The 230,686-nt window shown below is 71.6% G+C and carries 175 protein-coding genes, 1 tRNA gene and 9 pseudogenes (2 of these 185 running past the window's edge); 89 read left to right on the forward strand and 96 right to left on the reverse strand.

Annotated features, from left to right (window positions below; translation table 11 throughout):
• Positions 1-784 carry the 3' portion of a phytanoyl-CoA dioxygenase family protein gene (locus AC3CH1_RS25950; RefSeq protein ID WP_488465123.1) on the forward strand. 29 nt of this gene lie to the left of the window's left edge, so the window shows 784 of its 813 coding nt (coding positions 30-813); its start codon lies beyond the left edge, outside the window; the stop codon is at positions 782-784.
• Positions 785-843: 59 nt separating this feature from the next.
• On the forward strand, positions 844-1,710 hold the full coding sequence (locus tag AC3CH1_RS25955; RefSeq protein WP_488465124.1) for an AraC family transcriptional regulator: 867 nt from the start codon (positions 844-846) through the stop codon (positions 1,708-1,710).
• 284 nt (positions 1,711-1,994) lie between these two features.
• Here AC3CH1_RS25955 and AC3CH1_RS25960 read toward each other — a convergent pair whose 3' ends face one another.
• On the reverse strand, positions 1,995-2,729 hold the full coding sequence (locus tag AC3CH1_RS25960; RefSeq protein WP_488465125.1) for an SDR family NAD(P)-dependent oxidoreductase: 735 nt from the start codon (positions 2,727-2,729) through the stop codon (positions 1,995-1,997).
• A 550-nt stretch (positions 2,730-3,279) separates the two neighbouring features.
• A complete protein-coding gene (locus AC3CH1_RS25965) occupies positions 3,280-4,110 on the reverse strand; it encodes a helix-turn-helix transcriptional regulator (RefSeq protein WP_488465126.1) in 831 nt (276 codons plus the stop codon).
• A gap of 107 nt (positions 4,111-4,217) precedes the next feature.
• On the opposite strand from AC3CH1_RS25965, the gene AC3CH1_RS25970 reads away from it, so the two are divergent.
• A complete protein-coding gene (locus tag AC3CH1_RS25970; protein WP_488465127.1) occupies positions 4,218-4,589 on the forward strand; it encodes a cupin domain-containing protein in 372 nt (123 codons plus the stop codon).
• Positions 4,590-4,599: 10 nt separating this feature from the next.
• Here AC3CH1_RS25970 and AC3CH1_RS25975 read toward each other — a convergent pair.
• A pseudogene (locus AC3CH1_RS25975) lies at positions 4,600-4,820 on the reverse strand (IS630 family transposase); the annotation flags it as partial.
• 251 nt (positions 4,821-5,071) lie between these two features.
• Here AC3CH1_RS25975 and AC3CH1_RS25980 point away from each other — a divergent pair.
• Positions 5,072-5,851 carry an SDR family NAD(P)-dependent oxidoreductase gene (locus AC3CH1_RS25980; protein ID WP_488465128.1) on the forward strand — a complete coding sequence of 260 codons (780 nt, stop codon included), beginning with the start codon at positions 5,072-5,074 and terminating at the stop codon, positions 5,849-5,851.
• A gap of 320 nt (positions 5,852-6,171) precedes the next feature.
• Positions 6,172-6,579: a hypothetical protein gene (locus tag AC3CH1_RS25985; RefSeq protein ID WP_488465129.1), complete on the forward strand. Its 408-nt coding sequence runs from the start codon at positions 6,172-6,174 to the stop codon at positions 6,577-6,579.
• Positions 6,580-6,680: 101 nt separating this feature from the next.
• On the opposite strand, the gene AC3CH1_RS25990 is transcribed toward AC3CH1_RS25985, so the two are convergent.
• Positions 6,681-7,319 (reverse strand): hypothetical protein, encoded by a 639-nt coding sequence (locus AC3CH1_RS25990; RefSeq protein ID WP_488465130.1) that lies wholly within the window; start codon positions 7,317-7,319, stop codon positions 6,681-6,683.
• A gap of 272 nt (positions 7,320-7,591) precedes the next feature.
• Here AC3CH1_RS25990 and AC3CH1_RS25995 point away from each other — a divergent pair, with 272 nt between their 5' ends.
• The 11 genes from AC3CH1_RS25995 (at position 7,592) to AC3CH1_RS26045 (ending at position 28,450) form a co-directional block, all read left to right on the forward strand.
• Entirely contained in the window at positions 7,592-7,876 is a 285-nt protein-coding gene (locus AC3CH1_RS25995) for a type I-E CRISPR-associated endoribonuclease Cas2 (RefSeq protein WP_488465131.1), read from the forward strand.
• Positions 7,877-7,939: 63 nt separating this feature from the next.
• Complete coding sequence (locus AC3CH1_RS26000; RefSeq protein WP_488465132.1) at positions 7,940-8,950, forward strand: LacI family DNA-binding transcriptional regulator; 1,011 nt, start codon at positions 7,940-7,942, stop codon at positions 8,948-8,950.
• 761 nt (positions 8,951-9,711) lie between these two features.
• Entirely contained in the window at positions 9,712-13,086 is a 3,375-nt protein-coding gene (locus AC3CH1_RS26005) for a CARDB domain-containing protein (protein WP_488465133.1), read from the forward strand.
• Between the two features lie 315 nt (positions 13,087-13,401).
• Positions 13,402-17,661 (forward strand): discoidin domain-containing protein, encoded by a 4,260-nt coding sequence (locus tag AC3CH1_RS26010; RefSeq protein ID WP_488465134.1) that lies wholly within the window; start codon positions 13,402-13,404, stop codon positions 17,659-17,661.
• 492 nt (positions 17,662-18,153) lie between these two features.
• A complete protein-coding gene (locus AC3CH1_RS26015) occupies positions 18,154-19,572 on the forward strand; it encodes an extracellular solute-binding protein (protein WP_488465135.1) in 1,419 nt (472 codons plus the stop codon).
• A 118-nt stretch (positions 19,573-19,690) separates the two neighbouring features.
• Positions 19,691-20,647, forward strand: coding sequence for a carbohydrate ABC transporter permease (locus AC3CH1_RS26020; RefSeq protein ID WP_488465136.1), 957 nt, complete (start codon positions 19,691-19,693; stop codon positions 20,645-20,647).
• A 15-nt stretch (positions 20,648-20,662) separates the two neighbouring features.
• Positions 20,663-21,538, forward strand: a complete 876-nt coding sequence (locus AC3CH1_RS26025; protein ID WP_488465137.1) for a carbohydrate ABC transporter permease — start codon at positions 20,663-20,665, stop codon at positions 21,536-21,538.
• Positions 21,539-21,659: 121 nt separating this feature from the next.
• Positions 21,660-23,264: a glycoside hydrolase family 13 protein gene (locus AC3CH1_RS26030; protein WP_488465138.1), complete on the forward strand. Its 1,605-nt coding sequence runs from the start codon at positions 21,660-21,662 to the stop codon at positions 23,262-23,264.
• A 221-nt stretch (positions 23,265-23,485) separates the two neighbouring features.
• Positions 23,486-25,444, forward strand: coding sequence for a glycosyl hydrolase family 28-related protein (locus AC3CH1_RS26035; protein WP_488465139.1), 1,959 nt, complete (start codon positions 23,486-23,488; stop codon positions 25,442-25,444).
• Positions 25,445-25,574: 130 nt separating this feature from the next.
• Positions 25,575-27,335 carry an ABC transporter ATP-binding protein gene (locus AC3CH1_RS26040; RefSeq protein WP_488465140.1) on the forward strand — a complete coding sequence of 587 codons (1,761 nt, stop codon included), beginning with the start codon at positions 25,575-25,577 and terminating at the stop codon, positions 27,333-27,335.
• Positions 27,336-27,541: 206 nt separating this feature from the next.
• On the forward strand, positions 27,542-28,450 hold the full coding sequence (locus AC3CH1_RS26045) for a DUF4394 domain-containing protein (protein WP_488465141.1): 909 nt from the start codon (positions 27,542-27,544) through the stop codon (positions 28,448-28,450).
• 101 nt (positions 28,451-28,551) lie between these two features.
• Here AC3CH1_RS26045 and AC3CH1_RS26050 read toward each other — a convergent pair whose 3' ends face one another.
• From AC3CH1_RS26050 to AC3CH1_RS26065, 4 genes are all read right to left on the reverse strand, one after another.
• A complete protein-coding gene (locus AC3CH1_RS26050) occupies positions 28,552-29,352 on the reverse strand; it encodes an ABC transporter permease (protein WP_488465142.1) in 801 nt (266 codons plus the stop codon).
• Positions 29,349-30,371, reverse strand: coding sequence for an ATP-binding cassette domain-containing protein (locus AC3CH1_RS26055; protein WP_488465143.1), 1,023 nt, complete (start codon positions 30,369-30,371; stop codon positions 29,349-29,351). The genes AC3CH1_RS26050 and AC3CH1_RS26055 overlap by 4 nt, the downstream gene beginning before the upstream one ends.
• Before the next feature lie 79 nt (positions 30,372-30,450).
• The gene (locus AC3CH1_RS26060) at positions 30,451-30,657 is read right to left on the reverse strand and encodes an MbtH family protein (protein WP_265598575.1); all 207 of its coding nucleotides are present in this window, start codon (positions 30,655-30,657) and stop codon (positions 30,451-30,453) included.
• Complete coding sequence (locus AC3CH1_RS26065; protein ID WP_488465144.1) at positions 30,654-41,117, reverse strand: amino acid adenylation domain-containing protein; 10,464 nt, start codon at positions 41,115-41,117, stop codon at positions 30,654-30,656. Before AC3CH1_RS26065 ends, AC3CH1_RS26060 begins: the two co-directional genes overlap by 4 nt.
• Before the next feature lie 429 nt (positions 41,118-41,546).
• Here AC3CH1_RS26065 and AC3CH1_RS26070 point away from each other — a divergent pair, with 429 nt between their 5' ends.
• The gene (locus AC3CH1_RS26070; RefSeq protein ID WP_488465145.1) at positions 41,547-41,855 is read left to right on the forward strand and encodes a hypothetical protein; all 309 of its coding nucleotides are present in this window, start codon (positions 41,547-41,549) and stop codon (positions 41,853-41,855) included.
• Positions 41,856-42,011: 156 nt separating this feature from the next.
• Here the strand turns inward: AC3CH1_RS26070 and AC3CH1_RS26075 are convergent, their stop codons facing one another.
• The 8 genes from AC3CH1_RS26075 to AC3CH1_RS26110 form a co-directional block, all read right to left on the reverse strand.
• Positions 42,012-42,668 (reverse strand): fasciclin domain-containing protein, encoded by a 657-nt coding sequence (locus tag AC3CH1_RS26075; RefSeq protein ID WP_488465146.1) that lies wholly within the window; start codon positions 42,666-42,668, stop codon positions 42,012-42,014.
• 502 nt (positions 42,669-43,170) lie between these two features.
• A complete protein-coding gene (locus AC3CH1_RS26080) occupies positions 43,171-43,695 on the reverse strand; it encodes a sortase domain-containing protein (RefSeq protein WP_488465147.1) in 525 nt (174 codons plus the stop codon).
• 200 nt (positions 43,696-43,895) lie between these two features.
• Positions 43,896-45,545 carry a DUF4331 domain-containing protein gene (locus AC3CH1_RS26085; protein ID WP_488465148.1) on the reverse strand — a complete coding sequence of 550 codons (1,650 nt, stop codon included), beginning with the start codon at positions 45,543-45,545 and terminating at the stop codon, positions 43,896-43,898.
• A gap of 278 nt (positions 45,546-45,823) precedes the next feature.
• Entirely contained in the window at positions 45,824-46,342 is a 519-nt protein-coding gene (locus AC3CH1_RS26090) for a hypothetical protein (RefSeq protein ID WP_488465149.1), read from the reverse strand.
• Positions 46,343-46,438: 96 nt separating this feature from the next.
• Complete coding sequence (locus tag AC3CH1_RS26095; RefSeq protein WP_488465150.1) at positions 46,439-47,824, reverse strand: hypothetical protein; 1,386 nt, start codon at positions 47,822-47,824, stop codon at positions 46,439-46,441.
• 101 nt (positions 47,825-47,925) lie between these two features.
• Complete coding sequence (locus AC3CH1_RS26100; protein ID WP_488465151.1) at positions 47,926-49,578, reverse strand: nickel/cobalt transporter; 1,653 nt, start codon at positions 49,576-49,578, stop codon at positions 47,926-47,928.
• Complete coding sequence (locus tag AC3CH1_RS26105; protein ID WP_488465152.1) at positions 49,575-50,930, reverse strand: tetratricopeptide repeat protein; 1,356 nt, start codon at positions 50,928-50,930, stop codon at positions 49,575-49,577. The genes AC3CH1_RS26100 and AC3CH1_RS26105 overlap by 4 nt, the downstream gene beginning before the upstream one ends.
• A gap of 107 nt (positions 50,931-51,037) precedes the next feature.
• The gene (locus tag AC3CH1_RS26110; protein ID WP_488465153.1) at positions 51,038-52,648 is read right to left on the reverse strand and encodes a DUF4331 domain-containing protein; all 1,611 of its coding nucleotides are present in this window, start codon (positions 52,646-52,648) and stop codon (positions 51,038-51,040) included.
• 1,023 nt (positions 52,649-53,671) lie between these two features.
• Here AC3CH1_RS26110 and AC3CH1_RS26115 point away from each other — a divergent pair.
• The 4 genes from AC3CH1_RS26115 (at position 53,672) to AC3CH1_RS26130 (ending at position 65,891) form a co-directional block, all read left to right on the forward strand.
• Positions 53,672-61,174, forward strand: coding sequence for a non-ribosomal peptide synthetase (locus AC3CH1_RS26115; protein ID WP_488465154.1), 7,503 nt, complete (start codon positions 53,672-53,674; stop codon positions 61,172-61,174).
• Positions 61,175-61,432: 258 nt separating this feature from the next.
• Positions 61,433-63,763 (forward strand): ABC transporter ATP-binding protein, encoded by a 2,331-nt coding sequence (locus tag AC3CH1_RS26120; protein WP_488465155.1) that lies wholly within the window; start codon positions 61,433-61,435, stop codon positions 63,761-63,763.
• A gap of 349 nt (positions 63,764-64,112) precedes the next feature.
• The gene (locus AC3CH1_RS26125) at positions 64,113-64,337 is read left to right on the forward strand and encodes an MbtH family protein (protein WP_488465156.1); all 225 of its coding nucleotides are present in this window, start codon (positions 64,113-64,115) and stop codon (positions 64,335-64,337) included.
• Between the two features lie 441 nt (positions 64,338-64,778).
• Complete coding sequence (locus AC3CH1_RS26130) at positions 64,779-65,891, forward strand: acyl-CoA dehydrogenase family protein (protein ID WP_488465157.1); 1,113 nt, start codon at positions 64,779-64,781, stop codon at positions 65,889-65,891.
• Positions 65,892-66,163: 272 nt separating this feature from the next.
• On the opposite strand, the gene AC3CH1_RS26135 is transcribed toward AC3CH1_RS26130, so the two are convergent.
• Positions 66,164-66,382, reverse strand: a complete 219-nt coding sequence (locus AC3CH1_RS26135) for a hypothetical protein (RefSeq protein WP_488465158.1) — start codon at positions 66,380-66,382, stop codon at positions 66,164-66,166.
• A 238-nt stretch (positions 66,383-66,620) separates the two neighbouring features.
• Here AC3CH1_RS26135 and AC3CH1_RS26140 point away from each other — a divergent pair, with 238 nt between their 5' ends.
• Positions 66,621-66,851: a DUF5132 domain-containing protein gene (locus AC3CH1_RS26140; RefSeq protein ID WP_361877276.1), complete on the forward strand. Its 231-nt coding sequence runs from the start codon at positions 66,621-66,623 to the stop codon at positions 66,849-66,851.
• Between the two features lie 12 nt (positions 66,852-66,863).
• Here AC3CH1_RS26140 and AC3CH1_RS26145 read toward each other — a convergent pair.
• Positions 66,864-66,971, reverse strand: a pseudogene (locus AC3CH1_RS26145) (IS5/IS1182 family transposase); the annotation flags it as partial.
• A gap of 351 nt (positions 66,972-67,322) precedes the next feature.
• Here AC3CH1_RS26145 and AC3CH1_RS26150 point away from each other — a divergent pair.
• Both AC3CH1_RS26150 and AC3CH1_RS26155 read left to right on the forward strand, forming a co-directional pair.
• Positions 67,323-69,152, forward strand: a complete 1,830-nt coding sequence (locus tag AC3CH1_RS26150) for an alkyl/aryl-sulfatase (protein WP_488465159.1) — start codon at positions 67,323-67,325, stop codon at positions 69,150-69,152.
• A 91-nt stretch (positions 69,153-69,243) separates the two neighbouring features.
• On the forward strand, positions 69,244-70,071 hold the full coding sequence (locus AC3CH1_RS26155) for a trimeric intracellular cation channel family protein (RefSeq protein WP_488465160.1): 828 nt from the start codon (positions 69,244-69,246) through the stop codon (positions 70,069-70,071).
• 88 nt (positions 70,072-70,159) lie between these two features.
• Here AC3CH1_RS26155 and AC3CH1_RS26160 read toward each other — a convergent pair whose 3' ends face one another.
• The 6 genes from AC3CH1_RS26160 to AC3CH1_RS26185 all read right to left on the reverse strand — a co-directional run bounded on the left by AC3CH1_RS26160 (position 70,160) and on the right by AC3CH1_RS26185 (position 81,285).
• Positions 70,160-70,837, reverse strand: coding sequence for a GAP family protein (locus tag AC3CH1_RS26160; protein WP_488465161.1), 678 nt, complete (start codon positions 70,835-70,837; stop codon positions 70,160-70,162).
• Between the two features lie 2 nt (positions 70,838-70,839).
• Entirely contained in the window at positions 70,840-72,159 is a 1,320-nt protein-coding gene (locus AC3CH1_RS26165) for a DUF1254 domain-containing protein (protein ID WP_488465162.1), read from the reverse strand.
• Between the two features lie 394 nt (positions 72,160-72,553).
• Complete coding sequence (locus tag AC3CH1_RS26170) at positions 72,554-73,696, reverse strand: glycine amidinotransferase (protein WP_488465163.1); 1,143 nt, start codon at positions 73,694-73,696, stop codon at positions 72,554-72,556.
• A 45-nt stretch (positions 73,697-73,741) separates the two neighbouring features.
• Positions 73,742-73,951 (reverse strand): MbtH family protein, encoded by a 210-nt coding sequence (locus tag AC3CH1_RS26175; RefSeq protein ID WP_488465164.1) that lies wholly within the window; start codon positions 73,949-73,951, stop codon positions 73,742-73,744.
• Complete coding sequence (locus tag AC3CH1_RS26180; protein ID WP_488465165.1) at positions 73,948-80,328, reverse strand: amino acid adenylation domain-containing protein; 6,381 nt, start codon at positions 80,326-80,328, stop codon at positions 73,948-73,950. The genes AC3CH1_RS26175 and AC3CH1_RS26180 overlap by 4 nt, the downstream gene beginning before the upstream one ends.
• A gap of 156 nt (positions 80,329-80,484) precedes the next feature.
• The gene (locus AC3CH1_RS26185; RefSeq protein WP_488465166.1) at positions 80,485-81,285 is read right to left on the reverse strand and encodes a thioesterase II family protein; all 801 of its coding nucleotides are present in this window, start codon (positions 81,283-81,285) and stop codon (positions 80,485-80,487) included.
• Between the two features lie 213 nt (positions 81,286-81,498).
• Here AC3CH1_RS26185 and AC3CH1_RS26190 point away from each other — a divergent pair, with 213 nt between their 5' ends.
• A complete protein-coding gene (locus tag AC3CH1_RS26190) occupies positions 81,499-82,566 on the forward strand; it encodes a ferritin-like domain-containing protein (protein ID WP_488465167.1) in 1,068 nt (355 codons plus the stop codon).
• A gap of 90 nt (positions 82,567-82,656) precedes the next feature.
• Here AC3CH1_RS26190 and AC3CH1_RS26195 read toward each other — a convergent pair whose 3' ends face one another.
• From AC3CH1_RS26195 to AC3CH1_RS26205, 3 genes are read right to left on the reverse strand one after another with little or no spacing between them, the layout of a single operon-like run.
• Positions 82,657-83,595 carry an HAAS signaling domain-containing protein gene (locus tag AC3CH1_RS26195; RefSeq protein ID WP_488465168.1) on the reverse strand — a complete coding sequence of 313 codons (939 nt, stop codon included), beginning with the start codon at positions 83,593-83,595 and terminating at the stop codon, positions 82,657-82,659.
• Positions 83,592-83,930, reverse strand: a complete 339-nt coding sequence (locus AC3CH1_RS26200; protein ID WP_488465169.1) for a PadR family transcriptional regulator — start codon at positions 83,928-83,930, stop codon at positions 83,592-83,594. The genes AC3CH1_RS26195 and AC3CH1_RS26200 overlap by 4 nt, the downstream gene beginning before the upstream one ends.
• 60 nt (positions 83,931-83,990) lie before the next feature.
• Entirely contained in the window at positions 83,991-85,673 is a 1,683-nt protein-coding gene (locus AC3CH1_RS26205; protein WP_488465170.1) for an AMP-binding protein, read from the reverse strand.
• A gap of 264 nt (positions 85,674-85,937) precedes the next feature.
• On the opposite strand from AC3CH1_RS26205, the gene AC3CH1_RS26210 reads away from it, so the two are divergent.
• The 6 genes and pseudogenes from AC3CH1_RS26210 (at position 85,938) to AC3CH1_RS26235 (ending at position 99,170) form a co-directional block, all read left to right on the forward strand.
• Entirely contained in the window at positions 85,938-89,165 is a 3,228-nt protein-coding gene (locus AC3CH1_RS26210; RefSeq protein ID WP_488465171.1) for an amino acid adenylation domain-containing protein, read from the forward strand.
• Positions 89,162-93,376: pseudogene (locus AC3CH1_RS26215) on the forward strand (amino acid adenylation domain-containing protein); the annotation flags it as partial. The gene AC3CH1_RS26210 and the pseudogene AC3CH1_RS26215, both read left to right, overlap by 4 nt.
• 122 nt (positions 93,377-93,498) lie before the next feature.
• Positions 93,499-95,667 carry a non-ribosomal peptide synthetase gene (locus AC3CH1_RS26220; protein WP_488466737.1) on the forward strand — a complete coding sequence of 723 codons (2,169 nt, stop codon included), beginning with the start codon at positions 93,499-93,501 and terminating at the stop codon, positions 95,665-95,667.
• Positions 95,668-95,852: 185 nt separating this feature from the next.
• The gene (gntD, locus tag AC3CH1_RS26225; protein WP_488465172.1) at positions 95,853-96,941 is read left to right on the forward strand and encodes a guanitoxin biosynthesis L-enduracididine beta-hydroxylase GntD; all 1,089 of its coding nucleotides are present in this window, start codon (positions 95,853-95,855) and stop codon (positions 96,939-96,941) included.
• A gap of 31 nt (positions 96,942-96,972) precedes the next feature.
• The gene (locus AC3CH1_RS26230; protein ID WP_488465173.1) at positions 96,973-97,743 is read left to right on the forward strand and encodes an SDR family NAD(P)-dependent oxidoreductase; all 771 of its coding nucleotides are present in this window, start codon (positions 96,973-96,975) and stop codon (positions 97,741-97,743) included.
• Between the two features lie 83 nt (positions 97,744-97,826).
• Positions 97,827-99,170, forward strand: a complete 1,344-nt coding sequence (locus tag AC3CH1_RS26235) for a cytochrome P450 (protein WP_488465174.1) — start codon at positions 97,827-97,829, stop codon at positions 99,168-99,170.
• Here AC3CH1_RS26235 and AC3CH1_RS26240 read toward each other — a convergent pair.
• Positions 99,127-99,819: pseudogene (locus tag AC3CH1_RS26240) on the reverse strand (thioesterase II family protein); the annotation flags it as partial. The gene AC3CH1_RS26235 and the pseudogene AC3CH1_RS26240 sit on opposite strands and share 44 nt — an antisense overlap.
• Before the next feature lie 240 nt (positions 99,820-100,059).
• Here AC3CH1_RS26240 and AC3CH1_RS26245 point away from each other — a divergent pair.
• Both AC3CH1_RS26245 and AC3CH1_RS26250 read left to right on the forward strand, forming a co-directional pair.
• Positions 100,060-100,404 carry an acyl carrier protein gene (locus AC3CH1_RS26245; RefSeq protein ID WP_488465175.1) on the forward strand — a complete coding sequence of 115 codons (345 nt, stop codon included), beginning with the start codon at positions 100,060-100,062 and terminating at the stop codon, positions 100,402-100,404.
• The gene (locus AC3CH1_RS26250; RefSeq protein WP_488465176.1) at positions 100,401-102,149 is read left to right on the forward strand and encodes an acyl-CoA dehydrogenase family protein; all 1,749 of its coding nucleotides are present in this window, start codon (positions 100,401-100,403) and stop codon (positions 102,147-102,149) included. The genes AC3CH1_RS26245 and AC3CH1_RS26250 overlap by 4 nt, the downstream gene beginning before the upstream one ends.
• On the opposite strand, the gene AC3CH1_RS26255 is transcribed toward AC3CH1_RS26250, so the two are convergent.
• Together AC3CH1_RS26255 and AC3CH1_RS26260 are read right to left on the reverse strand one after the other, a co-directional pair.
• The gene (locus tag AC3CH1_RS26255; protein ID WP_488465177.1) at positions 102,123-103,571 is read right to left on the reverse strand and encodes a helix-turn-helix domain-containing protein; all 1,449 of its coding nucleotides are present in this window, start codon (positions 103,569-103,571) and stop codon (positions 102,123-102,125) included. The genes AC3CH1_RS26250 and AC3CH1_RS26255 overlap by 27 nt on opposite strands.
• A 744-nt stretch (positions 103,572-104,315) precedes the next feature.
• Positions 104,316-105,032, reverse strand: coding sequence for a 4'-phosphopantetheinyl transferase family protein (locus AC3CH1_RS26260; RefSeq protein ID WP_488465178.1), 717 nt, complete (start codon positions 105,030-105,032; stop codon positions 104,316-104,318).
• Between the two features lie 649 nt (positions 105,033-105,681).
• On the opposite strand from AC3CH1_RS26260, the gene AC3CH1_RS26265 reads away from it, so the two are divergent.
• The 5 genes from AC3CH1_RS26265 to AC3CH1_RS26285 all read left to right on the forward strand — a co-directional run bounded on the left by AC3CH1_RS26265 (position 105,682) and on the right by AC3CH1_RS26285 (position 111,009).
• On the forward strand, positions 105,682-106,710 hold the full coding sequence (locus AC3CH1_RS26265; protein ID WP_488465179.1) for an MFS transporter: 1,029 nt from the start codon (positions 105,682-105,684) through the stop codon (positions 106,708-106,710).
• 59 nt (positions 106,711-106,769) lie between these two features.
• Positions 106,770-108,098 (forward strand): amidase, encoded by a 1,329-nt coding sequence (locus AC3CH1_RS26270; protein WP_488465180.1) that lies wholly within the window; start codon positions 106,770-106,772, stop codon positions 108,096-108,098.
• A gap of 10 nt (positions 108,099-108,108) precedes the next feature.
• Positions 108,109-109,137, forward strand: a complete 1,029-nt coding sequence (locus tag AC3CH1_RS26275; protein ID WP_488465181.1) for a 3-oxoacyl-ACP synthase III family protein — start codon at positions 108,109-108,111, stop codon at positions 109,135-109,137.
• A gap of 61 nt (positions 109,138-109,198) precedes the next feature.
• On the forward strand, positions 109,199-109,495 hold the full coding sequence (locus AC3CH1_RS26280) for a phosphopantetheine-binding protein (RefSeq protein WP_488465182.1): 297 nt from the start codon (positions 109,199-109,201) through the stop codon (positions 109,493-109,495).
• Entirely contained in the window at positions 109,492-111,009 is a 1,518-nt protein-coding gene (locus AC3CH1_RS26285; RefSeq protein WP_488465183.1) for an AMP-binding protein, read from the forward strand. Before AC3CH1_RS26280 ends, AC3CH1_RS26285 begins: the two co-directional genes overlap by 4 nt.
• 131 nt (positions 111,010-111,140) lie before the next feature.
• Here AC3CH1_RS26285 and xdhC read toward each other — a convergent pair whose 3' ends face one another.
• The 3 genes from xdhC to AC3CH1_RS26300 are packed head-to-tail and all read right to left on the reverse strand — an operon-like array spanning position 111,141 to position 115,964.
• Complete coding sequence (gene xdhC, locus AC3CH1_RS26290) at positions 111,141-112,085, reverse strand: xanthine dehydrogenase accessory protein XdhC (protein ID WP_488465184.1); 945 nt, start codon at positions 112,083-112,085, stop codon at positions 111,141-111,143.
• Position 112,086: 1 nt separating this feature from the next.
• Entirely contained in the window at positions 112,087-114,504 is a 2,418-nt protein-coding gene (gene xdhB / locus AC3CH1_RS26295; RefSeq protein WP_488465185.1) for a xanthine dehydrogenase molybdopterin binding subunit, read from the reverse strand.
• Positions 114,504-115,964, reverse strand: coding sequence for a xanthine dehydrogenase small subunit (locus AC3CH1_RS26300; RefSeq protein WP_488465186.1), 1,461 nt, complete (start codon positions 115,962-115,964; stop codon positions 114,504-114,506). The genes xdhB and AC3CH1_RS26300 overlap by 1 nt, the downstream gene beginning before the upstream one ends.
• 823 nt (positions 115,965-116,787) lie before the next feature.
• On the opposite strand from AC3CH1_RS26300, the gene AC3CH1_RS26305 reads away from it, so the two are divergent.
• The 3 genes from AC3CH1_RS26305 to AC3CH1_RS26315 are packed head-to-tail and all read left to right on the forward strand — an operon-like array spanning position 116,788 to position 120,238.
• Positions 116,788-118,116, forward strand: coding sequence for a uracil-xanthine permease family protein (locus tag AC3CH1_RS26305; protein ID WP_488466738.1), 1,329 nt, complete (start codon positions 116,788-116,790; stop codon positions 118,114-118,116).
• Positions 118,113-119,531 (forward strand): amidohydrolase family protein, encoded by a 1,419-nt coding sequence (locus tag AC3CH1_RS26310; protein WP_488465187.1) that lies wholly within the window; start codon positions 118,113-118,115, stop codon positions 119,529-119,531. Before AC3CH1_RS26305 ends, AC3CH1_RS26310 begins: the two co-directional genes overlap by 4 nt.
• Positions 119,528-120,238 carry a sulfite exporter TauE/SafE family protein gene (locus tag AC3CH1_RS26315; RefSeq protein ID WP_398064492.1) on the forward strand — a complete coding sequence of 237 codons (711 nt, stop codon included), beginning with the start codon at positions 119,528-119,530 and terminating at the stop codon, positions 120,236-120,238. The genes AC3CH1_RS26310 and AC3CH1_RS26315 overlap by 4 nt, the downstream gene beginning before the upstream one ends.
• On the opposite strand, the gene AC3CH1_RS26320 is transcribed toward AC3CH1_RS26315, so the two are convergent.
• Positions 120,222-121,265 carry a LacI family DNA-binding transcriptional regulator gene (locus AC3CH1_RS26320; protein WP_488465188.1) on the reverse strand — a complete coding sequence of 348 codons (1,044 nt, stop codon included), beginning with the start codon at positions 121,263-121,265 and terminating at the stop codon, positions 120,222-120,224. The genes AC3CH1_RS26315 and AC3CH1_RS26320 overlap by 17 nt on opposite strands.
• 172 nt (positions 121,266-121,437) lie before the next feature.
• Positions 121,438-122,178: an SDR family NAD(P)-dependent oxidoreductase gene (locus AC3CH1_RS26325; RefSeq protein WP_488465189.1), complete on the reverse strand. Its 741-nt coding sequence runs from the start codon at positions 122,176-122,178 to the stop codon at positions 121,438-121,440.
• A 100-nt stretch (positions 122,179-122,278) separates the two neighbouring features.
• On the opposite strand from AC3CH1_RS26325, the gene AC3CH1_RS26330 reads away from it, so the two are divergent.
• Positions 122,279-122,899 carry a TetR/AcrR family transcriptional regulator gene (locus AC3CH1_RS26330; protein ID WP_488465190.1) on the forward strand — a complete coding sequence of 207 codons (621 nt, stop codon included), beginning with the start codon at positions 122,279-122,281 and terminating at the stop codon, positions 122,897-122,899.
• 207 nt (positions 122,900-123,106) lie between these two features.
• Complete coding sequence (locus AC3CH1_RS26335; RefSeq protein WP_488465191.1) at positions 123,107-124,372, forward strand: MFS transporter; 1,266 nt, start codon at positions 123,107-123,109, stop codon at positions 124,370-124,372.
• Positions 124,373-124,448: 76 nt separating this feature from the next.
• Here AC3CH1_RS26335 and AC3CH1_RS26340 read toward each other — a convergent pair whose 3' ends face one another.
• The 3 genes from AC3CH1_RS26340 to AC3CH1_RS26350 form a co-directional block, all read right to left on the reverse strand.
• Positions 124,449-125,798 (reverse strand): carboxyl transferase domain-containing protein, encoded by a 1,350-nt coding sequence (locus AC3CH1_RS26340; protein WP_488465192.1) that lies wholly within the window; start codon positions 125,796-125,798, stop codon positions 124,449-124,451.
• Positions 125,788-127,410: an acyl-CoA synthetase gene (locus AC3CH1_RS26345; RefSeq protein ID WP_488465193.1), complete on the reverse strand. Its 1,623-nt coding sequence runs from the start codon at positions 127,408-127,410 to the stop codon at positions 125,788-125,790. The genes AC3CH1_RS26340 and AC3CH1_RS26345 overlap by 11 nt, the downstream gene beginning before the upstream one ends.
• Before the next feature lie 193 nt (positions 127,411-127,603).
• The gene (locus AC3CH1_RS26350; RefSeq protein ID WP_488465194.1) at positions 127,604-128,827 is read right to left on the reverse strand and encodes a nitrate/nitrite transporter; all 1,224 of its coding nucleotides are present in this window, start codon (positions 128,825-128,827) and stop codon (positions 127,604-127,606) included.
• Positions 128,828-128,954: 127 nt separating this feature from the next.
• On the opposite strand from AC3CH1_RS26350, the gene AC3CH1_RS26355 reads away from it, so the two are divergent.
• Entirely contained in the window at positions 128,955-129,386 is a 432-nt protein-coding gene (locus AC3CH1_RS26355) for an Lrp/AsnC family transcriptional regulator (RefSeq protein ID WP_030078115.1), read from the forward strand.
• A 58-nt stretch (positions 129,387-129,444) separates the two neighbouring features.
• Here AC3CH1_RS26355 and AC3CH1_RS26360 read toward each other — a convergent pair whose 3' ends face one another.
• The 3 genes from AC3CH1_RS26360 to AC3CH1_RS26370 all read right to left on the reverse strand — a co-directional run bounded on the left by AC3CH1_RS26360 (position 129,445) and on the right by AC3CH1_RS26370 (position 132,832).
• On the reverse strand, positions 129,445-130,992 hold the full coding sequence (locus tag AC3CH1_RS26360; protein WP_488466739.1) for a sensor histidine kinase: 1,548 nt from the start codon (positions 130,990-130,992) through the stop codon (positions 129,445-129,447).
• A 49-nt stretch (positions 130,993-131,041) separates the two neighbouring features.
• Positions 131,042-132,079: a rod shape-determining protein gene (locus AC3CH1_RS26365; protein ID WP_361877061.1), complete on the reverse strand. Its 1,038-nt coding sequence runs from the start codon at positions 132,077-132,079 to the stop codon at positions 131,042-131,044.
• 183 nt (positions 132,080-132,262) lie between these two features.
• Positions 132,263-132,832 (reverse strand): hypothetical protein, encoded by a 570-nt coding sequence (locus AC3CH1_RS26370; RefSeq protein ID WP_488465195.1) that lies wholly within the window; start codon positions 132,830-132,832, stop codon positions 132,263-132,265.
• A gap of 124 nt (positions 132,833-132,956) precedes the next feature.
• Between AC3CH1_RS26370 and AC3CH1_RS26375 the strand changes: the two genes are divergently transcribed.
• Entirely contained in the window at positions 132,957-133,856 is a 900-nt protein-coding gene (locus tag AC3CH1_RS26375; protein ID WP_488465196.1) for an SCO2400 family protein, read from the forward strand.
• Positions 133,857-133,889: 33 nt separating this feature from the next.
• Here AC3CH1_RS26375 and AC3CH1_RS26380 read toward each other — a convergent pair whose 3' ends face one another.
• Positions 133,890-134,321: a MarR family winged helix-turn-helix transcriptional regulator gene (locus tag AC3CH1_RS26380; RefSeq protein ID WP_488465197.1), complete on the reverse strand. Its 432-nt coding sequence runs from the start codon at positions 134,319-134,321 to the stop codon at positions 133,890-133,892.
• A 129-nt stretch (positions 134,322-134,450) separates the two neighbouring features.
• Here AC3CH1_RS26380 and AC3CH1_RS26385 point away from each other — a divergent pair, with 129 nt between their 5' ends.
• The 4 genes from AC3CH1_RS26385 (at position 134,451) to AC3CH1_RS26400 (ending at position 137,604) form a co-directional block, all read left to right on the forward strand.
• Positions 134,451-135,470 (forward strand): NADP-dependent oxidoreductase, encoded by a 1,020-nt coding sequence (locus AC3CH1_RS26385; protein ID WP_488465198.1) that lies wholly within the window; start codon positions 134,451-134,453, stop codon positions 135,468-135,470.
• A 124-nt stretch (positions 135,471-135,594) separates the two neighbouring features.
• Positions 135,595-136,023 (forward strand): organic hydroperoxide resistance protein, encoded by a 429-nt coding sequence (locus tag AC3CH1_RS26390; protein WP_069754619.1) that lies wholly within the window; start codon positions 135,595-135,597, stop codon positions 136,021-136,023.
• 160 nt (positions 136,024-136,183) lie between these two features.
• On the forward strand, positions 136,184-136,999 hold the full coding sequence (locus AC3CH1_RS26395) for an EI24 domain-containing protein (RefSeq protein ID WP_488465199.1): 816 nt from the start codon (positions 136,184-136,186) through the stop codon (positions 136,997-136,999).
• Positions 136,996-137,604: a LysE family translocator gene (locus tag AC3CH1_RS26400; protein WP_228927640.1), complete on the forward strand. Its 609-nt coding sequence runs from the start codon at positions 136,996-136,998 to the stop codon at positions 137,602-137,604. Before AC3CH1_RS26395 ends, AC3CH1_RS26400 begins: the two co-directional genes overlap by 4 nt.
• Positions 137,605-137,657: 53 nt before the next feature.
• Here AC3CH1_RS26400 and AC3CH1_RS26405 read toward each other — a convergent pair whose 3' ends face one another.
• Entirely contained in the window at positions 137,658-138,665 is a 1,008-nt protein-coding gene (locus AC3CH1_RS26405; protein ID WP_488465200.1) for an aldose epimerase family protein, read from the reverse strand.
• An 11-nt stretch (positions 138,666-138,676) separates the two neighbouring features.
• A complete protein-coding gene (locus AC3CH1_RS26410; protein ID WP_488465201.1) occupies positions 138,677-139,585 on the reverse strand; it encodes an SGNH/GDSL hydrolase family protein in 909 nt (302 codons plus the stop codon).
• 400 nt (positions 139,586-139,985) lie between these two features.
• On the opposite strand from AC3CH1_RS26410, the gene AC3CH1_RS26415 reads away from it, so the two are divergent.
• On the forward strand, positions 139,986-140,480 hold the full coding sequence (locus AC3CH1_RS26415) for a DUF3145 domain-containing protein (RefSeq protein ID WP_026290580.1): 495 nt from the start codon (positions 139,986-139,988) through the stop codon (positions 140,478-140,480).
• Between the two features lie 105 nt (positions 140,481-140,585).
• On the opposite strand, the gene fabF is transcribed toward AC3CH1_RS26415, so the two are convergent.
• The 5 genes from fabF to AC3CH1_RS26440 form a co-directional block, all read right to left on the reverse strand.
• Entirely contained in the window at positions 140,586-141,848 is a 1,263-nt protein-coding gene (gene fabF / locus AC3CH1_RS26420; RefSeq protein WP_488465202.1) for a beta-ketoacyl-ACP synthase II, read from the reverse strand.
• Between the two features lie 75 nt (positions 141,849-141,923).
• Complete coding sequence (locus tag AC3CH1_RS26425; protein WP_488465203.1) at positions 141,924-142,172, reverse strand: acyl carrier protein; 249 nt, start codon at positions 142,170-142,172, stop codon at positions 141,924-141,926.
• Between the two features lie 64 nt (positions 142,173-142,236).
• Complete coding sequence (locus AC3CH1_RS26430) at positions 142,237-143,268, reverse strand: beta-ketoacyl-ACP synthase 3 (RefSeq protein WP_488465204.1); 1,032 nt, start codon at positions 143,266-143,268, stop codon at positions 142,237-142,239.
• 9 nt (positions 143,269-143,277) lie between these two features.
• Positions 143,278-144,192: an ACP S-malonyltransferase gene (locus AC3CH1_RS26435; RefSeq protein WP_488465205.1), complete on the reverse strand. Its 915-nt coding sequence runs from the start codon at positions 144,190-144,192 to the stop codon at positions 143,278-143,280.
• A gap of 89 nt (positions 144,193-144,281) precedes the next feature.
• The gene (locus AC3CH1_RS26440; RefSeq protein ID WP_018958338.1) at positions 144,282-145,481 is read right to left on the reverse strand and encodes a PucR family transcriptional regulator; all 1,200 of its coding nucleotides are present in this window, start codon (positions 145,479-145,481) and stop codon (positions 144,282-144,284) included.
• Between the two features lie 210 nt (positions 145,482-145,691).
• Here AC3CH1_RS26440 and AC3CH1_RS26445 point away from each other — a divergent pair, with 210 nt between their 5' ends.
• Positions 145,692-146,351 (forward strand): pirin family protein, encoded by a 660-nt coding sequence (locus AC3CH1_RS26445; RefSeq protein ID WP_488465206.1) that lies wholly within the window; start codon positions 145,692-145,694, stop codon positions 146,349-146,351.
• A gap of 197 nt (positions 146,352-146,548) precedes the next feature.
• Positions 146,549-147,256, forward strand: coding sequence for an SDR family oxidoreductase (locus AC3CH1_RS26450; protein ID WP_488465207.1), 708 nt, complete (start codon positions 146,549-146,551; stop codon positions 147,254-147,256).
• A gap of 347 nt (positions 147,257-147,603) precedes the next feature.
• Here AC3CH1_RS26450 and AC3CH1_RS26455 read toward each other — a convergent pair whose 3' ends face one another.
• Positions 147,604-148,164, reverse strand: coding sequence for a TetR/AcrR family transcriptional regulator (locus tag AC3CH1_RS26455; RefSeq protein ID WP_488466740.1), 561 nt, complete (start codon positions 148,162-148,164; stop codon positions 147,604-147,606).
• A 124-nt stretch (positions 148,165-148,288) separates the two neighbouring features.
• Here AC3CH1_RS26455 and AC3CH1_RS26460 point away from each other — a divergent pair, with 124 nt between their 5' ends.
• Entirely contained in the window at positions 148,289-149,053 is a 765-nt protein-coding gene (locus AC3CH1_RS26460; protein WP_488465208.1) for an SDR family oxidoreductase, read from the forward strand.
• A 16-nt stretch (positions 149,054-149,069) separates the two neighbouring features.
• Here the strand turns inward: AC3CH1_RS26460 and AC3CH1_RS26465 are convergent.
• From AC3CH1_RS26465 to AC3CH1_RS26490, 6 genes and pseudogenes are all read right to left on the reverse strand, one after another.
• Positions 149,070-149,782, reverse strand: a pseudogene (locus AC3CH1_RS26465) (DinB family protein).
• 118 nt (positions 149,783-149,900) lie between these two features.
• Complete coding sequence (locus AC3CH1_RS26470; protein ID WP_488465209.1) at positions 149,901-150,317, reverse strand: hypothetical protein; 417 nt, start codon at positions 150,315-150,317, stop codon at positions 149,901-149,903.
• Positions 150,318-150,357: 40 nt separating this feature from the next.
• Positions 150,358-150,861 (reverse strand): GNAT family N-acetyltransferase, encoded by a 504-nt coding sequence (locus AC3CH1_RS26475; RefSeq protein ID WP_488465210.1) that lies wholly within the window; start codon positions 150,859-150,861, stop codon positions 150,358-150,360.
• A 29-nt stretch (positions 150,862-150,890) separates the two neighbouring features.
• Entirely contained in the window at positions 150,891-152,303 is a 1,413-nt protein-coding gene (locus AC3CH1_RS26480) for an MFS transporter (RefSeq protein WP_488465211.1), read from the reverse strand.
• A 188-nt stretch (positions 152,304-152,491) separates the two neighbouring features.
• A complete protein-coding gene (locus AC3CH1_RS26485) occupies positions 152,492-152,761 on the reverse strand; it encodes a DUF397 domain-containing protein (protein ID WP_488465212.1) in 270 nt (89 codons plus the stop codon).
• Positions 152,745-153,569: a helix-turn-helix domain-containing protein gene (locus AC3CH1_RS26490; RefSeq protein ID WP_488465213.1), complete on the reverse strand. Its 825-nt coding sequence runs from the start codon at positions 153,567-153,569 to the stop codon at positions 152,745-152,747. The genes AC3CH1_RS26485 and AC3CH1_RS26490 overlap by 17 nt, the downstream gene beginning before the upstream one ends.
• Positions 153,570-153,651: 82 nt before the next feature.
• On the opposite strand from AC3CH1_RS26490, the gene AC3CH1_RS26495 reads away from it, so the two are divergent.
• On the forward strand, positions 153,652-154,125 hold the full coding sequence (locus AC3CH1_RS26495; protein ID WP_488465214.1) for an ATP-binding protein: 474 nt from the start codon (positions 153,652-153,654) through the stop codon (positions 154,123-154,125).
• Here the strand turns inward: AC3CH1_RS26495 and AC3CH1_RS26500 are convergent.
• From AC3CH1_RS26500 to AC3CH1_RS26525, 6 genes are all read right to left on the reverse strand, one after another.
• On the reverse strand, positions 154,094-154,909 hold the full coding sequence (locus tag AC3CH1_RS26500) for a serine hydrolase domain-containing protein (RefSeq protein WP_488465215.1): 816 nt from the start codon (positions 154,907-154,909) through the stop codon (positions 154,094-154,096). The two genes, AC3CH1_RS26495 and AC3CH1_RS26500, sit on opposite strands and share 32 nt — an antisense overlap.
• A 107-nt stretch (positions 154,910-155,016) precedes the next feature.
• Complete coding sequence (locus AC3CH1_RS26505; RefSeq protein ID WP_488465216.1) at positions 155,017-156,222, reverse strand: glycerate kinase family protein; 1,206 nt, start codon at positions 156,220-156,222, stop codon at positions 155,017-155,019.
• On the reverse strand, positions 156,219-157,652 hold the full coding sequence (locus AC3CH1_RS26510) for an SLC13 family permease (protein WP_488465217.1): 1,434 nt from the start codon (positions 157,650-157,652) through the stop codon (positions 156,219-156,221). The genes AC3CH1_RS26505 and AC3CH1_RS26510 overlap by 4 nt, the downstream gene beginning before the upstream one ends.
• Before the next feature lie 109 nt (positions 157,653-157,761).
• The gene (locus tag AC3CH1_RS26515) at positions 157,762-158,421 is read right to left on the reverse strand and encodes a response regulator transcription factor (RefSeq protein ID WP_265601872.1); all 660 of its coding nucleotides are present in this window, start codon (positions 158,419-158,421) and stop codon (positions 157,762-157,764) included.
• Entirely contained in the window at positions 158,418-159,842 is a 1,425-nt protein-coding gene (locus AC3CH1_RS26520) for a sensor histidine kinase (protein WP_488465218.1), read from the reverse strand. Before AC3CH1_RS26520 ends, AC3CH1_RS26515 begins: the two co-directional genes overlap by 4 nt.
• Positions 159,832-160,128 (reverse strand): small hydrophilic protein, encoded by a 297-nt coding sequence (locus AC3CH1_RS26525; protein WP_488465219.1) that lies wholly within the window; start codon positions 160,126-160,128, stop codon positions 159,832-159,834. Before AC3CH1_RS26525 ends, AC3CH1_RS26520 begins: the two co-directional genes overlap by 11 nt.
• Positions 160,129-160,350: 222 nt before the next feature.
• On the opposite strand from AC3CH1_RS26525, the gene AC3CH1_RS26530 reads away from it, so the two are divergent.
• Together AC3CH1_RS26530 and AC3CH1_RS26535 are read left to right on the forward strand one after the other, a co-directional pair.
• Positions 160,351-160,851: a MerR family transcriptional regulator gene (locus AC3CH1_RS26530; protein WP_488465220.1), complete on the forward strand. Its 501-nt coding sequence runs from the start codon at positions 160,351-160,353 to the stop codon at positions 160,849-160,851.
• A complete protein-coding gene (locus AC3CH1_RS26535; protein WP_488465221.1) occupies positions 160,851-161,876 on the forward strand; it encodes an aldo/keto reductase in 1,026 nt (341 codons plus the stop codon). The genes AC3CH1_RS26530 and AC3CH1_RS26535 overlap by 1 nt, the downstream gene beginning before the upstream one ends.
• Positions 161,877-161,947: 71 nt before the next feature.
• Here AC3CH1_RS26535 and AC3CH1_RS26540 read toward each other — a convergent pair whose 3' ends face one another.
• From AC3CH1_RS26540 to AC3CH1_RS26570, 7 genes and pseudogenes are all read right to left on the reverse strand, one after another.
• The gene (locus AC3CH1_RS26540; protein ID WP_488465222.1) at positions 161,948-163,177 is read right to left on the reverse strand and encodes an acyltransferase family protein; all 1,230 of its coding nucleotides are present in this window, start codon (positions 163,175-163,177) and stop codon (positions 161,948-161,950) included.
• Positions 163,174-164,332 (reverse strand): annotated as a pseudogene (locus tag AC3CH1_RS26545) (alpha/beta hydrolase). Before AC3CH1_RS26545 ends, AC3CH1_RS26540 begins: the two are co-directional and overlap by 4 nt.
• 148 nt (positions 164,333-164,480) lie before the next feature.
• Positions 164,481-165,170: a response regulator gene (locus tag AC3CH1_RS26550; protein WP_488465223.1), complete on the reverse strand. Its 690-nt coding sequence runs from the start codon at positions 165,168-165,170 to the stop codon at positions 164,481-164,483.
• A complete protein-coding gene (locus AC3CH1_RS26555; protein ID WP_488465224.1) occupies positions 165,167-166,501 on the reverse strand; it encodes a sensor histidine kinase in 1,335 nt (444 codons plus the stop codon). The genes AC3CH1_RS26550 and AC3CH1_RS26555 overlap by 4 nt, the downstream gene beginning before the upstream one ends.
• Positions 166,502-166,767: 266 nt before the next feature.
• Positions 166,768-167,733: a DUF4429 domain-containing protein gene (locus tag AC3CH1_RS26560; RefSeq protein ID WP_488465225.1), complete on the reverse strand. Its 966-nt coding sequence runs from the start codon at positions 167,731-167,733 to the stop codon at positions 166,768-166,770.
• Positions 167,734-167,819: 86 nt separating this feature from the next.
• A pseudogene (locus AC3CH1_RS26565) lies at positions 167,820-169,029 on the reverse strand (alpha/beta hydrolase).
• Between the two features lie 172 nt (positions 169,030-169,201).
• Positions 169,202-169,855, reverse strand: coding sequence for a TetR family transcriptional regulator (locus AC3CH1_RS26570; RefSeq protein WP_488465226.1), 654 nt, complete (start codon positions 169,853-169,855; stop codon positions 169,202-169,204).
• 250 nt (positions 169,856-170,105) lie between these two features.
• Here AC3CH1_RS26570 and AC3CH1_RS26575 point away from each other — a divergent pair, with 250 nt between their 5' ends.
• Positions 170,106-171,602 carry an MFS transporter gene (locus AC3CH1_RS26575; RefSeq protein WP_488466741.1) on the forward strand — a complete coding sequence of 499 codons (1,497 nt, stop codon included), beginning with the start codon at positions 170,106-170,108 and terminating at the stop codon, positions 171,600-171,602.
• 177 nt (positions 171,603-171,779) lie between these two features.
• Entirely contained in the window at positions 171,780-172,172 is a 393-nt protein-coding gene (locus AC3CH1_RS26580) for a peptidase inhibitor family I36 protein (RefSeq protein ID WP_488465227.1), read from the forward strand.
• Positions 172,173-172,234: 62 nt separating this feature from the next.
• On the opposite strand, the gene aceE is transcribed toward AC3CH1_RS26580, so the two are convergent.
• On the reverse strand, positions 172,235-174,967 hold the full coding sequence (gene aceE, locus AC3CH1_RS26585; RefSeq protein ID WP_488465228.1) for a pyruvate dehydrogenase (acetyl-transferring), homodimeric type: 2,733 nt from the start codon (positions 174,965-174,967) through the stop codon (positions 172,235-172,237).
• Positions 174,968-175,463: 496 nt separating this feature from the next.
• Between aceE and AC3CH1_RS26590 the strand changes: the two genes are divergently transcribed.
• From AC3CH1_RS26590 to AC3CH1_RS26615, 6 genes are all read left to right on the forward strand, one after another.
• Positions 175,464-175,901: a DUF3052 domain-containing protein gene (locus AC3CH1_RS26590; protein WP_003969400.1), complete on the forward strand. Its 438-nt coding sequence runs from the start codon at positions 175,464-175,466 to the stop codon at positions 175,899-175,901.
• 167 nt (positions 175,902-176,068) lie between these two features.
• The gene (locus AC3CH1_RS26595; RefSeq protein WP_488465229.1) at positions 176,069-176,527 is read left to right on the forward strand and encodes a peroxiredoxin; all 459 of its coding nucleotides are present in this window, start codon (positions 176,069-176,071) and stop codon (positions 176,525-176,527) included.
• A 138-nt stretch (positions 176,528-176,665) separates the two neighbouring features.
• Positions 176,666-177,241, forward strand: a complete 576-nt coding sequence (locus AC3CH1_RS26600) for a TerD family protein (protein WP_003969402.1) — start codon at positions 176,666-176,668, stop codon at positions 177,239-177,241.
• A 190-nt stretch (positions 177,242-177,431) separates the two neighbouring features.
• Positions 177,432-178,007, forward strand: a complete 576-nt coding sequence (locus AC3CH1_RS26605; protein ID WP_488465230.1) for a TerD family protein — start codon at positions 177,432-177,434, stop codon at positions 178,005-178,007.
• Positions 178,008-178,140: 133 nt separating this feature from the next.
• On the forward strand, positions 178,141-179,292 hold the full coding sequence (locus tag AC3CH1_RS26610; RefSeq protein WP_488465231.1) for a DUF475 domain-containing protein: 1,152 nt from the start codon (positions 178,141-178,143) through the stop codon (positions 179,290-179,292).
• 129 nt (positions 179,293-179,421) lie between these two features.
• The gene (locus tag AC3CH1_RS26615; RefSeq protein ID WP_488465232.1) at positions 179,422-180,156 is read left to right on the forward strand and encodes a TerD family protein; all 735 of its coding nucleotides are present in this window, start codon (positions 179,422-179,424) and stop codon (positions 180,154-180,156) included.
• Positions 180,157-180,303: 147 nt separating this feature from the next.
• Here the strand turns inward: AC3CH1_RS26615 and AC3CH1_RS26620 are convergent, their stop codons facing one another.
• The gene (locus AC3CH1_RS26620) at positions 180,304-181,191 is read right to left on the reverse strand and encodes a TerD family protein (RefSeq protein ID WP_488465233.1); all 888 of its coding nucleotides are present in this window, start codon (positions 181,189-181,191) and stop codon (positions 180,304-180,306) included.
• Between the two features lie 220 nt (positions 181,192-181,411).
• Here AC3CH1_RS26620 and AC3CH1_RS26625 point away from each other — a divergent pair, with 220 nt between their 5' ends.
• The 4 genes from AC3CH1_RS26625 (at position 181,412) to AC3CH1_RS26640 (ending at position 186,893) form a co-directional block, all read left to right on the forward strand.
• Entirely contained in the window at positions 181,412-182,641 is a 1,230-nt protein-coding gene (locus AC3CH1_RS26625) for an HpcH/HpaI aldolase/citrate lyase family protein (RefSeq protein ID WP_488465234.1), read from the forward strand.
• Positions 182,642-182,651: 10 nt separating this feature from the next.
• The gene (locus AC3CH1_RS26630) at positions 182,652-185,198 is read left to right on the forward strand and encodes a phosphoribosyltransferase (RefSeq protein ID WP_488465235.1); all 2,547 of its coding nucleotides are present in this window, start codon (positions 182,652-182,654) and stop codon (positions 185,196-185,198) included.
• Between the two features lie 182 nt (positions 185,199-185,380).
• Positions 185,381-186,175 (forward strand): HAD family hydrolase, encoded by a 795-nt coding sequence (locus AC3CH1_RS26635; protein ID WP_488466742.1) that lies wholly within the window; start codon positions 185,381-185,383, stop codon positions 186,173-186,175.
• Between the two features lie 58 nt (positions 186,176-186,233).
• Positions 186,234-186,893, forward strand: coding sequence for an O-methyltransferase (locus tag AC3CH1_RS26640; RefSeq protein WP_488465236.1), 660 nt, complete (start codon positions 186,234-186,236; stop codon positions 186,891-186,893).
• 37 nt (positions 186,894-186,930) lie between these two features.
• On the opposite strand, the gene AC3CH1_RS26645 is transcribed toward AC3CH1_RS26640, so the two are convergent.
• The 3 genes from AC3CH1_RS26645 to AC3CH1_RS26655 form a co-directional block, all read right to left on the reverse strand.
• Positions 186,931-187,149, reverse strand: coding sequence for an FmdB family zinc ribbon protein (locus AC3CH1_RS26645; RefSeq protein ID WP_073218577.1), 219 nt, complete (start codon positions 187,147-187,149; stop codon positions 186,931-186,933).
• A gap of 53 nt (positions 187,150-187,202) precedes the next feature.
• Positions 187,203-188,648, reverse strand: a complete 1,446-nt coding sequence (locus AC3CH1_RS26650; RefSeq protein ID WP_488465237.1) for a hypothetical protein — start codon at positions 188,646-188,648, stop codon at positions 187,203-187,205.
• Between the two features lie 71 nt (positions 188,649-188,719).
• Positions 188,720-189,520, reverse strand: coding sequence for a DUF4097 family beta strand repeat-containing protein (locus AC3CH1_RS26655; protein WP_488465238.1), 801 nt, complete (start codon positions 189,518-189,520; stop codon positions 188,720-188,722).
• Positions 189,521-189,861: 341 nt separating this feature from the next.
• Between AC3CH1_RS26655 and AC3CH1_RS26660 the strand changes: the two genes are divergently transcribed.
• A tRNA-Val gene (locus AC3CH1_RS26660) sits at positions 189,862-189,933 on the forward strand.
• Positions 189,934-190,306: 373 nt separating this feature from the next.
• Positions 190,307-190,678 (forward strand): hypothetical protein, encoded by a 372-nt coding sequence (locus AC3CH1_RS26665; RefSeq protein ID WP_488465239.1) that lies wholly within the window; start codon positions 190,307-190,309, stop codon positions 190,676-190,678.
• Positions 190,679-190,954: 276 nt separating this feature from the next.
• Here AC3CH1_RS26665 and AC3CH1_RS26670 read toward each other — a convergent pair whose 3' ends face one another.
• Positions 190,955-191,422, reverse strand: a complete 468-nt coding sequence (locus tag AC3CH1_RS26670; RefSeq protein WP_488465240.1) for a nuclear transport factor 2 family protein — start codon at positions 191,420-191,422, stop codon at positions 190,955-190,957.
• 318 nt (positions 191,423-191,740) lie between these two features.
• On the opposite strand from AC3CH1_RS26670, the gene AC3CH1_RS26675 reads away from it, so the two are divergent.
• Both AC3CH1_RS26675 and AC3CH1_RS26680 read left to right on the forward strand, forming a co-directional pair.
• The gene (locus tag AC3CH1_RS26675) at positions 191,741-192,409 is read left to right on the forward strand and encodes a GNAT family N-acetyltransferase (protein ID WP_488465241.1); all 669 of its coding nucleotides are present in this window, start codon (positions 191,741-191,743) and stop codon (positions 192,407-192,409) included.
• Between the two features lie 55 nt (positions 192,410-192,464).
• On the forward strand, positions 192,465-193,406 hold the full coding sequence (locus tag AC3CH1_RS26680; protein WP_488465242.1) for an inositol monophosphatase family protein: 942 nt from the start codon (positions 192,465-192,467) through the stop codon (positions 193,404-193,406).
• Between the two features lie 58 nt (positions 193,407-193,464).
• Here AC3CH1_RS26680 and AC3CH1_RS26685 read toward each other — a convergent pair whose 3' ends face one another.
• Entirely contained in the window at positions 193,465-194,088 is a 624-nt protein-coding gene (locus tag AC3CH1_RS26685) for a histidine phosphatase family protein (RefSeq protein ID WP_488465243.1), read from the reverse strand.
• Between the two features lie 144 nt (positions 194,089-194,232).
• Here AC3CH1_RS26685 and AC3CH1_RS26690 point away from each other — a divergent pair, with 144 nt between their 5' ends.
• The 4 genes from AC3CH1_RS26690 to AC3CH1_RS26705 all read left to right on the forward strand — a co-directional run bounded on the left by AC3CH1_RS26690 (position 194,233) and on the right by AC3CH1_RS26705 (position 195,730).
• Positions 194,233-194,451: a hypothetical protein gene (locus tag AC3CH1_RS26690; RefSeq protein ID WP_488465244.1), complete on the forward strand. Its 219-nt coding sequence runs from the start codon at positions 194,233-194,235 to the stop codon at positions 194,449-194,451.
• A 30-nt stretch (positions 194,452-194,481) separates the two neighbouring features.
• Positions 194,482-194,826: a DUF8108 domain-containing protein gene (locus AC3CH1_RS26695; RefSeq protein WP_488465245.1), complete on the forward strand. Its 345-nt coding sequence runs from the start codon at positions 194,482-194,484 to the stop codon at positions 194,824-194,826.
• A 136-nt stretch (positions 194,827-194,962) separates the two neighbouring features.
• Positions 194,963-195,427, forward strand: coding sequence for a DUF7144 family membrane protein (locus AC3CH1_RS26700; RefSeq protein WP_488465246.1), 465 nt, complete (start codon positions 194,963-194,965; stop codon positions 195,425-195,427).
• Between the two features lie 81 nt (positions 195,428-195,508).
• Positions 195,509-195,730: a DUF2277 domain-containing protein gene (locus AC3CH1_RS26705; RefSeq protein ID WP_007459290.1), complete on the forward strand. Its 222-nt coding sequence runs from the start codon at positions 195,509-195,511 to the stop codon at positions 195,728-195,730.
• A 34-nt stretch (positions 195,731-195,764) separates the two neighbouring features.
• Here AC3CH1_RS26705 and AC3CH1_RS26710 read toward each other — a convergent pair whose 3' ends face one another.
• The gene (locus AC3CH1_RS26710) at positions 195,765-196,682 is read right to left on the reverse strand and encodes a DedA family protein (protein WP_488465247.1); all 918 of its coding nucleotides are present in this window, start codon (positions 196,680-196,682) and stop codon (positions 195,765-195,767) included.
• A 197-nt stretch (positions 196,683-196,879) separates the two neighbouring features.
• On the opposite strand from AC3CH1_RS26710, the gene AC3CH1_RS26715 reads away from it, so the two are divergent.
• Positions 196,880-197,659, forward strand: a complete 780-nt coding sequence (locus tag AC3CH1_RS26715; protein WP_488465248.1) for a superoxide dismutase family protein — start codon at positions 196,880-196,882, stop codon at positions 197,657-197,659.
• Positions 197,660-197,832: 173 nt separating this feature from the next.
• On the opposite strand, the gene AC3CH1_RS26720 is transcribed toward AC3CH1_RS26715, so the two are convergent.
• From AC3CH1_RS26720 to AC3CH1_RS26730, 3 genes are all read right to left on the reverse strand, one after another.
• The gene (locus AC3CH1_RS26720) at positions 197,833-198,282 is read right to left on the reverse strand and encodes a DoxX family protein (RefSeq protein ID WP_488465249.1); all 450 of its coding nucleotides are present in this window, start codon (positions 198,280-198,282) and stop codon (positions 197,833-197,835) included.
• Between the two features lie 117 nt (positions 198,283-198,399).
• Entirely contained in the window at positions 198,400-200,127 is a 1,728-nt protein-coding gene (locus tag AC3CH1_RS26725; protein WP_488465250.1) for an alkaline phosphatase D family protein, read from the reverse strand.
• Between the two features lie 147 nt (positions 200,128-200,274).
• On the reverse strand, positions 200,275-200,919 hold the full coding sequence (locus AC3CH1_RS26730; RefSeq protein WP_488465251.1) for an HNH endonuclease family protein: 645 nt from the start codon (positions 200,917-200,919) through the stop codon (positions 200,275-200,277).
• 304 nt (positions 200,920-201,223) lie between these two features.
• Between AC3CH1_RS26730 and AC3CH1_RS26735 the strand changes: the two genes are divergently transcribed.
• Positions 201,224-201,958, forward strand: coding sequence for an ABC transporter permease (locus AC3CH1_RS26735; protein ID WP_488465252.1), 735 nt, complete (start codon positions 201,224-201,226; stop codon positions 201,956-201,958).
• A gap of 176 nt (positions 201,959-202,134) precedes the next feature.
• Here AC3CH1_RS26735 and AC3CH1_RS26740 read toward each other — a convergent pair whose 3' ends face one another.
• Both AC3CH1_RS26740 and AC3CH1_RS26745 read right to left on the reverse strand, forming a co-directional pair.
• Complete coding sequence (locus tag AC3CH1_RS26740) at positions 202,135-202,797, reverse strand: HAD-IA family hydrolase (RefSeq protein WP_488465253.1); 663 nt, start codon at positions 202,795-202,797, stop codon at positions 202,135-202,137.
• Positions 202,798-203,047: 250 nt separating this feature from the next.
• Positions 203,048-204,319, reverse strand: coding sequence for a peptidoglycan-binding domain-containing protein (locus AC3CH1_RS26745; protein WP_488465254.1), 1,272 nt, complete (start codon positions 204,317-204,319; stop codon positions 203,048-203,050).
• A 305-nt stretch (positions 204,320-204,624) separates the two neighbouring features.
• On the opposite strand from AC3CH1_RS26745, the gene AC3CH1_RS26750 reads away from it, so the two are divergent.
• The gene (locus AC3CH1_RS26750) at positions 204,625-206,778 is read left to right on the forward strand and encodes an MDR family MFS transporter (RefSeq protein ID WP_488465255.1); all 2,154 of its coding nucleotides are present in this window, start codon (positions 204,625-204,627) and stop codon (positions 206,776-206,778) included.
• A gap of 60 nt (positions 206,779-206,838) precedes the next feature.
• On the opposite strand, the gene AC3CH1_RS26755 is transcribed toward AC3CH1_RS26750, so the two are convergent.
• The gene (locus AC3CH1_RS26755) at positions 206,839-207,327 is read right to left on the reverse strand and encodes a GNAT family N-acetyltransferase (protein ID WP_488465256.1); all 489 of its coding nucleotides are present in this window, start codon (positions 207,325-207,327) and stop codon (positions 206,839-206,841) included.
• Positions 207,328-207,388: 61 nt separating this feature from the next.
• On the opposite strand from AC3CH1_RS26755, the gene AC3CH1_RS26760 reads away from it, so the two are divergent.
• From AC3CH1_RS26760 to AC3CH1_RS26770, 3 genes are all read left to right on the forward strand, one after another.
• Entirely contained in the window at positions 207,389-208,615 is a 1,227-nt protein-coding gene (locus AC3CH1_RS26760) for a serpin family protein (RefSeq protein ID WP_488465257.1), read from the forward strand.
• Between the two features lie 148 nt (positions 208,616-208,763).
• Positions 208,764-210,929, forward strand: a complete 2,166-nt coding sequence (locus AC3CH1_RS26765; protein ID WP_488465258.1) for a bifunctional glycosyltransferase 87/phosphatase PAP2 family protein — start codon at positions 208,764-208,766, stop codon at positions 210,927-210,929.
• Between the two features lie 134 nt (positions 210,930-211,063).
• Positions 211,064-211,222, forward strand: a complete 159-nt coding sequence (locus AC3CH1_RS26770; RefSeq protein WP_488466825.1) for a hypothetical protein — start codon at positions 211,064-211,066, stop codon at positions 211,220-211,222.
• A gap of 17 nt (positions 211,223-211,239) precedes the next feature.
• Here the strand turns inward: AC3CH1_RS26770 and AC3CH1_RS26775 are convergent, their stop codons facing one another.
• The 10 genes and pseudogenes from AC3CH1_RS26775 to AC3CH1_RS26820 form a co-directional block, all read right to left on the reverse strand.
• Positions 211,240-212,154 carry an ECF transporter S component gene (locus tag AC3CH1_RS26775; RefSeq protein ID WP_488465259.1) on the reverse strand — a complete coding sequence of 305 codons (915 nt, stop codon included), beginning with the start codon at positions 212,152-212,154 and terminating at the stop codon, positions 211,240-211,242.
• Positions 212,151-213,916: pseudogene (locus AC3CH1_RS26780) on the reverse strand (ABC transporter ATP-binding protein). The gene AC3CH1_RS26775 and the pseudogene AC3CH1_RS26780 overlap by 4 nt, the downstream one beginning before the upstream one ends.
• Positions 213,913-215,088: an energy-coupling factor transporter transmembrane component T gene (locus tag AC3CH1_RS26785; RefSeq protein WP_488465260.1), complete on the reverse strand. Its 1,176-nt coding sequence runs from the start codon at positions 215,086-215,088 to the stop codon at positions 213,913-213,915. The pseudogene AC3CH1_RS26780 and the gene AC3CH1_RS26785 overlap by 4 nt, the downstream one beginning before the upstream one ends.
• On the reverse strand, positions 215,085-215,801 hold the full coding sequence (locus AC3CH1_RS26790; RefSeq protein ID WP_488466743.1) for an SCO2322 family protein: 717 nt from the start codon (positions 215,799-215,801) through the stop codon (positions 215,085-215,087). Before AC3CH1_RS26790 ends, AC3CH1_RS26785 begins: the two co-directional genes overlap by 4 nt.
• A 47-nt stretch (positions 215,802-215,848) precedes the next feature.
• Positions 215,849-217,099, reverse strand: a complete 1,251-nt coding sequence (locus AC3CH1_RS26795; RefSeq protein WP_488465261.1) for an SCO2321 family membrane protein — start codon at positions 217,097-217,099, stop codon at positions 215,849-215,851.
• Between the two features lie 301 nt (positions 217,100-217,400).
• Entirely contained in the window at positions 217,401-217,565 is a 165-nt protein-coding gene (locus tag AC3CH1_RS26800) for a hypothetical protein (protein ID WP_488465262.1), read from the reverse strand.
• On the reverse strand, positions 217,562-218,842 hold the full coding sequence (locus AC3CH1_RS26805; protein ID WP_488465263.1) for an MFS transporter: 1,281 nt from the start codon (positions 218,840-218,842) through the stop codon (positions 217,562-217,564). The genes AC3CH1_RS26800 and AC3CH1_RS26805 overlap by 4 nt, the downstream gene beginning before the upstream one ends.
• Positions 218,832-220,637, reverse strand: a complete 1,806-nt coding sequence (locus AC3CH1_RS26810; RefSeq protein WP_488465264.1) for a condensation domain-containing protein — start codon at positions 220,635-220,637, stop codon at positions 218,832-218,834. Before AC3CH1_RS26810 ends, AC3CH1_RS26805 begins: the two co-directional genes overlap by 11 nt.
• Complete coding sequence (locus tag AC3CH1_RS26815; RefSeq protein ID WP_488465265.1) at positions 220,634-221,944, reverse strand: DUF6271 family protein; 1,311 nt, start codon at positions 221,942-221,944, stop codon at positions 220,634-220,636. The genes AC3CH1_RS26810 and AC3CH1_RS26815 overlap by 4 nt, the downstream gene beginning before the upstream one ends.
• A complete protein-coding gene (locus AC3CH1_RS26820; RefSeq protein WP_488465266.1) occupies positions 221,926-223,014 on the reverse strand; it encodes a phytanoyl-CoA dioxygenase family protein in 1,089 nt (362 codons plus the stop codon). The genes AC3CH1_RS26815 and AC3CH1_RS26820 overlap by 19 nt, the downstream gene beginning before the upstream one ends.
• 429 nt (positions 223,015-223,443) lie before the next feature.
• Here AC3CH1_RS26820 and AC3CH1_RS26825 point away from each other — a divergent pair, with 429 nt between their 5' ends.
• The 3 genes and pseudogenes from AC3CH1_RS26825 to AC3CH1_RS26835 all read left to right on the forward strand — a co-directional run bounded on the left by AC3CH1_RS26825 (position 223,444) and on the right by AC3CH1_RS26835 (position 225,406).
• Positions 223,444-224,301, forward strand: a complete 858-nt coding sequence (locus AC3CH1_RS26825) for a class-II aminoacyl-tRNA synthetase family protein (RefSeq protein ID WP_488465267.1) — start codon at positions 223,444-223,446, stop codon at positions 224,299-224,301.
• A 114-nt stretch (positions 224,302-224,415) separates the two neighbouring features.
• The gene (locus tag AC3CH1_RS26830; RefSeq protein WP_488465268.1) at positions 224,416-224,667 is read left to right on the forward strand and encodes an acyl carrier protein; all 252 of its coding nucleotides are present in this window, start codon (positions 224,416-224,418) and stop codon (positions 224,665-224,667) included.
• A gap of 10 nt (positions 224,668-224,677) precedes the next feature.
• Positions 224,678-225,406: pseudogene (locus AC3CH1_RS26835) on the forward strand (4'-phosphopantetheinyl transferase family protein).
• Here AC3CH1_RS26835 and AC3CH1_RS26840 read toward each other — a convergent pair.
• Positions 225,372-225,983 carry a TetR family transcriptional regulator gene (locus AC3CH1_RS26840; protein WP_488465269.1) on the reverse strand — a complete coding sequence of 204 codons (612 nt, stop codon included), beginning with the start codon at positions 225,981-225,983 and terminating at the stop codon, positions 225,372-225,374. The pseudogene AC3CH1_RS26835 and the gene AC3CH1_RS26840 sit on opposite strands and share 35 nt — an antisense overlap.
• Before the next feature lie 265 nt (positions 225,984-226,248).
• On the opposite strand from AC3CH1_RS26840, the gene AC3CH1_RS26845 reads away from it, so the two are divergent.
• From AC3CH1_RS26845 to AC3CH1_RS26855, 3 genes are all read left to right on the forward strand, one after another.
• Positions 226,249-227,562, forward strand: coding sequence for a glycosyltransferase family 4 protein (locus AC3CH1_RS26845; RefSeq protein ID WP_488465270.1), 1,314 nt, complete (start codon positions 226,249-226,251; stop codon positions 227,560-227,562).
• Between the two features lie 70 nt (positions 227,563-227,632).
• Positions 227,633-228,364: a class I SAM-dependent methyltransferase gene (locus tag AC3CH1_RS26850; RefSeq protein ID WP_097868370.1), complete on the forward strand. Its 732-nt coding sequence runs from the start codon at positions 227,633-227,635 to the stop codon at positions 228,362-228,364.
• Positions 228,361-229,434, forward strand: coding sequence for a prenyltransferase/squalene oxidase repeat-containing protein (locus tag AC3CH1_RS26855; RefSeq protein WP_488465271.1), 1,074 nt, complete (start codon positions 228,361-228,363; stop codon positions 229,432-229,434). Before AC3CH1_RS26850 ends, AC3CH1_RS26855 begins: the two co-directional genes overlap by 4 nt.
• A 43-nt stretch (positions 229,435-229,477) precedes the next feature.
• On the opposite strand, the gene AC3CH1_RS26860 is transcribed toward AC3CH1_RS26855, so the two are convergent.
• Entirely contained in the window at positions 229,478-229,771 is a 294-nt protein-coding gene (locus AC3CH1_RS26860) for a hypothetical protein (protein WP_488465272.1), read from the reverse strand.
• 203 nt (positions 229,772-229,974) lie between these two features.
• A complete protein-coding gene (locus AC3CH1_RS26865; RefSeq protein ID WP_488465273.1) occupies positions 229,975-230,430 on the reverse strand; it encodes a hypothetical protein in 456 nt (151 codons plus the stop codon).
• 177 nt (positions 230,431-230,607) lie between these two features.
• Between AC3CH1_RS26865 and AC3CH1_RS26870 the strand changes: the two genes are divergently transcribed.
• Positions 230,608-230,686, forward strand: the beginning of a protein-coding gene (locus AC3CH1_RS26870; protein WP_488465274.1) for a maleylpyruvate isomerase family mycothiol-dependent enzyme. 701 nt of this gene lie beyond the right edge of the window; only the first 79 of its 780 coding nucleotides appear in the window; its start codon is at positions 230,608-230,610; its stop codon lies beyond the right edge, outside the window.

The raw sequence follows: 230,686 nt of genomic DNA on the forward strand, positions 1-230,686 counted from the left end.
TCTCCGCGACGGCTTTGTGAAGTTGGAGGGCGCTGTCGCGCCGCGCGTGGCCGCGGACTGCACGCGGCTGCTGTGGCGGGAGACGGGCTGCGACCCGGACGATCCGGCGACGTGGACGCAGCCCGTGCACTGGGTGCCCGGCATGGGGCAGGGGCCGTTCGCAGCCGCACCCAACTCCCCGGCTCTGCACCGCGCCTACGACCTGCTCGCCGGCGAGGGGCGCTGGGAGCCGCGCTACTCACTGGGCACGTTTCCGCTGCGCTTCCCGCACGAGGAGGAGCCGGGCGACGCGGGCTGGCACATCGAGGGGAGCTATTTGCCGGAAGGTGAGAGCTGGTACTTCACGAATCTGCGTTCCCAGGGCCGGGCGCTGCTGATGCTGTTCCTGTTCACCGAGGTCGGTGAACAGGACGCCCCGACCCGGATCCGGGTCGGCTCACACCTCGACGTGCCGAAGGTGCTGGAGGTGTACGGGGAGGAGGGGGCGAGCGGGCTGACCCTCGCCCCCGATCTGGTGACGGCGTCCGACCACCGGCCACTCGCCCTCGCTACCGGGTCCCCGGGCGACGTCTTCCTGTGCCACCCGTTCCTGGTACACGCGGCGCAACCGCACCATGGAGTGCGGCCGCGCTTCATGGCCCAGCCGCCGCTGATGCCGGCCGCGCCGTACGAACTGGAACGGGCTGACGGCGCATACTCACCCGTGGAGATCGCGATCCGCCGAGGTCTGGGACAGCACACCCCCGGTCCGGACGGAGACGGCACCGGCCCCAGCGCCGGATAGATGCGCATCGCAACCATCACCGGGCAAGGCAGTGGTGAAAGAGGGGGAGGGGAACGGGCATGTTGGAGCGGCTGAACCAGGCCATGGAGCACATCGAGCGTCGGCTGGACCAGACCATCGACGTAGCCGAGTTGGCACGTAGGGCGGCCACCTCTGAGCACCACCTGCGCCGGATGTTCTCCGCGCTCGCGGGCATGCCGCTGCCGGAGTACATCCGACGCCGCCGCCTCACCCTCGCCGGCGCCGAAGTACTCGCGGGGCACGACACGCTGCTGGAGATCGCCGTGCGTTATGGCTATGGCTCCGGCGAGGCGTTCGCGCGGGCGTTCCGTGCCATGCACGGCGTCGGACCGGGCGAGGCCCGGCGTACCGGCGCCGCACTCACTTCTCAGTCCCGGATGTCCTTCCGCCTCACCATCGAGGGGAGCAGCCGTATGCGCTACCGCGTGGTGGACAAGCCGGACTTCACCGTCGTCGGACTCAAGACCCAGGTACCGCTGGTGCATGCTGGTCCGAACCAGGCGATCATGGACTTTGTCCGTGGGATCGATCCGCGGACTCTGGAGTGCCTGGAGAAGCTGTCGGACCAGGAGCCGCACGGCATCGTAGCGGTCTGCGACGGCGTGGACCCCAGCCGTGCCGAAGGCACTGTCCTCGACTACTACCACGGCGTGATCACCTCCGAGGCCGCTCTCGAGGGCACGACCACGTTGGCCGTCCCGGCCGGCACCTGGGCCGTCTTCACCACCTCCGGACCGGTACCGCGGGCCATCCAGGAACTGTGGCGCGACGTGTTCACCGAGTGGTTCCCGTCGAACCCGTATCGCACCCGCACCGGCCCCGAGATCCTGCGCATCGGCCCCTCGTCGGAGAAGGCCGAGGCCGACGCCGAACTGTGGCTCGCCGTGGAGCCTGAGCGCTCCTGAACACAGCGGCACTCCCGCGGGCAGGCGCGTGAGAGCGATTCGGTTGGTCTTTGGTGCCAACCGAACCAGCCGGACCCTGACACAAACAATCTCAGCGGCACTCTGTCGAGCGCTTCAGCGTTGTCCCCGCCTGTCGTTGAACGAAGACGAGCTCAAGGCCAGCGCATCACCGCTGTTCAGAAGGTCAGCGTAGATCTCTGCCGGAGTGCGGTACCCGTGGGTCTTGCGCGGGCGATGGCGGCTGAGGACAGGGTTCGCTGACAGCCAGGGCCGGACCGTCGCTGTCAGTGGGCGGTCCAGCCTCCGTCGACCGGAAGTACGGCACCCGTCAGGTAGGAGGCCGCCGGGCCGGCCAGCAGGACTGCCGCGCCGACCAGTTCCTCGGGGTCTGCCCAGCGCCCCATGGGTACTTGGTGATGGAGGAAGTCCCGTACCCGCGGGTCGTCATCGATGCCGTCGTTCAATGGTGTGCGAAAGGGACCCGGAGCCAGCGCGTTGACACAGATGCCGGTGCCGGCGAGTTCGACACCGAGGCTGCGGGTGAGTTGCACGACGGCGCCCTTGCTTGCCGCGTAGCCTGCCCGACCTGCGGCGCCGACGAGCCCGAGAGCACTGGCCAAGGTGACGATGCGGCCGTACCCGGCGCTGCGCATCACCGGCACGACCGCCTGGCAGGCGAGGAAGGTTCCGACGACATTGACATCCAGGCAGCGACGCAACGTGGCAGCGTCGAGCGCTCCGAGCTCGCCTCGGGCCTGGATCCCGGCGCTGGTCACCAGCACGTCCACCCGGCCGTACTCGGCGACGATCTCCTCGACGAGATGGTGGACCTCGTCCTCCTCGGTCACGTCGCAGGCCAGGCCGACGGCAGCACCGCCCGTCCGGGCAGCGATATCGGCCGCCGCCTCACGGCACACCTCTGGCCGTCTGCCGGCCACCACCGTCGTGCATCCGGCGGACGTCAGGCCCAGCGCGATGGCCCGGCCGAGCCCGGTCGAGCCGCCCGTGACCAGAGCCACCTGCCCGGACAGATCTGTCCCTGAGCCGACGGACCGCTTCGTCATGGGCGAACCGGGAGCAGAAGTCCACCCGTGAGCCGGACGAGTTCGTCACTGCTGATGGGGAGAAGGACCGAGGCACTCACGGCGGCCGCGCGCGTAGGCTCCGTCGGCGCGCATACCTGACCCGCGACGCCGACCGCAGCAAGGACGCGGGGCACCTGCATGCTGCGAACCGGCAGCGACCGAAGCCCCATGGAACTCCTTCATACGAGACCGCGTCATCATGTGTTCCCTATGCAGAATGTTCCGTATCAAAACGTTAGATGACGTGCGGCGTTTGAATCAATTGATTTCGGTACGAGGAAGGGCTTGCTGGTGACTGCGCCCGGTGGGACCCGGGTGGCAACCCCAGTGTTCGGACCGCGGTCCGCAGGGAGAATCGGTCATGGTCAACCGCGGGCTTGAACAGGGGGGATGGCGATGCATGCCCAGCCCGAGCCAGAGGTTGTCCGGTGAATCCTTGAAGGCGGCTATTGGGGCGTTTGGAGGTGTGCATTCGATGCGGGGCTCAGAAGGCAGTTGGGTAGGCGCCGGTGCGAGTGCTCTGGTAGCGCGCGGGAGTGGTGCCCACGTGGCGGGTGAAGTGTCGGTTGAGGTGGGCCTGGTCGTGCAATCCGACGGTTGTGGCGACCTCGATAGGCCGGTGGCCGTCCAGGAGGAGACGACGAGCGTGTTCGATGCGCTTGCCTGTGAGGTAGGCGTGCGGCGGCAGGCCGTATGTCTGCTTGAAGCAGCGGATCAGGTGGGTGGGGTGGGCATGCAGGGTGGCCGCGGCCTCGTGCAGGGAAAGACCGGCGTGGGTCCGTGAGTCCAGTAATTCCCGCAGCTGGGCGGCGAGCCGGTTTGTCTCCCGCCCCGGTGTGCGGGGCTGGAGCGCCACGAGGTGGAAGTGGAGCCGTTCTTGGATGAACGAGAGGCGGGACTCGGCTTCGAACTCGTCTCCGGGATGGACGAGAGCGTTGTGCAGCTGGTCGATCCGACCGCGCAGCAGCTCATCGCTGAGGACCGGGGTGCCCGCCGCCCGGCCGGCCAGATGCTGGGGGAGTACGGAGTCGTCAAGGTAGAGGTTGCGCTTGCGGAACCCGGACGCGGTGACGGTCCGTCCGTCGTGGGGGACGCCGGGAGGAAGCAGGAGGACGCTGGTGCTGCCGGTCGCCGCGTGGCGGCGACGGTCGAGGGCGAAGTCCACGGAGCCGTCGTCGAGGATCATCAGGTCCCACGTGTCGTGGGTGTGGGCCGGGTATGCGTGGTCGGTGAAGTGGGCGTGGAAGACCTCGGCGATCCCGGGGACCGGCGGCCGCCAGGCGCTGATGGAGGTGCGGGGGCGTTCAGGGGCCATGCCAGGAACGTACAAGACGGGCGGAGCCCGAGCGCGGCAGGCTCGTAGCACCGGCCGGAGGGCCAGAGAGGCCGCTCCCCGTACCCGGCCCCGAGGAAGGATGCCGTATGCCCACGCCAGCTGTTCCCGTCAACCTCGCTGACAAGCTCGCACAGTTCAACGAGCTGTGGTCGCAGAAGAAGGTGGCGGTGCTCAACGATTACGAGGTCAAGCTGGCCAAACTGAAGGGGGAGTTCGTCTGGCACACCCACGAGGACACCGATGAACTGCTCCTGGTCATCAGCGGGCGGCTCACCGTACAGCTCCGAGGCGGCGAGGTGGTGTTGGAACCCGGCGAGCTGTTCGTCGTTCCCCGCGGGGTCGAACACCGCACCGTGGCTGATGAGGAGACCGCGATCCTGTTGCTCGAACCAGCGGGAACGATGAACACCGGTGACGCAGGCGGGCCGATGACCAAAGCGGCCGAGATCCTCAGCTGAGGGTGCGGCGTCAGGCCGCAGTCTTGAGTGGCCGACCCGACCCCCAGCGGAAGCCCTTCTCGCTGCGGACTCGGGCACGTTCGCGCCGTTGGGCGGCCAGGGTGGCGGGTGCCTCGCGTTCTGCCTGCGCCAGCGCAGGTGTCGATGCAACTCCCCTGTCTGGACGTCGAGGTTGGGGTGGTGGGAGTTGGCGAGGGTGAACTGTCGCAGTGGTCCGAAGTGCGCCTCGATCCGGTCGCCCAGGACACATTGAGGAATGTGTATCGTGAATTGGCTGGTCACGGATCCGGTGTGCGCCGGGTTGGGAATACTCGCGCTGGTCGTCGGCCGATGTCCACGGTGAAGATCATCCGTCCGGTCGGTCTGCCGGAGCCGTTCCGGGGTTCTGCTGCGCCCGGCGTCCCGCCGCTCCTAGGATCCGTTTCGCTCGGACCATGGGCACCGAGGCCAACCTTTGGCGACCTGACAGGAGTGGAGAGTTCATGGCCGGGACCAGCAGACTCGACGGCAAGCGCATTCTCGTCATCGGTGGCGGCGGGGCAGGGATCGGCCGGGCCGTAGTCCGTGCTTGTGCGGCCGCCGGGGCCGCGGTGGCAGTGGTCGATGTGGACGCCGGACGGGCGACCGAGGCGGCGGACGAGCTGCGGGCAGCCGGACACACCGCCCATGCGCTGAGCGGCGACGTCCGCTCCCTCGAACAGCTTGAAGCCGTGATCGTCGGTGCAGCCGAACAGCTCGGTGGGCTGGACGTCCTGGTCACCGTGGTCGGCGGGCAAGTGGCCTTCGTACCCGCGGTCAAGCTGCACGAGATGACCGATGAGGACTGGGACACCGTCTACGACCTGAATCTGCGCTACGTAGCTCGCGCGGTACGGCGCGTACTGCGGCTGTACCTGGAACAAGGCACCGGCGGGAACATCGTCAGCATCGGCTCGGTGACCGGATTCATGGCCGCACCGAAGCAGGCCGGCTACGGCGCGGCGAAGGCCGGCCTCCACAGCCTGGCGCGCACCGTCGCGGCCGAGTACGCGGCCGACGGCATCCGGATGAACATCGTCGCGGGTGGGGCGATCGGCACTGCCGTCGGCAACGCCGACCCCTCCGGCGCATGGGTCCCGGAAATCCCCACAGGACGCTTCGGTACGTCGGAGGAGATGGCCGCTGCGGCCGTCTATCTGGCCTCGGACGAGTCGGGCTACGTCACCGGCCAGCAGATCGTGCTGGACGGCGGAGTCTCGGTACGCGGCCCGTTCCCCGAATAGCCTGACGAGGGGGCGCTCCGGGCTCATGTCGGCGCCCGCACCGCACCTGAACGGCCACGTACCCACGTACCCGCCCCCGAGAGGAGTCCGCACCCTCATCAGTCCAGCCGTGGAGACCGTCACCTCCGTACCGATCCCGATGGCAAGCCTTCTCCGGATCCCGCAGACCTTGCCGTGCCGCGCCCAGGAACTGACCTTGCGGAGGTCCCCAACACACGGGAGGATTCTTCGCCGGCTACCGGGTCGAGATCCGCTGGCAAGAGACCATCTACAAGTAGGGGACGGGGAGTATGTCGGTGGGAAGAGGGCGATGCGCCGTCATGTCCCTGGCCCTGGGGCTGGCGGTGGCCCTGAGCGGGTGTTCCACTGCCGGCACCACGGCCGTGGACACCGACGGGCTGCCGGGCGTCTGGACCGGGAGCGGCGGCGGCCGGGTCGAGTTCCACGCGGATGGCCGGTTCAGTATGAAGGGGATTCCCGCCAAATCCGTCAACTTTACCTGGAGCGAGCCACGGAACGGTGCGACCAGAGTCTCGGGTTCGGGAACCTGGCAGCAGCAGGACGTCTACGAGGACAGCCTGGAACTGATGATCGACGCCGGCGGCTCGTTCCCGACCGATGAGGAGATCGCCACCCTCATGGTCGCCGAGGACGGTCCGCCCCAGGTGCTCTTCTTCAGCACGAACGTCGACAAGCCGTACGGCTACGAGATCGAGAAGAATCCGTAGCCACTTCGGACGCCTCGACACTGACCTCGCGCAGATCAGGGTTCGCCGTCCGGGCCGGTGTGATCCCCCTGGGTTCCCCGGGCCAACCCGGGTCCCGCGGCTCAGAGCCGCTTCTCCTCATAGCACTTCCACTGCTCGTCGACGTCGTCCTTCCGCCCCACCGCATCGCGGGACTGGTAGTGCCAGCTGCATACCAGTGTCGGATCGACAGCAGTACGGCATATCCACTTGTGCGGCGGACTGGAGAGGGCTATGACGTTGTGAGTCTGCTTGTACTTGTCGCGGCAGTACTGTGGCAGGTTGTCGACGCCTTTCTCCGTATTACGCCCGGAAGCCGTGACGCACACGCCGGTGTTCGGGTCGTCGGGTTCGGTGAACTTCATCGTGTCGCCGTCCCTGTCGAACCGTTCGTCGCAGGCATCCCCCAGGTCGATCAGGGATTGGCAGCCCATCCCCTGGGTCCCCTTGAATCCGTACGAGGTGCAGTAGCCGCTCAGGTCTACGCCACCCAACTCCTCTGTCACGGTCGTCCGTTGGGCCAGCAGATACCCGCTGATCGTGAGCCCCGTGGCGACCGCGCCCACCACCACGAAGACCATGATCGCCTTCCACCATTTCTTGCCCGAGATCCAGGCCGGCCAATGGATCCGCCGCGCCTCCAGAATAATGGTGATGATTCCGGCGATTATGCCGACCAATACGCCTATTGTGCCGAGTGTCGCGATCGTGAGGTCAAACACCCCGTTACCCCCCCCGCGGTAGCACCAGCGTCCGATGCGGTGCCCCACTCTCTTACTGAGTCGGTGTTGCGGCGTCAAGGTGTTGAGCAAACATCGGAACGCGGGGGCTGGGACAGCGTTGCGGCGTCGGACCGTCCGCGCCGCTGCCGTCCCCGCCATGAGGATGGAGGGGTGTGGGGTGACTGCCTGGCCTTACCCGAGGGCGACCCACGAGCGGAGCATGAACGGGGGTGCCCCTATGTCGTTGGTCAAGATGTCGTGGGTCAAGGTGGATGGGTGTTGGTTCGGGCGCTGGAAGCGGCGATGTAGGCGTCGGCAGCCCCGGCCCCAGCCCCAGCCGCCGCATCCGCGACCGACTCCGGGAACTCCTGGACGCCTGGATCGGCGACGGCCACGCCATCCTGGTAGAGCCCGTTGCCAACGAACAGGGACGGGCTGTCCGCACTGTAGGCCGAGATCGTCGGCAGTCCGTCGACTTCGACAGGCTGATTCTCCCGTTGTCGGGCGTTGCGCGGCCTGCGTTCCGAGGAAAGGGTGTGCATGGCCTGATGTACTAGAACGACGAAGTCACAGCAAGAAACGTGTAACTTTCCGACTCGCCTTGCGTTAGTGTTGCGAAGGTGACGCGAAGACTTGCTTTGGTAGCGAAAAAAGTGGGAGTGAGCGAGGCCACCGTAAGCCGAGTTCTCAACGGCAAGCCCGGGGTCTCGGCGACCACCCGCCAGTCCGTGCTGAGCGCGCTGGACGTCCTCGGCTATGAGCGCCCGACACAGCTGCGCGGCGAGCGGGCCAGGTTGGTCGGGCTGGTGCTGCCGGAGCTGCAGAACCCCATCTTTCCCGCTTTCGCCGAGGTCATCGGTGGTTCCCTGGCTCAGCAGGGGCTCACGCCGGTGCTCTGCACCCAGACCAAGGGCGGCGTTTCGGAAGCCGACTACGTCGACTTGCTCCTGCAACAACAAGTGTCGGGCGTGATCTTCGCCGGCGGTCTCTTCGCCCAGGCCGACGCCCCGCACGAGCACTATCGGCAGCTGGCCAAACGCAACATCCCCGTCGTGCTCATCAACGCGCCTGTCGACGAGCTCGACTTTCCTTGCGTCTCCTGCGACGACATAGCAGCCGTGGAGCAGGCGTGGCGGCACCTTTCCTCCTTGGGGCATGTACGTATCGGCCTGATCCTGGGGCCCGGGGACCACATTCCCTCGCGCCGGAAACTGGCCGCGGCGCACACGGCCGCGGCAGCGGCGGGAATGACGTTGCCCGAAGAGTTCGTGGAGCGCTCGATGTTCTCGCTCGAGGGGGGACAGGCGGCTGCGGGCCGGCTGTGGGACCGGGGGGTGACGGGGATCATCTGCGCGAGTGACCCGTTGGCGCTGGGTGCCACCAGAGCTGCCCGACGCCGTGGACTCGCCGTCCCCGGGGACGTGTCCGTGCTCGGGTTCGACGACTCGGCCTTCATGAACTGCACCGAGCCGCCGTTGTCGACCGTGCGGCAACCCATCGAGGCCATGGGGCGCGCAGCGGTGGAACTCCTGTGCGCGCAGATCCAGGGGGCCCAGGCGCAGCCCGGTGAATTGCTCTTCGAGCCGGAACTCGTAGTGCGCGGTTCGACCGCGCCGCCTCGCAGTATCTGATCCTCGCCTGCCAGCGGCCCGGCCCTCGTCCCACGCGGGGTTCGGCTGCGTAGTCGACGCCCGCCAGGGCCAGACCGTCCGGTCTGGCCCTGTTTGGCGTTCGGACGGATCTGAGCGGGCGGGAGTGAGCAGTCTGCGGCGCGGGTCGTGCAGCGCCGTGCGACTTGGCGGGCGGGCCTTGCGACCGCGTTGGCGTCGCGATGGCGGGATGCGCTGATCGGCCGGCCGTCGGTACGAGGGCCGGCCGGGACATCCGCCGCCCTCTCGTGCGATACCCCTCGGTGAGGGGGGCCACGGGGTGGACTCAGCGGGACGTACGGATGGGGTGCACCGAAATCCGCGCGTTCCGGCCCGCCTCGACCGGTGACACCCGCCCCCCGAAGGGCGGCACGTCCGTCGCCACGACGTCGCCCCGACCCCGGCCGCGGCTCGGCCGCAGACGTAGGCAACTCCCGCACCACGTCGTGGATCTGCCGACGGTGGGCGCTCCCAACAGGCTGTTGTGTCCGCCCCGTTGACAAAGTGGTCACCTGGCGGAAACCTGTCACCTGGCCATCGCAAAAGATTGACTGAGCTACTCAAAAAGCCTTGCTAGCGCACGGATATTCTCCAGATGCGTGTGGAAGGTGTCATGCGAGTGCTCTGTCACGTTCGCCCGCTGCATCCGCCCCCCACGTCCGCCCTCCCGTCCCGACGCTGACCGCGCAGGGACGGGAGGGCGAGCACGGACGGGTGCTCTGGTGAGGAATCAAGAGGACTTCATGCGATCGAGACATCAGAGACGACGAGTGATCGTCGGTTCCGTACTGGCGGGGGTGATAGGGGTCGGGATCCTTCCCGCCCCCGCCCACGCAGCCGAGGGCGCCAACCTGGCTCTCGGCAAACCCGCCAAAGCAGGTGGCACGAACGGCAGTTACGTCGCCGGCAACGTGACGGACGGAAGCCAGGCCTCCTACTGGGAGGGTCCGGTCGGGGCGTTCCCGCAGTGGGTGCAGGTCGACCTGGGAGCGAGCACCGAGGTCGACCGGGTCGCCCTCAAGCTGCCCGCCTCCTGGGGCTCCCGCGTCCAGACCCTGAGCGTGCTGGGCAGCACGGACGGATCGTCGTTCGCCGCACTCGCCGGCTCCGGCGCCCGCACCTTCAATCCCTCGGACGCGAACACCGTCAGCATCCCCGTAGCCGAGACGACGGCCCGCTACGTCCGTGTGCAGGTGGCGGCCAACTCCGAGTGGAACGCGGCCCAGCTCTCCGAACTGGAGGTCTACGGCGAGGCTGACGACGGCGGTCCGGTCGACCCCACGCCCACCGGCACCAACCTGGCGCGGAACAAGCCGATCGACGCCTCGTCGTTCACGCAGTCGTACGTGGCGGCCAACGCCAACGACGACAGCACCGCGACCTACTGGGAGTCCTCCGCCCTCCCCGCCACCCTGACCGCGAAGCTCGGTGCCAACGCGGAGATCAACGCTGTCAAGGTCAAGCTCAACCCGGACCAGGCGTGGGGGCCGCGGACCCAAGCCATCGAGGTGCTGGGCCGTGAGCAGTCGGCCACCGGATTCACGTCGCTCAAAGCCCGCGCCGACTACCGCTTCAGTCCGTCGTCGGGTGAGAACACCATCACCATCCCGGTCACCGGCCGGTACGCCGACGTACAGCTGAAGATCTCGAGCAACAGCGGCGCTCCGGGCGCGCAGGTCGCCGAGTTCCAGGTCCTGGGCACCGCCGCCCCGAACCCGGACCTCACGGTGACCGACCTCGTGTGGACTCCGGCCTCCCCCTCGGAGACGGACCCCGTCGAGGTCAGCGCCACCGTCCGCAACGCCGGTACCGCCGCGTCGCCCGCGACGTCGGTCAACGTGAGTCTCGAAGGCGCCGTGGCCGGCACCGCGCCGGTCGGCGCGCTCCAGCCGGGCGCGTCCACCACGGTCAAGGTCGCCGTCGGCAAGAAGGCGGAGGGCAGCTACACCGTGTCCGCCGTCGTAGACCCGGCGGGTTCCGTCGTCGAGCAGGACGACACCAACAACAGCCGGACCGGCTCCTCCAAGCTGGTCGTCGGCCAGGCCCCCGGCCCCGACCTCACGGTCACCGCGATCACTCCCAACCCGGCCGCTCCGGCGGTCGGCGCCGACGTCTCCTTCACCGCCACGGTCAACAACCGGGGCACCAGCACAGTCGCGGCCGGGACCGTCACGCGTCTGACCGCGGGTACCACCACCCTGAACGGGACGACCCCCGCGGTAGCCGCCGGCCAGTCGGTCACCGTCCCCCTCTCCGGAACCTGGAAAGCCGCGAGCGGAGGAGTCACCCTCACCGCGACGGCCGACGCCACCACGACGGTCGCCGAGACCAACGAGGGCAACAACGTCTTCAGCCGCTCGCTGGTCGTGGGCCGCGGTGCCGCCGTGCCCTACACCGAGTACGAGGCGGAGGACGCCCGCTACGAGGGCACCCTGCTGACCGCCGACCAGAAGCGGACCTTCGGGCACACCAACTTCGCCACCGAGTCCTCCGGCCGCAAGTCGGTCCGGCTGAACTCCAGTGGGCAGTTCGTGGAGTTCACCTCGACCAACGCGTCCAACTCCATCGTGGTGCGCAACTCCATCCCGGACGCCCCGTCCGGCGGCGGAGCCCAGGCCACCATCAGCCTCTACGCGAACGACGTCTTCGTCCGCAAGCTGGACCTCTCGTCGAAGCACAGCTGGCTCTACGGGACGACCGACGACCCGGAAGGCCTGTCGAACACCCCGGGCGCCGACGCGCGCCGACTGTTCGACGAGTCGCACGCACTGCTGGCCAAGAGCTACCCGGCGGGCACCAAGTTCCGGCTGCAGCGGGACGCGGGCGACAACGCGTCCTTCTACATCATCGACCTGATCGACCTCGAGCAGGTGGCGCCGCCGACCGCCCAGCCGGCCGGCTGCGTCTCCATCACCAACTACGGCGCGGTGCCCAACGACGGAATCGACGACACCGACGCCATCCAGCGCGCGGTGACCGCCGACCAGAAGGGCGACATCTCCTGCGTGTGGATCCCGGCGGGCCAGTGGCGCCAGGAGCAGAAGATCCTGACCGACGACCCGCTGAACCGGGGGATCTACAACACGGTCGGCATCCGTGACGTGACGATCCGCGGCGCCGGTATGTGGCACTCCCAGCTCTACACCCTCACCCCGCCGCACCAGGCGGGCGGTATCAACCACCCGCACGAGGGCAACTTCGGCTTCGACATCGACCACAACACCCAGATCTCCGACATCGCCATCTTCGGTTCGGGCACGATCCGGGGCAACAACGCCCAGGAAGAGGGCGGCGTCGGCCTCAACGGCCGCTTCGGCAAGGGCACGAAGATCAGCAACGTCTGGATCGAGCACGCCAACGTCGGCGTCTGGGCCGGCCGCGACTACACCAACATCCCCGAGCTGTGGGGACCCGGTGACGGCGTGGAGTTCAACGGCATGCGCGTCCGCAACACCTACGCCGACGGCATCAACTTCGCCAACGGCACCCGCAACTCCACCGTGTACAACTCGTCCTTCCGGAACAACGGTGACGACGCGCTGGCCGTCTGGGCGAGCAAGTACGTCAAGGACACCTCGGTGGACGTCGGCTCCAACAACAACTTCCGCAACAACACGATCCAGCTGCCGTGGCGCGCCAACGGCATCGCGATCTACGGCGGTTTCGGCAACAAGATCGAGAACAACATCATCGCCGACACCATGAACTACCCCGGCATCATGCTGGCGACCGACCACGACCCGCTGCCCTTCTCCGGGCAGACCCTCATCTCCAACAACGCCCTCTACCGGACCGGTGGCGCGTTCTGGAACGAGGACCAGGAGTTCGGGGCGATCACCCTGTTCGCGCAGGGTCAGCCGATACCCGGGGTCACCATCCAGGACACCGACATCATCGACTCGACCTACGACGGCATCCAGTTCAAGACGGGTGGCGGTGAAGTGCCGAACGTCAAGATCACCAACGTGCGCATCGACAAGTCGAACAACGGCTCCGGCATCCTGGCGATGGGCGGCGCTCGCGGCAGCGCCACCCTGTCCAACGTGACGATCACCAACTCGGCCCAGGGCAACATCCTGGTCGAGCCCGGCTCCCAGTTCGTCATCAACAACCCGTAACACCCCCCGGCGTCCTCGACGCCGGTGCAACGGGGCCGGCCACGGCGGTGGCCGGCCCCTCCCCAGCACGGAACCACCCCGTCGGCCCCACCGCGCGGGGCCGTAGGCATGCCCGCCTGCGGCCAGGACCGCCCGGTGTCGGTCAACTGCCTTTTGGCGTAGACGAGTTGCTCATTGTCTGCAACTCTTCCACCGTTCACGGCAAATGAGCGACAAAGATCCGAGTCCAGGCACCTTCGACGAGCCGCCCCGCGCAGCCCGTGGGCGCGATACCGAGACAGAGGACAGATGAGACTTGACTGGAGATCGCGGTGCATGAGCGCCGTGATCGTGACGAGCCTCCTGGCGCTGGGCGGTCCTCTCATGACCGCCCACGCCGCCGGAGGACCCAACCTCGCGGTGGGCGACCCCGCGAAAGCGAGCAGCGCCCTGCCCGAGTACGGGGCCGGGAACGCCACGGACGGGAACCAGGGAACGTACTGGCAGAGCTCCGGATCGAGCCTCCCGCAGTGGGTGCAGGCCGACCTCGGTTCGAGCACCCGGATCGACGAGGTCGTCCTGAAGCTCCCCGCGGGCTGGGAGAGCCGTGACCAGACCCTGTCCGTCCAGGGCAGCGCCGACGGCACCAGCTTCACCACGCTCAAGAGCTCGGCCCGGTACTCCTTCACCCCGGCCGCCGGCAACACCGTCACGGTGAGCTTCCCGGCCGCCCAGGCGCGCTTCGTACGCGTCGACATCACCGCCAACACCGGCTGGCAGGCGGCCCAGCTCTCCGAGCTGGAGGTGCACGGCGCCGAGGGGAGCTCGGGGAACCTCGCCGCGGGCAGGACCCTCACCGCGAGCAGCCACACCGAGGTCTACGCGGCCGGCAACGCCAACGACGCCAACAACGCGACCTACTGGGAGAGCCGGAACGGTGACCTGCCCCAGTGGCTGCGAGCCGACCTGGGCTCCTCCGTCCGCGTCGACCGCGTCGTCCTGCGCCTGCCCGACGGCTGGGCCACGCGCAGCCAGACGCTCAAGATCCAGAGCAGCGCCAACGGCACGGACTTCACCGATCTCACGGCATCCAAGGCCTACGAGTTCGCCTCCTCGGCCCAGAACACGGTGACCATCCCGTTCGGAGCCGTCACCGCCCGGTACGTACGGGTCCTGGTCACCGCGAACACCTCGCAACCGGCCGCGCAGCTCTCCGAGTTCGAGGTCTACGGTCCCGGCACCGGCGACACCCAGGCGCCGACGGCCCCAGCGAACCTGGCGTTCACCGAGCCGACGGCGGGCCAGGTGAAACTGACCTGGGCGGCCGCCACCGACAACACGGGCGTCACCGGCTACGACATCTACGCCGACAACACGCTGCTGACGAGCGTGGCGGGCGGCGTCACCACCTACACGGACAACCGCCCCGCGAACCAGACGGTGACCTACTACGTCCGCGCCAAGGACGCCGCCGGCAACCAGTCGGCCAACAGCGAGACGGTCACCCGGCGGGCCGACACGGGCGACACGCAGGCGCCGACGGCCCCAGCGAACCTGGCGTTCACCGAGCCGTCGGCGGGTCAGGTGAAACTGACCTGGACGGCCGCCACCGACAACACGGGCGTCACCGGCTACGACATCTACGCCAACAACACGCTGCGCGGCAGCGTGGCAGGCAACGTCACCACCTACACCGACACCCTTGCGGCCTCCGCCACCGTCACCTACCACGTGCGCGCCAAGGACGCCGTCGGCAACCGCTCGGGCGACAGCAACAGCGTCACCCGTAACGGCAGCGGCTCCACGGGCTCCAACCTCGCCGTCGGCAAGGCGATCGCCGCCTCTTCCTCGGTGCACAGCTTCGTCGCCGCGAACGCCAACGACAACAGCACCAGCACCTACTGGGAGGGCGCGGGCGGCAGCTACCCCCAGACCCTCACCGTCAAGCTCGGCTCCAACGCCGACCTCGACCGGCTCGTCCTGAAGCTCGACCCGGCCACCGCATGGGGCGCCCGGAACCAGACCATCGAGGTCCTCGGCCGCGAGCAGAGCGCCTCCGGCTTCACCAGCCTCACCGCCGCCAAGAGCTACGCGTTCAACCCGGCAGCGGGGAACACGGTGACCGTCCCGGTCACCGCGCGCGTCGCCGACGTCCAGCTGAAGTTCACCGCCAACAGCGGCTCTTCCGCCGGCCAACTCGCGGAGTTCCAGGTCATCGGCGTGCCCGCGCCCAACCCGGACCTGGAGGTGACCGGCCTGACCACGACGCCGGACGCCCCGGTCGAGTCGGACGAGATCACGGTCAAGGCCACCGTCCGCAACAGCGGCCCGGCCGCGGCCCCGGCCAGTGCCGTCGCGCTGCGTCTGGGCGGCACCAAGGTCGCCACCGCCCAGGTCGGCGCCCTCGCGGCCGGCGCACAGACCACGGTCAGTGGATCCATAGGCGCCCGGGACGCGGGCTCCTACCAGCTCAGCGCGGTCGTGGACGAGACGAACGCGGTCATCGAGCAGAACGAGACCAACAACACCTACACGCGCCCGAGCGCGCTGGTCGTCAAGCCGGTCGAGAGCTCCGACCTGATCGCGACCTCGGTGACGACCTCGCCCTCCAGCCCGGCCGCCGGTGACACGGTTACCTTCAAGGCCGCGGTGAAGAACCAGGGCACGCAGGCGAGCGCCTCGGGCAGCCACGGAGTCTCCCTCACCCTGGTCGACGCCAAGGGCGACACGGTCAAGACCCTCACCGGCGCGCACACCGGGACCATCGCGGCAGGCGCCACCGCCGAGGTGAACCTCGGCACGTGGACAGCGGCCAACGGCTCGTACACCGTGAAGACGGTGCTCGCGGCCGACGCCAACGAACTGCCGGTGAAGCGCGGCAACAACACCTCCAGCCAGCCGCTGTTCGTCGGGCGCGGCGCGAACATGCCCTACACGATGTACGAGGCGGAGGACGGCAACCCGGGCGGCGGCGCCAATGTCGTCGGCCCCAACCGCACCGTCGGCGACATCGCCGGCGAGGCCTCCGGCCGCAAGGCGGTCAATCTGGACGCGACGGGCGAGTACGTCGAGTTCACCGCCCGCGCGGCGACGAACACCCTGGTCACCCGCTTCTCCCTGCCGGACGCCCCCGGTGGCGGCGGCATCGACTCCTCGATCAACGTCTACGTCGACGGAGTATTCAAGAAGGCGCTGCCGCTGACGTCGAAGTACGCCTGGCTGTACGGTGCGGAGACCCAGCCGGAGAACGCCCCGTCGGCCGGCGGTCCGCGCCACATCTACGACGAGGCTCATCTGCTTCTCGGTGAGACCGTCCCGGCGGGCAGCAAGATCCGTCTCCAGAAGGACGCCGCCAACAAGGCCGCGAACTACGCGATCGACTTCGTCAACCTGGAGCAGGTGGCCCCGGCCACCAACCCCGACCCGGCCGCGTATGCCGTACCCACCGGTTTCGGACAGCAGGACGTCCAGAACGCCCTGGACAGGGTCCGCATGGACTCCACCGGCAAGCTCGTCGGCGTCTACCTGCCGCCCGGTGACTACCAGACGTCGAGCAAGTTCCAGGTCTACGGCAAGCCCGTCAAGGTCGTCGGTGCCGGTCCCTGGTTCACCAAGTTCCACGCTCCGGCCTCGCAGAACAACACCGACGTCGGCTTCCGCGCCGAGGCCGCCGCGAAGGGGTCGTCGTTCCGTGACTTCGCCTACTTCGGCAACTACACCTCGCGCATCGACGGTCCGGGCAAGGTCTTCGACTTCGCCAACGTGACCGACATGGAGATCGACAACATCTGGACCGAGCACATGGTCTGCCTCTACTGGGGCGCCAACACGGACCGGATCACCATCAAGAACTCGCGCATCCGCAACATGTTCGCCGACGGCGTCAACATGACGAACGGCTCGACCGACAACCACGTCGTCAACAACGACGCCCGCGCCACGGGCGACGACAGCTTCGCCCTGTTCTCCGCGATCGACGCGGGCGGCGCGGACATGAAGAACAACGTCTACGAGAACCTCACCAGCACGCTGACCTGGCGTGCGGCGGGTGTGGCCGTCTACGGCGGCTACGACAACACCTTCCGCAACATCCACATCGCCGACACCCTGGTCTACTCGGGCGTGACCGTCTCCTCGCTCGACTTCGGCTACGCGATGAACGGGTTCGGCACCGAGCCGACCACCCTGGAGAACATCTCCATCGTGCGGGCCGGCGGCCACTTCTGGGGCAACCAGACCTTCCCCGGGCTGTGGCTCTTCTCCGCCTCCAAGGTGTTCCAGGGCATCCGGGTGAACAACGTCGACATCATCGAGCCCACCTACAGCGGCATCATGTTCCAGACGAACTACGTCGGCGGCCAACCGCAGTTCCCGATCAAGGACACCGTTCTCACGGACATCTCGATCACCGGGGCCCGCAAGAGCGGCGACGCCTGGGACGCCAAGTCCGGCTTCGGCCTCTGGGCCAACGAGATGCCCGAGACGGGGCAGGGCCCCGCCGTCGGTGAGGTGACCTTCAACGGTCTGCGCATGGACGGCAACGCCGTCGACGTCCGCAACACCACGTCCACCTTCAAGATCAACATCAACCCGTAGGCGCGGTCCTCGGCCTCCTGTGGAGGCGAACCGTCGGCGCAGGTCCCGCCCGGGGCCTGCGCCGACGGTGGTCAGGAGCGCCGCTCGTGGGGCTTGCCGGCACGTGACGCCGCCAGGCCGTGACGCCCGGCCGGAGAGGGCTCGCAAGGTGCTCGCCGAGGGTGCGAGGGACCAAGGCCCGCCCCGGCGCGTGGACCGCGTTCGATGCCGCCCGAGGGCCGCCCGAGGGTCGCCCGGGCCGGATGCCCCGTGCCGACCCGTGCGGTCGTGACGGGCGTGGCCATGTCGTTGCCACCTGCCGCATGACGGCCCTCTGCGTATCGGTCACGGTTCGATTACGAACTTCTGTCATGCAATTGCGAAATGAGCGCGAGATATTGCGTTCACTTGTTTGTGGTGGTTGAGTGTGCGCATCCCCACAACGCCACCATCGGTGAGGGGACTCACGTCTTCGCACCGCTCCTCCTCGCTCATGCCCAAAGGGGTCTGCTCATGAGAAGTGCCCGGTTCCGCCGCAGCCGTCGTGCCGCCGCGATCTCCCTCGTCTCGGCTCTGTCGCTGACCGCGCTCGCCGCCTGCGGCACGAGCAGCAGTGACGACAGCGGCAACGGCGGGTCCCAGCAGAACGGTTCGTCCGATCCGACGAAGCCGCTGGACCCCAAGGCCAAGGTGACGCTCTCGATCGACTGCATGCCGTCCGCGGCGAAGGTGCCCGAGCTGAAGGAGTGGAAGGAGGACGTCGCCGCCTTCAAGAAGATGTACCCGAACGTCACGATCGACGGGCGCTCGACCCCGGGCCAGTGTCTGGAGCCGCCGCGGTTCACCGCGATGCTCAAGGCGAAGTCGCAGCCGGACGTGTTCTACACCTACTTCACCGACCTGCCGCAGGTCCTCGACAACGACGGCGCCGAGGACATCACCGCGTACGTCAACGACAAGTCCGTGCCGGCGCTGAAGGACATCGACCCGAACGTCCTCAACTCCCTGAAGCAGGACGGCAAGCTCTACGGCCTGCCCACCAGTAACTACACCATGGGCCTGCTGATCAACCGCAAGCTCTTCAAGGACGCGGGCCTGAACCCGGACGCCCCGCCGCGCACCTGGGAAGAGGTGCGGGCCGCTGCCAAGAAGATCGCCGGTCTCGGCAAGGGCGTCTCCGGCTTCGGTGAGTACAGCGCGGGCAACCAGGGCGGATGGCACTTCACCGCCCAGATGTACAGCGTCGGCGGCGACGTGGTCGACGCGAGCGGCAAGAAGGCGGCGTTCAACAACGAGCTGGGCAAGAAGGTCGCCGAGAACCTCCGCGCCATGCGCTGGGAGGACGACTCCATGGGCAAGACCCAGCTGCTGAAGTGGGGCGAGCTCCAGAAGCAGATAGCCACCGACAAGCTCGGCATGTTCCTCGCCGCCCCCGACGACATCGCCTACATGGCCCAGCAGTTGGGCGCGAAGTACGACAACTTCGGCATGGGCCCGATCCCCGGCGGTGAGAACACGCTGGCCGGTGGCAACAACTACATGATCAAGAAGGGGATCTCCTCCGACAAGATCAAGGCCGCCGTCGCCTGGCTCAACTTCAAGAACCTCACGGTCGGCAAGGGACAGTTCGACTGGGCCCGCACCAAGGCCGACGGCCTGCCGGTGGGAATCCCGCAGCCGAACTTCTGGCTGAACGAGTCCAAGGCGACGGACGACGCGGCGCGCATCACCCACGCCACCATGCCGGTCGAGAACTTCAAGACCTTCATGGACAACCCCGTCGCGGGCAAGGCCGAGCCGCCGAAGGCGCAGGAGGTCTACAAGATCCTCGACAACATCATGTCGGCCGTCCTCACCAACAAGGACGCCGACATCGACAAGCTGCTCTCCTCGGCCGAGACCCAGGTCAACCAGGTCCTGGCCAACCAGTAGGTGGGCCCGGGTGGGGCGGGAACGCGTCTTCCCCACCCGGTGACCGGCCCCATCGGGCCGGCCCCCAGCGCCCGACTCCGTCGGGTCCAGAACCGGCAGACAGTACCAAGGAGAGACGATGTCGGCCCCCAGCCTGACCCCGAGCAAGGCGGACCACCGCCCCTCCCCGCCCCCGGAGGCGGGACACGCGCCCCCCGGCGGCCGGTTCGCCCGAAGCCTGCGGCGCAACCTGACCGCCCACGCCTTCCTCATCGGCGCGGTGCTCTGCTTCGGCGTCTTCTCCTGGTACCCGATGGTGCGGGAGTTCTTCCTCGCCTTCCAGAAGACGGAGGACGGCCGCACGACCTGGGTCGGTCTCGACAACCTGAGGACGGTCGTCAACGACCCGGCCTTCTGGCAGGCGTGGAGCAACACCGCCCTGTTCACGTTGCTGGCCCTGGTCCTCGGCTTCGCGGTGCCGTTCCTGGTCGCGGTCGTCATCAACGAGTTCCAGCACGGCCAGGGCTATCTGCGGCTGCTCGTCTACCTCCCCGTGATGCTGCCGCCGGTCGCCTCGGTCCTCCTCTTCAAGTACCTCTACGACCCCGGCTACGGGCTCCTCAACGAGCTGTTCACCTCGATCGGCCTGCCCGAACAGCAATGGCTGCAAGATCCCGACCTCTCGTTGCTCGCCGTCGTCATCGCCTCGACCTGGATGAACATGGGCGGCGCGACCCTGATCTACCTCGCCTCCCTCCAGTCCATCCCCGGCGAGCTGTACGAAGCCTCCGAACTCGACGGAGCGGGAATCCTCCGCAAGCTCTGGCACGTCACCATCCCGCAGACCCGCCTCATCCTTTCGCTGATGGCGCTCATGCAGGTCATCGCGACGATGCAGGTCTTCGTCGAGCCCTTCCTGCTCACCGGCGGCGCGGGCCCCGAGGGTTCGACGACGACGATCGTCTACCTCATCTACCAGTACGCATTCAACTTCAACAACTACGGTGCCGCGGCGGCGCTCGGCCTGCTCCTGCTCGTACTCCTGGCCGGTTTCTCGGCGGTGTACGTCAAGCTCAGCCGCGCCGAGGACGAGTAGGACCGGAGACCAGCCATGTCCACACGCACGCTCATCTCGCCGGCCGTCCTCGCCAGGCCCCGCGGGAAGGTCCTCTACTGGACCGTCTTCGCAGCCGTCATCCTCCTGTTCACCCTGGTCTTCCTGGGCCCCCTCTACTGGCTCGTCTCCAGCGGTTTCAAGGACGCCCAGGAAGTCATCCAGACCCCGCCCACCCTGGTCCCCGAAAGCTTCGAGCCGGACAACTACTCCCGGGCGTGGGAGGTGATGGACCTCGCCACACTCCTCTTCAACACCCTCTACTACGCTTTCGGCGCGCTCGCCTTCCAGCTGATCCTCGATGTCGCGGCCGCCTACTCCCTGTCGAAGCTGCGGCCCCTGTTCGGCAAGGCGATCCTCGGCATGATGCTCGCGACGCTGATGATCCCGGCGACCGTGCTCGTCGTCCCCCAGTACCTGACCGTGCTCGACGTCCCGATCATCGAGCGCAACCTGCTCAACACCCCCTGGGCGATCTGGCTGCCGGCCGTCACCAACGCCTTCAACATCTTCCTGCTGAAGCGGTTCTTCGACTCCATTCCCAAAGAGCTGCTCGACGCGGCCTCGATGGACGGGGCCTCCTCCATGCGGGTCCTGTGGTCGATCGTGCTGCCGATCTCCCGCCCCATCCTCGGCGTCGTGTCGATCTTCGCGGTCGTGGGGGTGTGGAAGGACTTCCTCTGGCCCATGCTGACCCTGCCCGACCCGGCGAAGCAGACCCTCAACGTGGGCATCTACTCGCTCTCCAACGGCGTACCCGTCAACGTACTGATCGCCGCGCTGACCATCGCCTCCATCCCCACCCTGCTGATCTTCATGATCTTCCAGCGGAACATCATGAGCGGCCTCACCGCGGGCGGCCTCAAGGGCTGAACAGGCCCGCCCCCCCGCCCCAGCACGAGCCCGCACCCCATAAGCCTTCGCCGCCGGCCCGATCGCCGCCCCGCTACCGGGGCCGGCGGCGAAGAACCACCCTGCCCGAAAGGACCGATCCGTGGCAGCCCCTCAGACGCCCCGCACCGACGACTGGTGGCGCGACGCCGTCATCTACCAGGTGTACCCACGCAGCTTCGCCGACGGCGACGGCGACGGCACCGGGGACCTCGCGGGCGCCCGGGCGCGACTGCCCTACCTCGCCGAACTCGGCGTCGACGCGGTCTGGTTCACCCCCTGGTACCTCTCCCCGCTGGTGGACGGCGGCTACGACGTCGCCGACTACCGCACCATCGATCCGGCCTTCGGCACCCTCGCCGAAGCCGAGAAGCTGATCGCCGAGGCCCGCGAGCTCGGCATCCGGACGATCATCGACATCGTCCCCAACCACGTCTCCGACCAGCACGCCTGGTTCCAGGCCGCGCTCGCCGCCCGCCCGGGAAGCCCGGAGCGCGCCCGGTTCCACTTCCGGCCCGGCCGCGGAGAGACCGGCGAACTCCCGCCCAACGACTGGCCCTCCCAGTTCTCCGGCAACACCTGGACCCGGGTCCCGGACGGTGAGTGGTACCTCCACCTCTTCACCCCCGAACAACCCGACCTCAACTGGTCCCACCCCGACGTGCGCCGCGAACACGAGGACGTCCTGCGCTTCTGGTTCGAACGAGGCGTCGCCGGCGTACGCATCGACTCCGCCGCCCTGCTCACCAAGGAGCCGGACCTCCGCGACTTCGTCGAGGGCGTCGACCCGCACCCCTACATCGACCTGGACGAGATCCACGACATCTACCGGTCCTGGCGGACCATCGCGGACGAGTACGACGGCGTGTTCGTCGGAGAGGTCTGGCTGCCCGACGCGGAACGCTTCGCCCGCTACCTGCGCCCCGACGAACTGCACACCGCGTTCAACTTCAACTTCCTCTCCTGCCCCTGGGAGCCGGACCGGCTGCGCCGCACCATCGACGACACCCTCGCCGAACACGCTCCCGTCGGGGCCCCCGCCACCTGGGTCCTGTGCAACCACGACGTGACGCGCACAGCCACCCGTTACGGCCGCGAGGACACCGGCTTCGACTTCGCGAAGAAGCGCTTCGGCACCCCCACCGACCTCGATCTCGGCACCCGGCGCGCCCGCGCGGCAGCCCTGCTCACCCTCGCCCTGCCCGGCTCGGTCTACCTCTACCAGGGGGAGGAACTGGGCCTCCCCGAGGCAGACATCCCCCTGGACCGCATCCAGGACCCCATGCACGCCCGCTCGGGCGGAACCGACCCCGGCCGCGACGGCTGCCGCGTCCCGCTGCCCTGGGAAGCCGACGAGCCCTCCTTCGGCTTCGGCGGCGGTACGGTGCCGTGGCTGCCGCAGCCCACCGACTGGTCCCGCTACGCCGTCGACCGGCAGGCTGCCGACCCCCTCTCGATGCTCGGCCTCTACCGCACGGCGCTGAGCCTGCGGCGCAAGGAAGCGGGATTCGGCGACGGTCCCATGGACTGGCTTCCCTCGCCCGACGGCGTACTGACCTTCGCCCGTGCCGACGACCTCCTCTGCGTCGCCAACCTCTCCGGCCAATCGGTGCTCCTTCCGCCGCACACCGAGGTTCTGCTGGCCAGTGAGGAACTGCCCGCGGACGGCACGCTCCCTTCCGACACCGCCGTCTGGCTGCGTACCTGACCGCGCCGCCACCGGCGGGACGCCCGGTGCGCGGACCCTCTCCAGGGCCCGTGCACCGGGCCTGCTGCTCCCACCGCCCGACCCGCACGTACGGGCGGCTTCTCCTTCACCTCTGACAGAAGCGAGCCGCAATGCGCGACAACAGCCCAACCGGACGCGGTGTACGCGGCCGTCGAAGAACCCTCCTGGCCACCGCTGCCCTCACACTGAGCCTGAGCGTGATGTTCGACGGCCTCGCGACGGCGAGCCCGGCCGGCCAGGAGCCGGGCGCCCGCACCGCCGCCCCGGTCGTCACCAGAGCCGCCCTCGCACCGGCGCTCGTCGCGGGCCGCGGAGCCACGGTCGCCTTCGACGAACAGGAGGCGGAGAACGCCGCCACCGACGGCAAGGTCATCGGACCCGACCGCACCCCCTACACACTTCCCTCCGAAGCCTCAGGACGCTCCGCCGTCCAGCTGGCTCCGGGACAGCACGTCGAGTTCGTCCTTCCCCGGGACGCCAACGCCCTCACCGTCCGCTACAGCATCCCCGACGCGCCCGAGGGCGGCGGCATCACCGCTCCGCTCGACGTGCGAGTCGACGGACGCCACCGCAAGACGATGACCCTGACGTCCCAGTACTCCTGGCTCTACAACCAGTACCCCTTCACCAACGACCCGCGCGCCGACCTGCTCCACCCCGACTGGTGGATCACCGAGTGCGCCTGCGTCCCGGCCGCCACTTCTCCCGCGCCGGAGATCACCAAGCCCTTCCGGCCCACCCACTTCTACGACGAGCAGCGTCTCCTCCTCGGCAGGACCCACCGGGCGGGGCAGCGGATCCGCCTCACCGCCCCGGCCGGCAGCGCCGCCGCCTGGACGGTGATCGACCTGCTCGACACCGAACTCGTCGCCCGGCCGCACGTGGAGCACGGCGCGGTGAACGTCCTGGCCTTTGGCGCGGACCCCACCGGCCGACACGACGCGGCCCCCGCCATCGAGCGCGCCATCGCCCTCGCCCGGCGCCTGGACCGGCCCGTCCACCTTCCCAGGGGCACGTTCCGCGTCGACCGGCACATCATCGTCGACGACGTCACCATCGTCGGCGCCGGCAACTGGCACACCGTCCTCAAGGGCCGCCAGGTCACCCTCGCCGAGCCCGCCCCGGACGGCTCCCGCCACACCGGGGTCGGTCTGTACGGCAAGAACGCGGCCCAAGGCGGCAGCCGGAACGTACACCTCTCCGGCTTCGCCATCGAGGGTGACGTGCGCGAGCGGATCGACAGCGACCAGGTCAACGCGATCGGCGGGGCCATGAGCGACTCGACCATCGACGGCCTTTACCTGCACCGCACCAAGGTCGGCCTCTGGTTCGACGGCCCCATGGCGAACGTGAAGGTCACGAACAACGTGATCACCGACCAGATCGCCGACGCCCTCAACTTCCACACGGGAGTCACCGACTCCCTCGCCCACAACAACTTCATCCGCAACACCGGCGACGACGGCCTGGCCATGTGGTCGGACAAGTCCACCGACGCACGCAACACCTTCTCCCGCAACACCGTCCAGTCCCCGACCCTCGCCAACGGCATCGCCGTCTACGGCGGCCAGGACAACACCGTCAGCGGCAACCTCGTCGCCGACCCCGTCCGCGAAGGCAGCGGACTGCACGCCGGCGCCCGCTTCGGGGCCGAACCCTTCACCGGCACGCTCCGCTTCACCGACAACACGACCGTCCGGGCCGGCACCCTCGACCTCAACTGGAAGATCGGTCTCGGAGCCATCTGGTTCTACGCCCTGGACAAGAGCATCGACGCCGACATCCGGGTCACCGGCGACCACTACCTGGACTCCACCTACAACGCGATCATGATGGTCAGCGAGTACGGCGTGAAGGACGAGGTCGACATCCCCGGAGTCCACTTCAAGGACGTTCGCGTCGACGGCGCCGGCACCTCCGTCCTCAGCGCCCGGACCAAGGGAGCCGCCACCTTCGAGAACGTCGACGCCCGCAACGTCGGAGCAGTAGGCGTCAACAACTGCGGATCCTTCAACTTCCCGGCGACAGGATCGGAATTCGCCCTGACCGACCTCGGCGGCAACGACGGCGGCTGGCTGGCGCCGTGGATGCTCCCCAACACCATCACCTGCGACGACCGCCCTCCGGTCGTCGCGCCCCCGGCGCCCTCGACCTGGTGACGCCCCCGCTACAGGCATGAAGGTGTGGGCGGTGCGACCGGACCGCGGGCCGGTCGCACCGCCCCCACCGCCTTCCCCACATCACCACCAGAGATGACACGCGATGCGACACGAAACACCCACCTCACGCATGAGTTCCCTGCCCGCTGACCACGTCTACAGCGGACAGAACCCCGTGCGCACCCTCGGCCGGCTCCTGCGTCCCGATCTCTCCCGCCTCGTGCTGGCCGTCGTCGTCTTCATCGCCAAGCACAGCCCCATCTGGCTGCTTCCGCTCATCACCGCGGTGATCCTCGACGTGGTGGTCGAACACCGCCCCGTGGCCGAACTGTGGATCGCCACCGGGGTCCTGCTGACCGTTCTTCTGCTGAACTTCCCCCTGCACCTCATCTACGTACGCACCATGGGAACCGTCGTTCGCGGCCTGGGCACCCTCCTGCGCTCCGCGCTGTGCGCCCGCATGCAGCAGCTGTCCATCGGCTACCACGCGAGGACCAGCTCCAGCGTCCTGCAGGCCAAGGTGATCCGGGACGCGGAAGCGATCGAGCAGATGCTCATGCAGAGCGCGGACCTCGGGCTCGCCGCCCTGGTCACCCTCGTCGGCGGTCTCGTGGTCATCGGGCTGCGGGTGCCGTCCTTCCTGCCCGTCTTCCTGATCGTCGTCCCGGCGGCAGGGCTGCTCGTGATGAGGCTCCGGCGCAGGCTGCGGGACCAGAACGAACTCTTCCGCCGACGGATGGAACAACTGTCGTCCCGGGTGGGGGAGATGACCTCGCTCATCCCCATCACCCGCGCCCACGGCCTGGAGCACGCGGCGCTCGGCCGTGTCAACGCCACACTCCACGAGGTCCGCTCGGAAGGTATCCGGCTCGATCTGCTCAACGGGCGCTTCGGTTCCCTGGCATGGATCGTCCTCAACACCCTCGGCCTGCTGTGCCTCACGGGCTCGGCGCTGGTCGCGTACCACCGCTGGCTGCCCGTGACCGCCGGCGACGTCGTCATGCTGAGCGGGTTCTTCGCCATTCTGACCGGGGCCGTCACCACACTGCTCAGCCTCGCCCCGATCCTCAGCAAAGGCCTGGAGTCCGTGCGCTCCATCGGCGAAGTGCTCCAGGAACCCGACCTGGAACAGAACGCCGGAAAGGAGCGGATCACCTCCGTCGAAGGGCGCATCGACTTCGAGGACGTCACCTTCGCCTACGACGAGCCGGACGGGGCGGACCGGCGCAACGCCGTCGAGGCGGTGACGATCTCGGCACGGCCGGGCGAGACCATCGCGCTCGTCGGGGCTTCGGGGGCGGGCAAGTCCACCGTCCTCAACCTGCTGATCGGATTCATCCGCCCCACCGGCGGCCGCATCCTCCTCGACGGAACCGACACGGCCCAGCTCGACCTCAGGAGCTACCGCCGTTTCGTGTCCGTCGTGCCCCAGGAGTCGATCCTCTTCGAGGGCACGATCGAGGAGAACGTCACGTACGGTCTGCGCGACGTCACCAAGAACGCTGTCCACCAGGCCCTCGAGGACGCCAACGCACGGGAGTTCGTCGACAGCCTGCCCCACGGTATCGACACCGTCGTCGGCGAACGCGGCGCACGGCTCTCAGGAGGCCAGAAGCAACGCCTGGCCATCGCCCGAGCCCTCATCCGCGACCCGCGCGTACTCATCCTCGACGAAGCCACCTCGGCCCTCGACAACCACTCCGAAGCCCTGGTCCAGCAGGCACTGAGCCGTCTGGTGCGGGGACGGACCGTGTTCGTGGTGGCCCACCGCCTCTCCACCATCCGGGACGCCGACCGGATCGTCGTCATGGACCGGGGGCGCGTGGTGGAAGGGGGATCCCATGACGAGCTCATGAGCAGAGGCGGCCCTTACGCGAGAATGCACGCATGAAGAGGCGTCGCCGGCCACCGGATGGGTGGCACTCTCCCTGAGTCGCCGAAGCGGGGCACAGCCGCAGCCACCCGCATCGACGTCGGCCGACCCCCCCGTGCGGGTGCGGGCCGGATGGTCCTGCGCGACGCGCGGCCCGGGTGGGCACGTGTTCTCGTCGCTCTTGACGCCCGATGGTCGGGAGTCGCACCTCGTAGGAGACACAGATGCGCAAAGCAGTTCTCGTCGCGACCCTGACCGCAGCGGTGTCCATGGTCGTGCCGGCATCCGCCGGCGCGTGGGCGGCCGGTCCGCTGCCGGCACAGGCCGTACAGGGCGGGCCCGGCCCGGGGGACCAGTGGGAGCAGAGGGCGGGGGACGACGGGCTCGCGGTGATCGGCCTGACCTCCGGTCAGCGGCTCGTGGAGTTCCGTACCGGAGCGCCGTCCAAGCCGTGGCAGCTGGGCAAGGTCAGCGGGCTCAAGAAGGACACCAAGCTGGTGGGCATCGACTTCCGGGTGCAGAACGCCAAGCTGTACGGGGTCGGCGACAAGGGGGGCATCTACACCCTGGACACCCGCGACGCGAAGGCGGCCAAGGTCTCCCAGCTGACCGTGGCGCTGGCCGGCAAGTTCTTCGGAGTCGACTTCAACCCGGCGGCGAACCGTCTGCGCGTCATCAGCGACACCGGCCAGAACCTGCGCCACAACATCGACGACCAGGCGGCCCCGCGCACCACGACCGTCGACGGCCCGCTGACGAACCCGACGACGCCCCCCTCCTCGGCCAAGGGTGTGACCGGCGCGGCGTACACGAACAACGACCTCAACGCGGACACCGCGACCTCGCTGTTCGACATCGACACGACGAACGACCGGGTCTCGCTCCAGTCGCCCGCCAACGCCGGCACCCTCGCCCCCACCGGGAACCTGGGCGTCAACGCCGGACCGAACGCCGGATTCGACATCTACTTCTCCCACCGGGCCCGGATGAACCACGGCTTCGCCGCCCTGAACGTCGACGGCGCCTACCGCTTCTACGCGGTCAACGTGCTGACCGGGCAGGCCGAGGGCGTTGGAGCGTTCCCCCGGAACCACCAGGTCACCGATGTCGCGCTGCCGCTGAACCAGAGCTGAGCACAGCCCCTGAACCAGAGCTGAGCACAGCCCCCGAACCAGAGCTGAGCACAGAGAGAGGCGTGGTGCCGGCGCTAGGCCGGCACCACGCCGGGTCTCCCTCATCCGAGAGTGATGCGCCGGAATCTCCTGAGCGCGAGCAGCATGGACGCGCCCGTGATCAGGCAGGCGCAGACCACGGCGTAGGGGAGTGCGTGCACGACCGGCCAGGTGTCGCTCGTCGGAACACCGGCCGGTGGCGGGTTGCCGAAGAGCTGTCGGACGGCGGTGGCCGTGGCGGAGACCGGGTTCCACTCCGCGATCGTCCGCAGCGGGCCGGGCATGGTGTGCGTGGAGACGAAGGCCGAGGAGACGAACGTGACCGGGAAGAGCCAGATCAGCCCCGCGCTCTGCGCGACCTCGACGCTGCGGGCCATCAGCCCGATCGCCGCTCCCACCCAGGACATCGCGAAGGCGAAGAGAAGGATCAGCAGGTAGGCCAGGAGCGCGTCAACCGGCGACGCGGAGATCCGCCAGCCCACCAGCAGCCCGCACAGCGAGGTGACGACCAGGGTCACCGTGCTCATCGTCAGGTCCGACAGGGTCCGGCCCAGGAGCACCGCCATGGCGGGCATCGGCAGGGAGCGGAAGCGGTCGACGATGCCCTTGTCCATGTCGTTGGCCAGGCCCAGGGCGGTGAAGGCCGCGTTGAACGTGACGGCTTGGGCGAAGATGCCGCCCATCAGGAACGTGCGGTAGTCCGCCCCGCCGAGGCTTCCGCCGAAGACGTAGGCGAGCAGCAGGACGAACATCACCGGCTGCACCAGGGCCGCGATGACCGATCCCGGTGTCCGGCGCAGGTTCAGCAGATTGCGCCAGGCCACGATGGAGGAGTCGCGGCTCAGCCGTTGGACCGCGGTCACCGGCCACCGCCCCCGGTCGCCGTGACGCCTGTCGAGGCCGTCGGAGGGACCGGAGGTCTGCCCGGTTCCAGGGGGCGGCCGGTGAGGGAGAGGAACACGTCGTCCAGGGTCGGCGGGGCCAGCTCCACGTCCCGGACGGCGATGCCGGCCAGCCGCAGGCACCCCAGGGCGTATTCCAGGCTCTGCGCGCCGTGATCGGTGGCGACGGTCAGGCAGCCGGTGCGCGGGTCGAGGTCGGGGCAGTGCTCCCCGAGCGTGGCCAGGATCTCCGCCGCCGTGACCCGGTGCAGCGGGTCGGCCACGGTCAGCGAGAGCCGCTCGCCGCCGACCCGCGCCTTGAGTTCGGCGGCCGAGCCGCGGGCGACCACGTGTCCGCCCTCGATGACGACGATGGCGTCGGCCAACTGGTCCGCCTCCTCCAGATACTGGGTGGTGAGCAGCACGGTCGTCCCCTCGGAGACCAGCTCCCTGACGGCCTGCCAGGTGTCGGCCCTGCCCCGCGGGTCGAGGCCGGTCGTGGGCTCGTCCAGGACCACCACGGCCGGCCGCGCGACCAGCGCGCCGGCCAGGTCGAGCCGTCTGCGCATGCCTCCCGAGTACGTTCCGCTCGGCAGGTCCGCGGCGTCCTCCAGGTCGAAGCCGCTCAGCAGTTGACCGGCCCTGCGGCGGGCGGCATGACGGCCGAACCCGTAGAGCCGGGCCACGAGGTACAGGTTCTCCCGGCCGGTCAGCTTCTCGTCGACAGCGGCGTACTGGCCGGAGAGCCCGAGGTTGCGGCGTACGGCCTCCGGGTCGGCGAGGACGTCGTGGCCGGCCATCCAGGCCCGGCCGCTGTCCGGTCGCAGCAGCGTCGACAGCACCCGCACCGTGGTGGTCTTCCCCGCGCCGTTCGGGCCGAGGACCCCCAGCACGGTGCCGGGGGCCGCTTCGAGGTCCACCCCGGCCAGGGCCTGCTTCTTCCCGAATCGTTTGGTGAGTCCTTCGGCGCGTATCGCCGGAGGGGTCGGCGGGGCGGTCATGGGTGCCTCTCGTGATGCGTGGGGTGGGGCGGGCGCGAGGATCCGGCGTGACCGGGGAGAGGGGGCAGGCGAGGCAGGGTCATGCCACCCTTGCGCGGGCGCTCCTGGGGGTGATGTCGGTCCAGTTGACCTCCACGTACTCCAGGCAGGCCGCGTGCTCAGCCGGGCCGAACACCTCGTCCCAGCCGGCGGGCACCGCCGCGAACGACGGCCACAGGGCGTGCTGTCCCTCGTCGTTGACCAGGACGCGGTGGCGGGTCTGCGGGTCGTCGAAGGGATTCGTCATGACGGGTCTCCTTGTTCGGTGCGGTGGCCGGCGTCGAGCACGGCCGAGACGGTGGCGCCGATCTGTTCCCGCGCGGCGGGCTGCATCATCTGGGCGTGCGCGCACGCCACGTCGTGGTTCTCGATGGGTCCGTCGACGTACGGGTCCCACAGGGACAGGCCGAAGGTGTCCCGGGGGCGGCCCTCGGTGGCGGTGAAGAAGAGCACGGGTCCGTGGAACACACGGGGGGTGTACTTCCTCATCAGGCGCGCCTGACCCGCGAAGTTGTCCACCATCGCGTCGATCGTGGCCGGTTCCAGCGACCCGAGCGGACTGCCGGCGGCGAGGAACTGGTCGCGTACGGCCGCGGCTTCCACCGGTCCGTCCCCGTCCAGGACCTCCTGGCCGACCCCCATGTTGGAGAGCAGGGCGCGGAAGACGGTGTCCCGGCTCGCGCTGTCCAGGTCGTCCAGCGGGGCGAGCGGGAAGGCGTCCAGGATCGTCAGCAGGGCCACCTCCTCGCCCGCCTCCTGGAGCTGGACGGCGACCTCCTGGACGACGTTGCCGCCGAAGGACCAGCCGAACAGGTGGTACGGGCCGTGCGGCTGGACGGTTCGCAGCTCCGCCACGTACACGGCGGCCATCGCCTCGATGCTGTCGGGGAAGGGCTCGGTGCCGTCCAGGTTCGGGGTCTGGAGCCCGTAGACCGGCCGGTCGTTGCCGAGGTGGGGGAGCAGCCCCGCGTACGACCAGGCCAGGCCGCCGGCCGGGTGGACGCAGAACAGCGGCGGCAGGCCGCCCCTGGTCCGCAGGGGCAGCAGTGTGGCCAGCGGGTTGTCCTGGACGCCGGCGCCGATCCGTTCCGCGAGAGCGGCGACCGTGGGCGCCTCGAACAGGCTGCGGATGCTGAGGTCCACACCCAGGGCGTCACGGATGCGGCGGATCAGGCCCGCCGCCAGCAGGGAGTGACCGCCGAGGGCGAAGAAGTCGTCGTCGATGAGGACCTGTTCGCGCTCCAGCACCTCGGCGAACAGCGTGCACAGCACGTCCTCCCGGGGGTTACGGGGGCTGCGCCCCGTGCCCGCGGGCCCCGCCTGCGGCGTGAGGTCGGGCAGGGCCTTCCGGTCCAGCTTTCCGTTCGGCGTCAGGGGGATGCCGTCCACGGCGACCCAGCCGGAGGGGACCATGTACCCGGGCAGCCGGGCCGCCGCATGCTCCCGCACCCCGTCCAGCCGCTCCGATGCGGACCGCGCGGCGCGGTCCGCCGCACCGTTCCCGGCCGGGGCGGCGGGTTGTGCGGCGAGCACCACGTACGCGGCCAGGCGGGAGCCTCCGGGACCCTCACCGTGCGCCACCACCGCCGCCTGGGCGACGTCGGTGTGCTCCGCCAGCACGGCGGCGATCCCCTCCGGCTCCACCCGGAACCCGCGCACCTTGACCTGGTCGTCGGAGCGCCCGGCGAACTCCAGAGCGTCGTCGGGCGTCCGTACGGCCCGGTCTCCGGTGCGGTACATCCGGGTTCCCGCCGGGCCGTAGGGGTCGGGCACGAAGCGGTCGGCTGTGCCCGCGGGCTGTCCGTGGTAGCCGAGGGCCAGGCTGTCCCCGGCCAGGTAGAGGTCGCCGGTCACCCCGACCGGGACCGGCCGCAGCCGGTCGTCGAGGAGCCGTACGGCCGTCCCCTCGACCGGGGCGCCGAGCACCGGCCGCCCGGTCGCCCGGAGTTCGGCGGTGAGGGCGTCCACCGTCGCCTCGGTGGGCCCGTAGAAGTTCCAGGCCGTCAGGCCCGGGCGGGCCCGCAGATCGTCCCAGAGGTCGGCAGGTACGGCTTCGCCGCCCAGGACGATCACGGACGGGGCCCGGCCGCCCCCGGCGAACAGCCCGGCGTTCAGCAACTGCCGGACATGCGTGGGCGTGGACTCCAGCACGTCCAGGCCCAGGGCGCGGACCGCCCCGACCAGGGCCTCCGGGTCCCGCCGGGTCAGGTCGTCCAGGACGTGGAGCCGGTGCCCGTCGAGCATCCAGAGGATGGGGTCCCACGCGGCGTCGAAGGACAGGGCGGCCGTCAGCGCGACGTCGAGCCGGGGTTTTCCGGCCGCCCGTACCGAGGGCCCGAAGAGATGGCGCCGGTGGTGTTCCAGCAGCCGGGCCAGGGAGCCGTGGCCGACCAGGACTCCCTTGGGGCGGCCGGTCGAGCCCGAGGTGTGCAGGAGATAGGCGGGCTCGGTGGGCCCCGGCCGGGCCCGTTCCCGCAGGGGTGCGGGCGCGGTGGCGGAGTCCGGGGAGTCCAGGTTCAGACGGTGCCAGGCCGTCGCCCGGGTGTGGGTGGCGTCCGCCGTGAGCACGGTGTGCGGGCGGGCGTCGGCCAGCACCGCGTCGATCCGGGCCTGCGGGAGGGAGTCGTCCACCGGCACGTGGACGGCCCCGGCCTTGAGCACGGCGAGGAGGGCGGCGATCGAGTCGGTGCCGCGGGGCAGCAGCACGGCCACCCGGTCTCCGGCCCCCGCACCGGCCCGGGCGACCAGCGCGGCGATCCGGTCGGAACGGGCGTCCAGCTCCGCGAAGGAGAGGCTGCCGTCCGGGGCGGTCACCGCGATGTCACCGCTGCGCGCCGCGGCCACCGTTGCCGCGAACCGCTCCAGCACCGAAACGGCAGGCGCGGAATCGTGGTGGATCACACCGGCTCCACCGCCCGCCTCCAGCAACCGCCGCTGTTCGTCGGCGCTGGTCAGCGGCAGGTCGCCGACGATCGTGGCGGGGTCGCCCACCGCGTGCGCGAGGAGGAGGGCGAACCGGTCGGCGATCCGTACGGCGGTCCCGGTGTCGAACAGGTCCTGGCTGAACTCCAGCGTTCCGTCGAGGTGGGTCCCGCCGCTCCCGGCCGACGTCCGCTCGGTGAAGGAGAAGGAGAGGTCGAACTTCGCGCCTCCGGTGTCGACGCCCTCCAGCCGGGCCTCCAGACCGGGCAGGTCCAGCCGGGGCGGCCGGTGGTTGTTGAGGGTCAGCATGACCTGGAAGAGCGGGTGGCGGGAGAGCGAGCGCGTCGGCCGCACGGCCTCCACCAGCCGCTCGAAGGGCAGCTCCTGGTGGGCGTAGGCGGCCAGGTCGCTCTCCCGTACCCGGGCGAGCAGCTCGGTGAAGTCCGGGTCGCCGCCGAGGTCCGTCCGCAGGGCGAGGGTGTTGACGAAGAAGCCGACCAGGGGGTCGAGCGCCTCGTCGGTCCGCCCTGCCACCGGGGTGCCGATGGTGACGTCGCCGCCGGCGCCCATCCGGTGCAGCAGCGCCGCCAGGGCGGCGTGCAGCACCATGAAGGTGCTGCTCGCCGTCGACCTGGCCAGCCGCGCCACCTTCGCCATGGTCTCCTCCGGTACGCGTACCGGGACCGTGCCCCCGCGACCGCTCGGCGAGGCGGGCCGGGGGCGGTCGGTGGGCAGGGCGGTCTCCTCCGGGGCGCCGGCCAGACGGTCCTTCCAGAAGGCGAGCTGGGCCGAGGCCGCGGAGACGGGATCCTCGAAGCTGCCGAGCAGGTCGCGCTGCCACAGGGTGTAGTCCGCGTACTGGACCGGCAGCGGCGCCCAGTTCGGCGCCCGCCCGGCGGACCGCGCCGCGTAGGCGCCGGCCAGGTCCTGGGCCAGGGGCCCCATGGACCATCCGTCCGCCGCGATGTGATGGACGGTGACCAGCAGGGTGTGCCGGTCCTCACCGCTCCGGAACAGGACCGGCCGCAGGGGGACGTCGCGCGTGAGGTCGAAGGGCTCGGCCGCCGCCTCGCGCAGTGCCTCGCCCAGGTGCGTCCTCCCGACCGGCACGACGGGGAGTTCCGGCAGTGCGTCACCGGGCGCGAGCACATGCTGACGGGGGCCGTCGTCGCCGTGCTCGACCACCGTGCGCAGGATCTCGTGCCGGGTCAGAACATCGCCCAGCGCACGCCGCAGGGCGTGCCGGTCCAGGCTGCCGTCCAGGCGGACCGCGAACGCCATGTGGTAGGCCGCCGCTTCGGGGTCCAGTTGGTGCAGGAACCACAGGCGCTCCTGGGCCGTGGACAGCGGTGGCCGTTCCGTGCGGGGCACCCGCCGCAGCGCGGGCCGCGCCGCGCCGGCTCCCTCCAGCCGCTCGGCGAGCGAGGCGGGGGTCGTGGCTTCGAACAGGGCCCGTACCGGGAGCTCGACGCCGAACGCGGAGCGGATCCGGCCGATCAGCCGGGTCGCCAGGAGCGAGTGGCCGCCCAGCTCGAAGAAGTCGTCGTCGGGGCCGACCCGTTCGTGCTCCAGGCTCTCCGCGAACAGGGCGCAGAGGATCTCCTCCGGGGCGGACCGCGGTGCCCGCTTCTCCCCGTCCGCGCTCTCCGCGACGGTGGTCAGCGCAAGCGCCGCGAAGTCCACCTTCCCGTGCGGGGTCAGCGGGAGGGCGGCGACCGGCACGATCAGCGAAGGCACCATGTGGGCCGGCAGCCGCCGCGCGACGAAGGCCCGCAACTCCCGTGAGGACAGGTCCCGATGACCGGCGGGCACGACCCAGGCGACCAGCTGCGCCGCCCCCGAGTCGGGGCCCGGGCCGGAGCCCGAGGCCGAGCCGGAACCCGAGCCGGAGCGCACCGAGACCGCCGACTGGGCGATGTCGCTGTGGGCGTTCAGGGCCGTCGCGACCTCGCCGGTCTCGACCCGGAAGCCGCGGATCTTGATCTGCCCGTCGGCGCGGCTCAGGTACTCCAGGCGTCCTTCGACCCGGCGTACCAGGTCGCCGGTGCGGTACATCCGTGAGCCCGGCGCCCCGTACGGATCAGGCAGAAAGCGTTCCGCCGTCGCGCCGGAGCGGTTGTCGTAGCCGCGGGCGACGCCCGAGCCCGCCAGGTACAGCTCTCCCGTCACCCCGGGGGCGACCGGTTCCAGCCGCCGGTCCAGGACCCGGGCCCGGGTGCCGGCCACCGGATGTCCGAGGTGGGGTCGCACGCCGGGCAGGACCCGGCCCATCACGCTGTCCACGGTGGTCTCCGTGGGGCCGTACAGGTTCCACACCGCCACGTCGGACAGGGCGGCCAGCTCCCGCCACAGCGGGGCCGGTACGGCCTCCCCGCCCAGTGCCAGCACGCGCGGCCGTGACCGGCCGGGTGCGAACAGGCCGCAGGAGCGCAGCTCCTCGACGAACGAGGGGGTGGTTTCCACGACATCGATCGCCCGGTCGTGGATCAGGGCGGTGAGGGCTTCGGGGTCCCGGCGCGTCATATCGTCCACGAGGTGCAGTTCGTGGCCCGCGATCATCCACAGCAGCGGATCGAGGGAGGCGTCGAACGTCATCGCGGCCGTGTGCGCCACCCGCAGCGGGAGCCCGTTGTTCTCCGCCTCGGCGGGGCCCATCAGGCGGTCGCGGTGATGGGCGAGCAGCCTGGCCAGGGACCGGTGCTCGACCACGACGCCCTTGGGCAGCCCGGTGGATCCCGAGGTGTACAGCACGTACGCGGCGTCATGACCGCGGGGCGGCACCGGCATGGTCACCGCGACGGCGTCCTCCCGCTCGGCGGCCTCGTCGAGAAGGAGGACGTCGGCCGTGTCCGGGAGAGCCGACCGGGTGGCGGAGGTGGCCAGCACCAGGCGCGGGGCTGCGGTGTCGAGGATCAGCGAGGTCCGGGCCGCGGGCTGCGCCGGGTCCAGCGGGACGTACACCGCCCCGGCTCGCAGGATGCCCAGCACCGCCACGACGGCGAGGGCGGTGCGGGGCAGTGCCACCGCCACCCGGTCACCGGCTCCGACCCCCCGGTCCCCGAGCGAGCAGGCCAGGCGGTCCGAGAGCAGGCGCAGTTCACCGAAGGTGAGGCGCTCGTCGCCGGCCACGACCGCGGTGCGGTCCGGCTGGACGGCCGCGCGGGTCGCCAGGACGTCCAGCACCGTCCCGTCGTTGTCGGCCGCCCCCGGCGACGCGCCGAGCGGCTTCCGCGCGGTACGCGGCGGCTCGTCCAGTGCCGCCGCGCGCTGCGACGAGGTCAGGAATCCGATGTCCGTCATCGGACGGTCCGGCTCGGAGAGCAGGGCGCTCAGGAGGCGGGTGAAGTGCTCGGCGAACCGATCCGCCGTCGTACGGTCGAAGAGGTCCTCGTCGTACTCCAGCTCACCGGTGATCCCGTCGGGGCGGCCCTGGCCGTCGTGGTGCTCGGACAGGTCCCAGCTGAGATCGAACTTGGAGCCCGAGCGCCCCACGGACCTCTCGTGGCCGACCGTGAGACCGTCGAGGTGCGGGCGCGGGGCGGGTGTGTTGTTGAGGCTCAGCATCACCTGGAACAGCGGATGGCGCGCGAGCGACCGCGGCGGTGCCAGCTCCTCGACCACCCGCTCGAAGGGGACGTCCTGGTGCGCGTAGGCGGCCACGTCGCTACGGGCCACCCGGTCCACGAGCGTACGGAACGCCGGGGAGCCGGAGGTGTCGGCCCGCAGGACCAGGGTGTTGACGAAGAAGCCGACCAGTTCGGTGAGCGCGTCGTCGGTACGGCCCGCCACCGGGGTGCCGACGGCGATGTCCTCGCCCGTGCCCAGGCGCGACATCAGGGCGGCCAGCGCCGCGTGCAGCACCATGAAGGAGCTCGCGCCCCGGTCCCTGGCCAGTCTCGCCAGCGTCCGGTGGTCCTGCGCCCCGATCCGCACGGGGACGCTCCCGCCCCGTCCCGAGGAGCGGGCCGGGCGCGGCCGGTCCATCGGGAACGACGACTCCTCCGGCAGCCCGGCCAGCGAGTCCGCCCAGGAGGAGAGCTGGCGGCGCGCGAGACTGTCCGGCGCGTCGGGATCTCCGAGCAGGTCACGCTGCCACAGCGCGAAATCGGCGTACTGCACGGGCAGTTCGTCCCAGCCGGGCGCCCGCCCCGAGCGGCGCGCGCCGTAGGCGGTCGACAGATCCCGTACGAGCGGCCCCATCGACCATCCGTCTGCGGCGATGTGGTGCAACGTCACGATCAGGACGTTCTCCTCGGCGCCCACGGGGAACAGCCGGGCGCGCAAGGGGATCTCGTGCTCCAGGTCGAAGCGTGCGCCGTCCGGCGCCGGCGGCTCGCCGGCTGCCATGACCCGTAGAAGCGGACGCGGGAGCAGCGCGGGCGGCAGGATCTTCTGGCACGGGCCCTGCGGGGTCTGCGCCACGATCGTGCGCAACGCCTCGTGCCGCTCCACGACGTCGTGGAGGGCCAGTTCGAGAGCGTCGCGGTCCAGGACCCCGCGCAGCCGCAGCGCGACCGGCAGATGGTAGGAGGCGCCCGCGTCGCCCAGCGTCTCCAGAAGCCACAGCCGCTGCTGCCCGAACGAGAGGGGCAGCCGTCGCGGGCGAGGGGCGAGGTCCGTCACCGAGCGCCGGGCCGGGACGGCTTCGCCCAGCGTAGTGACCAGGCCGGCCGGTGTGGGGGTGGAGAACAGGGTGCTGATCGGCACCTCCGCGCCGAACTCGCCGCGGATCCGGCCGATCAGCCGCATCGCCAGCAACGAATGGCCGCCCAGCGCGAAGAAGTCGTCGTCCCGGCCGACCCGCTCCACCCCCAGGCACGATGCGAAGACCGCACACATGCGGGCCTCCGGGGCGGTGCGCGGGGCACCGCCGTCGGACGCGACGGGCAGCGCCGGCGGCAGAGCCGCCACATCGAGCTTTCCGTTGGGGGTGAGCGGCAGACGCTCCACGGTCGCCCAGGCCGTCGGTACCAACGGGCCGGGCAGCAGGGCCGCGACCGCGTCGCGCGTCTGCGCGTGGGCGGGCGCACCCGCTCCGGCCACCAGGAACGCGGCCAGCCGCTCTGGACCGTCCTGCGCGGTGGTCAGGGCGACAGCGGCGTCCTCGACACCGGGGAGAGAGCGCAGCGCGGCCTCGATCTCCCCGGTCTCGACGCGCACACCGCGCACCTTGATCTGCCGGTCGCTGCGTCCGACGAACTCCAGTGAACCGTCCTCGCGCCAGCGGGCAAGGTCACCGGTGCGGTACATCCGGGCACCCGGAAGGCCGAAGGGGTCCGGCATGAAGCGTTCCGCCGTGAGCCCCGGACGGCCCGCGTATCCGCGCGCCACGCCCTCGCCCGACAGATACAGCTCGCCCACCGATCCTCTGGGCAGTGGGTGCAGGGACGGGTCGAGCACATAGGCCCCGGCCCCGGTGACGGGACGCCCGATCACGGGGGACGCACCGGTGATCCGGGCGGTCACGGCGTTGACGGTGGTCTCGGTGGGTCCGTAGAAGTTGAAGACCAGCAGGTCGGGGTCGGCGGCCAGCTCCTCCCAGAGCCCGTCGTCGACGGCTTCCCCGCCCAGGGCGATGACACGCGGCCGGTGGCTCTCGGAGGTGAGCAGCCCCGCCGCCAGCATCTGCCGCAGATAGGTGGGGGTCGTCTCGATCGCGTCGACGCGATGGTCGACGAGGTACCGCACCAGCGCCTGGGGGTCGCGGCGGACGTCGTCCGCGATGATGTGCAACTCGTGTCCGGCGACCATCCAGAGCACCGGATCCCAGGCCGCGTCGAAGGAGGTCGCGGCGGACAGCGCCACCCGCAGCCGTCGCCCCAGAGCTTCCTCGGCCAGGGTGTGGGCCTCCCGGCGGTGGTGCTCCAGGAGGTTGCTCAGGGAGCGGTGCTCGACGACCACGCCCTTGGGGCGGCCGGTGGACCCCGAGGTGTAGATGACGTACGCGGCATCCTGGGGCCCGGGTCCGGGCAGCTCCTGGACGGCACCGGACGGGAAGCCGGCCGGTGCGGTCGAGGGGTCGATGCGCGGGACCGTGCCCCGAGGGTCGATCGTGCCCGCCGATGACGCGGTCGCCACCAGGGCGACGGGCCGGGAGTCGTCGATCATGAAGGCGAGCCGGTCCGCCGGGTAGGACGGGTCGAGCGGCAGATACGCGGCCCCCGTCCGCATCACGGCGAGCATCGCCACCACCAGGTCGGTGGAGCGCGGCAGTCCCACCGCGACGCGGGTGCCGGGTCGGGCGCCCCGCGAGGCGAGCAGCGTTGTCAGGCCGTTCACCCGGTGATGGAGTTCTTCGAAGGTGAGGGTCGTGCCGTCGCAGACAACGGCGGTGTGGTGGGGGGTGGTTCGCGCCTGCCGGGCGAACTGCTCGGTCAAGGGGGGCGGTTCCGGGGCGTCACTTCCCGACGGCTGGGCGGCGCCGAGGCCGAGCACTCGCCGCTGTTCGTCCTCGGCGACGGGGCTCAGCGCTCCGACGGTCCGCTCCGGGTCCTCCACGAACGCGTCGAGAACCCGGCACAGACGTTCATGCGGCCCCACGAGGTCCTGCTGACCGTAGCGCGCGGCGTTGCCCAGCAGATCGACGTGCATACCGCCGTCGCCGAAGGAGGCGTGCACGGCCACGGCCAGGTCCTCCACCGGCCCGATCGACAGGTTGTGCAGGGTCGCCGGGTGGGGGCCGAAACGCAGGGCGTCGTCGAAGGCGAGGATATTGACGGAGGGCCCGGTCAGCGCCGTCGTCGTCCCGGTCAACCCCATCCGGTGGCGGAGCGCTTCGGCCGGCCGGCGCTGGTGACGCAGTACGGCACGGGCTTCGGCGGAGGCCCGGCGCGCCAGATCGGCCACCCGGTCGGCGGGGGAGACGGCGAGTCGCATCGGCAGGATCGAGCTGAGCATGGCGGGTGTCGACCGTGCCGCGGGCGTGCGCCGACCGGTGACCGGCAGGCCGAGCACGACCTCGCCGAGCCCCTTCTCCCGGTGCAGGCACAGCGCCAGCGCCGCCATGACGAACGTCGGCCAGCCGCATCCGGCCCGCTTGGCGGCGGCCTTCAGCCGTGCGGTCTCCGCCCGGCTGTACACCCGTCGCACCGACGCCGTCCCGTACTTCCTCCTCGTACCCGACGGTGCGGGGGTCTCGGGAGGGAGGGCGCCGACGAGGTGTCCTGCCCAGAACTCCGCGTCCCGCGCGCCCTGTTCGGACGCGAGGTAGGCGTCCTCCTCCTCGACGAGCGCGGCGAGGGAACCCGCGGGACGCAGCTCGGGAAGGATGTCCGGGGCGAGGACGAGAGCGGTGTAGACCTCGGCGATACGGGAGAGAGCCAGGGCCGCCGCGTAGCCGTCGAGCGCCAGGTGGTGCACCTGCTGGTGGAAGAGGTGGCGCGAGGGAGAGAGCCGGTAGAGGGTGACACGGACCAGCGGCCCCGCCGATACGTCCGCGGGCTCGGCCAGACACAGCTCCATCCGCCGCAGAGCCTCCGCGAGCGGGTCCACCTCGTCGGAGAGGTCCACCCACGGCATGGATATGGACGCACTCTCCCGCACGCGCTGGAAGGGAACCCCGTCCCGCTCACCGAAGGTGGTGCGCAGAGCCTCCATCTCGGCCGCGGTGTGCTCGACCGCGCGGCGCAGCAGCTCCGGTTGCACGGGGCCCTGGATATCGGCGTACTCCGCGATGTTGTACGCCGGATCCGCCGGGTCGAGCCGCTGCGCGAACCAGACCCCCTGCTGAGCGGCGGTCAGGCGCAGGGTGGTCGTCGGGGTTCCGGTGTGCGGTACGTCGGTCACGCGAATTCACCTCGGTGGGGGAGACCTGCGACGGCATGGGCCGGGGCGCGCATGTGCGGCAGGGCGGAGCGGGACGGGTCGGGCCCGGTGGTGGGAACTGCCGGCCCCGGTCGAGCGCGTACACATCGCGATCGCGAAGCATCCGCTTCTGCGGGCCGGTGCACCTTGACAGCCTCCGTAGCGCTGACGTCGCCCCAACGGGGCCTTCACACCAGTCGTTCGGAGTCACATCAGCCTCGGATTGCTCATGTGGCACACGACACATCGGCGGGCCGGACTTTTGCAGTTCGCTGGCGCGTATCAGCCAATCGGCAGGCGGCTTTACGCCAGACACCCATCCGATGGGGGCTCCGCAGCGAAGAGGTGATGTTCGGACGTTCGTTCGGGCACTGCGTTCTCACGTCCCGGAACTCGAAAAAGGAGAACATGATGAAGACCCCTGTTCCCGCTCTGCGGTGGCAGCTCGTCGGAGCCCTCGTCGGCACCGTTCTGCTGGCGTCCGCTCCCGCCGCCTCGGCCGCCGTCTCTTCGGACGTGGCACCTCGTCAGGCGCCTACAGCGCGCGCGGGCGGGGCCTCCTCCGGCCCGCTCGCCGATTACCGGGGAATACAGGGCGGGAATCTCTGCCTGCTGGCCCGGTGCACCGTCGGCGGGACCGGACCCGGCGGCCACACGGGCCCCAGCAACACCCAGGGGTTCAACCTCTGCCTTCTCGCCCTGTGCACCGTGCGCCCCTGAACGCGGCTGGACCTGGAGCGTCGTCGCTCCAGGTCCAGAGGTGACCGGTGATTCCGAGGGCGGAAGGGTCCGCTTCCCGCCGGCCCCGGTCGGCCTGCGCCGAGCCCCGAGTCGTCGGAGGTGACTCGGGGCTCGGCGTGCAGGCCGCGGGAGTGGTCAGGCCTTGGGCATCAGAACGGTGTCGACGATGTGGACGGTGGCGTTGGCGGTGGGAACGTTGCCGCAGACGACCTTGGACGTGTCGTTGACGGTGTAGTTCTCGCCGGAGCCCTTGGTGGCGAGGGTGGACTTCTGGAGGGTGTCGTAGGTTCCGCTTTCCAGCTGCTTGGGGGAGAGCTTCTCGCCGACGACGTGGTAGGTGAGGATGTTGGTGAGCATTTCCTTGTCGGCCAGGACCTTGTCGAGGTCGGCCTTGGGGATCTTGGCGAAGGCGTCGTTGGTCGGCGCGAACACGGTGATGTTCTGGGCGTTGTTGAGGGTGTCGACGAGGCCGGCCTTCTTGACCGCGGTGACCAGCGTGGACAGGGCCGGGTTGTTGGAGGCCGCGGTGGCGACCGGGTCCTGGGCCATGCCGTCGAAGGAGCCCGCGCCGTCCTGGGGGACGGACGCGCAGGCCGGACCGAACGGGCCGTCCGCGGGGGACGCGCCGTCAGCCGCCGGGCTCGACTTCTCGTCGGCGGGGGCGGAGCTGCTCGACTTGTCGGCGGCCTTGTCGGAGGAACTGTCGTCCCCGCCACAGGCGGTGAGCGTGAGGGGCAGGACGGCGGCGGCGGTGACGGCGATGGCGGTGCGGCGGAAACGGAAGGCGTTCACGGACGTTCTCCTGTGGGCTCGGTCGGTTGCGCTGGAAGTCGACAAGGGGTGTGGGTGAGGCGTGGCTCGGGCGAGGCGGGCGCTGACGTCAGGTCAGGCGTCGGGAGACGGAGACGACGGTCGACGCAGTCGACCGTGCAGTGCGCCGAAGGTGGTCCTCGCGCCGTGCCGGTGCCGCCTTGATCGTCATGTCTGCTATTCGGGGCTGCCGCGACAGCGGATTGGTCCGAGCGCGAGAAAGTTCGAACCCGCGACAGGCGTTGAGCCGTCCGGGTGCCATGCGCGGCACGACCAATCCGGCGCGCGGGCGGTGGCGAATGCCCCATGTGAGCGGCTGTTCGGAGGAAGCACCGCACACGTCGAGGCATCCATCGGGGATGGACGCCTCATCCGTTCCCCACGGTGGAAGGCCCGTGGAGGACAGCTGTCGCGGGGCGCTACTCTCCTGGGCGCCCCGCGACGGACCTCACCGCGAGCAGATGGCCGGGGCGGCGGGGAGAGATCAACCGGAGAGGCTCGCGTCGTCGAGCGTGGCGTAGACGACGAGGTTGTCCCGGTACTCCCGGCGGCTGCGGTCGTAGGTGCCCGAGCAGGTGATCAGGTGCAGGGCGGGTGGTCCGCCGGTCGTGTAGACCTGGCTGTCGGGGAAGGCGTCCTTCCCGTACTGGCGAAGCGCCCGGACGGTGAAGGCGATGGTGGACCGGTCCTCCTGGACCATGGTCACCTCGTCGCCCGGGTCGAGCGTGGAGAGTCCGTGAAAGGCCCCTGGGCCGGTGGCCGAGTCGACGTGGCCGACGACGATCGTCGCGCCGGGGCCACCGGGGCGGGGGCCGTCGCTCCACCACCCCACGTCTCCCGGTTCGCCGGGAACGCCGAGACGGCCGTCCTGCTGGACGCGCAGGCCGATCAGGGGCTGGTCGAGCGAGATGGCGGGTATGCGTATGTGGGTCGGCGCCGCGGGCGTCCGGCTCTCGCCGGACGCCGGTCGACCGGAACCGGGGTGAACCGGCAGGCTGCCTCGGTCCATGCGTGTCGGCGTCCCCCCGGGGCCCGTTCCCAGCGCTGAGACACCGACCCAGGCCAGGGCCGTCCCGACGGCGACGGCGGCGAACCCCGCGGCATGTCGCCAACCGGGTATGCGTCGTGGCCGGCGGCCGGCGGCCGTGCCGTGGCCCGGCCGTCCGGCCCGCCACCGGCGGGCCGGACGACCGGGGAGGAACGGGCTGCTCATGCCTGGTCGGCGCCGCGTCGTCGGCGCAGTGCCAGCACCCCGGCCACGGCCAGGAGTGCCCCGCCGCCCAGGGCGGCGGCGGGCGCGACGGGGAATCCGTCGCCCGAGGCGAGGCCGCCGAGGCCGGCGCCGACGCCACCGTCGGGGTGGAGCGAGTCGGCCTGGTTGACGGCCGCGGTGTTGGGGAGCGCGACGTAGGGGAAGGTGTCGCCCGGCTCGCGGTAGGGGGTGTCGACGGCGTCGCCGGCTGCCAGGGCGGGCACGATCTTCCCGGTCTGCGCGGCGCCTTCGAGTGCCTGGATCTCGATGTCGACGACGTCGTCGTTGAGCCGGCGGCCGTTGGGGAAGCCGGCCAGGTCCTTGCCGAGGACGCCGAGGCGGTTGGGCTTGGCGGCCGGCGGGACGGACATGTTCAGGCGCAGCATTTCCGCGGGGACGACCGCGGACTTGTCGACGTCCTGGTTGAGACGCTGCGAGTTGAGGTCCGCCTTGATGGGGCCGCACTCCTTGCAGATCCCGGTGAGGAAGATCTCGACGAGGTCGTTGCGCGGCGTGGCGGGGGCGGGGACCTTGTAGATGCCCTCGATGAGCTTGGGGACCATGGGGTCCTTGACCTTGTCGACGACCGGCGTGACCGTGGCGTCCTTCTCCGGGCTGAGCGCGTTGAAGGCGTCCTTGAACTTCAGCGGCACGACGACCTCGTTGACGAGCGGGTTGCCCAGACGGGACACCTGCCGCCACTCGTCGGTGTTTCCGTCCTTGGCCCGCGCACCCCGGGCCCCGGTCGCCTTCGCGTCCTCGCTGTCCTTGCCGTCGGCGCCCGTGACGTCGGCTCCTCTACGGTCCGTGGTGGACCACACGCCGATGACGGGGTTGCGCTTGGCGTCGCCCTTGAGCGCCAGCGTCGACTTGGGCACCTGGACGGCGAGGGTGTTGATGTTGTAGCCGGCCAGCGTGTTCTGGCCGGTCTCCGAGAGGTCGCCCCCGTACAGGAGGTCGAAGATCCGCAGGTCCAGGAAGAACGGGTCGGACGCCTGGCCGGCGAAGGTCGTCCCGCCGCCCGGCAGCGGAACCACGGCCTCCTTGCGCAGGGAGGCGTAGTCGGGCATCGACGCCTTGCCGACGTTCGAGGGCGCTACCGGGGAGTCCTTGAGGAGCGTCTTGGTGGTCCCGCTGCTGTCGGTGACCTTCAGGCTGTAGGTCTGGCGGAAGTTCAGGGTCTCGTCGTTCACCGACTTCACGACACCGGTGTTGTAGAGGAACTGGTCGGCGTCGTCGCGGACGTGGTCGGTGAACTCCCACGTGTACGTCGTGTCCGGCTTGCCGTCGCCGTCCGCGTCGATCTTGATGTTGTGGCGGGCGTCCTCGGCGAACGGGTAGAAGTTCGGTCCGCCGTTGGGCTCCTGGAACGGGAGCCAGTTCGCCACCAGGGTGACGGTGTCGGGCTTGTCCGGGCTGGTGAAGGCGTAGACGTCGGTGTTGTCCGCCCTCGGGTCCCCGGCGATCAGCGGCGCCTCGCGGTGACTGGAGGCCGAGCTGGAGGCGGGAGTGAGGCCGGTGACCGCCGCCGCGGTCAGCAGGGCCAGTGCGCCGGTGGCGGCGAGGGTGCGTTCGGCCCGACGGGACGCGGGGCGGCGTCGGAGCATGCGGGGAGCGTGCATGGGGGTCCGTTTCCGGTGAGAGCCGCTTGCCCTCCGGTAAGTCCAGGTGGGGCGGCTGGGAGCTGAAGCTTCCGAGCGCCGTACGGGCCCGCGTGAGCTCGTCCTGAGCAACGAGGAGAGCGACGCCGAAGTCCCATGATGTGACGCTGGGCTGCCCTCAGGTCACCATGCGTGTGCTGCGCCCGCAACGACGGCTGAGCCGAACGGGCGCGCCCCGGTCAGGGCCCGGCCCGGCCGGATGGAATCGCGGCGGCGGAGGAGGCTCAGGCGTGCGCCATCTCTCCCGCGGTTGCCAGGGGCAGGGAGCGCAAGGCGTGCACCAGGTCGGGCCAGGCGGAGATGTGGGCGGCGATGACAGGATCGCCGGCTACGAGAAAGGCGAGATGACGAACGGCGTGCGCTACGACGTGGCCGACTTCCAGGTCCGGTGGGGACGGGTGGCCCGGCCTCGGGGAGCGGGCGATCCGGTGCGGGTCCGGGAGCGGGGTGCCGGGCCGGTCCGGAGCGGGGTCCGGGTGGACGAGGTAGGTCAGCGTGACGCCGCCCTCGGGAGTGGCGCGCCAGCTGGTCGAGTGCACCATATGCGTCTCGTCGTGTTCGCCGAGGAGCGCGAGACCCCTTGCGGCACGGTCCGGGCTCACCCCCCTGCCGAGCGCCGTGATCAGCCGGCGATAGGCGAAGCCCTCGCTCGGGTCGTGCCGCAGCAGCACCACTTCGACGGCGACGGGCGGCGCATCAGGCGCTTCGTGGGGGGCGAGCGGCATCGTGCACGGCTCCAACATCGGCGGGATGGTCCGGAGGGGAGGGGCCCTCTGCCGATCTTATTGCAAAGACTATGCAAGTGCGCAAATCGTCCTAAAAGGGCTCGATGGTGGTCTCTATGCCGGCGGACGTGAGTCGGATGCCTGCGGACGTGAGCCGGTCTGCTGGTCGTCGGTCTCTTCCTCCCACCGCCATTCGCTGCCCTCCGCGGTGTCGTACAGCCGGACGCCGCCGTCTGCCACGGCTTCGCGCACCTCGTCCGCCAGGTCGTAGGCGCCGTCCGCACGCAGCCTCCTACGCAGGTCGAGAAGGGGAACCAGGATCCGCCCGAGGGTGCGCTCCGGCTCGCTCAGACCGCGTCCGGCGGCCCGGGCGAGACGGCGGATCATGCCGTGCAGGACCGTGCGGGCCCACTCTCCGCCCTGGTCCTCCTCCATGTCGGCGCTCCACGCGGCGATCACCGACTCGAGCTCCACCGCCACCTCGGCCATGGCCCCGGCGTCCCGCGCCCCCTGCGCCGAGTCGAACCGCGACTCCGCTGCCGCGACGGCCTCCCGTAGTGTCGCCGCACCCCCGGCGCCGGCCGTGGTGGCGCGGTGCGCGGCGCCGACACCGACACCGCCATCGCCATCGGTATCGGTATCGGCAGGACGGCGAGGCAAGGGGACCACCGCGGGTTTTGTTCCTGTCACCAGGTCGCGCAGTTGCTCCAGGGGCAGCGTGGTGCCGCCGGGTACCAGGAGGCCGGCTCCCCGCCGCCGGATCGTCATGACACCTCGGCCCCACACACGTACCAGCGACGTACTGAGATCGAGGATGACAGCCGTGTGCTCATCGATCCCGAGGACGGCGCTCTCTTCGGGGAGTTCCTGCTCCAGGGCGGCGAGGCGGGGTTCGCCCAGGTAGCAGAAGCGGGTGTCGTGCGTGCCTCCCTCGGCGTTGTCGTAGTGCGGGATCACCGCGACCGGCAGGCCGAGCGCCCCGAGCAGATCCAGCCCGGTGAGCCATGCGGGAGGATGTCCGGCCTTGTACACCTCGTAGACGGGCAGCGCCGCGAACCCCACGGTGCACGCCGCCGCGGAGGCCATCACCGTCACGCCGTACCCGCGTGCCACCCGCTCGCGCAGGATCTCGCCCAGACGCAGGGTGTGCCAGCGGTTCAGTGCGTACGACGGGCTGCCGGGCCCCGAGAACACCCAGTCCGCCCTGCGTACCAGGTCGCGTACCTTGTCCGCATCGCCGGCGCCCGGCGCACCGATCGAAGGGGCGTCTACGCTCGTGTCCGGAGCGACCACTGTCGCGAGGCCCACGGAGCGTCGGAAGTATGCGCGGGCACGGATGGAGATGTCGTCGCGGTTGACCTGAAATCCGTACGGTGTCTCCAGGATCACCGCATCGGCGTCTCCGTCCAAGTGGCCGACGAGTTCCCTGTGCAGGGTGACCATGGTCGGGCTGGTCTCGCCGGAGCCCATCAGTACCAGAAGTCCGTTCCCAGCGTTCACGCCCACCCCGCCGCCTCCGCTCGGGGTGAGCGGACCCCCTATGCGTACCCGGGGCGCATCCGCCGCATGCCGCCGCCCGGTTCGCGGACGGTCGGCGGCGGCTAACCGTTCCCGGTTGCCGCCCGCAGGGTCAGGCCGAGGCCGACGGCGACGACGAGGAGCGAGGTGATGACGGGTCCGGTCCGGGCCAGCTTCCGGAGCAGGGGGTTGTGGCGGAGGGTCCGGGCGCGGTCATGGCTCTCGATGCGCTCGCGCAGGCGTACGAGGAGGAGTCCGGCGAGGGTGAGGGTGGCGGCCATTCCGAGCCCGTAGCCGATAACGAGGAGCACGCCGAAGGCGGTGCGTCCCAGGGCGACGGCGCCGAGGAGCACGACGAGGGCGGAGGGGCTGGGGACCAGCCCGCCGGCGATACCCATGCCGATGAGGCCGGGGCGGCTCGTGCGACGAACTTTTCGGGGAGCCGTCGACGTGTCGGCCGAGTGGTGTTCGTGGTCCGGCGGGGCGAGTGTCGCGACCGCGGAAGTCGCGTGAGGTTCCCCGGTCGACGCGCTGTCACGTTCGAGGGCCGGGGCGACGGGCCCGTGGTGATGAGAGCTGTCGGCCCCATCGTCGTGAGCGTGGCTGTGACCGTGCTCGTGGTCGGCGTGGCTGTGGCTGTGGCCCGGGCCGTGATGATGGTGGTTGTGCTGCGGCCTGCCCCGGAGGGCTCCCGTGAGGAGCCAGAGACCGATGCCGGTGACGAGGAGTCCGCTGGCGGCTCCGAGCCACATCAGGACGGTCTCTCCGGCCAGGTGGGTGGAGACGGGCAGGGCGAGTCCGAGGACGAGCACGCCCGCCGTGTGCGTCAGCGTGACGGTGGCCCCTACGGTGAGAGCGTCCCGCCTGGTGCCGCGACGGCCCGCGAGGTAGGCGGCCATGATGGTCTTGCCGTGGCCGGGCATCGCCGCGTGGGACGCCCCGAGGACCAGCGCCAGGAACAGAGCCAGGAGCCCCACGGGCAGCGTGATCTCGCGGGCGCCGACGAGCGAGTCGAAGGCCCCGGTGACCTTGGCGAGCACCCCGCTGATCACGCCCGCGCCGGGGAGGTCCGCCACCACGGCCGGGACAGCGCCCGCGCCCTGCCCGGGTTCGCTGCGCAGCGATGCCGTGCGCTGGTCGAGCGGGGAGGCGAGAGGGTCCTGCGGGTACTGGCGCAGTTCGCGGGTGGCGGAGGCCGCGGGTACGTCGGCGCGGGTGATCCTGACGCCCCGGCCGGTGGCGGTCATCTCGTGCCAGCCGATGCGGGTGGTGTCGTAGTCCGTTTTGGCTCGGACGCCGGTGGGCTCGGTGAGGTCGGCCCGGGCGGTCAGCTCGCACGTGAGGCGGCTGGTCTTCAGGCCCGCTTCCCCGTTCTCGTACACCAGGGTGGCCGAGGACTGCTTCCAGTCCGCTCGCCTGCCGCCCAGGTTCAGGTGGAGCTGTTTCCTCAGACCGGAACACGCTTCCTCGGCGTAGGCGCGCGACTCACCGTCGCTGACGGCGTCGTCGTGGTCGGAGTCGACGACGGGACGCTCTTGGAGCGCCGCGATCTCCGCGCGGTCGACGACGATCCGGGCGTCGATCCGGTCGGGCCGAAGGACGAGGCCCGTGTGGTGGTTGACGCTGAAGTTGCCCAAGGGGTGGGCAGCGGCCGCAGGGGCCGCCGCCACGCTCGCGACGGCGGCGAGTGCGGTGGCGGTCAGCGTGGTGATGGCTCGGCGCAGGGTGTGGTTCATGGCGTGGTGTCGATTCGCTGGAGCAGGTCACGGGCGGCGGGGGCGTGCAGGGGGTGGAAGGCAGGCTCACGAAGTGCTTCGGTCAGGTCGCGGCGGGCTTCTTCGGTATGGCCCAGTGCGTGGTGGACGGCGGCGCGGTGGTAGTGGAAGAGCGCGCTGCGCATCCCCGTGGCCAGTGCCTTGTCGGCCTGGACAAGGGCCTCGGGGTCCCGGCCGGCCCGGTGCAGGGCCCAGGCGTACGCGTCGTGGACGGCGACGAAGGGGCGGGTGCGCAGCGTCTGTTCGGCCAGGGTGACGGCGCGTCGTGGATCGCCGTGATCGGCTTCGAAGAGGATGGCGTCCGTGTCGGCCGGGTCGCCCGCGGCTTCCCGGATGCGGTCCTGGGCGCGCAGGAGGGTGTACTGCTCCTCGGCCTGTTCCCGGTGGCCCAGGGACTGTTCGAGTTCGCCCAGGCCCAGCAGGTAGTGCGGCAGGGGTGCGACGGCGATGGCCGCCCGGAAGTCGGCGAGGGCCTTGGCGGTGTCGCCCAGGGCCAGGTGGGCGCGGGCCCGGGTCTCCAGGAGCGCCGAATCGCCCGGGGCGGCCCCGAGCCCGGTCCGCGTCCGGGCCAGGGCGGCTCGTGGGTCGGCGTCCTGGAGGTCCAGGGTGGCCAGGACGTTGTGGGCGAACGAGGTGTCGGCCCGGGTGGCCGCTGCCGCCAGGGACCGACGCATGAGGCCGCGGGCCCGGTCGGTGTCCCCCTTCAGCTCGAAGGCGTAGGAGGCGCGGGCCAGGGACGCGGCGTCCGGGCGCAGGTCCGTCATCTTCTGGACGGCCTCGTCGGCTTCGTCGTAGCGGCCCAGCTGGGTGTACGCGTCGGCCAGGACTCCGTAAGCGGAGGAGCTGTAGGGGCCGCCGGCGATGGCCTTGCGCGCCCAGCGCAACGCGGCGGGGAAGTCGTGGCGGGCCGCGGCCAGGGCGCCCATGCCGATCTCGGCGTCCGTGTTGTCTTCGGCCTGCACCGTGAACGAGGTACGCAGCGCCTTCTCGGCCCGGTCGTAGGTGGCCGGGTCGGCGGTGGAACGGGCCTGCTGGACGTAAGCCATGCCCAGGGCGGCCCAGCCCCCCGGATCCTTCGGCAGGCGGGTCACCCGGTCCTGGAGCGCCTCGATCGACCCACGTGGTGGAGAAGCCCCGGGCAGGCCTTGGCCCGACGGACGGGAGGCAGTGGTCTGATCGAGCGCCGGCATGACCGCTCCGGCGGCGAACATCGCCGCGCCCAGGGCCAGGGTGACCACGGTGTTCCGCAGCCGCCTGCCGCCGTGCGAGGCGGGTGGCGGCCGATGCGGGGGTTCGGTGTGGTCCGGGTGCACGAGTTCCCTCCCGAAGGTTCGGTGCTGCTGGAGCCTCGGTGCCCGGGCCGGGGCGGCGTTCTTCGGCCCGGCCCGGGCACTGCGTCGGATGTCCGTCGTCTGCCGGGTCAGCTGTCCTTGCCGCGGCGGCGGAGGCGGAAGCCGCCGACGCCGAGAAGGAGCGCGCCCGCGCCGGCGAGCGCCGCGGCTTGGGCGGTCTTCGTGACGGGGGTCGCCGCGGTGTTCTCCATCGCGGACTGCTCGGCGGTGCGGCCTGCCGCGCCGGGGCCGCGGTTGACGTTCTTGGTGTGCGGCAGCGCGACGTACGGGAACGAGGCGCCGAACCGGACCTCGTTGGCGTTCACCTTGTCGCCCTCCGCGAGTTCGGGGACGAGTACGCCGGTCTGGGCTGCGCCCTCGACGGCCTGGAGCGAGATGTCGACGACGTCGTCGGCGAGGCGGCGCCCGTTCGGGAAGCCGGCCAGGTCGCCCGCGAGGACACCGAGGCGCTGAGGCTTGGCGGTGGGCGGCACCGCCATGTTCAGGCGCAGCTCCTCCGCCGGGACGATCTTCCTGAGCGACGCGTCCTTGTTGAGGCGGTGCGCGTTGAGGTCGGCCTTGATCGGACCGCAGACCTTGCAGATGCCGGTCAGGTAGATCTCGGCGAGGTCGTTGCGGGGCGTCGCGGGGGCGGGGATGCCGTAGACCTGCTGGATGAGCTTGGGCAGGATCGGGTCGTAGACCTTGTCGACGACGGGCTGGACGGTGCGGTCCTGGCTCGGGTTGAGGGTGTTGAAGGCGTCCTTGAACTTCAGCGGGACGACGACCTCGTTGACCAGCGGGTTCCCGAGGCGGGAGACCTGCTTCCACTGCTTCGCTGTGCCCTTGCCCTTCTGGTCGCGGGAGTCGGAGATGGTGACGCCCGCGCGGTCGGTGGTCGACCACACGCCGATCACCGGGTTGCGGGACGAGTTGCCCCGGAGGGCGAGCTGCTTCTTGGGGACCTGGATGGCGATGGTGTTGACGTTGTAGCCGGCCAGGGTGTCCTGCCCCCGCTCGCTCAGGTCGCCGCCGTAGAGGAGGTCGAAGACGCGCAGGTCGGCGAAGAACGGGTCCTCGGCCTGCCCCGTGTACGTCTTGCCGCCGCCCGGCAGACCGAAGGTCGCCTGCTTGCGCAGGGCCGTGTAGTCGGGCATCGACGCCTTGCCCGTGCGGGACGGGGCCGCGGGCACGCCCGACAGGAGCGTCCGGCTCTTTCCTCCGGTCGTGACGACCAGGTCGTAGACCTGGCGGAAGTTCAGGTCCGGGTCGTTCAGCGAGGTGACCTGGCCGGTGTTGTAGAGGAACTGGTTCGCGTCATCGCGGTAGCTGCTGCGGAAGCGCCAGCTGTAGGTGACATCGGCGACACCGTCACCGCTGTTGTCGATCTTGATGTTGTAGCGCAGGTCGTCGCCGAACGCGTAGAAGTTCGGTCCGCCGTTGGGCTCCTCCATCGGGATCCAGTTCGCCACCATGGTGACGGTGTCGGACTTGTCGGGGCTGGTGAACGCGTACACGTCGGTGTTGTCCGCCCGCGGGTCCCCGGCGATCAGGGGCGCCTCACGGTGGCTGGAGGCCGCGCTGAGGCCCGGGGCGAGGGTCATCGCTCCCAGTCCTGCGGCCAGGGTGGTGGCTCCGAGCACGAGCAGGGACTGGTCCAGGATCCTTCGCGAACGGGGCCTGTCCTGTGAAACCTTCACGGCATTCCTTCTGTCTGCTGACCCCTGCCGGGCATGCGTCGAGGCATGCGAGAGCGAGGGGCGGGCTGATGGGGATGGCGTCCGGTGCCGCAGCGGGAGATTGCGAACCGAGCGGTCTGGCAGGAAAGGGCCGATCGACGGGGCGGCTCGAAACGCGGGCCCGTCTGCACCCAAAGACTGCGCAGCCGTAGACAAGCACGCCGAAACCCCGGCCCGTACGCACTCCGACCGGATCGCCAGGTCGGGCACGCGGTCCACGGAGGGTGAACAGGCCGGTGGGAGCGGTGATTCAGCCAAGCGACGCCCCCGGGAAAATCAGCGACGACACAGTCGCCGACCACTGGGCCGAAAGGGTCACACCCGCCTTATTGCAAGCCTGTCGCAATAAGGTCGACGGGGGAATTCACTCGTCCGGCGCACCGCGCTCATCAGGAAGGTGCTCGCCGCAGACATTTCCGGCCACGGTGGGTTCGCTTGCCACTGGCCGTGGCCGCCGGGCAGACCGGTCGTTCACCGGTTCTCCTCCCGGGAGGGAGCAAGAGCGCTTCGCAGGGCTTCTGTTGCAGCCGCTCATGGCCCCGTCCATGACCTCGGAGTCGACCACCACGGCTGCGAGGGCCGGCCTGACACCTGCGTCGGCGTCGGTGACCGCCTGGACCGTGTGGTCGAGGGGATCGGCTTACGGGGTCACCCGCACGCTTGTAGAAGCGCATGATGCCTCAACCGAACCCCAAACCGATCACCATGTCATTCCTTCGGGTGGCGTAATCCCCGAGGACACCGGGGCACGCTCCGGTAGCTGGCACGATGAGTCGCGGCAAAGGATTTGATCACGCAGGTGCTCAGCCCTGCTCGATTGCACGCGTTGCCACTCCGCCACCAAGGGGTCCGCGGACGTCTTCTCTTCGCCGTGAGTAAGTAAGAGATGGGTACTCAGCGGCCGTGATCAGGGGTTCCCGGCCCCTTGCAGGAGGTTCCTCGTTGTCTCATCGTCAGTCAGCCGCTCGGCACGGTGGCGGCCCTGTGCCGCACCCCGACAGGGCGACGGATTCGCCGGTCGAGGTCCTGCCGGTCACGGCGGCCCAGCGTGAGATCTGGCTCGCGGAGCAGCGCTCCCCGGACACCCGTCAGGCACTGCGTCTGGGGGAGTACCTGGAGATCTGCGGACCGGTCGATCCGGCGACTTTCGAGGCGGCGCTGCGCCAAGTGGTGGCTGAGACCGACGCGTTGCGGGTGCGTCTGGTGCCCGGTGAGGACGGTCCTGTTCAGCTCCTGGAGCGTGAGCTGCCCTGGACCCTCTCGTTCGTCGACGTCAGCGACGAACCCGACCCGGGGGCCGCCGCCCGCGCATGGGTCTCGGCCGACATGGCCAGGCCCATGGACCTGGCCTCCGGTCCGTTGTTCAGCTACGCCCTTCTGCGGCTGGCGCCGGACCGGTTCTGGTGGTACCACACCTACCACCACGGGGCCGTGGACGCCTTCGGCTACGCCCTCGTGGTGCGGCGGGTCGCCGACGTCTACACGGCGCTGACGGAGGGTCGGCAGACAGGCCCCAGTCCCTTCGGCCCGTTGTCGGCACTGGTCCGGGCCGACCAGGCCTACCGCGTGTCCGAGGAGCATGCGGCCGACCGTGCCCACTGGACGCGGCAACTGTCCGGATGGACGGGGACCGCCGCGCCCACGCCCGGCCCCAGGCGCACGGCAGCCGTTCCCGGCCCGGCGAGGCAGGGGCGGTCCTCGGGAAGCCCGGCCCCCGCGCCCATCCCGAGGACGGAGTTGCTTCCGCTCCTGCGTCCGCAGGCGCTGAAGGCAGCGGCTTCGCGCGCCGAGGTCTCCCGTTTCCGTTTCGTGTTCGCCGCCATGGCGCTGTACACGCATCATCTGACGGGCGAGCGGGACGTGGTGGTCGGGCTGACCGTGGCCGGCCGGATGGACGAGGTATCCCGCACGACGCCCGGCATGCTTGCCAACAGTGTTCCCGTACGCCTGACGATCCGGCCCGACATGCCGCTGAGGGACCTGCTGGCCCAGGTCGACGACCGGATGCGCGAAGCGGTTGAACACCAGCGTTACCGAGGCGAGGACCTGTACCGCGACCTGGGACTGTCACGGGACTCCGGCGCGATGATCTCGCCGACGGTCAACCTCATCGGGTTCGACTACAACATCGCCTTCGCCGGCCACCGGTGCATCGCGCACAACCTCTCCTTCCCCCTGGGCAGCGATCTGATGATCATGGTGTGGGACCGCCGGGATGGCACCGGCCCGCACATGAGACTGCACGCGGCGCCCGGAGCGTACGGCGAATCCGACCTCGTGGACTCCCAGCGGCGTCTCCTGCACTTCCTGGCGAACCTGGCGGACTGTGACCCCGGTCTCCCGGTCGGTCTGCTCGACGTGCTGTCGGGCGACGAGCGAAAGAGCCTGCTGGACCAGGGGGACGCCTCCGCGGCAGGCGTCCCCGCCGTTCCCCTGCCGGCGATGTTCGAGGACCAAGTGCGCCGCACGCCGGGTGCCGATGCGGTGGTGGCCGGCGACACGACGCTGACGTACGGGGAGTTGAACGCGCGCGCGAACCGGCTCGCGCACGCCCTGACCGCTCGGGGCATCGGGGTCGAGGACGTCGTCGCCCTCGCTCTGCCGCGTTCGGTCGACCTCGTGGTGTCTGTGCTCGCCGTGCTCAAGGCCGGGGCCGCCTACTTGCCGGTAGATCCGGCGTATCCGGCGGCGCGGAGGGAGTACATGCTCGCCGACGCCCGCCCGGCCCTGGTGATCGACGGCCCGCGGGCCATGGCCGAGCTGTCGGAGGGTCAGCCGGTCACCGACCCGAAAATCGCCGTGGACCCGCGGCACCCGGCGTACGTGATCTACACCTCGGGTTCGACCGGGCGGCCCAAGGGGGTGGTGGTGACCCACACGGGCATCTCCTCCTTGGTGCTGTGCCAGACGAAGCGCCTGGAGATCACCTCCGACAGCAGGGTGCTGCAGTTCGCCTCGCCCAGCTTCGACGCCTCCACGTGGGATCTGTGCGCCGCCCTGTTGACCGGGGCCGCGCTGGTTCTCGCCCCTGTGGTCGACCCCGTGTCGGCACTCACCGACCCCGGTACGCGCCTCACGCATGCGGTCGTGCCGCCGTCGGCACTGGCCGTGGTGTCCGAGAAGGACGTGCGTGTTCCGACGTTGCTGGTGGCTGGAGAGTCATGCCCGCCGGGGCTGGTGGCGCGGTGGGCGCCGCACCGGCGCATGCTGAACGCCTACGGGCCGACGGAAACCACGATCATGGCCTCCCTGAGCAAGCCGCTGGTGCCGTCGGACTCGGCACCGCCGATCGGACAGTCCGTCCCCGGCAGCCGCGTCTACGTCCTGAACACCATGCTGCACCCGGTGCCGTCGGGGACCGCCGGGGAGCTGTACGTCGCCGGCGCCTCCCTGGCGCGCGGCTATCTGCGCCGCCCGGCCCTGACGGCCGAGCGGTTCGTGGCCGACCCGTACGGTCCTCCGGGAACACGGATGTACCGGACGGGCGACGTGGTGCGATGGTCGGCGGACGGCGAGTTGGAGTACCTCGGACGCACCGACCACCAGGTCAAGGTCCGCGGGTTCCGCATCGAGCTCGGAGAGGTGGAGGGCGCGCTGACCGCGTGCCCCGGGGTGGAGCAGGCCGCGGTGCTCGCCCGCGAGGACCGGCAACGGGGTGAAGTCCGGCTCGTCGCCTACGTCGTGGCCGGTGAGGACGGGACACAGCCGCGGCTGCTGCGCGAGCGACTGCGCGAGCGGCTGCCCGGTCACATGGTCCCCTCGGCGTTCGTGCTGCTCGACGAGCTGCCGCTGACCCCGAACGGAAAGCTGGACCGAGACGCCCTGCCGGAGCCCGGCGACGAGCCGGACGCGTCCGTCGTAAGGCCACCGCGCACCCCTCGTGAACAGCTGCTGTGCGAGCTGTTCGCCGAGGTGCTCGGTCTGCGTCAGGTCGGCATGGACGCGGACTTCTTCGAAGCGGGCGGGCACTCGCTGCTGGCGATCCGCCTGGCCTCCAGGATCCGTGCCGTGCTCGGCGTCGACCTGAGCCTGAGCGTGTTGTTCGAAGCGCCCACGGTGGCCCGCTTGGTGGCTCGGCTGGACCGAGCGGACCGGCGGGAACGCCCGGCCCTGACCGCCCGGGAACGACCGGACCCCGCCCCGCTGTCCTACGCCCAGCAGCGGCTGTGGTTCCTGCACCGGGCGCTGGGTCCGAGTGCCACCTACAACATCTCCCTGGTGCACCGTCTGACCGGCGAGCTCGACCGGGGGGCGCTGGAGAGGGCGCTGAGCGATGTGGTGGGCCGACACGAGAGCCTGCGCACGGTCTTCCCGAACACCGGAGGCGAGCCCTTCCAACGGGTCGTCGACGCGTCCGCGGCCCGTCCGCTGCTGCGCGTCACCGAGGTGGAGGACGAGGAGTCGCTGCGGTCGCGGCTGCGGGAAGCCGCCCGTTACCTGTTCGACCTGTCGGTCGAGTCACCGCTGCGCGCGGACCTGTTCGTACGGGGCCCCGCCGACCACGTACTGGCCGTCGTGATCCACCACATCGCCGCCGACGGCTGGTCCATGGCGCCGCTGACCCGTGACCTGGCGACCGCCTACGCCGCCCGGTGCCAGGGCCGGGAGCCGGCCTGGGAGCCACTGCCTGTGCGGTACACCGACTACACCTTGTGGCAGCGTCGCCTGCAAGGTGACCCCGACGACCCCGACGGGCTTCTGAACCGCCAGCTCGCCCACTGGTCATCGGTGTTGGCGGGTCTGCCCGTCGAACTCGAACTTCCCTACGACCGGCATCGCCCTGCCGTCGCGTCATACAGCGGGGCCCGTGTCCCCCTGCGCATCGACGCGGAACTGCACGCGGGGCTGACGGAGCTGGCGCGCCGGTCCGGAGCGAGCCTCTTCATGGTGCTCCACGCGGGTTTGGCGACCCTCCTGACCAAGCTGGGGGCGGGAACCGACATTCCTGTCGGCAGTGCGATCGCCGGCCGCACCGACCAGGCCCTGGACGAGCTGGTGGGATTCTTCGTCAACACACTGGTGCTGCGTACCGACACCTCCGGCGACCCCGCCTTCACCGAGCTGCTGGCACGCGTGCGCCGTACCGCGCTGGCGGCCTACGCGCACCAGGAAGTGCCCTTCGAGCGGCTCGTGGAGAGGCTGAACCCGACGCGCTCACCGGCCCGCCACCCGCTGTTCCAGATCGCGCTCTCCCTCGACGCCGACGAAGCCACGTCATTCGCTCTCCCGGGCCTGCGAACGACCAGGATCCCGGTGTCGACCGCGACCGCCAAGTTCGATCTGGACATCGGCGTCCAGGAACTACGCTCCGAGAAGGGCGAGTGCCTCGGTCTGCACGGAACCATCGACTACGCCACCGACCTGTTCGACCACGACACGGTCCAGGACCTGGCCGCGCGTTGGGTACGGCTGCTGGAAGCGGTCGTCCAGCACCCGGAACGCCGGGTCAGCCGCATCGACGTACTGTCCGACAGCGAGCGCCGCCTCCTCCTCGAGGACACCGACCGGAGCACGACGGCACGCCTGCCCGCGGGCACGATCCACGAGGTGTTCCGCGCGCAGGTGCGCGCCGCCCCGGACACGGTCGCCGTCGTGGCGGACGACACGACCCTGACCTACGCCCAGCTGAACGCCCGGGCGAACCGACTCGCCCACGCGCTGACCGCTCGCGGCGTGGGTGTCGAGGACGTCGTCGCCCTCGCGCTGCCGCGTTCGGGGGACCTCGTCGTGGCTGTGCTCGCCGTACTCAAAGCGGGGGCTGCCTACCTGCCGCTGGACCCGGAGTACCCGGTCCGGCGCATCGCGGCCATGTTCGCGGACGCACGGCCCGCGCTGCTGCTCACGGACACGACCACCGCCGCGGCCGGCGATCTCGGTACGGGCACTTTGCGTCTGCTGCTGGACGCACCGGAGACCGAGGAGCTGTTGCGGGGGCTGCCGGACGACGACCCGGTGACAAAGGTGTCGCCCGACGACGCGGCGTACGTGATCTACACCTCGGGATCGACCGGTACACCCAAGGGAGTCGTCGCCCGCCACTCGAGCGTGGTCAACGTGGCCGCCCAGTACCGGAACCAGGTGTTCGGACCCGCGGCCGAGCGCGTCGGAGGCCGGGGTCTGCGGGTCGCCCTGACCGCCTCGGTCTCCTTCGACGCCTCCTGGGGTCAGTTGGCGGCACTGCTGGACGGCCACGAGCTGCATGTCCCCGACTCCGCCACCTGGGCCGACGCGGACCGGTGTGTGGCATGGCTGACCCGACACCGGATCGACACGGTCGACGCCACGCCCTCGTACATGCGCGTCCTGTCCGACCGCGGCCTGTTCACCGACGAGCGGTGGCGGCCGAGCGTGGCCGTGCTCGGCGGCGAGGACCTGCCGGACCAGCTGTGGGCAGAACTGCGGGCGGTGGACGGGCTGGCGGCCTACAACATGTACGGGCCGACCGAATGCACCGTCGACGCGGTACAGGCGAGGCTGGAGACCGCCGTGACCCCGGTGCTCGGACACTCGGTCCCCGGCACCCGCGCCTACGTACTGGACACCGGGTTGCGGCCGGTGCCGACCGGCGTGACCGGCGAGCTGTATGTGGCCGGTGCCGGCCTGGCGCGCGGATACCTGCGCCGACCGGGCTTGACGGCGCAGCGATTCGTGGCCGACCCGTACGGCCCGCCGGGAACAAGGATGTACCGCACCGGCGACCTGGCCCGCCGACGCACCGACGGACAACTCGTCTTCGCCGGCCGGGTGGACGACCAGGTCAAGGTCCGCGGCCACCGCATCGAACCCGGTGAGGTCGAGGCCGTCCTCTCCTCCCACCCCAGCGTCGCCCACGCCGTGGTGACCGCCCGCGGCGACCGCCTCGGAGAGACCCGCCTGGTCGCCTACGCGGTGCCCGTCACCGGGTCCGCGATCGACCCGGCCGGCCTGCGCTCCTTCCTCCTGGAACGCCTCCCCGCCTACATGGTGCCGTCCGCGTTCATGGTCCTGGACGCCCTGCCCCTGACTCCCAACGGCAAGCTCGACCGTGCTGCCCTGCCCGCGCCGGACTACGCCACGACCGCCGGAAGCGCCCGTTCCGCGCGCACCCCCGAGGAGCGGGCCCTGTGCGAACTGTTCGCCGAGGTACTGGACGTGCCCGCGGTCGGCGTCGACGACGACTTCTTCGCCCTGGGCGGTCACTCCCTGCTCGCCACCCGGCTGGCGAGCAGGATCGGTGAGGCCCTGGCCGTTCCCTTCAGACTGTCGGCGCTCCTTGAGGCACCGACCCCGGCGGGACTGGCCAGGCACCTGAGTGCGGACGCCCCTCACACCGTCTCCTCGTGGGTGCCGGATTCGGAAGCGGAACTGAGCCCTGCCCTGCGTTTCCCCTCCGTCGCGCAGCCGGCCGGTGACCCGCGCGAGGTTCTGCTGACCGGGGCCACCGGTTTCGTCGGAGCCTTCGTCCTGTCCGAGTTGCTGCACAGGACAGCGGCCCGGGTCCACTGCCTCGTCCGTGCGCGGACCGACGCCCAGGCGCGTGAGCGTCTGGCCGAGACCATGCGGACCTACGGCATCGAGGCAACGCCGGACGATCCGCGGCTGAACATCGTCCGAGGAGACCTGAGCGCCCCCGGTCTCGACGTCGAACCGGCACGCTGGACACAGCTGCGCGAGACGATCGACACGATCGTGCACAGCGGCGCGCACGTACACCACCTCTCGCCGTACGCACGGCTGAAACCTGCCAACGTGGAGGGCACCCGAACCCTGCTGCGCCTGGCGGGCGAAGGGCGGCCGAAGACGTTCCACCACCTCTCGACCCTCGGAGTGTTCCGGCCCGGCCAGGACTCCTCCCGACTGGTCACGGAGGACTGTCCGATCGACGGTGAACGGCACCCGTTCGGGAGGGGGTACGCAGCAAGCAAGTGGGTCGCCGACCGACTGGTGGAGCGTGCGTTCGAGCGGGGAGTGAGCGGTGGCATCTACCGGCTCGGCCGCATCTGGGCCCACACCTCGACCGGCGCCGTCAGTCCGGACGACATGTTCTCCCGGCTGCTCACCAGCTGTGCGGCTCTCGGCTGCTATCCGTCGGAACCGCAGTTCCAGGAAGCGGTTCTTCCCGTCGACGTCCTCGCCGGCGCCCTCGTCGAGCTGCTGCGCGACGGCGACCGAGCCGACCTCGTACACCACCTTCACCACCCGTGCAGCGTGGGGCCGGGTGCCTTCATGGCCGGTTACGACCGGATGCACGGGACGCGCTCCGAAGAGGTCCCGCTGACCGTATGGCTGAAGCGCCTGCGCCGGGCGAGCGAACGAGGGCAGGACTTGCCGTTCCTTCCCTACCAGGCGCATTTCGAGGAGCAAGTCAACGATGCGCGAGCCGGTCAGCAGCCGACCCTGAAGTTCGACAACACCAGGACCGTCCACCGGCTGCGGAGGCTGGGGATCGCGATCCCCGAGATCGACGACGCCGCGGTCTCCAACTTCTGGGGCTTCGTTGAACGGTGAGGCGAGCCGCGGGGAGCCGGGCACGGCATCACCGCGGCTGCCACCGCGAAATCCATCAGTGCACGACGTCCATGGGCGGCGGCGGAGGCCCGGGTCACTGCCGTGCCGCCGCGCACCCGCCGGCGCGTCCGTTGAAGCGACAGCACAGTACTCCCAGGGCGGCATGACCGCCCGGAACCAATGATTGTGGCGATGGCCTTGCGTGGAAGCCCACCCGCTGACCCCCCGATGACACACCGTGCCGGTACGAGAGTGAGCATGCGGCCGCGTTCGATCGTTCCCGGCCGCCAGCGATGGGAAGTCGACCATGTCCGCGGCAGACCCGCCGCGGCGCGCCTGGCCCAGACCGCACTCCTCCAGGCCCCGGGTATCGAGGAGGTGCACGTCAACCCGGTCACCGGCCGGGTGCTGGTGCGGCACGACCGCACCCTCGGTGCGCGGGAGGTCGCCCAGTTGCTGCGCCGGGCAGTCGAACGGACACTGACAGCCCTGCGCAGCACCGCAGCAGACATGCGGGGCCGCGACTCGGCCCGACAGCCGAAGGAGACCGACGGGACGGGAACGCGGCACAGGCGCACCGGCCCCCACAGCGGCTCCGGAGCAGGACACCGCGGCGACGGAGGCGGCGCCGGACGCTGGCTTCCGAGGGTGCTCGGGGCCGGAGGTGTGGCAGCAGCGGCTGTCGCCGGCGGGCCTCTCCTCCTGACGCTGCTCAGTCGCCCGCTGATCACTCTCGGACTGGCGGCCGCTGCGACGGCGGCCGTCGTCCGGCGAGCGTGGCGCAGATCGGACAGCGCACACCAGGAGTCGGACGAATCCGCTCCGGACCGTCACGCCCTACGGCGCATCATCGGCCCGCACAAGCGGAGGTTTCGCTGGGCAGCGTTGCTGTCGGGGATCGCGCAGCTGGGGGAGATGGCGCTGTTCGCCCTGAGCCCTTCGATCGTGCTGCTGCTCGCCAAGGGCGGGAGCGCCACCCTGGCCGGGCTGGGCGTAGCCGGCGTCACCGCCCAGTTGTCCGTTCTCGTCGGTGTCGCCGGGGCGGCCTGCCTCGTGATGGCTGCTTCCGGCTACGGCGCGAGCGTCATCTGGCGCCAGTTGGCGCAGGACATCGAGGACGACTGGCGCACCCGCACGTACGAGCATGTCCAGCGGGTGGCGCCGGCCGACCTGGAGAACGAGCGCGTCAGCCGGGTCAACGCCGTCCTGTCCGAGGACATCGGTCAGATCGGTGCCTTCGTCGGTTCGAGCATGCACGACGTCGTCCAGATGGGTACGAGCATCGCGCTGCTGGTTCCGACCTTCCTGCTGCTCGCTCCGCAGATCGCCTGGATCGCCTTCGTGCCCATCCCGCTCATCGCGTGGCTGTCCTTCCGCTTTCACGAGCGTGCGGTCGCCAACCAGGCCACCTCCGACGAGCAGCGAGCACGGTTGAACAGCCGGGTGACCGAGAACCTCCATGCTCATACCACCATCAAGTCCGCGGTCACCGAAGACCACGAGATCGCACGTATCGCCGACCTGAATCGAAAGTGCAGTGAGGCCAATCGCTCGACCGGACGTAGCGCGGCGATTCCGCCCCAGATCCTGCGACTGGCCGGTGGTTCGGCTCTGGTCGGCACGGTGTTCCTGGGCGGCCGGTCCGTTCTCCGGGGCACGCTGTCGACCGCGGCCTTCGGTCCGCTGATCGAAATGCCGGGCATCACCATGCTGCGGCTGTCCCGACTGGGCAGCACAACCGACCAGTACCAGCGCACCGTCACCGCCCTGCGCCGGGTGGAGCGTCTGCACGCCCTGCCTGTCGAACCCGCCGACGAGGGTCGCCGGATGCCGACGCAACAGGTGAAAGGGGAGATCGAAGTCCGGAAGGTGTCCTTCGCCTACCCCGGTCGGCCACCGGCACTCCGCGGCACCTCCCTGGTCATCCCTCCCGGCCGTACCACCGGCATCGTCGGCACCAGCGGCGCAGGCAAGACCACCATCGCCAAGTTGCTCATGCGCTTCCACCATCCCGACCATGGACAGGTACTGCTCGACGGTGCCGACGTACGCACCCTCGCCCTCCCTGATCTGCGCCGCGCGATCGGATACGTCACCCAGGAACCGTTCCTGTTCGACGCGACGATCGCGGAGAACATCCGCTACGGCGCTTTCCGCACCACGGACGATCAACTGGTCGCTGCCGCCCGCACCGCTGGGGCCGACGCCTTCATCGACACCCTGCCCGACGGCTACGCCACGCGGGTCGGTGAACGTGGCGCAGCGCTCTCCGGCGGGCAGAAGCAGCGCATCGCGCTGGCCCGTACCATCCTGAGCGATCCGCCGGTCATCATCCTCGACGAGGCCACCTCCGCCGTCGACAACGAGACCGAGGCCGTCATCCAGCAGGCCCTCCAGGTGTTCGGCGCGGACCGCACGATGATCGTCATCGCCCACCGGCTGTCCACCGTCCAAAGCGCCGACCAGATCTACGTCATGGGGCCTGGCGGAGTGGTGGCCGAACAAGGTACGCACGAGGAGCTGGTGACGCGCGGCGGCACCTACACCACCTTGTGGAAGCTACAGGCCGGCAAACCTGCCCTTGTATGACGTGGAGGAACCGCATCTGCCGGTCTTTCAAGAAGCTTGTCATTCGTTCGGGTGGCTACGACTGACAACAGCTGGAGAACAGCTGCTGACTTGGAATGATGGATGTCTGAAGCAGGCCCTGGCCGTGTAGTCCAAAGCAGCGCCGACTCGTCCGTCCATGCGGGAAGGCCACGAACCATGGCTGTGCCGTCGAGCGTGCTGGGAGTCAGCTACGCCGAGTGTCGGTCGAGGCGCGGAATTCCCTGAACCGCGAGCCCGGACACGCTCAAGCACCCCGTCCGACCACGCCGCTGCCGCCTGCCAACGCCACGCTCACCGGGGCCCGGTGAGGAGAAACAGGAGAACTGTCATGACGCACGCGACCAACCCGTTCGAGGACGATGAGGCCCGTTTTCTGGTGCTCGTCAATGACGAGGGCCAGCATTCGCTGTGGCCGGCCTTCGCCGATGTACCCGACGGCTGGGTCGTCGCCCTTCCGGAGGAGACCCGGCAGGTGTGTCTCGAGTACATCGACAGGGCGTGGACCGACTTGCGACCGCGCGGCCTTGTCGAGGCCACGGACGGTGGACGGTGAGGTGGTCGGCGACAACGGCCGGCGAGTAACGGTCGACGCACCGCGCGCCGTTCGCCGGCGCGAGGACGACGAGCTCCCCGGCAGTCCGCCGCCCCTGGGTGCCGACTACCCACTGCCCGGCTCTCCGGGCCCGCTGAGAAGCACGACAAGCCGAAGACCACGGGCGCTTGGCTGCCACCAACTGTGTGCGTTTCCGTGCCGTGAACGATTGGCGAGCCCCGTAGGGCCTTCGCCTCGGTTGTATCCGCTCATCCTCAAGTCGCCTAGGACACCGCCGTGTTTTTCTCAGAATCCGCTGTCGCTCTTTCCCGCCACCCTGGCCTGGAGGACTTCACTTCCCGAGTCACCGCCTTTCTCGACACGAACCTGCCCGATCCCGTCACGGAGGAGACAGCTCGGCCACCATGGCTCGATCTGCGCAAGCGCGCCGCTCATGCCGGCTTGACGGGGTTCGATCTCGCGCGGCCACCGGCCGTGCCGGACAACGGCCTTGGCCTGGCGGGCGGCCGGGACGCGATCGTTCCCCCCGGCCTCGGGCGAGTGGCCCAAGGACTGGCGATGTTCCTGGCCGGGCGACGGGACTGCGACGCGCGGGAGATCTTCAGCTCGGGACACGGTGCCATGGCCCTGCGGTACGGCACACCCGTCGTCGTGCAGGAGGTCCGCGACCGTGTGGTGCACCGCGGCGAGCTGGCGGGCGTGGCGTCGAGCGAACCACACTCCGGGTCGGACCTGCGCGGCTTGCGGACGGTAGCGGTCGACCATGGCGACCATCTGCTGCTCTCTGGTACGAAGGGCCTGGTCAGCCGAGTGGAAGAGGCCAGCGGCTTCGTCGTCTTCTGCAAGGTGGTCGGGGCGGGGGAGGCCGCCGCGCATGACACCGACAGCGCGTGGCTGCGCGATGTGCCCCTGTCGGCGCTCTGGGTGCCGACAGCGACCGCCGGCATCTTCACCGACACCACCACCCCCTTGGGCCTGCGGGGTTGGAGCATGGGCCATCTGCACTTCAACCACGTACGCGTCGGCAAGGACCTCCTGCTCGGGGCCCCCGGCGACGGCCGCTGGATCTTCGACTCGCACTTCTCCAACTGGCGTCTGATGATGGCACTGCTCTGCCTGGGCGCGGCGACCGCCGCGATCGAGGAGACGATGGCTCGTGCCTGCCGACGCAGTGTGGGCCGGACGTCCCTGGCGAGCGTTCCCTCTGTCGCGTCCCGGCTCGGCACCGCGGCAGCCGAGGTCCAAGCAGCCATCGCGTGGTGCTTCTCCCTGCTGGAGCGGATGGGAAAGAACGGGGACGACGTCGACGTGGCGGCCTGCTCCGCCGCCAAGGCCCTCGCTACGGACGCGGCCTATCGCGCCGTCGACCTCGCACTCCAGCTGCACGGCAGCGAGGGGTACACCAGCTGCACCCCCATGGAGAAGCGCCTTCGGGACATCCGGGGGCTCCGCATCGCCGACGGGCCCAACGACACCCTGTACAGCGTTCTGGCCCAGTCCCTGCTTGCGGACTCCCGACCTGCCGTGCCCCTGGTGGCTCAGCGCCAAGCATGAGCGGCGGCCCGCGCTATCGATCAGAGTCCGCCGACGCGGGGTGCGCTGATCCACGGAACGGGCCGTGCACGTACGGACGGTCGGTGTGACACGGCGTCCACCGGGCGGCACTCGTCACGGGGCGTGTTGAACCTGAACAACGGTCCTCGCCGGGTGCCCAGGCCCGACTGGGCCCGCGCACCCGGCAAGGACCGCCGGCTCGCGCACTCGGTCTGCCTGAGATGCTTTCGAGGATCGAGAATGGTGCGGTCGAGTAAAAGAGTGCGACCTGCTCAGGAAAGCTTGTTCTTGAGCATCGCAAGATAAAACGGGAACTTCTTCACAGCCGCCTTCGGCACCACGTAAACCTCTTCGTTTCCGCGCGAGTGATCGTTGATGACCAACGTGCATTTCCCTTTCACGTGGCGCAATTCGGCGGAATAGAGAACTTCCTCGACTGTGGTTTCGTCCACCGCGGAGGACTCGCCGGGCGCGGATGCCTTCGTAAACAATTCTGCTCCCAATCCGGACTTCGATATCTAGTAGCTTGCTCATGTCGCACGCTAGGCCAGCCGGAGATGGGAAGAGATCACTCAAGGCGAGGGTGCACCCGAAAGGGTGAACATCATGGATCATCCTGGTGGGGCATCCCATCGGAGCGTTAGGGTTGAGTTGTGAGGACACTGTCGGAAAACCCGACAGACTACGAGAAGGGCTGCACCGACTATGCTTCCTTTGATTCCTGTTTTCTTGGTTGGAGCGGTATCAGCGCCTCTCATCAAGAAGATCGCGCGCGGGACTGTTAAGTCCTCCGTGAAATTGGTGCTGGACGCCAGGCGAGTCGCCCACGAGATCAACGAAGATCTGAGTGACATTGCCGCAGAGGCGACCGCCGAAGTGTTCGCCGCCGATCTGCAGGAAGGATCGGAAATGCCGCGTCAGACCGTTAAGAAGGCGCGCTCGAGTACCGCGACCGCCTAAATCCCGGCCCCTTGTGACGAGTCGGACGAGTCGTTTGTAGCAGAAAAGGGCTGCGGCGAGTCCGGCAAAGGCCAGGCGGTTGCGAGGGTGGCGTTCGCTGCGGTGGTGGAGTCTGCGGTAGTCGGTCGGTCAGCACAACGCGTTCTCCAGGATTGTTCCTCTCCTTCCTCCGCCGCGCTGAGCTGACCGGTTGCCCCGGTCGGAGGCTTCAGGAGAGCGCGCTGGGCCGTCCCGAACCGGATGTCACGGCTGCGCTCCAGGTCGAGCCGGAAGGCCTGGCGGCGCAGCTGGTCCGGCCACCGGCCGCTCGATGAGGGTCCAGCGATGCTGGAACGCATGACCTACGCGGCGTCGGCCGGCCGGGGTCTGCCCCTGCACGGACGTGCGGCAGACCTTGTTCGCGGGGTCGGCATCGAGAGACGCGCGATGTACGTCCGAGGCATATAGCAGTTTTCAGGCTATTTATTGCTTATGAGTGATCTCGATTACGCGGACAGGTCCGACTTCGACGACGCCGAGCGGGGCTTCGTCGCAGCCCTCTCCCCGGCGGTGATCCGGACGGAGGACGGCCGGGTGATCTGGGACGGGGAGGCGTACGCCTTCCTGGACGAGGACTGCCCGCCCAGTGCGCACCCGAGCCTGTGGCGGCAGAGCGGGCTGTGCGCCAAGCAGGGCCTGTTCGAGGTGACGACGGGGATCTACCAGGTCCGCAACCTCGACCTGTCGAACATGACGCTGGTCGAGGGCGACACCGGTGTCATCGTCATCGACCCGCTGATCTCGGCGGAGACCGCGGCCGCCGCCCTCGCGCTCTACCGCGAGCACCGCGGGGACCGCCCGGTCACCGGACTGATCTACACCCACTCCCACGGCGACCACTTCGGCGGCTCCCGCGGGGTCCTGCCGCACGGCCACGCCCCCGTGCCGGTGATCGCCCCCGCCGGGTTCCTGGAACACGCCGTGGCCGAGAACGTGTACGCGGGCGGCGCGATGACCCGCCGCGCGGTCTACATGTACGGCGCCGAGCTGAAGAAGGGACCCGCCGGGCAGATCGGCGCCGGTCTTGGCATGACGACGTCCACGGGCACGATCACCCTGGTCCCGCCGACGCTGGACATCACCCACACCGGCCAGGAGGAGACCGTCGACGGGGTGCGGATCGTGTTCCAGATGACGCCGGACACCGAGGCGCCCTCGGAGATGAACTTCTTCTTCCCCGACCGGCGCGCCCTGTGCATGGCGGAGAACGCGACGCACAACATGCACAACATCCTGACCCTGCGCGGGGCGGTGGTCCGCGACACCCGTATCTGGGCGCATTACCTGGACGAGGCGATCACGCTGTTCGGCGAGCAGGCCGAGGTCGCGTTCGCCTCGCACCACTGGCCCACCTGGGGCCGGGACCGCATCGTCGAGCACCTGGCGGGCCAGCGTGACATGTGGGCGTACCTCCATGACCAGACCCTGCGCATGACCAACCAGGGACTGACCGGACCGGAGATCGCCGAGCGGATCGAACTCCCGCCGGCGATCGCGAACCGGTGGGCGAACCGCGGCTACTACGGTTCCGTCAGCCACAACGCCAAGGCCATCTACCAGCGCTACATGGGCTGGTTCGACGGGAACCCCGCCCATCTGTGGGAGCACCCGCCCGTCGAGCAGGCCGAGCGGTTCGCCGCCGACTACGGCGGCGTGCCCGCGCTGGTCGCCAAGGGCGAGGAGTACGCCGCCTCCGGTGACCTGCGCTTCGCCGCGACGCTGCTGGGGCACGCGGTCTTCGCCGCCCCCGACGACTCGCTCGCCAAGCAGGCGCTGGCATCGGTGTACGAGAAGCTCGGCTTCGGCGCGGAGAACGCCACCTGGCGCAACTTCTACCTGATGGGCGCCCAGGAACTGCGCGGCGCCATCGCGCACACCTCGCTGGAGACGGCCAACCCCGAGATGGCGATGGCCCTGACCGTCGACATGCTCATCGACTCCCTCGCCATCCGCGTCGACGGCCCCCGGGCATGGGACGAGAAGTTCACCATGACCTGGAACGTCACCGACGAGGGCCGCGCCTGGCACCTCCTGCTGTCCAATGGAGCCCTCACCCACCGCAGCACCGATGCCGCCGCCGGGGCGAACGGGCCGGTACCGGCCGCCGACCTGACCTTGACCCTGACCAAACCACAACTGCTCGGGGTCCTCGCGGGCAAGGGACTCGACGGCGTGGGCGTCGAGGGTGACCCGCAGGTCTTCGCGACCCTCGCCGGGCTGCTCGACACCCCCGACCCCGACTTCCCCATCGTCACGCCGTGACCGTCGACGCCCCGCACGCTCCGGCCGCCACAGACGCCCCCGGCCGCCGGAGCCAGAAGCCCCCGCCCGCGGAACCCACGGGAGCCGTGCGGTGAGCAGCACGACGCAGCTGGCGATCGGCGCCGTCGGTTTCGGGTCGTTCGATCTCACCGGTGGCGGTACGTTCATCAACCTGGTCGCGGCGACCACCAACGCTCTGAACGGGGCGCTGCTGGCCCGCCGTCCCGACCACTACAAGAACTTCACCGTGGTCGGCATCCTGCTCATGGCGCTGCTCGGCGGCATCGGCGGCGGCATCAGCCGCGACGTCATGGTCGGCCGCGTGCCGGCCGCGCTGACCAACTCCTCGTACGTCGTGCTGTGCCTGATCGCCGGATACATCGGCCACCGCCTGGCGTACGCCGAGGGGCAGCTGTTCCGCGAGGGGCTCTTCCAGTTCGTCACGTCCTTCGCCCTGCCCTGGTACGCCATCGTCGGCGCCCAGACCGGGGTGGACGTCGGCCTGCCGGTCCTTGGCTCCCTCGTCCTCGCCGTCGTGGGCCCCACGGCGGGACGCTTCCTCATCGACGTCGCCTGCGGGGTCCCGCCCAAGCAGTTCGTCCGCGGCGAGTGGTTCGTCGCCATCGCCGCACTGACCGGCGCCGTGTGGATCGCCCTCGACCAGGCGGGACTCCCACGCGCCGCGAGTGCTCCCCTCGCGTTCCTGGTCGGCTTCACCGTCCGCCTCACCGCCCTGTACCGGGGCTGGGAGGAGCCCCTGGCCGCCGAACCCGCCGGCGTCTACCGCCACGACGACGGCCGCCCCCTCCTCGGCAGGAAGATCGCCGGGAAATCCGTTCGAGAACTGCGCCTGCTCGGCCTGACCGTCGAACCCCACGAGCCCGGGCCTCCGGCCGGAACAACGTCCAGAGCCTCTTGATCTCCGACCGCCCGTCGCCCGACCGGGCTGATCAACGCCGGGCCGGGCATGATGACTTCCACCACGCCCTCACTCCTGCGACGCCCGGTCAGGAGCTGAGACCTGAGATCGCGTCGCCGACGTACTTGGCGCCCAGGAGCACCAGGACCACGGTCATGATCGCCGCGTTGTGGGCGGCCATCCAGCCCTTCCAGGACTCCAGGACGCGCGCCGACTTCGCTCCGCCGGTCAGGTAGACGCCGAGCGGCAGCAGCGCGCACAGCGAGCCGATCAGCACGAACAGCGCGACGGCGACGGTCTTGCCCCCTGCCGAGGCGGAGCTGCCGGCGATGGAGACGGCGCCGCCCACGGCCAGCACCAGGTTCTTCGGGTTGAGCCCGGACAGTGCGGCGGCCAGACCCGCAGCTTTGCCCGGGGAGAAGGTGTCGACGGCCTTCATCCAGCCGGGCAGCTCGGCCTCCTGCCCCGCGCGCGGACGGCCCTGCCACTGCTTCAGGCCCAGGAGCACGAAGACGACACCGACCAGCAGCTTCACCCAGTACACCCAGGAGGCCGTCTCCCCGTCCTCGTGTGCGTCGGCGCCGGAGCCGAGCAGGACGACGACCGTGCTCAGGGCTGCCAGGGTCGCCATCCAGGCGGCCGTGAAGGCGGTGCCGTTCGCGCGCCCGCGCGGTGTCGCCAGCATCAGCACGACCGCGATGAGCGGCACCGGGCTGATGGCGATACCGACGGCCGGAGTGAGCATCTGTCCGATGGCGTCACCCATGATCAGCCTGCCACGGTCAGGGTCGGCAGCTGCCAGGTGCCGTCGAGCACGGCGGCCTGGGGCCCGTAGACGCGGATGATGACGGAGAAGGGGCCGTCGGGGGCGGGCAGCCAGTTCGCGGCCTGCCGCGGGTCGGTGGGGCGGGTGTGCTGGACGTACAGGGTCAGGCCGCCGTCCTGGTCGTGGACCAGGCCCGGGGTGCGGTCGCCGATGGAGTACCGGTCGATCGGGTTGTCCACCAGGAGGCGCTCGGGGAGCCGGTAGAGGGTGGCCGACCAGAAGAACTGCGGCCTGGGGAGCTGGTCGGCGGTGAAGTGGACGGTGTAGTCGCGGTCCGAGGCGTTCGGCGGGCGGTTGCCCTCGCTGTCGACGACCCAGCCTCCGTACCAGGCTTCCGCCGGAGGAAGCCCGTACAGGCCCTTGTCCGCGCCGATCCCGCGGGCGAGGTAGTCCTCTCCCAGCTCCGCGCGCGTGCCGAAGATGCCGGCTGAGGTGGTCGCCCCGGCCTCGGCGGCCTTCAGTCGCTCGCGGCCCTCGTTGATGCCCTCTTCCAGCGCGGCGCGAACTCCGGTCGCCAGGGCGGCCGGGTCGAAGGCGCCGCTGCCGTCCACGCCGAGGGCGGCCAGCCGCTCGCGCAGATCCCTGCTCCCGGGAAGGGCCGGGAAGAAGCCGAGCAGGAAGTCCAGCACGGTGAAGAACTCGACGTCCTGACCGGATTCCTCGCGCCATACCGGCCACACGGGGTCCGCGGCAGGGGCCGGGGCGCCGGTTCCGGTGAAGGAGCTCAGGGGCCGCAGCGCGTACTGCTCCTGGATGGCGCGCAGTTCCTCGACGTCCACGTCGGTCAGGCCGGTGAGGGTGGTGCGGCCCAGGCATCCCACGAGGTGGCTGTCGGCGCGCAGGACCCCCGCCACACCGTCGGGTACGTCGCCGGCCCACCCGGGGCCCGCGATCAGGTGGTTCCCGGCGTCCTGGCCGGTGGTGCGGGCGCCCACGAAGCCGACGTAGGTGGTGTCCAGGTCGTGGAAGGGCAGCACGTAGTAGCGGTCCATGGCGGGCACAGAGACCACCCACGGTTCCGCGCGCAGGTCCAGCCAGCACCATGAGTACGGGGTGTCGTTGTTCGGCGTGACGATGTCGGTGTTCTCCGGCCGCGACGGCTGCGGATAGTGCCGGAAGGTGCCGAAACCGCCCACATACCGGGGATCGTTCGGGTCCACCGCCTGCGCGTACATCGTCCGATAGTTCTCCAGCATGGGATGGCCGTAGATCCAGCCCTCCGCCGCCGTCGCCCGCACCGTGTCGAGATTCACGCCGCTCATGCACCACCTTCAGAACGCCGGAATGTAGCTTTGCACCCTTTTGGTGATCATAGGGGCGCATTAGAGGGTGTATGTGGAGAACGGGGCCGCAAGCCACCGCGGCGCGCGTACACCGCCGCCGGTCGACGGGGCGTCGACGGGTGCCGGCCGGGTGATGGGAGATCGTCACCATCCGAGTCCTCGGCGGCGCGGAGCCTGCGGGCAGAGCGCCTCACCCGGAAGCGACGGCCCCAGCCAGTGGCCGGGGCCGCCTCCGCTGGTTCGGGAGAGCGGTTCGAGCGGGTCTACGCAGGAGGCGGGGGCGCAGCGACGGACGCGCTGTGTGCGCCCCTGCCCGAGGTGCTTCGGAACTCCGGCGGGCCTTGTGCCCGCTCTTCGCGTTCGGGTGGAACGGTCAGGACAGCGGCTCGTACGGGAGGGAGGGGAAATAGTCCTGCCTGTCGCCGTCGCGGTGGATGTCCCACGTGGCGCAGTGGAGGGAGCCGCCGTACTCGAAGACGTTGCGGAACGGGACCGGGAGGACCTCGAAACCGTGCGAGGAGAGAAGGTCTTGGAGGGGCTTCTCCTGCTCCTCGCAGATGACCTTCGTCGGCGAGATGCTCAGCACGTTCATCGAGAGCCACTTCGAGGACTGGCAGTACATCGGCATCTCGTCGTTGGTCAGGACGGGCTGGGGCACATCGACCAGTTGCCAGTCGTTGTCGAGGAACATCTTCTCCTCGCCCTCGCGCAGCGGCCGTTCCGGGTTGGTGAGGATCAGGCCGGGGCGCAGCGGTACGAAGGTGCAGTCGATGTGGGACGGGAAGAAGTCCAGCGGGAAGTGCACGGGGTGGACGCGGAAGCCGCGGGGTTCCAGGTGGCGCTTGAGCCAGTGGATGCCGGCCCGGTTGGTGGTCATCGACTCCTGGACCAGGATGTCCCGGCCCAGTCGGCTCATGTCGGCCGCGTCGAAGACCACCTCGTCCTGGTTGACGCAGAACTCGAACGAGTGCATCTTCGCGTGGCGCTCCTCCAGCGGCCACTCCCAGAAGTCCTCGCGGTACATGCCGTCCTTCATCGACGGCTTGGGCGCGGTCGTCCATCCCACCCGCGGGTCGGAGTTCCAGTACTCGTAGACCAGCTTCCGGTAGGGCTGGTACTCGAAGTAGCGGGCCCGGCGCGACATGGTCGCCTCGATGATCTCGTTGCCCATGGTGATCATCACGTCGCGCGGGCAGACGGCGCAGTACTGGTTCTCGACCTCGAAGTCGGGGGTGGTGACCGGGGCGGAGAAGTCGTGCGTCTCGGGGCGGCGTACGGTCACGCCCTGGGATTCCAGGAGCGAGGCGAGACCGGCGAGTTCCTCGTTGGCCAGATCGATGGCCTCCTTGGACTTCGGGCCCGTGGGGAACGGCTGGTCGGGAGCGTTGCGTATCGCGGGCCGGCTGCCTGGTTCAGCCGGTTCGAAGCAGGCGTTGTCGGCGGAGCCGACCACCATTTCCCGGAGGGTGTCCCACTCGTTCCACGAGTTGACGACGGGGGGGAGGTTGTTCGGCATGTGCAGCCACCTGTCTCTGCCGGAGCGTTCGATGAGGGAAACGGGTCAGGCCGCGTCGGTCGCGGCGAGCGAGGCGGGCCGGAGGTCGGTCCAGTTCTCCTCGATGTGGTCGAGGCAGGCCTGCCGGGTGCTGTCCGACACCACCACGTTCCAGCCGGCCGGGACCTCGACGAACGAGGGCCACAGGGAGTGCTGACGCTCCTCGTTGACGAGCACGTGGAAGACGCCGTCTTCGTTGTCGAAGGGGTTTGTCATGGTTTCAGTCTCTCTGTTCTCGGGGCCGGCCCGGGCTGATTCCGGGCTTCGCGGGGGCCTCGGGCGAGTGCGGTGCCGAGGGCGCGGGCGGTACGGCAGCGGAAGACGCTCTCCACGTCGACGGGCCGTCCCAGCTCCGTCTCGATCCGGCCCGCCAGGCGCAGGGCCGTCAGGGAGTCGCAGCCGAGCTCGAACACGTCCTCGTCCGCATGGACGAAGTCGCGTCCCAGCACCTCCGCGATCAGCTCGCACATCATCTGCTGCCCCGGTTCGGCAGGTGGTGCGGGAGTGTGTTCCAGGAACCGGCCCGTCGGGAGGGCCAGCGCTCCGGGCAGCTCGATCAGCAGTTCCCGTAGACGATCGGCCACCTGCTGCCCGAGTGGTGCGTCGAACAGGTCCGGGCGGTAGCTGATCTCCAGCTCCAGCTGCCGGCCGGGTGCGGCCATCAGCTTGAGCGGATAGTGATAGGCGTCGTGGCCGACGACATCCGTCAGCCGCAAGCCGTTGTCCGGACCGCTCGGCAGGGTCTCGGCGGTCGGAAAGTTCTCGAAGACGACGCAACTGTCGAACAGGGTCCCCAGTCCCACCGTCCGCTGGATGTCGCTCAGCGGGAGGTAGTGGTGTTCGAGGAGTTCGGCGTGCTCGCCCTGGAGGCGTTCGAGCAGTTCGGCCACCGGCTCGGACGGGTCGAGACGCACCCGTACCGGCACGGTGTTGATGAACACCCCCACCATCTCCTCGACGCCGGGGAGTTCGGCCACCCTGCCCGAGACCGTGGCCCCGAAGGTGATGTCCAGCTGCCCGGTCCGCCGGTGCAGGCACAGCGCCCAGGCGACCCGGACCAGGGTGTTGAGCGTGACGCCGTGACGGCGTGAGATGTCGAGCAGCGCGGAGGTGTCCGCCTCGGAGAGGGCGACGACGGTCCGCTCCGGAAGGACGCGGATCCGCGCGGTGTCCGTGCCGGGGCAGGCCAGCGTGGGCTCCTTCAGACCCGCCAGCGCCTCCAGCCAGGCCGTACGCGCCTTCTCGCGGTCCTGTTCGGCCAGCCACCGCAGATAGTCGGGGTAGTGGCCGGGTGCGGGCAGCCCGCTCGCGGTGCCGTGGTCGTAGAGGGCGAGCAGGTCGCGCAGCAGCAGCGAGGTGGTCCAGCCGTCCACCAGCAGGTGGTGCATGGTCAGGACGATTCTCTGCCGGTCCTCGCCCAGGCCGACCAGGGTGCAGCGCATCAGCGGCGGCTCGGCGGGGTCGAAGCGCCGGCGCCGGTCGGCCGCCAGCACCGCCGCCAGCCGGTCGGCCTGTTCGTGCGGGTCGAGGCCGGTCAGGTCATGGACGTGCCACGGCATGGCCGTCCGCTCCGGGATCACCTGGACCGGCTCCCCGGACCGCTTCTGCAGGAAGGCCGCCCGCAGCATCGGGTGCCGTTCCAGGAGAGCGTCGCAGGCACCCCGGAACCGCTCGGCGTGGAGCCGGCCCCGCACCTCCAGCGAGATCTGCACGTTGTAGACATCAAGGTCCCGGCTGTCGTACCGGGCGTGGAAGAGCAGCCCTTCCTGGAGCGGCGTCATCGGCAGGGCCTCGACGACGGGCAGACCGATACGGGCGCCGAGACCGGCGAGCTCGGTGTCGTGCCGGTCGAGCGGTTCTCCGCCCAGTGGCCCGCCCTCCCGTGGCAGGGCGGGCGGCATCGTCTGCCGCGGGACGATGGCCTCCGTGCTCGTCCCGTGCTCCACCAGCGCGCGCAGCGCCGCGAACCAGAGCCGGCCCAGCTCGGCGACGTCCTGGTCGGTCAGCAGCCGGCGGGCCCACAGCCAGTGGGTGACCAGGCGTGGCCCTTCCGCGCCGTCGCTGACCGCCGCGGTCAGTTCGACGACGTGCGCCATGGGCATACGGGGGTCGGCCCCGAGGGGCAGCACGTCCGACTCGGGGGCCACGCTCCAGTCGGTGGACCCCGCACCGCCCTGTCTCCCGAGGTAGTTGTACCCGATCTGGGGTGCGGGGCGGGCCGCCAGCTCGGCGGCTGTCTCCTGGTTCAGGTAGCGCAGCAGACCGAAGCCGGTGCCGCGCCGGGGGATGGCCTCGACCTGGGCCGTGACCCGGCGCACGGCCTCGCCGAGGCGGGCCCCGGCCGGATCGTCGTCCGGCGCCCAGTCGGCGATCCTGGCGTCGACGCGTACCGGGTACAGCGTGGTCAGCCAGCCGACGGTGCCGGACAGGTCGACGTCCTCGGACAGCTGTTCACGGCCGTGGCCCTCGACGTCGATCAGTACGGCCGTGCTGTCGCCCTCGTCGGGCGAGCGGTCACGACGCCAGGCGGCGACGGCCACCGCGAGGGCGGTGAGCAGTACCTCGTTCGTGTGGGCGCCGAAGACGGCGGGCACGGTCGTGAGCAGCGGGGCGGTCAGCTCCGGCGGAAGGGTGAGGGAGAGTTCACCGGCCGTCGCGTAGACGTCGTGCGACGGGGAGAGCTCCACGTCGGCGAGCCTGCCGTCACCCGGCCCCCGTCCTCTGCCGAGAGTCCGCCGCCAGTGGGGCAGTTCGTCCCGCAGGGCGGGCGCCTCCGCCTCGGCGCGGAGCAGCAGGCTCCACTCCCGCATCGAGAACGGCACCGGACCCGTCTCCGGGACGCCACCCGCTGCCAGGTCCTGCCAGATGCCGTACAGGTCGGTCAGCAGGATGTGCCAGGAGACCGCGTCGACGGCCAGGTGGTGGACGGTGACGAGCAACCTGCCCTGGGCGCCCTCCCCGGCGTCGAACCAGGTCACCCGCAGCATGGCGCCGGCGCGCGGGGCGAGGGAGTCGGCGTCCTCGCGGGCGCACGCGGCGATCCGCAGACGGACGCCATCCGGCGCGAGACCCACGACATCCACCCGGCGGACCGAGTTGCGCGACTTCACCGGGTCCGCCGGGTCCGCCGACTTCACCGGGTCCGCCGGGTCCAGCGTCAGCGCCCCGTCCTCCCGGAGACGTGCGCGCAGCGACTGATGCCGCCCGGCGAGAGCCTGAACGGCGGTGGCCAGCAGGTCGGCGTCGAGTGCGGCCGGCACCCGGAGCAGGGTCGACTGGTGGTACGCGTCGGTCGTTCCGCCCTGCTCCCGCAGCCAGAGCATGATCGGCGTCGCGGGGATCACGTCCGCCGGCCACCGCGCCCCCGGGTCGGCCGCGCCCGGGCCGCCGCCCGAGGCGTTTACCGCGTCCGTCGGGCTCGCCATGAGGAAGGCGGCGAGAGCGCTCGCGGTGCGGTGGGTGAAGACGTGCTTCGGGGTCAGGTGGAAGCCCGCGGCGCGGGCGCGGACGACGAGTTGGATGGCGGTGATGGAGTCGCCGCCGAGGGCGAAGAAGTCGTCCGCCGCCACGGCGCCGTCCACACCGAGCACCTGGACGAACAGTTCGACGAGAACGGTCTCGACGCTCTCGTCCCGCGCCCGGTCAGCCGGCTGCCGCCGCCCGGACTCACCCGCCTCGTCGGGGGCCGGCAGCGCGGCCCGGTCCACCTTGCCGTTCGGGCTCATCGGCAGTGCGGGCAGGGTGACGAACGCCGAGGGAACCATGTTCGCGGGCAGCCGCGCCCCGATCCGGTCCGCCAGCGCGGCGAAGTCCGCGGACGGGTCGGCCACCGGTACGACATAGGCCACCAACCGCTCGTTCCCGTGCCGGTCCTTCCGTACGGCTGCCGCGGCCAGGGCGACGGCGGGATCGGCCGCGACTACGGTCTCCACCTCGCCCAGTTCGATCCGGAAGCCGCGGACCTTGACCTGGTCATCCGACCGGCCGCGGTAGACCAGGACGCCGTCGGGCCGCCGGCACGCGATGTCGCCGGTGCGGTACATCCGGGAGCCGGGCGGACCGAAGGGGTCGGCGACGAAGCGGGATGCGGAGAGCCCGGGCCGGTTGACGTAGCCGCGGGCGAGCACGTCACCGCCGATGTACAGCTCGGCGGGCAGGCCCGCGGGGACGGGACGCAGGAAACGGTCCAGGAGGTAGACACGGGCGTCGGGGACCGGACGGCCGATCGGCACCGCACCCCCCGGCAGCGGATCGCCGGGTTCCAGGCGGTACTCCATGCATCCCACGGTGGCCTCCGTGGGTCCGTACTCGTTCACGACGGTCACGTCCGGGTGGGCCTCACGCCACGGGGCCAGCGCCTCGCCGTTGAGCTGTTCACCGCCCAGGACCAGTTCCCCGGTCGGGGAGTACCAGCCGGACGACGCGGTCAGCACCGGCAGGTGGCTGGGAGTGGCTTTGACGAAGGTGGGCGGCGGGGTGGCGTCGGTCGGGGCGTCGAAGTCCTCCAGGTCGACGATGCGCACCAGACCGCCGGAGGTCAGCGGGCCGAAGATGCCGGTGACCGTGAGGTCGAAGGAGGGCGGTGAGTGCACCAGCGCCTGTCCGGCGAGGCCGGGGTAGGCGGCGCGGGCGAAGGCGAGGTAGCTGTCGACCGTACGGTGCTCGACGGCGACGCCCTTGGGCCGGCCGGTCGATCCCGAGGTGTAGATGACGTACGCGGCGTCCGCGGGCCGCGGCGGCGCGCCGCGTTCGCCGTCCTCCACGCGGTGCGAGGGCAGCAGTGCCAGCTCCTCCCGCACGGTGGGGGCGGCGAGCGGGACGACCGACGGATGCGTGATGTGCGCCGGGCGGGTGGCGCCGGCGCAGACGACGACGGACGGGGCGGCGTCGTCGAGCATGAACGCGACGCGTTCGGCGGGATAGGAGGGATCGATCGGCAGGTATCCGGCTCCCGCCTTCAGCGTGCCGAGCAGCGCCACGATCAGGTCCGTACCGCGCGGCAGCGCCACGGCGACGAGGCCGCCGGGCTTCACGCCGCGGGCCAGCAGCAGCCGTGCCAGCCGGTTCGCCTCCGCGTCGAGCCGGAGGTAGCTGAGCGACCGTTCCCCGTCCGCCACGGCCGGGGCGTCGGGTGTGGCGTGCGCCTGGGCCTCGAATCGCTCGGTGAGTGTCGCCGGTACACGGGCGGGAACGTGCCCGGACCTGGGGCCTTCCCGGTCGCCGATCACCTGCTCCCGTTCCTCGCGGGTCAGCAGCGGAACGGCGGCGACCGGCGTCGTGGGCCGTTCGGCGAAGGTCTGGAGCAGCAACCTCAGTCGGGAGCCGATCAGTTCGACACGCTCGGCGTCGAACAGGTCGGTGCGGTAGTTGAGTTCGAGGCGCAGGCTGGGGCCGGGGACGGCGAAGACGCTCAGGGGGTAGTGGGTCGAACCGGTGATCTCCTGCTGTCCGGCCGCTTCCTCGTCCCCTTCCAGCAGCGTCACTCGCAGGCCGGCCGGACCGTCCTGCACGGCCTCCCAGTCGAAGGGCGCGTTGCCGAAGCCGGTGGAGGTGTCGAAGAGCGCGCCGAGCCCGGCCAGCCGCTGCACCTCGGCCAGTCCCAGGTGGTGGTGCGGGGCGAGTGCGGCCTGTTCGTCCTGGATCCGGGCGAAGAGGGCGGCCATCGCGTCCTCGGGGGCGATCCGTACCCGTACCGGGATGGCGTTCATGAGCAGGCCCACGACCGAGTCGACCCCGGGGAGCTGTGGCGGGCGGCCGTGCACGGTCTGGCCGAAGACCACGTCGTCGCGCCCCGTCAGCAGCGAGAGGAGCAGCGACCAGGCGCCCTGTACGACGGTGTTGAGCGTGAGGCCGTACTCCCGGGCGGTCGCGGTCAGCGCCTTGGTCGCCTGCTCGGACAGCGTCACGAAGGCCAGCCCGGGCATCGCCTCCGCGAACGGCGCGCCGGGGGCGACGAGTGTCGGTTCGTCCAGACCGTGCAGGGCGTCGCGCCACGCCTGTTCCGCGGCGGGCCGGTCCTGGCGGGAGAGCCACCTGAGGAAGTCCGAGAAGGAGGTGAGGGGGCCGAGTCCGGCGTCGTCGCCGTCGCTCCGGTAGAACGCCAGCAGGTCCTGGAGGACGAGGGGCAGAGACCACCCGTCGAGCAGGATGTGATGGTAGGTCATGACGAAGGCGTGGTGGTCGGGCGCCAGCCGGATCAGCGCGAACCGCATCAACGGCGGCGCCCCCATGTCGAAGCGGCGCAGCCGTTCCTCCTCGAGGAAGGTCAGCAGCCTCGCCCGCCGTCCGGACCCGGACTCCGCCGACAGGTCGAGTTCCGTCCACGGCGTCTGGACGACGCGGCGGACCAACTGCACGGGCTTGCCGTTGGCGCGCAGCCGGAAACCGGCCCGCAGGGCGGTGTGGCGGCGGAGCGTGGCGGAGCAGGCCGCGCGCAGACGCTCCGCCGAGATCTCCCCGGTCAGTTCGAAGCCGGCCTGGATGTTGTAGACGTCCACCGTCTCGGAGTCGTACAGCGCGTGGAAGAGCATGCCCTCCTGCAGTGGCGTGAGGGGCAGCGCCATCTCGATCGGAGACTCTGTCGCTTCGTTCACTGTGAGGTCATCCCCGTGAGCGTTTCGGTGGTGGCGGTGACAAGGCGGCGGGCGGTGTGCGGGGCACGCCGACGCGGCCGACAGCGCGATGCTGCCGCACGGTTCGCGTGCGGGGACAGGCAGTGGACCGGCAGCTTCCCCGGCCGGCTCCCGCCCTCAGCGCAGCGTCGTTGTGAGGGCGTCGAGCGTCGCGGGCGCGCCGGTGAAGAGGTAGTCGTGCCCGCCCGGCAGCAGCCGGAGGGAGAACTCGCCCGCCGCGCAGTCCCGCCAGCGTTCCAGCTGCTCCCCGCTGATCAGTGGGTCGTCCGCGCCGCCGAGGACGTGCAGCGGGCAGTCGACCCGTTCCGGGCCGGGGGCCAGGTAGGCCTCCGTGAGGGCGAGGTCGCGGCGGACGGTGCGCAGCGCGTACCGCAAGTACGTCGGATAGCGGGACAGTTCCGAAGGGATGCCGCCGAAGCTGTTCAGCCAGGCGAGCAGCCCGGCGTCGTCCCGGTCCGACACACGCCGGCGCACCGGGGTGTGCGGCGACCGTGCCGCGGACACCAGCAGTGCGCGCGGCGGTGTCAGGCCGCGCCGTGCGATCCCGACGGCGATCTCGTAGCCGAGCAGCGCGCCGAAACTGTGGCCGAAGATCGCGTACGGCAGGTCGAACTCGTCCGCGATGCCGTCGATCACCGCGTCGGCCAGTTCCTCCATGGTCTCCGGCAGCGGATCCGTGCCGCGTACACCCCGGCCCGGCAGCTCCACCGTCGCGAGCTCCACGCCGGAGGGCGGGGCGAGACGCCACGGGGCGAACGAGGCCGCGCTGCCGCCCGCCTGCGGCAGGCAGAACAGCCGCGTCCGGGGCCGTGACGCGCGGACCCGGCCCACGATCCAGGGACAGTCGTCACCGGGAGCCGGTGCGCCTCGCGAGCCGGACGGGTTCCCTGAGCGGGTGGGTGGTGCGACGGCGGTCATGCGCGTCCCGCCCCTTCGGTCGGCCGACGGTCATGCGGGGCAGCAGCCCCTGCCGGGCATCATGGTTCGGCGGGTGGCGGCGGGGCCAGGCATGGGACCGGCAACCGGTCTGCCGCCAAGTTGCCCCACGGGTGCCTGGAGAGCTGTTCCGGGGCGCGTCAGACTCCACGAGCGTCAGTCCTGTTCCGTGCCCGAGGGGTGGACCGTAATCCAATGACCACAGTTCCGGACTCGGTGACCGGCTCGGCGGCCGCTCCCGGCGGTTCGGCCGCCACGACCGGCTCGGCCGAATCGACCTTCTTCACACTGGACACCGTCACCGCGGACCTCATGGAGGTCGACGCGATGTTCAAGGCCATCCTGAACTGGGACTACGGCCAGCGCGACAGCCGGGTGTGGAACCTCTACGAGAAGAACAAGGTCTCGCAGTGGAACGCCACCACCGACATCGACTGGGACCACGAGATCCACTTCGGGTCGGAGCTGTCGGAGGAGAGCGGGGGGAGACTCGCGTCCTTCGTCGTCGGCGAGGGGAGCCCCGTGCCCCGCGAACTGCTGACGCAGTTCCGCTGGCAGTACCAGTCGTGGATGTGCAGCCAGTTCCTGCACGGCGAGCAGGGCGCGCTGGTGACCACCGCCCGGCTGGTGGAGACGGTGCCGGACATGGATGCCAAGACCTACGCGGCCTCGCAGGTCGCCGACGAGGCGAGGCACGTCGAGGCGTTCGCCCGCTATGTCGACGAGAAGCTGGGCGATTCCTACCCGATCAATCCCGGGCTCAAGACGTTGCTGCACGACCTGCTGTCGGAATCCCGGTGGGACATCGTCTATCTCGGCATGCAGGTGGTCGTGGAGGGGCTGGCGATCACCGCGCTGCGGCTCGCGAGCAGCGGTTTCGGGGACCCGATCATCCGGCAGATCACCAAGATGGTCGCGAGCGACGAGGCCCGGCACATCGCCTTCGGGGTCACCGCGCTCACCGGCATGTACGGGCAGGTGACCGCCGCCGAGCTGCGTGAGCGCGAGGACTTCCTGCTGGAGGCCATCCAGCTGATGTCGCGCCGGTTCATGCTGCGCGAGGTCTGGGAGCGGATGGACCTCGACGTGGAGAAGGGGCTGCTGTTCGCCCGGACGAACCCGATGATGGCCACCTACCGGCAGATGCTGTTCCAACAGGTCATCCATGTCCTGCGGCAGTTGGACATGCTCTCGGACCGGGTCAAGAGCCTGCTGCTGGCGGAGAACCTGGTGCGTCCCGAGATCATGGCGATGACGCGCTGACTCCGGGCTCCTCCACCGTCGCGCCGGCGCCGATGTCACCTCGGGTGACATCGGCGCCGGCGTTCCCGCTTCCCTCGCCTCTCTCCCGTCCTACTTCTTCGCCGCGCGGAAGCCGTTGACGACCGCGATCAGGCTCGCGACCAGGACGATCAGCGCCACTCCGGTGTAGACCTCGGGCGTCGTGTTGTCGGTGACGTCCGCCAGGAAGTCCGGGTTGAAGATCTGCCGTTGCTGGAGGATCCAGGCCAGCGGCAGCACGAACACCGCCTGGGCGATGGCGTGCAGGACGGCCAGCCGGCTGGTCCAGCCGTGCGTGACCACACGGACCAGAGCGAGCACGACGAGGCCGGTGAGCCCGATGAGGATCGGCCAGATCCAGCCCGACCACAGGTCCGGGTCGAGTACGGCGATCCGCTCCCCGCCGTCGGTCCGGTAGGGCTCGGAGAGCTGCTGCCAGACGGTCAGGCCGAGCAGCAGCGCGTACCAGACCGCCGTCAGGACGGCACCGGTGCCGACCTTCTGGGGCTCACGCGTCTCGGGCAGGTCGTCGGGGGTCCAGTCGGTGGTACGGATGAGAGTCCCCTTCCGATGGCCGGCGCGCTCGGCGACGGCGAACAGCACGGTGAGTACGGTGACCATCTGGGCGCCCACGGTGAACACCGTCTCGACGCCGGCGCCCACGGCCGCGCCGAGACCGTTGTCGTCCACGATCTCCAGCAGCACGAACACGGCGGTGAGCACCGGCAGCACGGTGGTCAGCAGGAAGACCAGCAGCCGGATGTAGGTCGGGTAGAGATCGGGGCCGATCAGGGCGAGCGGCCGGTCGGTGTAGCGCGCGGCGTGCCGGATCGGATCGCCCATCTCGCTCAGCACCTCGCGCTCGACCGCCTCGGGACGGGCCGGGTCGCGTGCTTCGATGGTGTCGGCGATGGTGGTGCGCAGCTCGTCGGCGATGTCGTCGCGCTGATCGGCGGGCAGTCGTCGGACGACCTCATGCACGTAGCGCTCGGTGAGCGTGTTCGTGCTCATCCATTCTCCTTGGTAAGCCGTGAGATCGAGGTGACGAGGTCCTGCCATTCGCGCACCAGTGAGGTGCGTACCCGGGAGCCCTCCGGGCTCACCCGGTAGAACTTCCGTGGCCGGGACTCGTCGGTGTTCCATTCGCTGGTGAGCAGGCCTTGCTTCTCGAGTCGGCGCAGCAAGGGGTAGAGGGTGTTGCCGTCGACGGTGACACCCGCGTCGTTGAGTGTCTCCAGCAGTGCGTAGCCGTACTGCGGCTTGCGGAGCAGCGCGAGGCAGGCCAGGACGACCGTGCCGCGCCGCAGCTCCTGGGCCTGGCCAAGAGCGATCTCTTCTGTAGCCATGCATCGCACTGTACTGTGCGGCGCACACTATTGTCACGCGTACAGTTCGCCCGGGACCGATCAGCCCCCTGCGACCTGCGCTTTCTCCTTCTCCGCCGCCGCGTCCTCCGCCACCTCCGCCGTCAGCGGCCGGGTCGTCGCGTCGAACTCGCCCGCGCAGAGCGCCTTCCAGATGACCCTCCGGCGCGGTTTTCCGCTCGACGTGACCGAGACACCGCCACGGGGCAGCTCGACCATGTGGAGCTCCGCGTCGCCGAGCCATGCGGAGAGGACCTCGTGGGCGGCCTCCCGCCAGCCGGGCCGCACGCCGCCGAACACCGCCACGCCGGTCGGTACCCCGCCGCGTACCCCCAGCAGGACGGCGACGCGCCGCTCGGGAATGCCCCGGTGGTGCAGCAGGGCCTCCAGGCTCTCGGCGAAGACCATCTTCCCGTTCACCTTCAGCCCGTCGCCGAGCCGGCCGATCACGAAGAGCTGCCCGTCCCGCAGGAAGCCCGCGTCACCGGTGGCGAGGCCCCCGTCATCGACGCTGGTACCGGAGGCGGACCCGGTGGCACCGATATACCCGCTCGCGATCGACACCCCGGTCACGACGATCTCGCCGACCCGTCCGTCCGGCAGTTCCTCACCCTCCTCGGACAGGATCCGCACCGTCCTGCCCTCCAGCGGACGGCCGCAGCCGACCACCGCCGCTCCGGCGAGAGACGCCGCGTCGCCGGCGTCCGGCGCCTGCGCCGACCAGCCCTCGCCGGGGGCCAGACCGGTCACCGCGAGGGTCGCCTCGGCGCTGCCGTAGGCGGGGAGCAGCGCGCCGCGGTCGAGACCGTGCGGCCCCAGCAGGGCGTGGAAGTCCTCGAGCACCTGCCGGTCGACCCGCTCCGCGCCGATGATCACGCACCGGACCGAGTCGAAGCGCAGCCCCCGCAGGTCGGCCGGTCGCACCCGGCGAAGGATGTACGCCAGTCCGAAGTTGGGCATGGCCGTCATGACAGCGCCCTGGTCGCTGATGCAGCGCAGATACCGCAGCGGCGAGCGGATGAAGTCGTCCGGCTGCATCATCCAGCCGTCGAAGCCGGTGACGACGACGTTCAGCAGGAAGCCGACGAGCCCCATGTCGTGGTGGACCGGCAGCCAGCTGATCGCCGGGTACTGGGGCGCGCAGCCCAGCCACTGCCCCATTCCGGCGAGGTTGGTCCGCAGGGCGTCGGCGGAGATCGACACGCCGCGCGAGAAGCCGCTCGACCCGGAGGTGAACTGGATCAGCGCGGTCTCCGGCAGCGGCATCGGCCGCTCCAACGGCTCCGCCCCGAGGACGAGTCCGTCGAAGGCGACCGGCTCCTTCAGCCCCAGCCCGCTCGCGATCCCACGGATCTGCTCCAGCGACTCGTCGTCGCAGATGGTGAACCGGGGCGCGGCCGTCCCGAACAGATGGCTCGCGTGCCTCTCGTACTCGTCGGCGTGCTGGAAGGCGAAGGGCGGAGGGATGGAGCACGGCGTCGCACCGGCAGCCAGCGCGCCGAAGAAGCCGGCGACGAAACCCGGACTCGAGCGCAGCACCAGGGCGACGACGTCACCCTGCCCGACCCCCCGCGCCCGCAGGGCGGCGGCGGTTCTCAGCACCAGCGCGGCCAGATCACGGTAGGACCAGAAGTCCCATCCGTCGGCGGAATCCGCGTAGTACAGACCGCGCTCGGTGGACGGCTGGTCCAGCCAATCGAGCAGGCCTCGGTCCTGGTCTCCCAACGTCCTTGTCCTCTCCAGAAGTTCGTGGCACGTCCGGCACGCGCGAGGCGTGGCGCCGTGCCCGGCTCGCCGCAGCATCACCCGCCTCCCGTACGAGAACCAGGCAAGCGGCCGGTAACTCGGCACGGACCGGGCGGCATTTCGAACAGCGCCGCTGATTGCCGGTCCGGTTGCCTGGTTTCCGCCCGGGCGGGCGATGCAGCATCGTCGCGAGATCCGGGCCTCCAGGCTCGCGGGGATGCACGAGAGAGCGGTTACGACCCGATGACTTCACGCGCCGAGAACGGTCTGCTGCCGCTGACGGCGGCCCAGCGGGGGGTGTTCTTCGCCCAACGGCTCGACCCCGCCAACCCGGCCTACAACACCATGGTCGCCATGGAGGTACGCGGGCCGCTGGACGGCCGGCTGCTCCAGCGCGCGATCCGCCGGGCCGAGGGGGAGAGCGGAAGCTTCGACGTCGAACTGGTCGAGCGGCCGGACGGTACGTACCAGCGGCCGGTCCCGCCCGGCTGTTCGACCTGGCAGGAGTACGACCTCAGCGACGAGCCGGACCCCCTCGCCGCCGCGCGGACGCTGATCGACCGTGACCGCGCGAACCCGCTCGACCTGGAGAAGGACGCGCTGTCGGCGCACATCCTGATACGGGTCGGATCCGATCACCACGTCTGGTACCAGCGCAGCCACCACATCCTGTCCGACGCCTTCGGGTCGGTGCTGCACTCGCGCCGGATCTCCGCGTGCTACGAGGCACTGGCCGCCGGGACGGAACCCGACGGTGAACCGCTGGGTCGGCTCCAGGACCTGCTGGCGGACGAGAGCGACTACCGCGCGTCGGCGGACTACACCGCGGACCGGGCGTACTGGGCCGGCGTCTTCGCCGACCGGCCCGAGACGGCCGGTCTGGCGCCGGGAGCGCCGACGGCCGCGGCGGGCATGGCGATCGCCACGACGACGATGCTTCCGCCGGCCGAACTGCGGGCGCTGCACACCGCCGGGCGCGACGCCCGCACTCCCTGGACCGTGCCGATGCTGGCGGCGGTCGCCGCCTATCTGCACGGTATGACGGGCGTCCAGGACCTGACGATCGGGGTGCCCACCACCGCGCGGCTCGGGGCGAGGTCCCAGAACGTGCCCGGCATGCTGTCGAACACGCTTCCGCTGCGGATCACCGTCGATCCGGCCGCCGACCGCGCGCAGCTGGTGCGGCAGGTCGCGCGGCGGCTGGGGGAACTGCTCACCCATCAGCGCTACCCGTACGACGAAATCCGGCGTGACCTGCGCATGCTCGGCGCCAACGAGCAGCTGTTCGGGGTGCTCGTGAACATCATGCCGTCGGGGTCCGAGACCGCGTTCACCGGTCGCGAGGCCGAGGTGATGGCGCTGTCCGGGGGACCCGTCACCGACCTCAACATCACCTGTCACCCCGATCCGGGCGGCCGCGGCATGCGCATCGAGTTCGAGGCCAACCCCGACCGGTACGACCTCGCCGAACTCCGCACACACCAGGCCCGGTTCACGGACTTCCTCGCCCGCTTCCTCGCCACTCCCGCAGACGTGCCGCTCGCCCGCGTCGAGGTCCTGACCGCGGCGGAACGCACGCGGACACTCGCCGCGGACAGCCCTCGGCCGTACGCGGAACCCGTCGTCCCGCGCACCTTCCCGCAGCTGTTCGAGGAGCAGGTCGGGCGGACCCCGCACGCTCGCGCCGTGCTCTCCCCGTCCGAGTCCCTCGACTACGCGGCGCTCAACACCCGCGCCAACCGCCTGGCACGGGTGCTGGTCGAGCACGGCGCCGGCCCCGAGCGGCTGGTGGCGGTCGCCCTGCCGCGCGGCAGCACCGCCCTGACCGCCACGGTGGCGGTGCTGAAGTCGGGCGCGGCCGTTCTCCCGGTCGACCTCGACTACCCGCGGTCCCGGGTCACCGCCATGCTCGACGACACCGCACCGCTGCTGCTGCTGACGACCCGCGCCGCCGACGACCCCACGCTCGCCCCCGCGGTGCCACGCCTGTACCTGGACGAGGCGGCCGCTCCCGTCGGCCACCCGCCGGCGGGCGGCGACGCCGACGGAGATCTCGACGACCGGGACCGCCGCACGCCTCTGCGCCTGACGCACCCGGCGTACGTCATCTACACCTCCGGGTCGACCGGCAGGCCCAAGGGCGTCGTCGTCACGCACACCGGCCTCGCCGCGCTGACCCGCCACCAGAGCGACCTGCTGCGCCTGACACCCGGGACCCGCGTCCTCCAGTTCTCCTCGCCCAGCTTCGACGCTTCCGTATGGGAGCTGTGCGCGGCGCTCCTCACCGGCGCCGCCGCGGTGGTCGCGCCGGCCGAACGGCTCACGCCCGGGCCACCCCTGGCCGAACTCGTCGCCGAACTCGGCGTCGACTGCCTGCTGCTGGCCCCGTCCACGCTGGCGGCCCTGCCGGCCGGGGGGCTCCCGGACGGAATCAACCTGGTCGTCGGCGCCGAGGCGTGCCCGCCGGACCTGGTCGCACGCTGGTCGCCCGGCCGGCACATGGTCAACGCCTACGGCCCCACCGAGTCGACGGTCATCGCGACCCAGACCGGCGCGCTGTCCGGGCGGACCGTCCCGCCCATGGGCCGCGCTGTCCCCGGCACCCGCGTCCGGCTGCTCGACGACGCGCTGCGGCCGGTGCCGCCCGGAGTGGCGGGCGAGGTGTACCTGAGCGGTGACGGGCTCGCCCGCGGCTACCTCGGCCGTCCCGGAACCACCGCGGAACGGTTCGTCGCCGACCCCTTCGGCGCGCCCGGCACCCGGATGTACCGGACGGGAGACGTGGCACGGCGGTCGGAGAGCGGCGAGCTGTCCTACCTCGGCCGTGCCGACAGCCAGGTCAAGGTACGGGGCTTCCGCATCGAACTCGGCGAGGTCGAGAGCGTGCTCGCCGAGGCGCCCGGAGTCGACCGGGCCGTGGCGGCCGTCCGCGAGGACCGGCCGGGCCACCGGCACCTGGTGGCCTACGTGACCCCTGACGCGGCGGGCGCGGCGGACGTGGTCGTGTTGCGTGAGTTCGTGGCGGGGCGGTTGCCGGAGTACATGGTTCCGGCGGTGGTGATGGTGGTGGAGTCGTTCGCTCTGACGCCGAACGGGAAGGTGGACCGGGGGGCGTTGCCGGTGCCGGAGTTCCGGGCGGCGGGGGTGTACCGGGCTCCGGTCACCGAGCGGGAGCTGGTGTTGCACGAGGTGTTCGCGGAGGTGCTGGGGCAGCCGCGTATCGGTGTCGACGACAGCTTCTTCGACCTCGGCGGCGACTCCATCATCGCCGTACGGGTGGCGTCCGGGGCCCACCGGGCCGGACTCGCCGTCGCCGTCAAGGACGTCTTCGTCCACAAGACCATCGCCAAGCTCGCCGAGACGGCCGAGGACGTCGGCGAGCGGGCCGCGACCGCCCGCACCGGGAGCCTGGTGCGGATCGACGCGGAAGAACTCGACGAGCTCGAAGCCCAGTGGGGGACAGCACTGTGAGACAGACATCCCTGGAAGCGGTCCTGCCGCTCTCGCCGTTGCAGCAGGGCATTCTCTTCCACGCCCTCTACGAGGAGGGACGAGCCGACAGCCGGAGCGTCGACTTCTACAACGTCCAGACGCCGCTGGAGCTGACCGGGGCGCTCGACACCGACCTGCTGCGTGCCTCCTGCGGCGCGCTGGTCGGCCGGCACGCGAGCCTGCGGGCGGGTTTCCTGCGCCGCCGCTCCGGCGAGGCCGTCCAGGCCGTCGCGCGGGTGGTCGAGCCGCCGTGGGAGGAGATCGACCTCTCCGGCTTCGGCCAGGAGGAACGCAAGCCACGCCTCTCCCGGCTGCTCACCGAGGAGCGCGCGAGGCGCTTCGACATGGCGAAGCCGCCACTGCTCCGGTTCACGCTGATACGGCTCGCGGCCGACCGGCACATCCTGCTGATCACCAACCACCACATCCTGCTGGACGGCTGGTCGTTGCCCCTGATCCTGGGCGATCTGTTCCGCATCTACGGGGCCGGCGGTACGGCCGAGCGGCTGGAGCCGACGGTGCCCTTCCAGGACTATCTCGGCTGGGTCGGCGAGCAGGACAGGGAACAGGCCGAGCGGGCCTGGAAGGGCGTGCTCTCGGGGGTCGACGGCGCCACGCTCGTCGCGGACGGCGCCGGCACCGGCTCCTCGGACCGGGGACAGCGGCGCGTCGTGACGGAGCTGTCCGACCGGGCCGCGGCGGAACTCGCCACTCTGGCCCGAAGCCGTGAACTCACCGTCAACACCCTGGTCCAGGGCGCCTGGGCGCTGCTGCTGACCGAGCTGACCGGACGCCGGGACGTCGTCTACGGGAACACGGTCGCGGGCCGCCCCCCGGAGCTGCCCGGCAGCGACCGCATGGTGGGCCTGATGATGAACACCGTGCCCGCCCGGGTACGGGTCGATCCGGCCGAGCCGGTGGCGGAGCTGCTGGCCCGTATCCAGCACGACCACACGACCGTGATGGGCCACGAATACCTGGGCCTCGCCGAGATCCACCGCGCCGTCGGCGCCACCGAACTCTTCGACACCACCGTCGCCTTCGAGAACGTTCCCGTGGAACAGGCCGTCCAGGGCGCCTCGGTGCCCGGGCTCGACGTCGGCCTGCTGCGGGACGCCGTCGACGAGGCGTTCGAGGGCACCCACTACCCGCTGAGCCTGGCCGTCCACCCCGGCAGCCGGCTCCGCTTCGAACTCAACTACCGCGAGGACGTCTACAGCGCCGATGCCGCGAGCGGCCTCCTGCGGCGCCTGACCGGTCTGCTGGAGGACATCGCCGCCCGGCCCGACGAGCGGGCCGGGCGGCTCCCCTCGCGGACGGACGCCGAGCGACGCGAGATCCTGCGCGAGGCGAGCGGACACGCCGTCGAGCGGCCGGACGGGACGCTGCCCGCTCTCTTCGAGGCACAGGTCCGTGCGACGCCCGACACGGTGGCCGTCACGGACGGCACGACCAGCCTCACCTTCGCTCTGCTCAACGCCGACGCCAACCGCCTGGCCCGGCTGCTCGCAGCCCGTGGCGTGGGACCGGGCGACCTCGTGGGCGTGGCCGTGCCGCGCTCCACGGACGCCGTGGTGGCGATCCTGGCAGTCCTCAAGTCGGGCGCGGCGTACCTGCCGATCGACGTCGACCACCCGGCGGAGCGCATCGCGGCGATCTGCGCGGAGGCCCGGCCTGCCCTCGTCCTGGCCTCCGTCGCCACGGCGGGCGACGTACCCGAATCGGTGCCGGCGCTGCTGCTCGACGAGACCATTCCGCCCGCGGACGGGACGGACCTCGACGACGACGACCGCACCGGTGCGCTGCTGCCCGCCCACCTCGCGTACGTCATCTACACCTCGGGATCCACGGGCCGCCCCAAGGGTGTGGCCGTGGAACACCGCAACCTGGCCAACATGTTCCACAGCCACCGGGCGAACTTCTTCGAACCCGAGCGGGCGAGGGCGGGCGGGCGGCCGCTGCGTGCCGCGCTCACCAACTCGCTCGGCTTCGACGCCTCCTGGAGCCAGCTCCTGTGGATGGTCGCCGGACACGAACTGCACATCGTCGGTGACACCGTCCGCAAGGATTCCCTGGCACTCGTCCGCCACACGGCGGAAGCACGGATCGACGTCGTCGACACCACGCCCTCCGTCGCCCGGCAGATGCTCGACGCGGGCATGTTCGAGACGGCGGGGGAGCGGCACCGCGTGCGCGTCCTCGCGCTCGGCGGCGAGGAGGTGGGCGACGACCTGTGGGCCGAACTCCACGGTGTGCCCGGTCTGTCGGTCTACAACCTCTACGGTCCCGCCGAGTGCACGGTCGACGCGATGCTCTGGCACCCCGGCGGCCCACCCGGTGCGGCGGTGGACCCGCCCGCCATCGGCGTCCCCGCCGACAACACCCGGGTCTACCTCCTGGACTCGTTCCTGCGGCCCGTGCCGGCCGGGGTCGTCGGCGAGCTGTACATCGCCGGTGACGGGGTCGCCCGCGGTTATCTGGGCCGCCCCGGCCTGTCGGCGGAGCGCTTCGTGGCCGACGTGTTCGGCCCGGCGGGCGCCCGGATGTACCGCACCGGCGACCTGGGGCGCCGCCGGCCCGACGGTGTCGTGGAGTACCGCGGCCGGTCCGACTTCCAGGTCAAGGTACGCGGCCACCGCATCGAACTCGGCGAGATCCAGGCCGTTCTGGCCGACCACCCCTCGGTGGGCCAGGCGGTCGCGGCGGTGTCCGCCGACGCCGAGGGCGCCCGCCGGATCGTCGGATACGTACGGGCCGCCTCCGGTGAGCGGCCGGACGTGGTCGTGTTGCGTGAGTTCGTGGCGGGTCGGTTGCCGGAGTACATGGTTCCGGCGGTGGTGATGGTGGTGGAGTCGTTCGCTCTGACGCCGAACGGGAAGGTGGACCGGGGGGCGTTGCCGGTGCCGGAGTTCCGGGCGGCGGGGGTGTACCGGGCTCCGGTCACCGAGCGGGAGCTGGTGTTGCACGAGGTGTTCGCGGAGGTGCTGGGGCAGCCGCGTATCGGCGTCGACGACAGCTTCTTCGACCTCGGCGGCGACTCCATCATCTCGATGCAGCTCGCGGCCCGCGCCCACCGTGCCGGACTCGCCGTCGCCGTCAGGGACGTCTTCGTCCACAAGACCATCGCCAAGCTCGCCGAGGCGGCCCAGGACATCGAGCAGGAGGCCCCCACGGTGGCGGCCGGCTCCGGCGCCGGGCCGCTGCTGTCGCTGAACGACGCCGAGCTGGCGGAGATCACCGCCGACGGACACGAGCCGGCCGACGTACTGCCCCTCACCCCGCTCCAGCAGGGCATGCACTTCCACGCCCTGCTGGCCGCCGACGGCATCGACGTCTACACCGCCCAGGCGCCCGCACGGCTGGAGGGACCGCTGACGCCCGCCGTGCTGCGCAAGGCGTTCGACGCGGCCCTCGCCCGCCACACCGGGCTGCGCGTCTCGTTCCGGCTCCTGGCATCGGGCCGTTCCGTCCAGGTGGCGCACGAGGGCCTGCGCGTCCCGTGGCGGGAGATCGACCTCTCCGGTCACGGCGAGGACGAACGCCGCCGGCGACTGGCGGAGCTGGTCGACGAGGACCGCGTCACCCGCTTCGACCTCACCGCCCCTCCGCTGATGCGGGTCACCCTGGTCCGGCTCGGGAGCGACGATCACGCCCTGCTGACCACCTACCACCACGCCCTGCTCGACGGATGGTCGCTGCCGCTGTTCTTCCGTGACGTCTTCTCCCTCTACGCCCGCGGCGGAGCCGACCGGGGCCGGCCGGTGGCCCAGTTCACCGACTTCCTCGGCTGGCTCGCCCGGCAGGAGGACGAGCGGGCGACGCTGGCCTGGAGCGAGGCCCTGGCCGGTATCGACGAACCGACGCTGGTCGCCCCGGGAGCCGAGGCGGCCACCGCGACCGTGCCCCACCTGGTGACGGAGGTCCTGGACGCGGCGGGGACGGACGCGCTCACCGCCGCGGCGCGCGACGCGGGCCTGACGCTCAACACGGTCGTCCAAGGAGCCTGGGCGGTGGCACTCGGCCACCGACTGGGGCGCGACGACGTCGTGTTCGGTGCGACGACCGCCGGGCGCCCGCCGGAACTGGCCGGCGTCGAGGAGATCGTCGGCCTCTTCATGAACACCGTCGCCGTACGGGTACGGCTGGACCCCGCGCGATCGCTCGACCACATCCTGACCGACCTCCAGTCGCACCAGGCCGAGCTGCGCCCGTACCACCATGTCGGGCTCCCCGACGTACAGCGGGCTCTGGGACGGGGGATCTCTTCGACACCGTCATCGGGTTCGAGAACACCCCCTTCGACGGGGAGGCCATCCAGGAGCAGGTCCCGGGCCTGCGGATCTCCCTCGACGAGGACCCCGTACCCGGCGCCTCGCACTATCCGCTCAGCCTGGTCGTCATGCCCGACGAGCGGCTCAGTCTCGAACTCAGCTACCGTGCCGACCTGTTCACGGCCGAGGAGGCCGGTGCGCTGCTGGCCCGGGTGCGCAGGGTCCTCGACTGCTTCGTGCGCGACCGGACCGTGACCCTGGGCCGGATCGACCTGCTCACGGACCGGGAACGCGGTCAGCTCCTGGCCGCGGCGGAAGGGGCGGCCCACGAGCGGACGGCGACCTTCCCGGAGCTCTTCGAGGAACGGGTGCGGGCCGAACCCGACGCCGTCGCGGTGTACGACCACGAACTGGCCCTCACCTACGGGGACCTCGATGTCCAGGCCAACCGGCTCGCCCGCGCGCTGGTGGACCGGGGCATCGGCCCGGAGCGCGTCGTGGCGATCGCGATGCCGAAGTCGGCGCGGTCCGTCCTCGCGGTCCTGGCGGTCCTCAAGGCCGGCGCGGCCTATCTTCCGCTGGACCTCGGCTACCCGCCGGACCGGCTCCGCTACCTGATCGGTGACGCCCGGCCGGATCTCGTCCTCACCACGGATGAGGGCGCGGCGGTCATGGCCGAGGCCGGTGCGGGGAAGGTGCTGTGCCTGGGCGGGCCCGGGCCGGATACCGAGAACGCGACCGAACTCCTGGACAAGGGGGCGGAGTTGACTGCCGGTCTCTCCGGGGCGGCCCTCACCGACGCCGACCGGATCGCGCCGCTGCGGCCCGCGAACGCCGCCTATCTGATCTACACCTCCGGGTCGACCGGCCGCCCCAAGGGCGTGGTGGTGTCCCACCTCGGGATCGCCGCGCTGATCGCCCAGCAGCGTGACGGGCTCGCGCTCCGTGCGCGGGAACGGGTGCTGCTGTTCGCCTCGCCGAGCTTCGACGCGTCCGTATGGGAACTGGCCACGGCGCTCCTGACCGGGGCGAGCGCGGTGACCGCTGACCCCGACGAGCTGCTCCCCGGACCGGCCCTCGCGCGGACCGTGGCGCGCCACGGTGTGACCGCGCTCCTGCTGCCGCCGTCCTCGCTCGCCGTGCTGCCCGAGGACGCCCTGCCCCACGGGGTCACCCTCGTCGTGGGCGGCGAGGCGTGCCCGCCGGACCTGGTCGCACGCTGGTCGGCCGGGCGCCGCATGGTCAACGCGTACGGTCCCACCGAGGCGACCGTCATGGCGACGATGAGCCGCCCGCTGGCCGGCCGGACCGCCCCGCCCATGGGAGGGCCGGTCGTCGGCGCCCGGGTCCATGTGCTGGACGGCTCCCTGCGGCCGGCGCCCGTCGGGGTGGCGGGCGAGCTCTACCTGGCGGGCCAGGGCCTCGCGCGCGGCTATCTGCGGCGGTCCGGGCTCACCGCGGAGCGCTTCGTGGCCGACCCGTTCGGCCCGCCGGGCGCGCGGATGTACCGTTCGGGCGACCTGGCGCGGCGCACGGCGGACGGGGGACTGGAGTACCTGGGCCGCGTCGACGAGCAGGTCAAGGTACGGGGCTTCCGTATCGAGCCGGGCGAGATCGAGGCGGTGCTCGCCGCCGACCCCTCGGTGGGGCAGACCGTCGTGGTCGTACGGGAGGACACCCCCGGCTCACCACGCCTGGTGGCGTACGCGGCCCCGGTGCCGGCCGGCCGGCTGGATCCGGCCGCGCTCCGCGAACGCGTCGCCGCCGTGCTGCCGGAGCACATGGTGCCCGTGGCCGTCGTCGCCCTCGACCGACTGCCGGTGACGCCGAGCGGCAAGCTCGACCGCGCCGCTCTGCCCGCACCCGACCTGTCCGGAGCCGACGGCGGCCGGGCACCGCGGACCGAGCGCGAGAAGCTGCTGTGCGCGTTGTTCGAGAAGGCCCTCGGCACGGAGGGCGTCGGCATCGACGACAGCTTCTTCGACCTGGGCGGCGACTCGATCGTCTCCATCAAGCTCGTCACGATGGCCCACGCCGAGGGCCTGGACATCGCCCCGCGCGACGTGTTCGCCCACAAGACCGTGGCGGCGCTCGCCACCGCGGTCAAGGACCTGGTTCCGGCGGCGGACGCCGACGAGGCCGACTCGCAGGAACCGCTGATCACCCTGGACCAGAGCGAACTCGACGAGTTCGCCGAGGACTGGCGGTAGCCGACCCCCTCGCGGAGGGGGCCGACGCACCACCGCACCGAGCGCCATCGCCGGACCAGAGAAGGCCTGGACCCTGCCAGGCCGGTCCGGTGCGCACCACCACGCGGCCCGGCCACCCGGCGCGGACCGCACAGGACCGAACGACGGACGACCCGAGCGGTCACGACCAGGTGAGGACAACCGACATGACCAGCAGCACCCCCACTGTTGACGTACCTTTCCCGGACGTGGCCGCGGAGGCCCCGCCGGGGAGCGACCGCGCCGACACTCCCGCCGAGTACCACCTGGACGCCACCGAAGTCACCCAGCTGGAGGAGGCCGCCGCGCGGCTCCGCGACGCCCACGGGGCGCCCGGCCTGCCGGACTTCTACGACCACGCCCCCACGGCCGAGGAACTGCTCCCCGCCGGCCTGCGCAGATTCCTCCTCTCCTACCGCAGGACCGAGAGGTCCGCCGCATGCCTGGTGCACGGCTTCCCGGTGGACGACGCGCTGATCGGGCCCACACCCGACCACTGGCGCCGGGCCATCCGCTCCGACGCGGCCCGGTCCCAGGAGCTGTGGCTGGCGATGTGCGGCATGGTGCTGGGCGACCCGTTCGGCTGGGAGACCCTCCAGGAGGGGCGCATCATCCAGAACATCCTGCCGATCCGGGGCGACGAGCTGCGGCAGAGCGGCTACGGCAGCGAGAGCCTGCTGGAGTTCCACACCGAGGACGGCTTCCACCCCGACCGCTGCGACTACCTCCTGCTCTTCGGACTGCGCAACCCCGACCTGGTGCCGACCATCGTCGCCTCCGTCCGTGACGTCCGGCTGGGCGAGCACGACCGCGCGGTACTCGCCGAGCCCCGCTTCCGGATCATGCCGGACACCGAGCACATACGGCAGTTGGAGGCCCTTGACCCCGCGCATCCCGCGCTGGAGAAGCTGTACGGGATGATCCACAGCGCCGTGCCGACCGCCGTTCTGTCGGGCGACCGTTTCCATCCCTACCTGCGCATCGACCGGCCGTTCATGGACGTCGCACCGGGGGACACCGAGGCCGAGGACGCGCTCGACCGGCTGATGGCCGAACTGCACCGGGTGCAGCGGGACGTCGCCGTGGGCCCCGGCTCGCTGCTCATCGTGGACAACTACCGGGCGGTGCACGGCCGCCGGTCGTTCAGGGCCCGGTACGACGGCACCGACCGCTGGCTGAAGAAGCTCACCGTCAGCCGCAACCTGCGCCGCAACGTCAGCGGATACGTACTCGGCAACCACCGCGTCATCGTCTGAGCCGGTCGGGCGGAAGGAGACAGGAGGCAACATGCGCACAGTCATCGTGTCCGGCGCGTCCAGCGGGATCGGACTCGCCACCGCCGAGCGGTTCGCCCGCTCGGGCGACCACGTGGTCAATCTCGACATCCAGGCGCTCACCGGGGGCGCGGCGGACGGCCCTCGCGAGGGGGGAGGCGAGATCCGGACGGTCACGCTCGACATCGCCGACTGGACCGCCGTGGGTGAGGCCGTCGACCGGGTGCACGCAGAGCGCGGCCGCGTCGACGTCGTCATCGCCAACGCGGGTATCAGCGTCCGGCACTCCATCCTCGACCTCACCGAGGCGGACGCCCGGCGCACCCTGGACGTCAATCTGATGGGTGTCCTGGCCCTGTGGCGGCACGCCGTTCCGCACATGCTGCGGGAGGGACGCGGAGTGCTCCTGGCGACGGCGTCCGTCAACGGGTCGCGCGGCTACCCCCTCTACGCGGACTACAACGCCAGCAAGGCGGGTGTCGCCTCGCTGTGCCAGACCTTCGCCGTGGAGCTGAGCCCGCTGATCAGGACGGCGTGTGTCGCCCCCGGGGCCGTACTGACACCCATGCAGCGCGCCGAGTACACCGACGCGATGCTCGACGAGGTCAACGAACGCATCCCGGCCCGGCGGCACGCCCTGCCCGAGGAGATCGCCGACGTGTTCCACTTCCTGGCCTCGCCGCAGGCGTCCTTCATCTCCGGCCAGCAGTTCACCGTGGACGGCGCGGAGACGGCCGGTGCCACCACGGCGTTCTTCCCCGGCCCCACCGAGCCGATGCGCTGACCCGGACGGCGGCGCCCGGCCGCCGTCCGCCCCGCGCCCCTCCGCCGTCGCCCGCCCGTAACCGAGTCCGAGGAAACCGCCCCATGGACACCCGCCCCGCACTCGATCAGGGCCCGCTCGACGCTGTCGATCTGGCCGATCCGCTCCTGCACGCCCACCACGACCTGGGGCCGTTGTGGCGCCGGCTGCGGGAGGAGGCGCCGGTGCACTGGCAGCCAGAGAGCGGCAGCCGCCCAGGGTTCTGGGTGGTGAGTGGCCACGCGGACGTCGCCTCGGTGCTCGGCGACAGCGTGAGTTTCACCTCGGAGCGGGGCAACGTGCTCGACACCCTGCTCGCCGGAGGTGACTCGGCGGCCGGGAGGATGCTGGCCGTCACGGACGGACAGCCGCACAAGGCGCTGCGCAGCGCCCTGCTGAAGCCGTTCTCGCCGCGCTCCCTGGGCGTGGTGGTCGAGAGCGTGCGGCGGGGTACCCGGCGGCTGGTCGAGGAGGCGGTGGAGCGGGGCGAGGTGGACTTCGCCGCCGACGTGGCCGCGCACATCCCGCTCGCCGCCATCTGTGACCTGCTCGGCGTGCCGCCCGCCGACCGGCAGCACATCATCGAGCTCACCTCCTCCGCCCTGTCCACCGAGGACGGGCTCCCCGACGAGGAGGCGACCTGGGCGTCGCGCAACGGACTGCTGCTCTACTTCTCGGAGCTGGCCGCCGCCCGGCACGACAAACCGTACGACGATGTCGTCAGCCTGCTGGTGACCAAGGAGATCGACGGGCGGCCCCTCACGCACGAGGAGATCGTCTTCAACTGTTACAGCATCATCATGGGCGGCCACGAGACGACCCGCTTCTCGATGGTCGGCGGGCTCCAGGCGCTGATGGAGCGGCCCGACCAGTGGCGGGCCCTCAAGTCCGGCGAGGTGACGACGGAGTCGGCGGTCGAGGAGGTACTGCGCTGGACGAGCCCCGCCCTGCACAGCGGGCGGACCGCGACCCAGGACCTGTTCCTCGGCGACCAGTTCGTCGAGGAGGGCGACATCGTCACCACCTGGCTGGCCTCCGCCAACCGCGACGGCCGGGTCTTCGCCGAGCCCGACGAGTTCGACCTCGCGAGGACCCCCAACAAGCACCTGTCGTTCGCCTACGGGCCCCACTTCTGCCTCGGTGCGTTCCTGGCCCGCGCCGAGCTGACGGCCCTCCTGGAGAGCCTGTGCGACCTGGTCGCACAGGCTCGTCCCACGGGCCCGCCGACCTACGTGTACTCGAACTTCCTGAGCGGTCTCTCCTCCCAGCCGGTGAGCCTCACCGGAGAGACGGCAGGGCGTCGAGCACCGCTGAGATCGTCTGCCGGGGGTGGGTGCCCGGGAACGAGTGACCGCCGGGCAGCACCCGGGTCCGGTGCTCCGCCGGTGTGTACGCGGCCCACGGTCTGACCTGTGCCACCGGGGCCACCGGGTCGTCCTCGCCGGCGAGGGTGAAGAGCGGGCAGCCCACGGCGACCGGGTGCGGAACGACGTAGCCCTCGGCCAGGGCCAGATCGCCCCGGACCGCCCTCAGCAGAATGCTCAGGAAGTCGGGGAAGGCCAGGAGTTCGCGCGGCAGCCCGCCGGTACTCAGCAGCCAGGCGATCAGCTCGTCGTCGGGGCGGGCCGAGACCGGCTCACGTATCAGGGGCAGATGCGGCGCGCGGAACGCCGAGACCAGCAGGGCGCTGGGCGGCCGCAGCCCCGCCCGCTCGATCCGCAGCGTCAGCTCGTACGCCAGCACGGCTCCGAAGCTGTGGCCGAACAGGGCGTAGGGCAGGGTCAGTTCGGGCCCGAGGCCGTGGAGAAGGGCCTCGACCAGTGCGTCGAGATCGTCCGGTACGGGCTCGTCGATCCGCGAGCCGCGACCCGGCAGCTCCACCGGCGCCAGCTCCATGTGCTCGGGGACGTAGGGCCGCCAGGCATGGAAGGTGCCCACACCACCGCCCGCGGGCGGAAGGCAGATCAGCCTCAGGCGAGGGATCCCGACGGTGAACCGGGCGCCGACCCAGTCGACTGCTGGTGTGCTGTCCGCTGTGCTCATGCCGGTCAGCCTCATGGCCGAGCCCGGTTCCGGCAAGGCAGCCGGGCGGCAATTTCGGCGAGTCGGCCGCCTTTCGGTCCGATGGTCGCGCCTCGACGACGGGCCGGTTCCCCTTCCTGGGGCCAGGCGACTGACGAGACGTCATGATGCCCTGGAGAGAGCAGCGATCGGGTCGCCCGACCGGCTCCTAGTTGCCGCGCGCTTGCCGGGCCCGTTGCCTGGGCCCGGCCATCGGCAGGTCCTAGCGTCTGCGGCATGACTCACACTCCTGCCGCCATCGGCACCGAGGCCATCGCTCCCGTGGTGATCGGTATGGTCCAGGTGGTCGCGCCTCGCAAGCTGGACCGGATCGATCTCGACCACCGGCTCGTCGGTGACCTCGGCTTCCACTCCCTGGTCCTCGCGGAGCTCGGATACAACCTGGAGGATCTCTTCGCCCTCCAGGCGCTGAATCCCGAGGCCGCCATGAAGCTGGAACGGGTCAGCGACGTGATCGAGCTGGTCAGCGCCGAGGTGGTCGCGGGTCGGGCGGAGCTGCCCGACGCGGAAGCCCTGAGCGGCATGTTCAGCCGGTACGGCGTCGACAGCCCCGTGGTATGAGCGGCCAGGCAGGCGAGCGCCCGGTCCACGCGCTGGTCGCCGATCTGGAGCGGACGCTCGGTGACCCGGGTGCCGGGAGCGGCCCCTTCAGCTTCGCCGAGATCGTGGCGCACGAGGAGATGGACAGTCTTCCGCCCGGGGCGGTGGAGCTGCTCAGGTCGTGGGGCTTCTCCGGTTACCTGGTGCCCGAGGAGTTCGGCGGCCGGCTCCGGAACCTCGAAGACCTCTTCCTGCTCACCCGTACGCTCGCGCGCCGCAATCTGACGCTCGCGGTGATGTTCGGCTCCGCCCTGCTCGGGGTCAACTCGGTCTGGCTGTGGGGGAACGACGAGCAGCGCGCACGCGTCGCGGGCGCGCTCCTGGACGGAGAACTCGCCTGCTTCGCGGTTTCCGAACCCGACCACGGCAGCGATCTCGGCACGAACGAGACCATCGCCGAGACCGACGGTGACGACTTCCTCCTGACCGGGGAGAAGTGGCCCGTCGGCAACGCGACCCGGGGCCGCTTCGTCACCGTGTACGCGGCGATCGACGGTTCGCGGTCCTCTCTGCTGCTCCTGGACAAGGAGCAGATGGAGAAGGGGAGTTGGACCAACCATCCCTTCGTGAAGACGGTCGGGCTGCGCGGTCACGACCTCAGCGGGATCACCTTCGAACGCACCAGGGTGCCCGCCGGCGCGCTCCTCGGGCGTCCCGGCGCCGGACTGGTCGGCATCCTTCAGGTGCTCCAGATCACCCGTACGGCGATCGGAGCACTGTCCATCGGCACCATGGACTCGGTGCTGCGGATCGCTCTGCGTCACGCGCGTGAGCGCGTGCTCTACGGACAGGAGATCTACCGGCTTCCGGTCATCCGGCGGCATCTGGTCCACTCCCACGTGGACCTGCTGATCGCGGAATGCACGGCGCTGCCGGTGGCGCGCTCGCTCTCCATCGTGCCGTCCCGGCTCAGCCTGTGGTCGTCCGTGGTCAAGTACCTCGTCCCGACCGTCGGCGAGGAGGTGGTGCAGGAGGCGGCGAGGGTTCTCGGAGCCCGGAGCTATCTGCGGGAGGGCGTGGCCTCCGGCGCGTTCCAGAAGCTCCAGCGCGACCATGCGATAGCGAGCATCTTCGAGGGGACCACGCACGTCAACCTCCACAGCATCGCCTCCCAGCTTCCCGCGGTGGCGCGCGTGGCCGACCGTCCCGCCGTCGGCGGGGAAGAGGTGCTGCGGCAGCTCTTCGACTGGTCCGAGGACGCCCCGCGGTGGCATCCGTCGGGCCGGGCGCTGCGGCTGACCAACGCCAGTGAGGACGAGATCACCCGGGGCTGGGGCCCGGCGGCCGCCGAGGCCCGCCGGATCGCGGAACGCGAACTCGGCGGGCCCGAGGGCCCCGCGCTCGTCAAGGTTCTCGGCGAGCTCTCCCGGCGCCGGACCGACTTCTACGCGCGGATCGCCGCCGAGGCGCCCGACGCCGCCTCCACGCACGGGCAGGATCAGGCCACCGAGCACAGCGTCCACCACGCGGCCGCCTCCTGTCTCTACACCTGGCTCTACTCCTTCGAGCGGGAGCGCGCGGCACCGGGCGGCAGTGGATGGCTGGTGCTGGCGCTTCAGCGACTGCTGCGACGGCTGGACCACACGACCGAGCTGGAGGAGAGCTGCCTGCCGTGGCTGGAGGAGCTGATGCTGTCGAGCCTCGAAGGCCCGCGGCACTTCTCGCTCCAGGCCGTCAGATCAGCTGCCGGGCGGGCCTCGGCATGAGCGGGGCACCGCCCCCGGCGGCGCGTCACATGGCCCGGCGCCAGGCGCTGCCGGCGAGTACGGGCCGGTCGCGGCCCTGCTCGGCGGAGCGTCCGAGGTCGGTCGGGGCTTCCTCCTGGGTGACCCAGTGCCGCACGAGTGCGTGGACCCCGTATCTGTACTGCTGGCCCCGATTGATCTGGACCAGTGAGACGTCGGCGAGTTCGGCCAGGAGATGGGCGACGCGTGTGCTGCCGAACCCCCGCCCGACTGGGACGGGATCGCGTCCAGGGAGAACGTGCGGGGAAGCGAGGACAGTTCACGCAGGAGCTGGCGATGAGGGGGCGGCAACAGCTCGTAGCTCCACCGCACGCTGTCCGACAGCGTGCGGTGCCGCGACAGGTCGCCGGCGTCGACGTGTGCGAGCAGGTGGAAGAGCGTCCTGTCGTGCAGGAGGGTGGTGAGGGGGAGCGATCTGAGGCCTCGCGCCGCCACTTCTATCGCGAGGGGCATGCCGTCGAGGAGCCGGCAGAGCTGCTGCACCAGCGGCATGCGGTTGCCCAGGTCGAGCGTCGGCAGACTTGCCCGTACCCGGCGGAGGAACAGCTCCACCGCGCTCGGGAGTTCGGTGTCCGAGCCGTCCCGCTGGTCGCACGAGAGCGGCTCGACCTCCCAGGTCTCGGCCGCGCCGACGGCCAGGGCGCGGCGCGAGGTCACGATGATCTGGAGCCCGGGATGCTCGTCGAGGAGCTGCCGCGCGATCCGCGCCGTCTGCTGCGAGACGTGTTCGGCGCTGTCCAGGACCAGCAGCCGCCGTCCGGGCCCGGCACCGCCCCGCGCACCGCCTTCGTTGCTGGTCAGGCGTCGCGCTACACGCGTCAACTCAGCTGCCGAAGCGGCGGGTTCGAGGTGCTGGGGCGGGATGTCGTGCAGTTCGGCGACGGCCACTCCGCCCTGGAACAGCGGGCGCAGCCGGGATGCCGCTGCCAGGGCGATGCGGGTCTTGCCCACGCCGCCGGGCCCGGTGAGAACGATCAGCCGGCTGCGCTGCGCGGCGGAGAGGACGTGCCGCAGGTCGGCCTGGCGGCCCACCAACGCGTCGCCCAGGGGCCGGGGCCCCTGCCACGGCGGGAGCGCTGTCGGGTCGGAGTGGAGCTCCGGGGGCTGCCCGAGCGCCGGCCTGCGCCCGCTGTCCCACGGCGCGGGCTCGGAGAACGCGGTGGCGGTGGCGCCGAGCGCGGTGAGCAGCAGGCTGACGGAGGTCCGACGGGGATTGGTGTTGGAGCCGGTTTCCAGATTGCGGATGGTCCGGACACTGACGCCGGAGCGGTCGGAGAGCTCCTCCTGCGTCCAGCCGGACAGCCTGCGTTGATTGACCAGGAAGTCGCGGAGCTGGCGGATGTCTGTTCTGTCGAAAGAGTAGTGTTCCTTCAGAATTGGCATGTAGCCCCCCGTGAATTATTAACAGTGCCAGTCGTGCGCATCCGCGCCATGCGAAAATCCGGCCGCCGCATTCTTTATGAGAGCGGTGGTACCGATAGGCGAGCCGTGGCGTTTGTAGCGCCGAGAGGTTCGCGTTTGCGCTGACGAGCGGCTCAGTGAGACATCTCCTGCAATTACGGAGGACCCTACTCCAAGACCTCATCCGAGTGGGAGATGCGGAGGCGGCAGAAAATCCGGCCGAGCGGCACGGCTCCGGCTTTGACCGGCTGTGACGCGCCGGCAAACGCGCGGCCCACCGGCGTACATGCTGAAATCATCAGCATGTGCTTATGCGTGCCTCGTGGAGCGAGCGCGTGGGGAGGCAGGGGTGCGGCACGGACCTGGTCGGCCGCATGGCCTGCGCGGCCCCCGTCGAAGAGGCGGGAAACCGAAGTTCGAGGTGTCCAGCACTGATCGGTCGCCTTTCCTGTCTGGGGGCGTCGGATCGGATGTCGATGAGTCACCCCTACCCCCTGCGGATCCCGGTCACGGCGTCCTTCCGGGCGCCCGGACAGGAAACGCCGCACTCTCCCGAGGTCGATCAGGGCTCCCGGCCCCGAAGGGGCGTTGACCGAGTCGACGAACGCTCATGACGGCCTGAAAGTACCGCATCGGCGCGCCGTAGGACAGGTAAGATTGGCTTAAAATAACATGACCGCATGATGAAGTTCACATGTTTCACCGGCTTGCTTGTTTCTGATTGTCCTAATTTTTCCCTGCTTTCGGTGCCAAATCCTCCGGGAGGTCAGGCGATAAATAGCTGGCCGAAAGTGTCACCACGGACAGGAGGAGGCCGGAACGTGCCGCCCAGCGGCCGGTGAACCCAGCGGGGCCGGAGGGTGAAACGGGTGGTTCGCACGTCGGGGGGACCGTGCGGAACGTGCCGTCGGGCCGCAGTCGAACGGTGAAGTCCCGAAAGCCGAAACGGGTTCCCGTCCACGGCGAGAACGCCTTGTAGGAAGCCTCTTTGGCGCAGAAGAGGAGACGGTCCAGCGGCAGACCGGTGGCCGAGGGGAAGTCCTGCCGGAGCCAGCCCGCTTCGACGTCCGTGACGATCCGCTCGGCCAGGAAGCGGGGGAGGGGCTCCCGCGGTTCCGCGTCGATGCCCAGAGCGGCGAAGTCCTCGGTCAGCGCGACAGCGGCCGCGCGATAGTTCCGGCAATGGGTCATGCTCCCCACGACCCCCGCAGGCCAGCCGGGTGCGCCCAGGGGGCCGGGCACCAAGGGCGCCGGGTCCACCCCGAGGGCGGTCAGAGCCGCGCGGGCGCACCCGCGCACCGTGGTGAACTCCTTGCGCCGCTCGTCCAACACCCCTTCCACCACTGCCTGTTCGGTGGCGAAGAGGGTGACGGAGCCGTCCGGGCCGTCGTCGTCGAACGCCTCCCGCGCCCGCACCCCGGTGGGCACCACCTCAGCGATCACGCCTCGCCCCCTTCTGCTCGACAACGGGCTCCTCGGGCCTCGCGATTCTGCCGGTAGCGGTGCGCCGGTCCTGCCGCGGGGGTTCGATCCGGCGGCGGGGTGGGCCGGATCCGTGCCGGGACCATCGAGGTGTCCGACCGTGGCCCGGTCCACCGAGCGGCAATTCCCGCCCCGTGAGTTGCCGGTGCGCTGCCTGGCCCGGCCCGTTCCCCATCGACCAGCATGCATCGCAGGTCGGCGGCGCACGGCCGGACGAGCGTGCAGACAAAGGACAGGGGACGACTAGCCATGGCGCAGGCGCGTCCCGAAGAGACCGGGCCGGCTCCGGCCGGCCCCCCGTCACTGTGGCGGGACCGCGACTACATGTACTGGTGGTCGGGCAACGGCCTGTCGACGCTGGGCACCAGCGTGTCGACGCTCGCCTTCCCGCTGCTGGTCCTCCACCTGACCGGATCCGCCGCCCAGGCCGGCGTCATCACCGTCCTGCACATGGTCGGCAAGCTGGCCACCCTCGCGGTGGGCGGGGCGCTGGCGGACCGGGTCTCCCGACGCGCCATCCTGTGTCTCGCACCGCTGGTCCAGGCGGTGGCGATGGGCGTCGTCGCCCTGCTGGTGTACCGGGCGCCCCTCGATCACCGCGATCGGCACGATGGCCCTGGTCAGTGGCCTGGCGGCCGGCCTGCGGGTCGCCGTCTCGATGCCGGTCCTCCGCAGGATCGTGCCCAAGGAGCAGATAGCGACCGCGACGGCCCAAGGCATGGGGCGCGACATGGTCGCCCAGCTGATCGGCGCTCCGCTCGGTGGCCTGCTCTACGCCATGGGCCGCTGGATCCCCTTCCTCTTCGACGCGGTCTCCTTCCTCTTCGTCACCCTGGGCTCCCTGTTGATCCGCCGGCCTCTCGGCCCGGACCGGCACCCCGACGACGGGCCGAGGTCCAGCCTTGCCAAGGACGTGGGCGACGGCCTGCGCATGATCAGGCGCAGCGACTACCTGGTGTTCACGCTCATCTGGGGCGCTGTACTCAACGCCGTCGCCGAGGGCTTCATCCTGCTCTTCGTGGTGCTGATCCAGTACCGGGGAGGCGGGCCGACGGCGGTCGGTCTCGCCACCTCGCTCGCGGTCACCGGTGGGGTCGTCGGAGCGGTCCTCGGTCCGCTGCTGATGGGCAAGCTGGGCGCACGGCGGGTCCTGATCATCTCCGCGTGGGTCTTCATGGCCTCCTTCGCCGTGGTGGTGTCGGTCTCCCAGCCGTGGCAGATCGGCCTGGTGGTGATGGTCGCCATGATCAGCATGGTGCCGATGAACGTCGTGACCGAGTCGTACGAGGTCCGGCTGGTCCCGGACCAGTACCAGGGCAGAGTCGCGGCGACCAGTCGCTTCTTCATCCAAGGGGTCCAGTGGATCGGCCCGTTGGGCGCGGGCATCCTCGCCGACGCGGCGGGCGTGGAGCGGGCCATCCTGGTGCTGGCCGCCGCCATGGCCCTGCTGGCCATCACCCTGCACGCGGCGCGGCGGTATCTCAGGGTGCTCGACACACCGCTGGCCGACGTGGAGGAGCTGCTCCCGCCGGGCGCCCCGCCCACCGGCGAGGAGAGCGGGCCGGCGACCCCTCCGGAGGACGACCTCCCCACTCCGGCGACCGGGACCAGGACGCCTGGAGAGGCACAGCAGCGATGACGGGCCTCGGCCCGCCGACCGGAACACATGCCCGCCGACCGGAACGTATGAAGGAAGTCATGGAAGATCTTGTTCAGCCCATATCGCTGACGGACGCCGTCGAAAGCCTGCGGACGGGTGCTGTCGAGCCGCAGAAGTACGCGGCCAGGACCATCGAGCGCATCGCCGAAGTGGACGGTACGGTCCAGTCCTTCGTGGCGGAGCCCGGCCGGGCGGACCGGTTGGCCCACGCGGCCCAGGAAGCCGGCCGGCGCGGGACGGCGCCGGCGGACCGGCCTCCGCTGTACGGAGTTCCGGTCGGGATCAAGGACATCATCCACGTCGAGGGGCTGCCCACCGGAGCGGGTTCGGCGCTGCCGCCCGAGGCCCTGGCAGGAGGGCAGGCCACGGTCGTGGACCGGCTGCTCAAGGCCGGGGCGGTCATCGCGGGGAAGACGGTGACGGGCGAGTTCGCCGTCACGGCGCCGGGGCCGACCCGTAATCCGCACCGCCCGGAGCACACTCCGGGCGGAACGAGCAGCGGCTCCGCCGCGGCCGTCGCCGCGGGTCTGGTGCCCCTCGCCATCGGTACCCAGACCATCGGGTCGCTCATCCGCCCCGCCGCGTACTGCGGAGTGGTCGGCTTCAAGCCCAGCCACGGACGCATTCCGCTGGACGGCGTCCTCCCCGTCGCCCCGACCTTCGACACCGTCGGCATGATCACCGCCCGGGTCGCCGACGTCGCCCTGGCCGCGAGCTGTCTGTGCGACGACTGGCGGCCCGACCGCGCGGCCCCCGGCCGGCCGGTGCTCGGCATCCCGGAGGGCCCGTACCTGGACTTCGCCGAGCCGGAGGCCCGTAGCGCCTTCGACGAGCAGGTGGCCGCGGTGCGCACGGCCGGCTACGACGTGGTGAGCGTCCCCATGTTCGAGAACTTCGAGGAAGAGGTCTTCGACTTCTTCGTGATCAACCTCTACGAGCTGTCCCAGGCCCACGCCGACTGGTTCGCCCGCTACGAGGAGCTCTACGACGAGCGCACCGCCGAGGCCATCCGCCAGGGCCAGGGCGCCCAGGCGTCCGACCACGCCGGCTCGTTGGCGCGACGCGAAGCGTTCCGTGACCGGCTGGCCGCCTCCACGACCGAGCACGGCGTCGACCTGTGGATCACCCCCGCCGCCACCGGACCGGCTCCGCTCGGCCTGGAGAGCGCCGGAGACTCGGTGATGTCCCTGCCGTGGAGCGGCGTCGGCCTTCCCTGCCTCACCCTCCCCACCGCCCGTCCCGCGGGCGCCCTGCCGCTCGGCTTCCAGTGCGTCGGCCGTGCCGGTGAGGACGAGCGCCTGCTGCACTGGGCCCTCGACCTCGAAGCCGTACTCGCCACCCGGGGGACCGATACCCGTGAGAGCTGAAGGACGACCGGTGGAGACTCCGGTGGAGATGGGCATCGTCGCGACCGGTACCGCGTTCGGCTCCCCACGTGATGTGGCCGGGACCGCGCACGAGTACCTTCCCGATCCCGAGGCCGTCACCAAACTGGGCTACGAGAGCTATCACCGGGTGGCCGACGGGGTGACGGCCGTCGACCTGGCGGCCGAGGCGTCCCGCGTCGCCCTGAAGAACGCCGGCCTCGACATCGCGGACGTGGACCTGATCGTCCTCGGCCACTCCGACATCCCCCAGTACCTGGGATGGGACCCCTCGGCGGCGATGGCCAGGGCGCTCGGCGCCCACGGCACCCCGACCGTGCTCTTCACCCAGTCCTGCGCGGCGTGGTCGTTGGCCCTGGACCACGCGGCCGGTGCGATGGCGCTCTCGCCCGACACGGGCACCGTACTGGTGGCCATGGTCAACGTGGTCAGCGAGACGCACACCAACCGCATGGACTTCAACGGCACCATCGCCAGTGACGGAGCCGCCGCCGCCGTCCTGCGCCGGGGGCATCCACGCCTCCGTCGGCTCTCCTCCGCCGGCTTCACCAATCCTGAGTTCGCGGATCTGTTCCGCATCGACATCGGCGGTTCCGCCCACCCCGTACCGCCCCCGGGCCGTACCCATCGCGACCTGGACCCGATGATCGCGGTCTACGAGCACTTCGGCGCGGACCCCGAGCGCTTCGGGCAGTTCATCGGGGAGGTCGTCGGCCGGTTCACCGACGTGGTCGATCAGGCTCTGGCGCGGGCCGGCCGGGACCGGAGCGAACTGGCCCGGCTCGTCTACTTCAACGACAACGCACGGGCGATCCACGGCGCCGCCGACGCGATCGGCATCCACCTCGCCCGCACCAACGCCGAACTCGCCCGCCGACTCGGCCACATGGGCGCCGCCGACCAACTGGTCTCCCTCCACCTGCACACGGAGGCCGGAGAGCTGGCGCCGGGGGACCTCGTCGCTCTCGCGGGTGTCGCCTCCCCCGGCATGCACTGGTTCTGCACGCTCATAGAGGTGTGAGACCGGAACATCGCGACAAGGCGATGATCCCCATGTCACGACCGCAGAATGGGAAACAGAAATGACCACCGAGTCCGGGATCGAGCCGGAGGAACTGATCAGGATCTCCGAGGACCAGATCGCCCGATTCGTCGTCGAGCGCTTTCTCCCCGATGTCGAGTGGACCGAACTCGACGCGGACGACGACTTGTTGGCGACCGGGGTGATCGACAGCCTCGGCGTGCTGCAGATCGCGAGCTGGCTGGCGAAGCAGCACGGCATCACTCTGGCCGGCCCGGAACTGACGTCCGGGAACTTCCGTACCGTGCGGACCATCCGGGCGACGGCCCAACGGGCGGAAGCGGGTGGCGTGGCATGACCCGCTCACTCGTCGCGTCGTTCACGGCCCGCGCGGCCGCCCGGCCCGACGCGCCCGCGCTCATCTGGGAGGACCGGCCCGTGAGTTACGGCGATCTGTACGCCATGGCGGCCAGGGCGCGCGGACAGGTCGAGGACGCGGCGCCGGACGCCGACCGTCCCGTCGGCCTGCTGGTACGCAAGTCACCGGAGGCCGTGGCCCTGGTCCTCGGCTGTCTGATGGCCGGCCGCTCCTTCCTCCTGCCCTCGCACGAGCTGCCCGAAGCGCCCCTGAAAGCCCTCTTCGAGCAGGCGGGATGCGCGGTGGTGCTCGGCCTTGCCGACGGCTCCCCCGTCGACCGGGTGGTGGACCCGGCCGGGGCTCCCGAGGACCGGGAGGAGCATCCCCCCGCCGTCGTCGACGACGAAGCCGTGACCTTCATGCTCACCACGTCCGGCTCGACGGGTCTGCCCAAGGTCGTTCCGCTGTCGTCCGGGGCGGTCGGCCGTTTCACCGACTGGGCGGCCGAGACCTTCGGGATCACGACCGGCGTCGCCGTCCTCAACTACGCGCCGCTCAACTTCGATCTCTGCATGCTGGACGTGTGGACGACGCTGGCGTACGGCGGCACCGTCGTGCTGGTCGACCCCGGCAGGGGCGCCTCGGCCGGCTATCTGCGTGATCTGGTCGCCGATCACGCGGTGTCCGTGGTTCAGGGCGTGCCGATGCTCTTCCAGCTGCTCGCGGAGGCGACAGCGGAGAGCGGTTCACTCGACACGCCCGAGCACGTCATCTTCGCCGGTGACAGCATGCCCGCCCGGGTGCTGGCCGGGGTGTCCACCACCTTCTCCAAGGCACGCTGGTACAACAACTACGGTTGTACCGAGACGAACAACAGCTTCCTCCACGAAGTGGACCAGGACCGGCCCCTCCGCACCCCGCTGCCGATCGGCCGACCGCTGGCCGGTGTGCGCTGGCTGATCATCGGCCAGGACGGCCGGGCCCTGACCGGCCCCGGCCAGGGTGAGCTCTTGGTCAACACCCCTTTCCAGAGCACGGGATACGTGAACGCGCCCAGCGGGAAGACCTTCGCCCCGCACCCGGACGGTGCACCCGGCCTCGCCTACTACCGCACTGGCGACATGGTCACGCTGCACGAGGACGGCGCCCTGAGCGTGATCGGCCGGACCGACTACCTGGTGAAGGTGCGTGGTTTCCAGGTCAGCACCCAGAGTGTGGAGCAGATCCTCCTGGACCACCCGGCCGTCGCCGAGGCCGCCGTCATCGCCCTCCCCGACCCGGTCGCCGGTCACCGCCTGCACGCCCGCCTTCGGCTGACCGACGCGGGGAGCGTGAACAGCCTCGCGCTGCGTCGGCATTGCTCGGAGCGGACCGTGCGCGCGGCGATTCCCGGCGTGATCGAGATGGTGACGGACCCGCTCCCCAGGACCTCCACCGGAAAGGTCGACCGTAACCGGATCAAGGCCTCCGTTCTCGCAGCCGAGGAGGGGCCGGCCCGGACCCCGCGACCCTGAGGAGCCGCGGTTCGACCGATCACGCGGCCCAGTGGGGGATCCGATGTTCCTCGGAGCCCGATGCGGTGCGGCGAACGCCGCACCGCATCCGTCGGCGCCTCGGCGGGGTCCTCTCGTCCCCGCCCAGACGGTCAGACGACGGTCTTCACCTGATCGGACACGGACGCGACGCCCGTACCGGCGGCCCGGAACCCGCCCCGGGCGGCCGACGGGGCGTTCTCGTCTCTGCCGGCGTCCAGCGGCTCGTCACGGTGGTGTTCCCGCTCCGAGCTCCCCTCGGCCTCGAAGGCCCGCAGCAGATCGGCCGCGACGCTCACGGCGATGGTCGCGGGGTCCTTGCCGGTGATGTCGGCCAGCCCGATCGGGGTCTTGATCCGGTCGACGGACGCCGCGTCGTGACCCCCTTCCGCGAGGAGGCGCTTGCGGAACCGCACCCACTTGGCCGCCGACCCGATCAGCCCGATCGAGCCGAGGTGGGGTGCCCGCAGGGCGGCGTCGCACAGAGCGGCGTCCTCGGCGTGATCGTGGGTCATGATCAGGACGTGGGCGCCGCTCGGCAACGCGTCGAGGACCTCCTCGGGCAGCAGCGGAGTGTGGTGTACCCGCACCTCCGCCACCGCGTCCGCGAGGACGGCGAGCCGCTCCTCGGCGAGGATGTCCGAACGGCTGTCGATCAGATGGAGGTCGAGGTCCTGCCGTGCCAGGACGCGCGCCAGCTCCATCCCGACGTGCCCGACGCCGAAGATCGCCACCGCCCGTACCACCGGGAGCGGTTCGAGCAGTACCGAGACCGTGCCGCCGCAGCACTGCACGCCGTGCCGGTTGGACACCTTGTCGTTCAGGGCGAAATCCAGCAGCTCCGGTTCGGTCGCGGACGTGGCGATCAGCTCCCGGGCCCGGTCGATCGTGACCGCCTCGACGTTGCCGCCACCGATCGAGCCCCAGGTCTCGCTCCGCCCCACGACGAGTTTCGCGCCGGCGTTCCGAGGGGCGTGGCCGCGCACGGTCGCGACGGTCACCAGCACACCGGCCTCCCGGCGTGCTCGCAGCCGCGCGACCGCGCCGAACCAGGTCATGTCAGGCACCGCTCAACGCCGCCGCCCCGGACGGAGTCCCGGCTTCGGTGGCGAACCCGTCGCCGGCGGGACCGTTCGGGGAGGGGACGGCCCGACGGCTCGCCTCGACCGCCCAGTACACCGCCTCCGGCGTGGCGGGCGAGGCGAGTTCCACGCTCACCCCGGGCGGCCCGAACGCCGCGGCGGCCTGCCGCAGCGCCTCCCGTACCGAGAACGCCAGCATCAGCGGAGGCTCACCCACGGCCTTGGACCCGTAGACCGCGCCCTCCTCGGTGGCGTTCTCCAGCAGCCGTACGTGGAACTCCTGCGGCATCTCCGAGAAGCTCGGCAGCTTGTACGTACTCGCCGCCTGGGTCAGCAGCCGACCGCGGCCCGGCCCGTCACCGGTGTCCCAGCGCAGGTCCTCCAGCGTCAGCCAGCCCGCGCCCTGCACGAAACCGCCCTCGACCTGACCGATGTCGATCAGCGGGGAGAGGCTGTCGCCGACGTCGTGCACGATGTCCACCCGCCGGACGCGGTACGCGCCGGTGAAGCCGTCCACCTCCACCTCGGCCGCGGCGGCCCCGTAGGAGAAGTACTTGAACGGTGAGCCCTGGAACGCCTTCGCGTCCCAGTGCAGCCCCTCGGTCCGGTAGAAGCCCGCCGCCGACAGCTGCACGCGCTGGAGGTACGCGGTGCGCACCAGGTCGTCCCAGGCCAGCTCGCCGTCGCTGCCGAGGGCACGCGCGACGCCCTCGACGATGCGCACGTCCGAGGCGTTCGTCCCCAGCCGGCCACCGGCCACCTGGAGCAGCCGCTCGCGGATCTGCTCGCAGGCGTTCTTCACCGCCGCGCCGTTGAGGTCGGCCCCCGCGCTGGCGGCGGTGGCGGAGGTGTTGGGCACCTTGTCGGTCCGCGTCGGGGCGAGGCGCACCTTGTGCAGCCCGATGCCCAGCGTCGTCGCGGCCACCTGGAGCATCTTGGTGTGCAGGCCCTGGCCCATCTCGGTGCCACCGTGGTTGATGAGGACCGAGCCGTCCTTGTAGACGAGGACCAGTGCGCCGCCCTGGTTGAAGGCGGTGAGGTTGAACGAGATGCCGAACTTGATCCCGGTGACCGCGAGCCCCCGCTTGGTGTTCGGGTGGGCGGAGTTGAACGCCGCGATCTCCCGCCGCCGGTCGGCGACGCGGCCGTCGGCGCACACCTGCTGCCAGACGGTGGAGATCCGCTCGGGGTGCGTGACCACCTGCCCGTACGGCGTCGTCTGCCCCTGCCCCGGCCGGTAGAAGTTGCGCTCCCGCAGCTCCATCGGGTCCAGGCCGAGCAGCGGCGCGCACCTGCCCATGATGTCCTCGATCACCAGCATCCCCTGGGGTCCGCCGAAGCCGCGGAAGGCGGTGTTGGAGACCTTGTTGGTCCTGGCGATACGGCCCGCGACCCGGGCGTTGGGGATCCAGTAGGTGTTGTCGATGTGGCACAGCGCCCGGGCGACCACCGGTTCGGACAGGTCCAGGCTCCAGCCGCCGTCCGCGGTCAGGGTGGCGTCCAGGGCCTGGATACGGCCTTCGGCGTCGAAGCCGATCCTCCACTCCGCGTGGAACCCGTGGCGCTTGCCGGACATGGTCAGGTCCTGGGTGCGGTTGAGCCGGACCCGGACCGGCCGGCCGGTCAGCCGGGCGCCGAGCGCGGCGACGGCCGCGAAGCCGTGCGGCTGCATCTCCTTGCCGCCGAAGCCGCCGCCCATCCGCAGGCACTGCACGGTCACCTCGTGACTGTGCAGACCGAGCACGTGCGCGACGATCTCCTGGGTCTCGGAGGGGTGTTGGGTACTGCTCTGGACGAACAGCTGCCCGCTCTCGTCGACCAGGGCCAGTGCCGCGTGCGTCTCCAGATAGAAGTGTTCCTGGTCGGAGAAGTGGAATTCGCCCGAGAACACGTGCGCGGAGTCGGCGAAGCCGGCGTCGACGTCGCCGGTGAGCATCACGGGCCGGGCGCCGTGGAAGCTTCCGGCCGCGATCGCGTCCCGCAGCGCGATCAGGGAGGGCTGTTCGTCGAGGTCGACCTCGACGGCCGCCGCCCCGAGCCGGGCCGCCTCCAGCGTCTCGCCGAGCACCCAGGCCACCGCGTGGCCGTGGAACATCACCGTGTCGGGGAACAGCGGTTCGTCGTGCTTCATGCCGGCGTCGTTGACACCGGGCACGTCGGCGCCGGTCAGCACCCGGACCACACCGGGCACGGCGAGCGCGGGCCCGGTGTCCAGCCGGCTGATCCTGCCGTGGGCCTTCATGACCTGGACCGGGTAGGCGTGCAGCACGCCCTTCGTGCGATGGACCAGGTCGTCGGTGTAGAGCGCGGCGCCGGTGACGTGCTGGGTGGCACTCTCGTGCGGCATCGACACGCCGACGACCGGCTTCTCGGGGCGCTGGGACAGCTGGCTCATCAGGAAACCGCCTCGGTGGTCTGCGCGTACAGCTTCAGCAGGCTCTGGCCCAGCATCGCGGAGCGGTAGGCGGCGCTGGCGCGCTGGTCGTTCATCGGTGTGCCCTCCGCCCGCAGCACCCGGGCCGCGGCTTCGACGGTCTCCGCCGCCCACGGCCGGCCCTCCAGGGCCTTCTCGGTGGTCAGGGCGCGGATCGGGGTGGCGGCGACTCCGCCCAGACCGATGCGGGCCTTCCGGACGATCCCGCCCTCGACGTCGAGCGCGAAGGCGACCGCCACGCTGGAGATGTCGTCGAAGCGACGCTTGGCGATCTTGTGGAAGGCCACGACCGGCGACAGCGGCAGCGGGACGCGCACCGCGCGGATCAGTTCGCCGGGACGGCGCACGCTCTGCCGGTAGCCGGTGAAGTACTCCGCGAGGGGCACCTGTCGTTCTCCGTCGGCGTCGGCGAGCACCACCGACGCCTCCAGTGCGAGCAGCACCGGCGGGCTGTCTCCGATGGGGGAGCCGGTCCCCAGATTGCCGCCCAGCGTCGCGCCGTTGCGGATGAGCCGCGACGCGAACTGCGGGAACAGCTCCGCCAGCAGCGGGACGTGGCCGTCGAGGCGGCGTTCGATCTCGGTGAGCGTCAGCGCCGCCCCGATCTCGACGGCGTCGGATCCGACGCGCAGCTCCCGCAGTTCGGGCAGCCGGTCGACGGCGATCACGCAATCCGCCCTGCGGGCACGGATGTTGACCTCGACGCCCCAGTCGGTGGAGCCGGCGACCACCACCGCCCCGGGCCGCTCGCGCAGCAGCCGCAGGGTCTCGCCCAGGGTGTTCCTCCGTAGGAACGTGCCGCCGTCCCGGACGTACTCGGTGGCGACCGGCGCGGGCGGGGACTGGGCACGACGCTGGGCGAGCGGGTCCTCGTCGGTGGGCGCGCCGACGGCGAACGCGGCATCGCGAATTGGACGGTATCCGGTGCAGCGGCACAGGTTTCCGCTCAGCGCGTGCAGATCGAAGCCGTTCGGCCCGTGCTCGGGGTCGGCGGCCCCGGCCGGGTCCGCGTGGGCGCAGCGGTCGGGCCGGTAGTACTCGGCGGCCATGCTGCAGACGAACCCCGGTGTGCAGTAACCGCATTGGGAGCCGCCGCGGACCGCCATCTCCTCCTGCACCGGGTGAAGCGTGCCCGGCTGGCCGGCCGCGCCGACGGTGGCGAGCCCCTCGGAGGTGACCACCTCCTGTCCGTCGAGCGCCGCGGCCGGGAGCAGGCAGGCGTTGACCGCCACCCAGTCGGTGGGCTCGTTCGTCCCGGGACGGGCGACCAGGACCGCGCAGGCGCCGCACTCGCCCTCGGCGCAGCCCTCCTTGGTGCCGGTGAGGCCGCGCTCGCGCAGGAAGTCCAGCACCGTGGTGTGGGGCGCGGCCGGTGAGATCGGGGCTTCGGTCCCGTTGACCGTGATGCGTGGCGCGGTCACGACAGGCCTTCGTTCCGTCGCCCGGTGGGCCGGTTCATCGTCTTCGCCAAAGTCTGCGTCAACGTCTTCGTCAATGTCTTCGTCAAAGTCGGACAGCTCTCTTGATTCGGGCGCGCCACGGGGAGGAGCGGGCGCGAAGCGGCGCACGACAGCGGTGCGCCGCTGAAGAAGTGAAAGAAAAGGGGCGAAGCGGCGAAGCGGGGCAGCCGCAAGGTGCCACGGAGGTGCCACGGAAGGGCACGGGAGAAGGGGGGCGCGTTCAGCAGCCGTGCGCGATACGCCCCGGGACCCAGGCGGTGCACTCGGCGAGGCGACCGAGGTCGGAGTAGGTGAACATCAGCTGGTCGCCTCCTTTCGAGGGCCGGGGGTCGGCGGTTCACGGCAACGTAGTTGCTGCCGCCAGAGAGGTCAAGAGGCCGTCCGGCACGGCGCACCTCACCTCGCGTGAGCGCCCCTCGGGAGCGAGCAGGGGGCGTCGCTGTCCCGGCGGGCCCGCACGGCAAGGCCGTGCGGGCCGTCGTCGCAGCTCTTGACGATGGTCGCGAGGGCTCCCCATACTGACGGCCAAATCGATTTGGCCAAATCGATTTGGCCCTCCGTTCGGGGCTGGATCGCGGCTGATGTCCGAGCGTTCTCCACGCCCGAATGGAGCTCCAACGTGTCCAGTCATCGCCAGCCCGCACCCGGAGCGGAACAACAACCACCGACGCCGGAGCCGGTCACGCACGACGCCCCGCGCTCGGCCGACGAGTCGCACGACGCCGTGCACTCGGCCGACGAGTCGCACGACGCCGTGCACTCGGCCGACGAACCGCGCCCCGCCGTGCACCCCGTCGACGAGTCGCGCCCCGTGGGGCGGATCGTCCTCTTCGGGATTCAGCACGTCCTCGTGATGGCCGCCACCCCCATCTCGGCGATCTTCCTGATGAGCGCCACCCTCCGCCTCGACGCCGGCCTGACCGTCAACCTGCTCTCCGCGGCGTTCGTGCTCTCCGGCGTCGGGTCGCTGATCCAGTCGCTGGGGCCGTGGAAGTTCGGCCCCAAGCTGCCGTTCGTGATGCTGCCCGGCGGCGCGCCGCTCATCCTGTTCATCGCCATCGCCGAGCAGCACGGTCTGCGCACCGCCACCGGCGCGGTCATTCTCACCGCGGCCTTCTACTTCGTCGTCCTGCCGGTCTTCTCGCGGCTGCTCAGGTTCTTCCCGGCCCTGGTCATCGGCACCATGATCGTCATCGTCGGGGTCAACCTGGTGAAGGTCGGGGCGGTCCTCGTCACCGGCCGGCCCGGCGAGCCCGGGTTCGCGAACACGACGAACCTCGCGCTCGGCATGGCGACGATCGGATGCACCGTCGTCTTCTACCTGCTGTTCACCGGCATCCTGCGGCAACTCGCGGTCATGCTCGGACTGGTCGCCGGCACGGTGCTGGCCGGGTTCCTCGGCCGCATCGACCTCGGCGGCGCGGCCGAAGGCGGTCTGGTCAGCGTGCCGGAGCTGATGCCGTTCGGCTCGCCCCAGTTCAGCCTGATCGCCGCGCTGCCGCTGATGCTCTACAGCCTCGCCTCCATGGCGGAGGCCACCGGCCAGACGGTCATCAACGCCGAGGCCGTCGGCAAGGAGATCGACACCCGCACCGACGTCCCCAAGACCGTCCGCGGTGACGCGCTGACCTCCCTCTTCGGGGGGTTCTTCGGGCTGCCGCTGATGGTGACCAGCGGCGAGAACATCGGGATCGTCCGGGTCACCGGCGTCCGCAGCCGCTACGTGACCGCCGCCGCCGGTGCGGTGCTCATCGTCATCGGGTTCCTCGCCCCGGTGACCCGCGCGATCAGTGTCGTCCCGTCCGCCGTGGTCGGCGGCACGGCGATGGTCGTCTTCGCGGTGATCACCGTGCTCGGCGTGCAGATGCTCGGCCGTTCCGACCTGGACCGGCACACCTCCACGTTCATCTGCGCCGTCGCCCTGGCGCTTGGCCTGCTGCCGATCCTCATCCCCGGCGTGTACGCCGGCTTCCCGCCGAACGTCCGCATCCTCCTCGAGAGCGGCGTCGCCGTCGGCGCGTTCGTCGCCGCCGTACTCAACATCCTGTTCCACCACGTCAGGCCGCGTGTCGCCGCCCGACTGACCACCTCACGCACGGAAAGCGACCGATGACCCAGCTCACCCGCGACCACCTCGACTCCCGCGGCCCGCTTCTCCTCGTACCCGATGCGGTGCTGCTGCCTGAAGGGCCGATCGACGGCTACGCGGTCGTCGTCGCCGACGGCTCCTTCCGCGCCGTCGGACCCGCCGGGGAACTGGCGCGTACGCACCCGCACCTCGACGCCGTCACGCTGCCCGGCCATCTCCTGATGCCCGGCTTCGTCGACGCCCACCACCATCTGACCCAGAGTTTCGGCTCCGCGCTCGCCTTCGGTGAGCCGTCGGAGATCTTCCGCAGGGTCTGGGTCCCGCTGGAGGGGGCGCTGGACGAGGAATCGGCCTACGCCGCGGCCAAACTGGCGGCGTTGGAGGCCCTGCGCGGCGGCTTCACCACCGTCACCGACGCCGGTACGCGTGCCGATGTGGACGTCGACATCGTCGCGTCGGCCGCTCGTGACGCCGGAATCCGCTGCGTACTCGGCCTCGTGTGCAACGACGTCGGCGGCGGCCCCGCGACCGCAGCCGAGGACTCCGCGAGCACCACCGCCGTCCTCGAAAGCGCCGAGAAGCACCTCGCCCGGTACGACGGCGATCCGCTGGTCCACGCCTCCCTCGCCGTCTCGATCCCCGAGGCGGCCACCTCGACGACCCTCCACCGCACCGCACGTCTCGCGGCGGAAGCCGGCGCGGTCGTGCAGATCCACGTCAACGAGCACCTGGCCGGTGTCGAACGCTCCCTCGTACGGCACGGACTGCGCCCGCTCGAACACCTGCACAGCATCGGCGCGCTCGGCCCTCAACTGCTCGCCGCCCACGCCACCTTGCTCACCCCCCGCGAACTGACCCTGCTCGCCGACACCGGGACCGCCGTCAGCTACAACCCGGTGGCCAGCGCCTGGAAGGGCAACGCCGTCGCCCCCGCCACCGCGATGGCCGAACGCGGCATCCGCTTCGGGCTCGGCACCGACGGCACCCGCGGCGACGGGTTCCGGCTCGCGGACGCGGCCGAGTTCGCCCAGCGGATCGCCTACGGTCTTGCCACCGGGGACTCGTCGTGCGGCGCCGGCTGGACCTGGCTCGAACACGCCACCGCCGGCGGAGCCGACGCGGTCGGCCTCGGCGCCCGCACCGGCACGGTCGCCGAGGGGCTGGCCGCCGACTTCCTCCTCGTCGACCTCACCACCCCCGAGCTGGCACTCTCCCGGGACGTGCCGTGGGAGCTGGTACGCCGGGGCAACCGCGACCAGATCACCGCCGTGTTCGTCGCCGGAGACCTACGGCTCTGGCGCGGCCGGCCCACCGACTGGGACGGCCCCGCCTTCGTGCGGCACGCGGCCGAACTGGCCCGTACAGCCGTCGGGAGAGCGCCCATCACCCGCGTACACCCCACGTCCACGGCGGCACGGCAGGGGAGCACCGCACGGTGAGTACGGAAGCTCTCGTGGTCCTCGCCGTCACGGTGGCCGTCGCCGCGTTCGTCCAGGGCAGCAGCGGTCTCGGCTTCGCCCTGATCGTCGCGCCCGTGGCCGGGATCCTCGACCCCGGTCTGCTCCCGGTGTTCGTCCTGGCGGCCATGATCCCGCTCAACCTTTACGTCGCCTGGCGCGAGCGTGCCTCGATCGACCTGCGTGGCGCGGGCTGGATCACCGGGGCCCGGCTGGCCGCCACGCCCGCCGGGCTCGCGCTGCTCTGGCTGATCCCCGACCGCAGCATCGGCCTGTTCGTCGGCATCGCCACCGTGCTGGCCGCGGTCGTGAGCCTGGTCGCCCCCGCCTTCACCCCCGGCCGGGCGGCCTACCTCGGGGCGGGCGTGGTGACCGGACTCACGGAGACCGCGACCGGCGTCGGCGGCCCCCCGCTCGCGCTCGTCTACCAGCACCGGCCGCCCGCGGAACTGCGCTCGACCGTCGCCGCCTGCTTCCTCGTCGGGGAAGTGGCCTCGCTGGGCCTGCTGTTCGCGACCGGGGAGGGCGAGCCCGGACACCTGGGTCTCGCGGTGGCGCTGCTGCCGGTGATCGCCGTGGGCGCGTGGCTGAGCCGGCTGGTGCACCACCGGCTGGACGCGCGCCGCATGCGGCTGTGCGTCCTCGTCTTCGCCCTGGTCTCCGGTCTGGTGCTCATGCTCGGGCTGTGACCCGTAGCGACGAGGCGCGCGGAACGACCCGCGGCTCGGGCGCCGTCGCCACCGTGGCGGCGGCGCCCTCCCCGCGCAGCCGGCCGAGCAGCAGCTCCACCGCGGCTGCCGCCGCACGGTCCAGATGAAGGTCCACGGCGGTCAGCGGCGGCTCGCAGGTGCGCGCACGCAGCCCGTCGTAGCGGGTGACGACCATGACGTCGCCCGGTACGGTCCGCCCGCTGTCCCGGATCGCCCGCACCGCGCCCACCGCGAACGCGTCCACCAGCGCGCAGACCGCGTCGGTCTCGGGGTGCTCGGCCAGCAGGGCGGCACAACTCTCGTACCCGGCCTGCTCGCCGCCCGCCTCCGGGGCGCTCGCCACGACGGGCTCCCAGCCGTACCGCTCGGCGACCCGCTCGTACGCGGCGAGCGCGTCGACCGACGAGTGGCGTGATCCGGAGCCGACGATCAGCGCGGGCCGCCGGGCGCCCTGCTCGCGCAGATGCGCGAACAGCAACTCGGCGACCGGCCCGCCGCGCAGATCGACGTACGGCGACGTGTCGTCCGGCGACACCGGCCTGCCGAGTGACACGTAGGGCAGGCCCCGCTCCCTCAACTGCGCCGCGGCGGCGTCGTTCACGTCCGGCTCGACGACGATGGCGCCGTCGATGTCGACGGAGTACAGCGCGGACCCCGACTGCACGGGCGGTACGAGCACCAGCGCGTAACCGTGCAGCAACGCGCTCTCCGCGGCGGCGGCGGCGATCTCCATGTAGAACCCGAGCCGCGACGGTCCACCGGCCACCGCGAACGGCATCGAGGAGGCGAGCGCGATGGCCTTCGCCTCCCCCCGGCGCAGCCGCTGGGCCCGGAGGTTGGGCCGGTAGCCGAGCTCGGCGGCGACCCGCTTGATGCGTTCCCTGGTCCGCGGATCGACCTTGCCGATCCCGTTGAGGGCGTGGGAGACCGTCGTACGCGACACCTCGGCGAGCCGCGCGACATCGGCGATCGTCGGTGGCCGCGAGCCGGGACCGGAGGGTGGCATCGACGGACACTCCTTGCGGGCTGAGGACGGGGCACCCCATCTTCGCCCACCGGCCTCCCCGAGCGGAGTCCGGCAGCGGAACGGCCACCGGCACCGGCGCACCGTGGCTTCCTCCTGCCGTTCCTCGTCGCCCTCCGACGCCGTTCCTCGTCGCCCTCCGACGGCCCTGGGCTCAGGCGGTGTAGCCTCCGTCGACCGCCAGGGAGGTGCCGGTGATCCACTGGGCGTCCGGGCCGGCGAGGAAGGCCACGGCCTTCGCGGTGTCGGCCCCCGCGCCCAGCACCTTCGCCGCGGTCCTCAGCCGCTCCTCCTCGGCCTCCTCGGTGCCGTCCGGGTTCATGTCGGTGACGGTGGGCCCGGGGTCCACGATGTTCGCGGTGATCCCCTTGGACGCCACGTCGTGGGCCAGGCCCTTGGTGAAGCCGATCAGCGCCGACTTGCTCATGGCGTACAGCGTCACGTCGGGGACCGGCACGCGGTTGGCCCAGCAGCTGCCGATGCTGATGACGCGGCCGCCGTGTCCCAGGTGGGGGATGGCCGCCTGGGTGGCCAGGAAGACGGCGCGCACGTGGACGGCCAGCGTGCGGTCGATCTCCTCCAGTGTCACGCCCTCGATCGGGCCGTAGGGGAAGACGCCGGCGTTATTTACCAGGATGTCGAGCCGGCCGAGCTCCGCCGCGGTCCGCTCGACGGACCGGACGACGGCCGCGGGGTCCGCGCTGTCGGCCCGGATGGCCAGGCCCCTGCGTCCGAGCGCCTCGATCGCCTCGACGACCTCCCGGGCCTTGTCGGCCGCGTTCACATACGTCAGGGCGACGTCCGCGCCCTCCTCCGCCAGTCGGAGGGCGGTCGCGGCACCGATGCCGCGGCTTCCCCCGGTCACCAGTGCCACCTTGCCCGCAAGCTGAGGCATCTCGCTCCATTCACGCTAGAGTTGAGTTCTGGGTCGGACGATCCAGAAATACTAAACAGGCAGGATGACCAAGGGTCAACCCATCCCCGAGGAGGCAGACATGGCCGAAAGAGGCCGACCGCGCGCGTTCGACCGGGCCGCGGCGCTGCGGCGCGCGATGGAGACGTTCTGGGAGCTCGGTTACGAGGGCACGAAGCTCACGGACCTGACCGCCGTCATGGGCATCAACTCCGCCAGCCTGTACAACACCTACGGCTCGAAGGAGCAGTTGTTCCGCGAGGCCGTCGCGCTCTACGACCGCACCGCGGGCTCGGCGACCAACCGCGCGCTGCGCGAGGCGCCCACGGCGCGGGCCGCGGTGGAGGCGATGCTGCGCGGCAACATCGACACCTTCACCGACCCGGAGACCCCGAGCGGCTGCATGATCGTGCTGTCGGCCACGAACTGCTCGCACCAGAACAGGAAAGTCGCCGACCACCTGGCCCGGTGGCGGCGGACCTCGGTCGCGGAGCTGGAGAAGCGGCTGGTGCGGGCCGTGGAGGAGGGCGAGTTGGAGCCGGGGACGGACGTCCGCGCGATCGCCGCCTTCTACGCGACCCTCCTGCACGGGCTGTCGATAGAGGCCCGGGACGGCGTGCCCCTGGAACGGCTCCGCTCCACCGTGGACCACGCCGTGGCCCTGTGGGACTCCCTGGTGCGACAGCCGGCCGGACAGCACTGAGGGGCACCCGGCGGAATCGGATCCGGGCGCTGTCCGCGAGGCGCTACTCCCGTGCGTTTCCGGCCGCCCGCGAGGCGCTACTGCCGTGCGTTTCCGGCCGTCCGCGCTGCGCTTCTCCCGTGCGTTTCCGGCCCTACCGCGAGCTGAGGGCGGGGGATGGCCCCGGGGAGGCGGGTGGCCCCGCGGCGGGCGCGGCTACCATCCCCTGTGACCGAAACGACCGAACCGCCCGGGCGCCGCGCCCCCATATTCGCCGACCTCACCCCGCTGCGGCTCTCGCCCGACTACCGACGGCTCTGGTTCGGGAACACCGTCTCCTGGATCGGCCAGGGCATGACGTCGCTGGCGGTCGCGCTCCAGGTCTACGACATCACCGGGTCCGCGTTCTCCGTGGGGCTCATCGGGTTCTGCTCACTCGTGCCGCTGGTCGTCTTCGGGCTCTACGGCGGGGCCGTCGCGGACACCGTCGACCGGCGCAAGCTCGGCCTGTTCAGCGCCGCCGGATCGTTCCTCCTGTCCGTCGTCCTGGTGGCGGCGACGGCCGTGGGCGTCGAACGGGTCGGTCTGCTGTACGCGGTCGTCGCCCTCCAGGCCGTCTGCTTCGCCCTCAACGCACCGGCCCGCGCCTCGATGATGGCCCGGCTGCTCCCGGCCGACCAACTGCCCGCCGCCAACGCGCTGAACTCCATCACCAGCACGACGGGCATGCTCGTCGGGCCGATGCTGGGAGGCCTGATCGTCGGCTGGTGGGGCTACCGCTCCGCGTACACCCTGGACGCCGTCTGCTTCACCGCCTCCCTGTACGCGATGTGGCGGCTGCCCTCGATGCTGCCCGAGCGGCAGGACGGCGGCACGGGCAAGCGGGCCTCCGTCCTGGACGGGCTGCGTTTCCTCGGGACCCGGCCGAACCTGCGGATGACCTTCTTCACCGACCTGTGCGCGATGGTCCTCGCCCATCCCCGCGCCCTCTTCCCGGTCGTCGCCGTCCTCTGGTACGGGGGCGACGCCCGGACCACCGGCATGCTCGTCGCGGCCCCGGCCCTCGGCGCGCTGCTCGGCGGCGTGTTCTCCGGCTGGCTCGGCCGGATCCGGCGGCACGGGCTCGCGATCCTGCTGGCCGTCGGCTCCTGGGGCGTCGCCATCGCCGTCTTCGGGCTCACCCGCAACCTCTGGCTGGGGCTGCTGTTCCTGGCGCTCGCCGGATGCGCGGACACCATCTCCATGGTCTTCCGGAACACGATGCTCCAGGCGGCCGTGCCCGACGAGATGCGCGGCCGGCTCCAGGGCGTCTTCATCGTCGTCGTGGCGGGCGGCCCCCGACTCGGGGACTTCCTGGCGGGCTCGGTGGCCGACCTCGCCACCCCCGCCGTCGCCGTCACCGGCGGCGGCGTCCTGTGCGTGACCGGCGTGGCCCTGCTCGCGCTGAAGTGGCGCGCCTTCGCCCGCTACGACGCCCACGACCCACAGCCGTAGCCCGGACCCCGACCCGTAGCCCGGACCCCGACCCGTAGCCCGGACCCCGACCGGAGGTCCGGGCGGCGCCGCCCGCTCAGCGCACGATCGAGCGGGCGAACCCGAGCTCCAGCAGGTCCTGCGGGCGCAACCGCAGCTGGTCCGCGGTGGCGCCGGTCTCCGACGGCGGTCGCTTGAGGATCGCGGCGGCCAGTTCCGGGGCGATGACGGAGAAGTAGCTGTCCGCCGTGACATGGGTGTCGTCCGGCGCCGCGAGGGCCAGCGCCCCGCCCGAGCCGCCCTCGCCGATCACCAGCGTCGTCACCGGCACCCGGGCCGCCGCGACGGCCGCGAAGGCGTCCGCGATGGCCGCGCCCGCGCCCGCCCGCTCCGCCTCGGCGTCGTTGGCCGCGCCGGGGGTGTCGATGAGGGTGAGGACGGGGACGCCGAGCCGGTCCGCCAGCCGGATGGTCCGGGCCGCCGCGCGGTACCCGGCCGGGCGGGTCGGCGTCCCGCACTGGGCGACGTACGCGACGGGCAGCCCGTCCGCGCGCAGCCCGAAGCCGCACAGCAGCCCCGGGTCCGTACCACCGCACCGGTCACCGTGGAGCGGGAGCCGGGCGGCGAAGTAGTCGGCCAGGTACGCCTCCGCACGAGGTCGCCCAGGGGCGCGGGCCGCCGCCACCGCCTCCCGCCCGGTCTCCGGAAGCCGGGCCGCCGACAGCGCCCGGGGCAACGGGGCGGCGGGGAGCGCGCCGTGCGGGCCGAGCGCGCGCAGCCAGTGCGTCACCGCCCGGGCCAGCTCACCGGGCGGGACGACCGCGTCCACCTGGCCCGCCGCGAACTGCCCCTCGGCGCTGTACGCCTGGGGATCCGCGTCCGCCGGCCGCACCCGGGAACCGGCGAAGCCGACCTGCGCGCCCGGCAGCGCCAGCACCACGTCGGCGCCCGCCCCCACCGTGGCCCAGCCGCCGCCGGTCGTCGGGTCGCGGACCACCGCGATCTGCGGGAGCCCGGCCGCGCGCAGCCGGGTGGAGGCGGCGGCCACCCGCTGGAGCTGGGTCAGCGCGACCATCCCCTCCTGCATCCGGCTGCCGCCGGTGGCGACGAGTGCGAGCAGGGGCAGCCGCCGGGTCAGGGCCAGCTCGTACGCGGCCGCCAGCCGGTCGCCCGTCGACCGGCCCAACGAGCCGCCCAGGAAACCGAACTCGAAGGCGAGCAGCACGCACGCGCGGTCGCCGACGACCCCGGTGCCGTACACCACGGACTCCTCCTCGCCGGTCCGTCTTCCGGCCCGCTCCCGCGCCGCGTCGTACCCCGCCCAGCCGAGCGGACCGTCCGGCGGCAGGGGGTGCGACGGCGGGCGGTGCTCGGTGAAGCCCGCCGCGCCGGTGAGCAGGGCGATCGTCTCCCGGGCCGTCGCCCGGGCGGGGGAGTCAGCGGGCATGGAGCGACCTCTTCATGATCTTGCCCAGGTCGTTGCGGGGCAGGGCGTCGAGGTAGTGCACGGTGCGCGGGCGCTTGTGCGGGGCCAGTTGGGCCGCCACATGGTCCGCCAGCTCCTCGGCGGCGGGCGGGGAGCCGGGGTCGGCCGCGACCACCCAGGCCACGACCCGTTCGCCCAGGTCCGGGTCCTCCTCGCCGGTCACGGCGGCTTCCCGGACGCCGGGGTGCGCGAGCAGCACGTTCTCGATCTCGCCCGCGCCGATCTTGTAGCCGCCGCTCTTGATGAGGTCGGTGGCCTTGCGCCCGACGATCGTGACGTACCCGTCCTCGTCGACCGTGCCGACGTCCCCCGTACGGAACCAGCCGTCCGCCGTGTGCGCGGCGGCGGTGGCGTCGGGCCGGTTGAGGTAGCCGGTGAACAGGTTCGGGCCCCGGACCTGGATCTCGCCGATCGCCCCCGGCTCGCCGAGCACCGTGCCGTCCTCCTCCGCCAGGCGCAGCTCCACCCCGGCGAGCGGCGGGCCCACCGTGCCGGGGCGCGGGGCGCCGTCCGCCCGGATCCCCGTGTTCATCAGGGTCTCGGTCATCCCGTACCGCTCGATCACCCGCCGCCCGGTCGCCGCCGCGATGCGTTCGTGGTCGTGCACGGGCAGCGCCGCCGAGCCGGAGACCAGGAGCCGGGCTCCGGCCAGTGCCCCGGCCAGTGCGTCCCGTCCGCCGTCGTCCGCCGGGGAGCCGTGTCCGGGCGCGGGGGAGTCGTGTCCGCGCCCGCCCGCGGGGCCGTCCAGCACCTCCGCCAGCCGGTGGTACATCGTCGGCACCCCGAACAGCATGGTGCCGCCGGAGGCCAGCTCACGGGCCACGCCCTCGGGCGAGAACCTCCCCAGGTGGCGGACGGAGCCGCCGCGCCGCAGCGGGCCGAGGACGCCCAGGATCAGCCCGTGCACATGGAACAGCGGCAGCGCGTGGACCAGGACGTCGTCACCGGTCCACCCCCAGGCGTCCTCCAGCGCGTCCAGCGACGCGGCGACGGCCCGCCGGGGCAGGACGGCGCCCTTGGGCGGGCCGGTGGTGCCGGAGGTGTAGACGATCAGCGCGGGGGACTCGGGGTCCTCCTCGATCGGAAGGGCCCCGCCCGCCGTGGCCTCCGGCTCCTCCTCGGCCGGACGAGCCCCGCCCGCCGTGGCTTCCGTGTCCTCCCCGGCCGGAGGGGCCCCGCCCGCCGAGTCCTCCGCCAGAGCGCCTGTCGCCCGCGCGTCCACGGTCACGCGCCGCAGCTTCTCCAGCGCGGGCGGCAGCGCGTCGTCCGGTCCCGCGAGTACGGCCGTGGGTGCGCTGTCGGCCAGGATGTGCGCCAACTCGCTTTCTCCGGTACGGGGGTTGAGCGGCACGGCCGGGACTCCGGCCCGCAGTGCCGCCACCACCGCGATCACCGTCTCCGGGGTCGGGGTGGCCCAGACGGCGACCCGGCCCGCGTCCGCGATGCGGGCGGCGAGCGCGTCGGCGGCTCCAGCGAGCCGGCCGTAGGTCAGGGACAGGTCACCGAAGCGGACGGCCTCCCGGGAGGCCGCCGGGCCGGTGGGGGAGTGGAGCGCGGGAAGAAGGAGGGTCACGCCGGGAAGCCTAGGGCTTCCGGCCGGGCCCCGCCCGGGCCCGGATGCCGATGAGGGCGGCGTCACTCCGGGCCGGTCCGCGAAGGATCCGTGCTGCCCGCCGCGTCGCTGAACGCGGCACCGACCGACGCGTCCTGTGCGGCCCGGAGGGGGTACGTGGACGGCGGCGGCCGTTCCTCCGTACCCGGAGGCCTCACTCCTCGCGCCGGACGGACCGCATCCGCCCGTACGCGTACACACACCCCGCCAGCGCCAGATCGGACAGCAGCATGAAGCCGATCGCGTAACTGTCCTTGGCGCTGTAGATCGCGCCCATCACCAGCGGCGGCACGAAACCGCCCAGCCCGCCCATCGCCCCGACGATGCCCGTCACACTGCCCACCTTCGGCTGCGGCGTCACCTGCGAGACCAGGGCGAACACACTGCCGCTCGCGGTGCCGAGCCCGGCCGCCATGGCCAGCAGCGCGATCGTGCCGACCGGGTTCAGCGGCGGCTCGAAGGCCTGCACGATCGCCATCAGCGCGGCCAGCAGCAGGGCCACCGAGGTCACCAGCGCCGGGTGCGCCCGGTCCGAGAGCCAGCCGCCGATCGGCCGGAAGACCACCGTGACCAGGGCGAACCCGGCCGCCTTGGTGCCCGCCTCGGTCGGCGACATCTCGTACCAGGTCTTCAGGTACGTCGGCAGATACACCCCGAACGCCACGATGCCGCCGAAGCCGATCGCGTACAGCGCCGACAGCTCCCACGTCACCCGCAGCTTCCCGGCCTCGCCGAGCCGGTGTGCCAGCGTGTCCGTGGGGATCTTGCGGCCGGGGTGGTCGCTGACCAGGACGGCCGCCACCAGCGCGTACACCACCAGCGCCCCCGCGACCACGAGGAACGGCAGGTTGTCGCCGTGCTTCGCGATGCGCGGGGTGAAGTAGCCCGACAGCGCGACCCCGCCCATGCCCATCCCGAACACCCCCAGGGCGAAGCCCCGTTTGGCGGGCGGGAACCACGAGTTGACCAGCGGAACGCCGATCGCGAACGTCGTTCCGCCGAGCCCCAGGAGGAAGCCGACCGCGAGCATCGCCCCGTAGGAGTCCTTCGCCGGGATCAGCAGCAGCACCGGCACGACCGTCAGCGCCGACACGAGCGGGAACATCAGCTTCGCGCCGTACCTGTCCGTCAGCGCCCCCACCGGGATCCGGCCCAGCGACCCCACGAGCACCGGCACGGCCACCAGGAAGGACTGTTGGAACGAGCTGAGCCCCAGCCGGTCCTTGTACTCCGCGGACATCGGCGCGATCAGGTTCCACGCCCAGAAGGTCAGCGCGAAGCCGACCGTCGCGAGGACGAGATTGCGGTACGCGGCCGCCGGAGGTGCGGCTGTCACCGGGGCGGGCGGCTCGGGAGACTGCTTGACGGAAGTGTCCACACCAGCCAGTCAAGGACTCTGGGCACCGCACGGCCCGCCGGGCTGCGCCGACCGGGGGACAGCGGGCGCCCGGCGCTCCCGGCGGTCTCCCCCAGCCGATACCGCCGCGAACTGGGACAATCGCGGTATGGATCGGCTGGACAGGGAAATCCTCGGCATTCTCCAGGAGGACGCCCGGATCTCGTACCGGGATCTGGGCGTACGCGTGGGGCTCAGCGCCAACGCGGCGGGCGACCGCGTCCGCCGGATGCGCCGCGACGGGGTCATCCGGGGCTTCACCGTCATCGTCGACCCGGCCGCCGACACCCGTTCGGGCCTGGTCGTCTTCATCGATGTGACGTTGCGGCTCGACACGACGAACGAGGAGTTCGAACGCTCGGTGCTGATGCTGCCCGGAATCACGGAAGTGGTGCACGTGACGGGCGGCCACGACTACCTCGTACGGGCCACCGCCGCCGACCCCGGGGCGCTGGACACCCTGCTGCGCCGCCTGAAACGGGAGGCGGGCATCGCCCACTCCAACACCCGGATCGCCCTGCGGGCGGCCCCGAAGCACTGAGCCGCCGAAGCCGCCGGAACCACCGGACCGCCGAAGCCGCCGGAATCACCGGGTCAGGTCAGGCCGGGGCCTGCCAGGTCACCGTCGTCGGACGGCCGTCCTCGCCGCGCCCGTCGTCCGCGACCACCAGCCGCACCCCGGTCCGCCCGTCCGGCAGCCGGACCGTGGCGTCCACCTCCACCTCGATGGCCGACACCCCGGGCCTGCGGTGCGCGGCGGCCAGCGCCCCGCGCAGGGCGGCCAGCAGCTCCCGCCCCGTCTCCTCGCCCACCAGCGCGTCCACCGCCCCCGCGAACCGCACCGACGGCGGGAAACCCAGCAGGGCCGCCGCACCCCCGGTCTCCCGCAGCACCCGGCCCCGGAAGGTGCTCGGAGCCCCGGCCGGCGGCTGCTGGAGCGCGAAGATCGCGGTGCGGACCTCCTGGATGGTGGAGTCCAGCTCGTCCACGGCCCGCCCCAGCAGCTCACCGGTCTCCGCCTCCCCGCCGCCGGCCTCCTCCGACGCAGCCCGGCGGCGGGTCGACTCCAGCATCATCTCGGTGGCGAAGAGCCGCTGGACCACCAGATCGTGCAGGTCACGGGCGATCCGGTCGCGGTCCTCGTACACCGCGAGCTGCTCCCGGTCGGCCTGCGCGTCCGCCAGCACCAGGGCCAGCGCCGCCTGCGAGGCGAATTGAGTCGCCAGCAGCTTGTCCATCTCCGTGTAGGGCCGTTCGCCGCGCCGCCGGGGCAGGGCGAGCGTGCCGATGAGCCGCCCGCCGCTCTGCAACGGCAGCATCATGCTCGGCCCGAAGCGGGAGCGTACGCCGGTGGTCATCCGGGGATCGGTGGCCGAGTCCTCGATGAAGACCGGTTCGCCGCCGAGCAGCTGCACCAGCACCGCGGAGCCGGGCTCGATCACCGCGCCGACGATGCCCGCCGGATCGTCCGGCGTGGACGCGGTGACGATCTCCATCCCGCCCTCCTCCGTCGGCTGGAGGATCACCCCGGCCGAGGCGCCCGCCAGCACCCGGGCCCGCTCGGCCACCGTCATCAGCGCGTCGGCCGCGTCGGTCCCGGTCAGCAGGGCCGTGGTGACGGCCGCCGCTCCCGTGATCCAGCGCTCGCGCTGCCGGGCCGTCCCGTACAGCCGGGCGTTGCCGATCGCGATGCCCGCCTGGGCGGCGAGGACCCGCAGGAGGGCCCGGTCCGTGTCGCCGAACGGCCCCGACGGCTTCTCGGCGAGACAGAGATGCCCGAAGACCTCGGTCTGGACCAGGATCGGCGCCCGCAGGAAGCCGCGCGCCGGGGGACCGCCGGGGGGACGGTCCTGCCGGTCCTCCTCGACCAGTGCGGCCGGACCCGCGGACGAGTCGTCCGGGAAGAGGTCGAGGTGCTGCCGCTCCGCCTCCGTCAGCCCGGCGGTGTACAGCTCCTCGACCCGGTCGCGGTCCGGGTCCAGCACGCCGAGCGCACCGTGGCGGGCCCCGGTGAGGGCGGTGGAGGTGTCCACGATCTGCTGGAGGGTGGAGCCCAGTTCCAGGTCGCTGCCGACGTTGAGGACCGCCTCCAGGAGCATCGGCAGCCGCCCGGCGGCGGCCGGGCCGGGCTCCACGGGCCCCTTCATCCGCGCCGCCCGCGTCGGCCGTTCCACCGCCCCGTCCCGGCCGACGCGCTCACCCCGCCAGCGGGTTGAGGACCATCGGCTGGATCTTGCCGTCCAGCATCGCGCCCAGACCGAGCACCGAGCAGACGTCGGGACGCTCCGCGATGTGCACCGGCATCCCGGTCGCGTCGCGCAGCATCTGGTCGAGGCCCGGGAGCAGCGCGCTGCCGCCCACCATCATGATGCCCCGGTCCGCGAGGTCGGCCACCAGGTCCGGCGGGCAGTCGCGGAGCACCTTGCCCACCCCGTCGAGCACCGCGGTGAGCGGTGTGTGGATGGCCTGCCGTACGGCGGCGGTGTCGACCTGCACCGACCGGGCCAGCCCGGTCGCCACGTCGCGGCCGTGGATCTCGGTGAGGGCGGGGCCGGTCAGCTGGAGGCCGTTGCCGTGCAGCGCCAGCTGGAGCGGGCGCACGGACTGGCTGGGGAGCACCAGCTCGTGCCGCTGGCGCAGATGCTGGATGACCGCCTCGTCGATCGCGTTGCCGCCCACCGGGATCCGGACGGCGGTCACGATCGAGCCGAGCGAGAGCACCGCGATCTGGGTGGTGGCGGCCCCGCACACCATGATCATGGTCGCCGTCGGCTGCTCGACCGGCAGCCCGCAGCCCACGGCCGCCGCGATCAGGGTGTCCACCAGCTCGACCCGGCGGGCGCCGAGCCCGACCAGGGTCTCCACCGTGGCGCGCTGGGCCAGCGGGTCGGCCTCGTGCGGGGTGCAGGCTGCGGCGCGCAGCCGGGGCTTGCGGCGCAGTTGGCGGCGGAGCTTGTCGCCCAGCAGATGGCGCAGCATCCGCTGGGCCATCTCGATGTCGACGACGGTGCCGCCGGAGACCGGGCGGGCCACCCGGATGTACTCGGGCGTGCGGCCGGTCATCTGCTCGGCGAGCGCACCGACGGCGATGAGGGAGCCGGTACGGGTGTTGACGGCGGCGACGCTCGGTTCGTCGACGACGAGGCCGAGCCCCTTGACGTACACCCGGGTCCTCGCGGCCCCGAGATCGACGGCGACGTGGCAACGCTGCAACTGCTCAAGGCTGACGGTCACGGCGGGTTCTCCCGAGAGCGCGGACGGTGGGCACCGGCGGCAGCCGGTCGCTCCTTGCATGGTCGCGCCCTCCGGCCCGTCGCGCGCGCTGAGCTGCGCCGTAAGGGGACCGGAGCTGACGGCTCCTCAGTCCGGCGGGCCGGAAGCAGCCGCCGGGTCAGAGGGCCGGAAGCAGCCGCCGGGTCAGCGGGCCGGGAGCAGCCGCTGGAACAGGCCCCAGGTGAACTCCGCCACCCGCTCCCCGCCGGTGGCCGGGTCGGTGAGGGCCAGCGACCACCGGGTCGGGGCGCTGCCCTCCATCGGCCGGGCCGGGGGAAAGGCGCGGGCCGCCTCGTCCACGGTGCACGACCACGGGAGCAGCGCGTCCGGAGAGGTCAGCTCCGGCCCGGCCGCGCCCGGGGCCCGCACCAGCCATTCGTTCCACACGGCCCCGCCGGGCCCGGCCATCACCTCGAACCGCAGGTCGGGCCAGAGCGGCACCGGCCACAGCAGCGCCTCGCACTCCAGCTCCCCGACCCGGCGCGGCAGGACCGTCTCCGGTTCGCCGAGCACCGAGCGGTAGCGCCGCAGCGACCCCCGCCCCCGGGGCGCCCGGACCATGGCCTGCCAGCGGCGGTTGGCCTCCCGCATGTCGGCGAGGGAGGCGCTCAGTTCATGCCGGGCCTCCTCGACCAGACCGGGCTGGTGGTCGGCCATCCGGCGCAGCAGGACGAGCTGGAACTGGAGGGGGCCGAAGGGGGCGGGAGCGGTCATGCCGCCCATCCTCCCGCGTGTCAGGCGTATCGGACCGGCCGTCACCGGAATCAGCGCTTCCTCACACGATCCTCACCTGTGCGGCTTCCCTGGTTCTTCCGCGCACGCCTAACCTGCGGGCGCCATGGATTACTGCCACCCCTGCCGACGGCATCTCAACGGAGCCCTGGCCTGCGCCGGGTGCGGTACGCCCGCCGAGGCGTTGGGCCCCTACGCCGTGCCCAGCCCGGAGGGGCGTGACGCGCCGGGCGGGGCCGCGCCGCCGGACCGGACGGCCACGCCCGTCGACCCGGGAAGCCCCCGACGCGATGCCCGACGCGGCACCCGACGCGATGCCCGACGCGATGCCCGACGCGGCACCCGGCGCGATGCCCGGCTGGACGCCCGACGCGACGCCCGCCGCGGTGCCGGAGGCCGGCCCGACGTCGGAGGCCCGTCCGACGCCCGCCCCGCGTCGCGGCGGCGGGCCCGCGGCGGCCATCGTCGGCGCGGCCGGACCGTCCTGCTCGGGGCCCTCGGGCTGCTCCTGGCGGCGGGCGCCCTGGGCCTGGCGGAACTGGCCAGGGAGCCCGGGCGGGACGACACCGCCGCCGACTACGTACGTGAGTCGCCGTCCGGCCCGTCCGGGGCCACGCCCGAGGAGTCGTCCGCCGACGAGCCCCGCGATCCCGGCCCGGTCGGCTCCCGGGCCGGGGCGACCACGGGCCCCGCGACGGACGCCTCACCGGCCGGCACGCGCCGTGGGAACCCCTCACGCGCGCCGAGCCCCGACGCCTCGCCCACCGACGGGCCCACCGCCTCCCCGGACCCCGACGACGCGGACCCCGAGGACGCGGACCCCGACGGCGCGGACCCGTCCGACGCCCCCGCCGATCCGCCCGCCGACCCGCCCGCCGATCCGCCGGAACCCGAGGATCCGCGCGAGTCGACGACCGCGCCCGCACCCCCGCCGCCCCCGGCGGAACCGACACCCGCCCCGACGCCGTCCCCGACCTGCACCCGCTTCCTGTGGTGGTGCACGTAGGCGCGAGGCGACGCGACGCCTGAAGAGCGTCCTCTAAAGAGCGCCCTCGCCCAGCATCCGGCGCAGCAGGTCCCGCAAGACCATGCGCTCGGCGTCGGAGAGGCCGGCCAGCGGCTCCCGGGCGAAGTCCAGCGCGTCCCGCAGCTCACGGGCCGTGCGCCTGCCCTTCTCCGTCGCGGCGGCCAGCTTGATCCGCCGGTCGGCCGGATCGGGCCTGCGCTCGACCAGCTCCCGGGCCTCCAGCCGGTCGACGATCCCGGTGATGTTGGACGGCTCGCACTTCAGCCTGAGGGCGATCTTCCGCATCGGCAGGGGCTCCAGCGAGAGCAGCCCGAGCACCCGCGCCTGCGCCCCGGTGAGGGAGTGCTCGGCGGCGGCCCGGTCGTACTCCTCGTGGTAGCGCGCCACCACGGCACCGATGAGCTCGACGACCTCGAGGGTCAGGGGGTCTGTGCGAGTGGCCATGGGCCACAGCGTACCGATTTACTTGACATCATGAAATATTCAGGAGCATGGTTGTTTCATGTCATGAAGCTTTTCGCGCCGGGCGCGGAAGCACACCCCCTCGTATGACATTGAGGAGAACCCGAGCCCATGTCTGCAGCACTTCCCACGTCCAGCCGTGAATGGCACCTGGTCGCCCGCCCGCACGGCTGGCCCGAGGCCGAGGACTTCGCGCTGCGCGAGGCCGAGGTCGCCGCTCCGGCCGAGGGCCGCGTCCTCGTCCGCAACAAGTACTTCTCGGTCGACCCGTACATGCGCGGCCGGATGAACGACGTGAAGTCCTACACCCCGCCCTTCCAGCTCGACCACCCGATGGACGGCGGCGCGGTCGGCGAGGTCATCGCCTCGAACGCCGAGGGCTTCGCCGTCGGCGACCACGTCCTGCACGGCCTCGGCTGGCGCGAGATCGCCGACGTGCCCGCGAAGCACGCGGTAAAGGTCGACCCCGACCTCGCCCCGCTCTCCGCCTACCTCGGCGTGCTCGGCATGACCGGACTCACCGCCTACGCGGGCCTGTTCGACGTCGCCTCCTTCAAGGAGGGCGACGCGGTCTTCGTCTCCGGCGCGGCCGGCGCCGTCGGCAGCCAGGTCGGCCAGATGGCGAAGCTCAAGGGCGCGTCCCGGGTCATCGGCTCCGCCGGCTCCGACGAGAAGGTCAAGCTCCTCACCGAGGAGTACGGCTTCGACGCCGCGTTCAACTACAAGGACGGCCCCGTCCGCGACCAGCTCGCGGAAGCCGCCCCCGACGGCATCGACGTCTACTTCGACAACGTCGGCGGCGAGCACCTGGAAGCCGCGATCTCCTCGTTCAACGTGCACGGCCGCGCCACCATCTGCGGCATGATCGCCCAGTACAACGCGACCGAGCCGACCCCCGGCCCGAACAACATGGCGCTGATCATCGGCAAGCGGCTGCGCCTGACCGGCATGCTCGTCAGCGACCACTCCGACCTCCAGCCGCGGTTCGTCCAGGAGGTCGCCGGCTGGCTGGCCTCGGGCGAGCTGAAGTACCGGGAGACGACGGTCGAGGGCATCGAGAAGGGCTACGACGCGTTCGTCGGGCTGCTGCGCGGGGAGAACACCGGGAAGATGATCGTCTCCCTGGTCTGACCCGCTCCCGCTCCCGGTCCGGGCCCGCTCCCTGCCGGTCGCGGTCACGCGTTAGGCTCGTCCGCAGGCCGTCGCGATCCGTGGGCGCGAGTCGCGGCGCACCAACAGGAGGAATCCTCACACCATGACCATCCAAAAGATCGACGTCGCCTACACCGCCGTCGCCACCGCCGAGAACGGCCGCGACGGACGGGTCTCCTCCGACGACGGTCAGCTCGACGTCGTCGTCAACCCGCCGAAGGCCATGGGCGGCAGCGGCGCGGGCACCAACCCCGAGCAGCTCTTCGCGGCCGGCTACAGCGCCTGCTTCCAGGGCGCGCTGGGCGTCGTCGCCCGCCAGGAGAAGGCCGACATCTCCGGCTCGACCGTGACCGCCTCGGTCTCGATCGGCAAGACCGAGGCCGGCGGCTTCGGCCTGGAGGTCGCGATCAGCGCCTCCATCCCGAACGTCGACGCCGCCACCGCGCAGGCGCTCATCGAGAAGGCCCACCAGGTCTGCCCGTACTCGAACGCCACCCGCGGCAACATCAACGTCGCGCTCTCGGTCGCCTGACCACGGAGTCGCTGACGAGAGCGTCGCTGACGAGAGCGTCGCTGACGAGAGCGTCGCTGACCACAGCGCCGCGGCCGTCGAAGGCAGCACCGTGTGAGGACCGCACCCCCGCCCCGGGGTGCGGTCCTCACCGCTTTCCCCCGCCAGTACGCTGACGCCCATGAGTGATCTCGGGGCGGGTTTCGGCTACTTGATGAAGGGGCAACGCTGGGTTGCCCAACACGGACGATGGTTCGGCTTCGGGCTGCTGCCCGGACTCGTCACCCTCGTCATCTACGCCGGAGCACTGATCGGACTCGGCTACGGAGCCGACGACCTCGTCGGCTGGGCGACGCCGTTCGCCGACGACTGGTCCTCGCCCTGGCAGGGAATCCTGCGCACCGGGCTGACCGCTCTCGTCTTCGTCCTCGGCCTGTTCCTCGCGGTCATCACCTTCACCGCCGTCACCCTCCTGGTCGGCCAGCCCTTCTACGAGTCGCTCTCCGAGGAGGTCGACCGCAGCGAGGGCGGCGACGTCCCCGAGTCCGGGCTGCCGCTCTGGCGGGAACTGTGGATCTCCGCCCGCGACTCCGTGCGCATCCTGCTGCGCGTCGCCCTGTACGGGATCGTCCTCTTCGCCTGCGGCTTCATCCCCGTCATCGGACAGACCGTCGTCCCCGCGATCGGCTTCTGCGTCTCCGGCTACTTCCTGGCCGAGGAGCTGACCGCCGTCGCCCTCCAGCGCCGGGGCATGGTCCTCAAGGACCGCCTCGTCCTGCTGCGCGGACGCCGGATGCTGGTGCTCGGCTTCGGCGTCCCGCTGACCCTGGCCTTCCTCGTCCCGGTCGTCGCGGTGTTCCTGATGCCGGGAGCCGTCGCCGGGGCCACCCTCCTCGCCCGCGACCTGGTGGACCCGGACGCGGCGTCGGACCCGGGCCCCGGGCCCGGCACCGCCGACAGCGGTGACGCACCGGCTCCCCGGGCGTGGTCCGCGTGACCGAACTGCTGGCGGTCGCCGCCATCACCGTCCTCGCGGTCATCTCGCCGGGCGCCGACTTCGCCATGGTCGTGCGCAACAGCTATCTGTACGGGCGCACCACCGGCGTCCTCGCGGCCACCGGCGTCGCGGCGGGCGTCCTGGTCCACGTCACGTACACGATGCTGGGCGTCGGGCTGCTCATCGCCTCCTCGACCGCCCTGTTCACGGCGGTCAAGCTGGCGGGCGCCGCCTATCTGATCTACATCGGGGTGCGCACCTTCCTGGCCCGCGCCGACCTCGACGTCGACCTGAGCGACCGGCCGGGGCTCTCCCCGTTCGGGGCGCTGCGCAGCGGCTTCCTGACCAACGCCCTCAACCCGAAGACGACCCTGTTCGTCGTCGCGACCTTCACCCAGGTCGTCGGGCCCGACACCGCCCTGTGGCAGCAGGCGGGTTACGGCCTGTTCATGTCGGCCGCCCACCTCGGCTGGTTCGCCCTCGTCGCGCTGTTCTTCTCGCACTCCCGGCTGCGCGGTGCGATGCTGCGCCGCCAGAAGGCCCTCAACCGCTCGATCGGCTCGGTCCTGGTCGGCCTCGGCGTCACCCTGGGCCTGGCCCGCTGAACGGAGCGCCGGAGAAGACCTTGCGGAGCGCCGAAGGAGGAGGGGACGAGGTCTCAGCGCGCCGAGAACGCGTACTCGGTGCGCGAGACGAACTCCTCGCCCGGCCGGAGCACCGTGGAAGGGAACTCCGGCCGGTTCGGCGAGTCCGGGAAGTGCTGGGTCTCCAGCGCGATCCCGGCACACGGCCCGAACGGCCGCCCGTCGAAGTGGTCGGCCGTGTACAGCTGGAGCCCCGGCTCGGTCGTCCGCACCGTCAACACCCGCCCGGACACCGCGTCGTACAGCTCGGCGGCGACCCCGTCCGCCCCCTCCTTCAGCTCGTCCAGCACGAAGTTCTGGTCGTAGCCCGCGCCCACCGTCCGCATCCCCCGGAAGTCGAACCGGGTCCCGGCCACCGGCAGCAGCTCACCCGTCGGCACCGACGCAGCGTCCACCCGGGTCACGTGTTCCGCCGCGATCCGCAACTGCTGCCCGAGCGCGCTCCCGCTGTCCGCGCCCGCCAGGTTCCAGTACAGATGGCTCGTCGGGTTCAGCACGGTCGGGGCGTCGGTCACCGCCCGGTAGTCCAGCCGCAGCGCCCCGCCGGGCCCCAGGGTGTACGTCACCGAGAAGTCGAGCCGCCCCGGATACCCCTCGTCCCCGTCCGCCGAGACCAGGGAGAGCCGCACCCCGTCCGGGACCGCCACCGCGTCCCACACCCGCTTGTCGAAGCCCCTGGCCCCGCCGTGCAGATGCGTCCCGCCCTCGTTGGCCGTCAGGCGGTGCGTGCGCCCGTCCAGGACGAACGAAGCGCCCCCGATCCGGTTCGCGTACCGCCCGACCACCGCCCCGAAGTAGGGGGCCGGGAACTCCTCGTAGCCCGCGACGTCCGGCAGCCCGAGCGCCACCGGGGCTCGGGAACCGTCCCGGCCCGGCGCCTCCACGGACTGCACGATCGCGCCGTAGGTCAGGACCCGCACCCGGACCCCGTCCCGCTCCAGCGTCCACCGGCCAACCGGCGACCCGTCCGCGAGAGCGCCGAAATCTTCCGTGTACGTGGCGGTGTCCGCGCTGGTCGTCATGGTCACCGACCCTACGCGGGCGGCTCCGCGGCCGTGATGTTGCGGTAGGCGATCTCCGCCAGCCGGGCCTGGCCGTCGCGGCTCGGATGGAACCAGTCCCACTGGCTGAGCTGCGTCCCGGTGAACCGGAAGTCGAACACCGCCCCGCCGTCGTACCGGCAGTACCGGTCCTTCGCGCACACGTCCCGCAGCACCCCGTTGTACGCGACCACCCGCTCCCGCACCGCGTCCCGCCGGGCCACGGCCGCCGGGCCCAGATCGTCCGCGTCGGCCAGCATCGACTGGCAGATGCCGAGCTGCCAGATCTTCTTGCCCAGCTCGTTCACCCGCCCCGTCGACCAGAGCCGCTTCAGGTCCGGCACGCTGGAGACGTACACCTGCGCCTTCGGGGCCCCGGCGCGCAGCTGCCGCATCGACGCCTCGAACGACGCCCGGAAGTCCGCGACCGGCGTCATCAGCCGCACCGAGTCCCGGCACGCGTCGTTGGCGCCCGTCATCACCGTCACCAGCTCCGGCCGCTCCTTCGCCGCCAGCGCCATCTGCTCGGGCAACTGCACCATCCGCGACCCCGACACCGCGTGGTTCCAGCTGCGGTCCGCGGCTGCGGTCGGGCCGAGCAGCCGGACCGCGAGACTGCGCACCGCCTCGTCCGAACCGGTCGCCCACGACACCTCGGGACAGTCGGCCAGCACTGAACACGCGTCGAAGCCCCGGGTGATCGAGTCCCCGACCGCCGCGACCGACCCGGGCCGGGGGTTCCAGTCCGGGGAGGGGGAAGGGGAGGGGGACGCCGAGGCACCGCGCGTGGCCGCCGGCGCGTTCCGCGACACGCCGCCCTCCGCCCCGTCGGAGCCGCACCCGGCCAACGCGACGACGCCGACGCAGGAGAGCGCCGTCAGCGCGGCGGCAGCGGTACGCATTCGTGGGCGTGTCACACGCTCCGGCATCACTCGGATCCCCTCCGGTCAAGCAGTGGCCTATGCCTCTGGAAATGCCCCCGGCAAGCACACGATCCCCAGGTCGGGGCTCTGCGCGCCCTGCCGGGTGAAAGCCGGCGAATCAGGGGCCCGAGACCGACGGTACGTCACACGGACGGCCCCGGCGCACGGTAGCTTTTCCCCGTCGAACCAGTGGCGTCCCGCCCGCCCGCGCACACGCGGGCGGCTCCGGTATATTACGTCACGTCACATACTGTCCCTTTTCAGGAGATTAACTCCCGATGCTGTTTACTGATGACAACCTCGGGAACCGGCCGGAAAGAGACGGTACGGGCGCGGGGCCCCTGGGGAAGGCGTACCTCGTCCCACACGGGAGGTTCCGGTGACGACACGTGGAGTCCTGTACGTTCACTCCGCACCGCGCGCGCTCTGCCCACATGTCGAGTGGGCAGTGGCGGGCGTTCTCGGTGTGCGGGTCCAGCTGGACTGGATCAGGCAGCCGGCCTCGCCCGGCACCTGGCGGTCCGAATTCTCCTGGAAGGGCCGCGCCGGCACCGCCTCGCAGCTCGCCTCCGCCCTGCGCGGCTGGGACCTGCTGCGCTTCGAGGTGACCGCCGAGCCGTGTCCCACCGCCGAGGGCGAGCGCTACAGCTCCACCCCCGGCCTCGGCATCTTCCACGCCGTCACCGGCATGCACGGCGACATCCTGATCCCCGAGGACCGGCTGCGGGCCGCGCTGGCCCGGTCGGTGCGCGGCGAGAGCGACCTGGAGACCGAGATCGCCGCCCTGCTCGGCAAACCCTGGGACGACGAGCTGGAGTCCTTCCGCCACGCGGGCGAGGGCGCCCCGGTCCGCTGGCTCCACCAGGTGGTGTGACCCGGGGCTCTGCCCCGGACCCCGCTCCTCAATCGCCGGAGGGGCTGCATGCGGAAGCCCGCCTCCCGGACGAACGGGAAGCGGGCTTCAGCCGTAAAGGCAGGCTCAGACGGACCGGAACGCCAGCACCACGTTGTGCCCACCGAATCCGAACGAGTTGTTGATCGCCGCGATCGGCCCCTCGGGCAGCACCCGCGGCTCGCCGCGCACGATATCCGCGTCGATCGCCTCGTCGAGCTCGTCGATGTTGATGGTCGGCGGAGCGATGCGGTGGTGCAGCGCCAGAACCGTCGCCACGGTCTCGATGCCGCCCGCGCCACCGAGCAGGTGACCCGTCATCGACTTCGTCGCGGAGATCGCGACATGGTCGAGGTCGTCGCCCAGCACCTTGCGCAGCGCCTTGATCTCCGCGAGGTCCCCCTGCGGCGTCGACGTGGCGTGCGCGTTGAGGTGGACCACCTCGGACGGCTTGAGGTCGCTGGAGTCCAGCAGGTTCTGCATCGCGGCGGCGATGCCCCGCCCGGTGGGCTCGGGCTGCGCGATGTGGTGGGCGTCGGCCGACAGGCCCTGGCCCAGCACCTCGCAGTAGACCCGCGCGCCCCGCTTGGCGGCGTGCTCGGCGGACTCCAGGACGACGACGCCCGCACCCTCGCCGAGGACGAAGCCGTCCCGGCCGGTGTCGTAGGGGCGCGAGGCCGTCTCGGGCTCGTCGTTGTTCTTGGACATCGCCATCATGTTGGCGAACGCGGCGATCGGCAGCGGGTGGATCGCCGCCTCGGTGCCACCGGCGACGACCACGTCGGCACGGCCGGTACGGATCATCTCGACGGCGTACCCGATCGCCTCCGCGCCCGAGGCGCAGGCGGAGACGGGCGTGTGGACACCGGCCTGGGCGTTGACCTCCAGGCCGACGTTGGCCGCCGGGCCGTTGGGCATGAGCATGGGAACGGTGTGCGGGGAGACGCGGCGTACGCCCTTCTCCTTCAGCACGTCGTACTGGTCGAGCAGGGTGGTCACGCCGCCGATGCCGGAGGCGATGACCGAGCCCAGGCGCTCGGGGGCGATGCTCTCGTCCTCGCCCGCCTTGGCGGTGAAGCCCGCGTCCGCCCAGGCCTCGCGGGCCGCGATCAGCGCGAACTGCGCCGAGCGGTCCAGCTTGCGGGCCAGGGGGCGGGGAAGGACGTCGCCCGGGTCGACGGCCGCGAGGGCGGCGATCCGGACGGGCAGTTCGGCGAAGCGCTCGCCCTCGAGAGGCTTGACGCCGGATCGGCCGGCCATCAGACCTTCCCAGGTCGATGCGGAGTCGCCACCCAGCGGAGTGGTTGCGCCGATACCGGTGACGACCACGGTCTGATTGGTCGAGTTCACTGGAAAATCTTCTCCACGTGTAGAGGGTCGTGAATCAGCGGCGCCACCGCCGGGTGGCGACACAGCCGGGCTGGGTCAGCCCTGGTGCTTCAGGATGTAGCCGGCGGCGTCGCCGACCGTCTTGAGGTCCTTGACGTCCTCGTCGGGGATCTTGACGTCGAAGCGCTCCTCGGCGGCGACGACGACCTCGACCATGGACAGCGAGTCGACGTCCAGGTCGTCGGTGAAGGACTTGTCCAGCTGGACGTCCTCGACCGGGATACCGGCGATCTCGTTGACGATCTCGGCGAGACCGGTGACGATCTCTTCCTGCGTGGCGGCCATCTTGGCGCTCCTTCGGTGGGTTTTCTTCAGGGTTCGTAGCTACGGACCAGAAGGTCCGGTGTGCCTAGGGGAGGGTAACGACCGTCGCGGCGTAGACGAGACCCGCCCCGAAGCCGATGACGAGCGCGGTGTCGCCGCTCTTCGCCTGACCGGTCGCCAGGAGCCGCTCCATCGCGAGCGGAATCGAGGCGGCGGACGTGTTGCCGGTGGACTCCACGTCACGGGCGACCGTGACGTGCTCCGGCAGCTTCAGGGTCTTCACCATCGAGTCGATGATCCGCATGTTGGCCTGGTGCGGAATGAAGACGTCCAGGTCCTCCGGGGCGATCCCGGCCGCGTCCAGCGCCTGCTGGGCGACCTTCGCCATCTCGAAGACGGCCCAGCGGAAGACCGCCTGGCCCTCCTGCGTGATGGCCGGGAACTTGATCTCGCCCTTCGAGTCGAGCGGCAGCTTGGAGGCGTCGCCGACGTGCAGGTCGTCCCAGGCCACCGTCTGCTTGATGGTGTCGGACTTGTCGCCCTCGGAGCCCCACACGGTCGGGCCGATGGCCGGTTCCTGGGAGGGGCCGACGACGACCGCGCCCGCGCCGTCACCGAACAGGAAGGCCGTCGCCCGGTCCTCCAGGTCGGTCAGGTCGCTGAGCCGCTCCACGCCGATCACGAGGACGTACTCCGCGGAGCCCTCGACGACCATGCCCTTGGCGAGGGTGAGGCCGTAGCCGAAGCCCGCGCAGCCGGCCGAGATGTCGAAGGCGGCGGGCTTGCCCGCGCCGATCTTGTGGGCGATCTCGGTGGCGACGGCAGGGGTCTGCTTGAAGTGCGAGACGGTCGAGACGACGACCGCGCCGATCTGCTCGGGGTCGATGCCCGCGTCCGCGATGGCCTTGCCGGACGCCTCGATCGACATCGCGGCCACGGTCTCCTCGTCGGAGGCCCAGTGGCGGGTGACGATGCCGGAGCGGGAGCGGATCCACTCGTCGGACGAGTCGATCGTCTCGAGGATCACCTCGTTCGGCACGACCCTGGTCGGACGGTAGCCGCCGACCCCGAGGATCCGTGCGTACGGGGCGCCCTTACTGGGCTTGATCTTCGACATGCTCGCTCCTTAGGCGCCTGCGTGCTCGGAAATGAGCGCGCGGGCCGTGTCGAGGTCGTCGGGGGTCTTGAGCGCGAGCGTCTTCACACCGGGCAGCGCGCGCTTGGCGAGCCCGGTCAGCGTGCCCCCGGGGCTCAGCTCGACGAGTGCGGTGACGCCCAGCGACTGGAAGGTCTCCATGCACAGGTCCCAGCGGACCGGGTTGGCGACCTGCCCGACCAGCCGGGCGATGACCTCGGTGCCGGTGGCCACGGTGTGGCCGTCGGCGTTGGAAACGTAACGCACGGTCGGGTCGGAGACCGTGAGGTCGCCGACCGCCGCGCGCAGCTTCTCCACGGCCGGGGCCATGTGGTGCGTGTGGAACGCGCCGGCCACCTTCAGCACGACGACCCGGCGCACGCCCTCGGGCTTGTCGGCCTCCAGGGCCGCGATCTGGGCGGCGGTGCCCGCGGCGACGATCTGGCCGCCGCCGTTGACGTTGGCCGGGGTCAGACCGAGCTTCTCCAGGTGCGGGACCGTCACGTCGGGGTCGCCGCCGAGGAGGGCCGCCATGCCGGTCTCGGTGACCGCGGCGGCTTCGGCCATGCCGAGCCCCCGGGTGCGGACGAAGCGCAGTGCGGCCTCGTCGTCGATGACGCCGGCGAGCGCGGCGGCGGTGATCTCACCGACGCTGTGGCCCGCGACGACGGACGGCGAGGCGTCCAGGGCGGCCGCCGAGAGCAGTCCGGCGGCGACCAGGAGCGGCTGGGCCACGGCGGTGTCGCGGATCTCGTCCGCGTCGGCGCGCGTGCCGTAGTGGGCAAGGTCGAGCCCGATGGCGTCGGACCAGGCAGCGATGCGGTCGGCGGCACCGGGGAGGTCGAGCCAGGGGGTCAGGAAGCCGGGCGTCTGAGCGCCTTGGCCGGGAGCGACGAGTACGAGCACCCTCACACTCTCTCTTGTGGACGGCTCCGCACGCCCGTGGGGACAGGGACGAAGAACCGTCGGGGGAATTGTTGGAGTCCAACAAAAGTCTAGGACTGAGGATCCGCTGCGGCCAAGCGCCCCAGGATGAGGGCGATCCGCAGGGTGAATGCGGAGCGCACATCGGAAGGGGACCACCCGGTGACGTCGGTCACACGTCGTAGCCGGTAGCGCACGGTGTTGGGGTGCACGAAAAGCATCCGGGCGGCGCCTTCGAGACTGCTCGCCTGTTCCAGATAGACGCTCAGCGTTTCCAGCAGCGCCGAACCGGCCTCTTCCAGCGGTCTGTAGATCTCCTCCACCAACTGGTCCCGCGCGGCCGGGTCTCCTGCCATCGCCCGCTCCGGAAGGAGATCGTCCGCCAGGACCGGCCGGGGCGCGTCCTGCCACGCCAGGCACGCCTTCAGCCCGGCCGCCGCCGCCTGCGCGGACCGGGTCGCCGCCAGCAGATCCGGCACCACGGGACCCGCGACGACCGGCCCGGCGGCGTACGGCCCGATCAGACCCTTCGCGACCTGGAGCGGGTTGTCGCTGCCGCCCGCGATGACGACGAGGCGGTTGCCCAGGACGCCGGTGAGGACCTGGAGCTTGGCGTGCCGGGCGGCGCGCCGGATCGCCTCCACGGTCAGTTCGCTGTCCCCGTCGGGCGCGGTGCCGAGGATCACGCACACGTGCTCGGGCGAGTTCCAGCCGAGCGCGGAGGCCCGGGACACGGCCCCCTCGTCGGCCTCGCCGGAGAGCACCGCGTTCACCACGAGCGATTCCAGCCGGGCGTCCCAGGCGCCCCGGGCCTCGGCGGCCTGGGCGTAGACCTGGGCGGTGGCGAAGGCGATCTCGCGCGCGTAGACGAGGAGCGCCTCCCGCAGCAGCGACTCATCGCCCGGGGCGGCCACCTCCTCGATCGCGGCCTCCATGACCTCGATCGTGGTGCGCACCATCTCCACGGTCTGCCGCAGGGTGATGGCCCGGGTCAGTTCGCGCGGCGCGGTGCCGAACACATCGGTCGAGATGGCCTGCGGGGTCTCGGGATGCCGGAACCACTCGGTGAACGCGGCGATTCCGGCCTGGGCGACCAGGCCGATCCAGGACCGGTTCTCCGGAGGCATCGCCCGGTACCACGGCAGCGATTCGTCCATGCGGGCAATCGCGTTCGCGGCCAGCCGGCCGGAGGACTGCTCCAACCGTTTCAGGGTCGCGGCGTGCAGGTGGGCGTCGTGGGCGGGGGGCAGCTCAGGATCGGGTCGGGGCACGAGGACAAGACTGCCTTATCGGGCCGGAGGACCGGTGGGCCGGGGCGATGGTGCCCCGTACCGACGGGTAGACGAACTCCTGACGCAACCGTTCCGCTCCGGCGGCCCGGCGACGGGCACGGCCTGTCCCGTTCCCGAGGCCGCACGCCGCCGCGCCCCCGTTCCGTTCCCGTGGCCCTGCTGCGGGCGCGGCCGGGCTACCGTGGCCGGGTGATTTCCGTGCACCGGTCCGACGACCGCTACCGGGGCGGGGACGAGGCCGCCGGGATCGTCACCCGGCACGCCCTCTCCTTCGGTCCCCACTACGACCCCGACAACCTCCGCTTCGGCCCGATCCTGGCCTGCAACGAGGAGCGCCTCGCCCCGGGCGCGGGCTTCGAGGAGCACCCGCACAGCCATACGGAGATCGTCACCTGGGTCGTCGAGGGCGAGCTGACCCACCGCGACTCGGCCGGCCACTCCACCGTCGTCCGCGCCGGGGACGTGGCCCACCTGAGCGCCGCCTCCGGGGTGCGCCACGTCGAACGCAACGACGGCACCGACCCGTTGACCTTCCTCCAGATGTGGCTCGCCCCCCTGGAGCCGGGCGGCGAACCCTCGTACACGGTCGTCCCCGGCATCGCCGACTCCACCCCGTACGCCCTGCCCGGCGCGGGCGCGATGCTCCATGTCCGCCGCCTGGCCATGGGCGAGCGCACGGCGGTCCCGGACGCGGTGCGCGCCTACGTCCACGTGGTGCGCGGGCGGGTCGCCCTGGACGACGAGGAGCTGGGCCCCGGCGACGCCGCCCGGATCACCGGAGCGGAGGGCCTGGAGGCGGTCGCGGTGGCGGGGACGGCGGACCTGCTGGTGTGGGAGTTGGCGGGGTGAGGCACTCACGGTTGTGACCCGACGCCTTGCCCCGGCGTGACACCCGAAACGCCCTGCTGGAACCGCAGGACCGCCGGTGGTCCGTGAGGACTACGTCCAAGGCCGCAGCCCACCTGCGCCTCGGGCCTGATCCGTGTACGCGGGACGACGGCATAGCGTGCTGCTCGGGCCCAGATCGTCCGCACAGGGGAGAGAACATGAGCACCGCCGCACCGGTATCGCTGGTCACGGGCGCCAACCGGGGGATCGGCAGGGAGACCGCGCGTCAACTCGCCGCGCTCGGCCACACCGTCCTGCTGTGCGCCCGCCGTCCGAAGGACGCCGAACAGGCCGTCGCCGACCTGGCCGAAGGAGTGCCCGGCACGCTGCTGCCCTGCCAACTGGACGTGACCGACGCCGACGACGCCCGTACCCTCGACCGCGCAGTGGAGAAGGAGTTCGGTCTCCTCGACGTCGTCGTCAACAACGCAGCCATCAACTACGACACCACGCAGCGCGCCGTCTTCGCCGACCTCGACGAGGTCCGGCGCACCCTGGAGACCAACCTCCTCGGCGCCTGGCGAACCGCACAGGCGTTCCTGCCACTGCTACGCCGCTCATCCCACCCCCGCCTGGTGAACGTCTCCAGCGAGTCCGGCTCCCTGGAGCACATGTCCGGTGGGACCCCCGCCTATGGAGTCTCGAAAGCGGCCCTCAACGCCCTCACCCGCAAGCTCGCTGACGAACTGCTTGCCGAGCGGATCCTGGTCAACGCCGTATGCCCGGGTTGGATCGCCACCGACATGGGCGGCCCGGGCGGCGAACCCGTCGAGCAGGGCGCTGCCGGCGTCGTCTGGGCTGCCACCCTCCCTGATTCCGGCCCTACCGGCGGCTTCTTCCGCAACGGTGAACCCTTGGCCTGGTAGGCGGCCCCTGCTCGACTGTCGCTCACCGCGCCGGACAGGCTCTGCCGGGAGAACCCACGACCGCGCACATCGTGCACACCGCACGATCTCGGTGCTGTGCACGGACGGGCCCGTGCGGTCACTCGTGGATCTCGCGCCGGTACTTGAGCACCGCCGTGGGCACGGGGCGTTGTACGCCGGTCTCAACCGGGGCCGCGCTTCGGGAGGCACCGAAACCGCGCCGTGTTCGATGGTCGAGGCAGGAGACGGCACCGAGACAGCACCGGGTCCGTGTCGCTCGGTGGCCGCAGCCCCCTCAACAGACGTCGGCCGATTCGGACCTGCCCCGGGGGCGTTCGTGGGCCGCCTCAGTCCTTCCGATAGGTGGCGACGGCGTCGTCACCGAAGGACGCGGCGAGCGCCCGTGTGATCAGGTCGGGCAGCTTGGTGTGTCCGTCGTCTTCGGCCCAACGCGTCAGCGCCGTGTGCATCGCGGCCATGCAGGCGCTGGTCGCCGCCTGGGCGCGGAACGCGGCGTCGGGATCGGTCGCGTCATCCCCGAGGGCGTCGACGATGGCCTGTTGCAGCGCGTACTGGCTGTCCAGGTGCCGGGCCCGCAGCGCGGGCGTCGAGACCATGAGCCGGAGACAGTCCAGCAGGAACCGCTCGTTCGCCCCCGGCTCGTCCCCGTCGCCGCCGGTCAAGGCCGTGGCCGCGTCGATGAGCGCGCCGCCGACGCGGCGCACCAGGGGCTGCGTCGCGGACGACGCGGCGACCTGCTCGGCGATGAGCTGGGCGGGCTGGTCGATGAGGACGAGGTCCTCCTTGGTGGGGAAGTGCCGGTACACGGTCATGGCCGAGACGCCGGCGGCCTCGGCGACGTCGGCCACCGTCACCGCGTCGTAGCCGTGGTCGGTGAACAGCCGCACCGCGTGCGCCTGGACCAGGCGCCGCGTCTCAATTCGCCGTCGCTCTCGCAGGGTTGGTTGCCGCTCACTCATGTGCTAGACACTACCATCACGTTAGTGACTACCACGTGAATGGAGTGAAGGCATGGGCGATCTGACGGGCAGAACGGCTTTGGTGACGGGCGCGTCGCGCGGCATCGGGCAGGCAATAGCCATTCGACTCGCGGCCCAAGGAGCCACGGTCATCGTGCACTTCGGCACCGATGAGAGCGGGGCGGCTGCGACGGTCGACGCGGTGGAACGCGCCGGTGGGAGCGCCTTCTCCGTCCGGGCCGAACTGGGCGTGGACGGCGACGTCGAGACACTTTTCGCCGGCGTGGAGGCCGGCTTGGCCGGTCGGCCCCTCGACATCCTCGTCAACAACGCGGCAGCCGCACCGGCCGGCCCGCTCGGCGTGACCACCCGGGCAGAGTTCGACCACTTGTTCGCGGTGAACGTGCGAGCGCCGTACTTCATCATCGAGCGAGCGCTGCCTCTGTTGAGCGAGGGCGCCCGGATCGTCTCGGTCTCGTCGGTGGCGACCCGGATGGCCAACTCGGCCCAGACGTCCTTCGCCATGACGAAGGGCGCGATCGAGACGATGACCAGGACCATCGCCGTCCAGCTCGGCCCCCGGAGGATCACGGTGAACGCGGTCGCTCCCGGGGCCACCAGGACGGCGACCAACGGAGCTGTCTTCGACACGCCGGGCCTCACCGAACAGATATCCGGCATGACGGCACTCGACCGGCTGGGCGGGCCCGACGACGTAGCCGATGTGGTCGCCTTCCTCGCCTCCCACGCCGCCCGCTGGGTCACTGGTCAGATCATCGACGCGAGCGGCGGCCTGTTCCTCGGCCCACGCGTCTGAGGGGCCTGGTGGTGTGTCACAGCGAGCGGCGGGCCCGCCAGAGGTCGCGGAGCAGAGCGATCTCGGCCATGTGGTGGATGAGTTCCAGATTGGCGTTGGCCAGCACGCCGATGTACGGGTCGTCGGGGTCGGAGCCGTACGGATACCGCGAGAGGCCCACCGTGTCGAGCTGCTCGTCGGTGAGCGTGGCGATGCTCGCGCGGTGGCGGTCGATGGTCTCCCAGAAGCGGTCCAGCGCCAGGGAGGCGGACGGCGTGAAGTCGACGAGGAGGTGCGGGTCCTGCCGCCGTTCGCCGAAGGTCCACTCCCAGCGGCCCGCGAAGTCGGAGTGCAGGTGACCCAGCCGCCACGCGATGGTGGTGATCGGCACGACGTCGGGCTCCGGCTCACCGGTGAACGCGAGGACCTCCTCGACCCGTTCGGTGCTCACGCTCCAGTCCTCGGCGATCTTCGCCACGGACATCCCGCCCGCCGCCTGCCGCGCGACCTCCGCGTACTCGCTCGCCGGGATCTCCGGCGCCCCCTTGTCGATGACCCACGCGCCGGGCCCGTACGCCCGGGGGGTCACCGCGTCCTCCCGGCGTCGGATCGACCAGCTGCCGGGGCCGGCTCCCACAGGTACTCCTCGTCCCCGAGGCCCTTCAGCCGGACCTGGGCCATCTCCCGCGCCTGGTCGAACTGCTCGATCAGGATGCTCAGCCTGTCGGTCCGTCGATCGTGGTCGTTCATGCGTGGCTCCCTCGTCGGTGCGCCACGCGATCCACGGCGCACGGAGGGAAGTTAACGGCTCACCTCGCGGCGCGCGAACGAATTCCGGGGAGGCTCGGGGCCCGTCGGGAACAGGAGGTCAGGCCCCGGCGCGCTTCTCCCGCTTCTCCCGCTCGTCCGCGATCCGGTCCAGCTCGCGCATCGCCTGGGAGTGCCCGCTCATCCGCCGGCTCACCTGGCCGGTCGTGAACAGCACGGTCCCCACGAGCGACACGGGAAGGGACAGCCCCAGGACGAGCAGCGCCTCGGGCCAGTCGCGTTCGTCCGCGCAGTAATCGCGCTTCCACAGACCCTCGTTGGCCGTGCCGTCCTCCGTGAACAGGCGTGCGGCGCACTCGTCGGTGTTGCCGTTGGGCTTCTCGACCTCGTAATCCGTCAGGAGCAGAATCGCGCACCAGCCCCACAACAGCGCCGACAGGAGCAGCAGACCGGTCCCGCAGTCGCGTATGCGGGTGGACCGCTGCCGGAAATCGAGGTCGAACTCTCGTGATCGCATGGCGGATGAACCTATCAGCGTGGGACGGGGCCGATCCGCCTCACGGCAATGCCCTGGTGAGCCACACCACTTCGCCGTTCTCCTCCATGGAGACGTGGTCCCGCGCGAACGCGAGCTTCTCCAGGACGCGCAACGAAGCGGTGTTCCACGTGGCGACGGTCGACCAGAGCCTTCTCCGCCCGGTCGCGGCGGCGGCTTCGAGCACCGCGTGGGCCGCCTCGGTGGCGTAGCCGTGCCCGTGGGCGCGCTGGAACAGTTCGTACGCGATCTCGGGCTCCTCCAGGGTGGTGCGGCCGATGATCAGCCCGCAGTAGCCGATGAAGTCGCCCTCCTCGCGGCGCTGGATGGGCAGCAGCGCGATCCCCGTGGTCTCCGTCGCGGCGAGCAACTCCCCTATGGAGGTCCGGATGCGCTCGACCGGGGGCTTCCCCTTGCCGCGTTCGGCGAGCAGGTCGCTGAACTCGGCGGCGTCCGCCTCGGCCCACGGCCGCAGGATCAGCCGCTCGGTCTCCAGGTGGTAGGGCATGGTCGCGTAGGCAGACATGGGCTCACTCTGCCACTCGGTCCCGCCGGTCACCCGGGGCCGGGTCCGTCTTTGCGCGCGCGGACGGCCAGGACGGCGACCAGCAGCGTCGGTACGAGCAGGAGCGAGAAGGTGATGGCGTAGCCGGCGAGTCGGCTCGTCCCCGCGGCCAGCCCGGCGTTGAGCACGGCGGTGGCGAACGCCAGGACGACGACCTGCCCGAGGTTCATGTTGGTCTGCATCGCGCTGGTGGTGTGGCCCAGTCGGTCCGGTGCGCTGTGCGAGAGCGACAGCACCGTGACGCACGGATCGAGCATCCCCATCCCGACCGCCGCCAGCGGCATGGCCGCCATCGCGAGCAGCGGGGAGACGCCGGAGAAGCTGCCCACCACGGCGAAGGCGACGGACGCCGCCATGATCAGGGCGCCGACCGTGACGAGCCGGTGCCGGGCGACGTCCTGGAGGAGCTTGCCCTGCGCCCATGACGCGACCGCCCACAGCACGGCGGAGGCGGTGAACGCCACGCCGACCGTCACCGCCGCCACCCGCCGCTCGGTGATCAGCATCAACGGCACCAGCGCCTCGACGGTGAAGTACGTACCGGAGGCCAGCCCGCGCAGCAGAACGGCGGTGGGGAGGCCCCGGGCACTGCGCCACGTGCCCTGCGGTAGCAGACGGGGCGCGAAGACGACCAGGAGCACGACCCCGGCGACGACGAACAGCAGGTGTCGCGCGTCCCACCCCGAGACGCCGTACTGGCCGAGGGCCGCGCCCAGGCTGAGCATCCCCGCGACCACCAGCGGCGGCCGGGAGGCGCGTTCCTCGGCGGGCGGGGCCTGACTGCCATCGCCTTCCGGGGCCCTGCGGAGCACCGCAACCAGGGCGAGCGCGGGCAGCGCCGTCAGCACGGCCAGGCCGTAGAAGACCGTCCGCCAGGACCACACCTCGGCGACGACTCCGGCGACCGGCGGCCCGACCAGGGACGGGATGATCCAGCTCGCGCTCATCATCGCGAGCATCCTGGGCCGCAGATACTCCGGATACGACTGGCCGATGGCGGTCGTCACGGACACCGCCACCATCCCGGCCGCCAGACCGTCGACGAAGCGGCCGATCACCAACTGCCAGATCGAGACGCTGGACGCCGACACCAGCAGCGTCACCACGGAGAGGACCATGCCCAGGGCCAGCGGACGCCGGGCGCCGGAGCGGTCCGCCCAGTGCCCGCCCAGCACACCGCCGAGCAGACTGGCAGCCACAAAGCTGCCTGCCACCAGGGGGAACAGCGACACCCCGTTCAGATCCTCGGCCGCCGTCGGCAGCGTCGGCACCACGGCCAGCGCGGCGAAGCCGGTAAGGAACATCACCGTGGCGAAGGTCAGCGTGGCCGCCGCGTACGGTCGCGAGAAGATGCCCGGCAGGGTGTCGCTCGGTGGGGGCCGGAGGGCCTGTTCCGCAGTCATGGATGTCCCGTTGACGTAGCTCGACACCCCGAGTCTTGGTCTGGACCACCCGGAGCCAGCGAGAAGCTATGTCAGGCCCGAAGCGCGGGCAACCGAATTTGGCCCGAGCGCGAACACGAGCCCGGACGCGAAACAGGGCGGTACGGGGGCCAGTTGCCCGTACCACCCTGCTCCCGGTGACGGTCGTGTCAGCGCAGCCCGTCCACGAACGCCTGCCAGGCGTGGGCCCCGAGGACGATGGCAGGGCCGGTCGGGTTCTTGCTGTCGCGGACGGGGACGGACCCGCAGGCGGAGCCGTCGGCGACCTCGACGCACTCGCCGCCGGTGGTGCCGCTGTACGAGGACGTCCGCCAGGCCGCGCCGCCGGTCACGGTGCACTCGACGCACTCGCCGCCGGTGCTTCCGCTGTAGCTGGACTTACGCCATTCCGCGCTCTTCAGGTCAGGGCCGGTCTCCATAACGCTCCTCCATCACGCGGCTGATCCGCGCCACCGATTCCTCGACGGAGAGTGCGGTGGCCTGGAGGTGAGCGTATCGGAGCGAGGCCTCCCTGACCGTCTCCGGGTTGGCCGTCATATGGCCGGAGATGAGGTCCTCGGTGTAGATGACATCCGGGTCGTCCTCGAAGCGCATGCCCGTGAACGAGCCATCCAGGCTCGCGTGTTCACCCGCCTCGAACGGCAGCACCTGGATCCGCATCCAACGGTGCGCCGCGTAGTCCAACAGCTTCTGGAGTTGGGCCCGCATCACCTCGTGCCCGCCGATCGGCCGGTACAGCACTGCCTCGTCCAGGATCGCCCAAGCCAGCGGCGGCTTCTCCCGCTCCAGGATCCGCTGGCGCTCCATACGGGCGGCGAGCAGACCCTCCAGGCCGTCCGGCATACCGGTGGCCAGGACCGCCCGCGCGTACTCCTCCGTCTGCAACAGCCCGTAGACCACCTGCGCCTGGTACGTCGAGATGTACGCGGCCTTCGCCTCCATGTCCGCGTACGGCTGGAACCACGTCGGCAACTGGCTCCGCAGCACCAGCCCCACCAGCCGCGAGAACGTCCCGTCCGTCCCCAGCGCCGCGTCCACGCGCTCGGAGAAGTCACGGGTGGGGATCTTCTTCGTCGTCTCGACCTGGCCGATCAGAGAGCCCGTGCAGAAGATGATGGTGCCCAACTGCGGCTGCGTCAGGCCCTGGGCCTCGCGCTGGCGGCGTAACTCCCCGCCGTAGTAGGCGAGCGGGGAGGCGTCGGGATCGAGCGTCTGGATGTTGGCCACGGATGGACCTCCGGGTGCAACGCCTCGCGGCGTTCGTTTCGGTACGTAGCCGAGCGTAGCCATCACGTCGCAGCCTGGTGACATGAATCACGTACTTGTCCCCCGGAGGGATCCCGGGGAGCCCGTCTACCGCGCCGACTTCGCCCTAGGCGCGCACTCCGCCCGGCATCTGCGCCGCGTCCTGGGGCTCTACCTCAAGGCCTGGGAGCTGCCGTTCCTCGCCGACGCCGCCGAACTGGCGCTCACCGAGCTGATCGCCAACGTCGTGCAGCACGTGCCCGACCGGCGCGGCAAGACCTTCATCTTCCGGCTGCCGCGCGGCGAGGGCGTCCGGGTCGAGGTGTCCGACAGCAGCCCCGCCGTGCCCCTCGCCATCACCGGGGATCCGCTGGACGACGGGGGGCGAGGGCTCGTCCTGGTCGACGCCGTCACCGACGCGTGGGGAATCATCAAGCGGTGGGACGGCAGCGGGAAGACCGTCTGGTTCGAGTGCCTGACGCCGCCGGAGAAGGGCGGCAGCCGGTTCAGGCCAACTCGGCCAGAACCGCGTCCGTGAACGGCGTCCACGCCTCCGCCGCCCACGGCCCGAAGGCCCGGTCCGTCAGCGCGACGCAGGCCGCGCCCGCCACCGGGTCGATCCACAGGAACGTGCCCGACTGGCCGAAGTGCCCGAAGGTCGCCGGGGAGGAGGAATTCCCCGTCCAGTGCGGGGACTTGGCGTCGCGGATCTCGAAGCCGAGGCCCCAGTCGTTCGGGCTCTGGTGGCCGTAGCCCGGCAGGACGCCCTTGAGGCCCGGGTGCACGACGCTCTGGGCCTCCAGGACCGTACGCGGGTCGAGGAGGCGGGGGGCCTGCACCTCGGCGGCGAAGCGGACCAGGTCGGCCAGGGTGGAGACGCCGTCGCGGGCGGGGGAGCCGTCCAGAGTGGTCGAGGTCATCATCTCCAGGGGCTCCAGAACCGCCTGGCGCAGGTACTCCGCGAACGGGATGCCGGACGCCTTGGCTATGTGGTCGCCCAGCACCTCGAAGCCCGCGTTGGAGTACAGGCGGCGGTTGCCGGGCGGGGCCGTCACCCGGTGCTCGTCGAAAGCGAGGCCGCTGGTGTGGGCGAGGAGGTGGCGCACCGTGGAGCCCTCGGGCCCGGCCGGCTCGTCCAGCTCGACCGCCCCCTCCTCGTACGCCACCAGCGCCGCGTAGGCCGCGAGCGGCTTGGTGACCGAGGCGAGGGGGAAGCGGTGGTCGGCCGGCCCGTGCGTGCCGAGGACCGTGCCGTCCGCCCGCACGACGGCGGCTGCCGCCGTCGTGACCGGCCAGGTGTCGATGATGCGCAGGCTCTCCATGGCTCCGAGCCTAACGGCCGCGCCCGCCTCCCCGCCCCCGGCCCCGGCTGAGCTGCCGGCCCCGGGAGCCCGGGGCCCCGGGAGCCGGGGACGGAGGCGCGAGCCCGTCAGGCGGCGGCCAGCGGCGCGAGCCGGGTGCCGAGCGCCATGATCCGCATCGAGCGCTCCGCGGCGTCGGCCAGGAACTCGCCGCTCCTGCCGATCGCCTCCACCAGCGTCATGGGCGCGGGCAGGATCGAGCTGTACGCGTCCACGCCCACCGCCCGCACGTCCTGCGCGCCCGGCCCGATCGTCCCGGCCAGCACCAGGACCGGCACCCCGGCGGCATGCGCCCGCCGGGCGACCTCCGCCGGGATCTTCCCCCGTACGGTCTGGTGGTCGAGCGCCCCCTCCGCCGTGATCACGAAGTCGGCGCGGGCGAGGCGCGCGTCGAGGTCGAGGCCGTCGAGCAGCACGTCGTAACGGGGGAGCAGGCGCGCGCCCACGGCGGCGAGGCCGGCCCCGAGGCCGCCGGACGCACCCGTGCCGGGGGCCGTGCGCAGGTCCACCGGGATGCCGGTCGCCGGGGTGAAGGCCGGGGCCAGGTCCCGGGTGAGGACGTCGGCCAGCCGCTCCAGGCCGGCCGAGAGCAGCTCCACCTCGGCGGGGGTCGCCCCCTTCTGCGGTCCGAAGACCCGGGCCACCCCGCGCTTCCCGCACAGCACGTTGTACGGGTTGCAGGCCACGAGCAGCTCCGTGCGGGCCAGCCTCGGGTCGAGGCCGGACGGGTCGATGCGCTCCAGCTCGTGCAACACCCCGCCGCCCCGGCTCAGTTCACGGCCGTGCCGGTCGGTCAGCCGGGCCCCCAGCGCCTGGAGGGCCCCCGCGCCGCCGTCCGACGTACCGGAGTCGCCGCAGCCGACGAGGATGCGCCGGGCGCCCGCGTCCAGGGCGGCCCGGATCAGCTCGCCGACGCCGTACGTGGTGGTCGCGCCCGGGTGGCGCAGGCCCGGCGGCACCAGGGCGAGGCCCGCGACGGCGGCCATCTCCACGACGGCGGTCAGCGGTCCCGGCCCGCCCAGGAGCGCGAAGTGCGAGGCGACCGGCTCGCCCACCGGGCCCGTGGCGGTGACCGGGACCAGCCGGCCGCCGCCCGCCAGGGCCAGCGCCTCGGCCGTGCCCTCGCCGCCGTCCACCAGCGGGATGAGGTCGAGGTCGGCGTCGGGGACCACGCGCCGTACGCCGACGGCGATGGCCTCGGCCACCCGGGCGGCCGAGAGGGACTCCTTGAAGCCGCTGGGGGCGATGGCGATGCGCTGGGTGCGGTGGATCATGGCTGGGTCTCCAGAAGGACGGGCACGCCGAGCAACGGCCAGACGGCGAGGGCGAAGGTGAGGACGAGGGCCGCGGTGAGCGGGGCGAGGAACGCGGACAGCCGCAGCAGGTCGCGCGGGGTGTAGGTCGGGGTGCCGGGCACGTCCGCGAAGAGCGCGACCGGCTTGGCCGACGAGGGCAGCGTGTGGCAGAAGCCGGCGGCGGCCGTGGAGGCCAGCGCCGCCGTGACCGGGTTGACCCCGGCCCCGACCGCCGCCGCGACCACCAGCGGGACCAGCACGGAGGACCGGGCGGAACGCGACTGGAGCGCCAGGTGGGCGGCCGTGCTGACGACGACCACTCCGGTCAGGAACACCCACGGGGGCGTGGACGCCCCCAGGGGTATCCAGCCCACCAGCCAGTCGGCCGCCCCCGAGTCGGAGAGGGCGACGCCCATCGCCATGGTGGCGGCCATGAACAGCAGCAGCGGCCAGGGCACCGACCGCAGACCGTCCTTGAAGCGCACGGTCCCCAGTGCCGGGGAGGTCGCCACCAGCGCGCCGATGAGCGCGACCACGGCGGGCGACACCCCGTGCAGGGGCTCGCTGCACCAGAGCAGGACGACCGTCGCCAGCAGGAGCAGGCACCGGGACTCCGCCGGGCTGAACGGCCCCTCGACGGCGGTCTCGGAGTGCTCCTGGATCTGCGCCGCCGTGATGGTGACCGGACCCTTGCGGTCGGAGCGCCGGGTCGTCGTCAACAGCACCAGTTCGGCGGCGAGATGGGAGGAGACGACGGCCAGCGGCAGCCCGAGGACGAGCCACTGCACGAAGCTCAGCTGCTCCCCGGTCTGCTCCCAGAGCACCCCGACGGTGATCAGGTGCGCGCCCGCGCCGATCAGGGTCGCGACGGCCGACAGCAGGATGACCGTGGGGAAGAGCAGCGCCAGCATCACCACCAGACGGCCGCGCTCGCGCAGGGCGGCGGCCAGCGCCAGGAACACCGGGAGCGCGAGGGCGGCCCGCCCCGACGTGGCCGGCACGGCGAACGCGGTGACGACCAGCCCGGCCGTGGTCAGGTGCACCAGCTGGCGCACGGTCCTGGCCCCGCCGACCAGGAAGACGGCAGCCCGGCCGGCCAGACCGGTCCGGGTCACGGCCGCCGCCAGGACGAAGGCGCAGATCAGCAGCCACACCGTCTCGTCGCCCAGGGTGGCGAACAGGGTCTCACTGCTGATCACCCCCGTGACCGTCAGCGCCAGGCCCGCGCCGAGCGCGATGTAGGCGTCGTCCACCGGAGTGGCGATCCAGGCGGCGGTGGCCAGGGCGAAGACGGCGAGGGAGAGCCGCCCGTCGACACTGAGGCCGGGGGCTGCGCCGGGGACGGCGAGGAGAGCGCAGAGTCCGAGGACGGCACAGAGGCCGACGGTCTGCCGGAGTGGTAGAGGCACGCTGTACAGCCTCTGAAGGCGGGGTGAGCGCCTGATGAGTGTCCGGTGAAGGCCTTTTCATCAAGTTTGTCGAGCGCCCCGCCTCGCCCCGCCCCGCTCCCGCAGCCGGTCAGGGCAGGCGGTAGCCCATGCCCCGGATCGTCTCCAGCCGCTCAGCGCCCAGCTTCCGGCGCAGCGCGCGCACATAGACGTCCACGATGTTGGAACCGGGGTCGAAGTCGTACCCCCACACATGGGACAGGATCTGCTCGCGCGACAGCACCTGGCCGGGGTGGCGCAGGAACATCTCCAGCAGCACGAACTCGCGCGCCGTCAGATCCACCGTCCGCTCGCCCGCGCGGGCCCGGCGGGTCCGCAGGTCCAGGGCGAGGCTGCCGCTGCGCAACATGGTGACCTCGGGCGCGCGGGCGGCGGTGCGCTGCCGCAGCCGTACCCGGGCGAGCAGCTCCTCGAAGCGGAACGGCTTCGTCATCCAGTCGTCGGCCCCGCCCTCCAGCCCGGCCACCGTGTCCCGCACGGAGTCGCGGGCGGTGAGCACGATGACCGGCAGCGTGACACGGGCCTCGCGCATCTCCCGCAGCACGGTGAATCCGTCCCGGCCGGGGAGGCCGATGTCGAGCACCATCAGGTCGAACCCGCCGGACAGCGCGTGGCTCAGCGCCAGGTCCCCGTCCTCGGCGACGACCGTGGTGAAGCCGTTGGCGCGCAGCCCCTTCTGGACGAACGAGGCGATGCGCTCCTCGTCCTCGGCGATCAGAATGCGGTTCATGTGGCGGTCTCCAGCGTGAGTACGAAGGTGGCTCCGCCGCCTTCGGTCCGGCGTAGTTCGACGCGGCCGTGGTGGCCTTCCGCGATGGCCTTGACGATGGCGAGGCCGAGCCCCGCGCCGCTCGTGCGGGTCCCGCGCCGGGACGTCCCCCGGCGGAACCGCTCGAAGATCACCTCGGCGTCCTCCGGCGGAATCCCGGGCCCGTGGTCGGCGACGTACAGCTCGACGCGGTCCTCCTCGGCCCGGGAGCCGATCCGGATGCGCTGGCCGGGCACGGTGTGCTGGACGGCGTTCTGCGCGAGCTGCACCATCGCCTGGGTCATCCGCTGCTCGTCCAGGCGCACTTCGAGGTCCGCGACGCCGTCGAGCTGCCACTCCCGGTCGCCGAGGGTCCGCACCTTCACGTACACGTCGGCGGTCAGCTCCGCGAGCTGGACGGGTTCGGGGCGCACGAAGTCGGGGCGCTCGGCTCCCGCGAGCAGGAGCAGGTCCTCGACGATGCGGCTCATCCGGTCCAGCTCGTCCGTGACCAGCCGCACCGTCTCCTCCCGGTCCGCCGGGTCGTCGCCCATCAGCTCCAGGTGGCCCCGGACGATGGTGATGGGGGTGCGCAGCTCGTGCCCGGCGTCGTCGACGAAAACCCGCTGCGCGGCGAACGCCCGCTCCAGGCGGTCGAGCATCGCGTTGAACGTCTCGGCGAGGGCCGCGATGTCGTCCCGGCCCTCCACGGGGATGCGCCGGGTGAGGTCCTGCTCGGTCAGTTCCGCCGCCGTCGTGCGGACGAGCCGGACGGGCGCGAGGATCCGACCGGCGACGGCCCAGCCGATCCCGGTCGTCATCAGCAGCGCCACACCGGACAGGGCGAGCAGCGTCCAGAACGTCTTGTCGGCGACGGCCCGTTCGCGCTCCGGGTGGAAGGCGACGACGAACGCGCCGGGCTGCTTGCCCGCGGACGGGCCGATGACGACCTTGGCCCAGCGCACCTCGCCCTGCGGGCGCTCCAGGGTCCCGAAGGAGTCCTTGGAGGCGTAGATCCTGGTGTACGCGTCGGTGTCCGGCCACAGGGCGATGTCTTCCGGCAGCTCCCGGCGCTGCCGGATGACGCCGGGTTTGGTGCCGGGCTCCCCGGTCAGGCCCAGCAGCTCCTCGTCGGGGTCCGCGTACTGCCTTTGCAGATAAATGCGGAGCAGCTTATCCACGGTGCCGAACCGGCCGCCGGTGTCCGGGTCCACGCCCTGCGGCACGAAGTTCGCGAACTCGCCGGTCTCCTGGGTGAGCAGCTGGCTGATGCGGTGGTCCACGTCCCGCTGGAGGATCGAACGCACGGTGACGGCGACCGCGCCCAGCGCGACCGCCATCACGACCAGCAACCACAGCATGATCCGTACGCGGGCGGAGATCCTCGGAAGGCTAACCGTCATCACCGAAGTCGTCGTCGTCATCGTCGTCGTCGGCCGCCGAGGGGCCCGGAACGACGGAGCTGTCCGGTGTGCGGGACGGAGAGGAGGAGCCGCTCGGCGTCGGGGCGTCGGTCGGCGACGTGACACCGCTCGGCGACGGTGTGCCGCGCGGACTCTCCTCCAGTCGGACGGTGGGAGGCACCTTCGGCGCTTCCGAGGTGTCGGTCATGGCATAGCTGGTGGCCGCTATGCCGAGGGGCACGGCGACGACGGCTGCCAGGGCCGCCAGACGAGGTGAGAAAGCCATGTATTCACCCTGACTGTCCCGGGCGGTAAGAAGATGAAGCCAAGATGAACAATCCTTCATTCTGGGTGTGCTTTCCGTCCCTCTGTGGGAGGGCCCGGCCCGGGAAGCCCCGCCGCTCCCGCGCGCTCCGAGCCGTTCCCGATTGCTCCGAGCCCGTTCCTGCGCGCTCCGAGCCCGTTCCCTCTTGCTTCGAGTGCACTCCAAGGATTTAGCGTGGAGGGCATGACGGTGATCGACGGAACCTCCCGGAGCACTCCCGCGACAATCGCACATCCCCCGCCCTCACCGGCGGTGGACGCCTGCGCGGCCGCCCCGAAGCCTCACCCGCGCCCCGCGGGCCAGGACAACTACACGATCAGCGAGGTCGTCGCCTTCACCGGACTTACCGCGCACACGCTGCGCTGGTACAAGCGCATCGGGCTCATGCCCCACGTCGACCGCTCGCACACCGGCCAGCGCCGCTTCAGCAACCGCGACCTCGACTGGCTGGCCTTCGTCGGCAAGCTGCGGCTGACCGGGATGCCCGTCGCCGACATGGTGCGGTACGCGGAGCTGCTGCGCGAGGGCGCGTCCACCTTCGAGGCACGGCAGGAACTGCTGGAGGCGACCCGCCGCGATGTGATCACGCGGATCGCGGAGCTCCACGACACCCTCGCCGTCCTCGACCACAAGATCGAGTTCTACGCGGGCGCCCGCAGGGCGCCGGAAAGGCACAGCGCCTGATGACCGACAACGACAGGAATCCGATCGCCACCGTCGAGCTGGGCGGCGACGGCGGACCGCGGGTCGGCGTCCAGGGCCTCGGCTGCATGGGCATGAGCGAGTTCTACGGCGACACCGACGAGCTCTCCGCCCGGGACACCCTGGACGCGGCCCTGGAAGCCGGCGTCACGCTCTTCGACACCGCCGACGTCTACGGGCGCGGGGCCAACGAGGAGTTCCTCGCGCCGTTCGTCGGGGCCCACCGGGACGAGATCACCCTCGCCACCAAGTTCGCGCTGGTGCGCTCCGACAGTCCCGGGTACCGGGGCGTGAGCAACGACCCCGCATACATCCGCACCGCTGTCGAAGCGAGCCTGCGCCGACTGAACACCGACGTCATCGACCTCTACTACATGCACCGCCACGACCCGGCCGTCCCGTTCGCCGAATCGGTCGGCGCGATGGCGGAGCTGATCCAGCAGGGCAAGATCAAGCAGATCGGGCTGAGCGAGGTGACGGGTCCCGAGCTGCGCGAGGCGTACGCGGTGCACCCGATCGCAGCCCTCCAGTCGGAGTGGTCGCTCTTCAGCCGGGACGTGGAGAAGAGCGCGCTCGGTGCGGCGGTGGACCTGGGCGTCACCCTCGTGCCGTACTCGCCGCTCGGCCGGGGCTTCCTCACCGGGGCCTTCACCGACGCGGGCAAGGACCTGGGCGAGGGCGACTTCCGCAAGCAGCAGCCGCGCTTCACCGGCGACAACGCCCGCACCAACGCGGCCCTCCTGGAACCCGTCCACGACATCGCCGCCGCGCACGGGGCGACCGCCGCCCAGGTGGCCCTCGCCTGGGTACACCAGCGGGCCCGGGTGCACGGACTGACCGTGGTCCCGATCCCCGGCACCCGTAAGCGGAGCCGCCTGCTGGAGAACGCGGCGGCGACCGGGCTGACGCTGACGGCCGAGGAACTGGCCCTGCTGGAGCCGATCGCGGGCCGGGTGGCGGGGGACCGGTACCCGGACATGAGCCTGACGTCCGAGGCCCGGGAGTAGCCCGCGGCCGTACGCGGCGATCGCTTGGTTCATGGAGTTCATGACGCCCCCTCCGAGCCCCGCGCTACGCCTCACGCCAGCCCCAGCGCGAACACCGCGAACCCCGCCGCGAGCAGCCCCGCCAGCGCACGGCGGGCGTTCGCGGCGCGGGTGCCCGCCTGCCACGGGGCCTCGAAGTGGCGCGCGTAGCGGGCGATCAGCACCAGCAGCCCCGCGAACACCGGCAGCCAGGCGATCCGGGCGAGGATCCAGCCCACCGTGTCCGGCGCGGTCGTCAGCCCCGCCACCGCCGTCCCCGCCCCGGCGAGCGAGGCCGGTACGGCGGCGGCCAGCATCGCGGTCTGGTGCCAGCACAGGATCGTCATCGCGGACAGGTTGACCACCACGACCGGCGCCCAGAGCAGCGGCTTGCGCAACAGCCGCCCGAGCCGGTCGCGCAGCAGGATCGCCGCCCCGCTCTGCGCCGCCGCCAGCGCCACCACCAGCAGCGACGGCGGGTGCGAGTTCGTCCGCGCCTCGCCCGGCACCCCGACCATCGACGCCGGGTAGTGGAAGGCGAGCAGCAGCGCGGCGAACAGCACCCCGCCGCCGACCAGCAGCAGCCGGGCCCCGCGCCGCCCGATCCGCCCCTCGCCCCAGGACACGCCCAGCTGATACGCGAAGAGCCAGCCGGGCAGGATGTTGAGCATGCTCAGCCACGACGGCATCGCCTCCGCATACGGCCCGTAGCGCAGGAAGTCCACCACCGCGACCGACGCCAGCAGCGGCAGCGCGGCCCACCCGCCGAGCTTCCGCGCCAGGGTGACGCAGACCGGGGTGAGCGCCGTGACCACGGTGTACACCCCGACGAACCAGAGCGGCTGGATCACCAACGTCGACCCCGTACGCAGGGTGTCGCCGGGCACGCCCAGCGCGGACAGCACCGCCAGCAGCACCGCCCACACGGCGGTCACCCCGAGCACCGGCCGGCCGAGGCGGGCCAGCCGGCCGCCCAGCCAGGCGGTCGTCGTCGAGGTCCGACGGCGGAAGGAGAGCACCGAGGCGTACCCCCCGACGAGGAAGAAGATGCCCAGCATCTGGAGCACCCAGCTCGCGGGTGCGAGACCGGCGAACGTCGAGAGCGGGCTCGCGTTGTGCAGGCCGTCGGCGTCCAGCCGGAACCCGCCGAGCATCCAGTGACCGAGCGGCACGGCGAGCAGCGCCAACGCCCGCAGGCCGTCGATCGCCCGGTCACGGTGGGCCGGGGTGGACGTGTCGATACGGGCCGCGAGCCGCCGGCCGTTCTCCAGCAGGGCGTTCATCGGGCGACTCCTTCCAGGGCCGGGGCGGCCTCTAGAGCCGGGACGGCTTCTGCCGGGTCCGGGTTTGCCGGGTCCGGGTCCACCGCGTCCGGGTCCACCGCGTCAGGGTCCGCTTCCGCCGCGTCGCCGCGCGCGATGGCGGCGAAGGTCCGCAGCGAATCCGTCCCGGGCTCGAAGTAACCGGCATGCCCCCGGGCCTCGTCCGCCGGCACCCGGCGGGCGCCGAACGCCGGATCGGCCGGGTCAGCCCCGTGACCGAGGCCCGCGAAGCGCACGTTCGGCACGCCGTCGATCCAGTCGGTCGGGTCCTTCGCCGCCCAGACCCGGGCGCTCGTCCGCAGCCCGCCCACGTCGTCGGCGCGCATCCCGGGGGAGCCGAGGACCACCAGGTCGGTGGCGGGGAGGCGGTGCGCGGCCAGACCGCAGACCACCGAGCCGTAGCTGTGGCAGAACACGGCCGGCGCGGGCAGCCCGTCCGCCGTCAGCCCCTCCGTGAACCGGGTCAGCCGCCCGGCCCCCGCCTCCGCGAGGCCGCCGGTGGCCGCGTCGATGCCGACGCCCACCGGGGTGGTGTACCCGACCCAGGCGATGACGGCGGTCCCCGGACCGGCCGCGGTGTGCAGGGTCCTGGCCATGCGGGCCGGGGCGCCGTGGCTCGCGGCCCTCCGGTCGAAGGTCCCGGCGTCGTTGTCGGACCCCGGCACCACCACCGAGACCCGGTGCGCCGTACGCAGGTCCCCGAAGACCTCGGCGACCTGGCCGCGTCCGCGCGGGTCGAACGCGAGGATCCGGCGGCCGGGGGCGGCGAGCGAGCGGTAGCGGGGGTCGTCCTCGGCGGCCAGCGCGCGGCGGTTGGCGCGGTAGCGCAGTTCCAGGGCGCCCGTCGAGATTCCCGACGACGGACGGATGGCGTACGAGGAGGAGTTGCCGCTCGTCGGCGCTCAACCCCGCGAAGAACGCGGCGACTTCGGCAGGCGTGTCACGCTCCGGATCCGGCAGTTCCGCCCCGAGCGCCCGGTCCGCCCGCCACTGCGCACTGCCCGGCGGCGGCCCGGTCAGCGCCTGCTGCGCATCTCCCGAAACCCAGCCCGCGGTCCCCGCCACCACACTGGTGGCCAGTGCGAACGCGACCACGGTCCTCGCGTATCGACGCATCGTGCCCTCCCCTTCCGGATCCGCACCGACCGGTGCGACCGGGAGGAAGGTAGGAAGAGGACGGGTGAGGGGGCGTCACACCGGAGGGCCAACCGCGAGGTGATACCGGGGTAGGGGGTGGGCCGGAAGTCGGGGGCCTCGCGGGTTTCTACGCCCCCGCGTCCCCCGGCGTTACCAGCCCCGACTCGTACGCGAAGATCACCGCCTGCGCCCGGTCCCGCAGGTCCAGCTTGGCCAGCACCCGCCCGATGTGCGTCTTGACGGTCTGCTCGGCCAGCACCAGCCGCCCCGCGATCTCCTGGTTCGACAGCCCCCGGGCGATCAGCTCCAGGACCTCGCTCTCGCGCGGGGTCAGCCCGTTCAGCCGGAGCGCCTGTCCGCCGCGCGTCGCCCCGGAGGGGCGCTGCGACGCGAAGTCCGCGATCAGGCGGCGGGTCACCGAGGGCGCGAGCAGCGCGTCCCCGGCCGCCACCACCCGTACCGCCGCGATCAGATCGGCGGGCGGGGCGTCCTTCAGCAGGAACCCGGACGCGCCGGCGCGCAGCGCCTCGTACACGTAGTCGTCCACGTCGAACGTGGTGAGCATCAGGACCTTCGGCCGGTGCACCACCCCCACCGGCGGGTTCAACAGCTCGCGTGCGGCGGCCAGTCCGTCCATCTCCGGCATCCGCACGTCCATCAGGACGACGTCGGGGTGCTGGTTGCGGCTGACGTCGACACCCTGGCGGCCGTCCGCCGCCTCGCCCACCACGTCGATGTCGCTCTGCGCCGCCAGCAGCGCCGCGAATCCGGCCCGCACCATGGCCTGGTCGTCGACGATGATCACGCGGATGGTCACAGATCCTCCGAAGGGGGTGGGGCGGACGGCGACACGGCCGGAGGCAGCGGCATCCGGGCGGCCACCCGGAAGCCGCCGTCGGGCAGCGGCCCGGTGTCCAGCGTGCCGCCGGTCAACCGTACGCGCTCCCGCATCCCCACCAGCCCGTGCCCGGTCCCCGTGCTCTCCAGCGGAGCGGCGGGCTTCGGCGCGGGGCTGTTGACGACCAGGACGTTCAGATGGCCCCCGGAGGCCCGGACCGAGACCCGGGTGCGCGCCCCGGGCGCGTGCCGCACCACATTGGCCAGCGCCTCCTGCACGATCCGGTACGCCGACAGATCCACCGCCGGCGGCACCTCGCCCAGCTCCGCGGCGAGCGACAGCTCCGCCGGCAGCCCGGCCCGGACCGTCGCCTCCACCAACTGCTGGAGCCGGTCCAGGCCCGGCTGCGGCGCCCGGTCGCCCTCCGTGCCGTCGCTGCGCAGCACCGACAGCAGCCGCCGCATCTCACCGAGGGACTCCCGTGCGGCCGCCGCGATCGAGGCGAACTCCTCCCGCGCCGGCTCCGAGAGCCCGGAGATCCGGTACGGCGCGGAGTCGGCCTGCACGGTGATCACCGACATGTGGTGCGCGACCACGTCGTGCAGCTCACGGGCGATCCGCGTCCGCTCCTCCAGCAGCGTGCGCCGCGCCCGCTCCGCCTCGCTGATCGTCTCCTGCTCGGCCAGCCGCCGTGTCGCCTCGCCCCGCTCCCGTACCGCCGCGCCGATGACCAGCACGACCGCGCCGAGGATCGACAGCAGCAGCGCGCTGTCCGCGCTGCGGGCCGGCGCGATCAGATGCAGCGCCGCCCCGGCGGCGGCCGTCACCATCCAGGCGGCGACGACGGTCCGCCGGGTCTCGCGCAGACCGAGGGCCAGCAGCAGGAAGAGGTACGCGATCAGGGCCGGCGCGGTCCACGGCCAGAGGGCGTCCGGCCCGGTGGACCGGGACAGGACCACCAGCGCGCCCGCGATGTCGGCGGGGAAGATGATCCACCACGCCTGGAGGGGTCGGTGGGCCAGCATCAGCAGGGGTGCGGCCTGGGCCACCCCGAGCGCCCCGGCCAGCGCACCCGGCACGTCGTACTGTGAGGTCAGGACGTTGATGGTGACCGGGATGAAGACCGCGGTCAGGGCGAGCACCACGACGTACGGCAGCAGCCGCTGCCACCGCCTCGGGGCTCCCGCCAGCAGCGGGGTGGACGGATGGGACGCGTGGGACAGCCCGTGGGCGAGCTCGCGCAGATTGCGGCGGGCGGAGCTCACGAGACCGTCGGCGGGCGGCGGAGGCCCGGCGGGGGAAGTGGACATGGCCCGGGCAGCCTAGGCAGGCCCGGAGCCCGGGGTCGTCATACCGCGGTCGCGACCCTCGTCCGGACCGCCTCATACCCCGGTACGGGGTCCCCTCCCGGCGCGGGCCACGAGCCCCCTCCCGGCGCGGGCCACGAGCCCCCTCCCGGCGCGGGCCACGAGCCCCTGCCCGGCGCGGGCCACGAGCCCCTGCCCGGCGCGGGCCACGAGCCCCTGCCCGGCGGGGGCCACGAGCCCTTGCCCGGCGGGTGGCCGGGGCACGGCTCTCACAGCTCCGCGAGCAGCTGGGCCTTCTTCGCGCTGTACTCGGCGTCCGTCACCAGTCCGGCCTGGTGCAGCTCGCCGAGGTGATGTATCCGCTCGGCGATGTCCGCCGGATCGCGCCGCCCGGCGTTCACCAGGACCGGGGCGGAGGCGGCGGGCGCGGGCTGGGTCCGGCGTACGGATTCCAGGACGGCGGCGGCGAAGGGCAGCGACTCGTGGACCGGCCCGTAGCCCAGGCCGAACAGCACGGCCGCCGGATCCTGGTCCGCGGTGGCGGCCGGAGGCTCGGCGGGCACGCCCGTGGGCGGGCCGCCGTCCGCGCCCCCGCAGCCGCCGGGACCGTGCAGATCGCCCAGGCTGCCGCCGGTGCGGTGGTCGACCGGGGCCGCCGCGCGGGGCACCAGACGCAGATAGCCGTCCAGCGCCTCGGGCGAGCGCCACACGATTCCGGCCAGTTCGCTCACCCGGAAGCTCTGGTCGCCGGCCTTCCACTTGGCGCTGGAGGCCCCGGTCCACGACCACCGGAAGGAGATCCGCTCGCCGTCGAAACTGGCCCGGCCGTCGTACGCCTTGAAGTGCATCGGGGCCTCGGGGGCCGCCACCAGGAACCGGTCGGCGCTCTCGCCGGACGCCGGGTCCAGCAGGGCCCGCAGCTCGTCCGCGTAGTACTCGGCGAGCACCTCCCGCTCCGCCGGAAGCACCAGGCGATAGGGGTCGCACCCCTCCTTGAGCTGCCCGGAGGCAGCCTCCACCAGAGGATCGGCACCCGCTCTCGGCACGGCACGCAGAACCACCGTGCCCCGCTTGCCGGGGGTCAGCGTCACCGACGACAAGGCCGCATACGGGATGCGGCGTTCCCGCAGGCTCTGGAAGAGCTTCGGTGTGCGGATGCCCCGTTCGAAGCGGATGAGCACGGCGTCGGTGTCGAACTCCCAGGTGGCATGAATTCCGGCCAGCACATCACCCATGTGCCTCATCGTATGCGGCACAGTCGCCCGCGTCCCCCCTCGGAGCAAGTCGCGATTAATCCGCCCGACACCGACCTCTACGCGCGTCAGCCGTCCCGATCACCGGAAATACCGCTGTGGCAGGCGCCATCGGCACGTGCACAGCTGACCGATCCGTACGCTCCGACGCCGATCGCGGCGAAGTTGTCCAGGCTCTCGGTGCCCGGTTCGAAGTAGCCGCTGTGCCCGGCGGCGCCGGCCGCCGAGACGATCCGCGCGCCGAAGGCCGGGTCCACCGGGTCGGCCCCGTGACCGATCCCGCCGAACTCCAGATGGGGTACGTCCCCGATCCAGTCGTCCCCGTCCCGCGTCGCCCAGATCCGGGCGCCGGTCCCCAGCTGCCCGGCGTCGGCGGCCCCGCATGCCGGGGCTGCCCGCGACCGCGATGTCGGCCACCCGGTCGTGGGCCCGGTGCGCGGCCACCCCGCACACCACGGAGCCGTAGCTGTGGCAGAACAGTGAGACCTGCGAGGCGCCGGGCAGCGCGCGGACCATCGCGTTCAGCCGGATCGCGCCGTTCGCCGCGAGCCCGCCCAGCGCCGCGTCCATGCCGAGGCCGACCGGGGCGGTGTAGTCGGCCCACGCGACGACGGCCGTACGGGTGCCGGGGGAGGCCGAGCGCTCCGCCTCGTACAGGGACTTGGCCATGCCGACGGGGGCCCGGTACGCGCGAGTACCGCGCTCCAGGGTCAGCAGATGGGTGTCGACGCCCGGGACGACGACGGAGACCCGAGCGGCCCGGTCGAGGCTCCCGAACACCTCGGCCGCACGGCCCTTCCCGGAGGGATCGAAGGCCAGGAACTGGCGTCGGCCCGTGAGCATCGACCGGAACCGGTCGAGACGTGCCTCCGCCTCACCGCGCCCGTCCGGCGAGAGCTTCTCGTCGTGCGCCCGCGTCCTCTCCACGGCCACGGCCTGTCTGAGGGCCAGCCGGTTGGCGTGGTAGCGCAGGGTGACCGGAGCGCCGTTCAGATTCCCCACCACCGACGGGTACTTGCCCGCGAGGGCGATCTGCTGTCCCGAGGTGAGGGTGGCGAAGAAGTGGGCCAGCCGGTAGGCGGGAGCGTCGGCGTCCGGCAGCGAGCGGCCTGCTATCCGGTCCCTCGCCCAGGAGGCGAGCGCGAGCTCGCGCTCCCCGTGGGAGTGCTGATCGCGGACGGCGCTCCAGCCCGTCGTCGCCAGCATCACGAACACCACCGCCACGGCGAGCAGAGCACGCCATGCGGTCAACGTGGGTGAGGTGTCGAAGGAAGTCACTGCGCCACACCCTAGGAGACGCGTGTCGACCCCCGTGATCCAGGTGAGGTACATCACCCGTCCGCGAGGGATTCATCGCGGATTTCTCACACAGGGTCACCACCGCCCCGTGGCCGCGCCACTCCGGCCTCGGTAGCGCCACCGGTCCCGCCGCTCCCGAACCGGCACCGCGCTACTTCCGACGCCAGTCCCGGGCGAGGGCCGGCGCGAGCTGGTCGAGATACTCCTCGGTGAGGTCGCGCAGCGCCTCCACACTCGGGTCGAGCCCCCGCCCCCACAGCTGACCGGTCACCCGCATCACCCCGGAGAACGCGGCGACGGCCACCCGCGGCCGGGGGTCCCGTTCCACGTCGAGCCCCTCGCGGTCCGCGATCAGCAGGGCGATCTGGTTCTCCAGGGCGACCCCGCGCCGCATGTGGGCGGCGAGCAGGGAGGGGGTCGACTCGATCATCTGGTAGGTCCGCATGTGGAGATCGACACTGACGACCTCTTCGATCGCCTCGCCGATGCTGCTCCACGCGCACAGCACCGCCCGGCGCATGGCCTCGAAGGGGGCTTCGTCCACCGGGCGGCGGCGCAGCTCCTCGATGAAGCGGGACTCGACCATCTCCTGCACGGCGAAGGTGGCGTCCTCCTTGCTCGCGAAGTAGCGGAAGAAGGTGCGCTGGGAGACCTCCACGGCGTCGACGATCTCGTCGACGGTGGTGCGTTCGTACCCCTGGGTGGTGAACAGTTCGAGAGAGGCGCGTACCAGGGCGTCCCGAGTGCGCTGCTTCTTGCGTTCACGCAGTCCGGCTCGGGGCTCGACTGTCTGCCCGTCGGTCACGTACCGGTTCCTCTTTTCCCGTGTTTGTCCAGCTCAGCATACCCGTGCGCGACGTGTGAGCTACGTGACAGTTACTGTCTTGTGAATTGGTTTGTCAACTGTCAGTGGCTGTCACTAGTCTCCCCGTATGACTAGTCAGACCACCGTCGAGAAGGCGCCGCGGGAGCCGGAAGACAACGCAGTACCCGCCCCGGTCAAGGGGCTTCGCGGCCACCCCTGGCTGACCCTCTTCGCCGTCGCCCTCGGCGTGATGATGGTCGCCCTCGACGGCACCATCGTCGCCATCGCGAACCCCGCGATCCAGAAGGACCTCGGCGCCTCGCTCGCCGACGTCCAGTGGATCACCAACGGCTATCTGCTCGCCCTCGCCGTCGCCCTGATCACCGCGGGCAAGCTGGGTGACCGCTTCGGCCACCGTCAGACCTTCCTGATCGGTATCGCGGGATTCGCGATCTCCTCCGCCGCGATCGGTTTCTCCCAGGAGATCGTCCTGGTCGTCCTCTTCCGCGTGCTCCAGGGCCTCTTCGGCGCCCTGCTGATGCCGGCCGCACTCGGCCTGCTGCGCGCCACCTTCCCCGCCGAGAAGCTGAACATGGCGATCGGCATCTGGGGCATGGTCATCGGCGCGTCCACCGCGGGCGGCCCGATCGTCGGCGGTCTGCTCGTCGAGCACGTCAGCTGGCAGTCGGTCTTCTTCATCAACGTGCCGGTCGGCATCATCGCGCTCGTCTTCGGCCTGGTGATCCTCAAGGACCACCGCGCCGCCAACGCGCCGCGCTCCTTCGACGTCCTCGGCATCGCGCTGCTCTCCGGTGCGATGTTCTCCCTCATCTGGGGCATCATCAAGGCCGGTGAGTCCTGGGGCTGGGGCGACGGCCGCACCTGGGCGTGGCTCGGCCTCGCGGTCCTGCTCTTCCTGGCCTTCGGCCTCTGGGAGACCAAGGTCAAGGAACCGCTCGTCCCGCTGGGGATGTTCCGCTCCGTCCCGTTGACGGCCGGTGTCGTCCTCATGATGCTGATGGCCTTCGCCTTCATGGGCGGCCTCTTCTTCGTGACGTTCTTCCTCCAGGGCGTCCACGGCCTCAGCCCGGTCGACAGCGGTCTGCACCTGCTGCCGCTGACCGCCATGATGATCGTCTCCTCGCCGGTCGCCGGCCTGCTGATCACCAAGTTCGGCCCCCGCGTCCCGCTGGTCGGCGGCATGGTCTGCACGGCCACCGCGATGTTCGGCATGACCACGCTCACCGACTCCACCGGCACCTTCGCGATGTCCCTCTGGTTCGCCCTGCTCGGCTGCGGGCTCGCCCCGGTCATGGTCGGCGCCACCGAGGTCATCGTCGGCAACGCGCCCATGGAGCTGTCCGGCGTGGCCGGCGGTCTCCAGCAGGCAGCCATGCAGGTCGGCGGCGCGCTCGGCACCGCCGTCCTCGGAGCGGTCATGTCCTCCAAGGTCAGCTCCGAGTTCGCGGACAACTGGGCGGGCGCGGGCCTGCCCGGCGCACCCGACCCGAAGCTGGAGGAGGCCGCCGAGTTCGGCATAGTCCCGGCCGAGGCGCTCGCCAAGGATCCCAACATGACGCCGGACGTCATCGACACCATCGGCGGTGTCATCCACGACACGTTCATGTCCGGCATGGGCCTGGCCTTCACGGTCGCGGGCATCGTCGCCGTGGTCGCCGCCTTCGTCGCCACCCTCACCAAGCGCGGCGAGAACGCCGAGGCGGGGGCCGGAGTCGGCCACATCTGACGGCCGAAGCGGCGCGGATCGTCAACACAGCGCAGGTCGGAGCCCCGCCGAATCCTTTCGGCGGGGCTCTCGCCTATCAGGGTGGCGCCGCCCCGGCCGCCCTTCCGCACACCACGCCCGGTGACACAGAGTGAGCGGCGGAAGCGAACACCGACCAACCACGGGGGTTGATCCATCATGCGCACGACCGTCCTCGCGGCGGCCGCCCTGGCCGTCACCGCACTCGTTCCCCAGGCCCTGGCCCACGACCGGGCGGCGGCAGCCCCCGAACGGTCCCCGGGCGTCGCCCTCGGGACCTGCGAGGCGGGCAGGCTCTGCCTCTGGAAGAAGCCCGACTTCACCGGGGCCCGTCACACCTTCGAGCTCTCCGGCGTGGACATCGAGAGCTGCGTCCCGCTGCCGAAGGGCGGTGACGCCCAGTCCCTCGCCAACCGCACCGGGCGGCCCGTCACCACCTACCAGTCCGCCGAGTGCGCCGAGACGGGGGAGTTCGAGACGTACCCCGGCGGCGGCACCTGGACGCCCCGGTCCCCGTACCAGGTACGGGCCTTCAAGATCTGGGAGAACTGAGCCCGGACACGCGGGAGGGGCGGCGGCGCGCCGGCGCCACCGCCCCTCCCGACCGTCCCTGCCTACGCGTCGCCGCCCGCCGCGCCCGGATCGGCCGCGGCCACGTCCAGGAGCTCGTAGCGGTCCACCGCCGTCTTCAGGGCCGACCGGTCGACCTTGCCCTCCTTGGCCAGCTCGGTGAGGACCGCCAGCACGATCGACTGCGCGTCGATGTGGAAGAACCGGCGGGCCGCACCCCGGGTGTCCGCGAAGCCGAAGCCGTCCGCGCCCAGCGACTGGTAGGCGCCCGGCACCCAGCGCGCGATCTGGTCCGGAACCGAGCGCATCCAGTCCGAGACCGCCACGAACGGGCCCTGGGCCGCTTCGAGCTTCCTCGTCACGTACGGGACGCGCTGCTCCTCCTCCGGGTGCAGGAGGTTGTAGCGCTCGACGTCCACCGCCTCGCGGCGCAGCTCGTTCCAGGAGGTCGCCGACCAGACGTCCGCCTTGACGTTCCACTCGTCCGCGAGGATCCTCTGCGCCTCCAGGGCCCAGGGGACCGCCACACCGGACGCCATGATCTGCGCCGGGATCTCGCCCTTCTCACCGGTGCTGAAGCGGTGGATGCCCTTGAGGATGCCCTCGACGTCCACGTCCTCGGGCTCGGCCGGGTGCTGGATCGGCTCGTTGTAGACGGTGAGGTAGTAGAAGACGTCCTCGTTCGCCTCGCCGTACATCCGGCGGAGCCCGTCCTTCATGATGTGCGCGATCTCGAACCCGTACGCCGGGTCGTACGCGACACAGCCCGGGTTCGTCGACGCGAGCAGCTGCGAGTGGCCGTCCGCGTGCTGGAGGCCCTCCCCGGTCAGCGTCGTGCGGCCGGCGGTCGCGCCGAGCACGAAGCCGCGCGCGAGCTGGTCGGCCATCTGCCAGAACTGGTCGCCGGTGCGCTGGAACCCGAACATCGAGTAGAAGACGTACACCGGGATCAGCGGCTCGCCGTGCGTGGCGTACGCCGAACCGGCCGCGATCAGCGAGGCCGTGCAGCCCGCCTCGGAGATGCCGTCGTGCAGCATCTGCCCCGTCGGGGACTCCTTGTACGCGAGCAGCAGATCGCGGTCGACCGCCTCGTACTGCTGGCCGAGTGGATTGTAGATCTTCGCACTCGGGAAGAACGCGTCCATGCCGAAGGTGCGGTACTCATCGGGGGCGATCAGCACGAAACGCTTGCCGATCTCCTTGTCCCGCATGAGGTCCTTCAGGACGCGGACGAACGCCATGGTGGTGGCGATCGACTGCGTACCCGAACCCTTCTTCGCAGCCGCGTACGTCTTGTCCTCGGGCTGCGGCAGCGGCTTCGCACGCACCACACGGGTCGGGACGTAACCGCCCAGACCCTGGCGGCGGTCGTGCATGTACTGGATCTCCTCCGAGTCGCGACCCGGGTGGTAGTAGGGCGGGTAGCCCTCGTCCAGCTGCTTGTCCGTGATCGGGATGTGCAGCCGGTCCCGGAAGCGCTTGAGGTCCTCGACCGTGAGCTTCTTCATCTGGTGGGTCGCGTTGCGGCCCTCGAAGTTCGGCCCCAGCGTCCAGCCCTTGACCGTCTGCGCCAGGATCACCGTCGGCTGGCCCTTGTGCGCCTTGGCCGCCGCGTAGGCCGCGTAGACCTTGCGGTGGTCGTGGCCGCCGCGGCCCAGGTGCAGGATCTGCTGGTCGGTCATGTCCTTGACCATGTCCCGCAGCCGCGGGTCGTCGCCGAAGAAGTGCTCGCGGATGTACTCACCGGTCTCGGTGGCGTACGTCTGGAACTGGCCGTCCGGCGTGGTGTTCAACCTGTTGACCAGGATGCCCGTGCGGTCCTGCGCCAACAGCGGGTCCCAGGAACGGTCCCAGACCAGCTTGATGACGTTCCAGCCGGCACCCCGGAACTGCGACTCCAGCTCCTGGATGATCTTCCCGTTGCCGCGCACCGGGCCGTCGAGCCGCTGGAGGTTGCAGTTGACCACGAACGTCAGGTTGTCCAGATTCTCACGGGCCGCGATGGACAGCTGGCCCAGGGACTCCGGCTCGTCCATCTCGCCGTCGCCCAGATAGGCCCACACGTGCGACTTGGAGGTGTCGGCGATGCCGCGCGCCTCCATGTAGCGGTTCATCCGCGCCTGGTAGATCGCGCCGAGCGGGCCGAGGCCCATCGAGACGGTCGGGAACTCCCAGAAGTCCGGCATCAGCCGCGGGTGCGGATAGCTGGACAGCCCGTTCGGGGCCTTCGACTTCTCCTGGCGGAACGCGTCGAGCTGCGCCTCGCTCAGCCGGTCCAGCAGGAACGCGCGGGCGTAGATCCCCGGGGAAGCGTGTCCCTGGAAGAAGATCTGGTCGCCGCCGTCGCCCTGGTCCTTGCCCCGGAAGAAGTGGTTGAAGCCCACGTCGTACAGCGAGGCGGAGGAAGCGAACGTGGCGATGTGGCCGCCGACGCCGATCCCGGGACGCTGGGCCCGCGAGACCATCACCGCGGCGTTCCAGCGCGTCGCGTTGAGGATCTTGCGTTCGATCTCCTCGTCGCCGGGGAAGAACGGCTCGTCCTTCGTGGCGATCGTGTTCACGTAGTCCGTGCTGCGCATCTCCGGCACGGCGACGCGCTTCTCCCGCGCGCGCTCGATGAGCCGGAGCATCAGATAGCGGGCCCGCTCACGGCCGCGCTCGTCGACGGCGGCGTCGAGGGAGTCGAGCCATTCCCGGGTCTCCTCGGGATCAAAATCCGGGACCTGGCTCGGAAGGCCGCCAATGATGATCGGGTTGCGATCGGATCCGGAAGCCACACTGTTCCTTCGCTGTTCGGTGGTGCTCTACGGGGCCTGCTACGGGAACACGCCCCCGGGGACAACTCTGGGTGCGCCGCCTCCATCGTGCTACCGCGAGGGCCCGAACGTCATCTCTACCGGGGAGTAACCCCGGGGTTCCGCAAGGTGTCCGCGGGGCACGAGTGTGGGCAGTACGCGGCTGGGTACGGGCAAACCGCAACCTTACGCCCAAGGCGTCCAAGTGTTCCCAAAGGCTGTTCGACTCCGATTGGCGGATCGAAACCGCATAAGCTGAGGAAGGACGTAAACGGATGGAGTGACCCGGAGAAGACCCCGGGAAGCCGCCGGAGAGACATGCCTGAACTTGCGGCGACGTGGCAGGGAACGTCACCGTATAGGCGGTCTCGCACGCTGGGTACTTGCGCGATTCGCCGAGCCCGTGTGGACTACGGCCAACGCCCCGCGCACGCGCGTGGCTGCAGCATTTTCCGAAGACATGATCAGGAGGCAACCCGTGAGCGCGACCGCGGACCACGCGGAGGAGCGAACCAACCCGGCAGCACGCCTGGGGTTCGAGCCCGGACAAGTGGTCCAGGAGATCGGCTACGACGACGACGTCGAGCTGGAGCTCCGTGAGGGCATTGAGGCCACTACCGGCCAGGAACTCGTCGACGAGGAGTACGACGACGTCGCAGACGTCGTCCTGCTCTGGTTCCGCGACGAGGACGGCGACCTTACGGACGCGCTGGTGGATGCCATTGGTCTGATCGAGGACGGCGGTACGGTCTGGCTGATGACGCCGAAGACCGGCCGTGACGGATACGTCGAACCGAGCGACATCAATGAGGCTGCCCAGACAGCCGGTCTCGCCCAGACCAAGAGCATCAGCGCGGGCAAGGACTGGACGGGCAGCCGTCTGGTCACCCCCAAGGGGGCCAAGGCCAAGCGCTGAACCACGTTCCGCACCATCCGGGGCCCCCGCGGGCGCACGCCGTGCCCGTGGGGGCTTCGTACGTCCGCGGCCCCTCCGGGACCGGCCCGGGGCCCCTGCGTAGGGTGGGTGGCACCCGGACGGACCCGGCCCGGGATGCGGAGAAGCGGCGAAGGGATACGTGTTCCATGACGATCGAGGTCGGCGGTCAGGCCCCGGACTTCCAGCTCAAGGACAACCACGGCCGGACCGTGCGGCTGTCGGAGTTCCGCGGCGAGAAGAACGTGGTGCTGGTGTTCTACCCGTTCGCCTTCACCGGCGTCTGCACCGGCGAGCTGTGCGCGCTCCGCGACGAGCTGCCCCGCTTCGAGAACGAGTCCACCCAGCTCCTCGCCGTCTCCAACGACTCCATCCACACCCTGCGCGTCTTCGCCGAGCAGGAGGGCCTGGGGTACCCGCTGCTCTCCGACTTCTGGCCGCACGGGGAGACCTCGCGGGCGTACGGCGTCTTCGACGAGGACAAGGGCTGCGCGGTGCGCGGCACCTTCGTCATCGACACGGCGGGCGTCGTCCGCTGGAGCGTCGTGAACGGCCTCCCGGACGCCCGTGACCTCAACGACTACGTCAAGGCCCTCGAAGCGCTCTGAGACGATCCCCTGGCGACGCCCGGTCAAAAGCCTGTTTTGGCCGGGAACCGGTCACTAGGATCCACTCGTTGATCCGATGCCAATGAACGACGGGGAGGACGGCGTCCGCCGGCCCCCGAGAAAACTACTGGAGGACTCGTGGGAGTCAGCCTCAGCAAGGGCGGCAACGTCTCGCTGACCAAGGCCGCGCCCAACCTGACCGCGGTCATCGTCGGTCTGGGCTGGGACGCCCGCACCACCACCGGTGGTGACTTCGACCTCGACGCCAGCGCGCTGCTGGCGAACGCCGAGGGCAAGGTCGCCGCCGACGGCAATTTCGTCTTCTTCAACAACCTGAAGAGCCCCGACGGCTCCGTCGAGCACACCGGTGACAACCTCACCGGTGAGGGCGAGGGCGACGACGAGGTCATCAAGGTGAACCTGGCCGGTGTGCCGGCCGATGTCGACAAGATCGTCTTCCCGGTCTCGATCTACGAGGCCGAGAGCCGCCAGCAGAGCTTCGGCCAGGTGCGCAACGCGTACATCCGCGTGGTCAACCAGGCCGACAACACCGAGCTCGCCCGCTACGACCTGAGCGAGGACGCCTCGACGGAGACCGCCATGGTCTTCGGCGAGCTCTACCGCAACGGCGCCGAGTGGAAGTTCCGCGCCATCGGCCAGGGGTACGCCTCCGGCCTGCGCGGCATCGCCCAGGACTTCGGCGTCAACGTCTGACGTCGCTGGGCCCCAGGTCCTGTTCTCGAACTCCCGTCGTCGCCCGGAGGGGGCGGGCGGGAGTTCGACGACAGGACCAGGGGGTGGCCGGCCCGATGCGCCGGACGCCCCCTGACCGGGCGCTTTCGACGCCCGGCCCCGGGCGTCGAAAGCGCCCGGCAGCGTTTCACACGACTCGGGGAGGACACACATGGGCGTCACGCTCGCCAAGGGAGGCAATGTCTCCCTCTCCAAGGTCGCACCCAACCTCACCCAGGTGCTGGTCGGGCTCGGCTGGGACGCACGCTCCACCACAGGAGCCGCTTTCGACCTCGACGCCAGCGCACTGCTGTGCCAGTCGGGCCGCGTGCTCGGTGACGAGTTCTTCATCTTCTACAACAACCTCACGAGCCCCGACGGCTCCGTCGAGCACACCGGTGACAACCTCACCGGGGAGGGCGACGGCGACGACGAGTCCGTCATCGTCCGCCTCGACCAGGTTCCCGCTCATTGCGACAAGATCGTCTTCCCGGTCTCGATCCATGACGCGGACAACCGGGGCCAGGCGTTCGGCCAGGTCAGCAACGCTTTCATCCGTGTGGTCAACCAGGCCGACGGCCAGGAGCTGGCCCGCTACGACCTGAGCGAGGACGCCTCGACGGAGACCGCGATGATCTTCGGCGAGCTCTACCGGTACAACGGCGAGTGGAAGTTCCGTGCGGTCGGCCAGGGGTACGCGTCCGGCCTGCGCGGCATCGCTCTAGACTTCGGCGTCAACGTTTCATAACCCCGCGCTCGGGCCTTTCGTTTGGATCATGCCGGACCCCGCGAGCCCGGCATGATCCCAACGAAAGGCCCCAGGCGCCGGGGGAGCCCCGCCGCACCGGGGGAGACCCTTTACCAACACGATGAGGTAGCCAGTGGTTCTGAAAACCTTCGGCTGGTCGTTCGCGGTCACCGCGCTCGGCCTGGTCGCAGCGATCTTCTACGGGGGGTGGCAGGCGTTCGGCATCGTCGCGATCCTGTCCGTCCTGGAGATTTCGCTGTCCTTCGACAACGCGGTGATCAACGCCGGAATCCTGAAGAAGATGAATGCCTTCTGGCAGAAGATCTTCCTCACCATCGGCATCCTCATCGCCGTCTTCGGAATGCGGCTGGTGTTCCCCGTCGTGATCGTGGCCGTGAGCGCCCAGCTCGGGCCGATCGAGGCCATCGACCTGTCCTTCAACGACCCGGAGAGGTACAAGGAACTGGTCACGGACGCCCATCCGTCGATCGCCGCCTTCGGTGGCATGTTCCTGTTGATGATCTTCCTCGACTTCATCTTCGACGAGGACCGTGACATCCACTGGCTGCGCTGGATCGAGCGCCCGCTCGCCAAGCTCGGCAAGGTCGACATGCTGTCGGTCTGCGTCGCGCTGATCATCCTGCTCATCACCGCCACGACCTTCGCGACCCAGGCCCACCAGCACGGCGGCGGGCACGCCGACAAGGCGGCCACGGTCATGCTCTCCGGCATCGCCGGTCTGATCACCTACCTCGTCGTCGGCGGGCTCTCCGGATTCTTCGAGGGCAAGCTGGAAGAGGAGGAGGAGCGCGAGCACGAGGCCGAGGAAGAGGCCAGGAAGAAGGGCAAGCCCGTCACCGGGGTCGCCCTCGCCGGAAAGGCCGCGTTCTTCCTCTTCCTGTACCTGGAAGTCCTGGACGCCTCGTTCTCCTTCGACGGCGTCATCGGCGCCTTCGCCATCACCAACGAGATCGTGCTGATGGCCCTCGGCCTCGGTATCGGCGCCATGTACGTCCGTTCGCTCACCGTCTACCTGGTGCGCGAGGGCACGCTCGACGACTACGTCTACCTGGAGCACGGCGCGCACTACGCGATCGGCGCGCTCTCGATCATCCTGCTGATCACCATCCAGCACCAGATCAACGAGTTCATCACCGGCTCGGTCGGCGTGATCCTGATCGCCCTGTCCTTCTGGTCCTCGGTCAGGCGCAACCGCGCCCTCGCCGCGGCATCCGACGGGGGCGGCGGCTCGGGAAGCAAGTCCGAAGTCTCCTCCGGGGTGTGACCCGGTAAGGATTGAGGAACGCTCTCTGCGGGGCGGCCCACACGGCGACGGCTCTCCGGGATCTCCCGGACCCGGCCCGGTGGCCGCCCCGCAGCGATGTCCGGGGCGCGCGAACAGGTGGGGGTTGGTATGGGATTCTTCGACGGCCTGTGGCCGGGGCGCGCGGCGCAGTTCGACTCGGGCAACTCGACGTCGAGCGCGATCGTGCTGTCCAAACGCAACGCGACGATCTCGCTCAGCAAGCAGGGCGCCCTGTCGGGCAACCTCCGGGTCAATCTGTCCTGGCGGATGCGGACCTCGGACATCGAGGGCCGGTCGCGCCGGAGCGGCATGCTGCGGCACCCTCTCGAGTTCTTCAAGCCCGAGGTGGTCCAGGCGCACACCCAGGGCGTCGTCAACGTCGACCTGGACCTCGGCTGCATGTACGAGCTGATGGACGGCACCAAGGGCGTCGTGCAGCCGCTGGGCAGCCTGATCGGCGACCTCAACGGCCCGCCCTACGTCCGGCTCAGCGGCGACGACCGGTTCGGAGCGCCCTCGGGGGAGACGGTCTACGTCAACCTCGACCAGCGCGACCAGATCAAGCGGCTGCTGTTCTTCGTCTACATCTACGACCGGACGCCCGCGTTCGACCGGACCCACGCCAAGGTCACGCTCTACCCGGGCAACGGCCCGCGCATCGAGATCGAGCTGGACGAGCGCGCGCCGCAGGCCCGCTCGTGCGCGGTGTTCACCGTGGAGAACATCAAGGACGAGCTGATCGTGCGGCGCGAAGTGAAGTTCGTGTACGGCTTTCAGTCGGAGCTGGACCGGCTGTACGGCTACGGCATGCAGTGGGGACGCGGCTACAAGACCCGGACCTGAGACCGGGCAGCCGTGAGGGCCCGAGGACGTACGCGGGAATCAGGATGTACGCGGGAAACCGGGTGTACGGCGGAAGCAAGGCGTACGCGGGAAACGGGGCGTGCGCGGGAAACGGGACGTACGCGCGCGAAGTCGGACCGGCGCGGCTCAGGACCGGACGAACACCGGACCTTGTGGAGGCAGCACGAAATGGGGGTCGGGCGCGTGCGCGGCGGCTGCCGCGGGCTGCGGATAGCCGTACGCGGGCGGCTCGGCGGCAGGCTGCGGATAGCCGTACGCCGGCTGGTGGGCCACGGCGGCGGCAGCGGGGTGCGCGACCGGCGGCGGATAGCCGTAGGAGGGCTGCTGGTGCTGGACCGTGGCCTGGGAGTCCGGCCCGGGCCCGGGCGGCACGGCCGGCGGCGGGGGCACGGTGGCAGGGAGGGGACCCGCCGCCACCTGAGCGGCCGGGTCCTGCGCCCCGCTCACCGCCTGCGCCCCGTTCACGGCCTCCGACTCGTCCACCGAGATGCCGAAGGCGGTGGCCAGGCCGATCAGGCCGGTGGGATACCCCTGGCCGACCGCGCGGAACTTCCACCCCTCACCGCGGCGGTAGAGCTCGCCGCAGATGATCGCCGTCTCTTCCCCGGTCTCCGGCCGGACATCGAACACCGCCAGCGGTTCCCCCTCGGCGAACGCGGCATCGAAAAGGAGTATCCGCAGGTCCAGGACGTGCTCGAAGGCGGCCCCGTCGGAGGAGGCCGCGATGACCACCTGGTCCACCGACGCGTCGAGCGCCACGAGGTCTGCCTCGACCGTGTCCGTCAGGCCTTCCGGGACACTGCGCTTCGGCAGCCGCCGGACCAGGCCGGAGGGGTGCCGGGGCTGGTTGTAGAAGACGAAGTCCTCGTCGGACCGCACCCGGCCGGACGCACCGAGGAGCAGGGCGGAGGCGTCCACGTCGGGAACCCCGGAGCCCGGGGTCCAGCGCAGCACGGCCCGGACGGCCGCCGCATCGACGGGGACGTTCGAGCCCTTCAGCATCGTGTGCGTCATGACGGTCATCCTGCCTGCTGGGGGCCCGTGCGGACAACGCGGGGGCGCCACGACCGTGCCCGGCGAAGGTGTGGGCAAGGCGTGAAGATACCGCGACAGGGGGCCGGACAAGGGGCGGGTAACCGGAAATTCATGTACATGGGGAACTGTTGACACCCGTCCGTACGTACTATTACCGGCCATACATTGTTCGGCCGGTCAGGCAGTTCGGGGGAAAATCATGCGTCACTTCGGGCATATATCGCCCACTGCCCGCGAGGGTCTGTTCTTCAGGGAGCCCTGCACGTTCACCGCGGACTCCCCGGCACGGATGCTCTCCGTCGCCCTGGGAGCCACGCTCTACTCCCCGGCGACCCGGCTGTCGCTCGCCGACGACGTGCTCAAGCAGGCCGCGCGCGGCGTCGTCTCCATGGTGCTGTGCCTGGAGGACTCCATCGACGACGCCGAGGTCACCGGCGCCGAAGCCAATCTGATCAGGCAGTTCGCCGAGCTGGCCACCCGCGCCGCGGCAGCGGGCGCCCCGCCCACGGTTTCGGCGACCGCCCCGCGGGACCCGCGCGAGGCCGCGGCCGCCGATGTGCCGCTGCTCTTCATCCGGGTGCGGGAACCGGCTCAGATCACCGACCTGGTGCGGCGCCTCGGCGACTCGGTCCGGATGTTGTCCGGTTTCGTACTTCCCAAATTCACCGAAGAACGGGGCAGGCAGTTCCTGGAGGCGCTCGACGAGGCCGAGTCGGAGTGCGGACGACGGCTCTTCGCGATGCCGGTCCTCGAATCCCCCGAGTTGCTCCATCTCGAGACCCGCGGCGAAATCCTCCAGGGCATCGCCCGCAGCGTCGAGAAGCACCGGGACCGGGTGCTCGCCCTGCGGCTCGGCGTCACCGACTTCTGCTCGGCCTACGGACTGCGCCGCGCGCCCGACATGACGGCGTACGACGTCCATATCGTCGCCTCCGTGATCGCCGACGTGGTCAACGTGCTCGGCCGGGCCGACGGCACCGGCTTCACGATCACCGGACCGGTCTGGGAGTACTTCCGCCGCCAGGAGCGCATGTTCAAGCCCCTGCTGCGCCGCAGCCCCTTCCTGGAGGGCCGGGCCGAGGAACTGCGCACGGCCCTCATCGAGCACGACCTCGACGGACTGCTCCGGGAGATCGAGCTCGACCGCGCCAACGGCCTGCTCGGCAAGACCTGCATCCACCCCTCGCACGTGGCGCCGGTCCACGCGCTGTCCGTGGTCAGCCACGAGGAGTACACCGACGCCCAGGACATCCTGAGCCCGGAGCGCGAGGGCGGCGGGGTGCTGCGCTCGGCGTACACGAACAAGATGAACGAAGTGAAGCCCCACCGGGCCTGGGCCGAGCGAACACTCCAGCGGGCCGAGGTCTTCGGGGTGGCGAAGGAAGACGTCGGCTTCGTGGACCTGCTGGCCGCCGGACTGACGAACTGAGCGCGCGTCGATGAGCGAGCGCGCGACGAGAGAAGAGACCGTGGACGTGGTGTGGTCGGGCAGCTGGGTGGCGGAGCGACTGGGAGTCGCCCTCGAAGGCGACGGAGAACTCCGGGAACTGCTGGGCATGGCCCTGCGCCGCAACCCCAAGCGGGCGCATCTGCTGGTGTCCAACGTGCTGGGCAAGCACGTGCCCCAGCGCCCCTCCGTCGTCCACGGGGCCGGGTTCGAGCTGGGTGAACGGGTACGGGCGCTCCTCGGCGCCGAGGAGGCCCGCCGCGCGGTGGTCCTCGGGTACGCGGAGACGGCCACCGGCCTCGGCCACGCCGTCGCGGACGGCCTGCGGGACGCCCCGTACCTGCACTCCACCCGCCGGCCGGTGCCGGGCGTCGAGCAGGCGGGCGGCTTCGAGGAGGCCCACTCGCACGCCACCTCGCACCTGCTGCTGCCGGAGGACCCCGACCTGCTGGCGAGCGGCGGGAGGGGGGCCGACGCCTCCGTGCTGGTGCTGGTCGACGACGAGTTCTCCACCGGCAACACGGTCCTGAACACCATCCGCGCGCTGCACGCCCTGCACCCGCGCGAGCGGTACGTCATCGTCGCCCTGGTCGACATGCGCTCGGCGGGCGACCGCGACCGGCTGACCGCCTTCGCCGCCGAGATCGGCGCCCGCGTCGACCTGGTGACGCGCAGCACCGGAACGGTCGCCCTGCCGGACGGCGTGCTGGAACGCGGCCAGGCCCTGGTCGCGGCCCAGGAAGAGGAACAGGCGGACCGGGCGGCACGGGCCGGACGGGCGGACGGCCCCGAAGGGGCCGCAGCAGGCGCGGACACCGCCCCGGTCACCCGGGTCGACCTCGACTGGCCGGCCGCCGTGCCCGACGGAGGACGGCACGGCTTCACCCCCGCCCACCGGACGGCGCTGGAAGCGGCGCTCCCGGGCATGGCGGACCGGATCGCGGCCACTCTGGGCGACCACGACGGCCCCCGCCCCCGCCGGATCCTGGTGCTCGGCTTCGAGGAGCTGATGTACGCCCCGCTGCGCCTGGGCACCGCCCTGGAAGCCGGGCTCGGAACCGATGCCGAGGTCCGCTACTCCACCACCACCCGCTCACCCGTCCTGGCCGTCGACGACCCCGGCTACGCGATACGCACCCGCCTCGTCTTCCCGGCCCACGACGACCCGGCGGACGGCCCCGGCGACCGGTACGCGTACAACGTGGCGGGCGCCGGCTTCGACGCGGTGGTCGCCGTCGTCGACTCCATCGCCGACACCCCCGAACTGCACGCCCCCGAGGGGCTGCTGGCCCGACTCGCCGAGCACACCGACCGCGTGCTCCTCGCGGTCGTCCCCTCGTACACCCCCGCACCCGTTCCCCACCGGCAGGAGCCCGCCGTGCTGCCCGAGCCCCTCCGAGGCCCCGACTTCTCCAGTTACGCGCCGGACGACGTCGGCTGGCTGCTCCAGGACCTCTCGGACACCGAACTGGAAGCGCCCACCGAGGAGCGCGAGGAGGCGATCCAGAGCGGCGGCGCGCACTACGCGGAGTCGCTGCCCGTCGAGTACCAGCCGAGCGCCGCCTACCAGGCCCTGTTCACCGCGGCTCTGGAGACCTCCGCCGCCCGCATCGCCCGCGCGGTCGGCACCGTCACCGAGACGGTCCTCGCCGAACGCGGCCCCCGCCCCGTGCTCGTCTCGCTCGCCCGCGCCGGAACCCCCGTCGGCGTGCTGATGCGCCGCTGGGCCCAGCACCGGCACGGCCTGGACCTGCCGCACTACGCCATCTCCATCGTCCGGGGCCGCGGCATCGACGCCACCGCCCTGCGCTGGCTGGCCGCCCATCACGACCCGGCCGACGTGGTGTTCGTCGACGGCTGGACCGGGAAGGGCGCGATCACCCGCGAACTGGCCTCGGCCATCACCGAGTTCGAGGCCTCGGGTGGACCCGCCGGCTTCGACCCGGAGATCTCGGTGCTCGCCGACCCGGGCGGCTGCGTGCGGACGTACGGCACCCGCGAGGACTTCCTCATCCCCTCGGCCTGCCTCAACTCCACGGTGTCCGGCCTCATCTCCCGTACGGTGCTCCGCGCCGACCTGGTCGGCCCCGACGACTTCCACGGCGGGAAGTTCTACCGGGAGCTGGCGGACTCCGACGTCTCGGGACTCTTCCTCGACACGATCGCCGCCCGCTTCGACGAGGTGGCGGGCCGGGTCGAGGCCGAGGCCAAGGAACTCCTCGCCGCCGACCGCGCCCCGACCTGGGAGGGCTGGGCGGCCGTCGAGCGGATCAGCGAGGAGTACGGCATCCACGACGTCAACCTGGTCAAGCCGGGCGTCGGCGAGACCACCCGGGTCCTGCTCCGCCGGGTCCCCTGGAAGATCCTCGCGAAGCGCGGCGCCGGCGCGGACCTGGAGCACATCCGGCTGCTCGCCGAACAGCGCGGCGTCCCGGTCGAGGAGGTCGACGACCTCCCGTACAGCTGTGTCGGTCTGATCCACCCCCGGTTCACGCGCGGCGCGACGGGCGCGGACGGCAAGGCGGTGCAGGGCGCATGAGCGCGACTTCACAGACCACCCCGGTGGCGACGACTTCACAGACCACCCCGGTGGCGACGACTTCACAGACCACCCAGGCTGCGGAGACGTCACAGGCCACCCCGGTGGCGGCTACTTCCCAGGCCACCCCGGCGGCGGCTACTTCACCGGCCGCCCCGGCGGCGACTTCACCGGTCACCCTCGTGGCGAGCGACCTCGACCGCACGCTGATCTACTCGGCGGCCTCGCTCGACCTGTCGATGCCGGACGCGGAGGCCCCCCGACTGCTGTGCGTGGAGGTGTACGGCCACAAGCCGCTCTCGTACCTGACCGAGACGGCCGCCGCCCTCCTCACCGAGGTGGCGACCTCCACCGTCTTCGTCCCGACGACCACCCGCACCCGCGAGCAGTACGGGCGCATCCACCTCCCCGGACCCGCCCCCCGGTACGCGATCTGCGCCAACGGCGGCCACATCCTGGTCGACGGCGTCTCCGACCGCGACTGGCGGCAGCGGGTGGAGACCCGCATCGCGGAGGAGTGCGCCCCGCTCACCGAGATCCGCGCCCACCTCGCCACCACCGCCGACCCGGCCTGGCTCCTCAAGGAACGGGTCGCCGAGAACCTCTTCGCCTACCTCGTCGTCGAACGCTCGCTGCTGCCCGAGGAATGGGTGAAGGAACTGGCGGCCTGGGCCGGGCCGCTCGGTTGGACGGTCTCCCTCCAGGGCCGCAAGATCTACGCGGTCCCGGCACCGCTCACCAAGAGCGCCGCCATGCACGAGGTCGCCGGCCGCACCGGCGCCACGCGCACGCTCGCCGCCGGGGACTCCCTCCTCGACGCGGACCTGCTGCTCGCCGCCGACCTCGGCTGGCGCCCCGGCCACGGCGAACTGGCCGACGAGGGCTGGCGGGCCCCGCACGTGGTGGCCCTGGAAGAGCGGGGAGGGGCGGCGGGGGAGGAGATCCTGCGCCGGTTCCTGGCGGCTGCGGCCGGCTGAGTCGATATCCCCTGCGGGCGGGCGCGCGGGCGGGCGCGCGTTGCGCGAGGCTGGGGGCATGACCAAGGGCAACGACACCACGATCACCGACGAGCTGTACGCGTACATGCTGGCCCACAACCCGCCGCTGGACCCGGTCCAGCGGGAACTGGTGGACACCACGTACGCACGGTTCCCCGACCACGCGGGCATGCAGTCGGCCGAGGAACAGGCCCCGCTGCTCGCCTTCCTCGTCCGGCTGGTCGGCGCCCGGCATGTGGTGGAGGTCGGCACGTTCACCGGCTTCAGCGCCCTGGCGATGGCCCAGGCGCTGCCCGCCGACGGCACGCTGATCGCCTGCGACATCTCGGAGGAATGGACGGCGTACGGCCGTGAGGCCTGGGCGAAGGCGGGCGTCGCGGACAAGATCGACCTGCGCATCGCTCCGGCCCTGGACACCCTGCGCGCGCTGCCCGCCGAGCCGCACGTCGACTTCGCCTACCTGGACGCGGACAAGGGCGGATACATCGCGTACTGGGAGGAGCTGGTCCCCCGGATGCGACCGGGCGGGGTCATCGCCACGGACAACGTGCTCTTCCACGGTGGGGTCACGGACCCGTGGGCGACCGGTCCCACGGCGGCGATCAAGGAGTTCAACGACCACGTGAGCGCCGACGACCGGATGGACAGCGTCCTGCTGACCGTCTCGGACGGTCTGACGCTGTCCCGCAAGAAGTAGGCCCCCGGCCGTCGCGGGGGGCCTCTCCCGGCCGGGTTCAGCCGCAGCACCCGCCCCCGCAGCAGCCCCCGCCCCCACCGCCGCCGGACGGCGCGGGAGCGGATCCGGCTGCACCGCCCACGGCCACGGCGGAGAGCAGCTTGACGGTGTCGTCGTGGCCTGCGGGGCAGGAGGCGGGATCCGAGGACCGAGCCATGGGACGGCTGACTTCGAAGGTGTCTCCGCAGGTGCGGCAGCGGAATTCATAGCGAGGCATGGGCTCAGGCTAGAGCCATCGCGGCCGGAGGGCTACGTCCCCCGTCGCTCGCCTCAGGTCCCGGTGCCGCGTTCCTCGCGGATGTCGGAGACGACCCGGGCGGCGGTCTGCCGCACGGCCTCGGTCTCGGTCAAAAAGTGCCAGTAGTCGGGGTGGCGCCCCTCCAGACCGGCGATGGCGCGTTCCAGCCGGGCCACGGAGTCGTCCAGGGGCCGGGCGTGCCGGGGGTCGGGCGTGTGCCGGCCGGCCATGGCGAGGCGCTGGGCGTCCCGCACCGCGAACCGGGTCCGCTCGATCTCCTGCTGCGGGTCCTTCGCCACGGCGTTCAACTGCCGCAACCGGTCCCCGGCGGCGGAGACCGCCTCGTCCGTGGCGTTGAGGAGGGCGCGGACCGTGGACAGCCGGGACGTGGCGTCCGCCCAGCGCTGCTCGTCGCGCGCCTTCGCCGCCTCCGCGAGCTTGTCCTCGGCCTGCCGGACGTTGACGACGGCCTGCTCCGGGACGGGCTGGAGGTCCTGCCAGCAGGCGGCCGAGAAACGCCGCCGCAACTCGCTGAGCACCGGCTCCACCGAGCCCGCCCGTGTCGTCAGGGCCTGGGCGCGGGTCCGCAGCGAGACGAGCCTGCGGTCGATCTCGGCGGCCCGCTCGGGCAGCCGCTCCGCCTCGATGCGCACGGCCTCGGCATCGCGGAGCACCGCGTCGGCCCGCTGGAGGGTCTCCGCGACGCCGTGCGTTCCCGCGCCCTGGTTCAGCTTGGTCAGCTCCGGGGCGAGCGCGGCGAGCCGGGCGGCGAGCTCATCGGCCCGCAGTCCCGAGGCCCGGGCCCCGTCGAGGGCGTTGCTCGCCCCCAGGAGCGCCTGCCGGGCCCGCTCGACGGCCGGGGCGAGCCGGGCGAGCTGAGTCTCCGCGCTGCCCAGCAGAGGCCCGAGCCCCTGAGTGAAACGATCCAGCTCGCCCTTGACCCGTACGAGGTCGTCCTTGGCCCGGGTCAGCTCGGTGCGGGCCCGGGAGGCGACGGCGGGTTCCAGATCGTCCCGGTCCAGGTCATGGCTGTCGACGGCGGTGATGTAGGTGTGACTGACCTCGTCGATGCGCCGGCCGAGCGCGGCGAAGTCCTCGGATGCCTTGCGGCCCCGCGAGGAGCTGTCCACGGCGTTGATGGTCTCGATGGAGATCCTGAGATCACGCTGGGCGCTGTCCAGCTCGTAGAACGCCTCGGCGGCGGCGTCCTTCGCGGCCTGCGCCTCGGCCCGCTCGTTCTCCCCGCGCCCGCCGAACCACCGGCGCGTACCGCCACCGGCGAAGGCGGCGGGCAGCGCGGCGAGCACGAGGGGCACGGGCAGGAGCATCAGCGCCAGGACCTCCCTGCCGCCGGAACGGCCCCGCGCGCGCGGCCGCCGCGACCTCCCGGGGGCGTGCTGCCCCGGCAGGCCCTGACCGCTCTGGACGGCGGAACTCCCACCCGCTCCTGCCTCCGGCCGCGCGTGTGTCGCCGTCACATCCCTCTCCCGTGCCGATTCGCCCTGCCCGGTACATTCTCCCACCAGGTAAGGACGAACACACGGGTCGGTTAGTTCGCGCTTCGCACGGTGACTTGGCCGTTGTCGCTGCGCGCCTTCACCACGTGCGCGCTGTCGTCGCCGCGCGGCACCCCGATCGAGACGTCCCCGTTGTCCGCAGAGGCGTTCACCGCGTACTTCTGGCCGCCCGGCGGCAGGTCGATGGTGATGCCCCCGTTGTCGCTCACGGTGTCCACGAGGTCGGGCACGGAGCTGAAGCCCAGCCGGATCTCCCCGTTGTCGGCGCGGGCGACCACGGAGGAGGCGGATATCCGGTCCGCCTGGATCTCCCCGTTGTCGCTCTTCAGCTTGAGAGCGCCACGGGCATCCCGGACGTTGATCTCCCCGTTGTCCGACGAGAGGTCCAGTGCGCGGTCGAAGCCGGTGGCACTGATCGTCCCGTTGTCCGACGAGGCCGTCACATCGACCCCGCGCGGCACCTTCACCCGGTGCCGGGCCTCGCAGTTGTTGATCAGCGCGTCACACTTCACCCGGAGCGTGAGGGTGTCGCCCTCCATGCTCCAGACGGGGTCGGGCCCGCTGCCCAGCACCACCCACCCGTCGACCTGCCGCTCCACCTCGACCTGCTCCACGTCGGCCGGCACGAGGTCCACGGTCGCGTTCTCGGAGTCGATGGTCAGGCTCTTCCCCTCCAGCGCGAACGTCTTGCGCTCCACGGGCGCGCCGTTGACGTCCGTACTCCCGCACCCGGTGAGAGCCAGGACCAGCAACGCGACCCCACCCCCCAGAACGAGGGCCCGCCCCGGCGCTCCACGGAGCGTGCGGGTCGCTGCGCTCTTGACGATGTCCACGGTGATCGTTCCCCCAGTGCGTGCTGCCGGACGGTGCCGCACCGGACGTCGCTGCCGGTGCACTCAAACCGTATGCACCGACGCCCCCCGGCGGGATCCGGACGGCTACCGTCTCTTGGTGGGGTTATCCCCCGCACCGGCCCCCGCACCGGCCCCCGCACCGACCCCCGCGCCTCCACCGGCCCGGACCCGGCCGGTGGAGGCGGGCACCGACCGGGGACCCGGGCACCGGCACCCTCCGTGGCACCTGCCCGGCACCGGCCCCGGTGGAGGCGGCCCGGCCCCGTCCCCCCGGTTTATGAGCAGGGGCGCCGATCCATGTACGCTGTTGCCTCATCCACGGGTGCGTAGCTCAGGGGTAGAGCGCTGCTCTTACAAAGCAGATGTCGGCGGTTCGAAACCGTCCGCGCCCACCCGCCCGAAGACCCCCAGCCGATCATGGCTGGGGGTCTTTGACGTCCACTTCCTACATCAACGGGCGCGGTCTCCCACGGTCGGGCCGCTGCCGCTTCACCATGCGGTCGAGGTGACTCACGGGCCTCGCGCCGCGTGCCCTGCACGACGTGGGCATGGATAGGCCCGTAGGGCATGAGACGAGAACCAAGCCCGCGGCTTCAAGAGGATGCCTCCGGCGGGGGCGCTCAGACTTCGGGATGGGAGCCGGGCAAATGGAGGGTTGAGGCGGGAGTCGACCAGTACGCTACGCTCCAGCACGATTTTTAGGCAGAGACACGAAAGCACCGTTCAGGCGAATGCCTTGGCAGAGAACAGATAAGGGTGAGAGTCATGCTGACAAGGACGCTTCCCCCTGAGCAGTGGTGGATAGGTGCCATCATCTCAGGCGTTGTCTTAGTGATAGCCATACACCCCATAGCGACCACCGCGAAGAAAAAGCTGCTCCTCCCCTTGATACCCCTTGCTGGCGCTGCCTTCATCTATCTTGATGCGGAGGGAGACGAAGGCGCTCACCCAGTGGTCTGGTTCACGGTCATCATGCTCACCTTTGCGGCGATGAGGATAATTTTTGCTTCGCATCTCCGCCGTCAGTTTTCCTTGGTGCGGTCTGGACAGCAGATGCAACCACTGACGGGCCGGCAGAACGCAGTCTTCTGGTGCACCTTCCTGGTCGTCATGGTTTCCCTGTTTATCGTCATCTGAGTTCCCACGACTATAGAGAGCGGCGACCGCCTCTTGCGGTACGGGGAGCGTGGCGCAGTCCGTCCGCCATCCACAGTTGACATCAGCGACGGCATACGACAGCCGAATCGGACGGCCATCAGCAGCGCCGAACGTGGCCGTGCGAGTAGGGGCGGCAGTTGTCCGGCCGAACTTATGAAGTAGATGTCGGCAGCTCGAAACCGTCCGCGCCCATTCGTACGAAGGCCCCCGACCGATCATGGTCGGGGGCCTTCGGCGTCTCCCTCGCGTCCACGATCAACGTGCGCGGTCGCTCACCGCCTCCGCGATCGACAGGCTGTTCTCGTAGAGGTGGTGCCGGGTGATCCGGCCGTTCTCCACGGTGAGGCGCAGCGCGAACGGTCCCTCGAAGGATCTGCCCGTCGCCCGCACGGTCCCCGACAGGTGCCCCGTCAGGACGGCGTCGGGGCCGTCCACGAGGAAGGCGTCGACGGAGGCGCGTGCGTCCTCGGGCACGGTGTGTTCCGCCAACTCCGTGAACTGGGAGGCGCATTCGGCTGCCGTGGACCGGGGGCGGATCCACGGCACGGTCGGGTTCTCGGCGAGCAGCCAGTCGACCTCGTCGGCGAAGAGCGCCGTGAGCCGTGTGGTGTCTCCGGCCAGCCGGGCGGCGAGGAACTCCTGGACCACGGCCCGGGTCGTATCGGCGGCGGGGCGCGCCGCGTCGGCCGGGCTTGCCGTGGGAGTGGGGGACGTGACGGACATGGGAGTTCTCCTCGCTGCGGGGGCGGGGCCTGTCAGGGCTTCCCGTCGATGGGGACGATCCTGCCGGGACGGGCGGACGCGGTCGATTACGCCGGAGGTCATGCCGGAAGCGATGAGAGGGCGGCAGCGTCGGGGCTCCTCCTTGGGCGCGTGTACGGGGGCATCTGGACGTCTGCCGCGCGACGGACCGGCCTACCCTGGGCCGGTGTGCCGCGAGAGCAGCGGATGGACGTTTCGTCGTCCATAGGCCCCGTGCGGTGGCGCAGGCTGCGGTGATATGACGGTCCGGCCGAACGACGAGGTGCGAGGGGGCAGTTCATGGGGCAGACGCTGGCCGAGATCCTGGGCGGGGCGGCGCACGGGTGGTTTCCGGAGACCGACGGGAGGACGACCGTGGTCCCCGCGCCGAGTGGCCGCGACACGGGGGTGATCGCCTTCACCGCGCACTCCGTCGTGTTCACCGATGAGGACCCCGAGTGGGTCCATGCGACGCTGGCCGCCCTGGAATGCGATGCGCTGGCCGCCACGATGCACCCCCGCTTCCTGACGGCCTTCCTGGAGCGCACCGGGCGGGTCACCGACACGATCGACCTCCTGACCGTGGCGGCCCCGCTGCCCGGTGCACCCGCGCTGGAGCTGCGGGAGGTCACCGATCCCGTACACCCGCGGGTGATGCGTGCCCGACGGCGCCGGGACGGGGTGCGGATGTGGGAGGTCGACGGGGGAGTGCTGGTGCTCGGGCGCGGGGTGGCGGGTCGGTGGGAGGTCGCCGTCGAACTGGACGAGGACGCCCGGCACCGGGGCCTCGGCCGCGCCCTCGCCACCGCCGCACGGCACCTCGTACCCCCGAACGAACCGCTCTGGTCGCAGCAGGCCGCGGGCAACGCGCGCAGCATCCGGGCGTTCCAGGCCGCCGGATTCCGCCCGGTCGGCTCGGAGGCGTTGTTGTTCGGCCGCGGTCAGGGGCAGGACGCCGGGGGAGCGTGAGGGCTGTGCCGCGTTCCCCGTACGGCGGCTGTGGTCTCCCGCTACTCTGCTCGCCATGATCGACTCACCCGCGAGGGCGACGGACACCGAGGTGGCGGCGGTCGCGGTCCTGGCCGGGGCGGAGGTCGTGCGCGCCCGGTACGGGCTCCGGCACTCCCGTATCGACAAGGGCGCCGGAGACTTCGCCACCGACGCCGATGTGGCGGCCGAGGAGGCGATCCTCGACATCATCCGCGCCGCCCGGCCCGGGGACGCCGTGCACGGCGAGGAGGGCGGCCGGCGAGGCGCGGCCGACGCGGTGCGCGAGTGGTTGGTGGATCCCTTGTGCGGGACGCTCAACTACGCCACCGGCTCCCAGCTGGTCGCCGTCAACGTGGCGCTGCGCAACGGCCCCGCCGCGGTGGCCGATCCGTTCAGCGGCGAGGTCTTCCTGACAGACGGTGAGACCGCATGGGTCCGTTACGGTGCGTCCGGGGACGCGGACGGCGGCGGTGCGGATGCGGACGGCAACGCGTACGGGTATGGGGACGGGCGGGCCGCCACCCCGGTCCGGTCTGTTGCGGGCGGGCGGGTCTCCGGCCCCCTTGCGGGTCGACGGCCGGTCCGCGAGGAGCAGTTGGCGCCGACGGCGGACACCCGGCTGGTGGACGTGAACCTCGATCCGCCCTTCCCCGGCGCGCCCTCCTTCCGGGCCGTCGACCTGCTCGCCCACCCCGGGTTCGTCGAACGCTTCCGCCCCCGCGTGGTCTCCACGACGCTCGCCCTGGCCTGGGTCGCGGCCGGTCGGAGGGCCGCCTATGTCACCGACGGCGGCGACCTGAGCGGGAGCGTGCACTTCGCCGCCGGGATCGCCCTGTGCCGGGCCGCCGGCTGCGTCGTCACCGGGGTCGACGGTGCTCCCGTCGGGCCGGAGGGCCGAGGCCTCGTCGTGGCCGCGGACGCCGGAACGCACGGGCTGCTGATGTCGTTGATCCGCGATCGCGGGCGGAGTGCCTGAGCCACCGCACCGACTGTGCCGAGCCGGGGTGTGCCCGACGCGCCGAGCCGCCCCGCCCTCAGACGTGCAACTCGGGCGGGAAGTCGGTCCAGCGGAGTTCGGCGGGCAGGTGACCGGTGTCGTTGAACAGGAGGAGGGCCGGGGGGCGGCCGGGCGCGTAACGGATGACGGTCAGCGCGGCGTTGGCGTGGTTGATGCCCAGCCAGCGCCACTCCGGGGCGTCCAGGGCGGCCCGGACGAGCCAGCCGACGAGGAAGTTGTGGGTCACGAGGAGTTCGTGGCGCGGCTCGTCGCCCTCGACCGTTCCCGTGAACCGCGCGAGTGCCTGCCGGGCCAGGCCGGGGCCCTGCTCGCGCTCGGCCGCCGGGAACCCGGCCAGCCGGGCGAGCGTCTCGTCGGCCGACTCCGTCGGCAGCTCCTCCCGTCGTGGCAGGTACGGAAGGTAGTCGCCGGCCGGTTCCGACCGCAGCAGAGGGACTCCCGCCAGCCGCTCGCCGACCAGCCGCGCCGTCTGCTCGGCGCGCGGGAGCGGGCCGTGGTGGATCGCGGTGATGGGGGCCCCGCGGAGCCGCTCCCCGAGCAGGGCGGCCTGACGGCGGCCGTCGTCCGTCAGCGTGCTCTCGTCGGCGGAGGCCTGACCGTGCCGGGTGAGGTAGAGGTAGCGGGCAGCCGTTGCCGTCATGGGCGGTTCCTCCGTCGCGGTTCATGATCGTACGAACGTCTGCGGGGACGCCGGGCCATGATCGGGCGGTTCCGCCGAGGTGGGCGGGGCAGGGGCCACGCCTCCCGGGATGCGCGGGGGCAGTGCTCGGGGCACCGTGGAGGCATGGCCGAGCACCCGCCCGTGATCGTCTATCCGCCTTCCGCGACCGGAGGGCGGCGGGTCACCGTGCACGGGCGGATCGTGGGCCTGGCGCACGGGCGGGGCGAGGTGGCCGCGCTGCTGCGGTCCGCCGGGTTCGTCCCGGGGCCCGACAAGGTCGTCGAGCTGGACCGGCCGGGACTGATCGAGTGGCGCGGCGGCGACCTCGACACCTGGGAGTGACCCCGTGCCCCGACACCTGGGAGTGACCCCGTGAAGCGTCGTCGGACGGTACGGGGCACCGCCTCGCTCGAACCGCCGCCCGGCTATTACGCAGCCGGGGGCGAGCCGCCCGACCCGGCGCAGCGCGCACTGATCCTGGACTGGATCGTGAGCCGACGCATCGCGGACGGCTGGCGCGTCGAGGCGCGTTCGGAGAGCCAGGTGGTGCTGGTGCGCGGGCAGCCGGTGAACCATGTGCTGCACGCCTTCCTCACCGTCTTCTCGTGCCTGGTGTGGGGGATCGTGTGGGCGGGCGTCGCCCTGGTCAGCCGCGTCGAGCGGGTGGCGCTCACCGTCGACGCCCAGGGGCGCGTCGTCGCGGTCGGCGCGCCGTGACACCTCACTCGAACGGGCGCGTCCGGGTGGCCCTGCGCCGGGGCCGGGAGGAGCGTCGGAGCTGATCTGCACGCATTACCAAGGCAGGTCAGGACAGCGGGCGCCCGCCGGCGCCTGTTCCGGCTAAGGAGTCCTCATGTCGCAGCCCAGCACCCCCGCACCCGGCGCCTCGCGCCCCGCCGATCCTCGTCCGGGCGGCAACACCGGCAGTCCGTGGGCGGCCGGGGGAACCGTGTTCGCCGGTGTCCTGCTCTTCGTGGACGGCATCCTCGGCGTCCTGAAGGGCATCGCGGGGATCGCCTCGAACGATGTCTACACGAGCATCAACGACTACGTCTTCAAGTTCAGCGTGACCTCGTGGGGCTGGATCCACCTGATCCTCGGCGCGATCCTCATCCTCGTGGGCTGGGGCATCCTCAAGGGCGCGACCTGGGCCCGCGGCGCGGGTGTCGTTCTCGCCTCCCTGAACCTCATCGCCAACTTCATGTGGCTCCCGTACACCCCGGTCTGGGCCATCGTCACCATCGCGATCGACGTCTTCGTCATCTGGGCCCTGTGCACCGACCGGTCGAGCCCGAGCGACCTGGTGCGGGGCAGCTGAGCGAGGAGCGGTCGGGCAGGCGAACCGGCCCGACGGCGGCCACGGGTGGGCGTTGTCAGTGGGGCGGTACACACTGGAGGCATGTGCCGCAGCATCAAGACGCTCCGCCCGCCCGCCCTCCCCGAAGAGGCCACCGAGGAGGACATGCGGGCCGCCGCCCTTCAGTACGTACGCAAGGTCTCCGGGTTCCGCGCGCCCGCCGCGCACAACCGGGAGGTCTTCGACCGGGCCGTGGACGAGATCACCGCAGCCACGATGAAGCTGCTCGACGGCCTGGAGATACGGGGCGCGGCCCGGGGCTGAGGCGCGCCGCCCGCTCCCCGGTGAGTCCCTCCGGTCAGGGGGCGGCCGGTGCGGGCGCCGAGACCGGTCCCGGCCCGCCGAGGGCGGCCGACCTGCCCGGGGGAGCGGCGCCGGGGGCGGGGGTGGGCGACGGCACGGACACGAGCGGGGACGTCCACGGCGTCACGGCCTCGGATCCGGATGCGAAGGTGGATGCGGACCCGTAGGGCCGTTCGGCTCCGGATGCCGGTGCCTCCGTAGCCGTCGCCTCCATCGCGGATGCCGGTGCCGGTGCCGAATCCGTCGTCGCCGCTGCCTCGGTCCTGGCTTCGGCCGCCGTCCGCGTCACCGTCCGCGTCCCCGGGCGTTTCACCAGGAACGTGGCCAGCGCGCCCGCCACGAACAGGGCCAGTACGGAGACGGCCGTGCCGAACCACGTCGAGCCCAGCCACCGGCCGCCGAAGTAGCCGAGGCCCACGCTGTAACCCGCCCATGCCAGGCCCGCCAGCGCGGACCAGGGAAGGAAGTCCCGCTTCCTGCGGTGGGCGGCGCCCGCGCAGAGGGAGACCACGGAGCGGCCCGCGGGGGCGAACCGGGCGATGATCACCAGCGCGCCGCCGCCCCGGCTCAGCGTCGCGCCGAGAAGTTCCTGCGCGGAGGTGAGCCGCCGGGAGCGCGCGATGGCCCGGTCCAGCCGGTCGCCCCCGCGCCAGGCGAGCCGGTACGCGACGAGGTCGCCGAGTACCGAGGCGGTGGCCGCGCACAGGATCAGTACGACGAGCGAGGGAACCTGCCCGTCGGTGCCTTCACCGGCACCGCTGACGGTCGTGGTGCCCGCTGCCGCCGCCGTGGCGGCCGTGATGACGAGAACGCCACTGGGCAGCAGGGGCAGAAAGACGTCCAGGAGGACGGAGAGGGCGACCACCGCGTAGATCCATGGGCTGCTGGTCAGCGCGGCCACACTCTCTGGCACCTTCTACTACTCCCCGTTCGTGTCAACGCCGCGACGTCGCAGGGGAGCGGCAGGGGCGGCAGGTTCAGCTGTACAGCGTACGCGCGAGGCTCATCCGGACGCCGCCCAGGGCGGGTGATGTTGTGCAGGTCACGCACACCTGGAGGCCTTGTGGCCGTTAGGCGGGGAGAACGACCGGCACGAGCGAGGAGCAGCGCATGACGGCATGGATGGTACGGACGGGACACGGTCCGGCGCACCCGATTTCGGGGCGACGGGGAACGGCGGGACGCGAGGGCGGGGCGAGGTCGCGGGGCCGGGGGGTCGCACGGGTCCCGGGCGTGCTGGCGGGCACGGCAGCCCTGCTGGCGCTGGCCTGCGGCGTCGGCGTCGCCCACGGAACGGGCGGCGGCGGCGCGGCGGACGCCTCCGACGGCCACGGCGCGCACGGGGCTCCCGCGGCCCAGGTCTCGGCGCGGGAGCCGGTTGGCGGCGGGGGAGAGCCGAGCCGCACGGATGACGTCGGCGTCGCCGTGGGAGGCAGTTCGTGGACGCGGGCCGCAGGGGTGTTCTCCCCGCCCGGTTCCTTCGTCCCGTCCGACGCGCTGACGTACGACACCGGGCTGGTGCCGGCGGGCGCGCGGATCGAGGTCACACAGTTCGCGGGTCCGTCCGGCACCCGGGTCGGGGCCCGGCTGCGGGGGCTCGTGCCCGGCCGTGCGTACGGAATGCACGTGCACACCTCGCCCTGCGGCGCCGACCCCGCCGCTGCCGGGCCCCACTACCAGCACCGCCCGGCGGCGACGGCGGACCCGGTCAACGAGGTGTGGCTGGACTTCCGGACGGACGAGGAGGGCGACGGCCGCGCGGAGGCCGTGCACGGCTGGGGCTTCCGCGAGGGCGGGGCACGGTCGGTGATCATCCATGATCGACAGGGCGGCGCGGGGGAGCGGGCGGCCTGCTTCACGGTGCCGTTCGGGCCCCACGGGCGGGATTGACCGGACTCCGCTCTCCGGGGCGGACGACGGCGTACGGCGGTGTCCCGCTCCTCCACGTCATCGGAGGGTCGCGGCACCGCCGTACGTCCCGCCGCTCCGTGCGAGGAGGCTGCGGGGCAATGCCGAGACGACGGGGCAACGCCGAGGCGACAGGGTCGGGCCGAGATGCCGGGTCAGGCGGAGACGGCCGAGGTCCTGTCGCGCCGGGGCGTGTCCTCGGCGACGGCCGCCGTGTTCCGCGAACCGAAGAAACGGTCCAGGGCGACGGCGCCCGGGCCGGTGAAGACCAGCAGCAGGAACGCCCAGCAGAACATCGCCGCACCCTCGCCGCCGTTCTGGAGCGGCAGGAACGCCTCGGGCTGGTGCACCTTGAAGTACGCGTAGGCCATCGACCCCGAGGCGAGGAAGGCTGCGGCGCGGGTGCCCAGGCCCAGGGCGACCAGGGACCCGCAGACCAGTTGGATCAGCGCGGCGTACCAGCCGGGCCAGGCGCCGGTCTCCGCCTGGTTGCCGCCGAGTGCTCCGAAGAGCGTGGCGATGCCGTGGAAGGCGAAGAGCAGGCCGACGACGAAGCGGAAGAGGCTGAGGACGTAGGGCTGGGCCTGGTTCAAGCGGATGAGCATGGGGGGCGGGCTCCTTCGGTCGTGGTGGGGACGTGAACCGATTGAGCGCCAAAGGTTAGGGAGACCTCATCGATACTTGCAACTTCAACATTCTGTCGAGTGGCTGAAAATCGCCTCCTACTCAGGGGTGAGTGAACGCTCAAGAACCGCTTCGAGCTGGGCTCCCTGCTTGCTCGCTCTGGCCTGGACCAATGTCAGCGCAGACTTCCGGCCATGCAGCGTGAGCGTCATGAGTTGGTTGCCGAACCAGGGGCCGCCCGCCTTGTTCCAGATCACCGGCGACGCACCCGTACGGCCGTGGCGGGACAGCAGTCGGCCGATCCGCCGGCCCGCCCGGCTCCAGCCGAAACGGAAACCCGCTCGGATCGACCGGGGGATGGAGTTGTGCACGGGTGAGCAGGTCAGCTGAAGGACACGGGCGATCGGGGCTCCCCCGGAGCCAGGACCGGAATCGGCCCCGGGGTGGGAACCGGGTCCGGGGTCGGACTTCGGCCACCGTGGCTCGGCGACGTAGGCATGGTGCACGTCGCCCGAGAGGACGCATACCGTCGCCGGGGCGTCCGGACCGCTCCCCGCTTCCCGCAGCAGCTCCGTGAACCGGTCGAAGGATTCCGGGAAGGCGGCCCAATGTTCCAGGTCGGAAGCGCGGCGCAGCTTCTCGCCGAAGCGTGCCCAGCGTGGCCCGCGTACGCCCGCGCACAGGGCTGCGCTCCAGCGTTCCGCGTCGTGGACGAGCGGGGGCAGCAGCCACGGCAGGGAGCTGCCGATGAGGAGATGATCGTAGGAAGAGGGGTCGTCCAGGACCGCGTTCCGCAGCCAGTCGGCCTCCTGGGCGTCGAGCATCGCCCGCTCCTTCTCGGCCAGGACGCGGGCCGCGCGGGTATCGACCATCACCAGCCGTACTCGGCCGAAAACACGCCGGTAGCTCCACCGGGTACGGGCGGGATCCGCGTCGGTCTCGGCGGCGAAGCGGCGCAGCGTCTCGGTGCCGTCGGGCGATGCTTTGACCGCCGCGTACACGGGGTCGGCGGCCAGTTCGGCGGGGGAGAGATTGCCCAGGTGCTGGTGGACCCAGTAGGACATCAGCCCGCTGACGATCCGTTCGTGCCACCAGGGTGTGGCGCGCATGTCCCGCTGCCAGGCGGCGCTGGTGTTCCAGTCGTCGATGACGTCGTGATCGTCGAAGATCATGCAACTGGGGACCGTGGAGAGCAGCCAGCGGACCTCCGGATCGCGCCATGATTCGTCGTAGAGGTAGGTGTACTCCTCGTAGTCCGCGATCTCCGCGCCCGGCGCCTCGCTCAGGTCCCGGCGGGCGGCGAGTCTGCGCCGGGTCGCCCCGGAGGTCTCGTCCGCGTACACCTGGTCGCCGAGGAGCAGCAGGACGTCGGGCCGCTCGGCCGCCGGATCCGCCGCGAGGCGAGCGGCCAGGGTCACCAGGGCGTCCGGCCCCACGGGGTCGTTCCCGCCGCCGGGAGCGGCCGCCCACCGGCACGACCCGAACGAGATCCGCACCTCGTCCGGCTCCGCCCCGGCGTCGCCCGCGGTCGCCGCGGACGGCGTGGTGATGGTGCTCGGCGGGAGGCGGGCGTCGTCGGGCGGCCAGACGCGCCGGGATCCGATCAGCACCTCGTACGCCGTGGTGGAACCGGGGGTCAGCCCCTCTACGACCACCAGGGCGTAGTGGTGCCCGGCCACCGAGAAGGTGGGCGACGCCCCCGAGGCGCCGTCCGCGCACCGGACCTCCACGGTGCACGGACGGCTCGCCTCGACCCAGACGGTCGCGGTGGCCCCCGACTCCCAGTCGACGTACCGCAGCAGTGGTCCCAGGCGCAGCCCGGTCATGTGATGTCTCCTCGCGACGCCGTCACGGATGGGGTCCGTAACGTACAGAACGCGGGAGGAGGGTGCACGTGTTCCGGTGGTCGGGGGCCGTGCTGTGGGCCGGATGGTCAGCGGCCGCGTGCGGGGGGCAGCGGTCGTGCGCGGTGGTCAGCAGCCGTTCAGGGCGGACTGCAGGGCGCTCTTCTCGGCGGAGTCCACGGTCATGTTGTAGTGCTTCTTGACGTGGACCCAGGCGCGGACGTAGGTGCACTTGTACGAGGAGGTCGACGGCATCCACTCGGCCGGGTCCTTGTCGCCCTTGGCTTGGTTCACGTTGTCGGTCACCGCGATGAGCTGGGGGCGCGTCAGGTCGTTGGCGAACGACTGGCGCTGGGCGTTGGTCCAGCCGCTCGCGCCGGAGCGCCAGGCCTCGGCGAGCGGAACCATGTGGTCGATGTCCACGTCGGACGCGGCGCTCCAGGTGGCGCCGTCGTAGGTCGAGTACCACCTGCCGCTGACCGCGGCGCAGGAGGAGTCCTGCTGGACGTTCGTGCCGTCGCGCTTGAGGACGACCTCGCGGGTGTTGCAGGCTCCCGACTGGGTGATCCAGTGCGGGAACTTGTCGCGGCTGTAGCCGCTGGACGAGCCCTCCGCGCCGACGGTGAGCTGGCCGAGGTAGGTGCGTGCGGTCGCCGCGCTGACCGGGGTGGGCATGGCGGCCTGCGCGCTCGGGGCGGTGAACAGGGCCGACGTGGCGGCGAGCGCGGCGGTTGCGGCGACGACGGAGAGGCGACGCGCGTAGACACCGGACATGCGAACTCCCTTGGTGTGGGGGGTGCTTGGGCGGGCGTGCGGAGGCCCGGCCATCGTGGCGACGCCAGGTTTCCGTGGGGTGGGCGTCAGGTAACAGGGTGACGACATGTGCACGTCACATCAAGGGGTGTGCAAGGGGAGTGACGGATCGCGGGAGCGCGCAGAGTCGTCACGGGCGGTTTGTCCGAGTGGTTTTGGGCATCCGCGGGGGCCCGGGGGCGCTCGCCGTCCCGGGCGCGCCCCCCGAGGTGGTCCTGGGCGCGCCCCCGAAGGGCGGTATCGCGAGCGGCCCTATCGTTGCCGCGTGCTGCTTCCGGTCTCCCCCACCCTCGGCGTCGTGCTCGCCGTCCTGCTGGTCCTCGCCGCCGCCGTCGCCGCGTGGGCCTCGCTGGGCCGGTCGCGCGAGATCCTCGTCGCCGGGGTGCGGGCGGCCGTCCAACTCGCCGCCGTATCCCTGATCATCGGCTGGGTGGTCCGCTCCCTGGCGCCGCTTCTCGGGTTCGTGGCGCTGATGTTCGCCGTGGCGGTGTGGACCGCGGGGCGCCGGATCACCGGCAACCGCACCTGGCGCTGGGCGGCCGTGCCGATCGGGGCGGGCGTGCTGCCCGTGGTGGGGGTGCTGCTGCTGACGGGGCTCGTGCCGGTCCGGGGCCTGGCGCTCGTCCCGGTGGCGGGCATCCTCATCGGCGGGGCGCTCACCGCGACGGTGCTCGGCGGGCGGCGCGCGCTGGACGAACTCGCCGGCCGGCGCGGGGAGGTGGAGGCGGGCATGGCCCTCGGGCTGCTCGACCGGGACGCCAGGCTGGAGATCGTGCGGCCCGCGGCGTCGGACGCGTTGCTGCCCGGGCTCGACCAGACCCGGACGGTCGGGCTCGTCACCTTGCCGGGGGCGTTCGTGGGCATGCTGCTGGGCGGCGCCTCACCCGTGGACGCGGGCGCCGTGCAGCTGTTCGTCCTGGTGGCGCTGATGGCGGTCCAGGTGGTCGCCGTCGCGACAGTCCTGGAACTGGTCGCGCGCGGGCTGTTGCACCGGGAGTGAGGCTCGCTACGGGGTGAGCCCACTCCGGGGTGGGTCCGCTGCGAGATGGACCCACTTCGGGCTGGACCCACTTCGGGGCGGGCCCCGCGTCGGCTGGGCCCCCTTCGGGGCTGGCCCCGCTTAGAGATGAGCCCCGCTTCGGAGCGAGGGGCCGGGGGCCGGGCCAGGGGTGTGGCTCAGGCCTCGTCGATGTACAGGCGGATCGAGCCGTCCTCGGCCGCCTCCACGCGCACCCGCGTCAGATCCTCGACATGGGCGTCCGGTGCGAGGGCCGCGGCGCGCGGGCCGACGCCCACGACGCGCATGCCCGCCGCCCGGCCGGCCGCTATGCCCGCCTCGGAGTCCTCGAACACGATGCAGTCCGCCGCGTCGAAGCCCAGCTCCGCCGCGCCCTTGAGGAAGCCCTCGGGGTCCGGCTTGCTGGCGCCGACCTGTTCGGCGGTGACGCGGACGGCGGGCATCGGCAGCGCGGCGGCACCCATGCGGGCTGTCGCGAGCGCGGTGTCGGCGGAGGTCACCAGGGCGTGCGGCAGCTCGGCGATCGCGGCCATGAACGCGGGCGCCCCGCCGATCGGCACGACGCCCTCGACGTCGGCGGTCTCCTCCGCCAGCATCACCCGGTTGTCGGCGTAGTTCTCCTCCATCGGGCGGTCCGGGAGCAGGACGGCCATCGTGGCGTATCCCTGACGGCCGTGGACCACCTTCAGCGCGGCCTCGGGGTCCAGCCCGTGCTCGATCGCCCAGCGCCGCCAGCAGCGCTCGACCACCGCGTCGGAGTTCACGAGGGTGCCGTCCATGTCCAGCAGGAGGGCTTGTGCGGTGAGGACGGTGGGAGGCATCGGCTGCTCCAGGACGCGGGGGAGGTGTGCGAACAGCCCGGGTGCGCGTGCCGCGGGGCGTGACGTGCACGGGCTGCGAAGGGTGCGCGGTACGAGGTGTGCGGTACCGCGTGCGGCAACCAGAGCAACCCCCGCCCGCCGGTCAGGGAGTGCGGGCGGGAGCTACTTTGTTCCATCACGATACAAAAACCGGGGGCGGAACGCCAATCCCCCGGCGGCGCGGCGGGCGGTCGCGGAGCGCTCGGTGCGCTCAGCGGGCTCGGTGGCGCCCGCCGCCGTTGGTCTCCGCCTCCAGCGCGCGCCGGGTGTTCGGCCCGTACACGCCCGTCGGATCGCCCTGGATCGCTTTGTACGACTGGTAGATCGCCACGGAGTACGCGACCTGGTCGCTGTAGGAGCTTCCGTCGACCGGCCCCGAGTAGAGCCATTCCCCGACGGTCCGGAGCCGGACCTGCAGCTCGGCGACCTCCGGGCCCCGGTCGCCGGGGCGCAGCGAGGAGCCGGCCGGCCCCGGGGGCGGATCGGCGGCGGGCGGCGCGGCGGTTGGAGCGCCGCCGTCCGGGGTGGTCGACGCGCTCGCCGTCGGCGACGCGGACGGGGACGCGCTGGGGGTCGGCTCGGGCTCCCGGCTCTTCGTCGGCGAGGCGGACGCGGACGGTGACGCGGACGGCGTGGCCGAGGGGGACTGCGGGCGCGGCGACGTGGCCGAGGCGGAGGGGGACGGGGCCACCGAAGCGGCCGGTTCGTCCTCGGTGTCCGGGACGCTCGTGGTGGCCTCCGGCAGCGCCTCGTCCCCCCTGTCGTCGCCGCCGAACAGGCCGCCGGCGAAGGCCGCCGTGCCGACCACCGCGGCGACGGCCGCCCCCACGGCGAGCGCCCCGAGGGGGCGCCTGCGGCGCGGTCGCACGGGGTCGGGGGCGAAGACGGGGGTCGCGCCCGCGGTCCGCCTCCGGCTTCCGTCCGGCGCGGCGCCGCTGCCGTCCGGCACGGAGTCGCGGCCCGCGCCCGTGCCCACGCCCATGCCACCGTTCGGGCCGTCGCCGCCCAGGAACAGCGGCATGGTGGTCGCCGCCGTTCCCGGATCGATCGAGGCCCCCGCCGCCCCCGTCCCGGTCCCTTCGGCGTCAGGTGCCGACGGGCCGGTCCCGGCGGCCGTACCCTCCCCTGTACGGGAAGCCGCGCCGTCCCGCATCCCGGAGGGCCGCGCCCCGTCCCACGTACCGGTGGCCATGCCCTCCCGCGTACCAGTGGCCGTGCTCGTCCACGTGCCGGACCCGGAACGAGGCCCTCCGGCCTCGCCTCCGCCCGCCCCGGCGAGGTCCGTCAGCGTCACGTACGGCCGGATGCGCAGGGGGTCGAAGTCCTCGGCCGCGGCGATCTCCGCCGTACGGGCGGCGCGCTGTTCGTCCTCCGTGAGCTGCTGCGACGGCGCGCCGGCGCCGCACCGGCACGGCGCCCGGTGCTCCGCGCCGGGCTGCCCGGCCGTCCGTCTCCCGCACTCCGGGCATGCGTGTCCGGTCATGGTGGGTCCCCTCCCCTTGAGCTGCCTGCGATTATGCAGCCCGCTCCGGGGAAGCCCAACGGCCCGCTGGGGCTCGGCCCGCCCCCGGCAGGCCATAACGGGGCGAAACGTCCAGGATGGGGGTGTAGTGGATCAGCGCATCAGTTGATCCGTGGACTCGGCGGGTCACTGGATTCGGCGGGTCAGTGGATTCAGAAGGTCAGTGGATTCGGCGGGTCGGTGGATTCAGCGGGCCAGTGGATTCAGCGGATCAATGATGCAGCGGATCAGCGGATCAGTGGATGCAGCGGATCGAGGAGACGCCCATGGCGCAGCAGCTGAGCCCGTCACCGCCGGCGCCCGGTGAGGGACAGTCCCACCGGAGCGTCCTGGTGGCGATCGGTGCGCTGCTCCTCGGCATGCTCCTCGCGGCACTCGATCAGACCATCGTCTCCACGGCTCTCCCGACGATCGTCAGTGAGCTCGGCGGCCTCGACCATCTGTCCTGGGTGGTGACCGCCTACCTGCTGGCGGCCACCGCTGCGACCCCGTTGTGGGGCAAGCTCGGCGACCAGTACGGTCGCAAGAAGCTCTTCCAGACCGCGATCGTGATCTTCCTGATCGGCTCCGCCCTCTGCGGGGTCGCCCAGAACATGCCCCAGCTGATCGGCTTCCGGGCCCTCCAGGGACTCGGTGGCGGCGGGCTCATGGTGCTGTCGATGGCGATCGTCGGCGACCTCGTCACCCCGCGCGAACGCGGCAAGTACCAAGGGCTCTTCGGCGCGGTCTTCGGCGTGACGAGCGTCCTCGGGCCGCTCCTCGGCGGCTTCTTCACCGAACATCTCAGCTGGCGCTGGGTCTTCTACATCAACCTGCCGATCGGCGTCGTCGCGCTGGTCGTCATCGCGGCCGTCCTGCACATCCCGGTCCGCCGGGAGAAGCACACCATCGACTACCTCGGCACCTTCCTCATCGCGGCCGTCGCCACCGCCCTGGTGCTCGTCGCCTCCCTCGGCGGTACGACCTGGGCCTGGAGCTCTCCGCAGATCATCGGGCTCGCGGTGCTCGCCGTCGTGCTGCTCGTGGCCTTCATCGCCGCCGAGCGGTGCGCGGTCGAACCCGTACTGCCGCTGAAACTCTTCCGGATCAGGACCTTCGCCCTCGTCGCCGTGATCAGCTTCGTCATCGGCTTCGCCATGTTCGGCGCGATGACCTACCTGCCGACCTTCCTCCAGGTGGTCCACGGCATCACCCCGACGATGTCCGGTGTGCACATGCTGCCGATGGTGTTCGGCCTGCTGATCACCTCGACCGGCTCCGGCCAGATCGTCAGCCGCACCGGCCGCTGGAAGGTCTTCCCGGTCCTGGGCACCGCCATCACCGCCGTCGGGCTGCTGCTGCTCCACCAGCTCGACGAGAACAGCTCCACCTGGCTGATGAGCGCCTTCTTCTTCGTCTTCGGCGCCGGTCTGGGCCTGGTGATGCAGGTCCTCGTCCTGGTCGCCCAGAATTCCGTCTCCTACCAGGACCTCGGTGTCGCCACCTCCGGCGTGACGTTCTTCCGGTCCATCGGCTCCGCGTTCGGCGTGGCCATCTTCGGGACCATCTTCGCCAACCGGCTGACCGGGCAGCTCACGGACGCGCTCGCCGGGCAGTCGCTGCCGCCGGGCGTCGACGCGGGGCGGCTGGCCGCCGACCCCCGGGCCATCGGACAGCTCCCGGCCGATCTGCGGCCCTCCGTCCTCGGCGCGTACTCGACCTCCATCACGGACGTCTTCCTGTACGCGGTCCCGGTGGTTCTCCTGGCCTTCGTCCTCGCCTGGTTCCTCCGTGAGGACAAGCTCCGGGGCTCGGTGACCGCCCCCGACACCAGTCAGACGCTCGCCTCCAACCCCGTCGAGCGCTCCTCGTACGACGAGTGCGCCCGCGCCCTGTCGGTGCTCGCGACCCGGGAGGGCCGCCGTGAGATCTACGAGAGGATCACCGCGCGGGCGGGGTACGACCTGCTGCCCGCCGCCAGCTGGCTGCTCCTGCGGATCAAGCGGCACGGCACCGTCGAACCCGCCCGGCTCGCCGAGACGGCGCCCGTGCCCCTGCACGTGATCACCGATGCGGCCCGGCAGGTCGAGGAACGCGGACTGGCCCGCCGGGAGGGCCTGCAGATGATCCTCACCGACACCGGGGCCGAGGCCGTCGTCCGGCTCTCGCAGGCCCGCGAGGACTCCCTCGCCGAACTCCTCGGCGACTGGTGGGGCCCCGAGCGCCCCACCGACCTGGTCAGACTCGTCAGCGAACTGTCCGCCGAGGTCAGCGGCTCGACCCGGGAGCGCCCCCACACCCCGCAGCCGCCCCGCGACCACGAGGCCCACCTGCGCCAGGACGAGCGCGAGGCCCACGAACGGCGCTTCGACGAGCGCGAGGGCCACGACCGGCGGCCCGACGGCCGTGACGACCACGGCCACCACCCCCCGTCCGCCTGAGCACACGGCGCGTCCGCGTCGGCGTCCTTGTCCGGGCCCGGACGGGCCCGGCCGCCGCCGTCACAGCTCCTTGGCGAACCAGTGCTCCGCGTACTGATTGCGTCGGTGGAACGCCGGCACTTCCCGGTAGCCGTGCTTCGTGTACAGCCCGCGTGCCTCGACCAGGTCGTTGCGGGTGTCCAGCCGCAGCAGCCGTACGCCGTACGCCCTCGCCGCCTCCTCCACCGCGGCCAGCAGCAGCCCGCCGCCGCCCGTGCCCCGGAACGCCGGGCGCACGTACACCCGCGTCAGCTCCGCCGTGCCCGGACCGGCGGACTCCGTCAGCACCAGCCCGGCGCAGCTCGCCGCCTTGCTCCCGTACCGGCCGACGACGAACTGCCCGGTCGGCGGTACGAGCAGGTCGGCTCCGTCGCCGTCGAGCCCGTCGTCGATCTCCTCGGCGGTGGCGGGCCGCTGCCAGTAACGGCTGGCGACCTCGTCGTAGTAGTCACGGCGCAGGGTGCTCGCGTCGGGGGAGTCGAATCGTTCGGCGGCCACGGTCCAGGTCATGTGGGGCATTCTTGCTGCCGCACGGCCGTACGACGACGCAATTTACCTGTAGGGGGCAGTAGTGACTGATGTGTCCGCGACCGACGCCGCGCCCGACGCGACCGACGCCACGACCGGAGCCGTGACCACGACCGGAGCCGTGACCACGACCGGAGCCGTGACCACGACCGGAGCCGTGACCACGACCGGAGCCGTCCAGCGCCTCGCCGAGCGCTGGATACGGGACGGCATGGCAGGGGGAGAGGGCCCCGGCGGCACCGGGGCGGGCACCGGCTTCGTGTGCTCGCCCGCCGGGCTCTGGCTCGCCCTGGCCGCCGTGGCCGCCGGTGCGCGCGGGGCGACCGCGGCCGAGCTGCGGACGCTCCTCGGCACCGCGGACCGGGAGGCCGCGCCGGCGGTCACGGAACTGGCCCGCGCGCTGGCCCGGACCGGGGCGCTGGGCGTGGCCACCCGGGTCTGGAGCCGGGTGGCCGTCCTCCCCGCGTTCCAGGAGGCGCTGCCGGACGTCCGCTTCGACCCGATGGACGCGGCGGCCGTCGACGCCTGGGTCCGCGAGGCCACCGGAGGGCTGATCGAGCGGCTGCCGCTGGAGATCACCGACGAGACCCTGCTCGCGCTGGTCAACGTCCTGGCGCTGAAGGCCCGCTGGGAGAAGCCCTTCGAGGCCCGGCGGACCCAGGACCTGCCGTTCACCGACGCGGCGGGGACGGTCGGTCCGGTGCCGACCATGGTCAAGGACGTGCCGTTGACCGACGCCTGGACGGCCGGCGGGGCGTACGTCGTCGAGCTGCGCTGCGCGAGCGAACCGGGCGGCGGCCCCGGGGCCCGGGTCCGCCTCGTCCTGGGGGAGCCGGGGGCCGGGGCCGGCCGGGTACTGCCCGTGGGCTGGGCGCCCCGGGCCGCGGGCGTCCCGCTGGACACCGACCGGGTGACCATCGGGCTGCCCCGGCTCACCCTGCGGACGCGGGTGCCCGTCACCGGGCAGCTGGTCTCCCTCGGCGTCCGGCTGGCCCTGACGGACGCCGCGGACTTCTCCGGTCTCTCACGCGAACCCCTCGCCATCTCCGACGTGGTCCAGGAGGCCGTGCTGAAGATCGCCGAGGAGGGCGTGGAAGCCGCGGCCGTGACGGTGGTCGCGATGCGGGCGGCGGGCGCCGCCCCCCGGCCGCAGCGGGTGCGCCACATCGCGTTCGACCGCCCCTTCGGCATCGTCGTGCTGGCCGGAACCGAGGACACCCCGCTGTTCACCGCCTGGCAGGCACAGGCCCCCGCCGACCCGAACGCCTGAGACCTGTCAGAGGCCCCTGTCATCCCCACGGACGACTTCTTCCGGACCGAAGCAGGATGACAGTCAGGCAAAGAGGGGGTTGATTGTGTCTACCTCGTAGGGCAATGCGAGGCTTCATCCGGCATGCCCCCACTCGAAGGGGCGATGCATGGAACGGTGGGAGGGTCGGCGCAGCGTGGTGAATGCGGATCACAGTGTGCGCGGTGACGCGGCGACGGACACGGGAGGGAGAACCGGGCTGGTCCGGGCCCTGCTCTGGCTGGTGGTGGCCGTGCTGGCGGTACGGCAGGTGGCGGTGGTGCTCCGGCAGCCACCGGGGGAACGGCTCCTCGATCTGGAGACCTGGATCGGGGAGAACGGCGTCCTGCACGTGACGGGCTCGCTGTACGACAGCGGCCGGTTCACCGGCACGCCCTTCGCCGGGCTGGTCCTGAAACCTCTCACCGCGTCGGCCCAGGAGGCCCTGGGCGTGGCGTGGACGTTCGGGTCCCTGCTGCTCGTCGTCGCCCTCGGCATCGTCGCCGCCCGGGCCCTGCCCTCGCCGGTGGGCCGCCGGACGGCCCTGCTCGCGGCCCCCGTCGCGATCAGCCTGCTCATGCTGTCGCTGCCGGTCCGCAACACCCTGCACCTGGGCCAGACCAGCATCCTGCCCGTCCTCCTGGTGCTCCTGGCCTGCTTCGTCGTCCGGGAGCACCGGCCCGCCGGCGTCCTCGTCGGTCTCGCAGCCGCCTTCCAGCCGGTGCTGCTGCTCTTCGCCGCCCTGCTCTGGCTGACCGGCAGACGGCAGGCGTCGCTGAGCGCGGGCGTGACCTTCGCCCTCGCCACGGCCGCGGCCTGGGCGGCGGCGCCGAAGGACTCGTGGACGTACTGGGTGCACCATCTCGCGGGCGCCGGACTGGGGGAGCGGCCGGACGGCCTCGCCAACCAGTCCCTGCACGGGGCGTTGCTCCGGCTCGGCCTCGAAGGCCCCCTGGAAATCGCCCTGTTCCTGGTGCTCTCCGCCGCCGTCGTGGTCGTCGGACTGCGGCGCGCGGTGCGGTACGCGCAGGACGGGCAGCTGCTCCTCGCGGTGGCCGTGACCGGCTGCGTCGTGGTCGCCGTCTCGCCGACCGCCTGGCAGCACCAGCTGCTCTGGGTGCTCCTCGCGGTCGTCGGCAAGGTCGGCAAGCGGGCCTCCGACCGGCTGGTCTGGCCGTCCGTGGTGCTGCTGGTCGTCACCCTGCCGGGCACGATGCTGCTGCCGAACATCGAGGCGCTCTTCCCGGTCCGCGACAACGTGCTGCTCCTCGTGGCGCTCGGCGCGGCCTGTCTCGCCCCGTTCGTGCCCCGCACCTCGCCGTACTGGCAGCACCCGGTCCCCACCGACTACGCGAAACCGGTCGCGGCGCGCTGGAGACGCGTGCCGCTCCTGCCGTTCTGGCGCCGGGTCCTCACCCGCCCCAACCTGCTGCTGGAACTCCTCCTCATCCGGGTCGTCTACGACGCCTACGCCCAGGTCCGCCTCGCCGCCAGGGCGGGCCGCCCGCTCGCCGAGGAGCACGGCCGGCAGATCCACGCCATCGAGCAGTGGCTGCACATCGACATCGAGCACTGGGTCAACCACACTGTCGTGCAGATCACCTGGCTGCGTGAGTTCTTCGACTACTACTACTCCACCTTCCACTTCATCGTCCCGCTGACGATCCTCGGTGTGCTGTACGCGCGCCGCCCCGCCGACTACCGCTGGGTCCGCTCGTCCATCGGCTTCGCCACGCTGCTCGCGCTCGTCGGCTTCTGGCTCTACCCCCTGGCCCCGCCCCGGCTCATGCCCGGCCTCGGCTTCATCGACACCGTCCACGGGGTGCAGGACTTCGCGAAGCCCGACTACGGGACGCTGACCACCGTAACCAACCAGTACGCGGCGATGCCGTCGCTGCACTTCGGCTGGTCGCTGTGGTGCGGTGTGGTCATCGTGATGCTGGCCCCGAAGCTGTGGATGAAGGCGCTCGGTCTGCTGCACCCGCTCTTCACGATCGCCGCGATCGTGGCCACCGCCAACCACTGGGTGCTCGACGCGGCCGGCGGCGCGCTCGTCGTGGCGATGGGCTTCGGGCTGACGTATCTGCTGTCGGGGCCGCGGAAGCTCGTGACCGGGCAGGAGCAGGCGACCGGGACGGCGACGGAACCGGCGGAGCCGCCGGCGGCCGAGGCCCCCGAGGCCACGGAATCCGCCGAAGCCGAAGCCGAAGCCGAAGCCGAAGCCGAAGCCACGGAATCGCCCGGACCCGCCCTCGTACCGGAGCATGAACCCGCCGAAAAAGTCGGCGGCAAGTAGCAGCAGGCCGAAGCAGCAGCAGGCCGAAGGGGTGCCGGGACGGCTGAAAACCGTCCCGGCGCCCTTCGGCATGGATCGCCGCGTACGTCCCGCCACCCGGACGGGTCCGGACGGCGCCCCGCGGGCGGTGTCAGGTGGCCGCGACCGTCGTCACCCGGAGCTGCTTGATCCCGTTGAGCCAGGCCGAACGCACGGCCCTGCACGAGCTGGAACGCCGCGACGAGGAGTGCGCGCTCATCACGATGTGCGCGGGAGGGGCCCTGGCGGCGGCCACGATCATTCAGCGGCTGTGACCCCCGTGACGGCTGCTTCAAGGTGAGCCCGGGGCCGCCCCCTCGGGCTGCTTGCCGGGTCGCCTCCCGGGCTGCTTGCCGGGTTGCTTCCCGGGCTCCTCCGGCTTCCCGAACGCCGCCCGCGCGTCGAACGCGGCGCGGCGCGTGGCCCGGCGCAGCGCCCTCAGCAGCGTCGGGCCGAGCGTGAGGGTCAGGACCACCGTCAGCACCGCCCGCCCCAGGTCCCAGCCCAGCGAGGTCGTGACGTAGTACGCGAGGAAGCGCACCAGGTTTTCGTGCAGCGGGTCGTCACCGTCGAAGGAGATCCCCGAACCGATCCCCGTGATGAGCGGCCAGCCCTGGAGGTTCATCACCACGCCGTACGCGAACGCCGCCACGCACCCGTACACCGCGAGCATCGCCAACTCGGCCCGCCCGCGCAGCCGGTCGGCCCCCGGCAGCAGGCCCGCGCCCATCGTGAACCAGCCCATCGACAGCATCTGGAACGGCATCCAGGGCCCGACCCCGCCCGTGAGCAGCGCCGAGGCGAACATGGTCACCGAACCGAGGACGAAGCCGAATCCGGGGCCCAGCACCCGTCCGCTCAGCACCATCAGGAAGAACATCGGCTCCAGGCCCGCCGTCCCGGCGCCGAGCGGGCGCAGCGCCGCCCCGACCGCCGCCAGCACCCCGAGCATCGCGACGGCCTTCGCGCCCATGCCGGACTCGGAGATCGTCGCCACCACCACCGCGACGAGCAGCGGCAGCAGCGCCGCGAACAGCCAGGGCGCGTCCTGCGCGTGCGCGAGCCCGGACCCGGCGTCCGCCAGCAGCGGCCACCCGAAGGCGACGACGCCGACGGCGCTGGTGAGCAGCAGCACGGCGACCGACTTCGGCCCGAGCCGCACCGGCCGGGCCGCCCGCTCCCGAACCCCGGCCTCGTTCCCGCTCATACGCCCGCCTCCAGCGCGCCGCGCACCTGGGACACGGTCAGCCACTCCTGCGGGGCCAGGATCTTCGCGGTCTGCGGGGCGAACGCGGGCGAGGAGACCACCACCTGTCCGGTCGGGCCGTCCGCGACGACCTCCCCGTCGGCGAGGATCACCACCCGGTGCGCCAGCTCCGCCGCCAGCTCCACGTCGTGCGTCGCCAGGACGATCGCGTGCCCCTCGGCCGCCAGGCCGCGCAGCACCCCGACGAGCCGGGCCTTCGCCGCGTAGTCCAGACCACGCGTCGGCTCGTCCAGGAGCAACAGCGGCGGGCGGCCCGTCAGCACCAGCGCCAGGGCCAGGGCGAGCCGTTGGCCCTCGGAGAGGTCCCGGGGATGGATGTCGTCCCCGACGCCCGGCAGCAGCTCCGACACCAGCGCCCGGCAGGTACCCTCCGCCGCGCCCGCGTCCCGGTCGGCGGCGGCGCACTCGGCGGCCACCGTGTCCGCGTACAGCAGATCGCGCGGCTCCTGCGGTACGAGGCCGACCCGGCGCACCATCGCCCGCGGGTCCGTCCGGGCCGGGGCCAGGCCGCCGACGCGCACGGTGCCCGCGGTGGGCTCGATCATGCCGACGAGCGCGCCGAGCAGCGTGGACTTTCCGGCCCCGTTGCGGCCCATCAGGGCCACCGTCTCGCCCGGGGCCACGGTGAGCGTCACCCGCCGCAGCGCCTCGACCCGGCCGCGCCGCACCCCGAGCCCGTCGACCCGGGTGACCGGATCGGCGACCGGGGCGGCCGGGGCGTCGGCCCCACGCCCCAGGAGCCGGGCGAACCGGCCGGGCCGGGAGGCGTGCGCCACGGGCGGGGGCGCGACGGACCGACCGGACGGCGCCTTCGGCGTCCCCGGTACCTTCGGCGTCCCCGGCGCCTCCGGCGTCCCCGGCACCTCCGGGGGCACGGGCGGCGACGCCTCCGCCAGCCGCTCCCGCAGCCCGCCCGCCCCGCGCCGGGCGTCCCGTACCGACAGGGGCAGCGGGTCCCAGCCCGCGAGCAGTCCCAGCTCGGCCACCGGGGGCCGTACCGGCGACACCTTCATGATCTCGGCGGGCGGCCCCATCACGGGGCGGCGCCCGGGGCGGGCAGCAGGACGACCTGGTCCGCGTACTGCACCACGCGCTCCAGCCGGTGCTCGGCCATCAGCACGGTCGTGCCCAGGTCGTGCACCAGCCGCTGGAGCACCGCGAGGACCTCCTCGGCCGCCGCCGGGTCCAGCGCGGAGGTCGGTTCGTCCAGCACCAGCACCCTCGGGTGCGGGGTGAGCACCGAACCGATCGCCACCCGCTGCCGCTGACCGCCCGACAGGGTCGCGATCGGCCGGTCGCGCAGCTCGGCCAGGCCCAGCAGATCGAGCGTCTCCTCGACCCGGCGGCGCATCACGTCGGGTGCGAGACCCAGCGACTCCATGCCGTACGCCAGCTCGTCCTCGACGGTGTCCGTGACGAAGTGCGCCAACGGGTCCTGGCCCACCGTGCCGACCAGATCGGCCAGTTCACGCGGCTTGTGCGTACGGGTGTCCCGGCCGCCCACCGTCACCCGGCCCGAGAGCAGCCCGCCCGTGAAGTGCGGGACGAGCCCGGAGACCGTACCCAGCAGAGTCGACTTGCCGACACCGGAGGGTCCGACGAGCAGGACGAGTTCGCCCTCGGGGACCGTGAGGTCGACGTCGGACAGCGTGGGATGCTCCGTGCCCTCGTACCGCACGGAGAGCCGCTCGAACCTGATCACGCCTGCTCCTTGTAGCGATGCGCCGGTCTTGTCGTGGCCCGGGACGACGGCGGCACGGGGGCGACCAGCGCGGGCAGCAGCCCGACCAGTACCGCCGCGGCGGGCCACAGCGGCAGCACCGGCGCGACCAGCGGTACGACACCGGGGCGCATCGCGTCCGGATCCAACGCGCCCGCCCAGATCATCGCCGCCGCGACCACCGCACCCGAGCACGCCACCAGCCAGGCCCGGACGCCCCACCGGTCCGGCCGGTAGCGGGTGCGCACCGAGCGCCGCCCGCCGAGCCGCAGCCCGGCCATCGCCGTGACCAGACCGGCCAGCAGCAACGGCAGGCCGTACACCGCCCCCTGCGCGGCCAGCAGCCCGTACGTGCCGGCGCACACGCCGAGCAGCCCGCCCAGGGTGAGGACGTTGGTGGTGTGCCGGACGGCGGCCGGGACCTGCGCCGTACGCCCGTACCCACGCGCGTCCATCGACGCGGCCACCGCCACCGACCGCTCCAGCGCCCCCTCCAGCACCGGCAGCCCGATCTGCGCCACGGCCCGCACACCTCCGGTCGGCCGCCCCCGCAGCCGGCGCGCGGTGCGCAGCCGGACCACGTCGGCCACCATGTTCGGCGCGAACGTCATCGCGACCACGACGGCGACCCCCGCCTCGTACAGCGCGCCCGGCAGCGACTTCAGCAGCCGCGCCGGGTTGGCCAGCGCGTTCGCCGCGCCGACGCAGATCAGCAGCGCGGCCAGCTTCATCCCCTGGTACAGCGAGAAGACCAGCTGCTCGGCGGTGACCCGGCCGCCGATCCGCACGCCCTGCGCCCAGTCGGGCAGCGGCAGTTCGGGGAGGACGAACACGGTGTGGGAGCCGGGGATCGACGATCCGAGGAGGACGGAGAACAGCAGCCGCGCCGCCACGACGAACAGCCCGAGCTTCACGAACGCGCCGTAGGAGCGGGCCCACGGCGCATCCGTCCGCCGCGCCGCCACCACATAGCCCGCCACGCCGACCAGCAGCCCGAGGAGCAGCGGGTTCGTCGTCCGGGACGCGGCGGTGGCCAGACCCAGCGCCCACAGCCACCACGCCCCGGCGGGCAGCGCGTTGCCGCGGTCCGCCTCGGGGGCGTGCAGGGCGCGGCGCAGCAGCCGGGCCGGAGCCGGGGCGGGGGAGGCGGTCACCGGCGGCGGCGGGCCTGGACCACGGCGGCGACGCCCAGCAGCAGGACGGCGCCGATGCCGACGAGGAGCCCGACGGACGGGCCGCCGGCGCCTTCCGATGAACCGTCGTCCGAGTCGTCGGCCTCGTCCGCGGTCCTGCCCGAGGCAGTGGTGGAGGGTGTCGGCTTCGCGCTGCCGTCCTCGCCCGACACCTGTTCGCCGCAGCCCGACTCGGGGTAGCCCGAGATCGCGCAGAGCATGGCGCTGCTGTCGTACCGCAGCGGCTTGGCCACCGCGGCGAGCGCCTCCGCGCTGCTGGCGTCCGGTGCGACCTGCGCGCACGCCGTGCGCGGTGCGGGCGGCTTCTCCCCGTCAGGGGCGTCCGCCGCCGTACCGGCGTCGATCACCAGCGCGACCCGCTTCTGCCCGTCCTTCGCCGGAGTGCCCGCGCAGATCGCCCCGAAGTCGGGGGCGCGGCGCGGCTGTGCGGCATCGCCCGAGTCCTCGCTCACGGCGAACCGGAAGCCCTGGACCGCGCCGTCGTCCGGGCGCAGCAGCGACGGCCCCTGGGTGGCGTACTGCCAGTTCTTGCCGTTGCCCTCCCAGAAGGACCAGTAGCGGTAACCGGCGGCCTCGGCGCTGCCCGCGCCGAGGAGGACGGCCGAGGCGGCGACCAGGGCGGCCAGCAGGACGACGAGAGGATTCCGCAGCCGGGCGACGGCGGAATTCCGCAGCCGTGCGGCGGCTGGGTTCCGCGGTCGTGCCGGGACCGGCGTACGGCTCACGGCTGCTGCTTCTTCCGGCGCATGCTCAGCACGAAGCCGATGCCCGCCCCGGCGGCGAGACCGATGCCGATCAGCCACCCCAGGCTCAGCCCGCTGTCGTCGCTGTCGGTGCCGCTGGAGGGCTGCGGGCCGGTCGGCGTGGACGAGGGGAGGGCGGTGGCGGCCGGGGCGGGGCCCATCGTGTTGAGCTGCTTGACGAGGTCGACGCCGCCGAAGCTGCGGGCGTCCGCGCCGGTGGCGTGCGCGGCGAGGATCAGCTGTGCGGTGGCGGCCGGGCCGCTCTGCTTCGCCCAGTCGGTGCCGTTCTTCCGCAGCCAGGCGACGGAGGCCTCGGCCTGGTCCGCGTGCCCGGAGGCGGCGAGCGCGACGACCGCGTCCGCGGTGTTGCCGTAGTCGGGCTGTGGCTCGGTGTTCTCGGCGCCCGGCATCGGGGCCTGCTCCAGGTACGGAGACTTCTTCAAGGCGTCCGCGAGGAAGAAGGAGCCGTTCTGGGCGGTCTGCTCCGGGCTGAGGTCGTCGCCCTTCGTGCAGGAGGGGTCCTCGACCGCGTTGGACGTGCCGGAGGCGATGCCCTTGCCCATCAGGCCGAGCACCGAGGCCGCGGTGGCGTCCAGGTTGGCGGTCAGCTCGCCCTTCTTGCCCGGCTGGTACGCGAACGCGCCGCCGTTCTCGTCCCCGCAGGGGATGGCCAGCGACTGGAGCGCGGTGTACGGGGTACTGCCGTCGGCGGTGGTGAGCTCGTTGACCGGGACACCGGTCCGGGCGAGCGCGCCGATCACGATGGACGTGGAGTTCGCGTCGCTCGGGCTGCCGGGGTTGTAGCCCCAGCCGCCGTCCTCGTTCTGCACGGACTTCAGCCAGTCGGCCCCGTTGTTGGCGTCGTCGCGGCGCTGGTTGATCTCGACGAGGGCCTGGACGGCGACGGCGGTGGCATTGGTGTCCATCACCGTGGAGGCGTCACAGGGCTTGGAGGCGTCGCGGTACGAGGTGAACGCGCCGCTGTCGCACTGCTGGCCCACCAGCCAGTCGACGGCGGCGGTGGACGGCGTGACGTACTCGATCTTCTGCGCGAGGAAGGCCAGCGACTGCCGCCACACCCCGTCGTACGTGGGGTCCGTGGTGCCGTAGAGCCCGGCCGGCAGCTCCGCGGACGGGGAGGGACTCGGCGCGGCGACCGCTACAGGTGCGGCCGCGCCCAGGAGCACGGCGGTGGTCGCGAGCGCGGCTGCGCTGCGGCGTACGGTCATGGCTGGCTGGGCCTCTCCTGCGAGGGCCGGACTCCCCGGGCACACGAGGTCCCCGGGCTCCGGCCCCGTATGCCTCGACGGTGCCGGCCACCGGGGTTCCGGTGGCCCGAGCCGGTCACGCTCCGCGGCGGGCGGTCCGGCTGCCGTCGGGCGGACGGGTCACGGCTGGGGCACTGAGCCGGATGCGTACCGGCTTCCCCCTGTACGGGCATGATGACGACCTGCCCACTCTACCGGTCCGCGGCCGGGGGCCGGGGGCGTCGCCGGGGGCGTGCGCCACGGCGGTGATCGGACGGCGATGTCAGAGCGCGGTGTACGTCACCGGGGGCCCGCCCGGCACGGCCTCCGCGCTCCCGAGTTTCACGAGCCGCCGCAGAGGGGACTCGGCCTCGGAGACGGCGAGCGGCTGACGGTCCCCGGAGAACAGCCGCCCGTGCCCCGCCAGGTCCGCCGGATGCCGGCTCACACGGCGGACTGTTCGCCCTGGACCTTCAGAGCGATGCCCTCCGGCACCCGCCGCAGCGCGCGGATCGCCGGGACGGCGAGCATGACGGCCAGCAGGACGCACGACATCACCGACGAGAAGATCAGCACCTCGTTCGCGCCGAACGCGTCGGCCGCCGGGCCCGCCAGCGCGCGGCCGAGCGGGATGACCATGATGGAGCCGGCGACGTCGTACGCGGAGACGCGGCTCAGGATCGTCAGCGGGATGTGCGTCTGGACGCTCGTCGCCCACATCACGCCCCAGAACGCGAAGCCGTATCCCGCGATCACGTGGGCGATCGCCGTGGCGGCGAAGGACCATTCGAGCGCCGGGGCCAGGGGGTTGAGCGCGAAGCAGAGCATGGCCAGGGCGCCCGCCACCAGGGGGCGGCGGGGGCGGACCCGCATGCCGATCAGGCCGCCGATGATCGTCCCGGCGCCGTCCGCCGAGGCGATCCAGCCGTATCCGCTCGCCCCGTGCTGCTCGATCATCAGCGCCGCGCCGAGCGGCAGCGCCGGACCGAACACGAACAGGCCGTAGACGGACCAGACCGCGATGACGCCCCACAGCCACTGCCGGGACCGGAACTCCTGCCAGCCCGTCGCGAGCCTGCGCCACATCGGGGCGTCGCCCTCGTCGCGGACCGTGTGCAGCTTCCGCAGGGGCAGCAGGACCAGGGCGCTGAGCGCGTACGCCGCGGCGATGACCAGGTACGAGCCCGACACCTGCCAGTACGCGACGAGGATGCCCGCCAGACCGGGGCCGAGCAGCGTGCTCAGGGCCTCGGATATGCGCAGCAGCGCGTTGGCCTTCTGGATGTCCTCCGCGACCCGGGGGACCATGCTCGCCATACCGGGCTGGAACATCGCGGTCGCGGCCCCGCTGAGCGCCATCAGCGCCATGATCTGCCACAGCGGGACGCGGTCGGAGGAGAAGAGCAGCGCCGCCAGTGTGATCATGGCCAGCATCCGCACCAGGTCGGCGCAGATCATCATCAGCTGCGGGGTGAACCGGTCGGCCAGCACCCCGCCGAACAGCACCAGCAGGACGATCGGGGTCATCCACGCGGCCAGCGCGTAACCGACGCCGGTCGCCCCGTGGCCCGCTCCCAGCACGGCCGTGGTGAGGGAGACCATCAGCATGCCGTCGGCCAGCAGCGACGCGCTGCGGGCCGTAAAGAACAGCCGGAACCGGCCCGACCGCCAGGGGCTGGGCAGTGTTTCCCGCTTCTGCGGAAGGGTCGTGTCGTCAACGCTCATGTCGTACCTGCCGGCCTCTGCCGGTCCCTTCCTCGATGATCTCCAGTCGACGCCAGGCGTCGCTCCGGTCCGGCTCGGTGGGCGGGCTCTCGACGAGCACGTAGCGGTGGGGCGCCAGGACCCCCGAACCGGCGGCCGGGATGAGGGCGGTCAGCGCCCGGTGGGCCTCCTCGGACGTCAACGAGGTGTCGCCGCGGGCGATGTACGCCGTGAGGTGCGGTTCCGCGCCGGCCGCCCCCTCCGCGGTGCCGTCCACCGTCCCGTCCGGTCCGAGCTCCTCGGCCACCCGCACCGGCAGTCCGCCCGCCGCCCGGGCGAGGGTCTCGCGCACGGCGGCGGGCGAGACCCAGCAGCCGTCCACGCGGAGCCACGTGGGCCCGCGTTCGGCGGGACGGACTCCCGTCACCTCGGACAGCGCCTCCATCGGCACGTCCCCGGCGGCGGCCGCCTCCAGGAGCAGGACCAGCCCGGAGAGGAATCCCTCCGCCTCCTCGGGGGTGAAGAGCGTGGGGGCGGCCCACAGAGAGATGTGCAGCTGGGGCGCCGTCCGGTACGTGAAGGCGAGCAGCCGGGTCGGCAGCGTCTGGGGCGGCCCCCAGGTCAGCTCCTGCTCGGCGTCGTCGCGGTCCTGCGTGTCGGTGCCCAGGAGCGGGGCGGGCAGGGCGCTCACATCGTTGAACACCACGTCCCGGCCGAAGTGGCTGCCGCGCTCGGCGGTGACCCGGTCGATCATCTCCCAGAGCCGTACGGAGTCGAACTGGCTGTGCCGGTAGGCGTTGAGCACCGCCCCCCAGGTTCGGGCGACCAGGGCGTCGAAGCCGGGCACCCGGACATCCAGGTGGAGCAGCGCGTCCTGGGAGGTGGTGGTCACCGAACGGGCGACCCGGGGGTGGAACCGGTTGGCGCTCGGGACGGCGGTGACACAGCTGTCCTGGCCCGCCCGATGGGCCACCAGGGCGCACCAGGCGGCCATCAGCACGGTGGCCTCGGGGTGCCCGGTGCGGCGGGCCGCCCCGGCGAGCGCCCGGCCGCCCCGGCGGGAGCGGAGCGTCAGCTGCCGGGCCTCCTCGTCGGTCCCCGGCCTCCTGCCGCGCGGCTCCGCGAACATCTCCTGCGGCCCGGTGCGGATGATCCGCTCCCAGTACCGCAGGGAAGCCTCCGACTTCCGCAGCCCGGCCGGGGACGCCTCCACGGCGGCCAGGTCGACCGGGGGCAGGGACGTGAGCCCCGGCAGCTCCTTGCCCGCCAGCAGCTCGGCGAACTCCTCGCGCAGGATGGCCATCGCGCTGCCGTCCGTCACCGCGTGGCTGAACGCCAGCGCGACGTGGACCGGCGCTCCGGCCACGGTGAGCAGGGTGGTCCGCAGCGGGAACTCCCGCTCCAGGGCGAAGCGCCCGGCCCGGGCCGCCCGGGCCACCGACTCGGCGTACCCCGCCGGATCAGCGGGGAATTCGGCGTGGTCGAGGACCGTCACCGTGAACGTGCCCTCGGAGGCCACGACCTGCTCGGCCGGCGCGGACCCGGGGGCATGCGGAAACGTGGTGCGCAGCCCTTCGTGGCGCCCGGCCAGGGCGCGCAGGGCGTCGGTGACGGCCTCCACGGTGGTGCCCTCGGGGACGGGCCACACATCGTGGATGTTGATGTGGGTGGGGTCGTCCCGCAGGATGCAACGGATCATGTTGGCCTGGCCCATGGTGAGGGGGCCCCGGCGTTCCTCACCGCCCGCGTAGGCGACGGTGACCGTGGTCGTGGTGGTGTTCGGGTGCATGGTGTCCTTGGCGGCGGCGGGGGTCATCGGGTCACGGCCGGGCCCACGTTCGCGCTCGCACGAGTCAACGCCTCCCAGTGGTCCATCAGGAGCGCGAAGTCGGCCATGTCGTCGCGGGCCTCGTCCAGGAGCCGGGAGCGGCGTTCCACGAGGGCGTCGGCGACCGTCTTGTAGCGATCGCCGAGCCGCCGGTAGGCACCGTCGAGGACGTCGAGGCGGTCGGCGCCCGACGCCCGGCCCAGGCCGGTGCTGTCCCGGACGAACCCGGCGACCTCACGGGCCCGGATGCAGCCCTCGGCGTCGAGCAGCGCGTCACCCGCCGCCGCCGTCCTCGCGTACACGGCGTTGAGATACGCCTTGGACAGCAGGAACTTCACGAAGCGCACCTGGTACGCGAGGAACCCGTCGTCCGTACGCCGCTCCGCCGTATGGAAGTTGACGATGTGCCGGTTGTGCTGGACGCCGGGCATCCTGGCGTCGTGGAGGAGGTGGATCAGGAAGTAGTCGCTGCCGATGGTGTCGGTGGCGGGCGGCAGCGGGACACGACGGTAGACCTCGTGGTCGAGTGCGATGTTGCACATGTCCACGCGCATCGGGCTGACGGGGGCGAGCGTGGTGCGGTCGCCGTCGAAAGCGGTGTCCCCGGCCCCCCGGAAGGACTCGTCGATCAGATGTCCGCGCCAGATCTCCGGGAGTCCCTCGGGGATCGACAGGCCGATCAGTTCGCGGTACGTGTCCGGGTCGAGTTCGCGGATCTCCGCGACGTCCACCGACATCTCCCCCACGAAGGAGCCGCCGACCATCGTCACCCGCCGGCTCCCGGCCCCCGCCGGCAGCTTGCTCCGGGTCGCCGACTCGCTTACGTCGTCGGCGCGTTGGCCCAGATAGGCGAGCTCCTCGTGGAGCGGGAAGACCGGTTCGCCGTCGAACCGCTGGTAGCGGCTGTCGGAGTCCCGGCGGTGGACGGACGTGCAGCCGAGGGCCTGGGCGATGAGGAACGCCCGGTTGGTGCAGGCGCCGTAGGAGACGCGGGACGGCAGCATCAGTTCCAGCAGCCGGTCCGGCCGGGCTCCGCCGGACCGGTCGATCACCGCGCGCAGGAAGTCCCGTTGCCCGTCCTCGTCGAGGTGGTGGACGGTCACACCGGGGGAGGGGGGCAGCGCGGCGACCGCCCGCCGGTGCTCGGCGAGCACCGGCGCGGGGGAGGAGTCCAGGACCAGGAAGTGCACCTCGACGCCGAACCGCCGTGCCCCGTACGCCGCTTCCTCGGCGACCGCCGCGATGGTGCCGGCGCAGGCCCGGTGGGTGGGCAGGGTCAGACAGACGCGGCGCACGAAGGCTCCCCGCTCCGCGCGGCGGGTGCCGTCTCCTCGACGGGGTCCTGCCACGAGGCGAGCCCCAGCAGTCGGCTGCCCAGGGGGTTCAGCTCGGCCGTGGGGTAGCGCTTGGCCTCGGGCAGCACCGGGTCGCCGACCAGGGTCCGGTTCCAGCGCGGGGTGCGCAGGTGGCGCCAGGACTCCACCCGGGACTTGCGCAGCCGCTCGTGCTCCTCCAGCGCGGGCATCATCGACAGGTACTGCACGGCACGCACCCCGCTCTCGGAGAGGTTGCGCGCCACACCGTGGGCCAGCAGACCGTTCCAGATGAGCAGGTCGCCGGGGCGCAGATCCGGTCGTACGACGGGGAGTTCGTCCCGGTCGACGGTGGGGCGCAGGGGGTCCCGGCCGGCGGGCTGGGCGGTCTTCCAGGTGTCGAACTGCCGGAACAGCTCCGGGCAGCACTGGAAGCCGCCCGTCTCCGGTCGGGTGTCGTTGAGCGCGATGATGCCCTGCACCCGCTGCGGCGGGACGGCGAGCGTGGTGTCGATGTCCCAGTGGAGCTCGATGTCGAAGCCCCGGTCCGTCGGCTCGATCAGGGCGCGGTCACGGTTGCCCCGGTTGGGCGGGTTGAGGTTGAGCCGGTCCAGGGTGACCCACAGCTCCTCGCAGTCCCATACGTCGACGAAGGCGTCGTAGACCCGCTGCGACTGCCGGTTGTCCCAGAGGAGTTGGTGGTGGTAGGCCTCCACGAAACCGTAGATGTGCAGTTGCTGGTCCAGCTCGGAGCGCAGCGGCCGGTCCTCGTACCAGCTCTCCGGCCGCTCCGGGTCCAGGCCCTGGAACTCCCACGTGAAGTCCAGCAGTTGCCGCGCCACCGGGGCCGGGATCGCTTCCCGGACGATGACGTAGCCGTACGTCTGCCAGTGGGCGAAGTCCTCCTCGGAGAGCACGCGCAGCGGGCGCGACTTGTCGAGCTCCCGCAGGGCGGTCTGCGCGAGGTAGGCCTCGCCGTCCGCGCTGAAGTACGGGATGTCCGAGGCCGCGCGGTGCAGGCGGGGCCGACGGCGAGGGGCGGGGGTCGTCATGAGGTTGATGGCAGGTCCTTCTCCTCGGCCGGCCGTGCGGCGACCCCGGGGGAGCGGGGTCGCCGCGGACGGCGGGACGGATGGCAGTGCCGTGGCGGGAGGAGCCATGACCACGTCGATCAGCAGCATTGGTCCAGACCACCCGGACTGTCAAGTGGCATCCACATATGGGGATATGAGATGCCGTCCTGTACTCATCGGCCATGGAATCGATACCTGCCGTTCGGTTTTTTTGGTCTAGACAACAGGTGAGCGACAGGCCTAATGTCCAAGGGCGCGGTCGGGTTCGTGCCGGGTTGTCTCCTGTGCCGCTGCCCGTACTCCGGACGGTCACGGACCTGTTCGGGACCGCCGACGCCACGGCGATGTGGTTCGTACGCCCGAGGGGTGTCCCCGATCGCCGGCCCACACCGAGAAAGACGCGGTTCCATGAACACATCCAGCATCACGGCCCTGCCGGGTATCACGCTGAAGAGTCCCGGTGCGGGGCTGATCACGCTGGACCCGGTCCGCACCGCACTGCTGCGGGGCCTGGACGATCTGCTGACCGGCCTCGCCGCGCGGCTCGCCGCACCCGAGGTGGTGGGGCCGCCCCTGCTGTCCGCCGAGGGACTGGCGCGGCTCGACTTCTTCCGCAACTTTCCCCATCTCGGCGTTTCCGCCGGGCGGTTCGGCCCGGAGGCGCTGGAGGGTCTGGCCTCCGGCGGGTCGCCCCAGGACCTGCCGTTGCACCCGACCGGCCATGTGCTGCCGTCCGCGACCTGCTACGGGCTGCTGCTCTCCCTGGAGGGCGAGGACGTCGGCGAGGACGGGCTGAGGCTCTCGGCGGTCGGCCGCTGCTTCCGCAACGAGACCCACTACGACGGCCTGCGCCGCCTGTGGGGGTTCCACATGCGCGAGGTGCTCTACCTCGGCACCAAGGACGGGGCCACCGAACACCAGGAACGTGGCGGGGAGTTCGTCCAGGAGGTGGCCGGACGTCTCGGCCTGACCCTGACCCGGGCGGCGGCCGACGACCCGTTCTACGACAACGGGGGGTCGCGGGCCCGCCTGATGGCACTGGACCCGGTGAAGTACGAGTACAGCGCCCCCGACGGCACGGCCATCGCCTCCGTCAACCGTCACCGCAACTTCTTCGGCGAGCGGCTGGGCATCCGGGCCGGCTCGCACGGTCCCGCGTACAGCTCCTGCGTCGCCTTCGGCATGGAGCGCTGGGTGCACGCGATGATCCTCGCGCACGGCACCGCCGAACAGGCCCTGGAGCGGCTCCGCGCCGCCGGTGCCTGAACCGATCCTGAGTAACCGGCCGACCTGCCGTAGTAACCGGCCGACCGGCCGTCACCCCGACAGAAGCGCCGTCAACAGAATCGTCAACAGAATCAAAGAGGAGCGATTTCTCCCATGGAACGTGTCGTAGCGTGGCTCAACGAGAAGAACCCCGGATTCGACGGCCCGATCGGCGTCGAGGAGGACCTCATCGAGGCCCGCCTCATCGACTCGATGGACTTCCTGGAGTTCATCGACCTCCTGGAGGAGATCTCGGGCAGCGGCATCGATCTGCAGGAGGTCACCATCGACGACTTCCGCACCCTCGCCCGCGTCAAGGAGCGCTTCCTCGCCGCCGGCGACCTGGCGGAGGCGCCGGCCGGGTGAGTCCGGGCCGGTGACCCCTCTCCCGCCGCCCCGCGAACAGGGCGCGGCCCCCGCGCCCCCGGCGGCCGCCGGCGCCTTCGTGCTGGTGGCCACCACCGCGGAGGTGCTGGCGCACCCGGAGCTCGACGAGCGTCTGCTCGCCCCGTGGGAGCGGCGGCGGCTCGCGGGGATCCGGGTGCCGGGCCGCCGCGACGACGTGGTGGCGGCCCGCCTGCTGCTGCGGCTGTGCGCCTCCCGGGCCACCGGGCTGTCGCCGGACGTGGTGGAGCCGGCCCAGCGCTGCCCCGGGTGCGGGAGGGACGGGCACGGCCGGCCGTATCTCCCGGACCACCCCGGCCTGGGGGCGAGCTACAGCCACGCCGACGGACTCGCCGCGGCGGCGGTCGGACCCGGCCCGGTCGGTATCGACGTGGAACCCCTGAGGCGCCGGCCGGGACCCCTGTCCGTACTGCGGCGGCTGCTGCCCGAGGCCGAGGTGGACGCCGCCCGCGCCGAGCCGGACCCCGGCCCGGCGCTGCTGCGGTTGTGGGTCCGGCGGGAGGCGCTGTTCAAGGCCGGGTTCGCGTCCGGGTTCGAGGCCGGGCGGGACGACGCGCGGCTGACCGAGTGGACGGACCATCGCCGTGCGGCGGTGGTGGCGCTCGCGGGCGTCGACGGCCCGGGCCGGAGCTGAGGAGCGGCCCACCCCGCCGACGGGCCGCTCCTCAGCTCCGGCCCGGCTCCGCCGTCAGGTCGATGAGGCGGCAGACCGTCTCGATGTCGATCTTCACCTGGGCGATCGAGGCCCGGCCCGACAGCCAGGTGATCAGCGCCGAGTGCCAGGTGTGCTCGATGACCCGGACCGCGGAGAGCTGCTCCGGGGTCGGGTGCTCCAGGCCCATCGCGTCCAGGATGATCGCCGTGGTCAGCCGGGAGACGGTGTCCACCTCGGGGCTCACGCTGCGGTCCGCGAAGGTGAGGGCGCGGACCATGGCGTCCGCGAGGTGCGGTTCGCGCTGCAGGGCGCGGAAGGCGCGCATCAGCGTCTCGGCCACCCGCTGGGCGGCGTCGTCGCCGGCCGGCGGACGTTTGCGGAGCGTGGCGTGCATGTGCTGGAGCTGGTCCTGCATGGTCGCGACCAGCAGATGGATCTTGGACGGGAAGTAGCGGTAGAGGGTGCCCAGCGCGACCCCGGCGGCCTCGGCCACCTCCCGCATCTGCACCGCCTCGAACCCGCCCCGACCGGCCAGCTGGGCGCTGGCGTGCAGGATGCGGCGTCGACGGGCCTCCTGGCGCTCGGTCAGCGCAGGCGCTGCCGGTCTGGCGTCCGCAATCATGCTGTCCCCGATCCACGATCCGTGATCCATGGCTTGAACCCGCGCCCGGCGGACGGAGCGGTCCGGACGGGAGCGCACAGCATGCCAGGGCGTCCGTCGTGGCGCGAATCACCTGATCCGGCTCTCGCGCCGACGCTACCTGCCGGTAGATTCGATGCACGTCGAACGATCAAGTATGCGACCTGTTCTATCAAGTCTGAAACTTGTTCTAGATTAGCGCGACCGGTTACGCTCCGGCGAACACGCAGTCAGAAGGGGGCCGAGTGTGACCGCTGAGGCCATAGAGACAGGCCCCCGCACGGGCGACGGCAGCTCCACCGGAACCGGCGACCGGCCGTTGCGCATCGCACTCCTCACCTACAAGGGCAATCCGTTCTGCGGCGGCCAGGGCGTGTACGTCCGCCACCTCGGCCGGGAGCTCGCCCGCCTCGGCCACAGCGTCGAGGTGATCGGCGCGCAGCCCTACCCGGTGCTCGACGAGGGCGTTCCGCTCACCGAACTGCCCAGCCTCGACCTCTACCGCCAGCCCGACCCCTTCCGCACCCCGAAGCCCGGCGAATACCGCGACTGGATCGACCTGGCCGAGGTCGCCACCATGTGGACCGGCGGCTTCCCCGAGCCGCTCACCTTCAGCCTGCGCGCCCGACGCCATCTGCTGGCCCGGCGTGGCGAGTTCGATGTCGTCCACGACAACCAGACCCTCGGCTACGGGCTCCTCGGCGACCTCGGGGCCCCGCTCGTGACGACGATCCACCACCCCATCACCGTGGACCGCAGGCTCGACCTGGCGGCCGCGCCGAGCCGCCGCCGGCGCGCCTCCGTACGCCGCTGGTACGCCTTCACCCGGATGCAGAAGCGGGTCGCCCGCAAGCTGGACACCGTCCTCACCGTCTCCGGCTCCTCCCGCGACGAGATCGTCGAGGATCTCGGCGTGCGCGCCGACCGGATCAGCGTCGTCCACATCGGGGCCGACACCGACCTGTGGTCCCCCGACCCCTCGGTTCCCGAGGTGCCCGGCCGTATCGTCACCACCTCCAGCGCCGACGTCCCGCTCAAGGGCCTCGTCCACCTCGTCGACGCGCTCGCCAAGCTCCGCACCGAGAACCCCGCCGCCCACCTCGTCGTCGTCGGCAAGCGCGCCGAGAACGGCCCGGTCGCCCGCGCGATCGAGCGGCACGGGCTCGCGGACGCCGTCGAGTTCGTCAAGGGCATCAGCGACGCCGAGCTGGTCGACCTCGTGCGCGGCGCCCAGGTCTCCTGCGTGCCCTCGCTGTACGAGGGGTTCTCGCTGCCCGCCGCCGAGGCCATGGCCACCGGCACCCCGCTGGTCGCGACCACCGGCGGCGCGATCCCTGAGGTTTCCGGCCGCGACGGGGAGACCTGCCTGGCCGTGCCGCCCGGCGACGCGGACGCGCTGGCCGGAGCACTGGCCCGGCTGCTGGGCAGCCCGGAGCTGCGCGCCCGGCTCGGCGCGGCCGGCCGCGAGCGGGTGCTGGCCAACTTCACCTGGGCCCGGGCGGCGGCCGGAACGGCCGAGCTGTACCGTCAGGCGATCATCGCCCGCGGAATCCGCAGGTGACCGCGTGCCCCCGGGCGACCGCGGACCCGATCGTCGCAACCCGTACCTCCGACCTCGAAGGCAGGCCCCCGTGCTGACCGTCGACTTCACCCGCTTCCCGCTCGCCGCCGGCGACCGAGTGCTCGACCTGGGCTGCGGTGCCGGCCGGCACGCCTTCGAGTGCTACCGGCGCGGCGCGCAGGTCGTCGCGCTCGACCGGAACGGTGAGGAGATCCGCGAGGTCGCCAAGTGGTTCGCCGCGATGAAGGAGGCCGGAGAGGCCCCCGAGGGCGCCACCGCCACCGCGATGGAGGGCGACGCCCTCAACCTGCCCTTCCCCGATGACTCCTTCGACGTCGTGATCATCTCCGAGGTCATGGAGCACATCCCGGACGACAAGGGCGTCCTCGCCGAGATGGTCCGGGTGCTCAGGCCGGGTGGCCGGATAGCGATCACCGTCCCGCGCTACGGCCCCGAGAAGGTCTGCTGGACCCTCTCCGACGCCTACCACGAGGTCGAGGGCGGCCACATCCGCATCTACAAGGCCGACCAGCTCCTCGCCCGGATCCGCGAGGCCGGACTCAAGCCGTACGGCACCCACCACGCCCACGCCCTGCACTCGCCGTACTGGTGGCTCAAGTGCGCCTTCGGCGTGGACAACGACCGGGCGCTGCCGGTGCGGGCGTACCACAAGCTGCTGGTCTGGGACATCATGAAGAAGCCGCTCGCCACCCGGGTCGCCGAGCAGCTCCTCAACCCGGTCGTCGGCAAGAGCTTCGTCGCCTACGCCACCAAGCCGCACCTTCCGAAGGCCGAGGCGTGAGCACTCCCGAACAGACCGAACACCTTGTCCTGCCGGGCGTCCTGACGGCGGATCAGGCCACCGAGACGGTCGCCGCGCTCGCCGCCGTACAGCGGGAGGACGGGGCGCTGCCCTGGTTCCGGGGCCATCACCTCGACCCGTGGGACCACACCGAGGCCGCGATGGCCCTGGACGCGGCCGGCGAGCACGGGGCGGCGGCCCGCGCCTACGACTGGCTCGCGCGCAACCAGAACGCCGACGGCTCCTGGTACGCCGCCTACCACGACGGCGATTCGGCGCAGCCGACCGACCGGGGCCGGGAGAGCAACTTCTGCGCGTACGTGGCCGTCGGCGTCTGGCACCACTACCTCGCCACCGGCGACGACGCGTTCGTCGACCGGATGTGGCCCACGGTCTTCGCGGCCGTCGAGTTCGTCCTCGCACTCCAGCAGCCCGGGGGGCAGATCGGCTGGAAGCGGGAGCCCGACGGAACGCCCGTGGGCGACGCGCTGCTGACCGGCTCGTCCTCGATTCACCAGGCGCTGCGCTGTGCGCTGGCCATCGCCGAGCGCCGCGAGGAGCCGCAGCCCGACTGGGAGTTGGCGACCGGCGCGCTGGCCCACGCGATCCGCAGCCACCCCGAGCGTTTCCTCGACAAGGGGCGCTACTCGATGGACTGGTACTACCCGGTCCTCGGCGGTGCCGTCACCGGGGCCGAGGCCACCGCCCGCATCCAGGAGGGCTGGGACCGCTTCGTCGTCCCCGGCCTCGGGGTGCGCTGCGTGCTGCCCAACCCCTGGGTGACCGGCGGCGAGAGCTGCGAACTCGCCCTGGCCCTCTGGATGACGGGGGAGTCGGACCGGGCGCTGGAGATCCTCCAGTCCGTCCAGCACCTGCGCGCCGAGGGCGGGCTGTACTGGACGGGTTACGTCTTCGAGGGCGACCGGGCCTTCTGGCCCGAGGAGCTCACCACCTGGACGGCGGGCTCCCTGCTGCTCGCGGTGGCCGCGCTCGGGGGGGACGAGGCGACCACCGCGGTCTTCGGGGGCGAGCGGCTGCCGGTCGGCCTGGAGCCGGACTGCTGCGGCTGAAAGCGCCGGCCTGCCGCTGAACACGCCCTGGGGCGGGCTCTGTTCAGCCGCGGCGGAGCCGGCCCGCCACCGCGTGCCCGATGAAGAGGTAGACCACGGCTGCCAGGCCGTATCCGGTGACGACGTTCGCCCACGCCTTGTCGAACGTGAACAGGTCGTACGACCAGCCCGCCAGCCAGCGGGCCGCGTCGTGCACCCACTGCACGAAGTCGTTGCCGCGGTTGGCGTCCAGCAGGTACATCAGGATCCAGAGGATGATGACGAAGGCCAGAATGTCGGCCACGACGGCGATGACACGAGCCGCTGAACTGCTTCCTGAACGGGTTCTGGGAGACATGGAACTCTGGTTGCCGCTTTACGCAGGGTGAAACCCGTACGGCCCGCACCGGGTGGCGGCCGATGGGGGCGCGGGCGGGGTTGAGAGGGAGCGCCGCCCTTCGTCACCCACTGTGACACGCTGGGCCGGTTCGACCCGGTTCTTCCGGCCCGGCCGGTTGGGCCCGCCCGGTCAGGAGACCCGCCGTGCGGGTCCCGCCAGGGTCAGGGCAGATCGTCACCCGTGCCGTCGTAGTCCATCTCCTCGCCCTCGGGACGCAGGGGATCAGCGCCGGTCAGGGCGAGGATCAGATAGGCGCCGTGGGACGAGCCGTCGTGCTCGTCCCGCACGTTCAGCGTTCCGCCGGCGCCGTCCTCGTCGGTCTCGAACCCCGCAGGGTCCAGGCCGAGCCGTCGGGCGAGCTCGTCGACCGAGGCGAGCAGCCGGTCACGTGCGGTCCCGCCCTCACGGGCCCCGCCCTCCGGAGGCCGGAGGACCACGAGGAGATCGGCGAGGAACCCCCGGCGCATTCCGTCAGGTCCGGCCGCCTCGAACGCCATCGACGCCGGCCGGAGCTCGGAGACCAGCGGCAGCCAGGCGCGCAGCGCTTCCTCGGCGGTGCGCACCCGCCGCAGATTCAGAGAGACGCGGCAGACCACGTCGTCGGGGGAGAACCTCATCAGTGGGTCACGTATCCGTTCTTCGCGATGGCTTCGACACGTTGGCGTGGGGGCGTGGGGGCTTGGGAGCAGCCATTGCCTCCATTCTCTCCCCGTCGACGGGGAGGCCCGTCGCCTCCCGGTCGACCTGCGGAATCCGGGTGATCAACCCGGGTGCCGCCGGTTAGGGTGCGCCGCATGACCTCTCTCTCCCACGACCGCTACTGCGACGAGATCCTGGCCCAGAACGACGCCCTGCGCGCGGTGCTGACCGGCG

Source organism: Streptomyces sp. MGP-P1 (assembly GCF_057766565.1).

What these genes read in the sequence shown, in the direction of transcription:
- AC3CH1_RS26705 (WP_007459290.1), top strand. Translation starts at nt 195,509, where the DNA reads ATGTGCCGCAGCATCAAGACGCTCCGCCCGCCCGCCCTCCCCGAAGAG.
- AC3CH1_RS26625 (WP_488465234.1), top strand. Translation starts at nt 181,412, where the DNA reads ATGCGTCACTTCGGGCATATATCGCCCACTGCCCGCGAGGGTCTGTTC.
- xdhB (WP_488465185.1), bottom strand. Translation starts at nt 114,504, where the DNA reads ATGAGCCAGCTGTCCCAGCGCCCCGAGAAGCCGGTCGTCGGCGTGTCG.
- AC3CH1_RS26190 (WP_488465167.1), top strand. Translation starts at nt 81,499, where the DNA reads ATGACCACAGTTCCGGACTCGGTGACCGGCTCGGCGGCCGCTCCCGGC.
- AC3CH1_RS26740 (WP_488465253.1), bottom strand. Translation starts at nt 202,797, where the DNA reads ATGCCTCCCACCGTCCTCACCGCACAAGCCCTCCTGCTGGACATGGAC.
- AC3CH1_RS26860 (WP_488465272.1), bottom strand. Translation starts at nt 229,771, where the DNA reads ATGTCTCCCAGAACCCGTTCAGGAAGCAGTTCAGCGGCTCGTGTCATC.
- AC3CH1_RS26020 (WP_488465136.1), top strand. Translation starts at nt 19,691, where the DNA reads ATGTCGGCCCCCAGCCTGACCCCGAGCAAGGCGGACCACCGCCCCTCC.
- AC3CH1_RS26245 (WP_488465175.1), top strand. Translation starts at nt 100,060, where the DNA reads ATGACTCACACTCCTGCCGCCATCGGCACCGAGGCCATCGCTCCCGTG.
- AC3CH1_RS26675 (WP_488465241.1), top strand. Translation starts at nt 191,741, where the DNA reads ATGGGGCAGACGCTGGCCGAGATCCTGGGCGGGGCGGCGCACGGGTGG.
- AC3CH1_RS26195 (WP_488465168.1), bottom strand. Translation starts at nt 83,595, where the DNA reads ATGAGCACGAACACGCTCACCGAGCGCTACGTGCATGAGGTCGTCCGA.
- AC3CH1_RS26645 (WP_073218577.1), bottom strand. Translation starts at nt 187,149, where the DNA reads ATGCCTCGCTATGAATTCCGCTGCCGCACCTGCGGAGACACCTTCGAA.
- AC3CH1_RS26640 (WP_488465236.1), top strand. Translation starts at nt 186,234, where the DNA reads ATGACCAAGGGCAACGACACCACGATCACCGACGAGCTGTACGCGTAC.
- AC3CH1_RS26725 (WP_488465250.1), bottom strand. Translation starts at nt 200,127, where the DNA reads ATGACCGGGCTGCGCCTGGGACCACTGCTGCGGTACGTCGACTGGGAG.
- AC3CH1_RS26865 (WP_488465273.1), bottom strand. Translation starts at nt 230,430, where the DNA reads ATGAGGTTCTCCCCCGACGACGTGGTCTGCCGCGTCTCTCTGAATCTG.
- AC3CH1_RS26520 (WP_488465218.1), bottom strand. Translation starts at nt 159,842, where the DNA reads ATGACGGTTAGCCTTCCGAGGATCTCCGCCCGCGTACGGATCATGCTG.
- AC3CH1_RS26750 (WP_488465255.1), top strand. Translation starts at nt 204,625, where the DNA reads ATGGCGCAGCAGCTGAGCCCGTCACCGCCGGCGCCCGGTGAGGGACAG.
- AC3CH1_RS26580 (WP_488465227.1), top strand. Translation starts at nt 171,780, where the DNA reads ATGCGCACGACCGTCCTCGCGGCGGCCGCCCTGGCCGTCACCGCACTC.
- AC3CH1_RS26330 (WP_488465190.1), top strand. Translation starts at nt 122,279, where the DNA reads ATGGCCGAAAGAGGCCGACCGCGCGCGTTCGACCGGGCCGCGGCGCTG.
- AC3CH1_RS26355 (WP_030078115.1), top strand. Translation starts at nt 128,955, where the DNA reads ATGGATCGGCTGGACAGGGAAATCCTCGGCATTCTCCAGGAGGACGCC.
- AC3CH1_RS26235 (WP_488465174.1), top strand. Translation starts at nt 97,827, where the DNA reads ATGGACACCCGCCCCGCACTCGATCAGGGCCCGCTCGACGCTGTCGAT.
- AC3CH1_RS26175 (WP_488465164.1), bottom strand. Translation starts at nt 73,951, where the DNA reads ATGACAAACCCCTTCGACAACGAAGACGGCGTCTTCCACGTGCTCGTC.
- AC3CH1_RS26495 (WP_488465214.1), top strand. Translation starts at nt 153,652, where the DNA reads ATGAATCACGTACTTGTCCCCCGGAGGGATCCCGGGGAGCCCGTCTAC.
- AC3CH1_RS26250 (WP_488465176.1), top strand. Translation starts at nt 100,401, where the DNA reads ATGAGCGGCCAGGCAGGCGAGCGCCCGGTCCACGCGCTGGTCGCCGAT.
- AC3CH1_RS26630 (WP_488465235.1), top strand. Translation starts at nt 182,652, where the DNA reads ATGAGCGAGCGCGCGACGAGAGAAGAGACCGTGGACGTGGTGTGGTCG.
- AC3CH1_RS26370 (WP_488465195.1), bottom strand. Translation starts at nt 132,832, where the DNA reads ATGACCGCTCCCGCCCCCTTCGGCCCCCTCCAGTTCCAGCTCGTCCTG.
- AC3CH1_RS26210 (WP_488465171.1), top strand. Translation starts at nt 85,938, where the DNA reads ATGACTTCACGCGCCGAGAACGGTCTGCTGCCGCTGACGGCGGCCCAG.
- AC3CH1_RS26680 (WP_488465242.1), top strand. Translation starts at nt 192,465, where the DNA reads ATGATCGACTCACCCGCGAGGGCGACGGACACCGAGGTGGCGGCGGTC.
- AC3CH1_RS26090 (WP_488465149.1), bottom strand. Translation starts at nt 46,342, where the DNA reads ATGTTGGAGCCGTGCACGATGCCGCTCGCCCCCCACGAAGCGCCTGAT.
- AC3CH1_RS26255 (WP_488465177.1), bottom strand. Translation starts at nt 103,571, where the DNA reads ATGCCAATTCTGAAGGAACACTACTCTTTCGACAGAACAGACATCCGC.
- AC3CH1_RS26745 (WP_488465254.1), bottom strand. Translation starts at nt 204,319, where the DNA reads ATGACCGGACACGCATGCCCGGAGTGCGGGAGACGGACGGCCGGGCAG.
- AC3CH1_RS26425 (WP_488465203.1), bottom strand. Translation starts at nt 142,172, where the DNA reads ATGGCCGCCACGCAGGAAGAGATCGTCACCGGTCTCGCCGAGATCGTC.
- AC3CH1_RS26430 (WP_488465204.1), bottom strand. Translation starts at nt 143,268, where the DNA reads ATGTCGAAGATCAAGCCCAGTAAGGGCGCCCCGTACGCACGGATCCTC.
- AC3CH1_RS26500 (WP_488465215.1), bottom strand. Translation starts at nt 154,909, where the DNA reads ATGGAGAGCCTGCGCATCATCGACACCTGGCCGGTCACGACGGCGGCA.
- AC3CH1_RS26765 (WP_488465258.1), top strand. Translation starts at nt 208,764, where the DNA reads ATGGAACGGTGGGAGGGTCGGCGCAGCGTGGTGAATGCGGATCACAGT.
- AC3CH1_RS26375 (WP_488465196.1), top strand. Translation starts at nt 132,957, where the DNA reads ATGGATTACTGCCACCCCTGCCGACGGCATCTCAACGGAGCCCTGGCC.
- AC3CH1_RS26150 (WP_488465159.1), top strand. Translation starts at nt 67,323, where the DNA reads ATGAGTGATCTCGATTACGCGGACAGGTCCGACTTCGACGACGCCGAG.
- AC3CH1_RS26070 (WP_488465145.1), top strand. Translation starts at nt 41,547, where the DNA reads ATGAAGACCCCTGTTCCCGCTCTGCGGTGGCAGCTCGTCGGAGCCCTC.
- AC3CH1_RS26515 (WP_265601872.1), bottom strand. Translation starts at nt 158,421, where the DNA reads ATGAACCGCATTCTGATCGCCGAGGACGAGGAGCGCATCGCCTCGTTC.
- AC3CH1_RS25965 (WP_488465126.1), bottom strand. Translation starts at nt 4,110, where the DNA reads ATGGCCCCTGAACGCCCCCGCACCTCCATCAGCGCCTGGCGGCCGCCG.
- AC3CH1_RS25970 (WP_488465127.1), top strand. Translation starts at nt 4,218, where the DNA reads ATGCCCACGCCAGCTGTTCCCGTCAACCTCGCTGACAAGCTCGCACAG.
- AC3CH1_RS26460 (WP_488465208.1), top strand. Translation starts at nt 148,289, where the DNA reads ATGGGCGATCTGACGGGCAGAACGGCTTTGGTGACGGGCGCGTCGCGC.
- AC3CH1_RS26340 (WP_488465192.1), bottom strand. Translation starts at nt 125,798, where the DNA reads ATGCCCGCTGACTCCCCCGCCCGGGCGACGGCCCGGGAGACGATCGCC.
- AC3CH1_RS25980 (WP_488465128.1), top strand. Translation starts at nt 5,072, where the DNA reads ATGGCCGGGACCAGCAGACTCGACGGCAAGCGCATTCTCGTCATCGGT.
- AC3CH1_RS26325 (WP_488465189.1), bottom strand. Translation starts at nt 122,178, where the DNA reads ATGCCTCAGCTTGCGGGCAAGGTGGCACTGGTGACCGGGGGAAGCCGC.
- AC3CH1_RS26280 (WP_488465182.1), top strand. Translation starts at nt 109,199, where the DNA reads ATGACCACCGAGTCCGGGATCGAGCCGGAGGAACTGATCAGGATCTCC.
- AC3CH1_RS26200 (WP_488465169.1), bottom strand. Translation starts at nt 83,930, where the DNA reads ATGGCTACAGAAGAGATCGCTCTTGGCCAGGCCCAGGAGCTGCGGCGC.
- AC3CH1_RS26795 (WP_488465261.1), bottom strand. Translation starts at nt 217,099, where the DNA reads ATGACCGTACGCCGCAGCGCAGCCGCGCTCGCGACCACCGCCGTGCTC.
- AC3CH1_RS26605 (WP_488465230.1), top strand. Translation starts at nt 177,432, where the DNA reads ATGGGCGTCACGCTCGCCAAGGGAGGCAATGTCTCCCTCTCCAAGGTC.
- AC3CH1_RS26010 (WP_488465134.1), top strand. Translation starts at nt 13,402, where the DNA reads ATGAGCGCCGTGATCGTGACGAGCCTCCTGGCGCTGGGCGGTCCTCTC.
- AC3CH1_RS26035 (WP_488465139.1), top strand. Translation starts at nt 23,486, where the DNA reads ATGTTCGACGGCCTCGCGACGGCGAGCCCGGCCGGCCAGGAGCCGGGC.
- AC3CH1_RS26690 (WP_488465244.1), top strand. Translation starts at nt 194,233, where the DNA reads ATGGCCGAGCACCCGCCCGTGATCGTCTATCCGCCTTCCGCGACCGGA.
- AC3CH1_RS26015 (WP_488465135.1), top strand. Translation starts at nt 18,154, where the DNA reads ATGAGAAGTGCCCGGTTCCGCCGCAGCCGTCGTGCCGCCGCGATCTCC.
- AC3CH1_RS26040 (WP_488465140.1), top strand. Translation starts at nt 25,575, where the DNA reads ATGAGTTCCCTGCCCGCTGACCACGTCTACAGCGGACAGAACCCCGTG.
- AC3CH1_RS26620 (WP_488465233.1), bottom strand. Translation starts at nt 181,191, where the DNA reads ATGACGCACACGATGCTGAAGGGCTCGAACGTCCCCGTCGATGCGGCG.
- AC3CH1_RS26285 (WP_488465183.1), top strand. Translation starts at nt 109,492, where the DNA reads ATGACCCGCTCACTCGTCGCGTCGTTCACGGCCCGCGCGGCCGCCCGG.
- AC3CH1_RS26820 (WP_488465266.1), bottom strand. Translation starts at nt 223,014, where the DNA reads ATGACGACCCCCGCCCCTCGCCGTCGGCCCCGCCTGCACCGCGCGGCC.
- xdhC (WP_488465184.1), bottom strand. Translation starts at nt 112,085, where the DNA reads ATGACCTGGTTCGGCGCGGTCGCGCGGCTGCGAGCACGCCGGGAGGCC.
- AC3CH1_RS26450 (WP_488465207.1), top strand. Translation starts at nt 146,549, where the DNA reads ATGAGCACCGCCGCACCGGTATCGCTGGTCACGGGCGCCAACCGGGGG.
- gntD (WP_488465172.1), top strand. Translation starts at nt 95,853, where the DNA reads ATGACCAGCAGCACCCCCACTGTTGACGTACCTTTCCCGGACGTGGCC.
- AC3CH1_RS26005 (WP_488465133.1), top strand. Translation starts at nt 9,712, where the DNA reads ATGCGATCGAGACATCAGAGACGACGAGTGATCGTCGGTTCCGTACTG.
- AC3CH1_RS26185 (WP_488465166.1), bottom strand. Translation starts at nt 81,285, where the DNA reads ATGACCGCCGTCGCACCACCCACCCGCTCAGGGAACCCGTCCGGCTCG.
- AC3CH1_RS26670 (WP_488465240.1), bottom strand. Translation starts at nt 191,422, where the DNA reads ATGTCCGTCACGTCCCCCACTCCCACGGCAAGCCCGGCCGACGCGGCG.
- AC3CH1_RS26045 (WP_488465141.1), top strand. Translation starts at nt 27,542, where the DNA reads ATGCGCAAAGCAGTTCTCGTCGCGACCCTGACCGCAGCGGTGTCCATG.
- AC3CH1_RS26055 (WP_488465143.1), bottom strand. Translation starts at nt 30,371, where the DNA reads ATGACCGCCCCGCCGACCCCTCCGGCGATACGCGCCGAAGGACTCACC.
- AC3CH1_RS26395 (WP_488465199.1), top strand. Translation starts at nt 136,184, where the DNA reads ATGAGTGATCTCGGGGCGGGTTTCGGCTACTTGATGAAGGGGCAACGC.
- AC3CH1_RS26540 (WP_488465222.1), bottom strand. Translation starts at nt 163,177, where the DNA reads ATGAACGCCCTGCTGGAGAACGGCCGGCGGCTCGCGGCCCGTATCGAC.
- AC3CH1_RS26595 (WP_488465229.1), top strand. Translation starts at nt 176,069, where the DNA reads ATGACGATCGAGGTCGGCGGTCAGGCCCCGGACTTCCAGCTCAAGGAC.
- AC3CH1_RS26270 (WP_488465180.1), top strand. Translation starts at nt 106,770, where the DNA reads ATGGAAGATCTTGTTCAGCCCATATCGCTGACGGACGCCGTCGAAAGC.
- AC3CH1_RS26310 (WP_488465187.1), top strand. Translation starts at nt 118,113, where the DNA reads ATGACCCAGCTCACCCGCGACCACCTCGACTCCCGCGGCCCGCTTCTC.
- AC3CH1_RS26230 (WP_488465173.1), top strand. Translation starts at nt 96,973, where the DNA reads ATGCGCACAGTCATCGTGTCCGGCGCGTCCAGCGGGATCGGACTCGCC.
- AC3CH1_RS26505 (WP_488465216.1), bottom strand. Translation starts at nt 156,222, where the DNA reads ATGATCCACCGCACCCAGCGCATCGCCATCGCCCCCAGCGGCTTCAAG.
- AC3CH1_RS26320 (WP_488465188.1), bottom strand. Translation starts at nt 121,265, where the DNA reads ATGCCACCCTCCGGTCCCGGCTCGCGGCCACCGACGATCGCCGATGTC.
- AC3CH1_RS26755 (WP_488465256.1), bottom strand. Translation starts at nt 207,327, where the DNA reads ATGACCTGGACCGTGGCCGCCGAACGATTCGACTCCCCCGACGCGAGC.
- AC3CH1_RS25955 (WP_488465124.1), top strand. Translation starts at nt 844, where the DNA reads ATGTTGGAGCGGCTGAACCAGGCCATGGAGCACATCGAGCGTCGGCTG.
- AC3CH1_RS26720 (WP_488465249.1), bottom strand. Translation starts at nt 198,282, where the DNA reads ATGCTCATCCGCTTGAACCAGGCCCAGCCCTACGTCCTCAGCCTCTTC.
- AC3CH1_RS26825 (WP_488465267.1), top strand. Translation starts at nt 223,444, where the DNA reads ATGAACACATCCAGCATCACGGCCCTGCCGGGTATCACGCTGAAGAGT.
- AC3CH1_RS26100 (WP_488465151.1), bottom strand. Translation starts at nt 49,578, where the DNA reads ATGAACCACACCCTGCGCCGAGCCATCACCACGCTGACCGCCACCGCA.
- AC3CH1_RS26360 (WP_488466739.1), bottom strand. Translation starts at nt 130,992, where the DNA reads ATGAAGGGGCCCGTGGAGCCCGGCCCGGCCGCCGCCGGGCGGCTGCCG.
- AC3CH1_RS26775 (WP_488465259.1), bottom strand. Translation starts at nt 212,154, where the DNA reads ATGAGCGGGAACGAGGCCGGGGTTCGGGAGCGGGCGGCCCGGCCGGTG.
- AC3CH1_RS26405 (WP_488465200.1), bottom strand. Translation starts at nt 138,665, where the DNA reads ATGACGACCAGCGCGGACACCGCCACGTACACGGAAGATTTCGGCGCT.
- AC3CH1_RS26685 (WP_488465243.1), bottom strand. Translation starts at nt 194,088, where the DNA reads ATGACGGCAACGGCTGCCCGCTACCTCTACCTCACCCGGCACGGTCAG.
- AC3CH1_RS26525 (WP_488465219.1), bottom strand. Translation starts at nt 160,128, where the DNA reads ATGGCTTTCTCACCTCGTCTGGCGGCCCTGGCAGCCGTCGTCGCCGTG.
- AC3CH1_RS26120 (WP_488465155.1), top strand. Translation starts at nt 61,433, where the DNA reads ATGCGGCCGCGTTCGATCGTTCCCGGCCGCCAGCGATGGGAAGTCGAC.
- AC3CH1_RS26410 (WP_488465201.1), bottom strand. Translation starts at nt 139,585, where the DNA reads ATGCGTACCGCTGCCGCCGCGCTGACGGCGCTCTCCTGCGTCGGCGTC.
- AC3CH1_RS26025 (WP_488465137.1), top strand. Translation starts at nt 20,663, where the DNA reads ATGTCCACACGCACGCTCATCTCGCCGGCCGTCCTCGCCAGGCCCCGC.
- AC3CH1_RS26485 (WP_488465212.1), bottom strand. Translation starts at nt 152,761, where the DNA reads ATGGAGACCGGCCCTGACCTGAAGAGCGCGGAATGGCGTAAGTCCAGC.
- AC3CH1_RS26470 (WP_488465209.1), bottom strand. Translation starts at nt 150,317, where the DNA reads ATGCGATCACGAGAGTTCGACCTCGATTTCCGGCAGCGGTCCACCCGC.
- AC3CH1_RS26830 (WP_488465268.1), top strand. Translation starts at nt 224,416, where the DNA reads ATGGAACGTGTCGTAGCGTGGCTCAACGAGAAGAACCCCGGATTCGAC.
- AC3CH1_RS26060 (WP_265598575.1), bottom strand. Translation starts at nt 30,657, where the DNA reads ATGACGAATCCCTTCGACGACCCGCAGACCCGCCACCGCGTCCTGGTC.
- AC3CH1_RS26810 (WP_488465264.1), bottom strand. Translation starts at nt 220,637, where the DNA reads ATGACCCCCGCCGCCGCCAAGGACACCATGCACCCGAACACCACCACG.
- AC3CH1_RS25995 (WP_488465131.1), top strand. Translation starts at nt 7,592, where the DNA reads ATGGGTGTTGGTTCGGGCGCTGGAAGCGGCGATGTAGGCGTCGGCAGC.
- AC3CH1_RS26475 (WP_488465210.1), bottom strand. Translation starts at nt 150,861, where the DNA reads ATGTCTGCCTACGCGACCATGCCCTACCACCTGGAGACCGAGCGGCTG.
- AC3CH1_RS26805 (WP_488465263.1), bottom strand. Translation starts at nt 218,842, where the DNA reads ATGAGCGTTGACGACACGACCCTTCCGCAGAAGCGGGAAACACTGCCC.
- AC3CH1_RS26730 (WP_488465251.1), bottom strand. Translation starts at nt 200,919, where the DNA reads ATGTCCGGTGTCTACGCGCGTCGCCTCTCCGTCGTCGCCGCAACCGCC.
- AC3CH1_RS26615 (WP_488465232.1), top strand. Translation starts at nt 179,422, where the DNA reads ATGGGATTCTTCGACGGCCTGTGGCCGGGGCGCGCGGCGCAGTTCGAC.
- AC3CH1_RS25985 (WP_488465129.1), top strand. Translation starts at nt 6,172, where the DNA reads ATGTCCCTGGCCCTGGGGCTGGCGGTGGCCCTGAGCGGGTGTTCCACT.
- AC3CH1_RS26265 (WP_488465179.1), top strand. Translation starts at nt 105,682, where the DNA reads ATGGCCCTGGTCAGTGGCCTGGCGGCCGGCCTGCGGGTCGCCGTCTCG.
- AC3CH1_RS26840 (WP_488465269.1), bottom strand. Translation starts at nt 225,983, where the DNA reads ATGATTGCGGACGCCAGACCGGCAGCGCCTGCGCTGACCGAGCGCCAG.
- AC3CH1_RS26715 (WP_488465248.1), top strand. Translation starts at nt 196,880, where the DNA reads ATGACGGCATGGATGGTACGGACGGGACACGGTCCGGCGCACCCGATT.
- AC3CH1_RS26380 (WP_488465197.1), bottom strand. Translation starts at nt 134,321, where the DNA reads ATGGCCACTCGCACAGACCCCCTGACCCTCGAGGTCGTCGAGCTCATC.
- AC3CH1_RS26125 (WP_488465156.1), top strand. Translation starts at nt 64,113, where the DNA reads ATGACGCACGCGACCAACCCGTTCGAGGACGATGAGGCCCGTTTTCTG.
- AC3CH1_RS26160 (WP_488465161.1), bottom strand. Translation starts at nt 70,837, where the DNA reads ATGGGTGACGCCATCGGACAGATGCTCACTCCGGCCGTCGGTATCGCC.
- AC3CH1_RS26535 (WP_488465221.1), top strand. Translation starts at nt 160,851, where the DNA reads ATGACCGACAACGACAGGAATCCGATCGCCACCGTCGAGCTGGGCGGC.
- AC3CH1_RS26165 (WP_488465162.1), bottom strand. Translation starts at nt 72,159, where the DNA reads ATGAGCGGCGTGAATCTCGACACGGTGCGGGCGACGGCGGCGGAGGGC.
- AC3CH1_RS26575 (WP_488466741.1), top strand. Translation starts at nt 170,106, where the DNA reads ATGATGGTCGCCCTCGACGGCACCATCGTCGCCATCGCGAACCCCGCG.
- AC3CH1_RS26530 (WP_488465220.1), top strand. Translation starts at nt 160,351, where the DNA reads ATGACGGTGATCGACGGAACCTCCCGGAGCACTCCCGCGACAATCGCA.
- AC3CH1_RS26665 (WP_488465239.1), top strand. Translation starts at nt 190,307, where the DNA reads ATGCTGACAAGGACGCTTCCCCCTGAGCAGTGGTGGATAGGTGCCATC.
- AC3CH1_RS26085 (WP_488465148.1), bottom strand. Translation starts at nt 45,545, where the DNA reads ATGCTCCGACGCCGCCCCGCGTCCCGTCGGGCCGAACGCACCCTCGCC.
- AC3CH1_RS26480 (WP_488465211.1), bottom strand. Translation starts at nt 152,303, where the DNA reads ATGACTGCGGAACAGGCCCTCCGGCCCCCACCGAGCGACACCCTGCCG.
- AC3CH1_RS26170 (WP_488465163.1), bottom strand. Translation starts at nt 73,696, where the DNA reads ATGCCGAACAACCTCCCCCCCGTCGTCAACTCGTGGAACGAGTGGGAC.
- AC3CH1_RS26385 (WP_488465198.1), top strand. Translation starts at nt 134,451, where the DNA reads ATGTCTGCAGCACTTCCCACGTCCAGCCGTGAATGGCACCTGGTCGCC.
- AC3CH1_RS26390 (WP_069754619.1), top strand. Translation starts at nt 135,595, where the DNA reads ATGACCATCCAAAAGATCGACGTCGCCTACACCGCCGTCGCCACCGCC.
- AC3CH1_RS26700 (WP_488465246.1), top strand. Translation starts at nt 194,963, where the DNA reads ATGTCGCAGCCCAGCACCCCCGCACCCGGCGCCTCGCGCCCCGCCGAT.
- AC3CH1_RS26560 (WP_488465225.1), bottom strand. Translation starts at nt 167,733, where the DNA reads ATGGGTGATGTGCTGGCCGGAATTCATGCCACCTGGGAGTTCGACACC.
- AC3CH1_RS26080 (WP_488465147.1), bottom strand. Translation starts at nt 43,695, where the DNA reads ATGGACCGAGGCAGCCTGCCGGTTCACCCCGGTTCCGGTCGACCGGCG.
- AC3CH1_RS26555 (WP_488465224.1), bottom strand. Translation starts at nt 166,501, where the DNA reads ATGTCCACTTCCCCCGCCGGGCCTCCGCCGCCCGCCGACGGTCTCGTG.